The sequence below is a fragment of the Roseovarius sp. EL26 genome (assembly GCF_900327775.1).
Classification (GTDB): domain Bacteria; phylum Pseudomonadota; class Alphaproteobacteria; order Rhodobacterales; family Rhodobacteraceae; genus Roseovarius.
Genome location: NZ_OUMZ01000006.1, coordinates 403,701 through 598,447 on the forward strand (window position 1 = coordinate 403,701; position 194,747 = coordinate 598,447).

General features: G+C 52.8%; 178 protein-coding genes, 1 tRNA gene and 1 pseudogene (1 of these 180 only partly in view). 106 read left to right on the forward strand and 74 right to left on the reverse strand.

Features of this window, described 5'->3' with window-relative positions; all coding sequences use genetic code 11:
- The 4 genes in view from D9A02_RS06820 to D9A02_RS06835 are tightly spaced (at most 59 nt apart) and all read left to right on the forward strand, a layout consistent with a single transcriptional unit that may run on beyond the window.
- Positions 1-576 carry the 3' portion of a glycosyltransferase gene (locus tag D9A02_RS06820; RefSeq protein ID WP_120500428.1) on the forward strand. The gene continues 414 nt to the left of window position 1, outside the view, so only the last 576 of its 990 coding nucleotides appear in the window; the start codon falls outside the window, past its left edge; the stop codon is at positions 574-576.
- A gap of 3 nt (positions 577-579) precedes the next feature.
- Complete coding sequence (locus D9A02_RS06825) at positions 580-1,425, forward strand: sulfotransferase (protein ID WP_254054571.1); 846 nt, start codon at positions 580-582, stop codon at positions 1,423-1,425.
- A 4-nt stretch (positions 1,426-1,429) separates the two neighbouring features.
- Positions 1,430-2,398: a glycosyltransferase family 2 protein gene (locus D9A02_RS06830; RefSeq protein WP_254054572.1), complete on the forward strand. Its 969-nt coding sequence runs from the start codon at positions 1,430-1,432 to the stop codon at positions 2,396-2,398.
- A gap of 59 nt (positions 2,399-2,457) precedes the next feature.
- Positions 2,458-3,405 (forward strand): glycosyltransferase family 2 protein, encoded by a 948-nt coding sequence (locus tag D9A02_RS06835; RefSeq protein WP_120500430.1) that lies wholly within the window; start codon positions 2,458-2,460, stop codon positions 3,403-3,405.
- Between the two features lie 54 nt (positions 3,406-3,459).
- Here the strand turns inward: D9A02_RS06835 and xrtD are convergent, their stop codons facing one another.
- The 5 genes from xrtD to D9A02_RS06860 all read right to left on the reverse strand — a co-directional run bounded on the left by xrtD (position 3,460) and on the right by D9A02_RS06860 (position 11,243).
- A complete protein-coding gene (gene xrtD, locus D9A02_RS06840) occupies positions 3,460-5,046 on the reverse strand; it encodes a VPLPA-CTERM-specific exosortase XrtD (protein ID WP_120500229.1) in 1,587 nt (528 codons plus the stop codon).
- A gap of 366 nt (positions 5,047-5,412) precedes the next feature.
- Entirely contained in the window at positions 5,413-6,585 is a 1,173-nt protein-coding gene (locus D9A02_RS06845; protein ID WP_120500230.1) for a DNA recombination protein RmuC, read from the reverse strand.
- Positions 6,582-8,447, reverse strand: coding sequence for a DNA mismatch repair endonuclease MutL (gene mutL, locus D9A02_RS06850; RefSeq protein ID WP_120500231.1), 1,866 nt, complete (start codon positions 8,445-8,447; stop codon positions 6,582-6,584). Before mutL ends, D9A02_RS06845 begins: the two co-directional genes overlap by 4 nt.
- Positions 8,448-8,627: 180 nt before the next feature.
- Entirely contained in the window at positions 8,628-9,377 is a 750-nt protein-coding gene (locus D9A02_RS06855; protein ID WP_120500232.1) for a VPLPA-CTERM sorting domain-containing protein, read from the reverse strand.
- A gap of 543 nt (positions 9,378-9,920) precedes the next feature.
- A complete protein-coding gene (locus tag D9A02_RS06860) occupies positions 9,921-11,243 on the reverse strand; it encodes an ammonium transporter (RefSeq protein WP_120500233.1) in 1,323 nt (440 codons plus the stop codon).
- 247 nt (positions 11,244-11,490) lie between these two features.
- On the opposite strand from D9A02_RS06860, the gene D9A02_RS06865 reads away from it, so the two are divergent.
- Entirely contained in the window at positions 11,491-13,665 is a 2,175-nt protein-coding gene (locus D9A02_RS06865) for a transglycosylase domain-containing protein (protein ID WP_120500234.1), read from the forward strand.
- Between the two features lie 555 nt (positions 13,666-14,220).
- On the opposite strand, the gene D9A02_RS06875 is transcribed toward D9A02_RS06865, so the two are convergent.
- Together D9A02_RS06875 and D9A02_RS06880 are read right to left on the reverse strand one after the other, a co-directional pair.
- A complete protein-coding gene (locus D9A02_RS06875) occupies positions 14,221-14,823 on the reverse strand; it encodes a phospholipid-binding protein MlaC (RefSeq protein WP_120500236.1) in 603 nt (200 codons plus the stop codon).
- Positions 14,816-15,646, reverse strand: a complete 831-nt coding sequence (locus D9A02_RS06880; RefSeq protein WP_120500237.1) for a VacJ family lipoprotein — start codon at positions 15,644-15,646, stop codon at positions 14,816-14,818. Before D9A02_RS06880 ends, D9A02_RS06875 begins: the two co-directional genes overlap by 8 nt.
- 266 nt (positions 15,647-15,912) lie before the next feature.
- Between D9A02_RS06880 and D9A02_RS06885 the strand changes: the two genes are divergently transcribed.
- Genes D9A02_RS06885 through D9A02_RS06900 form a run of 4 tightly spaced genes read left to right on the forward strand, consistent with a single transcriptional unit; the run spans position 15,913 to position 18,646 of the window.
- A complete protein-coding gene (locus tag D9A02_RS06885) occupies positions 15,913-16,374 on the forward strand; it encodes a RidA family protein (RefSeq protein ID WP_120500238.1) in 462 nt (153 codons plus the stop codon).
- Positions 16,371-17,138 carry a glycerophosphodiester phosphodiesterase family protein gene (locus tag D9A02_RS06890; protein ID WP_120500239.1) on the forward strand — a complete coding sequence of 256 codons (768 nt, stop codon included), beginning with the start codon at positions 16,371-16,373 and terminating at the stop codon, positions 17,136-17,138. Before D9A02_RS06885 ends, D9A02_RS06890 begins: the two co-directional genes overlap by 4 nt.
- 27 nt (positions 17,139-17,165) lie before the next feature.
- The gene (locus tag D9A02_RS06895; protein WP_120500240.1) at positions 17,166-18,353 is read left to right on the forward strand and encodes a GNAT family N-acetyltransferase; all 1,188 of its coding nucleotides are present in this window, start codon (positions 17,166-17,168) and stop codon (positions 18,351-18,353) included.
- Positions 18,350-18,646: a 4a-hydroxytetrahydrobiopterin dehydratase gene (locus D9A02_RS06900; RefSeq protein WP_120500241.1), complete on the forward strand. Its 297-nt coding sequence runs from the start codon at positions 18,350-18,352 to the stop codon at positions 18,644-18,646. The genes D9A02_RS06895 and D9A02_RS06900 overlap by 4 nt, the downstream gene beginning before the upstream one ends.
- A 4-nt stretch (positions 18,647-18,650) precedes the next feature.
- On the opposite strand, the gene D9A02_RS06905 is transcribed toward D9A02_RS06900, so the two are convergent.
- Complete coding sequence (locus D9A02_RS06905) at positions 18,651-19,397, reverse strand: class I SAM-dependent methyltransferase (RefSeq protein ID WP_120500242.1); 747 nt, start codon at positions 19,395-19,397, stop codon at positions 18,651-18,653.
- Positions 19,398-19,460: 63 nt separating this feature from the next.
- On the opposite strand from D9A02_RS06905, the gene gloB reads away from it, so the two are divergent.
- The 3 genes from gloB to D9A02_RS06920 all read left to right on the forward strand — a co-directional run bounded on the left by gloB (position 19,461) and on the right by D9A02_RS06920 (position 23,694).
- Complete coding sequence (gene gloB, locus D9A02_RS06910; protein ID WP_120500243.1) at positions 19,461-20,228, forward strand: hydroxyacylglutathione hydrolase; 768 nt, start codon at positions 19,461-19,463, stop codon at positions 20,226-20,228.
- 164 nt (positions 20,229-20,392) lie between these two features.
- A complete protein-coding gene (gene clpA, locus D9A02_RS06915) occupies positions 20,393-22,723 on the forward strand; it encodes an ATP-dependent Clp protease ATP-binding subunit ClpA (RefSeq protein WP_120500244.1) in 2,331 nt (776 codons plus the stop codon).
- Entirely contained in the window at positions 22,720-23,694 is a 975-nt protein-coding gene (locus D9A02_RS06920; RefSeq protein WP_120500245.1) for a M23 family metallopeptidase, read from the forward strand. Before clpA ends, D9A02_RS06920 begins: the two co-directional genes overlap by 4 nt.
- A 4-nt stretch (positions 23,695-23,698) precedes the next feature.
- Here D9A02_RS06920 and D9A02_RS06925 read toward each other — a convergent pair whose 3' ends face one another.
- The 3 genes from D9A02_RS06925 to D9A02_RS06935 all read right to left on the reverse strand — a co-directional run bounded on the left by D9A02_RS06925 (position 23,699) and on the right by D9A02_RS06935 (position 27,044).
- Positions 23,699-25,258 (reverse strand): peptidoglycan -binding protein, encoded by a 1,560-nt coding sequence (locus tag D9A02_RS06925; RefSeq protein WP_120500246.1) that lies wholly within the window; start codon positions 25,256-25,258, stop codon positions 23,699-23,701.
- A gap of 3 nt (positions 25,259-25,261) precedes the next feature.
- A complete protein-coding gene (locus D9A02_RS06930; RefSeq protein WP_120500247.1) occupies positions 25,262-26,449 on the reverse strand; it encodes a biopolymer transporter ExbB in 1,188 nt (395 codons plus the stop codon).
- 67 nt (positions 26,450-26,516) lie between these two features.
- Positions 26,517-27,044, reverse strand: coding sequence for a gamma-glutamylcyclotransferase (locus tag D9A02_RS06935; protein WP_120500248.1), 528 nt, complete (start codon positions 27,042-27,044; stop codon positions 26,517-26,519).
- Between the two features lie 67 nt (positions 27,045-27,111).
- On the opposite strand from D9A02_RS06935, the gene D9A02_RS06940 reads away from it, so the two are divergent.
- Complete coding sequence (locus tag D9A02_RS06940) at positions 27,112-28,116, forward strand: DUF2125 domain-containing protein (protein WP_120500249.1); 1,005 nt, start codon at positions 27,112-27,114, stop codon at positions 28,114-28,116.
- On the opposite strand, the gene D9A02_RS06945 is transcribed toward D9A02_RS06940, so the two are convergent.
- The 6 genes from D9A02_RS06945 to ubiE form a co-directional block, all read right to left on the reverse strand.
- Complete coding sequence (locus D9A02_RS06945; RefSeq protein ID WP_120500250.1) at positions 28,113-28,697, reverse strand: GNAT family N-acetyltransferase; 585 nt, start codon at positions 28,695-28,697, stop codon at positions 28,113-28,115. The genes D9A02_RS06940 and D9A02_RS06945 overlap by 4 nt on opposite strands.
- A complete protein-coding gene (locus D9A02_RS06950; protein ID WP_120500251.1) occupies positions 28,694-29,086 on the reverse strand; it encodes a ketosteroid isomerase-related protein in 393 nt (130 codons plus the stop codon). Before D9A02_RS06950 ends, D9A02_RS06945 begins: the two co-directional genes overlap by 4 nt.
- Complete coding sequence (locus tag D9A02_RS06955; protein WP_120500252.1) at positions 29,083-29,535, reverse strand: low molecular weight phosphatase family protein; 453 nt, start codon at positions 29,533-29,535, stop codon at positions 29,083-29,085. The genes D9A02_RS06950 and D9A02_RS06955 overlap by 4 nt, the downstream gene beginning before the upstream one ends.
- Before the next feature lie 6 nt (positions 29,536-29,541).
- A complete protein-coding gene (locus D9A02_RS06960; RefSeq protein WP_120500253.1) occupies positions 29,542-30,021 on the reverse strand; it encodes a UPF0262 family protein in 480 nt (159 codons plus the stop codon).
- Positions 30,022-30,092: 71 nt separating this feature from the next.
- Positions 30,093-31,625 (reverse strand): 2-polyprenylphenol 6-hydroxylase, encoded by a 1,533-nt coding sequence (gene ubiB / locus D9A02_RS06965; RefSeq protein ID WP_120500254.1) that lies wholly within the window; start codon positions 31,623-31,625, stop codon positions 30,093-30,095.
- Between the two features lie 3 nt (positions 31,626-31,628).
- Entirely contained in the window at positions 31,629-32,372 is a 744-nt protein-coding gene (ubiE, locus tag D9A02_RS06970) for a bifunctional demethylmenaquinone methyltransferase/2-methoxy-6-polyprenyl-1,4-benzoquinol methylase UbiE (protein WP_120500255.1), read from the reverse strand.
- Between the two features lie 88 nt (positions 32,373-32,460).
- Between ubiE and mutM the strand changes: the two genes are divergently transcribed.
- Both mutM and D9A02_RS06980 read left to right on the forward strand, forming a co-directional pair.
- Positions 32,461-33,312, forward strand: coding sequence for a bifunctional DNA-formamidopyrimidine glycosylase/DNA-(apurinic or apyrimidinic site) lyase (mutM, locus tag D9A02_RS06975; RefSeq protein WP_120500431.1), 852 nt, complete (start codon positions 32,461-32,463; stop codon positions 33,310-33,312).
- 64 nt (positions 33,313-33,376) lie between these two features.
- A complete protein-coding gene (locus D9A02_RS06980; protein ID WP_120500256.1) occupies positions 33,377-34,153 on the forward strand; it encodes an enoyl-CoA hydratase in 777 nt (258 codons plus the stop codon).
- 128 nt (positions 34,154-34,281) lie between these two features.
- Here the strand turns inward: D9A02_RS06980 and D9A02_RS06985 are convergent, their stop codons facing one another.
- Positions 34,282-34,650: a hypothetical protein gene (locus D9A02_RS06985; RefSeq protein ID WP_120500257.1), complete on the reverse strand. Its 369-nt coding sequence runs from the start codon at positions 34,648-34,650 to the stop codon at positions 34,282-34,284.
- A 316-nt stretch (positions 34,651-34,966) separates the two neighbouring features.
- On the opposite strand from D9A02_RS06985, the gene rpsT reads away from it, so the two are divergent.
- From rpsT to gyrB, 6 genes are all read left to right on the forward strand, one after another.
- A complete protein-coding gene (gene rpsT / locus D9A02_RS06990) occupies positions 34,967-35,230 on the forward strand; it encodes a 30S ribosomal protein S20 (protein WP_120500258.1) in 264 nt (87 codons plus the stop codon).
- A gap of 512 nt (positions 35,231-35,742) precedes the next feature.
- A complete protein-coding gene (dnaA, locus tag D9A02_RS06995) occupies positions 35,743-37,101 on the forward strand; it encodes a chromosomal replication initiator protein DnaA (RefSeq protein ID WP_120500432.1) in 1,359 nt (452 codons plus the stop codon).
- A 129-nt stretch (positions 37,102-37,230) separates the two neighbouring features.
- Entirely contained in the window at positions 37,231-38,349 is a 1,119-nt protein-coding gene (dnaN, locus tag D9A02_RS07000; protein ID WP_120500259.1) for a DNA polymerase III subunit beta, read from the forward strand.
- 52 nt (positions 38,350-38,401) lie between these two features.
- Positions 38,402-39,487 (forward strand): DNA replication/repair protein RecF, encoded by a 1,086-nt coding sequence (gene recF, locus D9A02_RS07005; protein ID WP_120500260.1) that lies wholly within the window; start codon positions 38,402-38,404, stop codon positions 39,485-39,487.
- 296 nt (positions 39,488-39,783) lie between these two features.
- Positions 39,784-41,592, forward strand: coding sequence for a hypothetical protein (locus D9A02_RS07010; RefSeq protein WP_162932984.1), 1,809 nt, complete (start codon positions 39,784-39,786; stop codon positions 41,590-41,592).
- 150 nt (positions 41,593-41,742) lie between these two features.
- Positions 41,743-44,160 (forward strand): DNA topoisomerase (ATP-hydrolyzing) subunit B, encoded by a 2,418-nt coding sequence (gene gyrB, locus D9A02_RS07015; protein WP_120500262.1) that lies wholly within the window; start codon positions 41,743-41,745, stop codon positions 44,158-44,160.
- Positions 44,161-44,211: 51 nt separating this feature from the next.
- Here the strand turns inward: gyrB and D9A02_RS07020 are convergent, their stop codons facing one another.
- Positions 44,212-46,113 (reverse strand): multiheme c-type cytochrome, encoded by a 1,902-nt coding sequence (locus D9A02_RS07020; RefSeq protein ID WP_254054573.1) that lies wholly within the window; start codon positions 46,111-46,113, stop codon positions 44,212-44,214.
- A 153-nt stretch (positions 46,114-46,266) separates the two neighbouring features.
- Positions 46,267-46,872, reverse strand: a complete 606-nt coding sequence (locus D9A02_RS07025) for a TetR/AcrR family transcriptional regulator (protein ID WP_120500263.1) — start codon at positions 46,870-46,872, stop codon at positions 46,267-46,269.
- Positions 46,873-47,013: 141 nt separating this feature from the next.
- On the opposite strand from D9A02_RS07025, the gene D9A02_RS07030 reads away from it, so the two are divergent.
- The 8 genes from D9A02_RS07030 to D9A02_RS07065 all read left to right on the forward strand — a co-directional run bounded on the left by D9A02_RS07030 (position 47,014) and on the right by D9A02_RS07065 (position 56,454).
- Entirely contained in the window at positions 47,014-47,478 is a 465-nt protein-coding gene (locus D9A02_RS07030; protein ID WP_120500264.1) for a (2Fe-2S)-binding protein, read from the forward strand.
- A gap of 1 nt (position 47,479) precedes the next feature.
- Positions 47,480-49,666: a xanthine dehydrogenase family protein molybdopterin-binding subunit gene (locus tag D9A02_RS07035; protein ID WP_120500265.1), complete on the forward strand. Its 2,187-nt coding sequence runs from the start codon at positions 47,480-47,482 to the stop codon at positions 49,664-49,666.
- Positions 49,667-49,876: 210 nt separating this feature from the next.
- Positions 49,877-50,272 (forward strand): MerR family DNA-binding transcriptional regulator, encoded by a 396-nt coding sequence (locus D9A02_RS07040; protein WP_120500266.1) that lies wholly within the window; start codon positions 49,877-49,879, stop codon positions 50,270-50,272.
- 40 nt (positions 50,273-50,312) lie between these two features.
- Positions 50,313-52,091 carry an acyl-CoA dehydrogenase C-terminal domain-containing protein gene (locus D9A02_RS07045; protein ID WP_120500267.1) on the forward strand — a complete coding sequence of 593 codons (1,779 nt, stop codon included), beginning with the start codon at positions 50,313-50,315 and terminating at the stop codon, positions 52,089-52,091.
- Positions 52,092-52,130: 39 nt separating this feature from the next.
- Entirely contained in the window at positions 52,131-52,343 is a 213-nt protein-coding gene (locus D9A02_RS07050) for a hypothetical protein (RefSeq protein ID WP_120500268.1), read from the forward strand.
- A gap of 28 nt (positions 52,344-52,371) precedes the next feature.
- Positions 52,372-53,007 carry a glutathione S-transferase family protein gene (locus D9A02_RS07055; protein ID WP_120500269.1) on the forward strand — a complete coding sequence of 212 codons (636 nt, stop codon included), beginning with the start codon at positions 52,372-52,374 and terminating at the stop codon, positions 53,005-53,007.
- A 16-nt stretch (positions 53,008-53,023) separates the two neighbouring features.
- Positions 53,024-54,235, forward strand: a complete 1,212-nt coding sequence (locus tag D9A02_RS07060; protein WP_120500270.1) for an acetyl-CoA C-acetyltransferase — start codon at positions 53,024-53,026, stop codon at positions 54,233-54,235.
- A 20-nt stretch (positions 54,236-54,255) separates the two neighbouring features.
- Complete coding sequence (locus tag D9A02_RS07065) at positions 54,256-56,454, forward strand: 3-hydroxyacyl-CoA dehydrogenase NAD-binding domain-containing protein (protein WP_120500271.1); 2,199 nt, start codon at positions 54,256-54,258, stop codon at positions 56,452-56,454.
- 177 nt (positions 56,455-56,631) lie between these two features.
- Here the strand turns inward: D9A02_RS07065 and D9A02_RS07070 are convergent, their stop codons facing one another.
- Complete coding sequence (locus D9A02_RS07070; protein ID WP_120500272.1) at positions 56,632-57,363, reverse strand: VPLPA-CTERM sorting domain-containing protein; 732 nt, start codon at positions 57,361-57,363, stop codon at positions 56,632-56,634.
- Between the two features lie 63 nt (positions 57,364-57,426).
- Here D9A02_RS07070 and D9A02_RS07075 point away from each other — a divergent pair, with 63 nt between their 5' ends.
- Positions 57,427-58,182, forward strand: coding sequence for a LuxR family transcriptional regulator (locus D9A02_RS07075; protein WP_162932985.1), 756 nt, complete (start codon positions 57,427-57,429; stop codon positions 58,180-58,182).
- A gap of 37 nt (positions 58,183-58,219) precedes the next feature.
- Here the strand turns inward: D9A02_RS07075 and D9A02_RS07080 are convergent, their stop codons facing one another.
- Positions 58,220-58,864: a sulfotransferase family 2 domain-containing protein gene (locus D9A02_RS07080; RefSeq protein WP_120500274.1), complete on the reverse strand. Its 645-nt coding sequence runs from the start codon at positions 58,862-58,864 to the stop codon at positions 58,220-58,222.
- Positions 58,865-59,014: 150 nt separating this feature from the next.
- Here D9A02_RS07080 and D9A02_RS07085 point away from each other — a divergent pair, with 150 nt between their 5' ends.
- Positions 59,015-60,643, forward strand: a complete 1,629-nt coding sequence (locus tag D9A02_RS07085; RefSeq protein ID WP_120500275.1) for an AMP-binding protein — start codon at positions 59,015-59,017, stop codon at positions 60,641-60,643.
- A 127-nt stretch (positions 60,644-60,770) separates the two neighbouring features.
- Positions 60,771-61,799, forward strand: coding sequence for a hypothetical protein (locus D9A02_RS07090; protein WP_120500276.1), 1,029 nt, complete (start codon positions 60,771-60,773; stop codon positions 61,797-61,799).
- A 3-nt stretch (positions 61,800-61,802) separates the two neighbouring features.
- Here D9A02_RS07090 and D9A02_RS07095 read toward each other — a convergent pair whose 3' ends face one another.
- Both D9A02_RS07095 and upp read right to left on the reverse strand, forming a co-directional pair.
- Complete coding sequence (locus D9A02_RS07095; RefSeq protein ID WP_120500277.1) at positions 61,803-62,285, reverse strand: hypothetical protein; 483 nt, start codon at positions 62,283-62,285, stop codon at positions 61,803-61,805.
- Between the two features lie 33 nt (positions 62,286-62,318).
- Positions 62,319-62,951 carry a uracil phosphoribosyltransferase gene (gene upp / locus D9A02_RS07100; RefSeq protein WP_120500278.1) on the reverse strand — a complete coding sequence of 211 codons (633 nt, stop codon included), beginning with the start codon at positions 62,949-62,951 and terminating at the stop codon, positions 62,319-62,321.
- Positions 62,952-63,155: 204 nt separating this feature from the next.
- Between upp and D9A02_RS07105 the strand changes: the two genes are divergently transcribed.
- The gene (locus D9A02_RS07105) at positions 63,156-65,435 is read left to right on the forward strand and encodes an NADP-dependent malic enzyme (protein WP_120500279.1); all 2,280 of its coding nucleotides are present in this window, start codon (positions 63,156-63,158) and stop codon (positions 65,433-65,435) included.
- Positions 65,436-65,659: 224 nt separating this feature from the next.
- Positions 65,660-67,552: a propionyl-CoA synthetase gene (locus tag D9A02_RS07110; RefSeq protein WP_120500280.1), complete on the forward strand. Its 1,893-nt coding sequence runs from the start codon at positions 65,660-65,662 to the stop codon at positions 67,550-67,552.
- 3 nt (positions 67,553-67,555) lie between these two features.
- Here D9A02_RS07110 and D9A02_RS07115 read toward each other — a convergent pair whose 3' ends face one another.
- Positions 67,556-68,317: an NAD kinase gene (locus tag D9A02_RS07115; RefSeq protein ID WP_120500281.1), complete on the reverse strand. Its 762-nt coding sequence runs from the start codon at positions 68,315-68,317 to the stop codon at positions 67,556-67,558.
- Positions 68,318-68,489: 172 nt separating this feature from the next.
- Between D9A02_RS07115 and glyA the strand changes: the two genes are divergently transcribed.
- From glyA to D9A02_RS07150, 7 genes are all read left to right on the forward strand, one after another.
- A complete protein-coding gene (glyA, locus tag D9A02_RS07120; protein ID WP_120500282.1) occupies positions 68,490-69,773 on the forward strand; it encodes a serine hydroxymethyltransferase in 1,284 nt (427 codons plus the stop codon).
- Between the two features lie 153 nt (positions 69,774-69,926).
- Complete coding sequence (locus tag D9A02_RS07125) at positions 69,927-70,490, forward strand: NifU family protein (protein WP_120500283.1); 564 nt, start codon at positions 69,927-69,929, stop codon at positions 70,488-70,490.
- Positions 70,483-71,133, forward strand: coding sequence for a tRNA (adenosine(37)-N6)-threonylcarbamoyltransferase complex dimerization subunit type 1 TsaB (gene tsaB, locus D9A02_RS07130; protein WP_367946745.1), 651 nt, complete (start codon positions 70,483-70,485; stop codon positions 71,131-71,133). Before D9A02_RS07125 ends, tsaB begins: the two co-directional genes overlap by 8 nt.
- Complete coding sequence (locus D9A02_RS07135) at positions 71,123-71,548, forward strand: GNAT family N-acetyltransferase (protein ID WP_120500285.1); 426 nt, start codon at positions 71,123-71,125, stop codon at positions 71,546-71,548. The genes tsaB and D9A02_RS07135 overlap by 11 nt, the downstream gene beginning before the upstream one ends.
- A gap of 101 nt (positions 71,549-71,649) precedes the next feature.
- Positions 71,650-72,285: a LysE family translocator gene (locus D9A02_RS07140; RefSeq protein ID WP_120500286.1), complete on the forward strand. Its 636-nt coding sequence runs from the start codon at positions 71,650-71,652 to the stop codon at positions 72,283-72,285.
- Positions 72,286-72,409: 124 nt separating this feature from the next.
- Positions 72,410-73,324: a sulfite exporter TauE/SafE family protein gene (locus D9A02_RS07145; RefSeq protein WP_120500287.1), complete on the forward strand. Its 915-nt coding sequence runs from the start codon at positions 72,410-72,412 to the stop codon at positions 73,322-73,324.
- A 3-nt stretch (positions 73,325-73,327) separates the two neighbouring features.
- Positions 73,328-74,101 carry a TIGR02186 family protein gene (locus D9A02_RS07150; protein ID WP_120500288.1) on the forward strand — a complete coding sequence of 258 codons (774 nt, stop codon included), beginning with the start codon at positions 73,328-73,330 and terminating at the stop codon, positions 74,099-74,101.
- A 9-nt stretch (positions 74,102-74,110) separates the two neighbouring features.
- Here the strand turns inward: D9A02_RS07150 and D9A02_RS07155 are convergent, their stop codons facing one another.
- Both D9A02_RS07155 and D9A02_RS07160 read right to left on the reverse strand, forming a co-directional pair.
- Complete coding sequence (locus D9A02_RS07155) at positions 74,111-74,824, reverse strand: SDR family oxidoreductase (RefSeq protein WP_120500289.1); 714 nt, start codon at positions 74,822-74,824, stop codon at positions 74,111-74,113.
- The gene (locus D9A02_RS07160) at positions 74,821-76,344 is read right to left on the reverse strand and encodes an ATP-dependent RecD-like DNA helicase (protein ID WP_120500290.1); all 1,524 of its coding nucleotides are present in this window, start codon (positions 76,342-76,344) and stop codon (positions 74,821-74,823) included. Before D9A02_RS07160 ends, D9A02_RS07155 begins: the two co-directional genes overlap by 4 nt.
- Positions 76,345-76,482: 138 nt before the next feature.
- On the opposite strand from D9A02_RS07160, the gene D9A02_RS07165 reads away from it, so the two are divergent.
- The gene (locus tag D9A02_RS07165; RefSeq protein ID WP_120500291.1) at positions 76,483-76,710 is read left to right on the forward strand and encodes a hypothetical protein; all 228 of its coding nucleotides are present in this window, start codon (positions 76,483-76,485) and stop codon (positions 76,708-76,710) included.
- 765 nt (positions 76,711-77,475) lie between these two features.
- On the opposite strand, the gene ccrA is transcribed toward D9A02_RS07165, so the two are convergent.
- Positions 77,476-78,762: a crotonyl-CoA carboxylase/reductase gene (gene ccrA / locus D9A02_RS07170; protein ID WP_120500292.1), complete on the reverse strand. Its 1,287-nt coding sequence runs from the start codon at positions 78,760-78,762 to the stop codon at positions 77,476-77,478.
- 136 nt (positions 78,763-78,898) lie between these two features.
- Positions 78,899-80,275 carry a 1-acyl-sn-glycerol-3-phosphate acyltransferase gene (locus D9A02_RS07175; protein WP_120500293.1) on the reverse strand — a complete coding sequence of 459 codons (1,377 nt, stop codon included), beginning with the start codon at positions 80,273-80,275 and terminating at the stop codon, positions 78,899-78,901.
- A 255-nt stretch (positions 80,276-80,530) separates the two neighbouring features.
- Between D9A02_RS07175 and D9A02_RS07180 the strand changes: the two genes are divergently transcribed.
- The 4 genes from D9A02_RS07180 to D9A02_RS07195 all read left to right on the forward strand — a co-directional run bounded on the left by D9A02_RS07180 (position 80,531) and on the right by D9A02_RS07195 (position 84,454).
- Positions 80,531-81,031 (forward strand): N-acetyltransferase, encoded by a 501-nt coding sequence (locus D9A02_RS07180; protein ID WP_254054574.1) that lies wholly within the window; start codon positions 80,531-80,533, stop codon positions 81,029-81,031.
- A gap of 199 nt (positions 81,032-81,230) precedes the next feature.
- A complete protein-coding gene (locus D9A02_RS07185; protein WP_120500295.1) occupies positions 81,231-81,806 on the forward strand; it encodes a VPLPA-CTERM sorting domain-containing protein in 576 nt (191 codons plus the stop codon).
- A 155-nt stretch (positions 81,807-81,961) separates the two neighbouring features.
- Positions 81,962-83,941: a protein meaA gene (locus D9A02_RS07190; RefSeq protein WP_120500296.1), complete on the forward strand. Its 1,980-nt coding sequence runs from the start codon at positions 81,962-81,964 to the stop codon at positions 83,939-83,941.
- A 66-nt stretch (positions 83,942-84,007) separates the two neighbouring features.
- Entirely contained in the window at positions 84,008-84,454 is a 447-nt protein-coding gene (locus D9A02_RS07195; protein WP_120500297.1) for a GNAT family N-acetyltransferase, read from the forward strand.
- On the opposite strand, the gene D9A02_RS07200 is transcribed toward D9A02_RS07195, so the two are convergent.
- A complete protein-coding gene (locus D9A02_RS07200; RefSeq protein WP_120500298.1) occupies positions 84,451-85,299 on the reverse strand; it encodes a DUF1989 domain-containing protein in 849 nt (282 codons plus the stop codon). The genes D9A02_RS07195 and D9A02_RS07200 overlap by 4 nt on opposite strands.
- A 211-nt stretch (positions 85,300-85,510) precedes the next feature.
- Complete coding sequence (locus D9A02_RS07210) at positions 85,511-86,518, reverse strand: D-cysteine desulfhydrase family protein (protein ID WP_120500434.1); 1,008 nt, start codon at positions 86,516-86,518, stop codon at positions 85,511-85,513.
- A 106-nt stretch (positions 86,519-86,624) separates the two neighbouring features.
- On the opposite strand from D9A02_RS07210, the gene rnr reads away from it, so the two are divergent.
- The 3 genes from rnr (at position 86,625) to D9A02_RS07225 (ending at position 91,909) form a co-directional block, all read left to right on the forward strand.
- Positions 86,625-88,880, forward strand: a complete 2,256-nt coding sequence (rnr, locus tag D9A02_RS07215) for a ribonuclease R (RefSeq protein WP_120500300.1) — start codon at positions 86,625-86,627, stop codon at positions 88,878-88,880.
- 90 nt (positions 88,881-88,970) lie between these two features.
- On the forward strand, positions 88,971-90,308 hold the full coding sequence (locus D9A02_RS07220) for a lytic murein transglycosylase (protein WP_120500301.1): 1,338 nt from the start codon (positions 88,971-88,973) through the stop codon (positions 90,306-90,308).
- Between the two features lie 116 nt (positions 90,309-90,424).
- On the forward strand, positions 90,425-91,909 hold the full coding sequence (locus tag D9A02_RS07225; protein ID WP_120500302.1) for an inorganic phosphate transporter: 1,485 nt from the start codon (positions 90,425-90,427) through the stop codon (positions 91,907-91,909).
- A 68-nt stretch (positions 91,910-91,977) separates the two neighbouring features.
- Here the strand turns inward: D9A02_RS07225 and D9A02_RS07230 are convergent, their stop codons facing one another.
- Positions 91,978-92,835 (reverse strand): LysR family transcriptional regulator, encoded by an 858-nt coding sequence (locus D9A02_RS07230; protein ID WP_120500303.1) that lies wholly within the window; start codon positions 92,833-92,835, stop codon positions 91,978-91,980.
- 102 nt (positions 92,836-92,937) lie between these two features.
- Between D9A02_RS07230 and D9A02_RS07235 the strand changes: the two genes are divergently transcribed.
- Positions 92,938-93,303, forward strand: coding sequence for an SgcJ/EcaC family oxidoreductase (locus D9A02_RS07235; RefSeq protein ID WP_120500304.1), 366 nt, complete (start codon positions 92,938-92,940; stop codon positions 93,301-93,303).
- 80 nt (positions 93,304-93,383) lie between these two features.
- On the opposite strand, the gene D9A02_RS07240 is transcribed toward D9A02_RS07235, so the two are convergent.
- The 5 genes from D9A02_RS07240 to rsfS all read right to left on the reverse strand — a co-directional run bounded on the left by D9A02_RS07240 (position 93,384) and on the right by rsfS (position 98,458).
- Complete coding sequence (locus D9A02_RS07240) at positions 93,384-94,718, reverse strand: S41 family peptidase (protein ID WP_120500305.1); 1,335 nt, start codon at positions 94,716-94,718, stop codon at positions 93,384-93,386.
- Between the two features lie 16 nt (positions 94,719-94,734).
- The gene (locus tag D9A02_RS07245; protein ID WP_120500306.1) at positions 94,735-95,889 is read right to left on the reverse strand and encodes a murein hydrolase activator EnvC; all 1,155 of its coding nucleotides are present in this window, start codon (positions 95,887-95,889) and stop codon (positions 94,735-94,737) included.
- Complete coding sequence (gene gpmI, locus D9A02_RS07250; RefSeq protein WP_120500307.1) at positions 95,886-97,403, reverse strand: 2,3-bisphosphoglycerate-independent phosphoglycerate mutase; 1,518 nt, start codon at positions 97,401-97,403, stop codon at positions 95,886-95,888. Before gpmI ends, D9A02_RS07245 begins: the two co-directional genes overlap by 4 nt.
- A 230-nt stretch (positions 97,404-97,633) precedes the next feature.
- On the reverse strand, positions 97,634-98,104 hold the full coding sequence (rlmH, locus tag D9A02_RS07255) for a 23S rRNA (pseudouridine(1915)-N(3))-methyltransferase RlmH (protein ID WP_120500308.1): 471 nt from the start codon (positions 98,102-98,104) through the stop codon (positions 97,634-97,636).
- Positions 98,105-98,458, reverse strand: coding sequence for a ribosome silencing factor (gene rsfS / locus D9A02_RS07260; RefSeq protein WP_120500309.1), 354 nt, complete (start codon positions 98,456-98,458; stop codon positions 98,105-98,107). It lies immediately after the preceding gene.
- Positions 98,459-98,765: 307 nt separating this feature from the next.
- On the opposite strand from rsfS, the gene D9A02_RS07265 reads away from it, so the two are divergent.
- From D9A02_RS07265 to D9A02_RS07345, 17 genes are all read left to right on the forward strand, one after another.
- Positions 98,766-99,692, forward strand: a complete 927-nt coding sequence (locus D9A02_RS07265) for a histone deacetylase family protein (protein WP_120500310.1) — start codon at positions 98,766-98,768, stop codon at positions 99,690-99,692.
- Between the two features lie 4 nt (positions 99,693-99,696).
- A complete protein-coding gene (locus D9A02_RS07270) occupies positions 99,697-100,158 on the forward strand; it encodes a GAF domain-containing protein (protein WP_120500311.1) in 462 nt (153 codons plus the stop codon).
- 187 nt (positions 100,159-100,345) lie between these two features.
- The gene (locus tag D9A02_RS07275; protein ID WP_120500435.1) at positions 100,346-100,918 is read left to right on the forward strand and encodes a helix-turn-helix domain-containing protein; all 573 of its coding nucleotides are present in this window, start codon (positions 100,346-100,348) and stop codon (positions 100,916-100,918) included.
- Between the two features lie 8 nt (positions 100,919-100,926).
- Positions 100,927-101,547 (forward strand): LysE family translocator, encoded by a 621-nt coding sequence (locus tag D9A02_RS07280; RefSeq protein WP_120500312.1) that lies wholly within the window; start codon positions 100,927-100,929, stop codon positions 101,545-101,547.
- Positions 101,547-101,948: a GFA family protein gene (locus D9A02_RS07285; RefSeq protein WP_120500313.1), complete on the forward strand. Its 402-nt coding sequence runs from the start codon at positions 101,547-101,549 to the stop codon at positions 101,946-101,948. The genes D9A02_RS07280 and D9A02_RS07285 overlap by 1 nt, the downstream gene beginning before the upstream one ends.
- On the forward strand, positions 101,941-102,330 hold the full coding sequence (locus D9A02_RS07290) for a GFA family protein (protein WP_120500314.1): 390 nt from the start codon (positions 101,941-101,943) through the stop codon (positions 102,328-102,330). The genes D9A02_RS07285 and D9A02_RS07290 overlap by 8 nt, the downstream gene beginning before the upstream one ends.
- Positions 102,327-102,704, forward strand: a complete 378-nt coding sequence (locus tag D9A02_RS07295; protein WP_120500315.1) for a GFA family protein — start codon at positions 102,327-102,329, stop codon at positions 102,702-102,704. Before D9A02_RS07290 ends, D9A02_RS07295 begins: the two co-directional genes overlap by 4 nt.
- Positions 102,701-103,327 (forward strand): LysE family translocator, encoded by a 627-nt coding sequence (locus tag D9A02_RS07300; RefSeq protein ID WP_254054575.1) that lies wholly within the window; start codon positions 102,701-102,703, stop codon positions 103,325-103,327. Before D9A02_RS07295 ends, D9A02_RS07300 begins: the two co-directional genes overlap by 4 nt.
- A gap of 4 nt (positions 103,328-103,331) precedes the next feature.
- Positions 103,332-103,721, forward strand: a complete 390-nt coding sequence (locus D9A02_RS07305; RefSeq protein ID WP_120500317.1) for a GFA family protein — start codon at positions 103,332-103,334, stop codon at positions 103,719-103,721.
- 11 nt (positions 103,722-103,732) lie between these two features.
- Positions 103,733-106,183, forward strand: a complete 2,451-nt coding sequence (locus D9A02_RS07310) for an FAD-dependent oxidoreductase (RefSeq protein WP_120500318.1) — start codon at positions 103,733-103,735, stop codon at positions 106,181-106,183.
- Between the two features lie 143 nt (positions 106,184-106,326).
- Positions 106,327-106,914: an ankyrin repeat domain-containing protein gene (locus tag D9A02_RS07315; RefSeq protein WP_120500319.1), complete on the forward strand. Its 588-nt coding sequence runs from the start codon at positions 106,327-106,329 to the stop codon at positions 106,912-106,914.
- Between the two features lie 155 nt (positions 106,915-107,069).
- Entirely contained in the window at positions 107,070-108,149 is a 1,080-nt protein-coding gene (locus tag D9A02_RS07320; RefSeq protein ID WP_120500436.1) for an alcohol dehydrogenase family protein, read from the forward strand.
- Between the two features lie 20 nt (positions 108,150-108,169).
- Complete coding sequence (locus D9A02_RS07325; protein WP_162932986.1) at positions 108,170-109,063, forward strand: homocysteine S-methyltransferase family protein; 894 nt, start codon at positions 108,170-108,172, stop codon at positions 109,061-109,063.
- Complete coding sequence (locus tag D9A02_RS07330) at positions 109,064-110,032, forward strand: GlxA family transcriptional regulator (protein WP_120500320.1); 969 nt, start codon at positions 109,064-109,066, stop codon at positions 110,030-110,032.
- A gap of 441 nt (positions 110,033-110,473) precedes the next feature.
- Positions 110,474-112,210 (forward strand): BCCT family transporter, encoded by a 1,737-nt coding sequence (locus D9A02_RS07335; protein ID WP_120500321.1) that lies wholly within the window; start codon positions 110,474-110,476, stop codon positions 112,208-112,210.
- A gap of 68 nt (positions 112,211-112,278) precedes the next feature.
- Positions 112,279-112,566, forward strand: coding sequence for a hypothetical protein (locus D9A02_RS07340; RefSeq protein ID WP_120500322.1), 288 nt, complete (start codon positions 112,279-112,281; stop codon positions 112,564-112,566).
- Between the two features lie 301 nt (positions 112,567-112,867).
- The gene (locus D9A02_RS07345; protein WP_120500323.1) at positions 112,868-115,318 is read left to right on the forward strand and encodes an FAD-dependent oxidoreductase; all 2,451 of its coding nucleotides are present in this window, start codon (positions 112,868-112,870) and stop codon (positions 115,316-115,318) included.
- 58 nt (positions 115,319-115,376) lie between these two features.
- Here the strand turns inward: D9A02_RS07345 and D9A02_RS07350 are convergent, their stop codons facing one another.
- From D9A02_RS07350 to D9A02_RS07365, 4 genes are all read right to left on the reverse strand, one after another.
- Positions 115,377-115,913, reverse strand: a complete 537-nt coding sequence (locus tag D9A02_RS07350) for an NADPH-dependent FMN reductase (RefSeq protein ID WP_120500324.1) — start codon at positions 115,911-115,913, stop codon at positions 115,377-115,379.
- A 114-nt stretch (positions 115,914-116,027) separates the two neighbouring features.
- On the reverse strand, positions 116,028-116,933 hold the full coding sequence (locus tag D9A02_RS07355; protein WP_120500325.1) for a LysR family transcriptional regulator: 906 nt from the start codon (positions 116,931-116,933) through the stop codon (positions 116,028-116,030).
- Positions 116,934-117,077: 144 nt separating this feature from the next.
- On the reverse strand, positions 117,078-117,827 hold the full coding sequence (locus D9A02_RS07360) for an anti-sigma factor (RefSeq protein WP_120500326.1): 750 nt from the start codon (positions 117,825-117,827) through the stop codon (positions 117,078-117,080).
- The gene (locus tag D9A02_RS07365; protein WP_120500327.1) at positions 117,824-118,303 is read right to left on the reverse strand and encodes an RNA polymerase sigma factor; all 480 of its coding nucleotides are present in this window, start codon (positions 118,301-118,303) and stop codon (positions 117,824-117,826) included. Before D9A02_RS07365 ends, D9A02_RS07360 begins: the two co-directional genes overlap by 4 nt.
- A gap of 120 nt (positions 118,304-118,423) precedes the next feature.
- Here D9A02_RS07365 and D9A02_RS07370 point away from each other — a divergent pair, with 120 nt between their 5' ends.
- A complete protein-coding gene (locus D9A02_RS07370; RefSeq protein ID WP_120500328.1) occupies positions 118,424-118,864 on the forward strand; it encodes a DUF4399 domain-containing protein in 441 nt (146 codons plus the stop codon).
- Between the two features lie 83 nt (positions 118,865-118,947).
- Here the strand turns inward: D9A02_RS07370 and D9A02_RS07375 are convergent, their stop codons facing one another.
- On the reverse strand, positions 118,948-120,975 hold the full coding sequence (locus D9A02_RS07375; protein WP_120500329.1) for an NADPH-dependent 2,4-dienoyl-CoA reductase: 2,028 nt from the start codon (positions 120,973-120,975) through the stop codon (positions 118,948-118,950).
- 289 nt (positions 120,976-121,264) lie between these two features.
- Here D9A02_RS07375 and D9A02_RS07380 point away from each other — a divergent pair, with 289 nt between their 5' ends.
- Positions 121,265-121,858 carry a LysE family translocator gene (locus tag D9A02_RS07380; RefSeq protein WP_254054576.1) on the forward strand — a complete coding sequence of 198 codons (594 nt, stop codon included), beginning with the start codon at positions 121,265-121,267 and terminating at the stop codon, positions 121,856-121,858.
- 12 nt (positions 121,859-121,870) lie between these two features.
- Here D9A02_RS07380 and D9A02_RS07385 read toward each other — a convergent pair whose 3' ends face one another.
- Together D9A02_RS07385 and D9A02_RS07390 are read right to left on the reverse strand one after the other, a co-directional pair.
- Positions 121,871-123,187: an FAD-binding oxidoreductase gene (locus tag D9A02_RS07385; protein ID WP_120500331.1), complete on the reverse strand. Its 1,317-nt coding sequence runs from the start codon at positions 123,185-123,187 to the stop codon at positions 121,871-121,873.
- Positions 123,184-123,633, reverse strand: coding sequence for an ethanolamine utilization protein EutQ (locus tag D9A02_RS07390; protein ID WP_254054577.1), 450 nt, complete (start codon positions 123,631-123,633; stop codon positions 123,184-123,186). Before D9A02_RS07390 ends, D9A02_RS07385 begins: the two co-directional genes overlap by 4 nt.
- Between D9A02_RS07390 and D9A02_RS07395 the strand changes: the two genes are divergently transcribed.
- Positions 123,627-124,277, forward strand: coding sequence for a TetR/AcrR family transcriptional regulator (locus D9A02_RS07395; protein ID WP_162932987.1), 651 nt, complete (start codon positions 123,627-123,629; stop codon positions 124,275-124,277). The two genes, D9A02_RS07390 and D9A02_RS07395, sit on opposite strands and share 7 nt — an antisense overlap.
- The gene (locus tag D9A02_RS07400) at positions 124,270-125,811 is read left to right on the forward strand and encodes a trimethylamine methyltransferase family protein (protein WP_120500333.1); all 1,542 of its coding nucleotides are present in this window, start codon (positions 124,270-124,272) and stop codon (positions 125,809-125,811) included. Before D9A02_RS07395 ends, D9A02_RS07400 begins: the two co-directional genes overlap by 8 nt.
- Positions 125,812-125,826: 15 nt before the next feature.
- On the opposite strand, the gene D9A02_RS07405 is transcribed toward D9A02_RS07400, so the two are convergent.
- From D9A02_RS07405 to D9A02_RS07415, 3 genes are all read right to left on the reverse strand, one after another.
- The gene (locus tag D9A02_RS07405) at positions 125,827-126,159 is read right to left on the reverse strand and encodes a GYD domain-containing protein (RefSeq protein WP_120500334.1); all 333 of its coding nucleotides are present in this window, start codon (positions 126,157-126,159) and stop codon (positions 125,827-125,829) included.
- 150 nt (positions 126,160-126,309) lie between these two features.
- Positions 126,310-126,534 carry a helix-turn-helix transcriptional regulator gene (locus D9A02_RS07410; RefSeq protein ID WP_120500335.1) on the reverse strand — a complete coding sequence of 75 codons (225 nt, stop codon included), beginning with the start codon at positions 126,532-126,534 and terminating at the stop codon, positions 126,310-126,312.
- A gap of 8 nt (positions 126,535-126,542) precedes the next feature.
- A complete protein-coding gene (locus D9A02_RS07415; RefSeq protein ID WP_120500336.1) occupies positions 126,543-127,049 on the reverse strand; it encodes a hypothetical protein in 507 nt (168 codons plus the stop codon).
- Positions 127,050-127,184: 135 nt separating this feature from the next.
- Between D9A02_RS07415 and D9A02_RS19165 the strand changes: the two genes are divergently transcribed.
- Positions 127,185-127,544: a glycine zipper family protein gene (locus tag D9A02_RS19165; RefSeq protein WP_162932988.1), complete on the forward strand. Its 360-nt coding sequence runs from the start codon at positions 127,185-127,187 to the stop codon at positions 127,542-127,544.
- Between the two features lie 28 nt (positions 127,545-127,572).
- The gene (locus tag D9A02_RS07425; RefSeq protein ID WP_120500338.1) at positions 127,573-128,208 is read left to right on the forward strand and encodes an alpha/beta hydrolase; all 636 of its coding nucleotides are present in this window, start codon (positions 127,573-127,575) and stop codon (positions 128,206-128,208) included.
- A gap of 79 nt (positions 128,209-128,287) precedes the next feature.
- On the opposite strand, the gene ald is transcribed toward D9A02_RS07425, so the two are convergent.
- Complete coding sequence (gene ald, locus D9A02_RS07430) at positions 128,288-129,400, reverse strand: alanine dehydrogenase (protein ID WP_120500339.1); 1,113 nt, start codon at positions 129,398-129,400, stop codon at positions 128,288-128,290.
- Positions 129,401-129,535: 135 nt separating this feature from the next.
- Here ald and D9A02_RS07435 point away from each other — a divergent pair, with 135 nt between their 5' ends.
- Positions 129,536-129,997, forward strand: a complete 462-nt coding sequence (locus tag D9A02_RS07435; RefSeq protein WP_120500340.1) for an Lrp/AsnC family transcriptional regulator — start codon at positions 129,536-129,538, stop codon at positions 129,995-129,997.
- A 307-nt stretch (positions 129,998-130,304) separates the two neighbouring features.
- Here D9A02_RS07435 and pnp read toward each other — a convergent pair whose 3' ends face one another.
- The 8 genes from pnp to mnmD all read right to left on the reverse strand — a co-directional run bounded on the left by pnp (position 130,305) and on the right by mnmD (position 139,048).
- The gene (pnp, locus tag D9A02_RS07440) at positions 130,305-132,446 is read right to left on the reverse strand and encodes a polyribonucleotide nucleotidyltransferase (protein ID WP_120500341.1); all 2,142 of its coding nucleotides are present in this window, start codon (positions 132,444-132,446) and stop codon (positions 130,305-130,307) included.
- Positions 132,447-132,693: 247 nt separating this feature from the next.
- On the reverse strand, positions 132,694-133,629 hold the full coding sequence (locus tag D9A02_RS07445; RefSeq protein ID WP_254054578.1) for an AEC family transporter: 936 nt from the start codon (positions 133,627-133,629) through the stop codon (positions 132,694-132,696).
- 199 nt (positions 133,630-133,828) lie between these two features.
- A complete protein-coding gene (locus D9A02_RS07450) occupies positions 133,829-134,914 on the reverse strand; it encodes an FAD-dependent oxidoreductase (RefSeq protein WP_120500342.1) in 1,086 nt (361 codons plus the stop codon).
- Between the two features lie 375 nt (positions 134,915-135,289).
- Positions 135,290-135,769, reverse strand: a complete 480-nt coding sequence (locus tag D9A02_RS07455) for a copper chaperone PCu(A)C (protein WP_120500343.1) — start codon at positions 135,767-135,769, stop codon at positions 135,290-135,292.
- Positions 135,770-135,851: 82 nt separating this feature from the next.
- Positions 135,852-136,946 carry a transporter gene (locus D9A02_RS07460; protein WP_120500344.1) on the reverse strand — a complete coding sequence of 365 codons (1,095 nt, stop codon included), beginning with the start codon at positions 136,944-136,946 and terminating at the stop codon, positions 135,852-135,854.
- Positions 136,947-137,019: 73 nt separating this feature from the next.
- Positions 137,020-137,403: a hypothetical protein gene (locus tag D9A02_RS07465; RefSeq protein ID WP_120500345.1), complete on the reverse strand. Its 384-nt coding sequence runs from the start codon at positions 137,401-137,403 to the stop codon at positions 137,020-137,022.
- Between the two features lie 104 nt (positions 137,404-137,507).
- Positions 137,508-138,374 (reverse strand): DMT family transporter, encoded by an 867-nt coding sequence (locus D9A02_RS07470; protein ID WP_174232029.1) that lies wholly within the window; start codon positions 138,372-138,374, stop codon positions 137,508-137,510.
- Positions 138,371-139,048, reverse strand: coding sequence for a tRNA (5-methylaminomethyl-2-thiouridine)(34)-methyltransferase MnmD (gene mnmD / locus D9A02_RS07475; RefSeq protein ID WP_120500347.1), 678 nt, complete (start codon positions 139,046-139,048; stop codon positions 138,371-138,373). The genes D9A02_RS07470 and mnmD overlap by 4 nt, the downstream gene beginning before the upstream one ends.
- Before the next feature lie 65 nt (positions 139,049-139,113).
- Here mnmD and D9A02_RS07480 point away from each other — a divergent pair, with 65 nt between their 5' ends.
- Positions 139,114-140,145 carry an FAD-binding oxidoreductase gene (locus D9A02_RS07480; protein WP_120500348.1) on the forward strand — a complete coding sequence of 344 codons (1,032 nt, stop codon included), beginning with the start codon at positions 139,114-139,116 and terminating at the stop codon, positions 140,143-140,145.
- 43 nt (positions 140,146-140,188) lie between these two features.
- On the opposite strand, the gene D9A02_RS07485 is transcribed toward D9A02_RS07480, so the two are convergent.
- Positions 140,189-141,730 carry a BCCT family transporter gene (locus tag D9A02_RS07485; RefSeq protein WP_120500349.1) on the reverse strand — a complete coding sequence of 514 codons (1,542 nt, stop codon included), beginning with the start codon at positions 141,728-141,730 and terminating at the stop codon, positions 140,189-140,191.
- Between the two features lie 254 nt (positions 141,731-141,984).
- Complete coding sequence (locus tag D9A02_RS07490; RefSeq protein ID WP_120500350.1) at positions 141,985-142,482, reverse strand: MarR family winged helix-turn-helix transcriptional regulator; 498 nt, start codon at positions 142,480-142,482, stop codon at positions 141,985-141,987.
- 104 nt (positions 142,483-142,586) lie between these two features.
- Between D9A02_RS07490 and D9A02_RS07495 the strand changes: the two genes are divergently transcribed.
- Positions 142,587-143,612, forward strand: a complete 1,026-nt coding sequence (locus D9A02_RS07495; protein WP_120500351.1) for an adenosine deaminase — start codon at positions 142,587-142,589, stop codon at positions 143,610-143,612.
- A gap of 240 nt (positions 143,613-143,852) precedes the next feature.
- Here the strand turns inward: D9A02_RS07495 and D9A02_RS07500 are convergent, their stop codons facing one another.
- Positions 143,853-145,451, reverse strand: coding sequence for a phosphoenolpyruvate carboxykinase (locus D9A02_RS07500; protein WP_120500352.1), 1,599 nt, complete (start codon positions 145,449-145,451; stop codon positions 143,853-143,855).
- 367 nt (positions 145,452-145,818) lie between these two features.
- Between D9A02_RS07500 and D9A02_RS07505 the strand changes: the two genes are divergently transcribed.
- The 8 genes from D9A02_RS07505 (at position 145,819) to D9A02_RS07540 (ending at position 152,745) form a co-directional block, all read left to right on the forward strand.
- The gene (locus tag D9A02_RS07505) at positions 145,819-146,520 is read left to right on the forward strand and encodes a response regulator transcription factor (RefSeq protein ID WP_120500353.1); all 702 of its coding nucleotides are present in this window, start codon (positions 145,819-145,821) and stop codon (positions 146,518-146,520) included.
- On the forward strand, positions 146,520-148,229 hold the full coding sequence (locus D9A02_RS07510; RefSeq protein ID WP_120500354.1) for a sensor histidine kinase: 1,710 nt from the start codon (positions 146,520-146,522) through the stop codon (positions 148,227-148,229). Before D9A02_RS07505 ends, D9A02_RS07510 begins: the two co-directional genes overlap by 1 nt.
- Before the next feature lie 35 nt (positions 148,230-148,264).
- Positions 148,265-148,705, forward strand: a complete 441-nt coding sequence (locus tag D9A02_RS07515) for an HPr kinase/phosphorylase (protein ID WP_120500355.1) — start codon at positions 148,265-148,267, stop codon at positions 148,703-148,705.
- 12 nt (positions 148,706-148,717) lie between these two features.
- On the forward strand, positions 148,718-149,617 hold the full coding sequence (rapZ, locus tag D9A02_RS07520; protein ID WP_120500356.1) for an RNase adapter RapZ: 900 nt from the start codon (positions 148,718-148,720) through the stop codon (positions 149,615-149,617).
- A gap of 50 nt (positions 149,618-149,667) precedes the next feature.
- The gene (locus D9A02_RS07525; RefSeq protein ID WP_120500357.1) at positions 149,668-150,060 is read left to right on the forward strand and encodes a PTS sugar transporter subunit IIA; all 393 of its coding nucleotides are present in this window, start codon (positions 149,668-149,670) and stop codon (positions 150,058-150,060) included.
- Positions 150,061-150,080: 20 nt separating this feature from the next.
- Entirely contained in the window at positions 150,081-150,359 is a 279-nt protein-coding gene (locus tag D9A02_RS07530) for an HPr family phosphocarrier protein (RefSeq protein ID WP_120500358.1), read from the forward strand.
- Between the two features lie 73 nt (positions 150,360-150,432).
- Positions 150,433-151,293 carry a lysophospholipid acyltransferase family protein gene (locus D9A02_RS07535; RefSeq protein ID WP_120500440.1) on the forward strand — a complete coding sequence of 287 codons (861 nt, stop codon included), beginning with the start codon at positions 150,433-150,435 and terminating at the stop codon, positions 151,291-151,293.
- A 588-nt stretch (positions 151,294-151,881) separates the two neighbouring features.
- Complete coding sequence (locus D9A02_RS07540) at positions 151,882-152,745, forward strand: glycosyltransferase family 10 (RefSeq protein WP_120500359.1); 864 nt, start codon at positions 151,882-151,884, stop codon at positions 152,743-152,745.
- Here D9A02_RS07540 and D9A02_RS07545 read toward each other — a convergent pair whose 3' ends face one another.
- Both D9A02_RS07545 and D9A02_RS07550 read right to left on the reverse strand, forming a co-directional pair.
- A complete protein-coding gene (locus tag D9A02_RS07545) occupies positions 152,746-153,450 on the reverse strand; it encodes a hypothetical protein (protein WP_120500441.1) in 705 nt (234 codons plus the stop codon).
- Between the two features lie 12 nt (positions 153,451-153,462).
- On the reverse strand, positions 153,463-153,693 hold the full coding sequence (locus tag D9A02_RS07550) for a hypothetical protein (RefSeq protein WP_120500360.1): 231 nt from the start codon (positions 153,691-153,693) through the stop codon (positions 153,463-153,465).
- A 183-nt stretch (positions 153,694-153,876) separates the two neighbouring features.
- On the opposite strand from D9A02_RS07550, the gene D9A02_RS19170 reads away from it, so the two are divergent.
- The 8 genes from D9A02_RS19170 (at position 153,877) to D9A02_RS07590 (ending at position 161,837) form a co-directional block, all read left to right on the forward strand.
- Positions 153,877-154,092: a hypothetical protein gene (locus D9A02_RS19170; RefSeq protein ID WP_162932989.1), complete on the forward strand. Its 216-nt coding sequence runs from the start codon at positions 153,877-153,879 to the stop codon at positions 154,090-154,092.
- Between the two features lie 538 nt (positions 154,093-154,630).
- Complete coding sequence (locus tag D9A02_RS07560; RefSeq protein ID WP_120500362.1) at positions 154,631-155,725, forward strand: integrase family protein; 1,095 nt, start codon at positions 154,631-154,633, stop codon at positions 155,723-155,725.
- Positions 155,715-156,587: a hypothetical protein gene (locus tag D9A02_RS07565; RefSeq protein ID WP_120500363.1), complete on the forward strand. Its 873-nt coding sequence runs from the start codon at positions 155,715-155,717 to the stop codon at positions 156,585-156,587. The genes D9A02_RS07560 and D9A02_RS07565 overlap by 11 nt, the downstream gene beginning before the upstream one ends.
- Before the next feature lie 117 nt (positions 156,588-156,704).
- Positions 156,705-156,908: an AlpA family transcriptional regulator gene (locus tag D9A02_RS07570; protein ID WP_120500364.1), complete on the forward strand. Its 204-nt coding sequence runs from the start codon at positions 156,705-156,707 to the stop codon at positions 156,906-156,908.
- Positions 156,905-157,567, forward strand: a complete 663-nt coding sequence (locus tag D9A02_RS07575; RefSeq protein WP_120500365.1) for a helix-turn-helix domain-containing protein — start codon at positions 156,905-156,907, stop codon at positions 157,565-157,567. Before D9A02_RS07570 ends, D9A02_RS07575 begins: the two co-directional genes overlap by 4 nt.
- A 580-nt stretch (positions 157,568-158,147) precedes the next feature.
- Positions 158,148-159,422, forward strand: coding sequence for an ABC-three component system protein (locus D9A02_RS07580; protein ID WP_120500366.1), 1,275 nt, complete (start codon positions 158,148-158,150; stop codon positions 159,420-159,422).
- The gene (locus tag D9A02_RS07585) at positions 159,415-159,930 is read left to right on the forward strand and encodes an ABC-three component system middle component 5 (protein ID WP_120500367.1); all 516 of its coding nucleotides are present in this window, start codon (positions 159,415-159,417) and stop codon (positions 159,928-159,930) included. The genes D9A02_RS07580 and D9A02_RS07585 overlap by 8 nt, the downstream gene beginning before the upstream one ends.
- Positions 159,927-161,837, forward strand: coding sequence for an AAA family ATPase (locus tag D9A02_RS07590; protein WP_120500368.1), 1,911 nt, complete (start codon positions 159,927-159,929; stop codon positions 161,835-161,837). Before D9A02_RS07585 ends, D9A02_RS07590 begins: the two co-directional genes overlap by 4 nt.
- A 159-nt stretch (positions 161,838-161,996) precedes the next feature.
- Here D9A02_RS07590 and D9A02_RS07595 read toward each other — a convergent pair whose 3' ends face one another.
- From D9A02_RS07595 to D9A02_RS07610, 3 genes are all read right to left on the reverse strand, one after another.
- Positions 161,997-162,503 (reverse strand): hypothetical protein, encoded by a 507-nt coding sequence (locus D9A02_RS07595; RefSeq protein WP_120500369.1) that lies wholly within the window; start codon positions 162,501-162,503, stop codon positions 161,997-161,999.
- A 518-nt stretch (positions 162,504-163,021) separates the two neighbouring features.
- Positions 163,022-164,038 carry a hypothetical protein gene (locus D9A02_RS07605; protein ID WP_120500371.1) on the reverse strand — a complete coding sequence of 339 codons (1,017 nt, stop codon included), beginning with the start codon at positions 164,036-164,038 and terminating at the stop codon, positions 163,022-163,024.
- The gene (locus D9A02_RS07610; RefSeq protein WP_162932991.1) at positions 164,031-164,630 is read right to left on the reverse strand and encodes a hypothetical protein; all 600 of its coding nucleotides are present in this window, start codon (positions 164,628-164,630) and stop codon (positions 164,031-164,033) included. The genes D9A02_RS07605 and D9A02_RS07610 overlap by 8 nt, the downstream gene beginning before the upstream one ends.
- A 263-nt stretch (positions 164,631-164,893) precedes the next feature.
- Here D9A02_RS07610 and D9A02_RS07615 point away from each other — a divergent pair, with 263 nt between their 5' ends.
- Positions 164,894-165,085, forward strand: a complete 192-nt coding sequence (locus tag D9A02_RS07615) for a hypothetical protein (RefSeq protein ID WP_120500373.1) — start codon at positions 164,894-164,896, stop codon at positions 165,083-165,085.
- A 427-nt stretch (positions 165,086-165,512) separates the two neighbouring features.
- Here the strand turns inward: D9A02_RS07615 and D9A02_RS07620 are convergent.
- The 6 genes and pseudogenes from D9A02_RS07620 to D9A02_RS19180 all read right to left on the reverse strand — a co-directional run.
- Positions 165,513-165,638, reverse strand: a pseudogene (locus D9A02_RS07620) (IS30 family transposase); the annotation flags it as partial.
- A gap of 28 nt (positions 165,639-165,666) precedes the next feature.
- Positions 165,667-168,708, reverse strand: a complete 3,042-nt coding sequence (locus tag D9A02_RS07625; RefSeq protein ID WP_162932992.1) for a hypothetical protein — start codon at positions 168,706-168,708, stop codon at positions 165,667-165,669.
- A 190-nt stretch (positions 168,709-168,898) separates the two neighbouring features.
- Entirely contained in the window at positions 168,899-170,056 is a 1,158-nt protein-coding gene (grrM, locus tag D9A02_RS07630; protein WP_120500375.1) for a cyclophane-forming radical SAM/SPASM peptide maturase GrrM/OscB, read from the reverse strand.
- Positions 170,057-170,065: 9 nt separating this feature from the next.
- Positions 170,066-170,323: a hypothetical protein gene (locus tag D9A02_RS07635; RefSeq protein ID WP_120500376.1), complete on the reverse strand. Its 258-nt coding sequence runs from the start codon at positions 170,321-170,323 to the stop codon at positions 170,066-170,068.
- Between the two features lie 188 nt (positions 170,324-170,511).
- Positions 170,512-170,790 carry a hypothetical protein gene (locus D9A02_RS19175; RefSeq protein ID WP_162932993.1) on the reverse strand — a complete coding sequence of 93 codons (279 nt, stop codon included), beginning with the start codon at positions 170,788-170,790 and terminating at the stop codon, positions 170,512-170,514.
- Between the two features lie 157 nt (positions 170,791-170,947).
- Positions 170,948-171,142, reverse strand: coding sequence for a hypothetical protein (locus D9A02_RS19180; protein WP_162932994.1), 195 nt, complete (start codon positions 171,140-171,142; stop codon positions 170,948-170,950).
- Between the two features lie 364 nt (positions 171,143-171,506).
- Between D9A02_RS19180 and D9A02_RS07645 the strand changes: the two genes are divergently transcribed.
- From D9A02_RS07645 to D9A02_RS07665, 5 genes are all read left to right on the forward strand, one after another.
- Complete coding sequence (locus D9A02_RS07645; protein WP_120500378.1) at positions 171,507-173,801, forward strand: hypothetical protein; 2,295 nt, start codon at positions 171,507-171,509, stop codon at positions 173,799-173,801.
- Positions 173,802-173,891: 90 nt separating this feature from the next.
- Positions 173,892-174,539, forward strand: a complete 648-nt coding sequence (locus tag D9A02_RS07650) for a class I SAM-dependent methyltransferase (protein ID WP_120500379.1) — start codon at positions 173,892-173,894, stop codon at positions 174,537-174,539.
- A complete protein-coding gene (locus D9A02_RS07655) occupies positions 174,530-176,176 on the forward strand; it encodes a hypothetical protein (RefSeq protein ID WP_162932995.1) in 1,647 nt (548 codons plus the stop codon). Before D9A02_RS07650 ends, D9A02_RS07655 begins: the two co-directional genes overlap by 10 nt.
- Before the next feature lie 11 nt (positions 176,177-176,187).
- The gene (locus tag D9A02_RS07660; protein WP_120500381.1) at positions 176,188-176,478 is read left to right on the forward strand and encodes a hypothetical protein; all 291 of its coding nucleotides are present in this window, start codon (positions 176,188-176,190) and stop codon (positions 176,476-176,478) included.
- Positions 176,469-176,798, forward strand: coding sequence for a hypothetical protein (locus D9A02_RS07665; protein ID WP_120500382.1), 330 nt, complete (start codon positions 176,469-176,471; stop codon positions 176,796-176,798). Before D9A02_RS07660 ends, D9A02_RS07665 begins: the two co-directional genes overlap by 10 nt.
- A gap of 100 nt (positions 176,799-176,898) precedes the next feature.
- Here D9A02_RS07665 and D9A02_RS07670 read toward each other — a convergent pair whose 3' ends face one another.
- The 4 genes from D9A02_RS07670 to D9A02_RS07690 form a co-directional block, all read right to left on the reverse strand.
- Entirely contained in the window at positions 176,899-178,050 is a 1,152-nt protein-coding gene (locus tag D9A02_RS07670) for a phenylacetate--CoA ligase (protein WP_162932996.1), read from the reverse strand.
- A gap of 89 nt (positions 178,051-178,139) precedes the next feature.
- Positions 178,140-178,601 carry a hypothetical protein gene (locus D9A02_RS07675; RefSeq protein WP_120500384.1) on the reverse strand — a complete coding sequence of 154 codons (462 nt, stop codon included), beginning with the start codon at positions 178,599-178,601 and terminating at the stop codon, positions 178,140-178,142.
- Positions 178,602-178,604: 3 nt separating this feature from the next.
- Complete coding sequence (locus D9A02_RS07680; protein WP_120500385.1) at positions 178,605-178,856, reverse strand: hypothetical protein; 252 nt, start codon at positions 178,854-178,856, stop codon at positions 178,605-178,607.
- Between the two features lie 773 nt (positions 178,857-179,629).
- Positions 179,630-180,118, reverse strand: coding sequence for an invasion associated locus B family protein (locus D9A02_RS07690; RefSeq protein ID WP_120500387.1), 489 nt, complete (start codon positions 180,116-180,118; stop codon positions 179,630-179,632).
- 177 nt (positions 180,119-180,295) lie between these two features.
- Here D9A02_RS07690 and D9A02_RS07695 point away from each other — a divergent pair, with 177 nt between their 5' ends.
- From D9A02_RS07695 to D9A02_RS07730, 8 genes are all read left to right on the forward strand, one after another.
- Positions 180,296-182,644, forward strand: a complete 2,349-nt coding sequence (locus D9A02_RS07695) for a filamentous hemagglutinin N-terminal domain-containing protein (RefSeq protein ID WP_162932997.1) — start codon at positions 180,296-180,298, stop codon at positions 182,642-182,644.
- Between the two features lie 6 nt (positions 182,645-182,650).
- Entirely contained in the window at positions 182,651-184,354 is a 1,704-nt protein-coding gene (locus D9A02_RS07700; RefSeq protein ID WP_120500389.1) for a ShlB/FhaC/HecB family hemolysin secretion/activation protein, read from the forward strand.
- Positions 184,355-184,556: 202 nt separating this feature from the next.
- Positions 184,557-185,420: a tetratricopeptide repeat protein gene (locus D9A02_RS07705; protein ID WP_120500390.1), complete on the forward strand. Its 864-nt coding sequence runs from the start codon at positions 184,557-184,559 to the stop codon at positions 185,418-185,420.
- A 26-nt stretch (positions 185,421-185,446) separates the two neighbouring features.
- The gene (locus D9A02_RS07710; RefSeq protein ID WP_120500391.1) at positions 185,447-185,941 is read left to right on the forward strand and encodes a DUF2846 domain-containing protein; all 495 of its coding nucleotides are present in this window, start codon (positions 185,447-185,449) and stop codon (positions 185,939-185,941) included.
- A 112-nt stretch (positions 185,942-186,053) separates the two neighbouring features.
- A complete protein-coding gene (locus D9A02_RS07715; RefSeq protein WP_162932998.1) occupies positions 186,054-193,277 on the forward strand; it encodes a filamentous hemagglutinin N-terminal domain-containing protein in 7,224 nt (2,407 codons plus the stop codon).
- A 5-nt stretch (positions 193,278-193,282) separates the two neighbouring features.
- Positions 193,283-193,516 (forward strand): hypothetical protein, encoded by a 234-nt coding sequence (locus D9A02_RS07720; RefSeq protein WP_120500393.1) that lies wholly within the window; start codon positions 193,283-193,285, stop codon positions 193,514-193,516.
- Between the two features lie 435 nt (positions 193,517-193,951).
- Positions 193,952-194,025, forward strand: a tRNA-Gly gene (locus D9A02_RS07725).
- A 255-nt stretch (positions 194,026-194,280) separates the two neighbouring features.
- The coding region (locus D9A02_RS07730; protein ID WP_120500394.1) for a GntR family transcriptional regulator at positions 194,281-194,747 on the forward strand (467 nt) is incomplete at its 3' end.

Sequence of the window (194,747 nt, forward strand, 5' to 3'; positions counted from 1 at the left end):
GGCGAAGTGCAAGTCAGCTGTTTTCGCTTTCATAGCCCATTGAGTGAGCTGGCACGAGGCGCGGGCAGTGGTCCGGTTTCAAAACTGGTGCGAAATCACCTTGTGGCGCTGGACATGCCACCTGAACCAGATACGATCGAATGGGCCAGCTTTGCCTGTATCTTCATCCGGCGGGCAGTGTTTGATACAGTCGGGTTGATGGACGAAGGGTATTTTCTGTATTTTGAAGACACTGCATATTGTCGGAAAGCCCGAAGCGCTAACTGGAACATAAAACATGTACAAAAAGCGGTTGCAGTGCATTTTCGCGGAGGGAGTGGACCAGTGAAGTCTCTGGCGCATGAACGCAAACGTTTGCCAGCATACTACTATGCTTCGCGGTCCAGAATGTTCTATCAATCTTATGGTTGGCTTGGGCTTGTTGGCGCCAATCTGTGCTGGGTTCTGGGGCGCGTTTTGGCCTTCAGCAGGGTTCTTTTTGGCAAACGTATCCCGCAGGCAAATCAGGCCGAATGGCGCGATATCTGGATCAACATATTTTCCCCGTTGGGGAAGAGCTATGCGAAAAAGGACTGAGGTGTGCAGCCTGATTTTGTGATCATAGGGGCGATGAAATGCGGCACCAGTACGCTCGCGACGCAGTTGGGGCAGCAGGACGGGATCTTTATGACCGACCCCAAAGAACCAAACTTTTTCTCTGATAATGATCAATACGCACGCGGGCGGGAATACTATCAAGAATTGTTCACGCCAGCGCTACCAAACGATATCAAGGGCGAGGCCAGCACTCACTACACCAAGTTGCCGACCTATCCTGAAACTGTGTCCCGAATGATTGCGGCTTTGGATCAGCCGAAACTGATCTATATGGTCCGAAATCCAATTGCGCGGGCCGTGTCCCATTACATTCATGAATGGAGCACGGGCGTGATACAAAGTGATATTGAAACGGCGCTTGAGAACGATGCCGAGCTGGTCGACTACGGTTGTTACGGACGCCAGATCATGCCGTTTGTTACGGCTTTTGGAGCGGAAAATATATACCTGACCAGCCTCGAAGAGGTCCAAGCCGATCCGCAAACGGCACTGGCAGGGGTCTGCAGGTTTCTTGGTCACGAAAGTGCTGTGAAATGGCACGAAGAACAGGCGCAGATGAATCGATCCGCTGAAAGAATTCGTAAATTCCCGATGCATGGCCTGCTGTTTGATAACCCTGTCGCACGCGCCGCACGCCGTGCGTTGGTGCCACAGCGGTTGCGGGATAAGATCAAGCAAAGCCGCCAGATGTCAGACCGCCCTGAGATGTCAGAGCAAAGCAAAGTGCGGCTGCAGGGTATCTTTGCCAAAGACCGCGAGATCCTTGCTGGAATTTTCCCGACTCATTCTGCGCTGCAGCTCTGTTATCCGTTTGTTGACGATGAATAAGGGAATGCCCCGGATAGGTGTTGTGATCATTGGCCGCAACGAAGGTGAACGCTTGCTGCGCTGCCTGCATTCCGTTCCTGCATGGGTAGAGCGCACGGTCTATGTGGATTCCGGTTCAACAGACGGAAGTGGCGCAGCGGCGATAACGGCTGGCGCGATCTTGCATGAACTGGACCTGAGCACAGCATTCACCGCCGCCCGCGCCCGAAATGAAGGTTTGGCCCGATTGACGGCAGATGATGAGGTGGACTTTGTTCAGTTCATCGATGGCGATTGTGAGCTGCGCGAAGGTTGGATCGAAGCGGCTGTCACCTTTTTGCAAGACCGCCCTGATGTTGCTGCCACTTGTGGCAGGCGACGCGAAAGATTTCCTGAGGCATCGGTTTACAACCGGCTGTGCGATTGGGAATGGGATACGACAATTGGACAAGCGCGTGCCTGTGGTGGAGATGCCTTGATGCGGGTAGATGCCCTGCAGCAGGTGAATGGCTTTGACCCCAGTTTGATTGCCGGAGAAGAGCCTGAACTTTGCCTGCGTTTGCGTGCAAAGGGATGGAAAATCTGGCGGCTGGATCTTGAGATGACCTGGCACGATGCTGCGATGACGCGACTAGGGCAATGGTGGAAACGCAACCGCCGCGCGGGGTTCGCCTACGCCGAAGGGTTCGATATGCATGGCACCCCACCAGAGCGGCACAGGGCCCGAGAGGTGCGCCGTGCATTGTTTTGGGCCGGGTTGCCTTTGGCCATGGTTCTGGCGGCGCTGCTGATCAGCCCATGGGTTTTATCAGGATTGTTGGTCTTCCCCTTGCAGGTTCTGCGGCTCATGATGCGCGATTCGGCTTTGGGGCCGGCAGCTTTTGAGAGGGCATTTTTCATGACCTTTGCAAAATGGCCCGAAGCGCAGGGCGTCATGGAATATCATCTGCGCAAACGAACTGGCGGCAAAGCCAAAATCATCGAATACAAATAAAGATATATTGAAACGTATTAGGCCGTTATATGAACACGCCGATAGTCACAGGATCCAAGATGTCCAATACCCCAGATAAAAGCCGTAAGTACCTTTTGATTTCGCCATGCCGAAATGAGCAAGATTATATGCGTCAGACTTTGGATACGGTCATCGCACAATCAGAGACGCCTGCGCTGTGGGTGATCGTCGATGACGGATCTACCGATGATACGCCAGAGATTTTAGCGGATTATGCGGCACGCCATGACTGGATCAAGATCGTGCAAAAGCCAAACCGCGGCCATCGCGCTGTTGGTCCGGGTGTGGTCGAGGCGTTCTATTTTGGCCTCAATAGTGTCGATATGGATGCATTTGATTATCTGTGTAAACTGGATCTCGATCTGGCGCTCCCACCAAAGTATTTTGCGACCCTTATGGACCGGATGGAAACAGAGCCGCGTTTGGGAAGTTGCAGTGGCAAGCCGTATTTCACCAATGATGCCGGGCGGATGATCAGCGAAAAATGCGGTGATGACATGTCGGTCGGTATGACCAAATTTTATCGCCGCGAATGTTTCCAGCAGATTGGCGGCTTTGTGCAAGAGGTCATGTGGGATGCCATCGATTGTCATAAGTCACGGCAACTTGGTTGGACGGTTCTCAGCTGGGATGCACCAGAAATACGATTTGAACACCTGCGACCAATGGGATCCAGCCAAAAGGGTGTGCTTACTGGCCGGATGCGGCATGGTTACGGGCAATACTACATGGGGAGTGATCCACTCTATTTCACGGCGACAGCGATTTTCAGAATGGCGCACCCGCCTTATGTGATTGGTGGTTTGGCAACGTTTTGGGGCTATTGGCGATCGTTCATAAGTCGCCCGAAAAAGCAGTCAGATCAGGAGCTGGCAGCCTTTATTCGCAGATATCAGCGCCTTGTTTTGCGTATGGGAAAGGGCAAAGCCGTTGCCAAGATTGAAGCAGAGCAGGCGCATCTGTGGACTGCCACATATGGTGCATGACTGTGCGGTGATCGTCTTGTAACACAGCCGCTAAAACGGCTGTGTTAACGATGATCAGGGAACGAAACGCGGCAATGGTTTAATCACTTCTTCCAGTGCATTATCCAACCGTACCCGCGCCGCATCGATATTCTCCGACTGGCCGATAGGGGTGATCAAACGAACGATTGCACTGTCATTTCGCCCCTCGGTGAACTTGCCCAGCATCAGCTGAACTTTGGCCTGATACATTGACGCGGTGCGTGTGCTGTTTTGATCATACCAGTAGTATGCCAGCATTCGGTGAACGCCTTTTTGGATAATCACCTCGTTGAGGGTAAAGGCAGAACCAGCGGGCTGGACATCAACTTGCTCAAGGCTCGCGATTTCCCAGCCGGCACCGGGCAGGCATACTTCCGGAGAGTGAACGCCACCATCGGCCTGATCTTCATACCAAGCAACGAACAGTTCGACACTGCCTTCCTGTGCGTTGCTGGTCAAAGATACAGACAGGTAATCATCTGCACCAAGCACGCCTTCGATTTGTGGATCCAGCGGCTGATGCGGGCCCGCACGCCATTCGCCCATACGGGCAGGGAACAACAACAAAGGCTCCCGGTCGACTGCTGCAATGTCACGTTCCGGAACCGCCTGCCAGGCCAAAGCGAGAGCCGAGACAAGAAGTGCGCTACCGATCATGGCTTTTGAAGGATGAACAAGCTGAATGCGCTTAAATTGCGTCCACAGACCATCAGTGTCTAAATCAAGGGCGTCAATCAGCCCGATGCGGTCGCTTCTCAGCTTGACCAAAATCCAAGCCAGCAAGAACAGCAGAAGGATACAGACCACAAAAATGACCCAGCCTTCAAAGAAGTGCGAAAATCCTTCGACGTGACTCAGGCCAACATGGTTTACGATCCATCCGGCGATCGCAATCCGAACCGAGTTCATGAAAACGGTGATTGGTACGGCCGAGATAAGCAAAATCGCTTTGTGCCACATTGGGCCGCGATAGAGCACAGAGAAGATGTAGGAAAAGCTCAGGATTGGAAACAGATAGCGTAAGCCGGAACAGGCCTCGGCGACTTGAAGCTTATATACCCCAAGGTCGATGATGTTGCCTTCCATATAGACGGGGACGCGGATGAGCTGCAGGAAATAGACGCCCAGCTCAGACGAGACACCTTGTAGATATGTGGACAGGCCATAATAAAGCGCCCCGGGTAGGGGCAGCATGTAGATAAGATGCACCACAGGCGGCCAAAAGTGCTTTCCGGTTTTCCAGCCAAAGCTGATCAGCAAGATCGCTCCAACCCATAGGATGAGCGCATAAGAGACAATATCGCGAATTTCGACCAACCGGCCCGCAATAGCCATCATGACCGCAAGAATAAGCAAAACAACGCCGGGCCAGTAGTCAGACGCCTCGCGCTTATCAATTGGCACTTCTTTCAGCTGTCTGAGAAACAACAAGCCCGACAGAACCGGGATCAACGGCCCGTGGCTATATTCTGGCAGTTGCCAAGCTTTAAGCAGTTCGGCAATGCCATCCCAAAAAAAGGCTGCGGCGCCGATAACCGATATCAAAAGCCAGAATGTCCCCCAATGGAACAGACCGCCAGTGGTGTGATTGGTTTCGGAATATGAACTAGTATGCGACATAATTATAAATTCTCAAAAATTCATCCAGATCAGCAAATGCTGAGGGCGGATTATACGATAAACACGACACTTATCTGTCATATCCGAAAATCAGCCGGGAAACTATGTTAAAGGGGGGAATACGCATTCAAAAGACAGTGAGTGACGCATAATTGATTGAGCATAGAAGGGTGAAAGCCCTTATATCCCCAGTAAATCAAGCTTCTTGGCACGGTATTTGACGTTGTTGATTTGTGCGTAATCCCCCTGATTTTGGGATATTGTGCGCAATCTGGACGCTTTCCAATTACATGAAACGGGCCCGATTGTGGCTATAGGCCTGCGAATCGGGCATTTTCTCCTGAAATACTGTAGTTTATCAACTATTCATGTCGCATCGCTGTGCGTGTTTTGTAGTGGCACGACCGTAGCGCTGGTTTCTGGGGCAAGCTCTTCAAAATCAAAGTTATCAAGCCGCTTGGCGCGGCGCCCTGCTTTGTCAGCGGATATTTTGATATCCGAGATATCCTTGGCGGCTTGATTGAAGTGCCGGTCCAGGTTTTCCACCCGTGTGCCCAGCCGATCTACATCAGCAAAGAGCAGTCCCAGCTCTCGCCGGATCGCACCGGCCTGTTCGCGCATACGGGCATCTTTCAAGATGGCGCGCATGGTGTTGAGCGTTGCCATGCAAGTGGTTGGCGACACGATCCAGACCCGTGCGGTAAAACCTTCGCGGACAAGCTCCGGGAAATTGGCATGCAACTCGGCGTAAACCGCCTCGGAGGGCAGGAACATCAACGCGCCATCGGCGGTTTCACCATCAAGGATGTATTTCTCTGAAATGTCCTTGATGTGCTTTTTGACCGAGCTGCGCAGGAATTTCGCCGCCTCATTCACTTCCCAGTCATTGCTGGCGTTGCGCAGGGCCTCATAAGCCTCCAGCGGGAATTTGCTGTCGATGCATATCGGGCCGGGCGGATTGGGCAGATGGATCAGGCAATCGGCGCGTTTGCCATTCGATAATGTGTGCTGCAGGGTGTAGCTATCTGATGGCAGGGCCTTGGTTACAATGTCATTGAGCTGAATTTCCCCAAATGCCCCACGGGTTTGTTTGTTGGATAGGATGTCCTGCAATGACAGCACATCACCCGACAGTTTGGTGATGTTTTCTTGCGCCTTGTCTATTGTTTGCAGCCGTTGCTGCAATTCCCCCAACGATTGCGCCGTGCGTCGCGCAGAGCCATGCAGGTTCTGATTCATCTGCTCTTGCACCTGCGCCAAACGCTGCTCCATCAGTTGCAACATATTGGCCTGCGCTGCAGCCTGCGCCTCGGACACATGGTTCAACCCACCTGCCAATTGATGCTGCCCGTCGCTCAGGCCCTGCACCCGCTGGCCCAATTGCCCCATCTGCTGTGCCAAAGGCTCTGCCATCCGGGCTGACCGCGCCGCCGCACGCGAGGTGCTGATCAGCAAAAACAGCACCAGTGCCGTCAAGCCCAGCGCGATCAAGACCAGGGGATCGTTAAGGGAAAGGATGGTGTCACCAATCTGGATCATGTGCGTCCGAACAGCCGTTCAATATCGGCCAGCTTGAGTTCAACATAAGTGGGCCGCCCGTGGTTGCATTGGCCGGAATGCGGGGTCGCTTCCATCTCGCGCAAAAGCGCGTTCATCTCGTCCGCTTGCATCCGGCGACCGGAGCGGATCGAGCCGTGACAGGCCACCCGGCTCAGGATCGCCTCGATCCGCGCTTGTACCGTCAGGCTGTCACCCTGGTCGTGCAACTCGTCGATCACATCGAGGATCATCGCCTTGGCATTGCAATTGCCAAGGATCGCAGGGGTTTCACGTACCGCAATGGTGCCAGGGCCAAACGGCTCAACCACCAACCCTAACTTGGCCAGATCCTCGTTCAGCTCCAGCAGGGCACTGGCATCCGCCTCGGACAGGTCAATGATTTCTGGAATCAGCAAGGCTTGCGATGCCACGCCGTTTTCTGCCATCTGCGCCTTGAGCCGCTCATAGACCAGCCGTTCATGTGCGGCATGCTGGTCTACAATGACCATGCCATCTTCGGTCTGGGCGATGATGTAATTCTCATGTACCTGCGCCCGCGCCGCTCCCAAGGGCAATGACTGCGGCGCCACCTCAGCGGTTTCAACATCCACCACTTCCGGCTCTACACGTGCGCTGTACGCACCTTGCATGTCCGCGAACCCCGGCGTGCCCACCGGTTGCGGTGCCTGCGCCTGATAACTTAGTGTACGTGCACCCTGTGATGGGCGATCCATCTGATAGATCCGCGCTGGGCCAGTTGGCTCAGGGCGCATCGCCCCCAATGTGGCGTTGGCCACCGTTGAAGATGCTCGGTGTCCTGCCTCGGCCAGCGCGTGGCGCAGGCCAGACACGATCAACCCGCGTGCCAGCCCCGGGTCGCGAAAGCGCACTTCTGACTTGGCCGGGTGCACGTTGACGTCCACCAAGGTCGGGTCGCATTCGATAAACAGTGCCGCTGCTGGATGGCGGTCTCGGCTGAGGAAGTCATGATATGCCGCTCGTAATGCCCCATAAAGCATCTTGTCGCGTACCGGACGGCCATTCACAAACAGGTACTGTGCCACTGATGTGCCGCGTGAATAGGTCGGCAAGGCGGCATAACCGGTCATATGCAGGCCTTCGCGTGTGGCATCGATACGCAGGGCGTTGTCTGCAAATTCCTGCCCCAAAATGCGCGCCAGACGACCGTGCAGCGCATCAAACAGATCGCCGGATTCCGGATCTGCGCGAAAGGTCACGCGCCCCTCACCACCGCCTGAAACATCGCGCAAGGTGAACCCGACAAACGGTTCCGCCATGGCCAGACGCTTGATGGTGTCAGTGATCGCCTGCGCCTCGGCCCGATCCGAGCGCATGAATTTCAGCCGCGCAGGTGTCGCATAAAACAAATCGCGCAAGGTGACAGTGGTGCCCGCGTTGTGGGCCGCAGGGCGTACCGGATCAACCTGCCCGCCAGTCACGCGAATTTCAGCCGCGTCATACCCCGGCGCGCGGGAGGTAAAAGTTAGCCGACCAACCGCTCCCAGTGATGGCAACGCCTCGCCGCGGAATCCAAAAGTGTGGATGTTCAGCAGGTCCGAGCCATCAATTTTCGATGTCGCATGACGTGATAGGGCCAGCGGCAGATCGTCGGGCGTGATTCCGCAACCGTCGTCTGACACCCGGATTAATGTCTTGCCGCCGTCGGCGTAATCAATGGAAATCCGTCGTGCGTCCGCGTCCAGTGCATTCTCCACCAGTTCTTTCACAGCCGAGGCAGGGCGTTCCACCACTTCACCCGCAGCAATGCGGTTGATCGCAGCATCGTCAAGTTGGCGAATAATAGGGCGTTTTTCGCTTATCTGGGGGGTCATCTGAGCCATACCGCTAGACCTAGCACAAATAGCTACGATTCGGCCACTGCCTTGCGGTGGCAACACCACCGTATCTTTAGACGCCTACATAAGCGTCTATGCAAAAGAAAAACGGCCCCACTCGGGGGCCGCTTGTGTGATTATCTACTCAGCAACACCGAAGCGCAGATGAGGGTCGCTTTGCCTAACTCAGGCTTTGCGACTGCGACGGGCAATGCCAAACGCACCGAGACCAGCCAGCAAGAGTGGCATGCCTGCAGGCAGTGGAATCTGGCTTGCACCAAGATTAACTGCGATGTCTTGAACGGTTGCCCAATCTCCATCCTGACCATCAAACCAGTCATAGCCAAGGAAGGTCACATTGCCGTTTCCGAAACCAAAGGTGAAGACGGTCGAGAAAGCGCCGGTTTCATATACAGAAGTTGCGCCGCCAAGCGAGGCCAGATTTGCGCCATCGACAGCGTCCAAACTGGTCAAGGTCGCAGGGCCTGCGCCAAATTCTGTTAGAAGACCTGTCGCCGTAATGCTGGAATCCGGTACAAATTGTGTGCCCGTGAGGCTGGTTCCAAAGACATCATTGATGAAGGTAAGGCCCTGACCGAAAACGCCAGTCGTCACAAGGTTGCCACCTGCAGTGACAAAATCTGCAATCGCTGTAAGGGTTGAGGCTGACAGGTTGTCTGAAACGCCGTCGACTTCCAGTTCTGGAATGACCACTGCATCAGCTCCAGCCAAAGCGGCTGCCCAGGCAGCATCTCCCGTGCCGGAAAAGGCGTTCACGGTATTGCCGGTGGCGGTCAAATCTGCACTCTGGTTAGCGACTTCTCCGCCGACATCCCCATGAGATGGGTCTGAAAATAAGCTAACAGTTGCGGCTTGCGCCGAGCCAGTAATCGCCATGGCAACCACGGCACTGGCCAATAATGATTTGTAATACATAAAATTCTCCAAAATCTAAACCTGCCACACCATAGCAGCGGGTTTTCCATATGTCACTATTTCAGATCCTTTTGTGTCGCAATTACGCCTTGAAAAGAACATGAAATTCCATCCGGATAATCTGTGTTTAACTGCGGTGTCTAATTGCTCGGTGTGACCGCAAAGAATGTGGTACTAAAGTGGAAATGAGATTCAAAAATTAACTAAGCCATTATGATTATGTGTAAATTATAAATGAATTTAGAAATCCCCCAAGAGGTGATGTTTAAGCTTTGCGGCTAAAAATTAGAGAGATCTGGCGCTGCTTTATCGAATACACAGCACACATTAGGTGAAATTTGAAAACGGATTGTTGTCAGAAATGAGGCAATCATGTGTCTGCGTTCCGGTGCAATCATGTGATTCTGGTGTGCGGTATAATGTCCGTTTCATTGCAAGCCCGACAGCTTTTACATGCAGATAAACCCCCGCATCTTATATTCGAAAGCGCTGAGGCGCAGATGTGTTCTGCGCCTCAGTTAAGTGTTATGTAACTCGTTGTTTTTATCCGGTGGTGAAATCGGGATAGGCTTCCATTCCCAGCTCCGACATGTCCAACCCATCGATTTCGGTTTGCTCATCAACTCGCAGGCCAAAGACAGACTTCAGCGTCAACCACACCAAAGTCGAGGTGACAGTGACAAAGGCGCCGATAATGACAATTGCAGTTAATTGCGTCATCAGGTTGGCGTCACTATTGCTGAGCACGACCGCCAGTGTGCCCCAAATCCCAGCGCACAGATGAACTGGAATTGCACCGACCACATCGTCGATTTGTAGGCGGTCCAACAGTGGGACGGTAAAGACAACGATTGCGCCACCGATACCGCCGATCAGCGTGGCAAGTGGCAAGGAGGGCGCCAACGGCTCTGCCGTGATCGCAACCAGTCCAGCCAGCGCGCCGTTCAGGATCATGGTCAGATCAGGCTTTTTGTACATGACTTGCGTCAGGACCAGCGTTGTAAGTGCACCCGAGGCGGCAGCCGTGTTGGTGTTGACAAAGATCCGGCTGATGTCGGCGACATTGCCCGCACTGTCCATGTAAAGCTGCGAGCCGCCGTTAAAGCCGAACCAACCAAGCCACAAAATTAGGGTACCTAGTGTAGCAAGCGCAAGGTTCGATCCCGGAAAGGCAGTGATCCGACCCTTTTTATATTTGCCCAGCCGCGGCCCCAGAATGATTGCACCAGTGAGGGCCGCCCAGCCGCCAACGGAATGCACGATGGTCGATCCGGCGAAATCCTGAAAACCCATGCCATCAAGAAAACCGCCGCCCCATTTCCAGCTGGCCTGGATCGGGTAGATCAGCGCGGTTAGTACAACGACAAAGGCGAGGAAAGGCCACAGTTTGATCCGCTCGGCCAGGGCCCCTGACACGATCGAAGCAGTGGTGGCGCAGAACATCAACTGAAAGAAGAAATCAGACCCAACCGAGGCGTAGCTGAGGTCAGGTTCGGCCCGAGCCAATCCGACGGGCTCCATTTCAGCCACGGCAAATGCACCAATAATGCCATCTATGGTCCAGCCATCACCCGGATACATCAAATTGTAACCGATAACGTAGTAAAAGACCGACGCCAGCGAGACGAGCGCCATGTTTTTGGTCAGTTGCATGGTGACGTTCTTGCTGCGCACCAGCCCGGCTTCCAGCATGGCAAAGCCGGCGGCCATGAAGAACACCAAAAAGCCGGAAATCAGAAACATGAACGTGGTAAAGATGAAACCGATTTCGGTGTTTTGGGCGATAAGAGGGGTGTCTTGGGCTTGGGCGTGGACTGGTAAAGTCATAAGCGTCAAGCTCAATAGGGATAAGGTTCGGGCCTTCATTGTTAGGGTCTCCTTGCGTCGGGTCCGCATGTTTGCAGGTGCAGCAAAACCGTTGAGAGGGGTCAGAGACAGGAATTCGATAGGATCTGGTGAAAAACTAAGCCAATTTTGCGCATGAAATACACGCTTTGGGCTGGTTGCCTAAAATGAAGGCAGTATAAAAACATCAACGCCTCATAAAGAAGGGTCAACTTTCTGGTGGCGGCAGTGTAAAGTAAATCAACAACAGGTCCCGGGCAGGACGAGCATGAGTAACTCAGGTCGAAAAACACCCCGTCTTGTGGCGGACAAGCGTACAACGGCGTCGAAAAAGGCGACGAAAAAGAAGCCTGCGAAAAAGAAAAAGGCAGCGCCTAAGCGGAAAACCCGTGCAAAGCGTAAACCTATTACCGGCGGCAACATGGTGACACGGTTCTTCCGACGCATATTTCGCTGGGTGTTTGGGCTGATCTGGGCAGTGACTTGGAGAGTTACGGCTGTGGTTACGCTTGTCGTTGGAATCGCGGTGGCGCTGACGTATGTCACCCTAGAGGACGTTGACACTTTATTGGATGGGCGCGCGCGGGGATCTGTAACCCTGATGGATCGTCATGGAGAGGTCTTTGCATGGCGCGGCGATCAGTTTGGCGGTGTTATCACCGCGCAAAACGTCAGCCGCCATCTGAAAAACGCAGTTGTCGCGACCGAGGACCGGCGTTTTAAATATCACATTGGGGTCGATCCGATCGGGATCGCCAGCGCCGTTAGGATCAACCTGCGCGAAGGCCGCGGGCCGTTGCAGGGGCACGGTGGTTCAACGCTGACACAACAGACTGCCAAGTTGTTGTGCTTTGGGAATGAATATGACGAGGCTGAGTGGGACTCTGAGGCGGATTACAATGCTGATTGTCGCCGCGGGTCGCTGACACGTAAGGCCAAAGAGGCGATCTACGCCATGGCGATGGAGGTGAAATACTCCAAAGATGAAATTCTGTCGATCTATCTGAATCGGGCATATCTTGGCGGAGGGGCGTTTGGGGCTGAAGCAGCCGCACAACGGTATTTCGGCAAAGGTGCCGCGCAACTGAACATTGGAGAAAGCGCGATGCTGGCCGGGCTATTGACCGCGCCTTCGACAAACGCCCCGACCAACAATCTGGAGCGATCACAAAATCGAGCCTCGGTTGTGGTCGGCCTGATGCGTGATCAGGGATATATTTCTGCAACAGATGCTGCGACCGCAATCGCCAGCCCAGCGGTGCTCAGTGATGCCGCCGAGGCTCAAGCAGGGGGCTATTTTGCCGATTGGGTCATGGCGACCGCACCGCAGTATTTCACCCGCGACACGACTGAAGATGTCGTGATCCGCACCACTTTGGATCCACGCCTGCAAAAGGCTGCGGAAGAGGCGTTAAAAACTGTATTCGAAACCAAAGTACGCGAAGGTTCCAAGGCGCAGGCCGCAATTGTCATTATGTCCGCCGACGGCGCGGTGCGCGCCATGGTGGGCGGGCGCAAAAGCAAGGTCTCAGGCGCTTTCAATCGGGCGACACAGGCCAAGCGTCAAACAGGATCGGCCTTCAAGCCGTTTGTCTATGCCACCGCGCTTGAACTGGGTGAACGGTTTGACACAATTGTCGTGGATGAACCTTACTGTCTGAATATTCCGGGCTCTGGCAAATGGTGCCCCAAAAACTACAACCGAAAGTTCGCCGGTCCCGTGACCCTGACTTATGCCTTGCAGCACTCATTGAACATTCCAGCGGTGAAGGTGGCCGAACGATCCGGCCTTGATCTGGTGCGTCGTGTCGCCAGCGACTTCGGTATCGAAAGCGATCTGGCCGCAGGTCCGGCGCTGGCCTTGGGTGCATCCGAAAGCACATTGGTCGAGATGTCCGGGGCCTATGCCGGGATCCTGAATGGCGGCTCTTCCGTGACACCTTACGGCTTGGTTGATCTGCGCCTGCAGGGCGATGATGAGCCGCTGATGACCACCGAAGGTGGGATTGGCGAGCGGGTCATCCGTCAGGCCGCCGCGCAAGAGCTGATGTATATGATGAACAAGGTTGTCACCAGCGGCACGGGCAAACGGGCAAATCTTCCTGATCGTCAGGCAGCTGGTAAAACCGGCACAACGCAATCCGCGCGCGATGCATGGTTCCTGGGCTTCACCGCGGATTATGTCGCCGGCGTGTGGATGGGGAACGATGACAATAAACCACTGTCAGGGGTCACTGGCGGCGGCCTGCCTGCCGAGATTTGGCGCGAAACTATGGTCCGCGTGCACGAAGGCCTGCCCGCGCGCCCGCTACCAATGGTGGCACCCAAACCAAGCCGGAAAGCGGCGCAGCCCACTCAGCCACGGACCCAAAAACAGAAAAACCGGCGCAAAAAACGCGACAGCATAATCGAAAACGTAATCCGGGATATTTTTGGGCAATAATAGGTCCAGGCCAATTGGCCAGATGCTTGATGTGTATATCGTCAGTATCGGCGTGGCCGTGTTTCTTAACCGTTGAGTGTTGTGAAACTTGTGCAACGCGATCTCAACAGTGGAATACGTACTCGTACATATTGAAATCCGTTACGGACGGCAGTGCTGAATGATAGGTCGCGCTGGGGCAAACTTCCTGAGCTTGTTCAATCATCCTCTTTGTGGGAGTTGCGGTTTGGCCATGCTTTTTGTCTGCAAGAATAGTTACTTGTCCACCGCCAACTTTGTAAATCGTCCCCGGAGTGTCTTCAGACACGGGCGCGCATGCCAACAGTAATGACAGTAATAGCGACACAGAAATTGTTCTCATGAAAGATCCGTTCTGGGTGAAAAGGGGCCGATATTGACGTGATATCATTAATTCCAAGGTCCATGCCAGCCTCGGGTGCACAGAAAAACCGAAGCGTCGAATTTATCTCGTATCGCAGGCCAACAGAGTTTTGCGCATGATCATAAAAAACGCCCGGAGAATATCCGGGCGTCATGACATTCGTATGGCTTGCGTTAGCCTGCTTTTTTCAGGTCGGCGATCATCTTGTCGATGTTGCCTTTATTTTTATCCAGTAACGATCCAATTTCAGTACGCTCTGTCAGGCGCAGGCTGATGCCTTCGATGACCATATCGAAAAACAAATCTTTGCCCGAACGGTCCGAAACCAGAAAATTGACGTTAAACGGTGCAGAGCCGCGCAGATAAACCAGTGATTTCACTTCCTGCCAGGATTTGACCTTGCGGGTGCCTTTGACCTCGATCCGGCCGCCAACGAATTCGTTGAACCGTTTACCGTATTTGCGGGCAATGTAGCCTTGAAAGGCTTTGGTGAAATTGCGCATCTGAGATTTGCTTGCGGTTTTTGCCGCAGGGCCAAGGGCAGAACGCGCGATAATGTTCACATCTGCATAGCGGCTGAAAATCCGCTCAAAGTCCTTGATCATCGAATTCAAAGACTTGCCAGAGGCGATAACTTTGTTGATTTCGCCAACAACCTTGTTGACCAGCGCCTCGGCCTGAGCATCGGTCAACGCCAATGCTGGAAGCGGCAGGCTTGCCACGGCTGCGGCCATTGCGGTGCCAATTACAGCACGGCGGGAAAGTTCGCTATTCATTGGTGTCCTCACTAACTTCACTATCACTATATGGGTCGCCATACGGATCACCGCTAGGGGAGCCATATGGATCATCATAAGGATCAAGATAGGCACCCTCACCTTCTTGTCCTAATGTGTATTGGCGATTTTGTAGATAAAGTGACCGACTTGCTGCGTAACTATCTGCACTTTCGTACAAAATTGAATCGATCGCATCCGCATATCGACCGCGCCGTGCGACATTGGCCGACAACGCGGCCCCCGTACCATAAAGATTGTTGGGATAAGCCAGCAAATAGGTGATCGGGTTGGTGAAAATGTCTACAATCATTCCGGCGGTATCTCGCTCGGTTGAGGGGCCGAGGAAAGGCAGTTCAACATAAGCGCCTTGTTTTACGCCCCAGACGTGTAAGGTTTCGCCAAAATTGGTATTGGTTGGCTGTGCCATGTTCAGTTCGGTTGCAGGGTCGAAAAAGCCAGCAAGTCCCACCGTTGAATTCACCAAGAAGCGGCCCGTGTCCTGAAATGCGCCACGCATGTTGAGCTGCAGTATGTTGTTCACAATATCGCTTGGGATTGCGAGGTTGAAGGCAAATCGACCAATTGCAGTTTCTGGATCATCCGGCAAGAAATCGCTATATCCCTTGCCAGCAGGCCGATACAAATTCCGGTCGACGCTTTTGTTAAAGGCGTGGATTTGCCGGTTGCGTTCCTCATAAGGATCAAAGGGCGCACCAGCGACGTGGTCAGCACCGGGGCTTGCGCATGCGGTTAGCAGCGAAACGCTGATCAGGGCCAGGGCGGCGCATGCGCGCTCTTGCAAAAAAGTAGATATATTCATGATCAGATAACAACCACGGTTAGAGTGTTCAGGCCGCTACATAAACGATTAGGCGAAATATCACAGCTTTAATTCTTGTCACTATATATTGATGTGATGCCGGGGTCACAATAGTGACCAGAGAATCCATTTGTAATTTATTGTAATGCGCAGGCCTTCATCGGTATCCGGGCCGACAAAATCTGTATTTGTGTTCGTTTTGCGATTTTCTTTGTTTGGCGGATTGGATAGCGTCCAGCTGAATTTGAACTCTGGAGGGTTGAGAAATGGGAACGTTCGAAACAAAACTGGCTGAAATGGGTGTTACTCTGCCGGATGCACCGGCACCTGCCGCGAATTATGTGCCTTATATGCAGGTCGGTGATATCGTTTATGTATCGGGCCAGATCTCAAAAGGTGACGATGGTCTGATTGTAGGAAAAATGGGCGATGACATGAGCACTGAGGCCGGTGCTGAGGCGGCAAAGGTTTGTGCGATCGCCCTGTTGGCGCAAGTCAAGGCTGCTTGTGGTGGCGATCTTGACCGTTTGGTGCAAGTGATCAAGTTGACTGGTTTTGTGAATTCGACAGCTGATTACACTGATCAGCCTCAGGTCGTGAATGGGGCCTCAAACTTCATCGGCGAAGCACTGGGAGATGTTGGCAAGCATTCGCGTTCAGCTGTTTCCGCGGCCTCTTTGCCATTTGGTGTTGCCGTTGAAATCGAAGGTATTTTCCAGATCAAATGATGCCACTGCCAGAGGCATTCCGCCAGATACCGATCGCCCATCGGGCCTTGCACGACAAGGTGGATGGGCGACCTGAAAATTCGCGCGCAGCGATCCAAGCCGCCATAAATGCGGGCTATGGGATCGAGATCGATCTGCAAATGTCCAGTGATGGGCAGGCCATGGTTTTTCATGACTATGATCTGTCTCGATTGACTGGTGAAAAAGGCAAAGTTCAACAGCTTAGCGCAGCGGAGCTGGGTTGCGTCATCCTGAGTGGCAGCGATGAGGGCGTACCCGGCTTTGCCGAAATTCTGGACCTTGTGGCTGGGCAGGTTCCCTTGCTGGTGGAACTCAAAGATCAACACGGCAAGATGGGCGAAACCGACGGCGTGCTGGAACAGGCTGTTGCCCGTGATCTGGCTGGATACGATGGCCCCGTGGCCCTGATGTCCTTCAACCCGCATCCTGTTGCCCGGTTGGCGGAGCTGTTGCCAGAGGTGCCACGCGGTTTGGTGACCAGTGGTTACCGCATGGTGGATGAGCCGCATCTATCAGCCAAAACACGCCGCCATTTACGCGACATCCCGGATTATGATCGATGCAAGGCTTCTTTCATCTCGCACCAATGGTCTGATCTGGCTCGTTCGCGTGTGGCCGAGCTGAAGTCCGCGGGTGCTACGGTGTTGTGTTGGACAGTGAAATCCGCAAAGGATGAGGCCAAGGCACGTGAGATTGCGGACAACGTGACCTTTGAGAAATATCTCGCACAGCATCCTGACTAAGAAACGCAGAATGGGGCAGGGGGCCGCGTGAGCGAAGACGAGATCATCATAACCCGCCACGGAACGCTCGCCTCAATCGGACAAGAAGATTGGGACGCTTGCGCCTGCCCCGAGGCGCAAGAGGGTTCACGCCCCGCAGATCCTTTTACTACCTATCGCTTTCTCAAGGCGCTGGAGGACAGTGGGTCGGTCGGCCCCGGCACTGGTTGGGAAGCTCATTACCTGACAGCTGAACAAAACGGCCAGGTGATCGCCTGCGCCCCGCTTTATGCAAAGGGTCACAGTCAGGGCGAGTATATCTTTGATCATAACTGGGCCCATGCCTGGGAACGGGCTGGAGGGCGGTATTACCCCAAGCTCCAGATTGCTGTGCCGTTCACCCCGGTCACCGGACGACGGTTTTTAACCCGCCCGGGGTGCGAACAAGCCGGTCAACAGGCGCTGGCGCAGGGGGCGATCCAGCTGACCCGGCAAAATGGCTTGTCATCTCTGCACGCCACGTTTTGCGATGCTGATGAATGGCACGCAGGGCCTGATCTGGGCTTGATGCAACGAACGTCGCAGCAATTTCATTGGATCAACGAGGGCTACAGCAGCTTTGATGATTTTCTAGGGTCTCTGAGTTCACGTAAGCGCAAAAATATCCGTAAAGAACGTGCCACTGCCAACGATTTCGGCGGCGAGATTGTCACGTTGACGGGGGATGGGATCAAACCCCATCATTGGGATGCGATCTGGGAATTCTATCAGGACACTGGGGCTCGCAAATGGGGACAGCCTTATTTGACGCGGGCGTTCTTTGATATCGCGCATGACACGCTGCGCGATGACATTTTACTGGTGCTTGCGCTGCGCGATGATCAACCCGTTGCCGGGGCGATGAACCTGATTGGGCGATCAGCACTTTATGGCCGGTATTGGGGCTGTGTTGAGCATCACGCCTGCCTGCATTTTGAATTGTGCTATTATAGGGCGATGGACTTTGCGATTTCCCATCGCCTGCAACGTATTGAGGCCGGTGCACAGGGGGAACACAAACTGGCACGCGGATATTTGCCAGTGAATACCTATAGCCTGCACTGGGTGGCGGATGACGGGTTTGCTGAGGCGATACAAAGCTATCTGCTGGCCGAACGCGACGCAGTGGAACAGGATATTGAGATCATGACGGAATATGGACCGTTCCGGAAACCAAATGTGGAGGACCACGAGTGACCGAGAAATTAAGCGATACCGCCCGGAAAACCACGTTAACACCATTGCAAGAGACGGGTTGGTCTGTTGTCGAAGGACGCGACGCGATCAAGAAGGAATTCAAATTCAAAAGCTTTATTGAGGCTTTTGGTTTTATGACCCGCGCCGCGATCTGGGCCGAGAAATGGAACCACCATCCAGAATGGTTCAATGTATACAATCGGGTCGAGGTGGTGCTGACCACACATGAGGTTGATGGACTTAGTGCGCTTGACGTTAAACTGGCACGCAAAATGGACAGCCTAACAGAGTGATGATCTAAACTGGTTTGGCTTCGGGCTTGGGCTTCGGTTTGAGCACCTCAAGCGGTTTTCTTACCGTTTCGCGCAATCCGGGTCCGGATGGCGCCTGAACCCGCTTGCTGGCCTGTACGATCAATACGCCGCCCGAGACGACAACAGACAGTTTTCCACCAAACGTTTCCCACATCCCAGCAGTTTTGAGCCAAAACCCTTTGTTTGACGGTGGTTGATAGAGGGCCGTGGCGTGGCGTTCAGGCAGGAAACTATGTTCTTTGAGTTGTGCCTCCAGTTGAGATTGCGAATAGGGGCGACCAAAGCCAAATGGCGTCTTGTCTGAGCGCGACCACAGCCCCGCCCGGTTGGGCACCACAAACAAGGCCGAGCCACCCGGACCTAGAACGCGCCAGCACTCTTCAAGCAGGGCGGTGGGGTTTTCTGAGGTTTCCAACCCATGCATGATCAAAAGCTTGTCCAGGCGCCCGGTTTCAATCGGCCAAAGCGTTTCTTCGCACAGAACCGAGATATTTGGCCCATCTGAGGGCCAGCCGATCACCCCTTGAGGTGCAGGCATCAATGCAATCACCCGGCGGGCATCGGCCAGATAGGGCCGTAGAAAAGGCACTGCAAACCCGTATCCAGCAACGGTTTGACCCTTTGATTCGGGCCACAATTTTGCCAGCTCTGCGCGCACAGTTTTTTGCACCGCCCGGCCAAGCGGGCTGCGGTAATAGAAGTTTCTCAAATCCTGCACATCAAGATGCATTGCGGTCCGGCCTGTGATCGGTCAGTCTTCACCTTAACAGTAACCATAAAATGGGGAAACATCATGGCCTTACAAATCGAAACGATTCCCTGCCTGTCTGACAATTATGCCTTTTTGGCTCATGATGCCGAGACCGGACAAACCGCTGTTATTGACGTGCCTGAGGCCGCCCCGATTCTCGCCGCATTGGAACGCACAGGCTGGACGTTAAGTCATGTTTTTCTGACTCATCACCATTATGACCACGTCGATGGCCTTACCGAACTTCTGGCTGCTGCTCCAGCCACTGTGATTGGTGCCGCAGCAGATGCACATCGTTTGCCGCCGCTTGATGTGGCTGTAGGCGAGGGCGATTCTGTTGCGGTCGGATCACAAACGGGTCATGTCTTGGATGTTTCTGGGCATACGGTTGGGCACATCGCCATCCATTTTCCAGAAAGCTCAGTAGCGTTCACTGCTGATAGCCTCATGGCGCTGGGCTGCGGCCGCGTCTTTGAGGGCACGATGCCTCAAATGTGGGAAAGTTTACAAAAGCTTGCGGCATTACCACAGGATACTGTCATTTACTCTGGTCATGAGTACACTCAATCCAATGCGCGCTTTGCCCTAAGTGTGGATCCAGAGAACGAAGCGCTTCAGAAGCGGGCGGCTGAGATTGACGCGGCACGCGCTGAAAACCGCCCGACCGTGCCATCAACTTTGGCTGAAGAACTGGCAACAAATCCGTTCTTGCGCGCCGGGAATTCCATCCTCCAAGCCCAACTTGGGATGGAGGGTGTGGATGCTGAGACAACTTTTGCGGAAATTCGGCAGCGAAAAGACCGCTTTTGATAAACAAAATCACTTTATTCCGCACACTGTTGGGGAATTTGAACGAATTTGAACAGAAAAGCCTTGAAGCTGCGGCTATATCGACCAAACTTTAAGACATGAGGCCTAAGGTTGGGCACATAAGTACCATAACGTCCCGACCCAGATCAGAAGGAGCCCCAGACGTGCCTTCATTTTCGAACACACTGGAACAGGCAATCCATTCAGCACTGGCATTGGCCAATGCACGCCAGCATGAATTTGCGACGCTGGAGCATTTGCTTTTGGCATTGATTGATGAACCTGATGCATCGCACGTGCTTAAGGCATGTAGCGTTGACACCGACGAATTGCGCAAGACTTTGGTTGAATTCATTGATGAAGATCTGGTCAATCTCGTGACAGACATTGATGGATCCGAAGCCGTGCCCACCGCCGCGTTCCAGCGGGTGATTCAACGCGCAGCCATTCATGTGCAGTCTTCTGGGCGGAGCGAGGTTACCGGTGCAAATGTACTGGTGGCGATCTTTGCAGAGCGCGAATCAAATGCTGCGTATTTCCTGCAAGAACAGGAAATGACCCGATATGACGCGGTGAATTTTATTGCCCACGGCGTGGCCAAAGACCCGGCCTTTGGCGAGGCGCGCCCGGTGCAGGGCGCAAGCGATGAAGAAAACGCTGGGCAGACAGCACAAGAGAGTGATGCAGTCGAGGCTGGCGAATCTGCCTTATCAAAGTACTGCGTTGACCTGAACGAGAAGTCGCGCAGTGGCGACATCGACCCGTTGATCGGCCGCGATGCCGAAGTTGAGCGTTGCATTCAAGTGCTGTGCCGCCGCCGCAAAAATAACCCTCTGTTGGTCGGCGACCCCGGCGTTGGGAAAACCGCTATCGCCGAAGGTTTGGCGCATAAAATTGTCCAGGGCGAAATTCCTGAAGTTCTGTCAAAAACTACGATTTTCTCATTGGACCTGGGGGCATTGCTGGCAGGAACCCGCTATCGCGGTGACTTTGAGGAACGGCTGAAGGCGGTTGTGACTGAGTTGGAAAATCATCCTGACGCAGTGTTGTTCATTGATGAAATTCACACTGTTATCGGTGCGGGCGCAACATCGGGCGGGGCTATGGATGCCTCGAACCTGCTGAAACCTGCGTTGCAAGGTGGCAAACTGCGGTGCATGGGATCGACAACCTTCAAGGAATTCCGCCAGCACTTTGAGAAAGACCGCGCCCTGTCGCGCCGTTTCCAAAAGATCGATGTGGCAGAGCCGACCGTTGAAGATGCGGTGAAGATTCTCAAAGGTCTCAAGCCCTACTTTGAAGAACACCACAGCGTTAAATATACCAACGATGCGATCAAGTCTGCGGTGGACCTGTCGGCGCGTTATATCAATGACCGTAAACTGCCCGACAAGGCAATCGACGTGATTGACGAGGCTGGCGCGGCACAGCACTTGCTGGCGGCATCCAAACGGCGCAAATCGATCGGTACCAAAGAGATTGAGGATGTGGTCGCAAAAATCGCCCGCATTCCGCCCAAAAATGTCTCTAAAGACGATGCCGAGGTGCTTAAGGATCTTGAGAAATCCCTCAAACGGGTGGTCTTTGGTCAGGACAAGGCAATCGTGGCCCTGTCATCGGCGATCAAATTGTCACGTGCGGGTCTGCGCGAGCCGGAAAAACCCATCGGTAACTACCTGTTCGCCGGCCCAACCGGTGTCGGTAAAACTGAGGTGGCCAAGCAATTGGCCGACACGCTTGGCGTGGAACTCTTGCGGTTCGACATGTCGGAATACATGGAGAAACATGCGGTGTCCCGTCTGATCGGTGCGCCCCCCGGTTATGTTGGGTTTGATCAAGGTGGTCTGTTGACGGATGGCGTCGATCAACACCCGCACTGTGTGCTATTGCTCGATGAAATCGAAAAGGCACACCCGGATGTGTTCAATATTCTGCTGCAGGTGATGGATCACGGCAGCTTGACCGATCACAACGGCCGGACGGTCAATTTCCGTAATGTGATCTTGATCATGACCTCGAATGCGGGCGCATCCGAGCAGGCCAAATCGGCAATCGGTTTTGGCCGTGATCGACGCGAGGGCGAGGACACAGCAGCGATTGAACGCACGTTCACACCTGAATTCCGTAATCGTCTGGACGCAGTGATTTCGTTTGCCCCACTGCCAAAAGATGTGATTTTGCAGGTGGTTGAAAAGTTTGTGCTTCAGCTTGAAGCGCAGCTGATGGACCGCAATGTCACGATTGAGCTGACCAACCCAGCGGCAGAGTGGCTGGCGGACAAGGGCTATGATGACCGGATGGGTGCTCGACCACTGGGCCGCGTCATTCAGGAGCACATCAAAAAGCCGCTGGCTGAGGAATTGCTGTTTGGTAAGCTTGCCAAAGGTGGTATCGTCAAAGTCGGGGTCAAAGACGGCAAGATTGACTTACGCCTCGAAGGCCCGGTGCAACCCCGGATCTCCGGTAAAAAACCACCGCTGCTGACAGCGGAATGAAGCGACATATCCTGTGGTGCGGGACTTTGATCGATGTGCTTGCTGCACCGGTTCTGGCCGAAGCGCCGACACTTGTTTTGCCCCTGGACTGTGTCTTGGGGCAAAACTGTTATATAGAAGATTATGTCGATGCTGACCCCAGCGAGGACCAGCGGGATTATACCTGTGGGCTAAAAAGCCGTGACGGCCACCATGGAACCGATATCGGTTTGTTGTCTTTTGAGGCGATGCAGGAAGGGGTCGATGTTTTGGCCGCTGCACCCGGCGTTGTGAGCGCTGTACGCGATGGGGTTGCGGATGTCGCGTTTACTCCGGAAAATTTGGATCAGATCAAGGGGCAAGAGTGCGGAAATGGCATCCGAATTGATCACGGAGATGGTTGGAAAACCTTGTACTGCCATATGCGAAAAGGGTCGCTTTTGGTCCAAGGCGGCGACGTGGTACAGGCCGGACAGCCGGTTGGTCAGGTAGGTTTAAGCGGCCTGACGAATTTCCCACATGTGCACTTTTCGGTTACGAAAGATGATGAAGAGATCGATCCGTTTGCTCCGCAACAGACACAAGAGTGCGGCCAAAACGAAGATCAAGACCTGTGGTCGGAAACCCCATCATATCATCGTGCAGGGCTTTTTACCGCAGGGTTTTCAACTGCTATACCCACATTGAATGATGTTAGCACAGGCGCGGCCCGTGTGGCGCACGGCCAGCCCGACCTGCCTTTGGTTCTATACGGTCACGCCTTTTACGCTGAGTCAGGAGACGTTTTAAGCTTGTTTGCGACAGGACCTGACGGCGAGATTTTTAGGAAAGCGATCATCCTTGATGACCCGCAGATTCATCTGTTTCGCGCCTTTGGCCGCAAAAGTCCCGCAGGAGGGTGGCCAGTTGGCAGCTACCACGGAACGGCCCTACTCGAACGTAAGGGACAGGTGCTGGCAGTACGTCACAGTGTGATATCAGTTTCGGATTAAACCTCTATTTGCCCGTAAACTTCAGTTCAATCCGCCGGTTTTGCGCGCGGGCGCCTGCCGTATCAGCGGGGTCCACAGGTTGAAATTCACCAAATCCATTAGCTGACAGACGTTCAGGCGGAAACCCGAAGGCCCCAATCATATAACGGACAACCGACAAGGCCCGCGCCTGACTAAGCTCCCAGTTATCAGAAATTTTACCACGGCTGGACAGTGGGATGTCGTCGGTATGACCATCAACCTGTAAAACCCAGTCGATCTCGGCGGGAATGTCGCTCACTACACGCGCCAGTATGCCTGCCACCTTGGCCAGCTCGGCCTGTCCAGCAGAGGACAATTGCGCTTGGCCCGGTGCGAACAAAACTTCCGATGAAAACACAAACCGGTCACCGACAACGCGCACGCCTTCCTGTGTGCCCAACACTTCGCGTAAGCGACCAAAGAATTCAGAACGGTATTTCTCCAGATCCTGCTTTTCCGCCTCCAGCCGTATACGTTCGGCCTCTTCCAACTCCCGGCGGCGGCGCTCTTCAGCGGCGACCTGAGCCAATGCTGAGTTCAGGTCTCGCCCCAGCGATTGCAATTGAATGTCGCTGGTCGCGGCCTTGACATTGGCATCGTCCAACAACGCTTGCATACTGGACAATTGTTGCCGCAATGCCGCAACCTGCTGGTTCAGCAAGATCTGCTGTTTTTGGGCCTCAATGGCCATTTCTTCCTGCTCGCTCAGGCGTTTTTTGGTAATCTCCAGCAACGCAGCTTGCTGGTCTTGGTCCGAGTTGCGCAGGGTTTCAGCTTCTTCTTTGGCGGCTTCTGCCGCGGCCAACAATAGCAGCGTCTCCTCCGCCTGTTTGCGCTGTTCTTCCAGCGCCAGCGTCATCACCGTCAGCTCTGCATCCGCGTTCTTGAGCTTATCACGCAAAGCCTCTGCCGCCGCAGCTTCGGCCAGACTGTCACTCAGTTTCGAATCTGTTTCCGATTTATCGCGCTCCAGATCTGCAATCAACGCCTCCAGCGCTTCGCGTTTCGCCGCCGCCAGCCGCGCGACTTCGGCATTGGCATCCACTTCGTCACGCAAATCAGCAAGGGCCAAGTTCAGAGCCTCCTGTTCTGAAACCAGCGCGGCGCGCTCCCCTTCCAAATCCGCAATCCGGTTTTGAGCGGAATCGCGTTGCGCCAAAAGGCCAGCAACCTGTTCTTCAAAACTGGCAATGCGATTTTCCGCAGACTCCAATGCGCGCTGCTGTGCGCCAATCAGGTTTTCCTGTTGTTGTTGTTTGTCACGGGCGTCTGACAATGTCGCGGTCAACGCACCTACACGTTCTTCCAACGATTTGCTGCGATCACGCTCCAGCCCAAGCGCCTGTGCCAGCGCTGAAACCTCGCCAGACAGCTCGTCCAACTGATCTTCTTGCCCACTGATGGTCTCTCGCAGCACAAACTGCACCACCATGAAAATTGTCAACACGAACATTAAGACCAGCAACAGCCCGGTCATCGCATCGACGAATCCGGGCCAGATTGCAGCCTGAAATCGCTGTCCGGTTCGCCGTGACAGCGCCATGGCTTACTCCCCCCGTCCGCGGCCGGGGCCGTTCTGGTGTAAAACTCGCGACAAGGCTGCCAGATCGGTACGGATCTCGGTCATTGTTTCCTGACGGCCGGCGCTGATTTCTTCCAAAATACGTAGCATCTGCACATCGATCGAACGCAGGCGCATCCGGCTTTCCGCATCCAATCCGGCTTCAACAGTGTTGTCTTTAGGTTGGGTTTCCAGATGGTTGATCAGCCGCTCTTGCCCCTCGGCCACCCGCATCAGCGCAGAGTTGGTCGGATTGCTTTCGCCCAGCCGGTGCGTCAATCGCTCGACCGAATCCGACAAAGCACCAAGTTTTTCATCAACCGTTGCACGGCTCAGGTCCGTTTCTGCCAACGTCATCAACAGCGTGTCCATCTGGCCCATCATCTGTTCCAGTGCTGCGACGGCAACGTCAGGCTCGCCCGAGCCATCACTGTCGCCCCCCGCAAAACCAACCCGGGTGATGGTTGACATCCAATCTTCCAGCTCGCGGTAAAACCGGTTTTGTCCGTGTCCTGCAAACAATTCCAGCAACCCGACAACCAATGACCCGGCAAGCCCCAAAAGCGACGAGGCAAAGGCTACGCCCATGCCACCCAGCTGTGCCTCAAGCCCTGTCATCAGGCGATTGAACACCTCGACACCGCCTTCACCCTCTTGCGGGGCAAGGCTGCGGATGGTGTCGACAACAGCAGGTACGGTTGTCGCTAGGCCGTAAAACGTTCCCAAAAGTCCAAGAAAGATTAACATGCTGACGATGTAACGGGTGATTTCACGGGCTTCATCGATACGCTGGGCCACCGAATCCAAAATGGACCGGGCCGAGGTTGATGCAATCTGCATACGCGCCCCACGTTGGCGCAGCAATGTGGCTAGAGCCGCCAACAATTGCGGTGCTTTGACAAATTCATGTCCGGGATGTTGCGCGGCAAAGCCTTCGATCCAGCGCACAGATCCGATCAGTTGTAGCACCTGCCAAAAGCAGGCAATGACCCCGATGGCAAAGACAAACAGGATGAATCCGTTCAGGTAAGGGTTCGCCTCAAATATCGGCAACACCCTTGGAAGCGCCAGAAAGGCACCTAATCCTGTTAGGCCCAGAACGATCAACATCAGCATGATTTGACGGACTGGGTGCGAAAACTGCGGCTCGACCTCGCGGTCCGGCTGGCCCATCTGGACACCTCCCGGCACTGGTTCTTTTGCGGGCAGGTTACGCCGCGCGCGTTTCAATGCCAAGGGTTTATGCGCGGATGCTTTGCACCCTGTTTGAAAGCCACTCCAGCTCTGAATCCTTAATGCCCAATTCGATCAGGTGAGAGGCCGTATTATAAAGGTATTCGGTGTTCGGGCCGCGCCCGCCAACGGCATGGGCAATAATCTGCGCCTGCTCTTCCAGTTCCAGATGACAATACTGAACGTGATCGGGATCAATCACATAGGTGACAGCTGTAACCGTACGACCATCAGCAAGGTCAATCTCTAGGTCCTTTTCAAGATAAGCAGATGAAACCAGTTCGCGTTCGCGTAGCTCTGCCAGAACGCGGGCTTCCTCTTCTGGTTTGACGGCAAATGCGACACCACGACATTGGGCAGTGTCCTCGGCATCCAGCGCCAGAACCAGACCGGGGTTCTCGTCGGTTCCACGGTGGTGGATGCTGCGCATACAGAAACTGCGGTGATAGCCGGGCAGGGTGGCAATGACCCGCTCTTGCGGCTCAAACCCCGGATTCCATACCAAAGATCCATATCCGAAAACCCACATTGTCATTTTGCTGTTCCTCGCGCATTTGTGGCCTATAAACACCATCGCATCCCCGCAGAAAAGGGCCTCTGATATGCGTACGCTACTTAGTTTGATCGTTTTGAGCTCTATCGTATGGGCCAGCTACTGGTTCGTTGGCTCGTCCAGCCTGCAAACCGGGGTGGAACAATGGTTCGATGATCGCCGCGGCGAAGGTTGGCTAGCAGAATACAACACAAATGAGGTGCAAGGCTTCCCAAACCGTTTTGACAGCCATTTCAGAAATATATACCTCGCCGATCCTGGCACCGGCTGGGCTTGGACTGCACCTGAATTTCAAATCAATGCACTCAGCTATAACCCCGGTCACCTGATCGCGGTCTGGCCGGACCAACAGCAGCTGGCCACGCCGATCGACAAATACCAAGTTGTCAGCGAAGACATGCGTGCCAGCATCGTCGCCGAAAACGTGGCCAACTTGACCCTGAACCGGGCGACCATCACCGCCACCGAACTGGATGTCACCGACAGCAAGGGGCATACCGCTGCGCTGACCTCATTTGTTCTAGCTGCGGAACGGGAGCCAGAAGCCGAGGATGCAACGTATCGTTTGGGCCTACAGATCGATGACTTTAAGCCCTCCCTGCCGTGGAAAAAACTGATCGACCCCAAGGGCGCTTTACCTGACAGCCTTGATGCCATCAGCGCAGATTTGACCGTGTCCTTTGATGAATTGTGGAGCATGGAAGCCATCAACACTGCCCGCCCGCAGCCACGTAACATTCACATTCGCCTGGCCGAGGCACGCTGGGGCCGGCTTTTGCTGCAATTGGCGGGTGAGGTCAGTGTTGATTCCACTGGATATCCCACCGGTGAAATCACCGTCAAAGCCCGCAATTGGAAAGAAATCCTCGAACTGACAATCGCCTCTGGCGCAGTGCCCGAAGGGCTTGGCGGTAGCCTTAAGGATGGCTTGTCGCTCTTGTCGACACTGGCTGGCAATCCCGAAACCTTGGATATTCCACTGACCTTTGAATACGGCAAAGTGAAATTCGGCCCTGTGCCTCTGGGCCCCGCGCCTGTTATCAAGCTGCGTTAAAGCGCGCGCATCCAGAATTGCAGATCGTGATCTGTTTCTTTTGGCTGACCAATGTCTTTCCAGCGAAAGGATGCCACAGCGCTCTCAACCGGACTGTAGCCTCGCTTACTCCAGAAGGCATCCAACGGGCGATAATTTTCAGGGCGAAGCGGATGATCCTGTGGCCGTTGTACGCTGCAAAAGGCCGAATATTTTCGGCCTAAACTACGGGCATGCGCCTCACGCGCATCAAAAAACGCATGGCCCAACCCTTGCCCCCGATATTCAGGCAACAGCACGCTTTCAGCGCAATAAAAGATGTCGCTCAAATCCAAGCCGGTCTGGGCAAAGGCCGCTGCAAAATCCTCTGCGTGATCCTCCATCGGTGTACCGGTCGAGGCCCCGATCAAACGATCCCCGTCAAAGGCCCCCACCAAAATTGCATTTTTACTGTCACGGTAGGTTTGCAGATATTTTTCTTCATAGGCGGCATCACCATCATACAAATACGGCCAACTGCGAAATACTGTGATCCGCAGCTGCGCCACATCCGGCAGGGCGTCGGCCAGCGCGGAACCAGTCAGGCGCTCAACCCGGATCATGAAACCTGACGGGTCCAGTCTGCAAGATTGTAATAGGTCACAACGCGGGTGATCTTGCCATCTGCAAGACTAAAGAAAGACCCGGCAGGCAAGCGGTAGGTTTGACCCTTCGCCTCGGGCAAACCTTCATCGGTCGCCAGATAGGTTCCATTGACGACAAACTCGGCAGATGCACGGGTGCCACCTTCCGCATCAAAAATTACCATATCGGTCAGGTTCTCGCGGTAGCTGCGGTTCATATGCTCGCAAAAGGCCAGGAATTTTTCTTTGCCTTCCCGAACTTGGCCCTCGTTGACATGATGCGCCACGTTGTCGCTCAGGCAATCCAGCATGCCGTCAACATCGCCACGATTAAAGGCATCAAAATAGCGTTGTACTGTTGGGTTCATATTGGGTCTCCCCAGGTTTCGATGAGCTTCGCAATAATCTGATCGCGGGCCTGCCTATATGCATTGAGCTTGGCCTCACGGTTTTCGCCCAATCCAGTGGGGTCCATGATTGGCCAGTACACGACATCAAGATGAAACAGACGGGTCAATTCCTGCGCACGGCGCTGACTGGCGGGGCTCAGTGAGACAACCAAATCGAATGAAGACAGATCATCACCCCATTCTTCCATCTCGTCAAAGCTGCGGGTGCGGTGGCGCGACAGTTCCACGCCGATTTCTTCACATACAGCGATGGAAAATCCATCGATCTCAAGGTCGCTTTTCACACCGGCAGATTGCACATAGGTATCTGTGCCGTAGAATTTTTTCATGATACCTTCGGCCATGGGCGAACGGGCCGAATTGTGGTCACAGCAAAACAGGACCGACTGAGGAAGCTCTGGCGCCATCGCGGTTTAGCCTCCGAAGTGCAGGACGCAGATCAACGTGAACAACCGGCGCGCGGTGTCATTGTCGATCTCGGCCTTGCCGTCCAGACGTTCCTCAAGCACGCGGGCACCCTCATTATGGATGCCACGTCGCGCCATATCGATTGTTTCGATCTGGCTGGGGGGCATATTTTTGACCGCGTCGAAATAGCTTTCGCAGATCGCCCAGTAATCTTTGACCACCTGGCGGAACGGTGACAGCGACAGATGGAATTCTGCTGCCGGCTCTTCACCTTCGGTTTTGATGTCAAACACCAGACGTTTTTCACGAATGGAAAGGCCAACATGATAGGGGCCATCAGGAATGACACGATCATCCCGCTTGGGCAGGGCAAAGGTGTTATCCTCGATCAGGTCAAACATTGCGACTTTGCGCTCTTGTTCGATTTCAGGCGTGGGCGGCGGCAGATTTGCGTCGTCCAGCGCGATATGGCTGATGCGGCTCATGGCGGTCTTCCTGTGTGAGTCGCCTCTGCTTAGCGCAGCGCGCGTTTTGGGGCAATCTTACCGAGGTCAGATCACCACAAAAACGTTGCAATCAGTGTCGAAGAAACCCCGATCGCGGCACCTGCGGCCAGATAAATGGCTGTGCGCCACCGGTTTGGCTGAGTATTCAATTCAACCTGCTGTGATTGTCGGATCAGCGCGTTTTCCACAAGAACCGGCAAGCGAGGGCCATAGCGCATCAGGACGGACATGGTTTTTCCCAAATCACGCACCATCGCACGGGGACCTATGCTTTTGCGGATGTAATCCTCGACCACGGGTTTGGCGACTTGCCAAATGTTGATCTGCGGGCTAAGCGACCGCGCGACCCCTTCAACCACCACCATGGTACGTTGCAATAAGATTAGCTCGGTTCGGGTTTCCATGCCAAATTTTTCTGTTACTTCAAACAGATAGCTCAACAACCCACCCATTGAGATTTGGTGCGCATCCATGCCGAATATCGGCTCACCCACAGCACGCAGGGCACGTGCAAACTCGTCAACATCCTGATCAGCAGGGACATATCCCGCCTCAAAATGCACCTCTGCCACACGTTTATAATCGCGTTTGATGAACCCATAAAGGATCTCGGCATAGACCCGGCGGGTATATTCATCAATGTGCCCCATGATGCCGAAATCATAGGCAATGATATTACCACTGGCCGCGACCTTCAGGTTGCCCTGATGCATATCGGCGTGAAAATACCCATCACGCAGCGCATGGCTTAGGAACAATTGCAAAACCCGTTCGCCCAATGCCACCCGATCATGTCCGGCTGCATCCAGTGCATCATTATCCCCAAGCGCGGCACCATCAGCCCAAGCCATCGTCATGACCCGGCGCGAGGAATGCTCCCATTTCACGTCCGGCAGCTCAAACCCTTCGTCATTTGCGGTATTCGCCGCAAATTCTGACGCCGAAGACGCCTCTAACCGCAGATCCAGTTCGCCCAGAACCACACCCTCAAAATGCGCAATCACATCGCTGGGTCGCAACCGGCGTGACGCAGGCGAGAGAAATTCAATGGTGTTGGCGGCCAGATAAAAGGCATCAATATCCTTGCGAAACGCCTTTTCAATGCCGGGGCGTAGCACTTTTACGGCGACGTCTTCGCCCGTGCTGCGCAACCGCGCCTTATGCACCTGTGCAATCGAAGCTGCCGCAACCGGGGCACTGAAATCGTCAAACAACTCATTTACCGGAGATCCCAATTCAGCTGCAACTTCCTGTTCGGCAATTTCTTTCGGGAAGGCGGGCAATTTGTCCTGCAACACCCGCAATTGCGTCGCCAGCCCGTCACCCACCAGATCCGGCCGGGTCGACAGAATTTGACCAAACTTGATGTAGGCGGGGCCCAGAGCCGTCAGCGCCCGCGTGGCCGGAGGCATAGAGGTTTCACCCTTGTACCCCAGCCACTGAAATGGCCAAGCCAGACAACGCATCGTTACCTTTACCAATGGCGGCGCATCCATCGCCTCCATGATCAGGCTCATCGCACCGGTGCGTTCCAACGTGGCGCCTGTTCGGATCAGGCGCAGAATATTATGAGGGCCGCGCATACGTTAAATTTTCCAACCCGAATGCAAACAAGCAATGCCAAGGCTCAGATTGCGGTACTTAGCGTTTTCAAAACCCGCGTTGCGCACCATCTGCAAAAACGTCTCCTGATCGGGAAACTGACGGATCGATTCCACCAAATACTGATAGCTGTCTTTATCGTTGGCAATCACCTGTCCCATACGCGGAATGATATTGAAGGAATAAAGATCATAGGCCTTCTGCATCATGTCATTGGGGATCTGGTTGAATTCCAACACCATCAAACGCCCACCGGGTTTCAGCACCCGAAACGCCTCGTTCAGCGCTTCCTGAGGTCGCGTCACATTCCGGATGCCAAAGCTGATGGTGTAAACATCAAAGGTATTATCCTTGAACGGTAGCGCCATCGCGTCACCCGTCACCCAATCCAGGCTGTCGGCCATCTGATCAGCCTCGGCGCGTTTGCGCCCTTCCACCAACATCGGTTCGGTCAGATCCAGAACTGTGGCATGACCGTGGCCCGCACGTTTCAGAAAGCGAAAGCTGATATCGCCTGTGCCACCGGCCACATCCAGCAACCTTTGCCCCGGGCGCGGCGCCAGCCAATCCATCATCGCATCCTTCCAGATGCGGTGAATGCCAAAGGACATGGCATCATTCATGACATCATATTTTGATGCGACCGAACCGAATACGCCCTGCACCCGCCCGGCTTTTTCCGCCTCGGGAATATCCTGATAACCGAAATGAGTTGTTTTCTCGCTCATGGGCCTTGCCGTTTTGTGTTTCAGTTCTTCTTATAAGGTGCCGGGGCCGGGATACAATGCGCCCCTTTTGCCGCAAGGAAAATTGATCATGCCAGAATTGCCCGAGGTCGAAACCGTCCGCCGTGGCCTGACCCCGGCGATGGAGGGGCAGATCATCAAAGATGCACAGGTTAATCGCCCTGATTTACGTTGGCCTTTTCCTGAAAACATGGCCGAACGCCTACAGGGGCAGCGGGTGCAGGCCCTGCGTCGGCGGTCAAAGTACATTTTGGCGGATCTGTCCTCGGGGGAAACACTGCTGATCCATCTGGGCATGTCCGGTCGTATGTTGATCTCGGGCGATCCGCTAGGGCAGTTCCTACATGAGCACCCCGCACCACAAAAACATGACCATGTGGTGTTGGAAATGGGTAACGGTGCGCGAATCACATTCAACGACCCGCGCCGGTTTGGCGCGATGGATCTGTTGCCCAGTGACACCGCTGAAAGTCACCCACTTTTGGCCAAGCTCGGGCCAGAACCTCTGGGCAATGCCTTTTCCGAGGACTACTTGATCGCTGCACTGAAGGATAAGAACACCCCGATAAAATCGGCCCTACTAGATCAGCGAATCATTGCAGGTCTGGGCAATATTTACGTCTGCGAAGCCCTGTTTCGTGCTAAAATTTCCCCAAAGCGCAAGGCCGGTGCCATTTCAGGACGTCGCGTTTCTTTGCTGGTTCCTATCATCCGTGATGTGCTGTCCGAGGCAATTGAGGCAGGCGGATCATCCTTGCGTGATTTCAGGCAAGCGGATGGCGAATTAGGTTATTTTCAACATAGTTTCGACGTCTACGACCGCGAAGGTGACCCCTGCAAAAATGACGGATGTGAAGGTGTGATCAATCGCATCGTGCAGTCGGGACGTTCCTCCTTCTATTGTTCAAAATGTCAAAGATAGGTTGAACAGCGCTGCCAGAATGGTAATGAATCATCTTTGACTGGAACAAGCGAAAGCATACCACATGGCCTATGAGACGATCATCGTCGAAATAGAAGACCACGTTGCCCTCATTACTTTGAACCGCCCCGACGCTATGAATGCGCTGAATGATCAGCTGTTGGGCGAGCTGGTGAGTGCACTGGACGACGCGCAATCAAATGACAAAGTACGCTGCGTTGTCATTACCGGATCAGAAAAAGCCTTTGCCGCCGGCGCAGACATCAAAATGATGAGCGAGAAAAGCTTTGTTGATGTGTTCAGCGAAGATCTGTTTGGCCCAGAGGCTGACGGTATCATGCGCTTCCGAAAGCCGATTATCGCGGCTGTGTCTGGCTATGCGCTGGGTGGTGGTTGCGAATTGGCAATGATGTGCGATTTCATCATCGCGTCCGACACCGCTAAATTTGGCCAGCCCGAAATCAATCTGGGTGTCATGGCTGGTTTGGGTGGCTCACAGCGCCTAACCCGCTTTGTTGGTAAATCCAAAGCTATGGACATGAACCTGACTGGCCGTTTCATGGACGCGGATGAAGCCGAACGCTCTGGTCTGGTCTCCCGCGTCGTGCCGGTCAAAAAGCTGATGGAAGAGGCGATGTCTGCCGCTGTTAAAATCGCCGAAAAGTCCGCAATCGCGACCATGGCTGTCAAAGAATCGGTCAATCGCTCGTATGAGACCACCCTGCGCGAAGGTCTTTTGTTCGAGCGTCGCGTTTTCCAATCGCTCTTCGCGACAGAAGATCAAAAAGAAGGCATGGCTGCCTTCATGGAAAAACGCGAAGCTCAATTCCGGGATAAATAAATCCGCCTGTATTTTTTGTAATACGAAATTAAAGCGCCCTTGGGCGCTTTAATAGTTTTTGGGGTTTTGCGGTTTGTGTACATTTCTGGGGGTAAAATGTACATCCTGTACGCAAATCCCTGCGTTGATTACGCAGTCATTGGAGCGTCTTCCGGCTTATGTAATGAAATCACCATCACAACTGCAGCCCCGTTCAGCCAATAGAATGCTGCATCCAATCCAGTGAATCCAAAGATGAACGGCGCGGCAAGAAAGGTTAATCCGACAACCAGATCTACAGCCATATGCAAGCTGTAAGGCAGTACCCGGATCAATCCGAGGTGATGGTCGGTGAGTATGGTCAGCACTAGGGCAGCGATACCCGTTACCACGGACAAATATAGTGCCATCGGGTTGCTTTCGCCGAGGCCCAAAACGAATGGTAAAGCGATCAATGCAAAGGCTACTGGGTAATCAAGATAAGCGTGAATACGGCGCGTTACGAATTTGACGGACATATCGTGTTCCTTGTGAATGTTCTGATATGTATTGAATAAGTGCTGCTCTGCGCCTAATGAATGCGCAGGAATGCGAGAATTATTGCAGATCGTTCAGATTCATGGACGCATGAGTTTTAATCATAGGTGCCTGAGGGCGCTTCTTGATGACGACGCATATTGAAAGTTTCCTATTTGCATTTGTTGGAAATTTGTCTATAGGACGCGTCAATACATGCGCGTGCGGCCCGCTCTGGCCAGAATCACCGGTTAGGTCTACCGGCTCGGGACGCTTTAGCGCTATTGAAATATAGAGAACCCGAAAAGGACCTCATCCATGGCAAATACGCCTCAGTCAAAAAAACGCGCCCGCCAGAACGAGCGTCGTCAGGCCGTTAACAAAGCGCGCCGCTCTCGTATCCGTACACACCTGCGCAAAGTCGAAGAAGCAATCACTTCTGGCGACAAAGACGCCGCAACTGCCGCTCTGCGTGCTGCTCAGCCTGAGCTGATGCGCGGCGTTACCAAAGGCGTTCTGCACAAAAACACTGCGTCACGTAAAGTGTCGCGCCTGGCCGCGCGAGTCAAGGCACTGGCGTGAACGGTATCGTGAAGTTGGCCTGTCAAGGCTGATATGAGAAGGCATCGCTTTTTGCGGTGCCTTTTTGCATGTGAGCAACGGAAAGCGGGCGCCTGAGATTCTTTTCGACTAATCGCACTGTCAAGGGCGAAGATCAGTTGCCCGCTCCCGACTCAAATTGCTAGTTTCATTTCAGCGATTCACGCTTGGGGGGACAAGCAGCGCGATTTACCAAATGGGCATGCTCATATGGTTAATGCTCTGCGTCAGGTTAGGCTTCGGTCTGGTCATGTCCAACGGGAATGCACGGCAGTTACAAATCCACGCGCGGACTCTTGGGGATCTCCGCGTCGTATCAGGATTGCCACCGTGTCAGGCCCGATCGGGAAATGAAATCTTAGCAATCGACCGCTACGGCGGTTGAGTAAGATGTGCTTTTCCGCTTCAATGTCATGTTTTGCCAATAACTTGGGTCAATGTATGGCCTGTAATGAATTTTGTGTCGGTCGATCGAAGCTCGCGGAATGGTGAATATGACAAACGAACAATGGGGCCAATTGAAACAAAACCTTCTGGCATCTGTCGGGAAGAATAATTTTAAGAATTGGATTGAGCCGCTTGAGCTGTCGTTTGTTGCAGATGGTGTTGTGAATTTTGTGGTTCCAACAGTATTTCTAGGTAATTATGTATCCCAAAACTTTGGCGATTTGATCTTGTATCACGTTAATAGTCTGGCACCTGAGGTGCGCCGCATCCAATTCCAGACAGCGGCCAACACCACGACCTCACCACAACCGGAGCAAAAAGCAGACAAACCTGCGCCCGTTGTTGCAAGGCCTGATGGCAATCAGGTGCCAACAGCACCGCTTGATATGCGTTTCACATTTGATAGTTTTGTCGTGGGGAAACCCAACGAATTGGCCCATGCTGCCGCGAAACGCGTGGCCGAAGGTGGCCCGGTGACGTTTAATCCGCTGTTTCTTTATGGTGGGGTTGGTTTGGGTAAAACCCACTTGATGCACGCTATTGCATGGGATCTGAAAAACCGCCGCCCGGATCTAAACGTTGTTTATCTGTCAGCAGAGCAATTCATGTACCGTTTTGTGCAGGCCCTGCGTGATCGAAAGATGATGGACTTCAAGGAGATGTTCCGCTCGGTCGATGTCTTGATGGTGGATGATGTGCAGTTCATTGCCGGGAAAGACAGCACACAAGAGGAATTTTTCCATACTTTCAATGCGCTGGTGGATCAGAACAAACAGATCATCATTTCTGCAGATCGTGCGCCTGGCGAGATTCGCAATCTTGAAGAGCGGATCAAATCACGCCTGCAGTGTGGGCTGGTTGTTGATCTGCACCCAACGGATTATGAGTTGCGCCTTGGCATCCTGCAGACCAAGACCGATCAGTTCTTCCGTCAATATCCTGACCTGAAAATGGCCGATGGTGTGTTGGAATTCTTGGCCCACCGCATCAGCACCAACGTGCGTGTGCTTGAAGGTGCATTGACCCGGTTGTTCGCTTTTGCATCTTTGGTAGGGCATGAGATTACGCTGGAACTGACACAGGATTGTCTGGCGGATGTGCTGCGCGCATCAGAGCGCAAAGTCTCGGTTGAGGAAATTCAGCGTCAGGTTTCGGATCACTACAATATTCGCTTGTCGGATATGATCGGGCCTAAACGTCTGCGGACCTTTGCACGCCCGCGTCAGGTGGCGATGTATCTTTGCAAGCAGATGACCAGCCGCTCACTGCCCGAAATTGGCCGTCGCTTTGGCGGGCGCGACCACACCACCGTTATGCACGGGGTTAAGCGGATTGAAGAATTGCGTTCACAGGATGCTCAGATCGCCGAAGATCTGGAACTTCTGCGCCGCACTTTGGAAGGCTGAAGCACCCGCCCCCTTGACCCTCGGGTGAATTGGGCTGAAAACTCTAGAAAAGAAAAGACTTGAGCCGAAAGAGGAAGTTGATAACTTGCCCCTCCCGGTATCAATCCGTGACTGTAAGGGAGTGAGGGTATGAAACTCAGCATCGAACGCGCAACGCTGCTCAAAGCGGTAAGTCAGGCGCAATCTGTTGTCGAGCGGCGCAACACCATTCCGATCCTGGCGAATGTCTTGATCGAAGCCGAAGGTGATGCTGTGCATTTCCGTGCCACGGACTTGGATATCGAAGTGGTCGACAAAGCCCCGGCCAAGGTTGAACGCGCAGGCGCGACAACTGTTTCGGCGGTGCTGTTGCATGAAATTGTGCGTAAGCTTCCCGATGGTGCGTTGGTCAATTTGACCGCTGATGCCGCAGCTGGTCGTCTGACAGTGGATGCAGGGCGCTCAAACTTCAGCTTGGCAACCCTACCCAAAGAAGATTTCCCGGTGATGGCCTCCTCAGAGTATGCCAGCAATTTCAGCGCCAAAGCGCCCGATCTGCGCCGCTTGTTTGACAAATCAAAATTCGCGATCTCGACCGAGGAAACCCGCTACTATCTGAACGGTGTTTATATGCACGTCTCTGACGCCGATGGCGGTCAGGTGTTGCGTTGCGTTGCCACAGACGGCCACCGTCTGGCGCGCATCGACAGTGACTTGCCCGAAGGTGCAAGTGATATGCCGGGCGTGATTGTACCGCGTAAAACCGTGGGCGAGCTGCGCAAACTGCTGGACGACGACGAGATGAAAATCGCCGTTTCAGTTTCTGAGACAAAAATCCGTTTTGCCACACCTGACATTACGCTGACGTCCAAGGTAATTGATGGCACGTTCCCCGATTACACACGAGTGATCCCGCAGGGCAACACCCGGCGTCTGGAAGTGGATGCCGCAGAATTTGCCAAGGCAGTGGATCGAGTGGCAACTGTCAGCTCAGAGCGTTCACGTGCGGTTAAACTAGCATTGGATGAGGACCGCTTAGTTCTATCAGTGAATGCGCCAGATAGCGGTGCCGCTGAAGAAGAGCTGGCCGTGGCCTATGGTGATGAGCGGTTGGAAATTGGCTTCAACGCCAAATACCTGCTGGAGATTGCGAGTCAGGTTGATCGTGAGAATGCGGTCTTCATGTTCAATTCTTCGGGTGACCCAACCTTGATGCGCGAAGGCAATGATACGACAGCGGTTTACGTTGTCATGCCGATGCGCGTGTGACAGCGGTCGGATGCCTCCGACGGGAGTATTTGAGGAAAGATGAAAGGGCGGCATGCCGGGGCTTTATCTTTCTGCGCTGACGATTTCGTATTTCCGCTCGCACAAGTCTGCGCAGCTGAAACTGGATGCACGGCCCATCGCCATTCATGGCCCGAATGGTGCGGGCAAAACTAATATTCTTGAAGCGGTATCGCTGTTTTCACCGGGGCGTGGTTTGCGCCGTGCTGCGGCGCAGGATATGGCGCGGCGCCCGGATGCGATTGGCTGGAGGCTGACCGGTATCCTGCAATCCTTGCATCAGGTGCATGAGGTCAAGATTTGGTCCGAAGGCGGCGCCGCGCGACAGGTGCGGATCGACGACAAAGCCGCATCACAGGTTTCTCTGGGGCGTATTGCGCGGGTGCTGTGGCTGATCCCGTCGATGGACCGGTTGTGGATCGAAGGGGCTGAGGGGCGACGACGGTTTCTGGACCGTATGACGCTCAGTTTTGACCCCTCACATGCGGAAGCGTCTTTGTCCTTTGAAAAGGCGATGCGTGAACGTAATCGCCTGCTCAAAGATCAAGTACGTGATGGCCATTGGTATGTGGCGTTGGAGCGGCAGATGGCAGAATCTGGGGTTGCGATTCACCAAAACCGTATGGCTGCGTTGGCGCAGCTGCAGTCGGCACAGGCTGAGGCTGAAACCACATTTCCAGTGGCGGACTTAGAATTGACACTCAGCGAAGGTGAGATGCCAGAGAGTGAATCTGATTTTCGCGATGCCTTGTCTGAGAGCCGGTTTCGCGATTTGGCTGCGGGGCGTACGTTGATTGGCCCACATCGCGCCGATCTATACGGGGTCTATGCGGCCAAAGGTGTTCCTGCCAGGGACTGTTCGACCGGAGAGCAAAAAGCGTTGCTGGTGTCGTTGATTTTGGCCAACGCCCGTGCCCTGACCCGTAATTTTGGTGCGCCTCCGATCTTGTTGCTGGATGAGGTTGCGGCGCATCTGGATGCTGGTCGCCGGGCAGCGCTCTATGATGAGCTTTGTGCGCTTGGTGCGCAGGCTTGGATGACGGGTACGGGGCCGGAACTGTTCACGGAACTGGGTGAACGAGCTCAACACATTGAGGTGACCGGAGATGGGTTGCCATGACGGTGACCCGAACACGATGCGGCGGGTACCATAGATGTTGAAGAATGACGGGGTAACAGATCAGTAGTGTCAAACGATCTCAGCACCACCAGCTCCGGGTGCTATATTTAATTGGGTTGCTTCAAGTCCGGGCTTCGCTAAAAGATAGGAGTGAAATAGGTGGAATTGCGATGAACGTCGGCGGAATGATGATCGAAACATGGAATATCGTTGGGTGATATTTTGCAGCGATATATCTGGTCAGGTTTTCGAATATTAACCTTAGGTGAAATACAAGCCGTGAGAATGATCCCTACATGAATACTGCGACCTCCCCCTCCTTAGATGAGAAGATTTTCAGGGTTGTACTTGTGTTGGTCATAGGCATTCGGGTGCTTATGGCAATTCTTGCCAGTCAGTCGATGATGGAACTCCTAGTGACTGGAGACAATGATGATATCATGCGGTTTCTGTCAATCCAGGATTGGATGAATGGGCAGGGGTGGTTTGATATGCGGCAATATCGGATGCAGCCACCAGAAGGGCTTGATCTGCATTGGTCCCGCTATGTGGATCTTGGGATCGCAACACTTATCTGGCCGCTGTCTATGGTGCTTCCCTTTGAACAAGCGCAAGTGATTGGGATTGTTTTATGGCCTGCTATTTTGTTTGTTTTGTTGGTGATTGTGATTGGCTTCAGCGCACGCAAAATGTTCGGCCCGCTTGTTGGTGCGACCTCGATGATGGCAATCATACTGTGGCCCGTAACGGGAATAGTTTACTTTTCTGGAGCGCGCCTGGATCATCACAACGTTCAAATTTTGTTAATGACTGTGTTGACTTTAACAGCCGTATTGCCCGGGCCTGCTATCCGGCGCGGCATAATTGGGGGGGCAGCAGCAGCGTTGTCTTTGGCTGTCGGGCTTGAGGCGTTATTGGTCATTGCCTTGTTTGGGGGAATACTCGTTGCCCGAGCTTTACTGTTGTACACACAGTCCGTGCCACAGTTTGTGGCTTTCTGCGTAACGACTGCCATTGGCAGTGTGGTCTTGTTTTATGGGCAGGCTCCTATGGCCGAGTGGGCGCTGAATCACTGCGATGAATTGTCGGTGCCTTATTTATCCATTGCGGCAACCGGAGCGGGGATCAGTGTGGTTTATGCGGTAGTGTCTTCCAGATTGAGCCATTTGGTCACACGTACATTGGTGTTCTTGGCGCTGTGCGCTTTGGGTGTTTTTTTTCTTTACCCTTTGATCGAGCCGTGCTTCGCGGGCCCCTACGGCAACCTACCACCGGATGTGACCCATATCATTAGCAACCGAATTGAGGAGGCTAGGTCTATCTTTGTGGCGTTTAGCCAGGGGGAGGTGATTGTCTATGGACTTGTGCTTCCAACCATCGCCATAACATTTCTGATGACGGCGATTTGGGTTCGCCGCATTATTATTCAGCATGAGGATACTGCTACGACAGCTCGATTGGGTATTTTACTTTTATTTTCTTGGCTGGGCGTGCTGGCCAGCATGTCACAGATCCGCCTGACACTATTGGCAGCATCGGCGATACCAATATTGATTGGTTTTGCCCTTGCTGAATTTCTGACAGCGCGCCGGGAAGGTCGAAACCGGTATGTTTTAGTTCTGTTATTGCCATTGCTTGTAGTTGTCTTTGCGCCTTATGCGGGGAGTCTCCAGCCGGATAAAAATGAAAATGTATCGAACACCTCATCTGAACAGGGGGCAAGTCAATCAACTGCCGTCAAAACCTGTCGTAATTTGGACTTAATAAAAGAGCTAGCTGATCTTCCTCGTGGCAAGATATTTAGCTCGGCAAATATGAGTGCTCCGATTTTACTACTGACACCACATAGTGTTGTGACGGGCCTCTATCATCGCAGTCCCTCTGCTATTCGGGATGGTCTTTTGCCATTTGAGCAGGATGAGACGGCCCTTCGTGAGGCAATTATCCGAACAGACGTGGATTACTTGATGTTGTGTAGGAATCTTGTCTATGGAGATAGTGGCTCTTTCGGATCGCAACTCGCTGCGGGGCATGAGGTGGCATGGCTTCACCGGATTGAAGGGCTTAGCGATGAGCTTTTGCTGTTTAGTATTGTTCGGAATTGACCTCAAGATTGGGGGGCTTTTGAATGTTTCTAATCCCCCATTAAATGTTGCGGCTATTGAGCGTCTCTGGGGCGTAAAATATTGTGGTCAGCACGTGACATCCCCCTAGTAAAATCGTATAAAATGACAAAAATACGAGGAATGACGTTAATGTCTGAAGCAGTCCCGACGCCAGAAGAATATGGCGCCGATTCCATTAAAGTTCTCAAAGGCTTGGAAGCGGTTCGCAAACGTCCCGGCATGTACATCGGTGATACCGATGATGGGTCGGGCTTGCATCATATGGTGTATGAAGTCGTGGACAACGGTATTGATGAGGCTTTGGCCGGTCATGCGGATGCTGTGACCGTCACAATCCATGCGGATTCTTCCGTTTCTGTCAGCGATAATGGCCGTGGTATTCCCGTCGATATACACGAGGAAGAGGGCGTTTCAGCCGCTGAGGTTATCATGACCCAGCTGCACGCTGGCGGTAAGTTTGATAGCAACTCTTACAAAGTTTCGGGTGGTCTGCACGGTGTGGGCGTCTCCGTGGTGAATGCGCTGTCTGATTGGCTGGAGCTGCGCATCTGGCGTAATGGCAAGGAGCACTACGCGCGGTTTGAAGGTGGGGATACCGTCGAATCTTTGCGTGTTGTCGGCGATGCTGATGGTCGTAAAGGCACTGAAGTGCGCTTCATGGCCTCAACCGATACGTTTTCCAACCTCGAGTATAGCTTTGAAACTCTGGAAAAACGCCTGCGCGAATTGGCTTTCTTGAATTCCGGTGTTCGGATTATTTTGACGGATGAGCGTCCCGCAGAGCATCTGAAAAATGAATTGCATTACGATGGTGGTGTGAAGGAATTCGTCAAGTATCTAGATCGTCACAAAACAGCAGCGATGCCGGATCCGATTTTTATCACTGGTGAGAAAGATGACATCGGGGTCGAAGTCGCGATGTGGTGGAATGACAGCTATCACGAAACGGTATTGCCTTTCACCAACAACATCCCGCAGCGTGACGGCGGCACCCACATGGCGGGATTTCGCGGCGCGCTGACCCGCACTATCAACAACTATGCCCAAACCAGCGGTATTGCGAAAAAAGAAAAGATTAGCTTCACCGGTGATGATGCCCGAGAGGGCCTGACTTGCGTGCTGTCTGTCAAAGTGCCAGATCCTAAGTTTTCCAGTCAGACCAAAGACAAACTGGTCAGCTCTGAAGTGCGCCCGGCCGTCGAAGGTTTGGTCAATGAAAAGTTGTCTGAATGGTTCGAGGAAAACCCGAACGAGGCTAAGGTCATTGTGGGCAAGATCATCGAGGCCGCGCTGGCACGTGAAGCCGCACGTAAGGCGCGTGAACTGACCCGCCGCAAAACCGCGATGGACGTGAATTATCTGGCTGGTAAGCTCAAAGATTGCTCAGAAAAAGACCCGTCCAAGACCGAAGTCTTCCTCGTGGAGGGTGACTCTGCTGGTGGTTCGGCCCAGACGGGGCGTGATCGTTCAACTCAGGCCGTGCTGCCGTTGCGTGGTAAAATTCTGAACGTCGAGCGTGCCCGATTTGATCGAATGCTCGGCAGTCAGGAAATTGGCAACTTGGTCATGGCGCTGGGCACTGGGATTGGCCGGGATGAGTTCAATATTGAAAAACTGCGCTACCACAAGATTGTCATCATGACCGATGCGGATGTTGATGGTGCGCACATTCGAACGCTGCTGCTGACATTCTTCTATCGTCAGATGCCTGAGCTGATCGAAGGTGGATATCTTTATATCGCTCAACCACCGTTGTTCAAAGTCGCGCGTGGCAAATCTGAGGTGTACCTGAAAGATCAGGCCGCGCTTGAGGATTATCTGATCGCGCAGGGCAGTGATGATGCGGTGTTGCGCCTTGGTTCAGGCGAGGAAATTGTTGGCCAGGATCTGCTGCGCGTCGTCGAGGAGGCTCGTCAAATCAAGCGAATTGTCGAAGCATTCCCAACGCATTACCCGCGTCACATTTTGGAGCAAGCTGCGATTTCCGGTGCATTTTCACCTGGTCAGGTCGATGCTGATTTGCAAGGTGTTGCCGATGCCGTTGCCACTCGTCTTGATCTCATCGCTGCGGAGTACGAGCGAGGCTGGAGTGGGCGGCCGACACAGGATCATGGCATTCGCTTGACCCGTATGGTGCGCGGTGTTGAAGAAGTGCGCACGCTTGACGGAACGGCACTGCGTTCGGCTGAAGCTCGTAAATTGGGCCAGATGACTGATGCTTTGCATGAGGTTTATAACCTGCCATCCACTTTGGTGCGCAAGGATCGTAACCAAAGCATTCATGGGCCGCTGGGTTTACTGGACGCGATCTTGAAAGAAGGCGAAAAAGGTCTCTCCTTGCAGCGCTACAAAGGTTTGGGTGAAATGAACCCCGGCCAGTTGTGGGAAACCACATTGGACCCCGAGGCGCGGACTTTGCTGCAGGTTAAAATCGACGATGTGGCCGAGGCAGATGACCTCTTTACCAAACTGATGGGTGATGTGGTCGAACCGCGCCGCGAATTTATCCAGAAGAATGCTCTCAGCGTTGAAAATCTGGATTTCTAAACCGTCGAGAAATTTGCTTATTCGCCTCAGCCCTTAACGGGGCTGGGGCTTTTATTGAGCAAGCTCATCCCTCATCCCGCGCAATGTGGGGTCATCGGGTAAATATGTTAGGGCTTCTTCAACAATCGCCAGCGCGTCGTTCACGCCGCCACTGATATGCGCCAGCCGCACCAGCATCGGCCAGGCTTCGGCGCGTTGCGGATCTAACCGTACAACTTCGCCGAAGGCTTGTGTCGCTGCGGCGGCGTTGCGCATCGTCAAGGCCATGCCGCCAAGAACAAGATGAGTTTCTGGGAAATCCAGGCGAGTGGACATGGAATTCTGCCATTCAGCCATGCCCTGACTGAGGGCTTTCCGTTCGGTCGATTGCATTAAGGCTGGCGATACATTCAAAAGCTGCTTTGCAGCGGCAGATCGTACCGCGCGGCGTGGGTCTTCTAGCAAAGGCAGAAGGCGTGCCACTCTTGCCTCTGGGGCTGCGCTGCTTTGCAATTGCGCCGCGCTTTCACGGACCAGCGGATCCGGGTCGTTGAGTAGTGAGGCCATGATTGTCGTCACACCTTGGTCTGCAACAGGTTGCAATAGATAGAGTGCCGTCGCACGAACGATACCGGCCTGCTCAGGATCAAGTGCCAGTGCTTGTAAGTCTTGCCCTGTCAATTCTGGGCTTACCTGTGCCTGTGCAAAGACTGTTCCATAGTGTGGTGTGCGATGTCGTGAATCGGGGTACCAATCAGAAATAGTCTGCGCGGCCCAATCCGGGGTTCGGTCTGCGTGGCAATCAGTGCAGGCATCTGGTGCGCCAGTTTGGTCATGCAAATCAGGGCGGGGGATGCGGAAGGAGTGATCACGCCGCCCATCAATGCCCATATAAATGCGTTCGATCATGTGGCAGCTATTGCATTGAGCGCCATCACTGTTTTGCAGGTGTTTGTGGTGTTCGGGCGTGTCGTAATTTTTCAATGTGAGTGTTGGGAAGTCGGTGTTGCCCGCCTCAGAATGGCATTGAGTGCAAAGAGCGTTGCCTTCAATTTTGATTTCGGCCTTATGGGGATCATGACAGTTCATGCACCCCACGCCACGCGCGTACATCTTGGACTGAAGAAAAGAGCCGTAGACGTAGACTTCGTCGAGTATCTGACCATCCGGATGATAGAGACCGGGGCGCAAGAGGGCCAATCTATAGGTGTCATGGAAAGGTGTGCCTGGGATGGGATTGCCATTGGTCAATGCCTCGCGTCGAGAATGGCAGCCGGCGCATTGTTGGATTCCAGTTTCTGGATTGTCGCTGTCAAATGAAAACGCAAAGCCGTAGGCATCCAGATCTTGGGCATCAAGATCTGCTCGCTTTGTAGCGTTATTGGCCCATTTCAAGTGTTCGGATGCTGGTCCATGACAGGCCTCGCATCCGACACCTATCTCAGCTTGGGCCGATTGGTAGCTACGCGTGTCAGCAATGTAGTTGCGTTGGTAATCTGTGGCGTGACATTCGGCGCAACGGGCGTTCCAAGTTTTATATGGGCCGCTCCAATGCAATCCATCATCCGGAGGCAGGTCTTGATCTGGGTAAAGATGATACCAGCGTTTTTCGACGTCATCCCAAGTGACATCGAAACTTTGCTGACGTCCGTCTTCCGTTTCCAGAAGGTACTGTTGTAGGGGGGCAATCCCAGCAACAGAATGGACCGGGTATGTGGTGGTTTTACCGTCTGTTTCAGTTACTGTGATGATGTAATCATCACCCTCTTTTGTGAATGAAACCTGCATGTCATCATGATCAAACCGTGCATCGTTGAAATCGCCTAAAACACTACTTGGGGTGGGTTCCATCCAGGCCTTGGCATGGTGCGATGTGGCCCAGGCTTCTGTCTCCTCAGCATGACAGTCCGTACAGTTTTGAGATCCGACATAAGTTGGGCTCTGCGCGTATAACGGGCTTGCAAGAAAGATCATGAAAACTGCAAGCAACCTGAGCATATCAAACCTTTGTGGTGCTGGACTTGTAAAGCGGGATGTGGCCATTGCTTCCGCAGCAGATGAATGGCGTGGGTAATGGAGTTACACTAATCTATTCCATTGAAAGAACAACGTTTCTCTTCGTTTCGGTCAACTCGTTTTGTAGCGGCTCATGATCATGTCGACACTACTTTCTACGATTTGGGTCATTTCCTCTTCGGTTATGATCGGGGCGCCAAAGATCACGGGCCAAAAGGCCTTGGCTTTGATCAGACCAACAAATTCAACGCCGGCCTCGTCCGGATTGGGAACCTCCATTTGCCCGTCTGCGGTTGCAATCCGAAGCATGTCGGCAAAGACGCGGGTTTTATCCATTTTGCCTTGTGTTTTCTCGGCTAAGGCCGGATTGCGCAAAACCTCGCTGATCACCATACGCGCCATGGCGATGACTTCGGGTGACATCAAAAGGCGGCCTTCAACCCATGCTAAATCGATCAACTGGTCTCGGATAGGGCGACCTTGCTCATAGCGAATATCCATCATGTCGGCAAAACGGTTGGACAAAACGCCGACGATGGATTGAAAGAGATTCTCTTTACTTTCAAAGTATTTATACACCGTACGCTTTGAAACTTCTGCGCGTGCTGAAACCCTATCCATGCTGGCTGCGGCGAATCCCTTTTCCTGGAACTCTTCTACAGCAGCATTGATGATCTGCTGGAATTTCTCTGAATTTGGCGCTGTGCAGTCGGTCATGGCATCATGATATGCGGGAAAAATCTGATGCGGTCAAATCTTGACGTAAACTTGTGAGTTTACAATGGGGTGAAATTCCCATACGTGTAAACGCGCCAGTTTACCACGCACAGATTATACGCTTCAGATGGAGACCAGCCAATGACAATCTCTCTAAACCTAAACGGCAATACGCATGACGTCGATGCCGAGCCTGGGACTCCATTGCTATGGGTGATCCGGGATGAACTGAAAATGACCGGCACCAAGTTTGGCTGCGGCGTGGCCTCGTGCGGCGCATGTACTGTGCATGTCGATGGCGAGCCGGTGCGTTCATGCCAAACCTATATAGAAGATGTAGGCGAGGCTGAGGTTACGACAATTGAGGCCATGTCTGAAACTGATATCGGCGCAGCCGTACAACAGGCTTGGGTCGAGTTGGATGTTGTCCAATGCGGATATTGCCAGTCTGGTCAGATTATGTCGGCGGTTGGCTTGCTCAAGGAAAACCCCAAGCCGTCAGTCGAAGATATCGACAGCTATATGCACGGCAACGCCTGCCGTTGTGCCACTTACCAACGTATCCGTGCGGGTGTTCAACGTGCCGCAGAAATACTGGAGGCTTGATATGACTTTACAAACAACCCGTCGGAACTTCCTTAAAGGTGGCGCTGCAACGGCCGCCGTGTTGATCATTGGTTCGCGGCCTGATGGAGTTGTCGCGGCGGCCTCTGGCAATCCCTTGATGTTCAATCCGTTCGTCAAGATTGACGCTAACGGTACAGTGACTGCGATTGTGAAGCACTTTGAAATGGGGCAAGGGCCAACCACAGGCCTGTCCACATTGATTGCCGAGGAAATCGGTTTGCGGATCGATCAGATTGACTATGAATACGCGCCGTCCAACCCCAAGGTGTACAATAACCTCGCCTTTGGCCCGTTTCAGGGGACTGGTGGATCGACTGCGATGGCAAACTCATTCGTACAATACCGCACCGCTGGTGCCGCGGCGCGTGAGATGCTGATCACTGCTGCGGCGCAATCGCTGGGCGTTAAGGCATCTGAGTTGAACATCGAGGACGGTATGATCATCGGTGCTGGTCAATCTGCACCTCTTGGTGAGTTTGTCGCGGCTGCGACGCAGTTGGAAGCGCCAACCGCGCCACGTCTCAAGGACCCGTCAGAGTTCCGCCTAATTGGCAATTTGGATGTGCGCCGCTTGGATAGTGCCATCAAAGGCAACGGCACCGCGCAGTTCGCGATAGATGTGCATCTACCGAACCAGATGGTCACTATGATTGCCCGCCCAGAGCAGCGCGGAGGTTTGGCTAAGGGTTTTGACGATAGCGCCTCAAAAGAGGTGAAAGGTTACATCATGTCAGCCGTTCTTCCCAACAACGCCGGAGTTGCAGTTTATGCCGAGAACACTTGGGCTGCGATGCAGGCGCGAGACGCGCTAGAGGTCGAATGGGATTTATCTGGTGCTGAAACGCGCGGTTCCGATCAAATTAAAGCCGAGATCTTGTCTGCCTTAGATGCTGATCCGCAGTTTAACGTGAACAACAGCGATCTTTCTGTCACGCAGGATGCATTAGATGGCGCGACTCAGGTAGTTGAGAAAACGTTCTATTTTCCTTTGCTGGCGCATGCTCCGATGGAACCTCTTAATTGCACGATTGAACCCACGGAAGACGGGGGTGTCATTTTGCATGACGGGGCGCAGATGCCGACGGGGCCTCACTTTGCCTTGTCGCAGATCCTAGGTCTTCCAATGGATAAAATCCAGATTAACACTATGCTGGCAGGGGGCTCCTTTGGTCGTCGCGCTACACCAGATGCAGATTACCAATCTGAGGCGGCGTTGGCTTTTGCCATGACCGACCAGTCACGCCCGGTTAAGCTAGTCTGGGCACGCGAGGATGATTTACGCAGTGGTTATTATCGCCCGGCCTTTGGTCATAAGGTGCGTGTCGGTTTAGATGCAGGTGGTGCCATTGTCGGTTGGGACCACCGGATTGCCGGCCAGTCCATCATGAAAGGCACTCCGTTCGAAGCGATGGTGGTGCATGATGGTGTCGATCACAGCTCTGTTGAGGGAACGGCAGACACTGCGTATCAGATCCCTAATGGCTTCTTCGGTCTGACAGATACGCCAAAGGCAACGACGACGTTGTGGTGGCGCTCGGTGGGGCATACCCATACCGCCTATGTTATGGAGGTCATGATGGACATGGCGGCCAAGGCGGCGGGGCAGGATCCAGTGGCATTCCGTATTAATTATTTGAGCGGTGATACCGAGGACCAAAAACGCTTGGTCGGAGTACTGAAGTTGGCTGCGGAACAGGCGGGTTGGGGCAATGCACCTGAGGGGCGCGCACAGGGTGTCGCAGTGCATAAGTCCTTTGGGTCTTACGTGGCTGAGGTGGTTGAAATCTCAGGCACAGCAGAGGGTGGTGTCAAGATCGAGAATGTGACCTGTGCGGTTGATTGCGGTCTCGCGGTGAATCCCGATGTGATCAAAGCTCAGATGGAGGGTGGCATAGGTTACGGTATCGGTCACGTGATGCGTGATCAAATCACCCTAACGGGTGGTGCTGTAGATCAATACAATTTCCCAGATTATGAACCACTACGTATCAGTGACATTGCTGCAATTGATGTGCATATCGTGCCGTCGGCCGCAGCCCCAACCGGGGTTGGCGAACCTGGCGTGCCGCCAGCAGCTCCGGCATTGGCGAATGCGATCGCCGCCGCAAGCGGCGAATTGCCTGTAAGTGTAATGCCAATGGCTGATAACGGCGTAGAATTTGCATGATGCCATTATAGTGCTGTATCGCGCGGGACCAAGTGGAGGGATCAAAGTGTAAAGCTTTGATCCCTTTGCAATTGGCGTTTACCTAATTTGATCCCACGTCAACTATAAAAGTGACGTTACGTATCAACTGCGTCAACTTGCTTGTCTGGTGTAAGGCTGTTCCTATCTGTTGCTGTAACGAGTGAGTTTGTACTTTTGATGGATAGTTCGATGACCGACAATGTAATGACAATCAGGCAAATGTGCGATGCGTTCGATGTGACGCCTCGTACCCTTCGTTTTTACGAATCGAAGGAGCTTCTTTCGCCAATTCGCGAGGGGCAAAAGCGCCTGTTTACAAAACGTGACCGCGCCCGCCTTAAGTTGATTTTGCAAGGCAAGCGTTTTGGTTTCACGCTGGAAGAGATTCGCCAGCTTCTGGATCTCTACAGCAAAGAAGACCAGCAACTGACACAAATTACCCAGACCTATGACATCGCTGTTCAGCGTCTCAGAGATCTGGAGGAACAGCGTGACACGCTGAATGAAGCCATTGCCGATCTGCGCGCGCAACTCAAGTGGGGGGACAATATGTTGTCTTCTTTGCGCGCAGACGCCGCTGAATAACAATAATAAACGCCAGACTTGCACAATTAGGGAGACCAACATGCCCAGCTACACCGCCCCAACCCGCGATATGCAATTCATCCTCCACGATGTTTTGAAAGCCTCTGAAACAGACACGCCGGGTTATGCCGAATTAGACTCTGATTTCACCTCGGCTGTTCTGGAAGAGGCTGGCAAGATTGCCTCCGAGGTTCTAGCACCTCTGAACACGGTGGGTGATACCGAGGGCTGCGTTCTGGAAAACGGTGTTGTCCGGACACCAACAGGGTTCAAGGCGGCGTTTGACCAGGTACGTGAAGGTGGTTGGACGGCGTTGGACTTGCCTGAAGAGTTTGGTGGTCAAAATATGCCCTACTTGCTGGGCACGGCTGTTGGTGAAATGTTCTCGGGTTCTAACCAGGCCTTTACTATGTATCAGGGCCTCACTCACGGAGCGGCTTCTGCCATTCTGGTGCACGGTACTGAAGAACAAAAAGCAACCTACCTGCCGAACATGGCGTCCTGCGAATGGACGGGTACCATGAACCTGACTGAACCACATTGTGGTACCGATCTGGGCTTGATGCGTACCAAAGCCGAGCCTCAGGGTGATGGTAGCTTCAAGATCTCTGGCCAGAAGATTTTCATCTCGGCGGGTGAGCATGACATGGTCGACAACATCATTCACTTGGTGTTGGCAAAAATTCCCGGAGGCCCCGAAGGTATCAAAGGCGTAAGCCTGTTTATCGTGCCCAAGTTTATGGTTAATGAAGACGGCTCACTTGGTGAGCGCAACGGCGTGTCTTGTGGCAACATCGAAGAGAAAATGGGCATTCACGGTAATTCGACCTGTGTGATGAACTATGACGAGGCAACAGGTTACCTGTTAGGGGAAGAACACAAAGGTATGCGTGCAATGTTCACCATGATGAACGAGGCGCGCATTGGTGTTGGTATGCAGGGTCTGGCACAGGCTGAGGCTGCCTATCAGAACGCTGTGGAATACGCCAAGGACCGCCTGCAAGGGCGTGATGTGACTGGTGCTAAAAACCCTGATGGTCCAGCCGATCCGCTGATCGTACATCCTGATATTCGCCGCTCGCTGATGGATCAAAAGTCCTTTGTCGAAGGTGGCCGCGCGTTTCTTTTGTGGGGATCACAGATGATCGACCAGTCGCACCGTGGTGGCGATGAAGCAGCCGAAGGTCTGGTCAGTCTGCTGACACCAGTGATCAAAGGCTTCCTGACCGATGAAGGTTATGACATGACCGTGTTGGCGCAACAGGTCTATGGCGGTCACGGCTATATCGAAGAATGGGGCATGTCGCAGTTCACCCGCGATGCTCGGATCGCAATGATCTACGAAGGTGCCAACGGTGTTCAGGCTCTGGATCTGGTCGGTCGCAAGCTGGCACAAGATGGCGGTAAGCACGTCATGGCGTTCTTTGACATGGTAAAAACCTTCCTGAAAGAAAACGAAGGCAATGAAGCGCTAAAGGCGGATTTCCTTGACCCACTGAAAGACGCCTCCAAGCATCTGCAGGCCGCAGGCATGTACTTTATGCAAAACGGGATGAAGAATCCAAATCATGCGCTGGCCGGATCCTATGACTTCATGCATCTCTTTGGCCATGTTTGCCTTGGCCTTATGTGGGCACGGATGGCCAAAGCGGCGCTTGCCGCGCTGGATGGTGGCACATCGGATACGCAGTTCTATGAAACCAAGCTGGCGACAGGACGCTTTTATATGAAACGCCGTCTGCCCGCGACGGCACTGCATCTGGCCCGTATCGAAAGTGGTGCCGATCCGGTTATGGCGCTGGACGAGGATCAGTTCTAACGTGTCAGTAATTTGAGAGACGCCTGAATAGGATTTCTAATGCCCAAACGCTTTCGCCTGACCCGCCGTTTCAACACTGCCATGACGGAAGACGGATACCGCCGTCTGCGTAAGTTTGCACAAGAAGCCGGATTGGACGAAGGCGAGGCGCTCTCATTTCTCTTTGAGAATTTTGATAGCGTGATCGACGATGAAACCTTTGGGCATCGCCTGCGGATGTTCAATTCGGAACTGGAGGCGCGCAAGAGATGACGCCCCATCAAAAACAGGGAACGAAAGCATGACGATCAAACTCTATTGCATGGGCGAAAGCGGCAACGCCTACAAGGCCGCGCTTGCGCTGGAACTGTCGGGTTTGGACTGGGAACCGGTCTATGTTGATTTCTTCGGCGGCGAGACCCGAACCGATGCCTTTCGTGAGATCAACGTGATGGGCGAAGTTCCGGTTCTGGTGGACGGTGATACGACGCTGACACAATCCGGCGTAATGCAGATGTACATCACTGAGAAAACCGGCAAATTTGGTGGTGCGACACCAGAAGAGCAACGTGAAGTGATGCGCTGGGTGTTTTGGGACAATCACAAGCTCAGCTCTCAGGCCGGAATGACACGGTTTTTGCTGAACTTTCTGCCTGCGGACAAACGGCCGGCAGACGTGATCGGATTTACCCAAGGACGCCTGACAGCCGCTTATACAGCCTTGAATGCCCACCTTGAAGGGCGTGATTGGATCGTTGGTGATGGTATCACTAACGCCGATATGTCCTGCTGTGGCTACCTATTTTACCCAGAGCCGTTTGGCTTTGATCGGGCTGAGTGGTCCAACATCGACCGTTGGCTCAGCAATATTGAGAACACACCGGGGTGGAAACACCCCTACGACCTGATGCCCGGCAGCCCTGCTGACCGCGCCTGATATTGAGGAGGAAACCATGACCGAAGCCTATATCTATGACGCCGTGCGCACGCCGCGTGGCAAGGGCCGTAAAGATGGCGCGTTGCATGAAGTAACGGCCGCACGCCTGTCTGCGCAGGTGATGAACGCGCTGAAAGATCGTAACGGCCTTGAAGGCCATGCTGTTGAAGATGTGATCTGGGGCAACGTGACCCAGGTGATGGAGCAGGGCGGTTGCCTTGCTCGGACGGCTGTTCTGGCGTCGGATCTTGATGAATCCATTCCCGGTCTGGCGATCAATAGGTTCTGTGCCTCGGGTATGGAGGCGGTGAACTTGGCGGCCAACCAAGTTAAAGGTGGCGCAGGTGAGGCTTACATCGCTGGCGGTGTTGAGATGATGGGTCGCGTGGCCATGGGCAGCGATGGTGCCGCCATTGCCGTGGATCCAAGCATTGCAATGGACACCTACTTTGTCCCGCAGGGTGTCAGTGCCGACATTATCGCGACCGAGTATGGATTCACTCGCGATCAAGCCGATGCATTGGCTGTTGAAAGCCAAAACCGTGCCGCTGCGGCATGGAAAGCTAACCGGTTTGAGAAATCTGTCATCACGGTCAAAGATCAAAACGGTCTGACCATTCTGGATCATGATGAATACATGCGTCCGGGCACAGATATGCAGGCTCTGGGTGCGTTGAATGCCAGCTTCCAGCAGATGGGTGAAGTGATGCCGGGCTTTGATGCTGTGGCAAAACTCAAGTACCCGCATCTGGAAAAGATCAATCACATCCACCATGCGGGCAACAGTTCGGGCATTGTGGACGGCTCCGCCGGTGTGCTGATCGGCAACGCAGAGTTTGGTAAGAAATATGGCCTGAAACCGCGCGCGCGTATCCGTCAGACTTGTAAGATCGGCACGGATCCGACCATCATGTTGACCGGCCCGGTTCCAGCAACGCAAAAGATCTTGGCCGACAGCGGCATGAATATCTCGGATATTGACTTGTTTGAGGTCAACGAAGCCTTTGCCTCGGTCGTGCTGCGTTTCCAACAGGCCTTTGATGTCGATCCCGATCTGGTCAATGTCAATGGCGGCTCCATCGCCATGGGTCACCCACTGGGGGCAACTGGCGCGATTATTATCGGCACGTTGCTGGATGAGCTTGAGCGTTCAGACAAAGAGGTCGGTCTGGCCACGCTTTGCATTGCATCCGGCATGGGTGCGGCAACCATCATTGAACGTGTGTAACAGGTGAGAGGAGAAATAAGATGACTGATTTCACCATGAAGACAGACGCTGATGGCGTCGCAATCATCACTTGGGACACCGTTGGCAAGTCCATGAATGTGATGAACGAGCAGGGCTTTTTCGATCTGGAAAAACTGGTTGATGAAGCACTGACCGATGATGCGGTTAAAGGCATCATCATCACCTCGGGCAAAGAAGGCACATTTGCAGGTGGGATGGATCTGAACATCATCGCCCGTATGAAGGAAATGGCTGGCGATGAACCTGCCAAGGGCCTGTTTGATGGCCTGATGCAGATGCATGGCATCCTGCGCAAGATCGAACGCGCGGGCATGGATTCGAAAACCAACAAGGGTGGCAAGCCGATTGCGGCGGCGCTGCCCGGGACTGCGCTGGGTATCGGTCTGGAAATTCCGCTGGCCTGCCACCGGATTTTTGCCGCCGACAATCCAAAGGCCAAAATCGGCCTGCCTGAGATTATGGTCGGTATATTCCCCGGCATGGGCGGTACCACGCGTTTGGTGCGTAAAATGGGAGCGATGGCGGCGTCGCCTCTGTTGCTTGAGGGCAAGTTGAACGACCCGAAAAAGGCCAAGATGGCCGGTGTCGTGGATGAGGTTGTGGCACCTGAAGAACTGATCGCCAAAGCTAAAGCATGGATTTTGAGCGAACCCAAGTTCGTGAAGCCATGGGATGAGAAGGGTTATAAAATGCCCGGCGGTGCGCCGTACCATCCGGCGGGTTTCATGACCTATGTTGGGGCTTCGGCCATGGTGCATGGCAAAACTCAAGGTGCGTTCCCGGCAGCCAAGGCATTGTTGTCGGCCGCTTACGAGGGTGCACTTGTACCGTTCGATACGGCGATTAAGATCGAAGCGCGCTGGTTCACCAATGTGCTTATGAACCCAAGTTCTAGCGCGATGATCCGTTCACTGTTCATCAACAAGGAAGCTTTGGAAAAAGGTGCAAACCGTCCAGATGTTGCCGATGAACGCGTCAAGAAAGTTGGCGTCATGGGCGCGGGCATGATGGGTGCAGGCATTACGCTTGTGTCGGCTATGGCCGGGATGGAAGTGGTCCTGATTGATCAGAAGCAGGAGGCGGCCGAAAAGGGAAAATCCTACACCGCTGACTACATGGACAAGGGCATCAAACGTGGCAAGGCAACTGAGGCGAAAAAGGTGGCCACGTTGGATCTGATTACCGCGACCACGGATTATGCTGCTCTGGAAGGTTGTGACCTGATCATTGAAGCGGTGTTCGAGGATCCGGGTGTTAAGGCTGCGGTTACCAAAGAGGTGTTGAAAGTGGTGGGCGATGATTGCATCTTTGCCACCAACACCTCGACTCTACCGATCACAGAGCTGGCCAAGGCCAGCGATAAACCGGACCAGTTCATCGGCATTCACTTCTTCTCGCCGGTTGAAAAAATGATGCTGGTAGAGATCATCAAGGGCAAGGAGACCGGTCCACGGGCCGTTGCGAAGGCGTTGGATTATGTCCGACAGATCCGCAAGACACCGGTTGTGGTGAACGACGCGCGGTTCTTCTACTGCAACCGTTGCATCATCCCATACATCAACGAAGGCATCCGTATGGTTGCCGAGGGCGTTGCGCCTGCGCTGATCGACAATGCCGCACGTCAGCTGGGGTTCCCGGTGGGGCCGTTGCAGTTGGTGGATGAGACATCGATTGATCTGGGTGCCAAGATTGCCCGCGCCACCCGCGCGGCCATGGGTGATGATTACCCTGATGGCGCGGTGGACGAGGTGATCTTCTGGATGGAGGAACAGGGCCGCCTGGGCCGTAAATCCAACGCTGGTTTCTTTGACTATGACGAAAAAGGGAAACGTCAGGGGTATTGGGAAGGCCTTGCTGCGCAATACCCACAGGCGGATGATCAGCCCGACTTGATCACTGTGCAGCATCGCCTGATGTTCGCGCAGGTGCTTGAGGCGGTGCGTGCACTGGAAGAGGGCGTGTTGGAAGATATCCGTGAAGGTGATGTTGGTGCCATTCTGGCCTGGGGCTTTGCGCCGTGGTCTGGTGGTCCGTTCTCGTGGCTTGATATCATCGGTACGCCTTACGCAGCTGAACGCTGTGACCAGTTGGCCGAGGAGTTTGGCCCACGTTTCGCTACACCAGCCCTGTTGCGGGAAATGGCGGATAAAAACCAAAGCTTCTACAAGCGGTTCGATACTGAAGCCAACGCGGCTTGAATAAAATAGTTGTGCCGCCGGAAAATTCCGGCGGCACTTTCTTTGGGGTCAACATTCCGAAGATTTCACATGGCTGCCCCATACCTGTTCTTCCCCACTCACGAAAAAAGACATGTATGTAGTTGCTGGCGATGCCCTGTGCTGGCGCTAATGAGATGCGGCCCCCAAAATGAATGGTTAGAGTACTGTCCGTTTCCGACGCATCAGGCCCAATCCAGCAACACCTGCAAACAACATCCAACCGGCGGCGGGCAGAGGGATCGTTGAAATCGGCGCAAGCTCTAGTTTGGTGAGCTGCCCTGATATGAAGTGCTGACCTACCAAATGGGTGGATGCGCCGAAATCAAGTGTGCGGGTTTGAAAGGAGAAGCGGTTAGTCTTAAAATCAGAGATATCGAGCGTGTCCGGTAGAGACGCTGTTTTGAACACATCCCCAAAGGAAGAGCTCAGGTCAATTTGAAAATAAGTCTGAACTTGTCTGCCGGATCTAGGAAAATCGTTCCCGCCGCCAAAAACCAATCCATCACGCGAGAGGCCGCCAAATGTATTGTAGACGACATAAGCGACAACGTCGTCACCTGCTTCGGTATCGAAGGTAACATCAACAGTTGGGAAGGACGCGCTGATTGAACTTGGACCACCTTCAAAACGGGCGTTCCTTGTGTTATCCGATGTTGGAATTTGGTCCAATTCGTAAGTGAATGAGCCGGTAAACACATTGTTGGTCGCAAACGTAGGTTCATGGTCCAACAGTCCTGTCGTGTCTCCTGAACTTGAGAAATAATTCGCTGTTGCCTCAAAATTGAACGTCACAGGCACCGCACTGGCGGTACTTGCCGCGAAAATAGCCAAAATGGCCAAACTCGTTTTAATCATACTAAAATCTTCCCTAAATGAACCTTGTTGCATTCTTGGCCAACATCATTTCTGTTTAGGGGGCTAAGAACAACCTAGCAAAAGTGATAGGTGGCCGTGGATAACGCATTGATCGACCTTCTGAATAAACTGGATCACAGATCCGGGGAAGGCGCGGCCTATGCGATAACCACAGATTTTTTTCAGGGCCTAGGATTTAGGTATGTAAACATCGGTCTTGCGTCGACAACTGATATTGGCGTTCTGGGCATGTATTCCAACATGAGCATGGATTGGTTGTCGCATTATGTTGATGTCGGTTACAGCGGTTGCGATGTTATGTTTGACTATGCAATGGCGTCCAGCGAACTTCGGCTATGTGATCCTAAAAGTAACCTGACATTACCGTCGAGGGACAAAGCGCGAAGTGACCGGATGCTGGTCGAAGTGCAGGATGAGGGATTGGTGTCCTCTTTGATTTTGCCACGCCATAGCGCTGTGTCGGATCACAAGATTGGTTTCAATTTGTGTGCGGATATCGAAGGTTATGAACTGGAGCGCATGACCCAAGACCAGTGCAATTCGATATTATTGGGGGCAGCGCTGACCCAAAATGCCATTATCGAGGATGTAGAAGGCGACAAATACGGCGCTCATTGGTTTCCGTTCAATACTGATCAGGTGAAATTAAGCCTGCGCGAAGCTGAGGTAATAAAGTGGTTGTCTGAAGGATTGAGAAATGATCGCATTGCAGATCGTCTTAAGATTTCCAACGCGACCGTGAATTTTCATATTACGTCTGCAAAAAAGAAGCTTGGTGCGAAAACTCGCGAACAGGCAGTGGCTATCGCCCTGATCAATAAACTTATTTGAAATGTTGGATGGCTTGCCAAGGTTGATTTTGAGTATATCAAAATTGGTAGCCAAATTGCGCGATGTCTCGTGAGCAGATCCGTGCGACGAGATCAGTATCTTCATTTGAATAATAGAAGCGGTAGTCCCGTCGCCGTTCAGATGTATTTGCCACCGGAATATCCAACTTAAACCCAAGGTGTGTCCAGACAGATGCCAGATCCTGCTCCAGATGTTCAAGTCGGACGTAGGCGTTGCAGTACTCAATCCCATCGCTTGCTGTCATGTATTGGCGATAAGGCTGAGCGCGCAGGCTGTGCCTTATTGGGGAGGCATTTAGGAATGCACTGAAATCCAGCTGCTGTGCCAATTTTACAGCCTGATGGTCAAAGGTCTGACCTTGTAGCCAATGATAATAGCTGACCAATCGATCCCAAGGGTTTCTGACCAAGGTAAAGTTATAGAGCTCTTTTAATTCATGCGCTTGCACAATTCCGTCGATATCGGAAAGTGTTGAATGTTTCCACAGTCGCCCTGTGGTCTGCAAATGTTTGAGACGGGCTTTGCGCCGCTGTGCTTTGGGCGTGTCACCGATCAAGACATCATCTTTCATCGCGCGACCTTCCAGTGCCATAGCCATTGCAGTGCCACCGGTTTTGGGAATGTGCACAAATATATAGCGCCGCCCGCGAGATATAATCATATGCAACAAGCTAGGGTGCGCGCGGCGACTACGCAAGAAATCTGAGGGTGAAAGCAAAAAAGTCAATTGTCAGACATTTAAGATTTGATTGCGAAAAGAAACTCAATATTGTCATCCAAGTCTTTGACGTTAGGGAATCAGGGGAAACCAATGGGCTGGATGAGAGACGAAACCGGGCTTGAAAAAAATGCAGCAAACTTTGTTGCGCTGACGCCGCTGTCGCATCTGCGCCGCGCCGCTCATTTGTTTCCTGACACAGAAGCGGTGATTTACCGCGGATTTCGAACCACTTATGCCCAGTATCATGAACGTTGCACACTTTTGGCTTCGGCTTTGAATGGGTTGGGCGTACAATCCGGAGATGTGGTGGCGACCCTATTGCCCAATATTCCCGCCCACGCTGAAGCGCATTTTGGCGTGCCAGCTTGTGGGGCGGTTCTAAATGCGATCAACACCCGCCTCGAACCTAATACCATTGCCTATATTCTGGAGCACGGTGAGGCCAAGGTGATACTGGTTGACACTCAATTGTTGCCCTCGGTGGTTGCGGCGTTTGAGTTGATGGAAGGCCAGCCTCCGACAGTGATCGAGGTTGCAGATCCACAGGCCGGATTCGCCGCCAGCGGGACGCATACCGAATACGAAGATTTGTTGGTGCAGGGTGATCCGGCGTTTGAATGGGTCATGCCACAGGATGAGTGGGAGAGCCTCGCGCTAAACTACACTTCGGGCACCACTGGGCGGCCCAAGGGCGTGGTGTATCATCACCGCGGCGCTTATCTGATGACTATGGGCACGGCGATCAGCTGGCCAATGCCGCGGGGTACACGGTACCTGACCATCGTACCGCTGTTTCATTGCAACAACTGGAACCACGTCTGGACCTTGCCCATGATTGGCGGCACCGCGATCTGTTGTCGCGATATCACCGCCAAAAATATCTATGACGCCATTGCTGATGAAGGAGTTTCGCACTTTGGCGCCGCACCGATCGTTTTGAACACTATTGTGAATGCCAAATCGGAAGAGCGCCGCGATTTTGATCACATCGTTCAGGTGTTCACTGCCGGTGCCCCGCCACCCGCCGCTACTCTGCGCGCGATTGAACCGATGGGTTTTCATGTCACACAGGTCTATGGCTTGACCGAGACCTACGGCCACGTGACCGAATGCCTGTGGCATGATCACTGGAATGCAGAGCCCGAGGAAGAGCGTTATGCTATCAAGGCACGTACAGGGGTGTTGATGCCGATGATGGAGGGTATCACCTCGATGGACTCCGAAAGTATGACGCAGATCCCGATGGATAGCACGGCACAGGGTGAGATCATGATCCGGGGCAATTGCGTGATGAAGGGGTATCTGAAAAATCCTGATGCGACTGCTGAATCTTTTGAAGGCGGGTACTTTCACTCCGGCGACATCGCATTACAGCACCCAGATGGTTATCTGAAGATTGCGGACCGGGCCAAGGATATCATCATTTCTGGAGGTGAGAACATCAGCTCGATTGAGATCGAAGGCGTATTGATGAAGCATCCTGATGTCTTGCTTTGCGCTGTGGTCGCCATGCCGCATGAGAAATGGGGCGAGGTGCCGTGCGCCTTTATCGAGTTGAAAGAAGGCACCAACCCAAGCGAGGCCGATGTGATCGCCTTTACCCGTGAACATCTCGCAGGGTTCAAAACACCGAAAAAAGTTGTGGTGCAGGAGCTGCCTAAAACCTCGACTGGTAAGATCCAAAAGTTCGAGTTGCGCAAATCCGTGCAGGATCTGTAACTATCGAACAGAGCCATTCATGCGGTCGGCGTGATCTGTCTGGCTGTATTTTCCCCGGATGATCTGGGTTCCTGTTGTGCCGGTGCCGTGTTAGGCTTGCCAAAATGGCAGAGCAGGCCAGCAGGACATGACCGCACTTGAAGAGTATGACCGGATCGAGGCCGCAGGCCTTTGGCGTGCGTCGCCAGACGCACAGCGCACGGATGCGATTGCCTCTATTGGTGATGCGACCCTCGTAATTACCGATCTGCGGGAGCGCCCTCTGGCGCATTGGTCATTGCCAGCGGTGCGGCGGGCCAACCCCGGTGAGCTGCCTGCGATCTATCATCCAGATGGTGACACAGGTGAAACGCTTGAGCTGGCCGAGAGCGAACATTACGTCATTGAGAAAATAGAAAAGATCAGATCTGCGATTGAACGCAAGCGTCCGCACCCTGGTCGTTTGCGTTTGCTGGTGCTGCTGGCGGTGGTCTTGTCCGTTCTTCTGGGGGCGGTGTTTTGGCTGCCTGGCGCATTGCGTCGTCATGCCGTATCGGTTTTGCCTCAGGTCAATCGTGCAGAAATTGGCGCGGCCTTGCGTGAGCGAATTCAAACTGTTTCTGGCCCCGCCTGTCAAGAAGACCGAGCCACACCGGCACTGACCCTTTTGGCGCAACGCGTTGCTTTGGAGGCGGATCATATGCCTACGCTTTTGGTGATGCGTGATGGTGTGCGCGAAACGGTTGGCCTCCCCGGAAATACCATTTTGATTGGCCGCAATCTGTTGGAAGATTATGAAGAGCCGGGCGTTGTGGCGGGATACCTGATTGCTGAACAGATTCGGGCGGATCTGAATGATCCTTTGTCCGACTTGCTCAAACATGCGGGGGTTTTGGCAAATATTCGACTGCTGACAACCGGTAGTGTGGGTGAAGATGCGCTGCAAGCTTATGCTGAGAATTTGCTGACAAAGCCTAAGGTGCCGCTTGAGGATCAAATCCTTTTGCCCGCTTTTGAAGCCCGACAGGTGGCATCCAGCCCCTATGCTTATGCGCTGGATGTCTCAGGTGAAAGCACTCTTGGCTTGATCGAGGCTGACCCTTTAACAGGTGCGCAATCCGGATCTGTTTTGAGTGACGCGGATTGGCTGAGTTTGCAGGGTATCTGCGGCAACTGAGAATTACCTGTCGCGACGGGTAATTTGATTTCGTGTCTGCTCTGAAGGGGCGGCGCGCGGAACGGTACGGCTGAGAATCCGGTTAGATTGCTCGACACCTGACAGCGTTTGATGCGCGCGTTTGGGGTTAAGTCGTTCCTCCCCCCAAACCGGTTTGTAGCCGGATGGGATAGCGGTGATCTCAGCAGCACTTTTTTGGCTTTGGTAGACGTGTTTAGGCACGACACGGGTTTGCGATGTCACCACAATCTCTGGTCCTGCGATCTGCTTTGCCTGAACGCCAGATTTTCCAGAGTGCAGGCGCAGCTCGGATGGTTCCGTTGATTGAGCGTGTGCTATAGATGTGATGGCGGTGATCACCAGCAATGCCGTCGTCAGCATTCGGAATATTATCATCTCGAAACTCATCTTGTTGTTGATACAGGTACGGCGCAGAAGGCTTGGGAAAATGCTGTCCGTTATGTAGGTAGTACCTGATTTATGCATCTGACTTTCCAGGGGGTGCAATGATGATCGGGGTTACTTGGTGCCAAACATCCGGTCGCCCGCATCCCCAAGGCCGGGCAAGATGTAACCCACATCGTTCAATCGTTCATCCAGAGAGGCCGTGATTATGGGCACGTCAGGATGTGCGTTCTTCATGGTCTCAACACCTTCCGGTGTTGCCAGAAGACATAAGAAACGAATGTTCTTTGCACCGGCCTTTTTTATCAGATCAATTGCCGCGGCGGATGAATTCCCTGTCGCCAGCATCGGGTCAACTGCAATGACGATCCTTTCTTGCAAGTGATCGGGCAGTTTCTGATAATACTGCACAGGTTTTAGTGTCGCTTCGTCGCGGTATAGTCCAATAAACCCGACCCGGGCTGAGGGGATGACGTCACGCATTCCATCCAGCATGCCGTTACCCGCGCGCAAGATAGAGACCAATGCAAGTTTACGGCCCGCAAGTGAAGGCGCTTCCATCTGTTGAAGTGGTGTTTCAATCGTTCGCGTGGTCAGGGGAAGGTCGCGGGTTGCTTCATATGTCAGAAGCTGGCTGATTTCCCGCAGAAGCTGGCAGAAGGCCGCAGTCGAGGTCGTTGTTTCGCGCATCAAGGTGAGTTTGTGTTGAATCATCGGGTGCTTAACAATGGTCAGATGATCGGTCATTTCGTTGGCTCCTGATTGCGTCCTTTCATGGGTTATTCCACGAATAGAGCTGATGAGGCAACGTGCATTGATCGCTTAGTTTTGAAAGACCTTAGATTTCACATTGCTTTGTAAATCTCAGCCTTGCACAGTATGGTAAATAAACGGTGGCGCTGAGTGGCTGAAAAAAGTAGTTTAGCGTTAAACTAATTTTGGGAGAGTGAAGTGAGCGATAATACACGAGAAAGCCTGCGTCAGGCGGCGTTGAAGTATCATGAGTTTCCTCGACCTGGTAAATTAGAAATACGCGCGACCAAGCCGCTGGCAAATGGTCGCGATCTGGCGCGAGCCTATTCACCCGGAGTGGCCGAAGCCTGTCTGGAAATCAAAGAAGACCCTTCTACCGCGAACCGATACACATCGCGCGGTAACCTTGTCGCTGTGGTTTCAAACGGCACGGCCGTCTTGGGATTGGGTAACATTGGCGCCCTGGCCTCTAAGCCGGTGATGGAGGGCAAGGCCGTTCTGTTCAAAAAATTCGCCAACATCGACTGCTTTGACATCGAAGTGGACGAACTCGATCCTGAGAAACTGGCCGATATAGTTTGTGCTTTAGGGCCGACATTTGGCGCGATCAACCTGGAGGACATCAAAGCACCAGATTGCTTTGTTGTTGAAAAACTGTGTCGCGAGCGAATGGATATCCCCGTGTTTCACGATGACCAACATGGCACGGCGATTGTTGTTGGTGCGGCTGCCACCAATGCCTTGCATGTAGCGGGCAAGAAATTTGAAGATATCAAGATTGTCTCAACCGGTGGCGGCGCAGCTGGCATTGCTTGTCTGAACTTGCTGCTGAAACTGGGAGTGAAGCGCGAGAATGTCTGGCTGTGTGATATTCAGGGATTGGTCTATGAAGGCCGGGTTGAGGATATGAATCCACACAAGGCGGCTTTTGCGCAAAAGACAGACAAACGCATCTTGGATGATGTGATCGAAGGGGCGGATATGTTCCTAGGCCTATCGGGGCCGGGTGTATTAAAGCCGGAGCTGGTCAAGCAAATGACCGACGACCCAATCATTTTTGCCTTGGCCAACCCGACGCCCGAAATCATGCCTGAGCTGGCGCGTGAGGCCGCGCCTGGGGCGATTATCGCAACTGGGCGCAGTGATTTTCCCAATCAGGTGAACAATGTCCTGTGTTTCCCTTTCATTTTCCGCGGGGCGCTGGATGTTGGCGCAACCGAGATCAATGACGCCATGCAGATTGCCTGTGTCGAAGGCATCGCCGAACTGGCGCGCGCGACCACAAGTGCGGAGGCGGCAGCGGCGTATAAGGGCGAACAACTGACGTTTGGGGCGGATTACCTGATCCCCAAGCCGTTTGATCCGCGCCTGTCAGGCATTGTCTCAACCGCTGTGGCGCGTGCTGCAATGGAAACTGGTGTGGCGAAAGCTCCGATCGATGACTTGCATGCCTACAAAGAAAAACTGGACGCCAGTGTCTATAAATCCGCCCTGCTGATGCGCCCGGTGTTTGAGGCGGCTGAGCAAGCTTCACGCAAGATCGTCTTCGCCGAAGGTGAGGATGAGCGCGTACTTAGGGCCGCGCAGGCGATTTTAGAGGAAACGACCGAGCAGCCGATCTTGATCGGTCGTCCTGATGTGATCAATCGCCGGTGCGAGCGGCTGGGTCTGGATATCCGGCCAGACAAGGACTTTCACCTTGTGAACCCGGAAAATGACCCGCGATATCGTGATTACTGGGGTAGCTATCACGAGATTATGCAGCGCAAAGGTGTCACGCCAGATCTGGCCAAGGCGATCATGCGCACCAATAGCACGGCCATTGGCGCCGTAATGGTGCACCGCGGTGAAGCGGATAGTTTAATTTGTGGGACGTTCGGCGAATTCCGCTGGCATATGAATTATGTCCAGCAGGTGTTGGGGGATGATGATCATTACCCGCACGGCGCATTGTCGCTGATGATTTTGGAAGACGGTCCCCTGTTTATTGCCGATACCCATGTGCGGGTCTTTCCAACACCTGAGCAGCTGGCTGAAACGGCGATTGGCGCGGCCCGTCATGTGCGCCGCTTTGGGGTGGAACCCAAGATCGCCTTCTGCTCGCAATCACAGTTCGGCAATCAAGGGAGCGATTCAGGTAAACGTCTACGTGGCGCGATTGAGATCCTGAACAGTGCTCCTCGGGATTTCTGCTACGAGGGGGAAATGAATGTTGATGCTGCGCTGGATGCTGAACTGCGGGCGCGCCTATTGCCTGACAACCGAATGGAAGGCGCGGCGAATGTGTTGATCTTTTCAAATGCGGATGCGGCTTCGGGCGTGCGCAATATTCTGAAGATGAAAGCCGGCGGACTAGAGGTGGGACCGATCCTGATGGGCATGGGTAACCGCGCACACATTGTGACGCCGGGTGTGACCGCGCGCGGCTTGCTCAACATGGCGGCCATCGCAGGGACGCCGGTTCAGCAATATGGGTAATGAATGATTCTGTTGTAGGTTTGCATCCTTGTATTAGCAAATTTGCAGTTCGTGAGATTATGAGCCTTAGGGGCCTCATTTTAATAAAGTTTGCAAAAGTTTGCAGGGTCATATCGTGTTATTCTGCAAATTTCCTGCGGTAATCCGACGCGTTTGCATGCAAGACCCTTGCCGGATGGGTCTGGCGTTTCGTAACACTTTGGCAAGGGATGGAGAGGAATACCATGGTATACAAAGATGTTTATGAAGGCTGGAAACGTGATCCAGAGGCGTTTTGGATGACCGCAGCCGAGGCGATTGATTGGGATCAAAAGCCCAGTAAGGCGCTGTTTGGTGACAATGCTCCTTTGTACGAATGGTTCTGCGACGGCAAGGTCAACACTTGTTACAACGCCGTGGACCGCCATGTCGAAAATGGTCGGGGTGAACAGGTTGCCATTATTCATGACAGCCCGATCACCGACAGCACCACCAAGATCACCTATGCCGAATTGCAGACGCGTGTTGCCTCGCTTGCCGGGGCGCTGAGCACGAAGGGCGTGACCAAAGGCGATAGGGTGATCATCTATATGCCGATGGTGCCCGAGGCACTGGAGGCGATGCTGGCCTGCTCCCGGATCGGCGCCGTTCATTCGGTGGTTTTTGGTGGGTTTGCTGCCAATGAGCTGGCGGTACGGATCGATGATGCGCAGCCAAAGGCAATTATTGCAGCATCCTGTGGATTAGAGCCGGGGCGCGTGGTGGAATACAAACCGCTTTTGGATGGCGCTGTTGAATTGGCGGCGCACAAGCCAGAGTTTTGCGTGATCTTGCAGCGTGAGCAGTGTGCTGCTGCGATGACGAATCGCGATTTTGATTGGCATGGCTTTCAAGAGGGCACTGCGCCTGCCGATTGCGTTCCGGTTGAGGGAAATCATCCGGCCTATATTCTATATACCTCTGGTACCACCGGTGCGCCCAAGGGGGTTGTGCGACCAACCGGAGGGCATCTGGTTGCGCTCAATTGGACTATGAAGAACATCTATGATGTTGATCCCGGCGATGTGTTCTGGGCGGCGTCTGATGTCGGTTGGGTCGTTGGGCATAGTTATATCTGCTATGCCCCACTCATCCATGGCAACACGACGATTGTGTTTGAAGGCAAGCCCATTGGCACCCCGGATGCAGGCACCTTCTGGCGGGTTATTGCGGAACACAATGTGCGCAGTTTCTTTACTGCGCCCACGGCATTCCGAGCGATCAAACGCGAAGACCCCACAGGCGAGTATATCAAGAAATACGATATTTCAGGCCTGCGCGCGCTCTATCTGGCTGGCGAACGGGCTGATCCTGACACGATTGAATGGGCGCAAGAAATCATGGGTGTGCCGGTTTATGATCACTGGTGGCAGACCGAAACTGGCTACACCATTGTGGGCAATCCAGCGGGGATTGAGGCGTTACCGGTCAAAATCGGATCGCCCACTGTTGCCATGCCGGGCTATGATGTGCAGGTGCTTGATGATGCGGGGCATCCTTTGGGGGCAAATGAGCTGGGCGCAATTGCGGTTAAGCTGCCTTTACCACCGGGCACATTGCCGACCCTTTGGAATGCCGAAGATCGTTTTAAAAAGAGTTACCTCAACACCTTTCCCGGATATTATGAAACCGGCGATGCAGGTATGATCGATGAAGATGGTTATCTCTATATCATGGCGCGCACTGATGATGTGATCAACGTCGCCGGGCACCGCCTGTCCACAGGCGGTATGGAAGAGGTGCTTGCTGCTCATCCAGATGTGGCCGAGTGCGCGGTGATTGGTGTGACCGATCAGCTAAAGGGGCAGTTGCCTGTTGGCTTTGTTTGCCTGACCAAAGGTGTCGACCGCGCACATGTCGATATTACGACTGAATGCGTCAAACTGGTGCGCGAAAAGATCGGCCCGGTGGCCGCGTTCAAGCTGGCGGTTGTGGTGGACCGGTTACCCAAAACCCGTTCTGGCAAAATCCTGCGTGGAACGATGGTAAAAATCGCTGACAATGAAGACTTCAAAATGCCGGCGACAATCGATGATCCGGTCATCCTGGATGAAATCCGCACCGCGTTGAAAACGATCGGCTACGCGGGCGGGTCCTAGGCCTTACTCAAATTGTTCCCGGATCAGGCGTTCTTCGAGCCCATGACCGGGATCAAACAAGATGCGGTGACAGATGTCGGGGCGGGATGCGACCTCGACCCACAGGATGTTTTCAATCCATCCACCCGGGGTATCAACACTGACAGGGCGTTTTTTTGGGTTGAGAACATCAAACCGCACGGTCGCGCTATTTTGTAGTAAGGCCCCACGCCAACGTCGGGGGCGAAAAGGTGCCACAGCTGTGAGGGCAAGTACATCAGAGCCGATTGGCAGAATCGGCCCGTGCGCGCTGTAGTTATAGGCGGTTGATCCGGCAGGTGTGGCAACAAGCGCGCCGTCGCAAACCAATTCTTCTAATCGCAGACGGCCATCGATGGTGATTTTCAGCTTCGCCGCTTGCGGGCCAGCTCGGAGCAAAGAGACCTCGTTAATTGCCAACGCTTCATGAAACGCGCCATCAGAACATTCAGCGCGCATCGATAGAGGGTTTATGATTTCTTCTTCAGCCTCGTCCAGGCGTTCCAGCAAGTCGGACTCGCTATATTCGTTCATTAGGAAACCGACAGTGCCACGGTTCATACCATATACAGGAATGTCCAACTTTTGCGTAGCGTGCAGAGTTTGTAGCATAAAACCATCGCCGCCTAATGCGACGATGACATCGGCCTCTTGTTCATCGACGTTCCCGAATCGGGATGCTAGCGCCGCGCGAGCGGTTTGTGCGACGGGTGCGTCACTGGCAACAAAGGCGATCTTACGCGGCATTCTGGTCTGACCCGTTTCCTAAGGACTGAATTCGGTTCCAATCGAAGCATATCTCGCACAACATGACCAGTGGTGACGGTCCTGCAAAGCTATTTGTCGTTTTATGGTCTTCCGTAAGGGCAGGGTTTCCGATAGGAAATCTAGCAAATTAATCCCTGACGGAGTGTCCACCATGTCTGATTCCGGTTTCTTCACCGAATCCCTGTCATCGCGCGATCCAGAATTGTTTGGCGCAATCACCAACGAGCTTGGCCGTCAACGTGACGAGATCGAGCTGATCGCCTCCGAAAACATCGTGTCTGCGGCCGTGATGGAAGCACAAGGCAGCGTGCTGACCAACAAATACGCCGAGGGTTACCCTGGACGTCGTTACTATGGGGGATGCCAGTTTGCGGACGTTGCTGAAAATCTGGCGATTGATCGTGCCAAGCAGCTGTTTGGTTGTGAATTCGCTAACGTGCAGCCGAACTCTGGCTCGCAAGCCAACCAAGGTGTGTTCCAAGCGCTGCTTCAGCCGGGCGATACTATTCTTGGTATGAACTTGGCCTCGGGTGGTCACCTGACGCACGGTGCCGCGCCAAACCAATCTGGCAAATGGTTCAACGCGGTTCAGTACGGCGTTCGCAAAGAAGATAACTTGATCGACTATGATCAGATTCAAGCGCTGGCAACCGAGCACCAGCCAAAGATGCTTATCGCGGGCGGCTCAGCCATCCCACGTGTCATTGATTTTGCCAAAATGCGTGAGATCGCTGATAGTGTTGGTGCATATCTGCATGTCGACATGGCGCACTTTGCCGGTCTGGTCGCGGCGGGTGAGCACCCAAGCCCGTTCCCGCATGCGCATGTTGCGACAACGACAACGCACAAAACCCTGCGTGGCCCACGTGGTGGCATGATCGTCACAAATGACGAAGCCATCGCCAAAAAGGTCAACAGCGCGATCTTCCCTGGTATTCAGGGTGGCCCGTTGATGCATGTGATTGCCGCCAAAGCGGTTGCCTTTGGTGAAGCTCTGCAGCCAGAGTTCAAACAGTACATCAAACAGGTTCGTGCCAACGCCGTTGCACTGGCTGATCAACTGATCAAAGGTGGTTTGGACATCGTCACTGGTGGTACTGACACGCACGTGATGCTGGTTGACCTGCGCCCGAAAAAAGTAACCGGGAACATCACCGATGCCGCACTGGGCCGTGCACATATCACCACCAACAAAAACGGTATCCCGTTTGACCCTGAAAAGCCAACTGTGACATCGGGCATCCGTTTGGGCACACCTGCGGGCACGACTCGTGGCTTTGGTGAGGCTGAGTTCCGCGAAATCGCAGATCTGATCGTAGAAGTTGTTGATGGTCTGGCCGCAAACGGTCCGAATGGAAACGCCGAAGTTGAAGCAAACGTTCGCACCAAAGTGGCCGCATTGTGCGCGCGCTTCCCACTGTACCCGAACCACTGATCTTGGATCCAGTTAGAGATTTGACCGCGCGGCAGTGCCGCGCGGTTTTTTTTGGTGGATGCGTTCGGTTCTGAAATCACTTTAGAATTATTCCAAACCTTGACAGGTCCCGTCCCGAGGCGCATATCCATAGCACTGACGAAAGGCGCGCAAATGTTTATCCAGACAGAATCCACCCCGAACCCGGCCACATTGAAGTTCCTGCCCGGTCAAATGGTGCTTGAAATGGGCACAGCCGATTTTCCCTCTGCGGAAGGTTCAGAGAAGTCGCCGCTGGCCGAGCGGATTTTTAAGGCGCAGGGCGTGACTGGAGTTTTCCTGGGTAACGATTTTGTCACCGTGACCAAAGCAAATGATGTCGAATGGGATCACATCAAGCCTGCTATTCTGGGCGCAATCATGGAACATTTTCAATCGGGCCAGCCGGTAATGCTGGGCGATGCTTCGCAAAACTCTGGCCATGCTGAGCATGATGGCGAAAATGGCGAAGTAGTCAATCAGATCAAGGAACTGCTGGATACTCGCGTACGTCCCGCCGTCGCACAAGATGGTGGCGATATCACGTTCCACGGTTTTGATCGCGGCGTGGTTTATCTCCATATGCAGGGTGCTTGCGCTGGTTGTCCGTCATCAACCATTACTTTGAAGATGGGTATTGAGAACCTTCTGCGCCATTACATCCCCGAAGTGACTGAGGTGCGCCCCGTTGGTGTCTGAACCACTCATTTTGGGATTTGATACATCGGCCGCGCATTGCGCGGCCGCTTTGCTGCGCGGGGATCAATTGTTGGCGTATCGGCGTGAAGAAATGTCACGTGGGCAGGCCGAGCGGTTGATGCCGCTGCTTGAAGGCATGCTAGCGGAACAAGACATTGGCTGGCGCAACCTGACGGCCATTGGTGTTGGTGTCGGGCCGGGGAACTTCACGGGCATTCGCATTTCTGTTTCTGCGGCGCGTGGTTTGGCGCTGGGGCTGGGCATTCCAGCCATTGGCGTGTCGACGTTTGATGCGCTGCGGTTTGGCCATGACGCTACAATGATCGCTGCCGTAAAAGGACCTGCGGACAGAACTTATGTGCAGCTCGGATCGGGCGACCCCATTCTGTGTGGGCCAGACGATATGCCGGATTACCCGGAAAAGGCAGAGCCCAATCTGGTGGCTTACCCTTCGGTTGAGGCATTGGCATTAGACACTGAATTGATGGAGGTTCCTTCGTGCTTTCCCTTGGCTGAGGCGATTGCGCGCCATGCGTTGGCGCGTGGCTTTGATCAGATCGAACCACCTGCGCCACTTTACATCAAATCGGCGGATGCGGCGCCGTCGCGTGATGCACCACCGGTGATGCTGGATGACGCCTGAGCAGATGGCCATGTGTCATGCCCGTGCTTTTGCGGGACAGGGGCGAGCATGGTCGGAAGTGGAATTTACATCCCTTCTGCAAAGCCCACATGTGTTTTGTGTCGGCAATGAACATACCTTTGCCTTGGGACGTGCGGTTGCAGGCGAAGCAGAGCTTTTGACTTTGGCAACCGATCCGGCCCAACAACGACAGGGGTTGGGGCGCATAGCCTTACTGGCGTTTGAGGATGCAGCTCGAAAGCGTGGCGCAGATACCTGCTTTCTCGAAGTTGCAGCAGATAACGTTGCTGCGACGTCTCTGTATCGCCACGCGGGTTTTGAGGAGATTGCCCGTCGGGCAGCATATTATGATAAACCCTCGGGTTCGAGGGCCGATGCGCTTGTTTTACAAAAGAGTTTGCTGCCTGGACATTGAGTGGACTGATTAAGTTATTGCTCTGCGCTATTAGATATGGAATAAAATAAGAACAATAAGTGAACACTTTATTCATTTTGTTTTATAAAGGCCCGTATCCCATGCCAGATTTAGTGCTCTACCTGCCCGGATTTATTGCTGCATATGCGATCTTGTTGGTCGGGGCGTCATCACCCGGGCCTGCGGTGGCGATGTTACTGGGAATCGCCACTTCGCAGGGGCGCGGGCCGGCACTGGTTGGTGCGGCGGGGATCGCGAGTGGAAGTATCGTGATTAACATTGCGACACTTTTGGGGATTGGGTTGATTGTTTCGCAAATGGCTTGGTTCATGGGGGTGATGCGTCTGGTTGGCGCAGCCTATCTGCTGTGGCTGGCGTATAATGCGTTCCAAAAGGCAATCAAACCACCAGTAATCAAAGCCTCCGATATTAAACAAAAATCATTGTACCGTATCTTTATGGCGGGTTTTATGCTGCAGGTCAGCAACCCGAAAGCCATTGTGTTTTGGCTCGCAATTGCATCGATTGGTGCGACTGAAGGTGGTGGGGGCTTGATTGTGGCGCTGTTTGTGACCGGCGCCTTCCTGATTTCCTTTGGCTGCCATGGGGCATGGGCGCTATTGCTTTCTTCCAGACCGATCCGGACAGCGTACCAAGTTGCACGTCGCTGGATCGAGGCGGGGCTTGGTGCATTTTTTGGATTTGCTGCCTATAAATTGGCCACGACCGAGCTGTAAGAGCAGGCGATATCACCTGCTGATCACGAAACATAAGGCCAGTTCACAAATTTTGATCGTACCTGAGGCCTGTCTGGTCATATGCTGACTTGCAAAGTGACTAGACATGCGAGTAAGGGATTTCATGCTTATATACCTGCCCATAGCCGAAGTTTCCGTAAACGCCTTCCTCCTCCTTGGATTGGGGGGGGCCGTTGGCGTTCTGTCTGGCATGTTTGGGGTTGGCGGTGGTTTCTTGATGACGCCGCTGTTGTTCTTTATCGGTATCCCGCCAGCAGTGGCCGTGGCGACCGAAGCAAACCAGATTGTGGCCTCTTCTTTCTCGGGTGTTTTGGCGCATTTGAGGCGCAAAACCGTAGACCTGCGTATGGGGACGGTGCTGCTGATTGGTGGCCTTGTCGGGGCGGCCTTGGGTGTGGTGGTTTTCAACTACCTTAAATCACTGGGTCAGGTCGATTTGCTGGTGAAGCTTTGCTATGTGGTGTTCCTTGGCATCATTGGTGGCATGATGTTCTTTGAGAGCCTGAAGGCGATCCGCAATACGCGCTCGGGCATTGCGCCAAAACGCAAAAAGCACAATTGGATCCATGGCCTGCCGTTCAAAATGCGGTTTCGGACCTCTGGGCTGTATATCAGCGTCATTCCACCACTGATTGTTGGGGTTTGCGTTGGTATTTTGGCGGCGATTATGGGTGTTGGCGGTGGGTTTATCATGGTTCCCGCTATGATTTACCTGCTGGGTATGCCGACCAAGGTTGTTGTTGGGACGTCACTGTTCCAGATTATTTTTGTCACCGGCTTTACCACGATGCTGCATGCCACAACCAACTATACCGTTGATGTGGCCCTGGCGGTTTTGTTGTTGGTAGGTGGTGTTATCGGCGCCCAGATCGGTACCCGGATCGGGGTACGCATGAAAGCTGAGCAGCTACGGATTTTGCTCTCGATCATGGTTATTGCTGTCTGTGTGAAATTGGGCTTGGAATTGCTTATTCAACCCTCCGAGTTGTATTCTCTTGGCGAAAGCGGAGGGCATTAATCAATGATCCGTTCGCTCTATATCATCGCCACATTCCTACTGGCATTCGCGCAACCTGCACTCGCCGCGGAAGAGGTTGTTCTGGGCCTCAGCAAAGATGAGATCGCCATAACGGCGACATTTGACGGATCTGAGCTATTGGTGTTTGGCGCGGTTAAACGTGATACGCCTGTGCCTGAGGGCCCACCATTGGAAGTGGTCGTTGCCATATCTGGTCCATCAGAGCCTGTGGTTGTGCGGCGCAAGTCGCGAAAACTTGGGATTTGGGTCAACACCTCTAGCGTCGTGATCGATTCCGCGCCAAGCTTTTATGCGGTTGCTACAAGTGGCCCGTTTTCTGATGTGATGAGCGATTCCTCCGATTTGGAGCATCGTGTTTCGATCGGCCGGGCAATCCGCTCAATCGGTGCATCTATCCTGAACAGCGGCACGCCGGAGTTTGTCGATGCGGTGATCCGGATTCGCGAGAATGAGGGACTTTATAAGATTGTCGAAAGTTCTGTTGTGGTCGATGAACAAACCTTGTTCAGAACCTCGATTGATATGCCGGCCAACCTGACCGAGGGCGAATATCCAACGCGGATCTTCCTGACCCGTGGGGGACAGGTCGTGTCCGCCTATGAAACGGTGATTGACGTGCGCAAGGTTGGGTTAGAGCGTTGGCTGTATAACCTGTCACGCGAGAACCCGATGCTTTATGGTATCATGTCGCTGGCGATTGCTATTGCGGCCGGATGGGGTGCCTCTGCGGTTTTCCGTTTGCTGCGTCAGGGGTAACGCAGGCCTTTACCCGCGCCCGATATAGGGCATCTTGGTTGCCATCACAGTCATGAACTGCACGTTGGCCCCAGATGGTAGGTTTGCCATGTGCAGAACGGAACGCGCCGCATCGTCAACTGCCATGGTTTGCATGCCCGGTTGCGCCTCTTTTAGCGACGCAACAAGTTCGCTTTCTGCGTTGCCTATATCAATCTGACCGCAGGCGATATCAAACGGTCGCCCATCCAGTGATAGGCTTTTCGTCATGCCAGTGATGGCATGTTTAGTTGTGGTGTAACAGATTGAGTTATCGCGCGGCACATACGCAGAAATCGATCCATTGTTGATGATTCGCCCACCTTGCGGTGATTGCGTGCGCATTTGCCTGAATGCTTCTTGTGCGGCGATGAACATGCCGCGCAGGTTGACTGAAACCACCTGATCGAAATCCTCTAGTGCGATCTCGTCTATCGGTGCGGCGGGGCCGAACATTCCTGCGTTATTAAACAGAACATCCAGCCTGCCAGCCTCGGCCATGAAATCCTTGAACGCCTGTGTCATCGCTGCGGGATTGGTCACATCGGCTGGCAATGCGGTGGCATTGGAGTGCTGATCCGCGATTTCAGACAGCTTGTCTGCGCGGCGCGCCAATAGTCCAACGCGCCAGCCTTCAGAAAGAAACATCTTGGCGGTAGCAAGCCCGATGCCAGAGCTGGCCCCGGTAATCAGTATCGATTTCATGTCTGAACCTCCAACTCTAACGGCACAGGCGCGGTGCGTAGATCATCAACGCGCAGCGGGTGTTCGGGTTTCGACAAGCGATTTCGCGTGACCCAATGCAGCCGTTCTTCGGCACGGGTGATGGCAACATAGGCCAAGCGTTTCCACAGGGGTTGACCCGCTTCGGTGCGGTTCATACGTGCAGCGACAAACAGATCGGGCGCAAAGACCTGAACATCGCGCCACTGGCTGCCCTGTGCCTTGTGAATAGTGACCGCAGCGCCGTGCAGGAATGTTGCCCCCATACGCGCGGCAAAGGGAATGAACGGTTCTTCCTCGCCCGGCTTTTCGATTTTTACGATACTGGCAGCACTGACCTGCGGGTCCTCGGCGCCCATAACATGCAGACGGGAAAATCCCGGTTTGCGACCGGGTCCCAGATAGACCACTTGTGCGCCTTTGATCAGGCCGCGCGCCTCGAGATCCAGCCGTTTCTTACGGTGTTTGAGTGGTAGCTCGATCCCGTCACAGATCAGTGGTTCACCTTCTAATAGTTCGGTTTCAGGCGCGCCATGCACCAACCGAAAAGCATTGATCAACTTGATACGTGTGACATTGCGCCAAACCAGAACCGGCGAGCGTGCCATCAGGTCTACCTCGACCCGCTGCGCCCATTTCACCCTGTCATCCTTGCGCGCTGCCTCTTCGATCATGCGCTCAAAGGCTTCGAACGTAAGTGCCGGGTCAGCCAGCGCATGGGCCAGATCCAGAATGGGATTGTCTGCGTCTTGTCGGTGGACACGGTGCAGGTTCATAATCGCAGGTGCAGGTAAGGCATCAAAAACCATGCTGCCGGATTGGTTGACCGGCGCCAGCTGTGCCGGATCGCCAAATAGCAAAAGCGTAGGGAAGATGTCTTTGAGATCCTCAAACTGGCGTTCATCCAGCATGGAGGATTCATCGACAAGCCCGATATCAAGCGGTTCTTCGCGACGTTTCCAACCGGTGATGAAATCCGAGCCACGCAATCCTGCCGCCGCCAGCGCACCTGGGATTGATTTGTGTGTTTGATAAAACGCATACGCCCGTTCAAGCGCCTCGTCGGTCAATCCTTCAATCTCGGGCCGTTCGCCGTTACCTGCCAGCCATTCGGCGATGCGTTCATACTCGGGGTCATAGACCGGTGTATATAGAATGCGGTGAATGGTGGTCGCGGGTACGCCGCGCATGCGCAAGACGCTGGCAGCCTTGTTGGTCGGTGCCAAAATGGCTAGCGTGCGTCGATCGCGCCGCTTCTTACCCTCCCAATCGCCCGACACGATGTCAACTCCAGCCTCATCCAAGGACTTCACAAGCTCCGCCAACAACAAGGTTTTCCCAGATCCCGCTTTGCCTGTAACGGCCATCACCCGGTTTTTACCTTCCTGCATCGGGGTTAACAGGCTTTGATCCAAATCGACGCCAGCACCACGCAGCATCTCGGTGATGCGATCATGCGCTTCGGCTTGATCATGGGAAAATGTAAGTGAGGTCTGGGTCATATCGCGACCCTAGACCTATGTACGGGGGCGTTCCAGAGAAAGCCGTTCTCATTCCTTCAGAAATTTAAATCTTCCGTGCGATGACGTGAATGCCTGTGCTACTGTTGCTTAAGCGAGCTTTGAAAAAGGATACAGCCAATGCCCCAGCACAACGACATGTTTGAACTGACCGTTTCTGATATGGAGCTCATTGAGACAGGGTTGCGAAGTACGCTGGCGGCGCTGTCACATGCTCAACTGGGCGAAACTGAAGATGGTAGAACAGATCGCGAAGATACTGTGCGACGTATTCAAGAGCTTCTGGGGCGATTACATGATCAGAAGGTTTTCTACCGTCCGAAGAATGCTGTCTACGTTGGTGGTTAAGATCCGTTAAGCGGGATTTTCTGCCATTCGCCATTGGTTTTTGGAGATCTGCTTACCCGTTTCTGACCAATCTACCCCGTTAATTGCAGAACGTTCGATATTCTATACCGCATGACCGCTTCACAAGTATACAAAAAGGCAACGACACCGTGCAGTAAACCTGTCTGCCTTGCTGGGATGGTTGATGGTCGCAGCACCTTTTCTGTCCCAATTTAATCCATTTATGTGGCTTTGGATAACTGCTATTGGTTTACCAATCTCCTACATTGTATCTTGGATCCCCGTAGCGCCAATCCTCCAAAAAATTATGCGCCACCCAGTTTCTTGGTCGTGTGCAGCATGCTGGGGCGCGATTATTTCATCTTTGGTCGCGGCTATTAGCATTGCCATAGGTCGGTATTTAGGTTGGAGGCAATCTATAAACCCCAACTTTCATTCACGGGTTGGAGGGGAAAACGCAATAAGATCGATTGATGGCATTTTGACACCTTATGGGTGGTTGATGCTTCGTCAAACGACGGTTCTTTTTGTCATTGGCGGAGTTATTATAGCCTTGATCTGACGCGCGGTCATTGGTCCGGGTGAATCACAAAGTCACCCACATAAAAGCCATTCTTGACTATCCTGTAGTGTGGAATAACAGATGTGAGCTGCGCCACAATAAATCGGTAAAATGGGCTCAAAGTTTCTATTTAGATGGGATAAAATATATGCGCCCGAAACCAGAGATCTGATTGCGGGCGCATATCGATTATGTTTTGTGAATTACTTGCCTGCAGCAAGCACTTCTTCAACGGTACGCAGGCCGGTTGTGGGGGCTTGAACCAGCACGGACATGTTGCCGGGCTTGTGCTCGTTGTTGCGCATTTTGACGTGAGCCGCTGGGATTTCATCCCATGGGAAAACCTCGGACATGCACGGATTTAGGCGCCCTTCGACCATCAACTGATTTGCAGCTGAAGCTTGCTTGAGGTGGGCGAAGTGGCTGCCTTGGATGCGCTTTTGATGCATCCAAACATAGCGCGCGTCCATGGTCAGGTTGTAGCCAGTGGTACCGGCGCAGATCACGACCATACCACCCTTTTTCACAATAAAGGTTGAAACCGGCATTGTAGATTCACCGGGGTGTTCAAACACCATATCGACGTTCACGCCTTTGCCGGTGATGTCCCAGATTGCCTTGCCGAACTTGCGAACTTCTTTGAACCAGTCGTTATATTCTGGCGTGTTCACGGTGGGTAGCTGACCCCAGCAGTTGAAGTCCTTGCGGTTCAGAACGCCCTTGGCACCCAGACCCATGACAAAGTCACGTTTATCTTCGTCACTGATCACACCAATGGCATTGGCTCCGGCCGCTGTGGCCAGCTGGATCGCGTAGGAGCCCAGACCACCCGACGCACCCCAAACCAGAACGTTTTGCCCAGGTTTGATTTCGTGTGGATGGTGACCAAACAGCATGCGGTAGGCTGTGGCAAGTGTCAGCGTGTAGCAGGCGGATTCTTCCCAAGTTAGGTGCTTGGGGCGTGGCATCAATTGCTGCGACTGCACATTGGTGAACTGTGCAAAGGACCCGTCTGGAGTTTCATAGCCCCAAATCCGCTGGCTGTTTGAATGCATCGGGTCGCCACCGTTGCAGTGTTCGTCTTCGCCATCGTCCTGGTTGCAGTGAATGACCACCTCATCACCTACCTTCCAGCGGGTGACTTTGTCGCCAACCGCCCAGACCACACCTGAAGCGTCGGACCCCGCGATGTGGAATTCAGCTTTGTGAACGTCAAACGGGCTGATTGGGATGCCGAGACCGGCCCAAACGCCATTGTAGTTCACACCAGCGGCCATCACCAGAACCAGCACTTCGTGGCTGTCGAGTTTTGGCACATCGACGACTTCAAGCTGCATTGCCTGATCGGGTTCGCCATGGCGTTCACGACGGATCGCCCATGCGTACATTTTCTTTGGAACATAACCTAATGGGGGCAGTTCGCCGACCTCGTATAGGTCTTTCTCGGGGGCATCGTAGGGCGCGATGCCGTTTTCGGTGTCCAGAGCCATGGGCGGGCCTCCTAAAACTTGGGTTTCGCCGCGATGCAGAATCGCGTTTCTGCTCATGGAATATAATTGCTTGCGCAACAATGCAATGCCTGGAATGTCAGTTTTGTAATTTTATAACTTCGCGAGTGCAGAAAGATTAGTCAATTTTGCTGCGGTCGCAAAATAGATGGGCGATGGAATTGGCGTAAAATCGAACAATTTCTTGTTCTTCCTTCACAATTTCATAGGTTCCATCAGCCTCGCGGATGAGCTCACGTTTCAGTAGATTTCTGACGCCAACCGTGACGCCGTACCGCTGATCATCTCTTGGAACGTGGACATGTGCATCTGGGAGGTGTTTGATCATCTCGCCAACGGAAATTTCCAGATCTTCACGGCTGATAGGTGCGTCCGACTGAATCATCGCCCGCGCCACGAGTGGCACAGGCAGAACCGGGACCTCTTGTCCAATTTTATCCATCAAAAGCGCGCCGAGCGCATCAACCGTCGCACCTGAGTTTTCCTGCTCAAATTTGTTCAACGATACAGGTGCGCCAAAGCTTGCCGCCGCATAGCCGTGTCTGTGATACTTTCCACGCAAACGCAGCCAGATTTGTTTAAAAATGAACCTAGTGACAACACTGATCCGCGCCGGAAAGCGTCGTTCGCCTTTTTGCCCTGCGGCGACAAGAACACGATCCTCGAATACCCGATCATAGTTCAAGGCAACCGGAACAAAGACCACATCTTTTGAATTTTCGGTCCTATCATCGACGATGTATTTCAATATACCCAGCTTTGGTGAGGCGAGGTCGCCAGTGAGGCTTAAACCACCTTCGGGAAATACAGCTTGCGCGACACCAGCTTCGGTTGCCATGCGTACATAGCGCGCAAGCACTTTGCGATAGAGCGCATTGCGTGATTTGCGCCGGATGAAATAGGCCCCCATAGCCCTGATCAGGCGCGATAAGGGCCAGACGCGGGCCCATTCCCCGACGGCATAGCTGAGGGCGGAACGGTCTGCGGCCAACCAGGTGACTAGTACATAATCCATGTTACTGCGATGGTTCATGACAAAGACAATCGTGGCGTCTTTGTCGACATTGCGCAGGGCGGATTCATCAAAGTTGCCGACTCTGACCCTGTACAGAGACTGGCTTAGCCAGCGGGTCAATCTGATCGCAAATCCAAAATAGGCGGTGGCGCTGAAAGACGGAACAATTTCGCGTGCATACCTGCGCGCCATTTCAAAGGCGACATTTTCCGGTACGCCTTCTGTTTTGGCATGCTCTGCAATCGCAAGATTGACCTCGGGATCGTAAATCAGCCGCTGTATCATGTCGTAGCGGCGCGCCAGTTTGAATGGTTCAATCGGGCGTTCGAGGCGTTCATTTAGGCGCGCCACTGCGCGCTCCATCCGGCGTCGAAAAAACCAGCGTACTGAAGGGAACAAGAAGTGCGATGCAAAGGTTACAACTGCGAACAACAGGATCAGCACGAAAAGCCATAGCGGCAGTTCTATCGCCTGTGTCATGTCGTTGTTCCCTTTGATCTAGTTGCGTGATCCACGGTTTTTAGAGTTCCCTGTTCTGAATGGCACCCGATTTCATACAGTCAGACAATTTTAAGCGCATGAAACGCATTTTGTCAGATGCTTGCGTGCTGATAGGGGCGCACCAATATACAGATTATGGCAAACGTCCAGATCATTGAAGGATTTCATGAAGCCGACAGGCCACTCGCTGCGCGGCTGTATTGGCAGGCGTTTCGTGAAAAGTTGGGGTTTGTAATGGCTCCTGATGAGAAAGCGTTACGCTTTTTGGAGTATGTTTTAGACCCTGCGTTTGCCTTGAGCGCATACGACAGTACAGGGGAACTGCTGGGGTTGGCGGGGTATAAGACGGAAAAAGGCGCTATGGTCGGCGGCAGTTTTAGCGTGTTGGCGCAGATTTACGGCGGATTCGGGGCTTTGTGGCGGGCGGGGATGTTGTCTGTTCTCGAACGTGAGGTGGAGGCGGGTGTTTTATTGATGGATGGCATATTCGTCGCCGAATGCGCCAGAGGCAAAGGAGTTGGGAGCCAACTCCTTTGCTGCATTAAGGAAAAGGCATGTGTGTCAAATTTGCAATCGGTGCGCCTTGATGTGATTGATGCAAATCCGCGTGCTAGGGCGTTGTATGAACGACATGGATTTGTTGCCCGTAAGACTGAATATCTTGGCCTTTTGTGCTATTTGTATGGGTTTCGATCAAGCACAGAAATGCACTGCCCTACGTCATTAAGTGGGTGATATGGGAAACAATGATGCCCAATGCGGGAAATTGAATTCGATTGCGGCTCACATTTTGGTGAAATTGTGGTGAAATCTTGCGCTATTCGCCATGATGTGCAATAAGAAAGCATGAAATATGCCATCTGAGAGTGCGATTCTGGCGCGCGCTCAACGTGCATGATTATGAAACACGTAACGATTACTCGGAGTAAATGAAATGAAGAGAACTCTTTTAGCGACGACTGCCATTGTTGCGTTATCAGCTAGTGGGGCACATGCATCGCTTACTGGTTATACATCTGGTCCTGATGCGTCATTTTTCCCAATTAGCTTTTTCTTTGATAATTCTGGCGCAGACGTCCTGAACTTATCTATTGATGGGGCAACAGCTGATGCTGGCACCGTTGTGTGGGATACCATCGGTACAGTTGGTGGTACCGCAATCGTTGGTGGCACTGCAGGCGTCGATACATCATTAGTAAGCTTTTCGTTTGGTGCAGGTGATTTTGCTTCAGGTGATACATTTAGCCTTTCATCCCTTGATCCTGACTTTACCGGTTTGCCAAGCTCTGGAGTCAGCATCTTTGAACTGATTGGTGTATCAGTTTCGGCTTCATTCTCGGACTCGTCCACCTTTTTTGGGACGTTTGTTGACGATCCAGCAGATGGCGCCGGTCTGGTCCTCAAAGGCGAGACAATCGGCGCTGTGCCATTGCCCGCTGGGCTGCCTTTGATGTTGGCTGGTTTGGGTGCATTGGGCATCGCATCGCGCCGTCGTCGCAACAACGCCTGATTTTATCTGGCATGATTGAATTTTGCAGCCGCCTTCGGGCGGCTGTTTGTTTTTGTGCGTGCTGCATTGCAGCATGTTGACAGGGATCGATCATTTCTAATATCTGTTTCGGAACGCAATAATGTTTCAAGTTAGATTCGGATTGGAGATCTCAAATGTCGCAAGCACAGCAAGATATTCAGAAAGACCGCCCTTGGCTGATCCGGACCTATGCGGGGCATTCTACAGCTAAGGCGTCAAATGCGCTTTATCGATCTAACCTTGCTAAGGGGCAAACCGGGCTTTCGGTGGCTTTTGATTTACCAACCCAGACGGGGTATGACAGCGATCACGTGCTGGCACGTGGCGAGGTCGGCAAAGTTGGTGTTCCGGTTTCACATCTGGGTGACATGCGAACGTTGTTTTCAGATATCCCCCTAGAGCAGATGAACACCTCGATGACGATTAATGCGACGGCACCTTGGCTGTTGGCGTTATATATCGCAACGGCTGAGGAACAGGGTGCTGATGTGACCAAGCTGCAGGGCACTGTTCAGAATGATCTGATCAAAGAATATCTGTCGCGCGGCACTTATATTTGCCCGCCAAAGCCCAGCCTCAAGATGATCGGCGATGTGGCAGAATATTGCTATACCAATGTGCCAAAATGGAATCCGATGAATGTCTGTTCCTATCATCTGCAAGAGGCGGGTGCGACGCCTGAACAAGAATTGTCCTTTGCACTGGCCACCGCGATTGCCGTTCTTGATGAGCTGAAACCACGTGTCCCGGCCGAGGACTTCCCAGCGTTAGCCGGGCGCATTTCCTTCTTTGTAAACGCGGGCATCCGGTTTGTGACAGAGATGTGCAAAATGCGTGCCTTTGTTGATCTTTGGGATGAAATTTTGGAAACCCGATATGGCGTGGAAAATCCGAAGTACCGCCGCTTCCGTTACGGCGTGCAGGTGAACTCGCTTGGTCTGACAGAACAGCAGCCGGAAAATAACGTTTACCGTATTCTGATCGAAATGCTGGCCGTGACGCTCAGCAAAAAGGCCCGAGCCCGTGCTGTGCAATTGCCTGCGTGGAACGAGGCGCTGGGCCTGCCACGGCCGTGGGATCAGCAGTGGTCAATGCGGATGCAGCAAATTCTGGCGTATGAGACGGACCTGTTGGAATTTGATGACCTGTTTGAAGGCAACCCGGCCGTTGATCGCAAAGTTGAGGCGCTGAAAGATGGCGCGCGCCATGAATTGGCCAATCTTGAGGGCATGGGCGGCGCGATCGGCTCAATCGAATATATGAAATCACGTTTGGTCGACAGCAATGCCGACCGCCTGAACCGGATTGAAAAGAACGAAACTGTTGTGGTCGGCGTGAACAAATGGACCGAAGGAGAACCCAGCCCGTTGATGACTGGCGATGGCGGCATCATGGTGGTCGACCCCGCGGTCGAGGTCGAACAGATTGAACGTTTGAACGCTTGGCGGTCTGAGCGAGATGCAGATGCGGTTAAATCTGCGTTGGCTAATCTGCGCGCAGCGGCTCAGAAGGGGGCGAATGTCATGCCAGCCTCTATAGCGGCAGCTAAAGCTGGGGTCACAACCGGCGAATGGGCTGCGCAGATGCGTACGGTACATGGCGAGTATCGCGGTCCAACTGGTGTGTCGGGCAGTCCGTCGAACAAAACTGAAGGACTGGATGAAATTCGTGATGCCGTTGATGCGGCCAGTGACCGTCTTGGTCGCCGTTTGAAGTTCTTGATCGGCAAGCCGGGGTTGGATGGTCACTCCAACGGCGCAGAGCAAATTGCCTTTCGCGCCCGTGATTGTGGGATGGACATAGGATATGAGGGAATTCGCCTCACGCCAGAGGAAATCGTGAATGCCGCGCTGGAAGACAAAGCCCATGTGGTTGGATTATCAATCCTGTCTGGCTCGCATATTCCATTGGTTGAGGAATTGATGCAACGCATGCGCGAGGCAGATTTAGCTGATACGCCAGTCATCGTTGGTGGTATCATTCCGGATGAGGATGCCAAGCGTTTGCGAGAGCTTGGTGTGGCGAGGGTTTATACGCCGAAGGATTTTGAACTCAACACGATCATGATGGATGTCGTGGCATTGGCTGATCCAAAGGCCGTCGCCGCTGAATAACGCCTCTGGTTCTTTTTGCAGGACAGGCTAAGATTAAGATAAACTGTCCTGCCAGAAAGAATAGCTATGTCTGAAACCTTGACTATCCGCCCGATTGAATCTGGTGACAAAGATGCATGGCGCGTGCTTTGGACCGCCTATCTTGAATTTTATGAAAGCAGTGTGTCGGACGCCGTTTATGATGCAACCTTTGATCGGCTTTTGTCCAAGGAGCATCCAGATCAAAACGGGTTTCTTGCGGTGCTGGGTGATACGCCTGTAGGGCTGGTGCATTATATTTATCACGCACACAATTGGCGACTTGATAAGGTTTGTTACCTTCAGGATCTTTATGCAGACCCGACCGTGCGTGGGCAGGGTATGGGCCGTAAATTGATCGAGGCAGTCTATGCACGTGCAGATACAGATGGTTGCCCATCGGTCTATTGGCTGACGCAGGATTTCAACGCTGAGGCCCGCAAGCTGTATGATCGGATTGCAAACCTGACGCCGTTTATCAAATACGCACGCTAAACCCAGCGTCCGTGACTGCGATCATAGCCGTTGCGGGCAGGACTTTGCCACTCGCCAAGAGCGCCCTCTGCTGGAGAGAAAACCTCAATCAGCATAGGGTAGCACGCGGCGCTATCGCTTGAATGCTCGGACGAACAATCACCTCCCGGGCAGGCAGACATTGCGCCCAATAGATTGATCTCAGCAAAGAACTCCAGGTAATCACCGGGACGAACGGGGCTGGCTTTCATAAAGTACTGGCCGGTGTCGCGGGTGAAGCCCGTGCACATGAAAACGTTAAGAACATCATGCACATGCGGCTCTGCTTCTTCCAACGACATACCCAGTTCATCCGCTAAAGCACGGGTCAGGTTTGAATGACAGCAATGATGGTATTGTGAACCGCTCAGCAGGTTGCCGGTGTAAGGGTCACAGCGGGTTCCGATCACATCGTGAACCGATCCGCCATATTCATCAATGCCGTACCAACCAAGTGTGTCGTCAGTGATCGTGGCCATCGGGCGCATGCCGGGAAAGGATGTCCACATACGCTCGCCGGTAGTCAGATGTGTGCCATGCAACGCGCGGGATTTTCCGGAATAGAATCGCTCTGAAATGTCATCGGCATTCCACAAGTTTAAGTCGCCAACCTGAGGTCCCTCGACCGACGAAATACGAAAAAAGTGTCCAGCCTGTACGCGGAATGTGTCCGCCTCTCGGGGTTGGATCAGAACCTCATCCACTTTCGTCGCGGTGGAGCGGGCCGACTGATAGAGTGCGAGGTCAGGTTCAGGCAGTGTCTCGTTCGGATAACAGATGACAGGTTTTACGGCGCGGCGTTCTGCGGCATCAATGGGCTGTGTCATGGGGCACCTCGGCGGCTTGACGGTTTCCTTGCGCAATCCAAAGGCGGTTTTGCGTTTGATGTAAAGACCTCGGCACCGCAGGTCATGCATTTATACTTGTAAGCGCCGGGCTGATTGTCCTTCCGATTTTCACGCCAACGACAGTTTCGCGTACGCCGGTTGGTGAACAACAACACAAGAATGAAGGCGGCCAACAATCCGATGGGGATGATCATTTTGCACTGAACCCAAAGTCATCAGCATAGGCAAAAATTGCGGGTTGGCCGCCGGTGTGCCAAAATAATATTTTCTGCCGCTGTCGTTCGGGCGCATGGTAGATCAGTCCAGCCATGACTTTTCCGGTATAGGTCGGGTCCAGAAACTGGCCCTCTTTCTGGGCGGCCAGAGTGATGGCATTGCGCGTGTCATCCGACATTTTTCCGTAGCCGGGGGCAAGGGCGCAGTCATCCAGAATAATGTCCGCGCCGTTAGTTGGATTTTCACACTCCAAAAGCTGTGAAAGATCTTCAAGGCGTTGGTGCACACGCGTTGTTTGCGTTGTTGCATCACGTCGCACACAGATGCCAATGACAGGTGTCTGATCGCCGAGTAGACGTAAGCCAAACAACAGCCCGCAGTGAGTGAGCGCCGAGCCGGAACCGATGTAAATCGCATCAAATGTCTGCGATTGGTTGCTGAGTTCACGCGCCGCGTCGATATAGCCTAACGCCCCGGTTGGGGGGTGGTCTGCCGATAACGGGACAATGAATGGAATCTCTCCGGAATTTTTCAGACCTTTTGCGATTTCGCGCAGTCGCCTATCTGCGCCTGTTTCGTCCTCTCCTTCGGGATAGCTATAGAGAGTGGTCCCCATCAGTTTGTTGAGCAACACGTTCCCGTTTTCTCGGTAAAGCGGTGATGGATCGGGCACGCGTTCTTCAAGCTGGATATGGCAGCCCATGCCAAGGCGTGCGGCCATTGCCGCCGTGGTGCGCACGAAATTTGACTGTACTGCGCCAGTGATCAATACCTGCGTGGCCTCTATGGCCTGCGCTTTGCCCAGATAAAACTCGAGCTGGCGAACTTTGTTGCCGCCCATCCCGATCCCGGTGCAGTCATCACGCTTGATCCACAGGTCAAGTCCGAGTGCCGCGCCCAAGTTGGGCATGGCCTCAAGCGACGTGGGAAGATGCCCCATGCAGGCGCGTGGAAATTGCGATAAGAGCGTTTCAATAGTCATCACCCTATCTCTGGCCTGTGATGGATATTTGTCAATCCTACGGCCATGTTTGGATTTGTCCTGCATTCCCCTGTCACCAATTTCATTATCGTGTTACGGCGATGGAATGAGCCAGATGCCAACAAAAGCAGAGATTCTTGAATGGATTTCTGAACACCCGACCCAAACCACGAAACGTGATATTGCCAAAGCCTTTGGTATCAAAGGGGCTGCGCGGATTGATCTTAAGCGCATGCTTAAGGAGCTGGAGGCCGAAGGTCATCTGGCAAAATCCAAGAAAACCTATCTTGATCCTGAAAAACTGCCACCTGTTAGCGTGTTGCGGGTTTCCGGGCAAACCAATGATGGCGATCTGACTGCGACTGCGCTTGAATGGCACGGCGAGGGGGCCGAGCCGGTGGTTCTGATGATTCCACGTGCGGGTGACCCGGCGTTGGGCGAAGGCGACCGTATTTTGGCCCGCCTGCAAGAAGTGACTGGCGAAGATCATCACTATGAGGGGCGTTTGATCCGGCGGATTGGGACCAACCCGAAAAAAGTATTGGGGATCTTCCGCAAAGGGGCCGAAGGTGGGCGCATTTTGCCCATTGATAAAGGCGACAACAAAGAATGGCTTGTGGTCTCTGATGGGGTTCGCGGTGCGAAAGACGGCGAACTTGTCGAGGCAGAACAAGCCGGGCCAAAGGGCCGCATGGGTTTGCCACGTGCGCGCATTACTTCCCGTCTGGGCGACCCAAGTGCGCCAAAGGCAGTTTCACTGATTGCAATCCGGCAACATGGCATCCCTGATGATTTCCCCGACGAGGTGATCGCGGAAGCAGACAGCAAGAAACCCGCTGGTATGAGTGGTCGTGAGGATTTGCGCGATATGCCACTTGTGACTATTGATCCGCCTGATGCGCGGGATCATGACGATGCGGTATGGGCACACGCCGATGATGATCTGAAAAATGAGGGTGGTCACGTCATCTGGGTGGCGATTGCCGATGTTGCTCATTATGTGCAGCCGGGCTCTGCGCTGGATGCCGAGGCCCGCAAACGTGGCAACTCAAGCTATTTCCCAGACCGCGTTGTGCCGATGCTGCCGGACCGGTTGTCTGGTGATCTGTGTTCTTTGCATGAGGGGGTGCCGCGTGCTTGTCTTGCGGTGCGCATGCAGATCGATGCCGACGGCAACAAGATTGGCCAGCGTTTTGTGCGCGGGTTGATGAAGTCAGTGGCTTCCCTGAACTACGCCGAAGTGCAGCAAGCCGTCGATGGTGCGCCAAATGAAAAATGCACCCCTTTGATGGACGATATTATTCTTCCAATTTACGCGGCATATGCGGCCTTGAAAAAGGCCCGGGCGCAGCGCCAGCCGCTGGATCTGGATCTACCGGAACGCAAGGTTGTGTTGAGCGAAGACGGTAAGGTGTCGTCAGTCAGTTTTACGGAGCGACTTGATGCTCATAAACTGATCGAAGAATGCATGGTTCTGGCCAATGTGGCCGCCGCCGAGACATTGACGGCCAAAAAGTCACCACTGCTGTTCCGCGTACATGAAGAACCCGCACCAGAGAAACTGGAAAGCTTGCGGGAAGTGGCGCAAACTGCAGGGCTGGTGTTGGCCAAAGGCCAGGTGCTGAAAACTGCGCACCTGAATGCTTTGTTGCATGCCGCGGCGGGAACAGATCATGCCGAGGTGGTCAATATGTCCACCCTGCGGTCAATGACGCAGGCTTACTATAGCCCGACGAACTTCGGGCATTTCGGGCTGGCGTTGCGGTCATACGGACATTTCACCTCTCCCATTCGACGCTATGCAGATCTTATTGTGCATCGGTCCTTGGTGTCCGCCCATGGCTGGGGTGAGGATGGCTTGCAGCCGTACGATATTGAACGGTTGGAGGGCACTGCAAAGCATATCTCTGATACCGAACGGCGTTCGATGATCGCTGAGCGTGATACCAATGATCGGTATCTGGCGGCGTTTTTGTCTGAACGTTTGGGCGAGGAATTCACCGGTCGGATCAGCGGCATTGCCAACTTTGGCGCCTTTGTGCGGTTGGACGAAACCGGGGCAGACGGGTTGATCCCGATGCGGGCTTTGGGGCGAGAATATTACCATTTGGATCGGGATGCGGGCACTTTGACCGGCTCTGACACGGGTATCGTGATCGGATTAGGCCAGCGGGTGACGGTCAAACTGAGCGAAGCCGCACCCGTTACGGGCGGCGTCGCGCTGGAATTGATCAGCCTTGATGGCAAAATAGTCAAACGCGGTGGCGGATCTCATAAGGGACGTGGCGCTAAGCGTAAACATGTCAAATCAAAGCGTAAATCGGATAAGGTTAAGCGCAAGGTCAAGCGCAGCCGAACATAAGTGGCAAGAGTTCGCAATCACCGCGATTGCTACCTTTTGCTTTTGCAGAGGCCGGTCTATGTTCAAGAAAACATAGTATGAGGCTGAGCAATGCGTTCTTTTCTTTTGTTTACGGTGATTTCTAGCTTTGCAACGGTGGCAATTGCTGCTCCGGTTGAAACATCTTTGCGGCCAAAAGAGCGGCCTGAAAATGCGCAAGTCGGCGAATACACAGTGGCCTCTGTGGCGCCGCAAAAGGTTTTGCGTCCGGTAATCCGGCCTGAGGGTTTGCAAAACAATGCAACAAATGATGTCATGAAAGTTGCCACCGGAAATGCCAGTTTTGACAATTGGGTCAAAGGTTTTAGAGGCCGCGCATTGGCGCAAGGGATCAGTCCACAAGTGTTTGATCGCGCCTTCAAGGGTGTGCGCTACAATGCGGACATCATCAAAAAAGATCGCAATCAGTCAGAATTTAAAAGCCAGATATGGGATTATCTGGACAATGCCACTTCGCCTGTCCGGGTGGATAATGGCAAAAAGGCCTTGAAGAAACATCGTCGCGCGCTGGAGCGGATTGAAAAAGCGTATGGTGTCGACAAAGAAGTGGTTGCGGCTGTCTGGGGCATGGAAAGCACTTACGGCGAACGTCGTGGTACGATCCCGGTGATCGAGGCGACTGCGACATTGTCCTATGATGGGCGGCGTGGGGCGTTCTTTGAAAAGCAGTTGATTGCGGCGCTGAAGATTTTGCAAACAGGTGATACGACCCCGAAAAACCTGAAAGGTTCCTGGGCCGGCGCCATGGGGCACACGCAGTTCATCCCGACCTCATATCAGGCTTATGCCGTTGATTTCACTGGTGATGGCCGACGTGACATTTGGTCAGATGACCCATCGGATGCGCTGGCCTCGACCGCGGCTTACCTGCAACGGCACGGGTGGAAAAAAGGCCAGCCTTGGGGCGTCGAAGTGCGCGTTCCTAATGGGTTCAGCGTCTCGCGCAAGACCAAAAAGATGCCATCAGCTTGGGCTCAGTCGGGCGTTGTTGATATGCAGGGCCGCCCCGTACGGGACTATGGCAGCGCATCTATCTATCAGCCTGCGGGAAAATCCGGACCTGCGTTTATGACCTTCAACAACTTCAAGGTCATTACGCGGTATAACAACTCTGACGCCTATGTGATGGGTGTCGGACATCTGAGCGACCGGCTCAAAGGTAAGCCACCAATTCAAGGCAAATGGCCACGTGGTTATGACCCGTTGAGCTTTGAAGAGCGCAAAGAGATGCAGAAGCGTCTCAAGCGCAAGGGCTATAAGATTGAGAAAATCGACGGAATCATTGGCCCGAACTCTCGCAAGGCCATTGTTGCGTATCAAAAATCAGTGGGTCTGAAACCGGATGGGTTTGCTAGCCAAGATGTTCTGAAAAGCCTGAAAAAGCGCTGATTGGTGTAAAAGACACTCACATTACACATATTCGGACATCTCAGTTTCCGCCGATTGAGCTGCGCAGGTAATTCTGTTACCCGCGCAGTTAAACGTGGATCAGCTGAGCGAGAAAAATGCCCAACAATGATTTAGAAACCCGTCACCTGGAGACATTGGACCGTGACCTTGGACGGTTGTCCAACCTTGAACGGGCAACGGCCTATGTGGCGCGCCCATTGGTTGGGCCGGGTATCTCGCTGGTATTTGTGGTGTTGGCTAGCCTTCTAGCGATGGTCTTCTTTGGCGAATCCACCAACACCTTTGTTGTGATTATCGCCGCCGGTTTCGGCGCCTATATGGCGCTGAACATCGGTGCGAATGATGTGGCCAATAATATGGGCCCAGCGGTGGGGGCCAATGCGCTAAGCATGGGCGGGGCGATTGCAATCGCTGTTGTCTTTGAAAGTGCTGGGGCCTTGTTGGCAGGGGGCGATGTTGTGTCCACCATTGCCAAAGGCATTATCGCACCAGAAAGTATGCAAACCGCGTCTGTTTTTATCTGGGCAATGTTGGCAGCACTTCTGTCGGCAGCGCTTTGGGTTAATCTGGCGACATGGATCGGCGCGCCGGTATCAACGACACACTCGGTCGTCGGTGGCGTGATGGGCGCTGGCATCGCTGCAGCAGGGTTTGCTGCCGTGAACTGGGCCACAATGGGCAAGATTGCTGCCAGCTGGGTGATTTCCCCAGTTCTGGGCGGTGCAATTGCGGCAGGTTTCCTATTTCTTATCAAAGAGCGCATCATCTATCAGGATGACAAAATTGCGGCCGCGCGGAAATGGGTGCCCATCTTGGTAGGGATCATGGGCGGGGCATTTGCAGCCTATTTGGCACTGAAGGGCCTGAAGAAAGTTATCAAGATCGATCTTCTGACAGCATTGATGATCGGCGCGGCCGTTGGCGCGCTGGTCTGGGCTATCATGATCCCGGTGATCCGGCGCCAATCTGTTGGTCTGGAAAACCGCAACAAATCACTGAAAGTTCTGTTTGGTATTCCGCTGGTAGTGTCGGCTGCCTTGTTGAGTTTTGCGCATGGAGCCAACGATGTGGCGAACGCCGTCGGGCCGTTGGCTGCGATTGTGCAAGCCTCGCAATCCGGGGATTTCACCGCGGCCGTTTCTATTCCGCTTTGGGTGATGGTGATTGGCGCACTGGGGATTTCCTTTGGTTTGTTCCTGTTTGGACCTAAGCTGATCAGAATGGTGGGCAGCCAGATCACTAAGCTGAACCCAATGCGCGCCTATTGTGTCGCCCTGTCGGCAGCCATCACCGTGATTGTCGCCAGTTGGCTAGGCTTGCCGGTCAGCTCAACCCACATTGCCGTGGGGGGCGTTTTTGGGGTTGGGTTTTTCCGTGAATGGGATGCTGAGCGCCGCATGAAGAAAGCACGGATTGCCGTTCCCGCAGCGGATGTGCAGCCTTTGGAGGAACGCCGTCGCCGGAAGCTGGTGCGTAGATCACACTTCCTGACCATTATCGCAGCTTGGGTCATTACTGTGCCTGCCGCCGCGATACTGTCGGCCTTGATCTTTTTTGTGATCAGCTTGATTGCGGGGTAAGCTGTTGAAGTAGGCTTCATGTTTACGCTGGCCTTCGGTAGCGTCCGAGGGCCAGCGTAATATGGACTTCACCGCAGAGCGTTTCGGAGTCGTGATATCAGCGCCTTTACATTTTTAGGAGGTGTTTTTCCGTGCTGGTGCAGAGCATATATTGGGGTTTCTGAGATTGGCAAAAGCTGTACCAGTGTCTTGCTGCCTTGCGCAATTAAGTCCGGGAGAAGCGCTATACCAAATCCGTCTTCGACAAAGGCTTTTACCCCAAGAATTGTGTTGCTGCGGGCTGCGGGGAGAACTTGCAGCGTTTCGCCAGACGAGGATCGATACCTGATTGGGTTGCCTTGCCAATCATTAGCAATATGTGCCCAATTCTGCAGGTCCAGCAGGGTTATTGGCGGATTGCCCATGCGCTCAAGATAATGCGGTGCGCCATATATGCTTTCACGTAGAGTCCCGATACGAGAAATATGGGCGGACTGCGGAGCACTTGCCCCCACACGAATGGCCAGATCAATCTGATGTTCTACAAGGTTGACTGGGCTATCTTCGGCGATAAGGCGTGGTTTTATGCCCTGCGTTTTTGCTAGGTCGGATAGGATAGGAACCAGAACAGAATGGCAAAGAGCATGGGGCGCGGTAATGGTCAATGTCTCACCTTGTCTGATCTGCGCAGCCGTGAGTGTTTGCTGCAACTCCTGCTGCGCTTGCCTGAGGGTCTGACATGCAGGTATCAGCTTGGAGCCGGTTTCAGTCAATGACATCGATCGGGTTGTTCTGAAAAGAAGCTTTGCCCCGAGTGTATCTTCGACCCGTTTAAGTGCCTGGCTTATAGCGGATTTGGTTAATCCGGTCTGTTGCGCAGCAATGGTCATGCTGCGGGTCTCGGTGAGGGTCAAAAAGATGAGAAGGTCATTGGTATTGGGTGTCATAGTTTAATATTACTAAACAATAATTTAGAACAATAAAACTTGTTTTATGTGTCTGATCATCGCAATTGAATTTTAATAAAGTTACAAAACTGGAGCAACATGATGGCAACTAAAATTGAAACCGCAGCGCAGAATAAGCTGGCTGTTTGGAAAGCAGCCTTTAATGCCGGAGACGCAGCAGGCTGTGCTGCCTGCTATGAGGAAGATGCGTTGATGGTTGTAACGCCATTTGGTGAATTCAAGGGGCGGACAGCTATTCAGGCGTTTTGGACGGATCTGATTGGAAAAGGGTTTTCCAATGTGGATTATTCAGGTGTTAAACTTGAGGTGCTTGATGAAGCCTCCGCGGTGATTTCAGCGTCTTGGACGATGAACAATGCCCACGGGATTATCACCAAAGAACTTTGGGTGCTGCAGGCGGATGGTGCGGCGTTGCTGCGCGAAGACCACTTCGAAGTGCAAGGGTGAATCTATTCCCTACGAAGTGGCATGAAATGGAAAAGCCGGAGCGATTGCCCCGGCTTTTTGCAGAATGATTTGATCAAGCTCTATTCTTCGGTTTGCAGGGCCGACAGGCCTTTGAGGATGTCGATGGCATAGGCCAGTTGATAATCCTCTTCGCGCAGTTTTGCGGATTCTTCGGCGCGAGCGCGGTCTTCCTCGATCTGGCGAATTTCGTCTTCGGTCAGGCTATCGTTGTTCAAGCTGCCGCGCAGATCTGCCTCAGAACGGTTGCCGAAAACTGACCTTTCTTCTTCCTCGTTCTCTGGGGTGGGGCGGGGCTGTTCGACCAGAATATCGGGGGACACGCCAAGGGCCTGAATGGATCGACCAGACGGTGTGTAATAGCGCGCGGTCGTCAGGCGCATGGCACCGTCACCCGGTAGTGGCATGACCGTCTGAACAGAACCCTTTCCAAAGCTTTTGGTGCCGACCACGATGGCGCGACGGTGATCTTGCAATGCACCGGCAACAATCTCTGATGCGCTGGCAGAACCGCCATTGATCAAGATCACCATCGGTTTGCCATTGATCAAGTCACCATCTGTGGCATTGAAGCGTTCGCCGTCCTGTGGGTCGCGTCCACGGGTTGAAACGATTTCACCTTTATCCAGAAATGCATCAGAAACCTTGATCGCTTGTGTTAGCAGGCCACCGGGATTGTTGCGGAGATCAAGAATGACGCCGTTGACGCTGTCAAATCCGCCAGCCTCTTCGATTTGTTCTGCAAGACCACTTTCAAGATTTTTGTAAGTTTGGTCGTTAAAGGTGGTGACGCGCAGGACGACACTGTCTTGTTCGGTGCGTACACGCACGGCCGTGAGTTTGATCGTGTCGCGGGTGATGGTTAGGTCAAAGGGTTCGGTTTCACCTTCGCGTACGATTGTGATGACAATTTCGGATCCGACCGGACCACGCATCATGTCGACCGCTTCATCAAGGGTCAGGCCCAGTACGTTTTCACCGTCAACCTGTGTGATGAAATCACCCGCTTCGACACCGGCCTCATCAGCGGGGGTACCATCGATAGGCGAGACCACTTTGACAAAACCGTCTTCTTGCGTGACCTCAATGCCCAACCCGCCAAATTCGCCTCGGGTCTGCACGCGCATATCATCTGCATCATCCGGTGACAGATAGCTTGAGTGGGGATCAAGCGAGGTCAGCATACCATTTATTGCCGCTTCGATCAGGTCGCTCTCATCAACGTCTTCAACGTATTGTACACGGATGCGTTCAAAGATGTTGCCGAACAGATCAAGCTGTTCATAGACGTTGGGGGATTTTTCCGCTTCCTGAGCCAGCAAGGGGGCCGCGACCTGCGTTGTGACAATGGCCCCGGTCAATGTGCCGGCTGCGGCGGCCATCAGGAATTTTTTCATCGTTTGGTCATCCTTGCTATTCGGTGCTGAACCATAGGGTTGGGTCCACCGGAACGTTATCTTGTCTGAGTTCTATATAAAGCGTTTCTGGCTGGGCAGTACCAGCCCCTTGATCATTTTCGATCAAAAGAGCGTCGGTTTGCGTGTCATCACCGCCCATCAGGCCCACGGGGCTACCGCCTGGCAGGACCTCGCCGGTGTTGCCATAGACCTGATCGAGCCCGGCTAGCACCAGCAAAATGCCGGATTGCGGTTCAAGAATCACCACATTGCCATAGTTTAGTAGCGGTCCGCGGTAGCGGATCGTAGCCGCTGCCGGTGTTGTGACAAGCGCATGAGGGCGGGTGGCCATGATCAACCCAGGGCGTTGGACGCCAGCGGCATCAGCTTCATTCGGGCTGCGCAAGATTTGCCCCTGTACTGGCAACGGAAGCTGTCCTTTGCGATCAGTGATATCCGGTAAACTGCCGGGAACCTCGTCAACAGCGATGGTACTGAGACCACTGGCAAAGCTTTCCAGGGTCTCGGTTGAGGCAATGAGCAAAGCCGTTTGAATAGGGTCTTCAGTAAAGCGTTGCGGTAGGTTGGTGCGATCAGAAATGGCCCGGCTGAGTTCGGAACGGGCAGTTTGGGCATTACGCAGACCATCGGCCAGGGTATTTGCCGCGGTTTGTTGCAGGCTGCGCAGAATGCTGACCTCCTGCAATGTGCGGCGCAGGTGCTCAGCGCGTTGATTCAACGCTGGGGTGACATCAGCTAATATCATGCCAGATCTGGCGGTGCCCATGGGGCCAGCCGGATGCACGAGCAAGGCCGGGGTCGGTGTGCGTTCAACGCTCTGCAAAACACCCAGTAAGTTGGCCAGTTCTTCCTCGCGACTGTTCAATTCTGCAATCAAGGTGGCTTCGCGGATCGCGGCGCGACGCAGACCTTCGCGCATCGCTTGCAATCCGTCTTCATAGGCGTGGATGGCGGCAGACAGGGCTTTGACGCGATTGCGTGCAGTTTTTGCATTGTCGAGTAATGTGGTGGCCTTTTCCAACCTGACCGAAGCCGCACGCGCCTCATCCGCTGGGGTCGATCGCGCCTGCGGGCGCACGGGCGCAGGGTTGCCTTGTGTCATCACAGGGGCGGCACAGATCAGCAGGCAAAGAAGGATCAGGTGTTTCATGTAATCAGAGTCTGCCCGGTCATCTCTGGAGGAAGAGGTATTTCCATCAAGTCTAACACTGTTGGGGCTAGATCCGCCAGACGTCCACTGCGCAATGCTGCACCGTCCGGTCCACCCGCCAGAATGACCGGCACGGGGTTGAGTGTATGCGCCGTGTGTGGCCCACCTGTTTCCGGATCGATCATCATTTCGCAATTGCCATGATCAGCGGTCACAATCATCGTGCCCCCTGCATGATCCAATGCGTCAAGCACCTGACCCAATCCCTGATCAACTGCTTCACAGGCCACAATGGCGGCAGCAATATCACCTGTGTGTCCGACCATGTCGGGATTGGCAAAGTTTACGATGATCAGGTCAAAACGTTTCTGGATTGCACCGATCAAATGTTCAGTCACCTCACCCGCGGACATTTCCGGCTGCAGATCATAAGTCGCAACTTTGGGCGAGGCCGCCATATAACGTTCTTCGCCTTTTACCGGGGCCTCGCGCCCGCCGTTAAGGAAGAAGGTGACATGTGGGTATTTTTCAGTTTCGGCGATATGAAATTGGGTCCGGCCATGCTGAGCGACCCACTCTGCCAAAGTGTTGTGCGGCGCTTTGTCAGGGAAAATACAATCCATATAGGAACTATGGTTGCGGGAATATTCGGTGAACCCGCTGACGATGGAAAATTTGGGGCGCTTACCAGTGTCAAAGGCATCAAAGCTGGGATCAGCAAAGGCGGCCAGAATTTCACGGGCGCGGTCGGCGCGGAAATTCAGGCTAAGAATGCCATCGCCGTCTTTCATGCCAGCGTAGTCACCCAGTACACGAGGTTTGATAAACTCGTCTGTGCGTCCCTTGCCATATGCGTTGTCAATGGCTGCGCTGGCATTTTCTGCAGTATAGCCTTTGGCCATGGCCAACGCCTGATATGCCAGCTCCACCCGCTCCCAGCGATTATCCCGGTCCATCGCGTAATAGCGGCCTGACACGGTAGCGATGTAGGCGCCTTCTGGCAGTTCATCGTGTAGGTCTTCGAGATAGTGCTTGGCTGAAACCGGTGCCACATCGCGCCCATCGGTAAAGGCATGAATGGCCACGCGCAGTCCTTTCTTCACAAGAACGCGCGCGGTTTCGATCATATGCTCGATGTGTGAATGCACCCCACCATCAGACAAAACACCCAAAACATGCGCGGTGCCACCAGTGGCCAGGACCGCGTTGGTGAAACGCTTTAATCCGGGCAGGTCAGCAAAGGTGCCAGTGTCGATTGCACGATCAATCCGGCGTAGGTCCATTTCGACAACCCGGCCTGCGCCAATATTCATATGCCCCACTTCGGAATTTCCCATCTGCCCTTTGGGCAAACCAACATCATGGCCATGGGTGATCAGTGTGTTGTTGGGGCAGTTATGCATCAGCCGGTCAAAATTCGGCGTATTAGCCAGCGCTGGCGCATTCCCTTCGGTCTTATCAGACAGCCCCCAACCATCAAGAATGCACAGGACAACAGGTTTGGGAATGCTCATGGGACCTCCGGGTGTTACGTGGTCCTTCTAACGGCAAGCTTGAGAGGTGGAAACTGCGTTTGCGTTAACAGTTTTAGCTTCTTGCCGCTTTTTTGTAGCCTGAGGTTGGATTGGTCGCTGCATGTCATAATTTCATGGAGTTTCTGGCAATGTAGCTGCGAAAGAGAATTACCTGGAATCAAGGGTACAACCGGCCCAAGGCCGGGTTTTGCCTTACGGTGCGGCGCTATTCAGACCCTGTGGTACGGAGTGCCGGCCAAAATAGATGCGGCGCGATAGAGTTGCTCAGACAGCATCACCCGTGCCAACATGTGGGGCCAGACCATGGTGCCAAAGGATAGTTTGAAATCCACCTTTGCGCGCAGTTCTGGCGCGATGCCATCTGCGCCACCGATGAGAAAGGCAATGTCAGAGCGACCCGCATCCCGTTGCCGTGCCAGAAGTTCAGAGAACTGAGGTGACGTTAGCAGCTTGCCGCGCTCGTCCATGGCAACAACATAGGCCCCTTTGGGAATCGCGCGCTCCAACAGCGGGGCCTCGGCCTGCATGCCGCCGCCCTTTTTGTCTTCGACTTCGGCCATGGCAGCCGGGCCAAGCCCGAGGGCACGACCAGTGCGGTCAAATCGTTTGAGGTAGTCGTCCAAAAGGTCCCGCTCGGGGCCGGGGCGCATACGCCCGACAGCACAGATATGGGCGCGCATTCAGCTGGGTGAACTTGCGGCCTGCGCATTGGGCAGCCACATTTTCTCAAGCTGATAGAATTCGCGGACTTCTGGGCGGAAGACATGCACGATGATATCGCCAGTGTCGATCAGAACCCAATCGCCAGCATCTTTGCCTTCTATTTTGCTAAAGACATTCAAATCACGTTTCAGGCGCGCTGTCAGCTTTTCAGCAATAGCCGCAACCTGACGTGAAGAGCGACCTGAGCAGATGATCATGTAATCACCCATAGGAGATTTGCCGCGCAAATCAATTTGCACGATGTCTTCGGCCTTATCATCGTCGAGTGAGGAAAGGATATGCGAGAGTTGGGTTTCGCTGCCTGCGCTCATGTCGGCCCCTGAATCCGAGGCTTCATGATCTGCGGTGTTGGCCGCATCAGTCGTATTAGACAGGACATTGTCCTCCTGGGTTGCACATCACTCCGGTCTGGATGCCGGAACATAATTTATAAAATAGCAATTCAGCGGGTCTTTTTCAATGTAAGCTATGCGCCGTCAATGCCGAAATGCGCAAAATGGCAACAATTATGGGTGAAGTCGTGTTTTTCGCAGGATTTCGCCGAACTTCTCTGAGGTCTGCGGCGTGACAACCGTATTATGCGGACATAGGGTGCCTCAAACTACTACGAGGACTCTCATGAAAACAGCGCTGATCACCCATTTAGAGTGCCTGAATCACGTTACCCCGCCGGGACATCCGGAATGTGTGGGCCGTTTGGAATCGATCCTGGCTGCATTGGAGGGCAAGGATGTGCGGCGTATCGATGCGCCTCTGGCCGTGGTTGAGGACATTTTGCTGGCGCACCCACAATCCCATTTGGATGAGATCGAACAGGCATTGCCTGAGTTGGGAATCAAGCCACTTGATAGCGACACATGGATGTCACCAGAGTCGTTGAATGCCGCCCTGCGGGCCGCCGGTGGGGCGGTCAAGGCGGTGGATATGGTTATGGCGGGTGAGGCGCAGAATGCCTTTGTCGCCTGTCGCCCACCGGGGCACCATGCCGAGTATGAATTGCCGATGGGTTTTTGCCTGTTTGGCAGCGTGTCGATTGCGGCGAAACATGCATTGGAGCGGCACGGATTGTCCCGCGTGGCGGTGGTGGATTTTGATGTGCATCACGGCAATGGCACGCAGGACCTGTTGCAAGATGATGCACGGGTGATGTTTGCCTCTTCCCATCAGATGCCCCTGTTTCCGGGTACGGGCGGGGCACATGAGACGGGCAAGCACGGCAATGTTTTGAATGTGCCTTTGCGTGATGGCATGGGCAGTACCGAATTTCGGCAGGTTTGGGGGCAGGAAATTTTACCTGCCGTAGCGGCGTTTGAACCAGAATTCATATTGGTGTCTGCCGGCTTTGATGCCCATGCCGCTGATCCGCTGGCCAGTCTGCGCCTGACCGAGGCGGATTTCGAGTGGGTGACCAGCGCGATCTGCGATCTGGCGGATGAATGCTGCCAAGGGCGAGTCGTGTCCAGCCTTGAGGGGGGGTATAACTTGCAGGCACTGGCGGCGAGTGCGGCGGCGCATGTGGATGCTTTGACGGCGAGGGAAGGCTAAAGCCATGAGAATTGACTACGATGAAGCGCAAAAGGTCATTGCTGCGCTCTGTGACGGCGAGGTCGATGAGGTGGCGTTGATGGCCACAGTCGCGTGTGAATTGCATCATGCAGACAATCGGTTTGATTGGACGGGATTCTACCGTGTCACTGCACCAGAGTTATTAAAAATCGGGCCTTATCAAGGCGGCCACGGTTGTCTGGTCATTCCGTTCGCACGCGGTGTTTGTGGTGCGGCGGCACGGACAGGTGAAGTTCAACTGGTCGATGATGTCGATGCTTTTGCGGGGCATATCGCCTGTTCGACCAGCACGCGGTCCGAAGTGGTTTTGCCGGTCTATAACCGCGCGGGCCGATTGCTGGGGGTTCTGGATATTGATAGCGATCAATCAAATGCCTTCACGCAGGCGGATGCCGATGGGTTGAAGGCCATATTGCAGACTGTGTTTGGCGCATTACAGGAGTGATTCGCATGGTCTGAAGGTGTAACAGAGGCATTCGAATGCGCTATTTAGGCCTGGTTCAGACCCTGTGAAAAATTATTTTACCCGTCTATAAAGGGTTGCTGCGCTGCGGCGTGAAAAAATGTTTGAAAATTTCACGAAAGCGACGCATCGTGAAATTCAAGTAAATTTTTTCACGAGGGCAACCATCATGCACCAACGCGAGATCAGCCGGACACAAACCCTTGGAGCTGATTTGCGTACGTTGCGAAAATCGCGTGGCGTTACACTCAGTGCGCTGGCCGAGACGTTGGGGCGTTCGGTCGGATGGCTGAGTCAGGTTGAGCGTGACAAGTCTGAACCCTCCATCGAAGACCTGCGCCAAATTGGTATTGCCTTGGACGTGCCGCTGTCGATGCTCTTTGGGCAGCCCACAGCCCCGGCTGAAGAGGCCGGATTTGTAGTGCGCGAAAGTGCCCGGCGGCAGATTGGCTCGGGTGAGGCCGGTCTGGTCGAAGAGCTTCTCTCGCCAGATCTGACCGATGATTTTGAGATGGTGCACTCCACTTTTGAGCCACACAGCCGGATCGCTGCACCAGTGCAGCGCCCGACGCAAGAGGTGGGCTATGTTCTTTCCGGCAAGCTGGACCTGGTGATTGAGGGCAAGCAATTCACCATCAACCCCGGTGACAGTTTCCGCATTCGCGGTGAATTGCACGAATGGATCAACCCTTACGATGAACCGGCTGTTGCGATCTGGGTGATCGCGCCGCCGGTGTATTGAGGCGTGAAATGAGTTTTGACGCCTGGATCATATTCACGCTGTTCTGGCTGGTCTTTGTGGTCACGCCGGGGCCGAATGCGGTGAACTGCATCACCAATGGCATGACGCTGGGCTTCCGCCGCAGCCTGCCGGGGGTTGCGGCGATCCTGACACAGGCGGCGTTATTTCTGAGCTTGTCGGCGGTTGGAGTGACGGCCTTGATCGCGGCCTCACCACTGGCGTTTCAAGTGTTGAAATTCATCGGCGCCGGGTTCCTGATCTATCTTGGTGTTCGCAGCTGGGTGACAGCCCGCCGCCCTGTCCAGGCTAATGGGCAAACAAGTGGCTCGATCTATTGGCGGGCTTTTGCGATTGCCGTGATTAATCCGAAAAGCGTGGCGGGATATCTGGCGGCCTTCAGTCAGTTCGTGCAACCCGGCGTGTCGATTGGCGCCCAGATGTGGGTTATATTTCCCACTGCGCTGAGCCTGACTGCACTCAGCTATCTGACCTACACGGCACTCGGCGCAGGGTTAGGGCGCGCGGCATTTGGGGCAGTGTTCAATGTTTGGCTGCGTCGCGGTTTGGCAGTTTGCTTCATCATCTATGGCGTGCTGTTGGGCGCCGCCGCCACACCGGGGAGAGCATAATGCAAAAGGGTAGCTGTCTGTGCGGAGCTGTGGCCTTTGAAATCACCGGGGATTTGCGACCAGCGATCGCCTGCCATTGCAGGCAATGCCGGACCACATCGGGGCACTTTTGGGCGGCGACATCTGCAACAGATGTTGCAATGAGATTTACACGTGATGACGGTTTGCGCTGGTATCAATCCAGCGACACGGCAAAACGTGGATTTTGTGATCAATGCGGATCGTCCCTGTTTTGGAAGCCCGAGGGGCAGGACCGAACTGCGATTGCGATGGGGATCTTGGAGGAGCCCAGCGGTTTGCATGTGGAAAGCCATGTCTTCGTCGAAGGCAAGGGCGCATATTATGAGATTGAAGACGGGCTGCCGCAACACCAACAATTCAGCGGGGCCGAAGATGCGTGAGGGGATGTGTCTTTGCGGTGGGGTCACCTTCGAGGTGTCTGGCAGATTGGCGGACCCGCGCGCCTGCCATTGCAAACAATGCCGTCGGCAGACTGGACACTATTTTGCTGCGGTGAGGGCACAGCAAACGGCTGTGCGGTTCACCAAAGACGAGGGGCTGACGTGGTATCGCCCAAGTAATGAAGGTTCGCTTGGGTTTTGCGTACAATGCGGCTCAACGTTGTTTTGGCGTGAGGATGAGAGCGACCATATTCGCATTGCCTTGGGTACGTTGGAGGTGACGGGAAATCTGTATCTGGATCGGCACATCCACGTTGAGACCAAGGGTGATTACTACAAGATTGCGGATACTTTACCACAGGTTAAAGGAGACGACATATGATGCAGGGACAATGTTTGTGCGGTGCGGTGTCTTACGAAGTAGAGGGCAAAGCACAGGGCGCATCGGTTTGCCATTGCAGCCAATGCCGCCGACAATCCGGCCATCTATGGGCCTCAGCCTATGTGCTTGAGGATCTGATCGTCATCAAAGGCCCGGTGCGCTGGTTTGAGGCCAGTGAAGAGGCGCGTCGTGGATTTTGCCCGAAATGTGGATCGTCGCTGTTTTGGCAAGCGCATGACGAGGACACGATCAGTTTCTCGCTGGGTTCACTGAAAGACGATAGCGACATCAATCTGCAAAAACATATCTTCGTGGCCAGCAAGGGTGACTATTACGATATCGCGGATGGCCTGCCGATCATGGGAGAGTCATGATGTGGGAGGTTCTGACAGAGTTTGACCCAGCGGTTTTGCTGACCTTTATTGGCGCGGGAATTCTGCTGAACCTGACGCCGGGGGCAGATTTCATCTTTGTTTCGGCCAGCGGGATCAGTGGTGGTTCACGCATCGGCATGGCGGCCGCACTGGGAGTCAATCTGGGCGTCGCGCTTCATGTTGTGATGGCAGCGGCGGGCCTGTCGGCGCTTTTACTGGCCTGGCCGTTGGCTTATGATTTGATCCGCTATGCGGGGGCCGCTTATCTGCTGATTCTGGCCGTGCAAGCATGGCGTGCCAGTGGCGATCTGGGCGAGGGGCGCGCTGCTGTCAGCATTGGCCGCGCGATCCGACGCGGGTTTGTGACCAATGTTCTAAATCCTAAGACGGCGCTATTTGTCTTTGCCTTTATTCCGCAATTCACCGATCCGGCCATTGGCCCAATGTGGATGCAGATTGTGGTATTAGGGGCGATATTTTTGGTATTTGGCATGGTGTTTTCGCTGTCGCTTGGTGCCGCCGCCGGGGTGTTTGCGCATGTCTTGCGAGCGAAAACCAAACTGCTGAACCGTTTGTCTGCGATTATGTTCACTGGGCTTGCAGCCCGACTGGTTTGGGAGTGATGCAATGAAATGCACCGGATCCTGTGAATGTGGCGCTGTGACTTATGTGATCGAGGCTGAAATGCCAGATGTTACAATATGCCATTGCGGCCAATGCTTACGCACAAGCGGGCATGCTTGGGCTTCTGTTTCAGTGCCAGTTGATACAGTCGAAATTGCGGGCACAGAAAATTTGAAATGGTTTACGTCGTCCGACATTGCCCGCCGTGGATTTTGCACTGAATGCGGATCGAGCCTGTTTTTTGAACGTATCGGGAAAAACCGTATCGCGATTGGTGCGGGGACGTTGACCCAGCCGACTGAGTTGAAAACCGGAAAACACATCTTCATCGCGGACAAGGGAGATTACTACGATATCTCCTGCGACGCGCCACAATATGACTTCTATGAATAAGGAACTGAATCATGGCTGACATTCCAACCAAAGCAAAGGTTGTTATCATCGGGGGCGGCGTTATGGGCTGCTCTGCGTTGTACCATCTGGCCAAAAAGGGTTGGACGGATTGTGTGTTGCTGGAAAAGAACGAGCTGACGGCCGGCTCAACCTGGCATGCGGCGGGCAACGTGCCGACCTTTTCGACCAGCTGGGCGATTATGAACATGCAGCGCTATTCAACCGAGCTGTATTCGCGCTTGGGTGAAGAGGTTGATTACCCGATGAACTATCATCAATCGGGCTCTATCCGTCTGGCGCACAGCAAAGAGCGGATGCAGGAATTTGAACGCGCCCTTTCCATGGGCCGGTATCAGGGCATCGAGATGGAGATGTGGACGCCAGAAGAAACCAAAGAGCGTTATCCGTTTCTGGAGACCCATGATCTGGAAGGCGTTTTGTGGGATCCATCCGATGGCGATATCGATCCCGCACAGGTGACACAGGCGCTGGCCAAAGGCGCGCGCGACATGGGCCAGAAAATTATTCGGTTCTGCCCGGCCACTGGCGTGACACAGAATGACGATGGTAGCTGGGTTGTGCACACCGACAAAGGCGACATCGAATGCGAATATATTGTGAACGCTGCGGGCTATTATGCACAGCGCGTTGGTGAGTGGTTCAAACCCTACGGTGGGCGTACTGTGCCGATGATGGTGATGAGCCACCAATACCTACTAACCGAGCAGATTCCTGAGGTTGAGGCTTGGTCCAAAGAAAATGGCGGTAAGAAACTGCCACTGATCCGCGACGTTGATGTGTCTTATTATCTGCGTCAGGAAAAGAACGGCTATAACCTTGGCCCATATGAGCCGAACTGTAAGGCCCACTGGGAAACCGATGCAGACCCTATGCCAGAGGATTTCAGTTTCCAGCTGTGGCAGGACGATCTGGATCGGATCGAAGACATCGTTACTGATGCGATGGAGCGAGTGCCGCTGATGGCAACCTCGGGCGTGAGTAGCGTGATCAACGGACCAATTCCTTATGCACCTGATGGCCTGCCATTGATCGGCCCCATGCCGGGCGTGAAAAACGCCTTTGAAGCTTGCGTCTTCACCTTTGGTATCGCTCAAGGTGGCGGTGCTGGTAAGGTGTTGGCCGAATGGATTGTGGATGGTGCAACCGAGTGGGATATGTGGGCTGTCGATCCGCGTCGTTACACCGATTATACGGATCATGACTACTGCGTTAAAAAGGGCATGGAAGTTTACGGCAACGAATATGCAATGCACTTCCCGCAGCACGAATGGCCAGCAGCCCGCGACAAAAAACTGTCACCGGTTCACGCCAAGATCAAAGAGCTAGGCGGCGTAATGGGGGCCTACAATGGATGGGAACGAGCCAACTGGTTCGCACAGCCGGGCGACGACATATCACTTGAATCCACTCACACCTGGGGGCGCTCTGGCCCGTGGGAGCAACGCGTCAAAGAAGAGTGCGAAGCGGTGCGCGATCACTGTGGTGTTCTTGATCTTCCGGGCTTTACGCGTCTGTGGCTCCAGGGTGAGGGTGCGGATGATTGGCTGCGCGGATTCTGCACCGGTGGCATTCCCAAAGTTGGCCGGATGAACCTGATCTATGTGTCCGATGTGCGCGGTCGTATCCTGACCGAGATGTCTTGTATCCGTATTGGCGAAGACAACTTTGTCCTGATCACAGCAGCCACAGCGCAATGGCACGATGGTGATCTGGTACGCAATTCTGTACCAGATACTGTGACCGTTCGCGAAACCACGACCGAACGTGATACGTTGATCGTCACTGGCCCTAAGTCGCGCGAGATTTTGTCAGGCCTGACCGATGCAGATCTGGAACAGGGTTGGTTGACGCATCAGTTTGCCACCGTCGCTGGCCAAAAGGCGTTTCTGATCCGGGTGTCGTTCGCTGGCGAATTGGGTTGGGAAGTTCATGTTGAAGGCGATGCCATGGTGCCAGTCTATGATGCGATCATCGCGGCTGGCGCAAAGCCGTTTGGCATGTATGCACTGAACTCCTTGCGGATCGAAAAGGGTTACCGTGCTTGGAAGGGTGATCTAAGCACTGATTACTCCTTGCTTGAAGGGGGCCTTGGGCGGTTTGTGAAACTGGATAAACCGTTTGAGTTCATCGGCAAAGCCGCGATCCAAAACGAGCTGCAACAGGGCGTGAAGAAAAGCTTTGTTACGCTTGTCGTGGAAGCGGGTGATGCCGATGCGCCCTATATGTCGACCATCTGGCATGATGGACGAATCGTTGGTGAAACCACGTCTGGCGCGTGGGGCTACCGGGTCAATGCCAGCGTCGCGCTGGGCATGATCCGCACCGATCTGGCCGTCGCGGGCACAGAGCTGCAGGTGGAAATCTACGGTGTAAAATGCAAAGCGGTCGTGCAAAAGGACGAACCCCTGTGGGATCCTGAAAACGAGCGCCTGCGGGCGTGAATTGACGAAGGCCCCGGTAAGTTATTGGGGCCTTCGTTTATCACGGTTTCGGGGCTGAGTGCTTCGAGTCAATAGTGTTCACTAGTCATGTGTGAAATATTTGGTAATATTATATTTTTGCCGCTCAAAACTGGAGCCCGAATTTGTTCAAAGACGGAGACTGGCCGGTATTTGAAGATGCTTGGAACGCGTTCTTGCAAGCTGACACCCAATTTCTTGAAAAGCTGGCAAGTGAAAGCGATTTTCCGCATGGAGTGGACCCTTGGGGTGAGCAGCGGTGGCTTTCAAACGCGATTAGTACCGGCAGTACGAAATCAGTAGAATGGGTTCTTAGCAAAGGTGTGGAAGTTAATTATGTGGATGACGAAGGTTTCACAGTTCTAAAGACAGCGTTGCAGCTCGAAATTGACTGCAAAATATGGGTTTATGAGAAATTGGAGGCGCCCGAGGCTTCGACGCTGACGATCAAAATGATCGACATGCTCGTAAACGCAGGCGGAGATGTAAATCAGTGCCTCTCCTTGGACTACACTGCGTTACATACCGCTGCTGCTTGGTCGTCTGTGGAAGTCGTCCGGCATCTTTTATCTTTAAGCGCAGACCCTTTCGCAACGTCTTTAGATTACGATGGGGGTAGACCTGTGGATGACGCAAAGGAGCTCAAACGTTGGGATGTTCACGCGACGCTTTGCGAGGCAATGGGTTTATCACCAAGCAGACGTACTATCTGAAATTCGAACGGCAACTTTGTCCCGCGAAGCAGATGCCATTCGTGAAACTATGGCACGACCCTTAGATTTTTGTTTGGAGATATGATCCTTGGCTTGTTGCATCGGGCATGGAAAGATGAAGCCAAAGTGTAGACGGCTCAAAGGATAGCGAAATGATCCCCAGTACCATGTCAGGTGTTTATCTAATTGATCATGGTGGCCCCGAGATGCTCGAATGGCGAGGGGATATCCCGGTGCCGGTTCCCGGTGTGGACGAAGTATTGGTCAAGGTATTAGCCGCCGGGGTTAACAACACTGACATCAACACACGCATTGGCTGGTATGCCAAAGAGGTTACTGGTGCGACGGATGCTGTTGACGAAGATGTTGAGGTCGGGGGTTGGAGTGGTGCACTACAATTTCCGCTCATTCAGGGCGGCGATTTGTGTGGTGAAGTGGTTGTGCTTGGTGATGGCATCAGTCAGTTTGAGATTGGCCAAAGGGTGACTTGTCCTATCAATCAACCTGTGCCCACCCAGGATAATCCGTTCGGATTTCAGGCTTTGGGGTCGGAATATAACGGGGCTTTTGCGCAGTTTTGCTGTGTTCCAGCTGATCAGCTCTACGATGTCAGCGCCTCGCCACTCAGCGATATCGAGATCGGTGCGATGCCATGCGCCTTTGGTACGGCAATGGGTCTGCTTGAACGGGCTGGTCTTAAAAAAGGCGAAACGGTTCTGATTACCGGCGCGTCAGGTGGGGTCGGCATGGCCGCGGTGCAACTGGCCAGCCTGCGTGGGGCGCATGTATTTGCGCAAACCAGCGCTGCAAAGGCTGAGATGGTGCGTCAGGCTGGTGCGGATGAAATCCTAGGGCGTGGAGAGACGCCTGGCAGTCAAACAGTGCAAGTTGTGATCGACCTTGTTGGCGGACCCGCTTGGGGCGGGTTGATTGACGCGCTGCGTCCGGGCGGGCGCTACGCTACCTCTGGCGCGATTGCCGGACCTATTGTTGAGACGGACCTGAGGACAATCTACCTCAACGACCTAACAATCTTTGGATCAACCTATCAATCACCGCAGGTGTTTGGAAAACTGGTGGATCTGATCAATCAAGGTGCCATCCGCCCATTGGTGTCAAAAACCTATCCCTTGGATCAAATCGCCGAGGCTCAAGAAGAATTTGCGGCTAAACGCCTGCCAGGTAAGTTGGTGTTATTGCCATGGGCGGCAAAGGGCGTAAAAGCAACAGACTAAAGATAACAGGAGTGCCAAAGGTGAGTGAGATCACAATTCTCGATGGTGGTATGGGGCAAGAACTAATTGCCCGCTCTGGGCGCGCGACGTCTTTGTGGTCGGTGCAAGCCCTGCTGGATAATCCGGAACTGGTGCGCGCCGTGCATGATGATTTTTTTGCTGCGGGCGCGGAGGTTGCCACCACAAATAGCTATTCGGTGTTGCCTGATCGTTTGGAAAATCACGGCATGCCAGAGCGGCTGGAAGAGCTATCCCGCCTGTCATGTCAGATTGCCTCTGATGCGCGAGCTGCTGCGGGGCGTGGTTTGGTGGCTGGATCCCTTGGGCCCTTGGGCTTTTCCTATCAGCCAGACAAGGCACCACCAGCAGAACAAGCCGCCGAGGCCTATGCGCTACTGGCACGCATCCATGCAGAATATGCAGATGTGCACATTCTGGAAACCATGTCATCGGTGGATCAGGCACGCGGTGGGTTGATGGGCGCGAGCGTAACGGGAAAGCCTGTCTGGGTATCGGTCACTGTGGACGATCAGGACGGCACAAAGTTGCGATCAGGCGAGGCGTTAGCTGATTTGGCACCTTTGATTGCTGAGTTCAAACCCGCGGCATTGTTGGTCAATTGCTCTGTACCCGAGTCTGTTAGTGCGGCGATGCCGCTACTGGCAAAAATGGGGTTGCCCGTAGGAGGGTATGCGAATGGTTTCACGGGTATTTCCGAAGACTTTGATTCCATCGGGGCGACGGTTGATATTCTGAGCGCTCGCAAGGATCTGGATCCCATGCGCTATGCTGGTTTTGCAGAAGATTGGTGTGCTGCGGGGGCCACAATGGTTGGTGGCTGTTGTGAAGTTGGACCCGCACATATTGCTGAGCTGGCCCGCCGGTTTGGCTCTGATACGGCGCAGGCGTCCTGAATGAATACTTCAGCAGATGATAACGACCGATTGGTGACGGTTGATTTGCTGTTGGTCGACGGCTTTGTGTTGACGGAATATACAGCTGTCGTGGATCAGTTGCGGCTGGCTAACCGGGTGTCGTTACGCCCGGTATTCAAATGGCGATCTCTGTCCAAAGAAGGCGGCCCCATTTGGTGTCTATCCGATGCGATGGTGGAAACCGTTCCGTTTGAAACCCGCCCTGATGCTGATTACGTTTTTGTCTTGGGGAATACCGATCCAAATTGCGCCGGGCTGTCGGTGGGCCGGGTGATCGATGCCTATGTGGCGCGCAACAGTAAGGTGATTTTGCTGGCAGAAGCCGCCAGCCGCTTTATCGAAGAACGCGGCAGTACGGATTTAACTACGCACTGGGAGAACCGTGCCCTGTTGCAAGAGCAGATTGGGTTGAGTGATGGTAGCCAGGTTTTGGCAACAGAACGTGGCCAGATCATCACCAGTGCTGGAATGGGATCAACCGTTGATATGACCCTGACGATCATGGCGCGGCATCTCCCGTCGGCGACGGTGTCGACCGTAGCGGATATCTTGTTACATGATCAGATCCGGGATCTGGGTACGCTACAGCCCTATGGCGGTAAAAGTATTGTTCTGACCGGCGACAAAGAGCTGGATGAATGTGTCGAGTTGATGCAGGCAAATATCGAAGAGCCGCTCTCAATCGCCGAGCTTGTTGGTCTGATTGGTGTGTCCAGCCGATCGTTAGAGCGACGGTTTCGCGACAGATTGGGGACACGCCCGACAGAGTATTATCGGGCTCTACGTTTGAACCAGGCCAATAATTTGTTGCTGAACACCACGATGCCAATCAGTGAGATCGCACTGGCTTGTGGGTTTCCCAGCGGCTTTACTCGCCATTATCGGACGCTTTTCAATATCACACCACAGGCAGTTCGCAGGCAGCGTAAGGCTGCTGATCCTAAGTGAGACGATCCTGTGGTGGGGTGCGTTTTTGATTCAGCTGTGGCGATCTTAGTGCCATTTTGTGTTTTTTTGATAGTGCCAAGGGGGGTAATAATTTTCCTGCTGGGACTGGTATATTCCGAAGGTGATAACTTTAATGGCAAAACTTCGAAACTAGATTTCGTATTTTATCATTGAGCGAAATTTATCTTGACTGAAATGGGATAAAAACCGTTCGCTACATAGATGTTAAGCAAACGCATATGGTGCCAAACCAACGGCAATCGGACATGTCGCCCAGAGATATGCAATGCCGCCTTTGCCATGCATGGCGGGTTTGTTCATTCGAAATAGCCCACTAAAGCTTTAATGCTGTGACCCAAGTGTGAAACGCTACGGCATATTCCAGAGCTATGATGTGGAACCAGTAAATCATCATAATAATAAAAACTAGGGAGGACAGTGATGTCTCTACAACCACCACTCACGGATCTGCCGATTAAGACGGACAGTTCCGGGTATTACGAAGGCTTCAACCGCATGGTGACGATATGTGGTAAGGCAATCCTTGCCATTCTGGTCATCTGGGCGTTGGTGTTTCCATCGCATGCGGCCGCGGCGCTGGGCTCGCTCCAGGGGCTTGTGATGGCGAACTTCTCGGTCTGGTACATGATCGTGATGGGCGCATTCTTTATTGTTAGCTTTGGGCTAGCCGTTCTTCCTGCGTCGGGGCAACTCAAGCTGTCTTCGCATGGGGAAGATCCGGAATTTTCCAGCTTTTCATGGTTCTCGATGATGTTCTCAGCTGGCATCGGGGTTGGCATGCTGACCTACGCCACCGCTGAACCTTTGTATCACTTCCAGAACAACCCTGAAGTCATCCAAGGTTTGACAACTGGTGCGACTGTAGACAACGTCGCCAGTGGTGCGCCTGCGGATAACGTGCGCTCGGCCTACAAATGGTCGTTCCTGCACTGGGGTGTGACAGCGTGGTGCTGTTATTCCTTGATTGGTCTGTCACTGGCCTATTTCAGCTACCGTCGCGACCTGCCGCTGACAATCCGCTCTGGCATTACCTCGCTTTTCGGTAAATCCCTAAGCGGTACTTTCGGCAATATCGTGGATATCTCTGCGGTTGTAGCAACGATCCTTGGGGTCGCGGTGACGCTGGGTGTTGGTGTGAACCAGTTTGCCTCGGCAATCTATAAGATCACCGGTGCGGATTGGTTGCTGAACGATCTGGGGGAACCGATTGCACCCGTTATTATCGTTTCAATCATGGTCATCATGTTCCTGTCGACAATATCGGCCCTGTCCGGGGTTGGTAAAGGCATCAAATGGTTGTCGAACACCAACATGGCACTGTCGTGTTTTGTTTTGATCTTTCTGATGGTCTTTGGCTCAACCGCATTTGCCTTCAAGGCGTTCTTCTTTGGCCTTTGGGATTATATCATCAACTTCCCATCGATGATGCTGACCAAATGGACATCAGACGGCAATCCAGAGTCGGAAATTTCGAAACTGGCCGGATGGCAGAGTGGTTGGACCATTTTCTACTGGGCTTGGTGGGTTGCGTTTGCGCCGTTTGTTGGTCTGTTCTTGGCGCGCGTTTCACGTGGCCGGACCGTGCGTGAGTTCGTGATCGGTTCAGCGATTGTGCCCGGCGTCATGTGCTTCGTCTGGTTCACAGTTGCCGGTGGTACTGCGATCAATCTGGAACTGACCGGTGAAGCTGGTGGAGCCATCCTGAACGCGCCAGCTACACAGCAGCTGTTCGAGACCATGGGTGTGCTGCTATCACCAAACCTGGCTTGGTGCATGTGGGTGATCATTTTTGTTCTGCTGCTGACTTATCTGGTTACTACGGTGGACAGCGCAATCTTGATCGTGAACACCATTAACGCGGCAGGTGATGCGTCACCCAAGCGTCCGATCCATATCATTTCCTGGGGCATTGCCCTTGGTCTGGTGATGGCCTCGCTGCTGTTGTTGACGCAGACGGACGCAGATGGGAACACCATCAGTGGTCTGAAAGCCCTAACCTCGGCGATGATCGTTGGCGCCTTGCCGTTCTCGGCGGTGATGATGGCGATGTGCTTTGCTCTGGTCAAAGCGATCCTGCGTGACAGCAAGCGCCTGAAGGAAGGCGTGCCCAGCACCATTGGCGAAATGGGCGAAGAATCTAGCCACGCGACGACCTAAGGCATTAGCCTAAGACAAACGCATCGGGCCGCTCAGCTACAGAGCGGCCCGTTTGCATTTAAGGGAAGATGTTTGCCGTATTTGCGATAGGTTTCCGCCTCGGTGGCAAGACGCATCCGGAGGTCTGCCAGCACTTTCATCTCAGTTTCGCGGTCGCATTCATCTATAAAAAGTTTCAATCGCAATTAAGATTCTTAAACGTGCTTCTTGAGCGTGACGGCGGGAGACGTGCACGTGATTCGGTCAATGACCGGTTCATCACTGCATCGGCTGGCTCTGGTATGTTCTCTAGCGGCTTGGCTGTTCCCTTGAGGTTGTCAAAAGTGGCATCTTTTTTGGCACGCTTCATGACCTGAGTGATCAGAGCACTTAGAGGGCGTGAGATGGAGGAAAGCCTCTTATATATAAGGTTTTTACTTCGTTAATGTAGGGTCGTGACCATCATTGTTTAAGAGGATCACAGCGATGGTTTTCGAAATGGAATGCCCCGTTTTTCGACTGAAGCGTGTTGATGAACGTTGGCGAAATCATTGCGGCGCATGACGGTTCAAGCCGTATGACACGAGGCAGAACGTGACAGTCTAGGGAAAATTCATGGCCATGAGTCCAACCTCAACGAGGTGTGGCAGGCAGTGTCGGGATTAAGGAGAGAATGAGATGAGTCTTCCTCAAAAAGCGCGTGTGGTGATCATTGGTGGCGGTGTGATTGGCTGCTCTGTTGCGTACCACTTGGCCAAAAAAGGCTGGAAAGATGTTGTCTTGCTTGAGCGCAAGCAATTGACCAGTGGTACGACCTGGCACGCGGCCGGATTGATTGGACAACTGCGGGCAACTTCCAATATGACGAAATTGGCGCGTTACTCGGCAGAGCTGTATCTTGGCCTTGAGGAAGAAACGGGTGTGGCCACAGGTCTGCGTCAGGGGGGATCAGTTTCTGTTGCACTGACAGATGAACGTCGCGAAGAACTGTATCGTCAAGCTGCCATGGCCCGGGCCTTCGGTGTGCCGGTGGAAGAGTTGTCACCCAAAGAAGTTCTAGAGCGCTACGAGCACATCAATCTTGACGGAGTGACCGGAGGTGTCTGGCTACCAACCGATGGTCAGGCTGATCCTGCCAATATTGCGCTGGCGCTGGCCAAAGGCGCGCGCCAAAACGGGGCGTTGGTAAAAGAACGCATCAAGGTCACCGGCACCAGTACGAATGGTCGCCGCGTTACAGGTGTGGACTGGGTGACTGATGACGGGTCTGATCAAGGTCATATCGAATGCGATATGATTGTTAACTGCGCGGGCATGTGGGGCCACGAAGTGGGCAAGATGTCTGGTGTGAATGTACCTTTGCATGCTTGTGAGCACTTCTATATCGTGACCGAGAGCATTGAAGGTCTGACCCAGATGCCGGTTTTGCGCGTGCCGGATGAATGCGCGTATTACAAGGAAGACGCAGGTAAAATTCTGCTGGGCGCGTTTGAGCCAAACGCGAAACCTTGGGCGATGAACGGTATCCCGGACTCGTTTGAGTTTGACCAGCTACAAGAAGATTTCGATCATTTTGAGCCAATCCTCGAGGATGCCTGCAACCGGATGCCAATGCTGGCCGAGGCAGGAATTCACACGTTCTTCAATGGACCGGAATCGTTCACGCCGGATGATGCATACCACCTTGGTTTAGCACCTGAGATGGACAACGTTTGGGTTGCTGCGGGTTTCAACTCAATTGGGATCCAATCTGCTGGCGGAGCAGGGATGACATTGGCCGAATGGATGGACAGCGGTGAAAAACCGTTCGATCTGGGCGATGTGGATATCAGCCGGATGCAACCGTTTCAGGGCAACAAAACCTATCTTTATGAGCGCTCCAAGGAAACACTGGGTCTGCTTTACGCCGATCACTTCCCGTATCTACAAAAGGCGACCGCACGTGGTGTGCGCCGCACGCCGTTCCATCACCACTTGCTAGAACATGGCGCGGTCATGGGAGAGATCGCTGGTTGGGAGCGGGCCAACTGGTTTGCCAATGAAGGCCAGGAACGCGTGTACCAATACAGTTGGAAGCGTCAGAACTGGTTTGAGAATTCTGCGGCTGAACACCGCGCCGTGCGTGAAAATGTTGGCATGTATGACATGTCGTCTTTTGGTAAACTTCGGGTCGAAGGTCCGGATGCCGAGGCGTTTATGAACTACATCGGTGGTGGCGATTATTCTGTGCCTAATGGCAAGATCGTCTACACCCAGTTCTTGAACCGGACCGGCGGGATCGAGGCGGACGTGACCGTGACCCGCTTGACCGAAACGTCGTATCTGGTGGTGACACCTGCGGCGACCCGTCTGGCCGATCAGACATGGATGATGCGCAACAAAGGCAACTTCAATGTGGTGATCACCGATGTCACCGCGGGCGAAGGTGTTCTTGCCATCATGGGGCCGAATGCGCGCAAGCTGTTGGAAAAGGTTTCGCCTGCAGACTTCTCAAACGAGAACAACCCATTTGGTACTGCGCAAGAGATCGAGTTGGGTATGGGACTGGCACGGGCACACCGTGTGACTTACGTGGGTGAGTTGGGTTGGGAAATTTACGTTTCGTCTGACATGGCTGGCCATGCGTTCGAGACGCTGCACGATGCTGGGCAAGACATGGGTCTGAAGCTTTGCGGTATGCACATGATGGACAGCTGCCGGATCGAAAAGGGCTTTCGCCACTTTGGACACGATATCACCTGCGAAGACCATGTGGTCGATGCTGGACTGGGTTTTGCTGTGAAGGTTGATAAATCTTGTGATTTTATTGGTAAGCAAGCGGTGATTGAACGCAAAGAGAGCGGCCCCAAAAATCGGATGGTACAGTTTAAGTTGAGCGATTCAGATCCACTTTTGTTCCACAACGAACCGATCATTCGTGATGGCGAATATGTGGGGTACCTGAGTTCGGGCAACTATGGCCACACTCTGGGTGCTGCGATCGGTATGGGTTATGTGCCATGTGAAGGCGAAAAGCCGGCGGATGTTCTGGCCTCGACCTATGAGATTGACGTCTGCGGTGTGAGGGTCAAAGCCGAAGCGAGCCTGAAGCCGATGTACGACCCAAAAGGGGAACGCGCCAAAGCGTAAGCCGTAACCCAATACGTCCAAAGCGCGCGGGGTGTCCTCCCGCGCGCTTTTACTTTGTTCAGATAGCGGCGCGCAGGGCCTGCATCTTGCCAGCGATGGCTTTTTGGTAGCTCTCATTGGGCAGGTTGCCATCTGCATCGAATTCGTTCATTGCGGCAGCAATCAGAACCGCGGGGCCAGGGATTAACCGAACCTGAAATGATGCCAGACATTGTTGGGTCATGAATTGAGCAACTTCACCGCCGGTGCGGCCCGCGGCCGCAGACAATACCACAACTGGCTTTCCGGCAAGCGCACCACCGGGGACTCGGCTGACCCAGTCGAGAGCATTTTTCAAAACACCTGAGATGCCTTTGTTGTATTCAGGTGCGGAAATCACGATGGCGTCCGCTTGCGTGATCTGATCGGCGAGCACTTGTACTGCAGGGGGGATACCCTCGCGGGCCTCCAGGTCTCCGTCATAGAGCGGTAGATTCAGATCAGCATCTTCAACAGTTGCTTCGCCAAACGCAACGGCGGCCTGCTTCAGCAGCATGCGGTTAAAAGACCCTTTACGTAGGGAGCCCGAGATTGTCAAAAGTGTCGGGGTAGTCATTGGAAATTCCTTTCAATTGGCTTGGCTCTAAATGAAGGGAAAAACTGGCACGCTTCAACAGATATGGCCGCACAGGGTGTGTGCGGCCAGTGTGCAGATCCATAAAATTTTGTTTTACCAGTCGGTTGGACCTTTTTCGGCGAATGCATTGACCAGAAAATCAATGAACGCACGAACCTTGGGCTGGGTGAAACGACCCGGCGGATAAACCGCATAGATGCCCTGAATTTCCACTGGCAGATCAGGGATTACATCAACGATCTGACCATCGTCTAACGCTTTGGCATAAAGAAAGCTGGGCAGATAGGCGATGCCAAGGCCAGAAATTGCTGCATTTAGCAGGGATTGCCCATCATTAACTGACAATCCACCAGCGGTTCGAACTTGGCGCTTTTCACCCGAGGGGGCGGTTAATTTCCAGACAGATCCATTGGCTTGACTGGAGTAATGCAGCAGCTTGTGCTCGTTAAGATCATCAATTTTGGCAGGGCGACCGAATTTGTCCAGATATGCCGGGCTGGCAATCATGCGTTTGGTGGTTTCCGTCAACTTACGTGCACGCAGGGTACTGTCTTCAAGCTCACCGATGCGGATGGCCATATCAAAGCCTTCCGAAATTAGTTCAACATAGCGGTTGTTCAGAACCATATTGACGGTGATGTCGGGGAACTCATCCAGAAACTGACCTAAAACGGGGCTCAGATGGTTCACACCGAAATCGGTGGCGACAGAAATACGTAACAAGCCGGATGGGTCAGACTGCATCGAGCTGACCAAGGCATCTGCCTCACCTGCGTCATTAAGAACGCGCAAGGCGCGATCATAATAGGCCAGGCCAATTTCTGTCGGGCTGACCCGGCGGGTGGTGCGGTTCAACAGGCGCGCGCCAAGCCGCGCTTCAAGCGATGACACGTGTTTCGAGACAGCGGACTTTGATATCCCCATCTTACGAGCGGCATCGGTGAAGCCGCCCTGATCAACAACTGTGGCAAAAGCCTCCATTTCCGTAAGGCGGTCCATATACTAATACCTCTGCGTCTGGGCTTGAGGTTAGATATCGCGCCCAAATCAGGCACAACTGGGGCGTATGCCGGACAATATCTGGGTTTTGTGTGGGATCGTTCATGTCACGTAAACGATAGATGTCTCATATGGGCCGTGTTTTTAAACGTCGGAAAGCCCTGTACGAAAGCGTTTTGCTGCATCCTCCAGACTCGGCGCCCCCTGTGGACCAATCAACAAAACGCCATATCCATCTTCATTCCAGCTATACGCGCTCATACCTTCGAGAATCTCAGGCGTGATGTCTGCGCTGTCAGGTTTGCCGGTCTTGACAATGCACAGCGCAACGGGGCCACCGTCCGTGGTAAGAAAGGTCAGTTGCGCTAACGGTTTGCCGCGGAAGCCAAGTTGCTGCGCCCGGACATAAGACAAGCCATCAACCTCGGGCAGGTTAGTAAGGTCGAGTCCCATTGTTTCGGAGAGCTGCGCGAGCTTGGCGCGCGTTTTGATAGCATCGTTCTCTGCCCCAGCCAGGGTTTCTGTTACGTAAAGCGACTGATAACTTGCGACGACAGCCTTCCAGCCTGGCTGACTCTGGTCTTGCTGATAGGTGCCCCACATCAGGCCGATGCCGACAAGTGCCCCGGCGACCATGCTGCCTCCGCAAACCTGCCAGGCTGCTTGCCGCGAAATACCGCGTGTGGGCAATTTTGGTATGTCGGGGGCTGTGTCCAGCATGGCTTCGAATGATGCCGTCAGATCCTGTTGTGCCCCTTGCAATTCTGTAATGCGGGCCTGCAACGCTTGATCCGTTTGCAACGCCTGCTCAACACGCAAAACAAGATCGGCATCCGCCTCTTGATCAAGATAGAGACAGAGGTCTTCGTCCGAGATATTTGGCGTCGTTGTCATCCGTCTGTTCCTGTTGCCACATCAATCTGGGCGGCAAGTGTTTTACGCGCTGTTGAGATGCGGCTCATGATCGTTCCGGCCGGCACATCCAGAATTTCGGCCGCTTCAGCATATTTATACCCTTCGACAAATACCAAGAGCGCAGTCACACGTTGGGCCTCTGGCAAGGTCTGTATCTTACTAAACACTTCTCGCGCGAGAATATTCGTTTCGGTTGATGGTTTTTTATCCTCGACATCAAACTCTTCTGTGGGAACGAACCCTGCGGATTGGCGGATTGAGTTTTTCCGTATCTCGTTTAACCACAGTCGACGAGCCATAACGAAAAGCCAACGGTCCAGATGGGTGCCGGGTGTGAAATGTTCGGCCTTCTCAATGGCCCGTAAGCACGTCATCTGCGCCAAATCGTCGGCCAGATCTCTTTGTCCGGTGAGCGCTGCGCAGAAACGCCACAACCGTGGAAAGCAGCTTGGCAAACCTGCCCGGATTTCGCGCTCGGGGGCTTTATCGTTCAGGAACCGAATAATTCTGAGACCTCGTGTGTTCTAATAGTACCGCAGGCTTTGTGCTTGCAGGCCAGAGCATAGGAGATGGACATGAAGAATACTATTGCTGCATTTGCAGTCTTCACGACACTGTGTTTCCCCGCGATTGCAGGTGAAACACCATCATCGGATGGGGCCAGCCTCTATTTTGTGAATCTTGAGAATGGGGCAACCGTGTCGTCACCCGTGACGGTTGTTTTCGGGTTAAACGGGATGGGCGTTGCGCCAGCAGGAACGGAAAAGGAAAATACCGGGCATCATCACGTCTTGTTAGACCGGCCCCCATTGGGAGAGGGCGAAGACGGGGCGGAGGAACTGGAATACGGCCTGCCGTCAGATGAGCATCATATTCACTTTGGAGGCGGCCAGACCGAGGTGACGCTGGAGCTAACACCAGGGGATCACACGTTGCAGCTGGTGTTGGGCGATCTGAACCACGTGCCACATGATCCGCCAGTTACATCAGATGTGATTTCTATCACTGTTGAGTGAATATTTACCAAGTCGCTTTATGACTTAGGACAGAGTGCTGTTAAATGGTGTGCGGCGGGGTCTACACCCCGCCTTTTTTCTGATTAGAGCGAGGCGGCCAGCCGGGTGCCCTGATTGATGGCCCGTTTGGCGTCTAACTCCGAGGCAACATCGGCCCCACCAATTACATGAACTTGAATGCCTGAATTGATCAGTTGATCTGCCAATGTCCGCTCAGGTAACTGCCCGGCGCATAGAACAATAGTATCAGCATCGATCAACGTGGGGCGTTCGCGAGCTTCGCCAAAGGAAATATGCAAGCCTGCATCGGTGATTCTTTCGTAATTCACGCCACCGATCATTTGCACGTTCTTCATCCGCAATGCCATGCGGTGAATCCAGCCGGTGGTTTTGCCAAGACGTTTGCCGGGGCTTTCCGCCTTGCGTTGTAACAATGTGACCTCGCGATCTGGTGCTTCGGGTTGCGCGCCTTGTGGTGCCAGACCGCCGCGGTGTTCTGCAGGATCGGAAATTCCCCATTCGCGCATCCACTCGGGCAGGTTTTCCGTCAGGCTTTCTCCCTCGGCCACCAGATATTCGGCGACATCAAAGCCGATGCCACCTGCGCCGATCACAGCAACACGTTTGCCCACCGGGGCTTTGCCGCGCAGCACATCAATGTAGTTCAGGACGTTCGGGCCGTCTTGTCCGGGAATTTCAGGATCGCGCGGGCTGACACCAGTAGCGATGATAACCTCGTCAGATCCGCTCAGATCTGATGGCGTGGCGGTATGGCCCAACTTCAGCGTGATGCCGCTTTGGGAGACCATTTTTTCATACCAATCGACAAGGCCATGAAACTCTTCCTTGCCGGGGATCCGGCGTGCCATGTTGAGTTGCCCACCGATGCGATCAGCACGATCAAATAGAGTGACCTTGTGTCCGCGTTCTGAGGCCGTGATGGCAGCCGACAAGCCGGCCGGGCCAGCGCCAACGATGGCGATGGTTTTGGGGACTTGAGTGGGTTCGACCACCAGTTCAGTTTCATAGCAGGCGCGGGGATTGACCAGACAGGTCGACATCTTGCCGCTGAAGGTGTGATCAAGGCAGGCTTGGTTACAGGCAATGCAAGGCGCGATTGTCTCGGCTTTGCCAGCCTCGGCTTTGATGACAAAGTCTGGGTCTGCCAGAAACGGCCGGGCCATTGACACCATATCGGCACAACCCTGTTGCAGCACATCCTCGGCCACGTCAGGTGTGTTGATCCGATTTGAGGTTATTACTGGAATATCTACATGCCCCATCAGTTTTTTGGTCACCCAAGAAAACGCAGCCCGTGGCACAGAAGTGGCGATGGTAGGGATGCGCGCTTCGTGCCAGCCGATGCCGGTGTTTATGATTGAGGCCCCGGCCTGTTCAATCGCTTTCGCCAATGTGATGACCTCATCAAAGGTTGACCCATCTGGAACCAGATCAATCATCGACAGGCGATAAATCAGGATAAAATCCTTGCCCACGGCCTCGCGGGCTCGGCGCACAACTTCAAGCGCCAAGCGCATACGGTTTTCATAGGGGCCGCCCCAGCGATCGGTGCGTTTGTTGGTATGAGCGACAAGGAACTGATTGATAAAATAGCCCTCGGACCCCATGATTTCTACACCGTCATAACCAGCCTGTTGGGCGCGGGTCGCGGCAGTGGTGATATCACGGATCTGCTTTTCAATGCCCTCTTCATCCAGCTCCTTCGGAGGAAAAGGTGAGATCGGGGATTTGATCGGCGAAGGACCAACACACTCTGGGCTATAGGCGTAACGTCCGGCGTGTAAAATCTGCATGGCGATCCGTCCACCAGCCTCGTGTACGCGGTCTGTGACTACCTTGTGGTTGGTGATGTCTTCGTCAGTGAATAGTCCTGCCGCTCCGGGGAATACGCCGCCCTCGCGATTGGGGGCCATGCCGCCGGTGACCATTAGGCCAACGCCACCTCGTGCGCGGGTGGCATAGAATTCGGCAACGCGGTTCCAATCCTTCGTTTCCTCTAGCCCAGTGTGCATAGAGCCCATGAGAACACGATTTTTCAACGTGACATGGCCCAAGTTAAGAGGGGCTAGAAGGTGCGGGTATGCTGACATTGTTGGCCTCCGGCTGTTGTTTGGGCAAGATGCCTTGTGGCGCGTCACTTGTCACCCCGGACGCTGCGTTATGTCTGTCTTTGAAAACGCTGCTGTTTTCATTCACTTCGCAACGCTGAACAGACAACGATTTACTTTGTCGGTGATATGGATGAGGATCACGTAAAGACGTTAGCCAAGGGCCATACCTGCAGCCTATAGGCTTGCTGCCTGTCAAAGTTTCTGAAAATTGATTTAATGTGCAATGGAGGTAGTTGCGATGGATATGGTTTTGTTTTTCGGATTTCTAATGACAACACTTTTATTTGTCGTGGTGCCAGGTCCTTCGGTGGCATTCGCTGCGGCGCAGGCTGTGAAACATGGGCCACGCGCAGCACTGGTTGCAGTTGCGGGGGATGCACTGGGCACTGTTGTGCATATCGTGATCGCGGTCAGCAGCCTGACGGCCTTAATGTCTGTTTCCGGTCTTGTTTTGCCGTTTCTTCAGATCGCTGGCGGACTGTTCATTCTATGCATGGCGTATCAATCTTTTTTCATCCGCCATGACACCGCCAAAAGTGCAAAAAAGATATCTGGAAAAGTGACTTTCTGGGCTGGTTTTTTCGCCTGTGTTACCAACCCGAAGGCAATCGTATTTTTTGTTGCGCTGTTTCCGGCGTTCATTTCACCAGATCATAACGTGCTGTTGCAAAGTGTGATCTATGGTTCGGTTTTTCTGGTTTTGGATGCCATGTCTATACTCGGATATGCGCTGCTGACCCTGTACACCGTGAGACATACAACATCACGCTGGTTCAACGCTAATATCCTGAGTGGACTTGGGTTGTTTGGGGTGGGGATTGCGATGGTCGTGAAAGGGTATCGCGCTATACCGCAAAGGTAGCTGTTTGTAGGATCAAGCCTCGTTACGATTGGTCCAAAGTTCCCAACCAAAGCGGGCACGCACGCCGACATCAAGGAACGGACGGGGTGGTAGCATATCGGGCTGGCCCAGGCTTTGCATGTCAGAAATAAGAGGGTTTTCGCGCCCAGTGGCCATGTCAGCTGCCAAAATACCACCGAAAGTGCCTTTGGTTACGCCAACGGCGTTTTGGCAGACAGCGGACCAGATATTAGGCGTTAATTGGCCAAACCCCGGCGCACCGTTACGCGACAGACAAACAAAGCCGCTCCACGTGTGTTCCATGTCAACATTAGCAATCGATGGGAAACGATTCTTGAAGAGCGCAATATGATTTCTGCGAATTGCGGCTTGCTGTGAAGTCGCAACGCGCTGGCTTGGGCAATAGCTCAGGCCTTGACGGATCAGAATACGGTGATCGTTGGTGTAACGCATGGTTATTCCGGCAAATGCATTGGCGGGGGTCAGGCCCCATTGCTCCACCACACCAAAGTTCGCCCGTTCTTGCTCTGTCAGTGGGCGGGTAAGGCTGGCATGGGCAACCAGATGCAGAAAGCGGCGGTTGAAAAAACCGAACTGTTCGGAAAATCCGTTTGCCCCCATGACCATTTTGGGCGCGCGGACTGACCCTCGCGGCGTGGACAGTTTTATCCCGTTTTGAAAACTAGCCTCGACCACAGGTGAATTTTCAACAAGCGTCACATTGTCAGGCAAGTTATCGGCTAACCCGCGGACCAATGCGGCTGGATTCATCAGGGCGCAGCCCGGTGTGTAGATTGCAGCATTGAAATGCGGAGAGCCGAGGCGTTGCTCCAAGGTTGCACCCTCCACCCATTCAAAGGGTTCCTTCAGTGCCTCAAGTTCTTTGGCGAAGGGTTCTAGTACATTTTGCCGACCGCGTGACGAGACGGCGGTATGAAACTTGCCTGCACGCACCCAATCGCATGAGATGTTGTGCAATTTGACGGTGGATTCCAGTTGGTCGATTGCCATTCGTGCCAAACGCATGAAACGGTGAGATCCTTCCAGCTCCTCAAGTGATGAGCCAACGTTGTGCGGCAAATCAATAGCAAAGCCAGAATTGCGGCCCGAGGCATTTTCACCAACCTGACCCGCCTCAACAACAACGACTTTCTGATCGGGGCAGTTTTCAGCTAAGCGCCGCGCCGCGGCCAACCCGGCATAACCTGCCCCCAAAACAACCCAATCGGAGTTGATGTCATCTTTTAGGGCATAATGAGGCTTGCGTGCAGGAATGACTGCACTCCATCCGTTGGTATTATCATCCTTGGGGAGGCGATGGATTTTCATGCGGAGCCCTCAGCCCAATTGGAGGGTTCAATTGCGTAAAATACAAGAGCCTCTTCGGATTCGTATATTACCTCAGTGCCGTTTGGCAGCCAGATGCTGTCTTGTGGGCCAACGGTCATGCTATCCTGTGGGGTATGGACTGTCAGATTTCCACTGAGCACCAGAATGACCTCGTCATATTGAACAGTCCACGGAATGTGCGCCTGAGTAAAACGGGCAAAGCCTGTTCCCAGCCTGGTGCCCATTTCTGTACCGGAAACGATGCTCACCTGCGCCATTTCACCATGCTCAAATCGCGGAGCGAAGGTTAGGTCTTTAAAGCGAATGGTTTGAGCACGGGCTTTGGTCATCGAATGGTTCTCTCGTGGCGGCGCAAACAGTGATTGACGCAAAACATACATACCTGTATTGAAACATTCAACCCTGTATGGAATTTGATATGCCATTACTGTCCGCTCCTCACGCTACTGCTCGCCCACCTCGTTTGAATGGGGCCGATTGGGTCGAGGCGGCCCTAGGTGTTTTGCTTCAAAAGGGTGTCGATGCGGTTCAGATCACTACACTGGCGCGGCAGTTGAAGGTGACGCGTGGTAGCTTCTATTGGCACTTTGAAAACCGCGAGGCTTTGCTGGATGCATTGCTTGAAGAATGGCGAGCGCGCAATACTGGTGTGATAATCGAGGCAATCAAACAGACAGATTGTTTGGAGGACGGGATCTTTTCTTTGTTTTCAGTCTGGGTGGATCACACGCGGTTTGATCCTAGATTGGACCAGGCGATCCGGGATTGGGCGCGGCACTCAGATAAGCTGTGTTTGATCGTAAAAGCCGAAGACAATGCCCGAGTGATTGCGATCGCAGGATTTTACGAACGCCATGGATTTTCTGAACCCGAGGCTTTTATCAGGGCGCGGGTAATTTATTTCACCCAGATCAGTTTCTACGCGCTGAAGATCGAAGATGATGAGGATGTGCAGGAACGACTTGGCTACCTGAATGAGTATTTCAAATGCTTCACGGGCCGTGACATGGACCCTGCCCTTGGTGCAGAGCACACCGCGAAATATCTGAAAGGGATGTCCGATGACTAGCCAACGGTCTGGGGGGCGTCGAGGGCGTAATGCAAAACGTCAAAGCCAGGCTAAGACGCATTTTGATGCAGCTTGGAGGCATTGGCGTAATCCTTACCCACCGATAGAGCAATTCAGCACGGATGAGATTGAAGCCATTCACAATGCCACGCTAAAGGTGCTGTGCGACATCGGTATCAAGGTTCTAAGTGACGAAGCACGCGCGCATTATGTACAGGCGGGCATGCGTGCGGGTGAAGATCACGTGATCCATTTCGATCCAGACCTTGTGATGGAATTAATCGCCAAGGCCCCGTCGGAATTTACTCTGCATGGGCGCGGGGCAGACCGTGACGTGGTGATCGGTGGGCGCAACATCGGGATCTCAACGTCGGCAGGATCTCCGAATTGCTCCGATATTCAACACGGGCGCAGACCGGGGACGTTGAACGATTTTGAGGATTTCTGCCGTGTGGCGCAGTCGTTTGATGTGATCCATCTGTTTGGCCCTGTGGTGGAGCCGCAGGATATCGCAATGAATCTGCGTCACTTAAAAATGGCGCGGGCTATTTCAACCCTGACTGAAAAGGTGCCTTTTGTGTATTTTCGCGGCAGGCAGGCGGTGGCGGATTCCTATGAAATCCTGCGCATTGCTAATGGTCTGACCCAGGATGAGTTGTTGCATACGCCCGTGTGTTATTCAGTCGCCAATTCGAACTCTCCGTTACAGCTGGATGATCTGATGTGCAAAGGCATCATTGATGCGGCCAACGCTGGCCAGATGATGATCCTGACGCCGTTCACTTTGGCCGGTGCGATGGCACCTGTCACCATTCCGGGTGCGTTGGTGATGCAAAACGCTGAGGCGCTAGCGGGCCTGTGCTTGTCTCAGATTGTCAAGCCTGGGGCCAAGGTATGCTATGGCAGTTTCACTTCGAACGTCGACATGAAATCTGGGGCGCCCGCCTTTGGAACGCCTGAATATGTCAAAGCCGCCTTTGCTTCGGGGCAGTTGGCGCGGCGGTATGGATTGCCGTTGCGATCTTCGGGCCCAACCGCATCAAACGCGCCGGATGCGCAGGCCGCGTATGAGACCCAAATGTCACTTTGGGGTGCATTGATGGGCGGGGCCAATCTGGTCCTGCATGGTGCGGGTTGGCTGGAAGGCGGGTTAACGATCTCGGCAGAGAAATTCATAATTGATGTAGAAGTGCTGCAAATGTTCGCTGAGATCTTCAAGCCCCTAGAGGTAAACGAGGCGACATTGGGCTTGGACGCGATCGCTGATGTCGGGCACGGCGGGCATTTTTTCGGGACACAGCATACGTTGGACCGGTTCGAGACGGCATTCTATTCGCCGCTGCTTTCGGACTGGGACAATTTCGAGAACTGGACAGATCGTGGGTCGATTGACGCAACAACCCGCGCCAATCAGATTTTCCGAGAAACACTACGGAATTATGAGCCCCCCGCTCTGGACGTCGGCCGGTTAGAAGAAATTGACGCCTTCATTGCGCGCCGCACCGCTGAGGGCGGCGCGGACATCGAAGTATAGGCGGGGCTTTGTTGTTTATCCTGATGGCGGCCTATATTCGCCGACGATTTCCTTGGCACCTTCCATGGCCTGTACGCCAGTGTGCATCGTAAGTAGAACCGTGGTCTTGAAGGTTGAAAATGCCCCCGTTGACCCCACAGCCATAAGCGCAGAAGCAGCGGCGGCATCGTTGGGGAATTCGGCAATGACCACGCCGTCGTATTCGCCAAAGCACAAATACATTTCTATAATTGATCCGCCTGCGGCGGCGAAGATCCTTTGTGCCGCGGCGCGCCGGTCTTGTGGGCTATCAACCATACCTTTTATGGATTTGGTCGAATAGGTGAATTGAGTCATGTAAATTGGCATATTTTGCCCCCCGGTAAATGCGTAATATTGATGTAATAGAAGGGCATTGTAGCACGAAATGGGGAAGGCCGGGGATTTCCTCCAATCCCTATCTAGTAATTTGATTTAACTATAAAAACTCCATTTCGCTGTGTTGGCTTAGGAGAGAGGCTATTGTTTGGCTATGTCCGATTCGGGGCGGTATTCGAGAATATCCCCAGGCTGGCACTCAAGATATTCGCAGATCGCTTCGAGCGTTGCAAAACGAATGCCTTTAACCTTGCCGGATTTTAACAGGCTCAGGTTGGTTTCTGACAGGCCAATGGCATTAGACAGCTCGCGCGACGTCATTTTGCGCTTCACGAGTTCGAGGTCGAGATTGACGAATATCGGCATCTGCGCTCCTACAGGAATTGGTTGTTTTCTTCCTCGATCGCTTCGGCGCGTTCAAGGGTTTTGCCAACGGTCAGAAAGGTCAGCGCTAATACCAGAAATATGGTTTCGAACCCCAGTGGAAGGTGCTCAAGATGTGCGTTGCTCGCTGTAGGCCATATCCCGATGATCAACAGAGGGTAGACGGTGAACATTATGGTGCTACCTATCCAAAAACCTAGGCTGCCATAAGCACTGCGTTTCATCATCCGGCCGATGGCCGCAAAACTAAAGGCCTTCAATCGAATAATCTGATGTAAGGGCCAAAAGGCGCAGAGCAGGCAAAACCAAGTCATCAACGCTGTCGTGATAACACCAAATCCAACCCATGAAGGCAATGGAACTTCACTGTCGTACATCTCTAAAAAATCCAGAAGCACAATGTGATCAGCTTCCAAAATTCCAAAGAGGAGATCAATAACTTCAAGCCCAAGAGCGGCAAGAACGGCCAGCATGGCAAGGTCAACAAACAGCTTCATTATCAGTCCCTTTATCGTTTTGAGTTGTTTAAGTTAGTTTTGTTAATCATACAATGTTTTATGTTTTGCATAAAAAAATATTTGTATATCATCAATTATTGATCTAATCCTCACCCAAATGATAGGAGAATCAAAATGAAACCACTGATTGTTATTGGATTTACTGTCTTGAGTGTGACCGCATGCACGCAAGAACCTGTTTCACGCGATTTGGTTGTCGACGGGATACAGACTGCACAGTTCGATGCGGATCGCCAGGAATGCATCGAACTTGCGAGGAACTATGAGGATGAATCGGTAAAGCGCGGGGCACTTAGAACGGCGGCTGTCGGAGGATTAGTCGGTGCAGTCGAAGGGGGTGTTGGAGGCGCGGTTGTCGGGGCAGCCGTTGGTGGTGGACTTGGTGCTTGGGATGCAGCTCCTGAGCGGGACGATGATCGTCGCGAGGTTCTTATCCGCTGCATGCAGGGCCGAGGCCATGCGGTGATCGGTTGAGACCAGCGGAATAGTGAGGTGTGGGCAGATGGCGAATTTCAAAATTCTGTTGTTGGCGACTGCAATCGTTTTGGGGGCGTGTGCAAGTTACATGCCAGCAGTGTTTAAACCAGTTGGGAACGCCCTTGTCATCGAAGGCGTCATTGATGCGGATACTCTAGCTAATTTGCAGCAAACTTTGCGGGAAAACCCTGAAGTGAACAGGCTGATTCTGCAGAACGTTCCGGGCTCCGCGGATGATGAAAGCTCGTTAACCAGTTTAGGCCAGTTTATTCGCAAATCCGACCTAGCCACTTTTGTGCCGGCGAATGGTGTTGTGGCATCGGGCGGCACCGACATGGTCGCTATGGGCAAGGTCCGAATTATCGCACCAGGGGCCTGCGTCGGGGTGCATACTTGGGCCGAGGGCGGATTGCTGGGGGCTGACACAGGGGCAGATTTGCCACGTAACGACCCAAGGCATCAGATGTATTTGAGCTTTTATCAAGAGATGGGAATCCCTGAGGAATTCTATTGGTTCACGCTCAACGCAGCGGGAGCGGACGATGTGCATTGGATGACCAAAGAAGAGATCAATCGCTACCGCCTGAGTACCGTGCCGGTCAAAGGTGATTCGGCTGAAACGCGTGAGCAGCGCGAGCAAAGATGTTACGCGCGGCTTTAACAAAGAATGTATCGGATGGCATGAACGCAAAAAGCCCCGGATTACCCGGGGCTTTTTGTTTGTTCTAAATACGCTGTATTCAGAGCAGGGATGTAGGATCAACGTGATCCATACCCAATGCTTCTCCAACGGCAGCATATGTCAGCTGACCGGCATGAACATTCAAGCCGTTCAGCAGGTGACGATCGTCTGCGCAGGCTTGTTTCCAGCCTTTGTTGGCCAGTGACAGCATGAATGGCATTGTGGCGTTGCCCAATGCGATGGTCGAAGTACGTGCAACAGCACCCGGCATGTTGGCAACACAGTAGTGCATGACGCCATCAACTTCGTAGATCGGATCGGCGTGGGTGGTCGCCTTGGAGGTCTCAAAGCAGCCGCCTTGGTCGATGGCAACGTCAACCAGAACCGCGCCTGGTTTCATGGTCGAGAGCTGTGCACGTGAAATCAGTTTCGGAGCAGCAGCACCTGGGATCAGAACCGCGCCGATGACCATGTCAGCGTCTTGGATCAGCTCTGCAGTTGCGCCTGCGGTGGAATATTGATTCTTGAAGGTACCACCAAAGACGTCATCGAGATACCGAAGACGGGGGATAGAGCGGTCCAGAATGGTAACATCCGCGCCCATGCCTGCCGCGATTTTTGCCGCATGCGTGCCAACAACACCACCACCGATGACGATAACTTTCGCCGGGCCAACACCAGGAACGCCGCCCATCAGAACGCCGCGACCACCATTGGCTTTTTGCAGGGTGTAGGCACCAACCTGTGGCGCCAAACGACCGGCTACTTCGGACATTGGGGCCAGTAGGGGCAGGCCACCACGGTCATCGGTTACGGTTTCATAAGCGATGGCAGTACAGCCGCTTTCCAGCAAATCGTTGGTTTGCGCTGGATCGGGTGCCAGGTGCAGGTAAGTGAACAACAGCTGGTCTTGACGCAGCATTTTGCGCTCACCGGCCTGTGGCTCTTTTACTTTTACGATCATGTCCGCCGTGGCGAAGATTTCTTCGGCTGTGTCGATGATGGCAGCGCCTGCTGCAACATAATCGGCATCTTCAAAGCCTGCGCCTTTGCCGGCACCGGCTTGAATGATAACCTCGTGACCACGGGCAACGGCTTCTTGCGCTGCGTTCGGGGTCATGCCGACCCGGAATTCCTGTGGTTTGATTTCTGTGGGGCATCCGATTTTCATGGTGAACCTCATGTGTGACTTTCTGACAGAATGTCGCATGTTCAAAGAAATTGGCTTGATATTTGAGTTAAAAAATTGACATAATTGCGAAGAATATTCCAATAATTACAAATATAATCGAAGGAGATTGCTCACATGTCACTTGATGCGATGGATCGTCGTTTGCTGAACGTCTTGCAGCGGCGTGGTCGAATCTCCAATGCGGAACTGGCCGAAGCGGTAAATCTGTCTGCAAGCGCTTGCCATCGACGGGTGCAGAGGCTTGAGACGGATGGATACATCCGCGACTATGTGGCGTTGCTGGATGAACGAAAACTGGGGTTATCGGCTACTATTTTTGTCGAAATCACCTTGTCGACACAGGCGGATGAAGTTCTGGACGCATTTGAAAAGGCGGTAAAGCGTATCCCCGATGTGTTAGAGTGCCACCTGACTGCCGGGGCCGCCGATTATATCCTGAAGGTGGTGGCAGACAGCACTGAAGATTTTGCCCGTATTCACCGGCAATATTTGACGCGTTTGCCTGGGGTGGCGAAGATGCAAAGTAGTTTCACCCTACGGACAGTGTTTAACACAACCGCACTGCCAGTTGATTAACCGAACCAAACAGCAAGCAGGCCGCAAAACGTGAAAACCCCGGCATGGGGGAATGCCGGGGTCAGGCGCGCGGATCCGTGAGTGGCGCGCGCCGGAAAGGCTGACTAAAAACTAAACTATTGCCTTTCAGTGTGTCGACTTTAACGAGTGTCTTGCCGACATCTCTTCATATAGTGGTTGTTTTCTGCTTGTCGGGTCAGGAAAACCTTACCTTTGGTCACCTTTGCCGTGTTTTGACCGCAGGTGACGCTACGTCACAAAAAAGCCCCGGAAAAATCCGGGGCTTTTTCAGCAATCACCTGAGGGTTCAGGCGTCGTCTTTTTCTTTCGCTTCAGGCGCGGCTTCTTCGCCGGTTTCCTGATTCACGACTTTCATCGATAGGCGAACCTTTCCGCGGTCATCAAAGCCAAGCAACTTGACCCAAACTTCCTGACCTTCTTTCAGAACGTCGGAAGGGTGGTTCAGGCGGCGGTTTTCGATTTGGCTGACGTGCACCAGACCATCGCGTTTGCCGAAGAAGTTCACGAAGGCACCGAAGTCAACGATTTTGACAACTGTTCCTTTGTAGACATGGCCTTCTTCAGGCTCTGCCACGATCGAGTGGATCATGTCATAGGCTTTTTGGATCGATTCACCGTTTGGCGAGGCGATCTTGATCACACCTTCGTCGTTGATGTCGACCTTGGCACCGGACACTTCGACGATCTCGCGGATCACTTTACCACCCGAGCCGATCACTTCGCGGATCTTGTCGGTTGGAATGTTCATGGTCTCGATGCGTGGAGCGTGAACGCTGAACTCGGACGCTTCTGTCAGGGCTTTGGACATCTCGTTCAAGATGTGCACACGACCGTCTTTGGCCTGTGCCAGCGCTTGCTTCATGATGTCAGGCGTAATGCCTGCAACCTTGATGTCCATCTGCAGCGAGGTGATACCTTTTTCAGTACCAGCCACTTTGAAGTCCATGTCACCAAGGTGGTCTTCGTCACCCAGGATGTCGGTCAGGATCGCATAAGAACCATCGTCCTCAAGGATCAGGCCCATGGCCACACCGGCAACCGGTGCTTTCAGCGGAACGCCAGCATCCATCATTGACAAGGAGCCGCCACAAACAGACGCCATCGAAGATGAGCCATTTGACTCAGTGATCTCAGATACTACGCGAACGGTGTACGGGAAATCGGTTGGCGCAGGCAAAACGGCCTGAAGGGCGCGCCATGCCAGTTTACCGTGACCAACTTCGCGGCGGCCTGGAGGGCCCACGCGACCTGCTTCACCAACCGAATAGGGTGGGAAGTTATAGTGCAGCAGGAAGTTCGAGCGGAAGTTGCCGTGCAGCGCGTCGATGATTTGCTCATCGTCGCCGGTGCCCAGTGTGGTGACAACCAGACCTTGGGTTTCGCCGCGTGTGAACAGGGCAGAACCGTGTGTCCGTGGCAGCAGGCCGGTCTCAGATACGATTGGGCGCACAGTAGTTGTGTCACGACCATCGATACGTTTGCCGGTTTTGACAACGTCACCGCGTAGAACGCTAGCTTCGAGTTTTTTCAGTGCAGAGCCAAGGTTGGCGTCAGCCAGTTGCTCTTCAGTCAAGGCCGCTTTGATCGCAGCTTTGGCGTCTGCAACGGCACCGGTGCGCTCTTGCTTGTCGGTAATAGCATAAGCCGCACGGATCTTATCTTCACCCGCCGCTTTAACAGCAGCATACAGATCGGAATAATCTGCAGGCTGGAAGTCGAACGGCTCTTTCGCGGCGTCTTCGGCCAGATCGATGATCAGGTCGATAACCGGTTGGATCTGCTCGTGGGCAAATGTAACCGCACCTAGCATCTCTTCTTCGGTCAGCTCGTAGGCTTCTGACTCAACCATCATCACGGCGTTCTTGGTACCGGCAACAACCAGATCAAGACGCTGCTCTGGGTTCATGCGCAGATCCTGCATGTCATCCACGGTTGGGTTCAGAACGTATTCGCCATCTTCAAAGCCAACACGGGCACCCGCGATTGGGCCACGGAATGGCGCGCCGGAAATGGTCAGCGCAGCAGAGGCGGCTATCATCGCAACGATGTCAGGGTCGTTGACCAGATCGTGCGACAGCACGGTGCACATGACCAGAACTTCGTTTTTGAAACCGTCGACAAACAGCGGGCGGATCGGACGGTCGATCAGGCGGGCTGTCAGAGTTTCTTTTTCAGTTGGGCGCGCTTCGCGCTTGAAAAAGCCGCCGGGCACTTTGCCGGCTGCATAGTATTTCTCTTGGTAGTGAACGGTCAGAGGAAAGAAATCCTGGCCTTCACGTTGTGTCTTGGCAAATGTTACCGCGGCCATAACGGACGTCTCACCCAAAGTGGCGATGACGGTGCCGTCTGCCTGGCGGGCAACCTTACCGGTTTCCAGTGTTAGCGTTTCTTCGCCCCACTGAACTGATTTTTTAACTTCGTTAAACATCTTCGTTTCCTAGTTGGAAGCACTCCCGGCCCTCCGGGTCTTCCGTTTCAATGGTGGCCCCATTGCCACCGACCTCAATCTTTCTCATGTGCCCGAGGTCAAAGGCATCACGTCTCAGATGGCTGCGCCATATAGGAAAATGAAGGGGTTGGAAACTGTTTTTCGTATTGTTTGTTGTGCTGGGCGACCACTCGCCATGCGCTCCCCGGGCAAGCCGGGCAGAATACTTCAGGCAAAGGGTCTGCCTCTAAAACAACTGCTCCACCACCAACAGCGAAAGCGGCAATGTCAGAAATGCCAATGCTGTCTGAATTGTGGTGATCGCTGCCATCAATGGGGCGTCGCCGCCCATTTGGCGGGCCAATGTGTAGGACGCCGATGCCGTTGGCGATGCTGTGAACAGCAAGGCAACAAGGGTTTCAAGTTCAGACAGGCCCAAAAGCTTCGCCAGTATCACGGTGATCACCGGGAAAATCAGAAACTTACCAGTGATCGACAGTGCCAAAGGCAGAGCTGAGGTCTGCATCGCCCTAAGGCGCAGGTTTGCGCCCACACACATCAGCACGATCGGTAGGGCGGCATTGCCGATCAGCTTGGTTGTATCGTGCAAAACGGGGACTTCGCCAATGCCGGAGACATTGAACCCCACGCCGATCAGTACCGAGACCAACAAAGGATTGCGCGCGAGATCGCGCAGAACCATTGCAAACACACCGCTACCAGTATCCTTTTTGTTCATGATCACCATAAGTGGCACAACGGTCAAATTGGTTACCGGAATCAATAGAGCCATCGCCAGCGCCCCGAGTGAAAGGCCCTCGGCCCCAAACAGACCGCCCGCAATCGACAGCGCAATAAAGGCATTGTGTCGCGCGGCCCCCTGCATGACCGAACTTGCTTGATCATTGGGCAACTCAGCTAACCGTGCCGATCCAATGCCAAACGCCAGTGCCGCCAAAAAGCCACCGATGATCACCACCGAATAGGACCCAACCAATCCCGGTGTCAGCTCAATTGTTGAGGTTTTGTAGAACAGGAGCGCGGGCATCAGAACCCAATAAACCAGCCTGTCGTTCATGTTCCAAAACTCGATGTTCGGGATCCCATTGCGGCGCAATAGATGCCCTAGAATGATCAAAAGGAAAATTGGTGCGATCGCGATGAGTACAGGGGTCAAGGTCATGCTCACCTTCTATATAATTCAACGTACAGATGCCACGCTCAACGCGCGACTATAATACATCCAACAAGGCGACATGGCGAAGTTCGATTAATGTGAAATTGGTCAATAAGGATATGCTGGAACTTTCGCACACCGTCTGCTTTGACACTAAATATAAGACCTACGTAGAAGGCAGATAAGCTAATTTTCAAAACTTCGCTCAAACAACATCTGCGTTGTGACAAGACAAGTGTTGTGCACTTGTTTCTGCGGCCTCCAGCGCACCTTCAAGCAATCCACCAAATCCGTGGGCGGTTTCTGTTGAAGTGAGGTGTATCGCCCCTCCCCAAATATCTTTGAGGTGGTGTGGCAAGCCATAGGTGGGGTGGTTTTCGGGAGCTATTCGATCTTGGGAGGTCGCCACCTGAGGTGCCGTCGCCCAATCCTTAATCATGATATCTAGCGGATTTGCCAAAGCATTGCCAAAGAGTGCGGAGAACTGAGCCAGAGCAAGTTCAATCATCTCTTCTTTGTGTGCCTCGCGCGCGTCTGGTAGTATGCCAACGAAACCGAACAAGGCATAGGGCCCTCCCTCCATTGGCGATGCATCATGAATTTCTACCATTGGGCCACGACGGCTCATGGCGTCACCGGACAGGCCAGCATTGCGCCAGTAAGGTGCATCGTAGACCGCGATTATTTTGGCCTGCCCTGCCATCCATGTGGGGATTTTTTCCATGGCGCGAGTTTGCTCAGAACCCAACTTCGGTTCAAAAGTGATTGTCTTGGCCGCCACGCGCGGTGGCACAGCCAGAACAACGCGATTTGCATGTATCGTTGTGGGTTCGCCGTAATGGGTTAGGTTCGCCGTGATCTTCTTGCCGTCAAAACGTAAAGCTCGAACCGTGGTTTCCTGAAGTATCTTGCTCGCTTCAAGGGTATCAGCGAGCGCATTGATTAAGCGGATCATCCCGCCGTCAATACGATATGAACCTTGCATGGATGCATAACCATGACCGCGCTGGATCACTCCAGTCTGGTCTTGATACATCAGGTCGCCTTTTGTGTATTGCTCAAAGACCGGTAACGAAAACCTTTGTACCATTTGAGCCATTCGTGGTTGTCCGGGCCAGAACCAAGCTGGCCCGAGGTCGAACATTCCATCTGACAGGTTCTCGGATAGGATACGCCCTCCAAGGCGATCTTGTGCTTCAACAACGAGGAAGTCAGTACCTGCCTTTGTTAGCCGATCGGCCAGGGCCAAGCCAGATAAGCCGCCGCCGACAATGAGGACATCGGTTTTCATTGAATGGCACTCTCTTGTGGTCGTATCTTTCACCAAAGATATCTACTGATAGGTAGGCCTGATAGTTAAATGCCGTAACCTAAGCTGTCAATAATGATCCGCCCGTGACTATACGGGGTATTGCGAGCTGATGTGCGGTTTGATGGTACAGCTTGTCGGGGTCTGTAAGTGGGGCGCGGTGGGCATGACGTGGCCATTGGCTGTATCGCGGCAGGCTTGCAGTTTGTGTTCGTTCCTGCAGCTTACTGCACACATGTATCTTGATGGCCTTAATGCAAAAAAACGAAACCTAAACGATGGGCATAGCAAGACGTTGGCAAAATGATTTTTAAATCATGTTGGACCAGAGCATACCGACCCAACATAGATGTTGCTTCAGTCAGCGCTACCGTGGTCGTGTTCTTCGCCATGGGCCGGGCGGGCTTCGACGTTAAAGTTCACTTCGATCTCGCCAGCGTGTTCAAATACTAGCGTGGCAGGGATGACTTGGCCTTCTTCGAATCGATTTCCATCAAGCCCCATGAACATCACATGCATTCCACCGGGGGTTAGCTCAATGGTTTCACCAGCCGGGACTTCAATGCTGTCCATGGCGATCATCTTGGTCACGCCGTCTTCTTCTTCAACTGTGTGTAGGCCGACCTTGGGGTAATCTGCACGGACCTCAAGCAGGCGATCAGCTGTGTCGCCATTATTGGTTATGCTCAAATAGCCAGCCCCAGCACGGGCCGTGGGAATGGTTTCAAAGGCCATCGGGTGATCGATGCTCAGCTGGCCAATTTCAAATTCATGTGCGGTTACAGAGCCCGCGACAGAGGCAAGCATCAGCGCGGCGGCAGTGATAAAACGTTTCATTGTGTGCTCCGGCAGAGTGAGAGAAAAGAGAGCCGCGCCAAGGTTCAGAGCCCTGGCGCAGAAAATATTGCGGTGTCAGTGATCAGAAGGCGAGCTGCCAACCGGCATTCAACGTCCAGTCGGTTTCCATCTGAACCCCATTCAAGTTCTGATAGATAGGGTAACCTGCCTCAAGCGCAAGGCGATGTCCGCGCAAAGCGCCGCGTTGAGCGACAAAGTTCGCGCCAACGAACATGTTGACGGTTTCGCCCCCGTAGTTATCTGGGTCTGCGGTCTGAACCGGGCCCATGATGTTTGTGTCCATGCCTTCGATCCGGCCCAGTTTCTTAGCCTCAACCCGGCCAGACAGGCTGACCCATGGTTGTGGCTGGACGCTGGCCCATGCGGTGACTGCTGCCTCATCGCCCAGGGTATAGCTTTCGTCGTTTTCCCCTAGACGGATGGTGCCGCGCAGCTGACTACCCCAGTTGAACATACCGCTGTTGCCAGTATAGGTCACGCCTGGCAGCAGGTCATATGTGCCTGAACCCAACTGCATGGAGTAGGGCAAACGTACGTTTGTGGTCATGCCCATCGGGGTCAGCACATTGCCTCGTTCTGTGATCGATCCTGTGGGCAGGCTCATGCCAAGGTTCAGGTGTACTTTGTGGGCTTTGCTGTCCATCAGACCAACCAACGCGCCAGCTTTGATGTCACCAATACCTTCGGAACTGGTGCTGAAGTTGCCCAAACGATTGGTGCCCATACCGCCCTGATAAGTGGTCAGGGTCATATCTTTCTTGAGGTAAGGCAACATCGCCATCAGGGTGACGCGGTCGCTGGGCGCGTACATCGCGCCAAACATATGCATGTCCATGGTCATGTCTTGCGGCACGATGCGCAATGTGGGTGGTTGGCCCGGCATTCCAGCAAAACGATTGGGAATGCCGGTGGCGATGGCATCGTCTGAAATACTGTTGGTGCCTTGGCGATTACCTTGCATGTCCATCCGCATGAAGCGGTATGAAACCATGAATTCACCTTGCTTATGCAAGTGGTCGCCCATCACACCAATCGGTGCGTGGCCATTGGCATTGATTGGGGCGGTGGAGCCTTGGCTATGGTCGCCATCAGCATGACCAGAGGTTGCAAAAACGGAAGCGCTGAATGCCAGCGCGGCTATCACTGTTTTGTTCATTGTTTTGATCTTTTCGTGCGAGGCAGCCCCTACGGCCGCTCGGATTGCAGTTATGGAATGACTGGAACTGGAATCAGGTGAAAAGAGGGGGCGCGCGGGAGTGATACAGCGCTTGGTGTTTAACACTTTGAGCCTGCGTGGCCTCAATCTCGCGTGGGAGTGGCAGGGCCACTTGCAAAAGTGATGGAATGTCCGAGCGATCGCTGTCGATCGCGGCGGTGATGCCAAAGAAGGGGCAAGGGTCGCTGTGTTCGGTTTCCGAGCCGGGAACCGGTTCGCCACTTTCAAGCGAGACATAAATAATCTGCCCGCCAGAACACAGCGCAATCATCCCCGGCTGTGGGGCCGCCATGACGACAGGTGCTGCAACGATCCGCAGCGCTAGCACAAAAGCCAGCAGCACGGCCATAAAACCGCGTTTTTTGAAGGGCGTTGAGGTCAGGCGTGAACGGGTCATTGGCTTTGCTGTGGTGAATTTCTACCTGCTCACAATCATGTTATCGGATGTGATGCAACAAAATTCCCCGAACAAAATGACGCGTTGCCACGGGGGTTGCGTGATTATTTTGCGCGTCTTTCGCGCCACAAGGTAAAGAGGCCCGCCGCGATAATGACCGATGCCCCGATCACCGCATTAGTGCGAATTGTTTCTCCAAATACGAAAACGCCCAGGACCCCGGCAAAGGCGAGCTGGAAATAGGCAAAAGGCTGTACAGCGGAAGCTTCAGCAACTTCATAGCATTTTATCAAGGTGAAATGCCCTGCGGCCCCGGTAAGGCACAGCAACCCCATCCAAATCCAATCGCTGCCAACCATTGGCTCCCAAAACCAGATTCCAACGCAGGTCATTGCAACGGACCCCACAGTGCCGGTCCAAAACAAACTGGTGACGGCCGAATCGCGACGCGATGCATATCGCGTTAGCAACCCATAAAGTGCAAACATAAGTGCGGCGGTTAAGGATATCAGAGCTGCTGGTTGAAAGACGCCAGATCCGGGTTGGAGGATGACTAAAACGCCGATAAAACCCACTCCAATCGCGGCCCAACGGCGCCAACCGACCGTTTCGCCCAAAATGGGGCCAGATAGGGCGGCGACCAGCAATGGATAACAGATAAAGACAGAGTGCGCCTCGATCAGCCCGAGTAGGGTAAAGCTATAGATCATCACGCAAATTTCAGCCACTAAAAGTAAGGCGCGAAAGATTTGCAGATAAGGCTGTGTCGTTGACGCCGCGCCTCGAAGGCCTTTTGCACTGCGACTGGCGACAGCGGTGACAAAAGCGGCAAAGAACCAATAGCGGATCATCACTATCATCAGCACATTGTATTCCCCCGCCAAGTGGCGCGATATGCCGTCCTGAATGGAAAAAATGAAGGTGGTGAGGATCATCAACCAGATGCCAAGGCGGGTATTTTGTTCCATCAGTCCGCCCTCAGAACGCAGCGTGTCATATGACGTTTGCGGCCATAGCCCGGCGTGCGGGTGACTGTAAAACCGGCGGCCCCAAGCCCGCGGCGCACAAATCCGGCGGCGGTATACGTGGCAGCAGTGCCATCAGGCGCGGTATGACGCGTGACCTCGGCCATCAGATCCTCTTGCCACAGCTCGGGATTCTTTGCGGGGGAAAATCCGTCCAGATACCAAGCGTCAGCCTCACCGTTCCATATGCTCAGACGCTCGCGGGCGTCGCCTTCGATGATGTCGAGAGTGGCCGGGCCGATAGAGATCTTGTGCGCACCTGTGCCCCATTGTTGAACCAGTTCTGTTGCGAGACCTTCAAGTTCAGGAAAGGCCGACAGTGCGCGCTGCATTTCTTCGCCAGACATTGGGAAAGCTTCAAAACTGGTAAAGGTAAAAACGCCTTCGCATCCGCTGCGCTGCCAAGCTTGCAACGTGGTCAAAAAGTTTAATCCAGTGCCAAACCCGAGTTCTGCAATGTGAAACCCGTCCCGAAACCGCGCAGGTAGATCATTACCCGCCAGAAACACATGTCGTGTTTCATCCAATCCGCTTTCAAGACTGAAATACGGGTCATCAAACCGGGTCGAAACCGGAATATCCCCGTCGCGCCATTCCAGATCTGCGTGCGGGCACTGCATCTTTCATTCCATTCCCAAGCGTGTCATCAGCTGTGCGACAATGAAGAGAGGTGCAGGCTTTGGCAATGGCAGAAGTGACTATCATGGGGGCGGGGATTTTCGGTCTGTCTGTGGCCTGGGCTTGCCTGCAAAAAGGCGCGCGCGTCACGGTGATTGATCCCAATGGCGTAGGGGCTGGCGCCTCAGGCGGTGTGGTTGGCGCATTGGCCCCACATGTGCCGGAAAACTGGAATGAGAAAAAGGCGTTTCAATTCGAAAGCTTGATCATGGCCGAAACATTCTGGGCTGAAGTGTCAGAGGCTGCGGGCCAATCCCCCGGATATGCCCGGCTGGGCCGGTTGCAGCCTTTGCCGGATGATCATGCGGTGGCACTGGCGCAAGGGCGTGGGGTGAACGCCCAAACGCTTTGGCAGGAGAAGGCTGTTTGGGAGGTGGTCTCCTCTGATGCGTTGGATTGGGCCCCCCCTTCGCCAACCGGTCTTCTGGCCCGCGATACATTGAGCGCGCGACTGCATCCGCGCCAAGCCTGCGCCGCATTGGCAGCGGCAATTCAGGCCAAGGGTGGGGTGATTGCTACGGACGGTGTGCCGCATGGGCGGATCATCTGGTGTATCGGTATTACCGGGCTTGAGGAATTGACCGCAGCACATACCCGAATTGTGGGGAATGGAGTCAAAGGGCAGGGGGCAGTGCTGGATTTCAGTGCGGCCAACCAACCGCAGCTCTTCACCGATGCCCTACACATCATCCCGCACGAGGATGGCACCACAGCCATCGGTTCCACCAGTGAACGCGACTATGATGACCCAGCTAGCACTGACGCGCAGTTGGATGAGATCATCACTCGCGCTCGCCAATTGGTGCCCGCTTTACAAGAAGCCCCTGTCATCAAGCGCTGGGCCGGGGTGCGCCCGCGCACAAGATCCCGCGCGCCGATGCTGGGCGTGCATCCGCTCAAGGCAGGGGAATTTATTGCAAATGGTGGCTTCAAGATCGGCTTTGGCATGGCGCCCAAGGTGGGGCAGGTCATGGCTGATCTTATGTTGGACGGTGTCGACATGATCCCGGATGGGTTCAGACCTGGGGCATCCTATTAACCTATTGGGGTAAGGGCGGCCCGTTTCGGCCGCCCTAAATTGTTTACTGTTCTTTGCCTTTTGCAAGGGTGATGCGCAGGGCATCCCACAATGAGGGCAACAAGATCAACGATACGGGCACAGCCGTGATTACGATGAAGCTTTGCAGCTTTGAGACGCCACCAGATCCGACTGAGATCAAGATGATCGCCATCAGGCCCATGGCAACACCCCAGAAGATGCGGATCGGCATCGAGGGTTGATCATTCTGGCTCATGGTGACGGAAATCACGTAAGTCATCGAGTCGCCAGTTGTAGCCACAAAGATCGTCGTCAAGATCAGGAACAGCGCGGAAACGATAAAGCCCATCGGCAATTGTTGGGTGATCGCCAGTAGGGCCGCGGGCAGGTTGAAGCCTTCGAACGGCCCCGAGATGGCACCCGGATCGGCAAGTTCAAAGGCGATGCCCGAGCCACCGACAATCGTGAACCAGAAGCTGGTCACAATTGGCGCCACAATCGACAGCATGATGATGATCGAACGGATCGAGCGGCCACGTGAAATACGCGCGATGAACATGGCCATCAATGGGCCGTATCCCATGAACCATCCCCAAAAGAACACGGTCCACCAGCCCAGCCAACCGGGTTCGCCGAACAGGCCCGCGTCACCACGGTAAAGTGCCATATCAAAGAAGCTGCCGAGATAGGTAGTGAAGCCTCCAAAGAAGCTTTTGAAGATGAACAGCGTTGGGCCCATGATCAACATGAACAACAGCAGACCAGCCGCCAGAATCACGTTCACCCGGCTGAGGATTTGGATGCCCCGGGACACTCCCGTCATCGCGGAAATTGTATAGAGTGCAACAAGACCCACAATCACCGCTGCGCGTGTGCTAAAGCTATCTGGAATGCCAAGCAGATCGTCCAAACCATAGCTGACCTGAAGGCCAAGAAAGCCGATTGGACCAACGGTGCCTGCAACAACCGCAATGATCGAAGATGCATCAGCAAACAGGCCGATTGGGCCGTTGATAGCTTTGTCGCCAAAGACCGGGTAAAGCAGAGTGCGCGGGGCCAGTGGCAGACCTTTTTCATAGTGATAGTGCATTAGCATGACGGTTGTCAGGGATCCCAGAATCGCCCAGGCCAGAAAGCCCCAGTGCATGAAGCTTTGGGCCAGCGCAGGGTTCACTGCATCCATGGTTCCGGCTTCGGCACCAAAGACTGGCGGCGATGACAGAAAATGCGCCATGGGCTCGCCCGCCGCCCAGAACACACCACCACCCGCAAGCAGCGTACACATGATCATCGCGCCCCATTGGAACATGGTGAATTCGGGGGCGGTTAAGCCACCCATAATCGCCTTGCCACCGGGCAGGATGCACAGGACCAGTCCGATCAGGAAGGTCGCCAGCAGCAGTACCTGCCAGTAGAGACCGAAATACGTAGCCGAGACATTGAAGCCCCAATCCACGAAGGCTGAAAGCGCATCCAGATTAACCAGCGCGACGATACAGAAAAGAGCGATGAAGCCCCCCGAAACCGCAAAGAGCGGCTTATTGATAGAGCCCTTGCTCTTTTGCGAAATGTGCGCGTCCGTCATTGTCCCCTCCGTGGTGACGTGAATATGCCCGTCTGGGCAGTCTTGGGATTCGTGTGTGAATCGCGCTCATTTGGAGTGAGAGTTGATTTCAGTCAATCGTAATTTAGTGAAGGAAATTTCAACATTATTGAAATTTATGCAAGAGAGGTCAAATGCGCGCCTTTGCCTTAAAATTAAGGCCGGTTTGGAGCGTGTTAGCGTCGGTTTTAGGCTGAGTGGTGCTCTCGGCGCCTCAATCTTCCAGTGTTGAATTCTTAAGATTCCACAGCGCTTAATGCCACATCCAGAACATTTTTGAGCTGTGTGATATCGACGACATCATCGAGTTTGGAAAACAGCTCTCTATCGTAGGTCATTACCTCGGTCATTGCGCTTTCGACCAGTGTTTCACCGGAAGCAGTTAGGCACACGATCTTGCTGCGCCCGTCCATCGGGTTAGAGGCGCGTTCGATCAGTCCTCGACTCTCCAATTGAATGAGGATTTTTGTTGTACCGCCTGATGACAAAAGGGCCGACCGATATAGCTCGGTTGGGGTCAGCTGCCGCGGGTTTGGCTGCGCACGCAACGCCACGAGGATCTCAAAAGATGCATGGGACAGGTTGAATTTACCCAAGACCTCTTCTGTGTTCATTCTAATCAGATCCTGAAATCTCAAGATCATAAATACAATGTCTGTTTCCGGGGCGTCGGCCGCAGGCCAATTCGTTTTGATGCGCGCCAAAAGGTCTTGGATTGGGATTCTGTCTGCCATGCAAAAGGGTCCTCTGTTCTGGTGTACTTTATTTTATCTTTCTCGGAAGGCAACTTTGCATTATACCTTTCTAGAAAGATACCTTTCCATAAAGAGAGATCCAGATGTCAAATCTATCCCATATGTTGATCAATCATCTGCCAAAAGCCGAGCTACACCTGCATATCGAAGGCACGTTAGAGCCCGAGATGATGCTTGAGTTGGCCAAGCGGAATGGCATCACCCTTCCTTATGCGACCGTCGAAGAGGTTGCCAAAGCCTATCAGTTCGACTGCCTGCAGGACTTTCTGGATCTCTATTATCAAGGCATGTCCGTTCTTTTGACAGAACGTGACTTTTATGACCTGACTTGGGCCTATCTTGTCCGGGTGCATGCCGATAGGTTGACCCATGTTGAGCTATTCTTTGACCCGCAAGCGCATACCGACCGTGGCGTTGCCTTTGAAACCGTTTTGGTGGGCATCACACAGGCGTTGGAAGCTGCCAAAAAAGAACTTGGCATCACCTCCAAATTGATCATGTGTTTCCTGCGGCACCTGCCTGAAGACGAGGCCTTTGAAGCATTGGAGTGTGCTTGTAAACATAAGGACCACATCTTTGGCGTTGGTCTGGACAGCAGCGAGCAGGGCCACCCCCCCGAGAAATTCGCCCGCGTTTTCGAAGCCGCCCGTAAGGAAGGCTTCACTCCAGTGGCCCATGTTGGCGAAGAGGGCACGGCGGAGAACGTCCGCACCGCGCTTGATGTGCTTAAGATTGACCGCGTTGATCACGGCAACCATGCGCTAGATGACCCGGCTTTGGTTAGACGACTGGCGGATCAACAGACACCTCTGACCATGTGTCCAATTTCCAATTTACGCCTTAAAGGGATACCAACTTTATCTGCCAGCCCAGTGAAGAAAGCACTGGATGCGGGCTTGTTGGTGACAGTGAATTCAGACGATCCATCCTATTTTGGTGGCTATCTTAATGACAATTACCATGCTGTGGTCGATCATCTTGACCTGAGGGAACAAGACGTGGTGACACTGGCTAAAAACTCGTTCGCAGGTTCATTCATGAGCGATTCTGAGAAACAACAGCAATTGGATGCGATTGATCGGCAAATTGAGACATTGCACAAAGCATAGTCCATTAGGCAAGTTTAACTTTTGACCAAGACTTGAGCGTGATGGCAGGCAATTCGTTTCTGATCATGTGCTGTTTTGAGTAAAGCGTATCGGGACACACTGCGCATTTCACGGTCTGTTTTGCTGCTATCGCTTGAGACCAGAGGTTCGTGCAATAGAAATGCCATTGATTTGTGCCGAAAAACAAAAGCCCCCGGTGCCGTTAGGGTGCCGGGGGCTTTTATAAACTTTGAAAGTTTCTTAACCCAGTGCGGCGGCTTTTACGTCGTCGTCGATATGGGGCAGGTATTGTGCGAAGTTATCGGCAAACATCTTTACCAGTTTGCCAGCCTGCGCGTCGTAGGCTGCGGTATCGGCCCAGGTCGAGCGCGGATCAAGCAAGCCAGCATCGACACCCGAAACAGTGACCGGCACATCAAAGCCAAAGTTGGAATCCTTGCGGAAGGTGGCCTCGTTCAGGGAGCCGTCAAGTGCAGCAGTCAGCAGGGCGCGGGTGGCTTTGATCGGCATGCGCGATCCGGTGCCATAACCGCCACCAGTCCAGCCGGTGTTGACCAGCCAGCAGGTGGCACCATGTTTGGCAATTTTGCTGCGCAGCAGATCGCCATAAGCCTCTGGGCGGCGAGGCATGAACGGCGCGCCAAAGCAGGTCGAGAATGTGGGTTCAGGTTCTGTTACGCCACGCTCAGTTCCGGCTACCTTGGAGGTGAAACCAGACAGGAAGTGATACATTGCTTGTGCCGGGGTCAGCCGTGCGATGGGGGGCAGTACACCAAAGGCATCACAAGTCAGCATGATCACGTTCTTGGGATGGCTACCAATAGCAGTTTCTGAAGCGTTCGAGATATATTCCAGCGGATAGGCGCAGCGCATGTTGGCGGTCAGGCTATCGTCGTTGAAATCCAGTTCCAGCGTTTCCTCATCAAACACCATGTTTTCGATTACGGTGCCAGATTTTGACGTAGTGGCATAAATCTCTGGCTCTGCCTCGGCATTCAGGTTGATGGTCTTGGCATAGCAGCCGCCTTCAAAATTGAAGGTGCCCGTGTCAGACCAGCCATGTTCATCATCACCGATCAATGTACGTGCAGGGTCGGCTGACAGGGTGGTCTTACCCGTGCCCGACAGGCCGAAAAACACAGCGGTATCAACTGGGTTGTCTTTGGCGTGGTTGGCAGAGCAGTGCATCGGCATGATGCCCTTTTCAGGGAGAAGGTAATTCAGCAAGCTGAAGACGGACTTTTTGTTTTCACCGGCATATTCGGTACCACCGATTAGGATCATCTTGCGTTCAAAGTTCATCGCGATCACGGTTTCAGAGCGGCAGTTGTGCTTTTCCGGTGTCGCCTGAAAGCTGGGGCAGTTTATGACGGTGAAGTCAGAAGTGAAATTGTCCAGTGCGGCGCGTTCTGGACGGCGAAGCAAGTGACGAATGAACAGGTTGTGCCATGCCAACTCTGTTACCATGCGAACGTTGATGGCATGGGTCGGGTCAGCGCCACCGGTCAGGTCTTGCACGTAATAGTCGCGACCCTTCATGTGCTCGAGCATGTCATTGTAGAGGGCGTCAAAGCCTTCTGGTGACATCTCAGCGTTGTTTTCCCACCAGATGTGATCTGCGACATCAGGGGTTTTAACAATGTGTTTGTCTTTTGGGGATCGGCCGGTGAATTTTCCTGTGGTCACCAGAAAAGCCCCGCCAAGGCCAAGGGTGCCTTCGTTGTTTTTCAGCGCCTGTTCGATCAGGGCTGGCTCGATCAGGTTGTAATAGACATTGCCCAGCCCGATGATTCCCTGATCTTCGAGTTGGAACTGCGGGTTTACCCGTCCAAATGTCATGATATGCGCGCTCCTGTTCGCGATAATCGCCAATAGCTGGCGTGGAAATCGACTGGGCCCTACGAAAGGGCTCTGGCGATCTATTGATAGTGGTTCGCCGCCTCATAACATGACGTTTCTGGAAAAGAACAGGACGCTTTTGAGGCGTTAGCGCAATCAAATACAAGTTAGCGCAACCAACGGCGAATTGATGCAGATCAAGCCCGAGATCAGTGAACTGACCAAGTCGAATTAGCGATTTCTAAGACATTTATGTCAAAAATGGGACACGATGTTGTCTGATTCGTAAATTTCCGTTGATTGCGAGGGGCTAAGGTGCACATAGTGGGCTTAAAAAATAAGGCAGAGTAGTGGAAGGGAATTTGTAATGTCGAGAATCGCCCTAGTGGACGATGACAGGAATATTCTGACATCTGTTTCGATGACCCTTGAGGCTGAGGGTTTCGAAGTTGAAACATATAACGACGGGCAGCAGGCATTTGATGCGTTCAGTAAGAAATTGCCGGATATGGCTGTGCTGGATATCAAGATGCCACGCATGGATGGCATGGACTTGCTGCAACGCCTACGACAAAAATCATCGATGCCGGTCATTTTCCTGACCTCAAAAGATGATGAGATCGACGAAGTTCTTGGGCTTCGAATGGGTGCTGACGATTACGTGAAAAAACCTTTCTCACAACGACTTTTGGTCGAACGCATCCGTGCCCTTTTGCGCCGACAGGAAGCCGTCGAAGGCAATCTGGTCGGCGATACAGAAGAAACCAAGATGATCGAACGTGGCGAACTGCGGATGGATCCGTTGCGACATGCAGTGTCTTGGAAGGGCCGGGATGTTTCGTTGACCGTAACCGAATTCCTGTTGCTGCAGGCGTTAGCCCAACGTCCGGGTTTCGTGAAGAGTCGGGACCAACTGATGGACGTCGCCTATGATGATCAGGTCTATGTTGATGACCGCACTATTGACAGTCATATTAAGCGACTACGCAAAAAACTGCGTATGGTAGATGGCGAATTTTCAGCGATCGAAACGCTTTATGGAATCGGCTATCGGTATAATGAGGAATAATGGCGCTGGCCGAACCAATGGATTCTCGAGAAAGCCCTTCGAAAAGTGATAACGTCCTGCTGGGCGACGAATTTGTAGCGCCAGACAATCTTGTCGAAGCTGAAATGCGAATGAATCGTGCCCAGCGCGGTTTTGTATCACTGCGCAATTCGCCTCTGACGCGGAAAATTGTGACGTTCAACCTGATTGCGCTGAACGTGTTGGTGGCGGGGATTCTGTATCTCAATGCGTCTCGTGATGGTCTCGCTGAACAGCGTGCGAACGGCCTTGTCGGTGATGTCGAGTTGATCGCAGATGTGTTTGAGGCGCAACTGCCCGCGGGGGTGCCGGTTAGCTTGGCCAGCGGCGATGGAATCAATGTTCATGCTACGTTAAGCGGTTTGGATATCCAGGAAGGTATCGAAGTTTATTTCTTTGATGTCAAAGGTCAGCTGATTGGTCAGATGGCTGGTGCTGCTTCTACTATTTCTGAGGCCGATGACCATAGTCCAACCTGGATTACGGATATGTTGAGCAATTTATGGGCTACACTGTCTTCCCCGTTTTCCACGCAAGAGGTGCGTGACCCGTATGCTGATGTCGAAGAACAACTGCGCGCGATGGTTGCGCCGACGGTGAATCAGGGTCTGCAGGTTTCGACTGGGCAAACCTCAAATAGCGGCGTTTTTTCCGTCTCAACCCCGGTTATGCATAATGGCGCGCCGATTGCTGTTATTGCCTTGGCCAGCGCCACAGGTGAAATTGACCGACTTGTTCGGGTTGAGCGAGAGCGTGTCTTGCAAATGTTCTTGGTGGCGACGCTGGTCTCGATCGGGTTGAGTTTGTTGCTTGCGTCAACCATCGCGAACCCGCTAGCGGATCTAGCGTCAGCTGCGGAACTTGGTGGCGCAAAGGACAGGAATCAGAGATCGAATGGGCGGATTCGTATCCCAGATCTTACGGCTAGGCCCGATGAGATTGGCCGTCTCAGCGGTGCTTTGCGGGGCATGGTGGCCGCACTCTATCACCGGATTGACGCCAATGAACAGTTCGCAGCGGATGTGGCGCATGAAATCAAAAACCCGCTGGCTTCTTTGCGTTCGGCGGTGGGTACGATGCGCGTGGCCAAACGAGATGATCAGCGCGAAAAACTGCTGCAGGTAATTGAACATGATGTGCGTCGGCTTGATCGTTTGGTGAGCGATATCTCGGATGCATCACGGCTTGATAGTGAGCTGGTCAAAGAAACCCAAGAAGAATTCGACCTTGTCTCAATGCTAAGCAATCTCGGACAGTATCTTGGTGCGCAAGCAGAAAAAAAAGGTATCGAGTTCATTACCGATTTCCCCCAACACCCGGTTAAATTAACTGGGCTTGAAGGGCGGCTTGCGCAAGTGTTTGTTAATCTGATTACCAATGCGATCAGTTTTTGCGAAGATGGTGATGCGATTCGCCTGTGGGTACGCCAGCGTGAAAATCGGGTTGTGATTGTCGTCGAAGACACAGGCCCGGGCATTCCCGAACAGGCCCTGACCAAGATTTTTCAACGCTTCTATTCGCAGCGCAACGAAAACGATTTCGGGAATAACTCGGGCTTGGGCTTGTCTATCTCCAAACAGATTGTTGAGGCACATGATGGCGTGATTTGGGCTGAAAATATTCGCCCAACGGATGCTGATGTGACCTCTGACCCCCTTGGTGCGCGCTTTGTGGTCGGTTTGCCGACCTGATGTCATGAAATCGGACTGCCGAAATAGGCCACCCCATGCCTGACATTACCGTATATAGTGAAGAATACACGGTGCACGCAACGACGGTTGCGCATTCTGGTCATGCGGTGTTGATCCGGGGCGCATCGGGGCAGGGAAAGTCTGGGCTTGCTTTGCAGCTTTTAGCATTGGGTGCAGAGCTGGTCTCGGATGACAGAACCCGGATTTGGTCACAGGGTGATACCTTGATGTCAGATGCGCCAGATACAATACGTGATCAGATTGAGGCCCGCGGTGTAGGGATAATGACGTCCCCCAGTTGTGGGCCGAGACCGGTCTCTTTAATCGTGGACCTTGATCACGCGGAACAAGACCGTTTGCCAAAATGGCATCAAGACACGTTGCAGGGCATTTGCCTTCCAGTGTTGTATCACGCTGATTTTGTGCATTTTCCGGCGGCGATTTTACTCTATCTTAAATATGGTCGAGTGGGCTGAGGATACGAACATATGGCAGAGCTTTCAAAAGCTGGGGAAGACCTGATCAAAGCACGTCTTGTGCTTGTGACCGGACCGTCCGGTGCGGGGCGCACCACTGCCATCCGTGCGCTCGAGGATATGGGGTATGAGGCCATTGACAATGTGCCATTGTCCCTATTGCCGCGCTTGCTGGATGGACCCGCGCCGGACCGACCGATTGTTCTCGGCATTGATACCCGAAATCGAGATTTTTCCACCAGCGCGCTCATCGAAGCAATCGATAATGTCGGGCGTATGGCCGATGCCGCGATGCAGGTGCTGTATCTGGATTGCACGGCTGAGGTGCTGCTGCGCCGGTTTTCCGAAACGCGTCGCCGTCACCCTTTGGCTCCGGCGGAGCGTCCCGAAGCGGGGATCGCCAAGGAGTTCGACCTACTAGGGCCAATTCGGGCCCGCGCCGATTTGTTGATGGAGACATCAGAGATGTCACCGCGCGACTTACGAGCAGAACTTGAACTGTGGTTTGCACCCAGAGTGGCCGGAAGACGTCTGGCGGTATCGGTACATTCGTTTTCTTATAAACGGGGCCTGCCGCGTGGGTTGGACATGATGTATGACTGCCGATTTTTGCGCAATCCGTATTGGGATGAGGAACTGCGTGACGGAGATGGTCGAGATGTCAATGTGCAATCTTATATTGCGCAGGATGCGCGATTTGAGGATTTCTGCACACGGGTCAGTGAAATGGCTAAGTTTCTGTTGCCAGCCTACGAGGCTGAGGGCAAAGCCTACCTTTCCATCGGGTTTGGCTGTACAGGCGGGCAACACCGCAGTGTCACAATGGCAGAAACTTTGGCTCAAACCCTTGCAGAAGGGGGCTGGCAAGTGTCAATTAGACATCGCGAACTGGAACGGCGCGGCCTGACCTGAAATGAACAGGCCACCTGATCCAATTGAATGGACTCTGGGAGCAGATAACAGTGATCGGAATTGTGATCGTTGCACATGGTGGATTAGCAGGGGAATATCTGCGGGCGATAGAACACGTCGTTGGTCAGCAGCCGGGTATCCAGGCCATCACTATTGAAAAAGATCACGACCGTAGTGCCAAACAAACTGAAATCAGTCGGGCGGCAGATGCGGTAGACACCGGAGACGGCGTTGTGGTCGCGACAGACATTTTTGGCGGCTCACCCTCCAATCTGTCGCTGTCAGCCTGTCAGGCGAAAAACCGTTGTGTAGTCTATGGCGTCAACCTGCCCTTGTTGATCAAGCTGGCAAAGTCCCGCCATCGCCCCTTGCCCGACGCGGTTAGTTCTGCTTTGGAAGCGGGACGTAAGTATATGAACAGCTATAATGTTTCAGCCAAATAAGACGGAAAGATTACACCCTGATGACTGAAATGAATTCAAGACAATTGGATATTGTGAATGAAAAAGGCCTGCATGCACGGGCCGCTGCCAAATTCGTGGAAGTGGTCGAAGGTTTTGATGCCTATGCGACTGTGTCTTTGAACGGACAGTCGACCGGTGGCGATAGCATAATGGGGCTTTTGATGTTGGCAGCCTCCAGAGGAACCACTATTGACGTGCAAACTTCGGGCCCGGATGCGGTGCCGCTCGCAGATGCGGTGCAGGCTTTGGTGGCGGACAGGTTCGGCGAAGACATGTAAAGTGCGATAGTGCTGTAGGACGGGGACAGACCAAGTGACGGAAAACGGAAAGGATCAGATTGCTGATGCGCAGATGGGCGCCTCTGAAAATGTGACCTTTACGCAGTATGATCGTCGTAGTCTGACCTATGCAAATTCGTTCGACACGCCAGTGACCGCTTTTGTCATTCGCGTGATCGAATGGTTCACCGGAAAATTATCAATTCTGCGCATGATCCGCGTGTTTGAAAAACGCGGTGCCCCTAGTGGGCAGGCATTTTGGCGCGCGACATTGGATACCATGGGCATTGATCTTCTGACACCACAGGATCAGCTGGATCACATTCCTTTGGACGGCCCGGTTGTCGTGGTCGCGAACCATCCGCACGGTCTGGTCGATGGAATGATTTTGGCCGATCTGATTGGTCGTCGCCGCAGTGATTACAAGATCCTGACCCGTGCCTTGCTGACCGGGCTTGATGAAGTCGCCGCGTCTTACATGATTCCAGTCCCATTCCCGCATGAACCTGACGTGCAACGCAAGTCAGTGGAAATGCGCGCCAAATCCATGGCACATCTGAAAGAGGGGGGATTGATCAGCGTCTTTCCGTCTGGTGTCGTCTCCTCTTCTGATAGCATGTTCGGCCCTGTGATCGAGCGCGACTGGAACGTCTTTACTGCACAGATGATCCGCCGTTCAGGCGCAAGAATCGTACCGATCTATTTCCCGGGTTCCAATTCGCGCATCTACCAGATGGCCAACCGGATCTCAGCCACGTTACGCCAAAGCCTTTTGCTGCACGAGGTGGTAAAAAGTTGCAATAAACCGCAAAAACCTGTGGTTGGTCCGCCGATCACAGACGAGCAGATGAAGCTGCTGGAAAGTGATCCACGCGGTTTTATGGCATGGCTTCGTGACCACACACTGGCGCTGGGTGAAGGTGCTGCTCCTTAAAGCCAATCGCAGCGAACGGCGGTAAAGAGCCCAGAAATACTGATGCTGCACAACGTGCAAATAGCTTCAAAGTGCGCCAAAGCAGATAAAAGTGGCTATTGAGAGTTTTTCAAGATGGACCTACAGGAGCCGAATAGCTGATTGGCGAAGGGTCGCATGTCGCAGCGCGAATCCCGGGGTCAAAGGCAGCACTTGTTTTGGTGTTGAGCGCCAGAACGTATCGCGTTCCGATGTTAAAGTTGCTGACCTCGTGGATACTTTGAACCAGTTCTCACACCCATCGATACTAAAACTCGTCCCTTTCATTCTATCAAGTTGAACACAATTCGCAGATTTTTTGCGGATTGCCATTCAACTAGTCGGACGATCTTTGTCGATACCCAATTTTTACGTGCGTTTCGTCACATCGGATGACGGTTTCACGTTGGTTAGCGTTCGGCGAAAGGCAACTCTGCCCGCATTGCAGACTCCAGATATTTTGCGCTGTAAGGGATCGGTGGGATAATACTTTGACGTCCCTGCTCTTCGTGGTTCTTGCTCCTGCAGGTCGCTTTCCTTATGACCTCAGTGAAGCAGTGGAGATATCAAATGACCGGACAGATGCCAAAGGTGGCGTTTCTGAAGTACGGAGACAAGCTGGGCCTGAGACCGGGGAATTTCCCGTTGGAGCGGCTGGAATGGCCATTAGGGGAGCCTGAGGATATCTCGGGCAAGACACTATGCGATCTGGGGGCTGATGACCATCTATTGATGCTGCCACAGGATCTGGTGCATTTTCGCCCTGGCTTCGGGATCAGGGCGAAGGTGTCGCTGTTGGTGATGGAACCTAAGGCAATCCATAGCAAACACATGACCATGCTGCGGTGGTCGCATCGACGGTTTTATAAGGTGCTGAGCTGTAACGAGGATCTTTTGGCGCGCATCCCCAATGGCGTGTTCTTTCCGGCTGGGGATACATGGGCTGAAAATTGGCGCACCGTGGATTGTACCAAGACGCGGATGTGTTCACTGATTGCCTCTGACAAGCGTTCTCAAGAAGGTCACAAGCTGCGCCATGAGACGGTGGAGTGGATTCAGGAACAGGGGCTGGACGTGGACGTGATGGGGCGCGGTTATACGCCTTTTTATCACAAGTCGGATGGGCTTGCCCCTTACCACTTCTCAGTCGTGATCGAAAATGTGCGTGAGCGGAATTACTTCACGGAAAAACTCATCGACGCGATCTTGTGCAAAACCGTACCGATCTATTGGGGCTGCCCAAATATCGAAGACTTCTTTGACCCCGCGGCGATGATCATTTGCCAGACGGCGGCTGAGGTTCGCAATGCTGTACAAAGCATGTCATCCGAGCGCTATGACCAGATCCGCCCCGCGCTGGAGGCTTGTCATGCCCCGGCCGTGGAATTTGCGCAATTCAAACGCCGTGCGGCTGAAATTGTTTTGGCGTCGTAGCTACATCATCCGGATGACAGTTTTATCGATCGCAAGAACATAGCCGCGGCGGGCGATGTTTTTCACGAGAAGTTCGCTGATCATCTGGTTGCCCAATGTGTCCCGCAGGCGTTTGATGCGGGTGGCGCCGGCGGCTTCTTCGCAGTCTTCCGTTTTACGGCCGGAAATTATCGCTTCGATCTGCGCACCGGTGAGAACGTCATCATCCATTCTTGCCTCGGCTAGGATCGACAATGTCTCAATCGCAGCATCGGTCAGTTTGAAACCCATGTCGTTGAGGTAGGCTGTTTTTTCATCGCGGCTGATCAGCAGAGAATTGACCTGAATGCCCGAGCGCTCAATCTGTGCCATGCGGCGGTTCATGGTGACAAGCATGATCAAAAATACCAACGTGGCGATCAGCAAGGCGGCAGAAAACACGAGCAGGACGAAGATGACCATGCGATAGCTGGTCAGGGTTTCGGCAAAGGCGGTGCCAGAAAGCGCCAAAATTTCTAGCAATTTGATATCCGTGTCTGAGGTCAGCGCATCGTTTTCAACAAAGATCCGTTCAACCCGTGCGTTAAAGGCGTTGGCGTCGGGTAAGGTCAGGAAAAGGAATATCGCCGCCAGCGCAAGAATAGCGATGATGGCGGCAACGCCGAAGGTGACAACGCGATTTCCCGTGCGACGGGCATCTACGACGGAGGCAGCAAAGGGGTTCATGGGCATAGGTTGTTATTGCTCCGAAACCGAGACGATCTTGAGCAAGATCAGCCCCTGCTCTGCCAGTTGTTCCTTGAGCTCAGCTGCGGCGTTTTCTTTGGTGCAAGTGCCGCTGATCTGGGCTGTTTCAAAGAAGAGCTCAAGCGGGTTGTCGCGCTTGGCCTTGTATTCGACGGTACAATCGGCGTGGGCCGGAAGGACCAGAGCCAGCAGGATGGCGAGGGAAAGAAGGATCTGTTTCATGCCGCCAACATGCGCAAAGCCGTGGGGCTATTCAATAACAACCGGGTGAGGCGGCGCTTATCGGCCACGTTATTGGATTACATTCGCACGATATTGCCTGTCTTGCAGGGGAAGCCCCAGTTTTATCCTGAACCCAGCGCATCTTGCTTGGGCACATCAAGATATCTGCAAGAGGAATGCAAAATGACCTATCAGGGTTTTATCGGAATGATCTTGTCAACGGGGGTGATTGTGGCAGGCTTTAACGTGGCACCGGCAAGAGCGGGCGACGATGATGTCGCCAAAGTGGTGGTGGGGGGTGCAGCGCTGGTTATCTTGGGGGCTCCGATCATATCCGCACAGGATGATGACGATGATGATTATTATTATTATGTCACCACAAAACAGAGTCACTCTTAGCAACCCGTGGCACGCCCGCATTTGCCAGATGCCTGTCGCATCTACCGCGACACTCATAATGGTAGACGTTTCGGCTACAATGGGCAGTGTTTGAAGCGCAATTATTCGGGCTTTGATCATTTGCCGAAACACAGCGCAAAAAACGTAGAAGGCTAGGGTTCCTGTCTAACGTCCGCGCCTATCTTGCGCAAAGCTGACTGTGAGGACTCTCCGCAGCATCCGGTAGTTTGGGCTCGGAGCAGATCTGCGCTGCAATGGGCTTTCAATGTCTGCTTTGAGTAACTTCCCTGTAAAGTTTTGAATGCTCACACATCTAATTCTGCTCCTACACTTGACGTCCGAAATGCGTTGAATTAGGTGGTAGTTCTGTTGAGCGGGCGTTGTGTAGTGGTAAGACCTTAGCCTTCCAAGCAATGTACATGAATTTCATTTGGTCACATGTACTTGCTATATATTTCATTTAATTGAATAATGTTTGGCAACTAGCCACACCACATATCATGTATTTGCATACAGTTACCGACAAAAAACAGACAAAATGCCGAAGCTCACTGAGACCTACGCCCGTAAGATACAACAGACAAAATCCGGCACCAGTAAACACTGGGATAGCGAGATCAAAGGGCTTGTTCTCTTTGTGGGGAAGAAGGCCAAGACCTGGTACTTCCAAAAAGATGTGGGAGGCCAAACTCGCCGCGTATTGATTGGCCGATTTCCAGTAATATCAGCGAACGCGGCGCGTCAGACGGCCCTTGGTTTTGCGCTTGAATGGGGGAGGGGGGCAGGAAAGAAAATCCAAATTGGGCCGCCCAAGCTTATCGATGCGCTCAAGGCCTATCTTTCGAGACCAAAGCTTCGCTCCGAAACCCATAAAGACGGTATGCGGAAACTCTTTGAAAATCATTTAAAAGATTGGCTTCATCTGCCTCTAGATGAGTTGACTAAAAGCATGGTGGTCGAGCGGCATCGGTCACTCGCAAAAACGCCGTCAACAGCAAACCACACACTTCGATACTTCAGGTCTGTCTGGAACCACGCCAGGCGAACGTCAGATCTCCCTGAAGCGCCCACCATGGCAATTGAGTGGTTCGATGAAGCTCCACCTGGAACAATCATTAGTGACTTAAAGCTTTGGCGTCAGACCACGAGTGACTTGTACAATCCAATCCATACGGTGTTCTACGAATTGCTTCTGTTTACAGGTTTGCGCAAAACAGAGGCTCTTACGCTGGAGTGGAAAAACGTACATGAAGGCCATATCCACCTGCCGGTCACTAAAAACGGTCGGAGTTTTGATCTACCCATTTTACAACGCCATCATGAGATACTAGCCCCTGTTCGAGGCCTCCACCGTCGTTGGGTTTTCCCTTCTCCGAAAGGTCCAGAAGGTCGTCTTGGTGCACCAAGACGACTGCAATGGAGCCCACATGCGCATCGGCGCACCTTTGCGACAGTTGCAATGGAGGCGGGGGTGCTGGAAGAGGTTGTGGGGCGATTGCTCAATCATACACCACTTTCAATCACCGGGCAGAGATATGCTCGCCCGTCGCTTGACGCATTGCGACCTGCAATGGAGACTGTTTGCAAAGAGCTGCAGCTCAGGACACATCACGGGTATTCAAGTGAAGATTAAGGAATGGAACCGGAGAACTCCGCTCGACTTTAAGGGAGTGAGATTGCTCGGAGCAGCGCTCTATCTGAGATCGCATAAGTTGCATGACTGGACGCAAAAGCAATTGCTTGAGCAGCAAGAAGCTGAGAAGGATCTCGCTAATTTTAATGAACTCGAGTTTCCACACGGCGTCGATCATTGGCAGAACGAATGCGGACGAGGACGGCGGACGCTGGATGAACTGGAATGGCGGCTACAGGTACTCGGAGCATCGCAAACTGATTACGAAAAAGGGAAGTCTATGCGCGCCATGGACTTTCAGTTTCGTTGGGATTTGTTAATCAATCATAAATTCTTAATGGCGTATCTGTCTGATGATCAACCTGATTGGGCAATTGGCTGGGACCGGGAAACTCCAATTAGTGAGCGTTGGGGGGATGATCCGGCAGAGGCCCTGCAATCTATTTTCTTCAAAGAGTTTGAACGAGTAACCGGGCCTGAGCCAGAATTCTTGCCTTATCTACGCGAGCCAGAGGAATTTGAATTTCATTTGGCTGCTTGGAAGCTCTGTGAACCTGAAAGAGGCATAGGTCAGCCCAAGGGGCGCAGATGGCCAGATGGATTGAATAATGCGGCCTCGTATACCTATTCTATTCGTAGAAAAACGATGGAAAAGGGATCTCCGATAACGATTGAGAAGGCGATCGAGAGGGCGCTGGAAGAGTACACCATAATTGGGTCCGAAGAATTCGAGTGCTTTCCTAATAAAACTTCCGCGATTGTGAGTGATGCCGCCAGCGAAGGAGGGCGTCTCGAGGGAGCAAAGAAAGCTATTCGCAAGCTTTTGTCAAAGTGGGAAAAGGAAGAGAAAGACTTCTGGTAATCATTAACTTATGGGTGCTGCCAATTTTACCCTAGAAATAGCGGAATACTCGGGAAAAGACAGTCGCCAACAATTGTGCTGTGCTTGCTGTAGTTCAAATGGAGCAGGAGTAACACAATGCTAAGCGAAACAAGTGAGGACCGTTTGCTCAACCGAGAGGAAGTTGAAGAACGGTTCGGCATTCCAAAACGTTTTCTGGAAACTGCGATTACCCGTGACAATGGCCCACGCCGCGTCCGGATCGGCCGTTTGGTCAAATACCGTGTAAAAGATGTCAGTGATTGGATTGAAGCCAATACTTCTCCGGGGGTGGATCAATGACTGCGACTTCCGGTAAAAGCGACTATAACAAGCTAAGGTTCGATTGGAAAAAGGAGGTTAATGCTTCAGCAAACTTGAGCAGAGGCGCCAAACATATGGCAGCGTATCTGTGTGATACCTTTGTGAACAAAGAGAACGGATGTTGTTGGCCAAAAAACAAAACATTGGCGAGAAAACTCTCCCTGAGTACGCGTACTGTTCAGCGCCATATCAAAGAACTATTGGAACGAGGTTGGTTACGACACGCCAAAATTAAAAACACCCGTCGCGCCCTTCAGATTGCTTTTCCAAGTAAGAATAAAGGTGACACTGAACATGGCATTTTGTCACCTACAAGGATGACAAAAATGTCGCGCAGAGATGACACGACTGTCACCCCCTATAAGAACCAAGAAAATAACCTAAGAATATGCAATACCTCTTCACTGACGATTTCGACCGTTACGATTGGTGAGCAAGAAGAGCTGGCCCTCGCAACGTGGGAGACATGGGTGAAAGACAACACTACGTTGGATATTGAGGATGTCTTTGGATTGCTGAGAAGGAATGGTGGCTTTGTATTTCCAGTCCGCTTTCCAAAAGACGAGGATGCATGCCAATACAAAATGTTTTTCCAAGACCTTGTCGCATCTAACGGAGCCAATATTGCGAGAAGATGAGATGATTCAAACTGGCTCTGAAAGAAATAGTTCTTCAATCCCATGCAGAGAGGGGGGGCGGTCAAAAGTCTGGTACCTTTTGATGGCTAGACCCGCATCCCTCTCATGGGGGGATTTTTTTCCTAAGTTGGTGAATTTTAGACGATTTTTAGTTGTTGGTTCTCGTGATGGGGAAATAAATTCAATAAAAACAATGCATTAAATCTTTTTGTGTGTTTCGGATGGTCCAATAAATTAGTTTTTTTCCCGTTAAAGATCCGCATTCGAATATCGGCTCAAAATCTAGGTTTAGAATGAGTGGCTGGAATGTAAGCAGTTTCTGAGCTTTTTTGGCAGTAAAGGGCGGAAAACGGACCTTCGCTGCGGGTATATTGGCCCATCCCTTTCCAAGAGAAAGCGGACGTTCTAACAGCCGGATTTATGTACGAAATGCGAATAACTACTCAGAGTTCTTAAACTCATAGCAATGCGTAGATATTGGCAGTGATAATGTCTAGGATTGATTAATTACTATGCCTGTGTTGTTGCTAAAAAATACAGCCCATGGTTTAAGTGGAAAAAAGTTACGAAAATTTACTACATGGCTGAAGAAGCTCCGACACTAGTTACTCCGACAGATTCAGCCACGCTGTGCGACAATCCTGAACTGGACATTATCTTTGTGCATGGGCTTGCGGGAGACCGCTTTGGCACGTGGACCAATGCGGCCAAGGAACTTTGGCCTCGACTAATCGCGGATACATTCATGACCTGCCGTGTTTATACCTGTGGATTCAAATCCTCCCGAACGGCAGGTATCACGGCCGGAGAGGGGACCTCAATCATGGATCTGGGGATCCTTGTTGCAGATGGTTTGATTTGTCGCGAGCCCTCAGCACCCAAGACGCTGTTCATCTGTCACAGCCTTGGAGGTCTTGTGGTCAAACAGATGCTTCGCAAATGCAGCGATTCAGCGGATAGCGATTTCAATGAGCTTGGCCGATCATGCGTCGGTGTCGCGTTCCTTGCCACGCCGCACCAGGGGTCCAAATTCGCGTCAACGCTCAACACTATCTTGTCAAACGGGGCGAGCAAGCAACTGTCTCAGCTGACCGACAGAGAAGAGGAACTCACCAGTCTGAATGAGTACTTCCGCGCACATGTTGGCCGAAAATGCATTGCAGTGAAGTCATTCTACGAAACGGAAAAGACGTGGGGTGTCCAGATCGTCGACAAGGTGAGCGGAAACCCAGGTGTTTACGGAAGTGATCCTATCCCGGTTGAAGCAGACCATATCGGTATCTGTAAACCAGAGACGAGCGAAGCCCCTGTTCACAAGTCCATTTGTAAGTTCATTCGGGATCATCTCGCAAAAAAGATCACGGGCGCCGATGGTCCAACTAGGGATGAGGAGAACAAAAGTCTGGAGGGCGCGGTTGCTGGTGGTGAGGCTGGGTCTTCCTCAAATTTGGATTTGCTATCAGATTTCGAGATTTTCACGCAAATGTCGGAAGATGACAGGCGTGACTTGGAAACCAAGTTGAGTGTTGCTGATCGCGACTATCTGGTGCGGACCGCCAAGCGCAAGAAAGAGCGCTTTCATACGGAACTCAGGCGCCATATTGAGCAGCCGTCTGCAGTCGCGCGCTATGCGAAATTGATGGCGGATGTGGAATCGCGTTTCAATCGCCACGTTGCGCGTGTTATTGCTGATGGCGGTGGGCTTTCTGATGTAGATTGTGCAATCCAGGAATATGTTTTGGATCCCTGCATCGAGGTTCATTCGACATCGGATCAAGCAATTTCTGCAAATGTTGTCGACGGTGCACTCTATTATTTGGCTGGCAATTGCCACATTGCGTGGGACAATGACTGAGTTACGAATCTGGCATTCCTCACGGGATCCGTATCATTGTGTCTTTCGGATGCTCCGACTGTTGATGGCAACCCAGGAGGGACTGCCTTTAGAACGGCTTCGCATCTTGGACATGTATCTGCTGTATCCGCCGTTACTTCATCGTCTGTCGTTGCCTAAGGCGATAAAGGAAAAATTCCGTGAGCTCAAAATTGAGAACCCAAAGTCGACCTTTGTGAAGCTGCCCAGCAACGCATCGGTTTGGCAAAATTTGCAAGTATATCAATCTGCGAGCCTTAAGCAGCTGATAGGGCGTGGTCTCCTAGATCAGTCGGCCTTTCAAAACAAGATCGCGCGTTTGCTTAGTGAAAATCTCCCGACCGAGCTTGCTGAACGAGTAGCCATTGAGAACGCCGAAGACAGCCAGCTGATATCGCTGCTGGTTGAGGGTATGAGTGTCCTTTCGATGAGCGGGCCAGCTGGTCTCATTCGTCGTTCGGGAATCCCTGCGCGGGGACCTGTTCTATGACAGCGGCTTTGAAAGTTGATCGACTACTCGTCACAAAGGGATCGCACATATTTTTCGATGAGCCTTTCAATGCGGGCGTTAACATCATTCATGGATCTAACGGGTCTGGTAAATCGACGATTACTGACTTTATTTTTTTTGGTCTGGGTGGAGATCTGACCAAGTGGAAGCCTGACGCTGCGAAGGCAGAGACGGTTTTTCTACAAATCACAACGCCGTCCGGCGTCTTGACATTAAAACGAGAAGTGTCTGTGAAAAGTGGTCGGCCGATGGCGATCTTCTTTGGCACCATCGCAGATGCGCTGGCGACACCGGTGGAGGGTTGGCAGATACATCCTTACCGCCGGGCCGAGCATGGATTCAGTTTTAGTCAGATTGTTTTTGAATCCCTTGGACTGCCAGAATCCATCAGTGATGGCGCAAGCAATATCACGATGCATCAACTGCTTAGGCTGCTGTATGTCGATCAAATGACCCCCGTTCAGCGGCTCTTTCGTGTGGAAAGCTTTGATACGTGGCAAACGAGACAGGCCGTTGGGGATTTACTTGCTGGTGTGGGTGGCTATGAACTGTTTGATCGCCAAATCGAGTTGCGTGACACGAACAAGCTCTATGAGGCCGCAAACGCGACGTATCGAAGCCTCGTGTCTGTTGCCACAGGTTACGGTGAGAACATTCTGCTTGAACACATCCAAACCGCAATAAATCAGGCGCAAAAGACGCGAGATGACAATCTGCGTAATCTCAAACAATTGGTTGAGGCAACGGAGACGGATGAAACCTCGAATTCGCTGAAGGAAGTGCGCAAAGAAGCCATGAAGACGTTGCATGCAAAGCGTTCAGAAGTGCAGCGTCTTCAATCGGAAATTGAAGTTTTGAATTATGAAATTGATGACGCTGATGCGTTCATCAATCATCTTAGGCATGCCTTACATGATTTCGAGGCTGCTGCGGATACTTTTGCGGCTTTGGGGCATTTAGAATTTGAGTTCTGCCCAGCCTGCTTTTCAAAGGTGAAAGATAAGGCTTCAGGTCATTGCCAGTTATGCGGCGAGCCTGATGCGCACGATGATGGTGGATCCAGAACTCTTGCAGTCAAGCTTGATTTGCAGATGCAACTGCGGGAGTCTTTGGCCATTCAGAAAGAGCGCTCTGATGAGAAAAAAGCCAAGTCTTCGCGCCTACGCGTGGCGCGTAGCGAACTCAGAAAAGCGTCTGCCTCTGCTGATATGGCAAGTGTGGAAGGGGCCACTGGTCGCGAGACTGCTGTTGCCGAGCTCAGTCGCAAAGTTGGATTCCTTGATAGTGAGTTAGAAGGGTTGCAAAAACGCCTAGAGATCGCGGCACGCATTGATGCAGCGTCACGAACAAAGGAAGAGCTAAACGATCGGATCACGCGTTTAAAGCAAGAGATTAAACGTATCGAACAAGACCAAAACAAGCGCAAGAGGGTGGCTTACTCACGCATATCTAATTGTGCAAAAGATCTGCTGGATCAAGACCTTGAAGAGCACAGTGACTTCGGGCAAATCGATCATGTCGGGTTTGAATTCTCAGGTGACTGGGTTGCTATCAATGGCGAGAAAAACCGAGGCGGCAGTGCGAGTGGGATGGTTGTTCTCAAAAACAGCGTCACCGCTGCCATGCTACAAGCGTCGTTCCAAGATCCTTTGTTCAATCTACCAAGGTGGATGATGTTTGATAACATTGAGGACAAGGGGATGGTTCAGGAGCGGTCTTGGAACTTCCAACGACTGCTGGTTGGAATGTCGAAATCTACGCCAAGTGAACATCAGATCATTTTCACTACCTCGAAAATAGCACCGGAGCTTGAAGGGTCAGAGTTCGTTGTGGGCAGAAAGTACACAAAAAGCTCTCCCTCTTTGAACCTTTCGTCAGACGGATAAAACAACTTCAGGTGAGAGGTACCGAGTCAGCAAACTTTGTGTTCGGCCATCGCTGATTGTGCGCGTGCGGCGAAAGTCCGGTCTGACAGGCCGCATTGCAGCAACTGAAGCTGGAAATGAGAGGCCGGTTTGGGCCGTCTGTTTACCAAGGGTAAAATCTTACCACTGCCGCCAACTTAGCCCCATTGTTGCGGCGATAGCTTCAGGACACCCTGCCTGAACACGGCTGCGATATGCGCGAACAGATAGCCCGTTTTCCAGCGCGAATACCTCCCATTCATCATCCGGATCATGAGCCATTTCCCGCACACCTTCAGTTGCTGCCCTTTCGCCCGACCAGCCTCGTTTGATCCGTTGTCTGAATGTCTGGAATGCAATCCCATTTTCTTCTGCAACCGGCCAAGCTGGAAGGCCGTTCTCTAATGTAGCCAAACCATCACGGCGCCGATTTTCGAAGGCTCCACGGTCATACGGATATTGTGTATGTTCGCAGGGAACCGTCCAAACCTTTGCTCCACTCTCAGCGTCCTCTTCTAAACTCACTGCTGAGGCATCATTCAAAGGAAATGGCTTCAGGCCATAGCGGTAACATAGCCACCAGGCATCTTCGCGACTTACCGCTTTGCCGATTGTCTGGCCGCCCACTGGGGCAACAGAATTGATCATAAATTTTTCCGTTTCAAAATGGTGTGAGAAGTTCGCGTTGAGTAATCCTTGATCACATGTAAGCACTCGAGACCATGAGGCAAGCAATGTGCGCCGTCATTTATTCAAAATCGAAATTGGCTTCTGCATCTCAGATCTGTTGGTTTAACCGAGCAAAGATTTCAGGCGTGCGGCTAACGTCCGGAAAGGGGTTGCAAACGCAGAAACCGAACGACGATCTCAAAGTCGGCTATGGGCCGGATGAGGCTTTCTGCCAGCGTCATTGGGCAGGAGCTGGGTGAGCAGTTGAGGCATGAACTTGAGACGCGCTTTTTACAGCCTCCCACCGAGTCGAGCCTGAGATTGGCCGTACCCAAGCGGATTACGATTGCAATGTCTATCATTTGCTGCTGGCAAAGACAATTTTCCCAGGGTTCGTCTATCAGCCATTTAGCGTGTAGGTTTTGATCACGTACCTCGATAAAGGATAGCGATACCAGACTTGCGACGGTTGTTGGTTTCAAGCGTTAAACCAGCACTTAGTGAGAAGTCTGGGTATCTCCCTTTGCCTTCTTTCGGACATCAGGTCTGGCAGATTGCTCAAATGAGCGCATGTCATGGCACCTCTCTGCTTGCGAAAGTAAGATCCCGATGAGCCTCACCTTCATCTCAGCGTCTATTGCTGCCCCTTTTATCGGGTCGTTGTTGCAAACACCAACGACCCACCGACCTAGTCCGGGGTTTGCATGGACACAGTTGAAAATAGGCCCAAAGTTTGTACGTACACCGTCCGTCGAGACCCGATCCGAGCCTTCGGCTATCCAAGACTCAAGCCATGTCACGGCAAGCGTCGCCTCAGACAGTCTCATTGGAGCTCTTCCCTCTTGACTGGATCCAATATGGACAAGACCGCGAGTTAGGGCCCGGTAGTAGCCGCCAAGGCTCTGAACCCAACCATGCTTTCCCGGTCCAAGACTTGGTGACATTGGAATCAGTGGTTCCAAACGCGTTAGCTCACCAAAGTCCTGACGTCTCCGCTCGGCAAGATGCGTGAACATGGCAGCATCAATCAAACGAACAATCGCGCGGCGTGAAGGTCCAGAGTTAAAGATCGGACCGAGACACCTGTGCTCTGCTACATCCGGTAGCAGCAAGTTATCCAAATCTGCAGGTCTTTGCATCGTGTCATAGCCAGGAGCAAAGATACTACAGACCACATCAACATGCATGTCATCAAATAGTCGCGCAGGTCTTCCTGTATGGACCTCTCCGATTGAGAGGGTCCCCGCGCCTAGGTCCAAGCTCACAGCAGGATACGGCACCTCCCTCTCGTGATCACGGGCGTCATCCAAGATTTTCTTGGTCACATTCTTGGCCGTCTTCACAACAGAGGCTTTGCGCAACGCACGTATGGAATTCCACTCGCCACGGTCAACGGGAGTCGCAGCTTCCGTGCCGCGCATCATTCGCGCACTCAAACGCTGTTCACCGACGTCCGGTGCACTGATCGCACGCAGTGCGCGGCGCTTTAATGCAATATCTTTGAAACTAGTCATCGCAAGATGGCCCTTCGCCAATCTGCTTATCGAATACTTCCCCCGAAGCGCCAAGCGACGCGCGCATAATAACGTCTAGGCGGGGTTGCACTTCGATGCTGAATAAATTCGAGCGGACCTCGACGGCCTTCACGAGCCCAAAGACCTCCATTGCGGCAAGTAGTCTCGTTATATGAATCGTGATCCGCTTGACGTCTGCACCGCTTTCCTGGCCAAGATCCTTGCATACAGCATTGCACAACGCGCTCTTATTTGGTGCCTCGCCGCCACATCCGAAGCACTTTTGGTGGCCTGCGAGTTCGACTCCCTCAACTGAGACAAACGGTGAATCGATCCATAGCCGGTAGATGATATCCTGTGACAACAGCTGCATCACTTTGTCTATGGCTGAATCCAAGCTGGAGGCGTGACCTTTCTCAATCGCAACATCGAGCGCATTGAGCCCATCGTCATCAAGCTCGATCAGCGATAGCTCTCTTGCAAATGTACCGTTGTAAGCTCGGCTTGAGGTGTCCATCAAATCGCGGGTCTGGATGAGATATGCGTCTTCGACGGCTTTCGCAGAAGGTTCGATATCGCCAATAGCCTTCACGGAGGACCCACCATCCGGTGTCCTCGTCTCTGGAACGTCAAGGTTCTCGTCTGGTATTTCCGAGTCTCGCACGCGCTTCCTCTGCCGTCTCAGTCCCTATTTGGACAGCTGGCCGGTGTTCTGTCCACCCTACAATCTGTGGGGACAGCCTGTTGCAACACTCAGGCCGACCGTATCGTTGGGTCGATTCGTACCGACGGATTGGGGCCGTCGAAAACCCTCAGCACGCGCCATAGGTCACTGGGAGAAAAGGAGATTTTCCCATGGAATGGCTGCAATTGATCCCAGAAATTACCGACGCTCTTGTGAGCGCAGGGACCCTTCTTCTTGGTGTTCTTGTCTATCGCCGGAACAACGACAAAGATGACGATGGCGAAAGCAAGCATGACGCCAAGATCAACCAACCTGTCGACGACCAGTATAAGCAAGGGAAAGACGAGGATGACACAGGGTAAAGCTGAGACTGCAATAGAAATGCATCTCGTCCGCTCAGAGATAAAGGCGCCTTTTCTCTCTTGATCTGTGACTGATGGGCTAGTCGTCTTGGGATGGTTGTGAGGTCGCTTTGCGGCGACCCCGGCGACTTACTCGGTCACTACTTTGGTGCCAAAATGCTGCGCTACCGATGAATGGCAGCAATGCGAAAGCTGCACTGCGGCGTTAGACATCGTGATGGAGGTCTGGAATGGGCCGTCCTTACTGGGAGCGGCGGCACCTGACGGGCAAAATGCTACGACCGACCTAATGGCGGCAGAGAGCCCAACCTGTGAATTCACTTTTTGTGCTGCGTGCGCGCGCAGCGGAGGTTTTGCCGCATGAGCAAGAAGTCTGGTGCCGCGTTGCAGCCGATAAAGCCGCCATTCATGCTAGTCGCAGCATGGAGTCCCAATGGCCAGGCACGGCGCGATCCTCGATCTCGGCCGGGCGTTCACTGATCAGTACCGCATCCTTGATCTTGCGTAGCTTCAGGCCCTTTTGAGTTGCGTGCAGGGACCTGCAGATGGCGCGGGGTGGCTTAGGTTTGCGACCGGCATCTCTAGTCTTCATCTTTCAGCGGCGTGCCAATACGCCAACAGGGCTGGTCACCGCGCGCTGCGTCCGTGTCCACGGGCCGGAACGAGTTGACTTTCAAATTCGCTGGGTTGGTCGCGCCTTCGCTGGTCCAGACCTGCACTTGCCGAAGCTCGGTATAAAGCTCGTCGGCATTAGGATCGGGCCGGGTTTGCGCCCAAAAGAGCATTTCATCTTCTGGTTTGCGGCCCCGATTAAAGTCGCGCAGCAACTGTGGCAAGTGCCGCCTATCCACCATTTTCCGTCCTGGTCGCCGGATTGGGTCAAGACATTTAAACGTTGCCAAAATGCCTTGCATATCCGGCAAGACCTGCACCTCATCATGCCATTGCTCTCCCAATCGCACGCGCGGGTTCTTCCAAAGGCGCTTGCCTGTCAGGCGCAATTGAACCTCGCGCCCGGTTTCAAGCGAGACGGTATTGGCCTCAAAATTATCTAGATAGGGGTAGCGCACGATGAAAAAACCCAGTTTGGGTAACACATCATCCAAGTCATGCGGCAACGGCAAAATCAGAGAGCTTTCGATCCGCCCGCGCGCCTTTGCCTGTCTTATCCGGTTGTCAAAAATAGTCAAAAGCTCGACCGATTCGCTCTTGGGCGTGTCCTGACACAGCCCCTTGCTAGTATCATTCCCGATCCATCGAGGCCTGACCCAACAGGTTTCAATCACCATCTCCACTCCTGGCCACCAGCTTGGGATCGACACGAGGGCCGAGAGCGGTTCGTTTTTCAACTCATGCCGCATGCCCCGCCCGTTCGTGTCCAAGGGCTGTACGATCCACGACACCGTGGTTTCACGCTGACGCAGATGTCGTACGGCCGATGTAAGATGGTAAATGTCAAATTCGGGAGCATCTTTATGGACAGGAGGGTTTTTTCCTAGGCAAGCTTCTCGTGCTATTTTCAAGTCGTTTGGTCTACTTGAGTCCACTTCTGCATGAAGTAAACATTTTCCAACTACGAGCCAGTGCGGCTCCAAGCCCGCTGCGCCATCGTTCATACTCGTCCGAATGAAACCCACAATATCATCCGTCGGCTCAAGGTTGTTGAGGATGTACAGAAAAGACGGTCCGCACTCCAACTCTTTGTCACGCTGGTCATCGCCAGAGTCGCCAATACCAAAAATAGAATTGCGCCGACTGCGCTCGGATTGTGTGTTGCCATCGGACACGGATAGGTTCGCCGCGCCAAACAAACTCCACAGCGTGCGCTGTTCGCTTTGCGTGTGCTGCACATTCCGACCCGCCCCTTTGCGTGGATAAACCGTGTAACTGCGTGCGTTTGAAAAACAGGAAAGCTCAGCAAACAGCCGTAAGGCTTCATTGTTGCCAGTGCGTTGTACTGTTTCCCTGTCTCCTTTGATTATGGCGTCGAACTCTACTTTGGTTGGCGATTTGTAGCGTTTATATTTGATACGTTGCTGCGCCAGCTTTTCGCGTTCCTGTTCGGCCTTGGTCATAACGGCTATCTGACAATTCCGAATGTCACAGTCCCGAGTGTCGAGGTGAAAATAGTCCTCCAGTTGTTTGACCCGACCTACGGTGTCTATCGGCGTATTTTCAAGCTCCGCTTTGACCAAATGCACTACGCCGATATTGATCAAATTTTGCCGCATTCCTTGGCACAACAAGGCCAAATTTGGTCCCACGTTTTTTGATAGGGTTTTTATCTCTGATTTTGCGATATCCTCAGGTTTCTTAAAGCAAAGCGCGGCCCATTCCGGAACCTTTCCCTTGTTCTCCTCAACTTCCCTCATCGTAAGATAACCCAAAGCGCTCAGCATGGCCGTGCTGCCAATTAGTTTGGGAACCATACATGGCGCTTGAACGGGAACATTAAAGAGCACTTCACGCGCGATACGATCTACGTTCGCTTCGTTAAGAGCCCCGGCTTCCTTAGGGAAAATGTCCCATCTCGCCCTGACTTCTTGTTTGAGTTTAGCGTAATCCAACGAATCTTCGAAGAATTTTGGTGGCATGAGTTGAAGCAGCGATACATATTGACCGCATTGAGAAGACAAACGGTTAATAGCCGCGTTCAAGCGCAGCGCTCCCTTGGGTGGCGCGCCCGAATTGCCATCGGAGCCGGCTTTTTTATTTTCAGCACTGGCCCGGCCTTGCGCTGAAGCAGTCTGCGTCTCCTTCAAGTTATCGGATGTATCTTTTTGCTGTGAGGCCTGGTTCCCTTCAGAAAAATACCCAAACAAAATTGGGCCAATTTTTGTTCCGGGCGCCATTTCTGTAATTTGCCTGATGAGTTCGGCGGATGCCTGAGCGTTCATATCCGCGCGCAGAAGCCAGCTTGTATCTTCAATGAGTTTAGCCGCTAGTACGTCATTTCCGTTTACCAAGTGCGTGATTTCGCGGCGCAGAAGCTTGTCAACCTCTGCTGGAAAACCGCTATAGTTATCCTGAGCTAAAATAGTTGCACGATCCTGGATCAGCTTTTGCGCGGTCTCGGACAGCTCCTCTCGGATATCCAACAACAGCGCGCCGTACTTGTGCAGCAACCATTGCGGGTCGGTGGGTTGTTGAAGGCGCACCGAGACGGCGGCGATGGAGGAGCTATAGGCACGGCTAGGCGAGACAAAGAGGTTGAAGTTCAACCGGTGCAGCGTGTTGGAATGGGTGTCGTGGATGTCATCCAGAACGTATTCATATTTTTTTTGCACAAGGAACTGGCGGTATTCATGCGCGTCCTGAAACTCTAGATGCGGGCCCACATTGATGTTCGGCGCGGATGTGGCGGCGGTATCTTGTGCATCCGTGACTTCGGAGCCGTCTTCATCGGCTTGAGATGCGCCTAGTTTGAGGCGCTGCTTCAAGAAATCCTCGCGAACGTTGTCGGGCAGTCCAAAGCGATCCGCTTCGATCATTTTGTCTACCACCGCAATCCGGCCGTCAATCCACCGACTGTCCGCGAGTCGCTGGTTGATCAACCGCTCGCGCGTGAAAAGCTGCGGGGATTCAACAATGATCGCGCCCTCATGCTTTGGATCAAAGAACAACCCGCGATCCCAAAACCAGTCCTGCACAACGCGCCCGAAATAAGGTAGGGGCAGGTAAAACATGAAAATGATAATCAGCAGATAAACCGAGCGTTGTTGCACCACTGGTTTGCCCAGCCATGCCCACATCACCTCCCAATAATGGCGAAACGAGTTTCTGCGATCCCCTTCAGTTGCGGTATTTGAGTCATCAGCCATGAGAGTGGTCTTTCAAATGGAAGGAACGTTGCTTTTGATGGGTCATCAGCGTATCCAGCACTGTTTTCACGGCGATTTTGCAAAATTGCGTTTCAGTGCAGTCGAGCCGCCCTGTTTCGCCAAATTTATTGGCCGGTGCGCCGCCGCCGCATAAGGCAAAATGGCCGCAAGTTTTCTTGCAGCGAGCAACCCCTGCCGCCACTGCAGATTGGCATTTCAGAAAAGTGCGACTGAAGAAAATATCAGCGATGTCCGAAATCTCTTTAACGTTGCCGAACAGAAAATCGGAATAGTCTTCAGACTCTATACCTAGTAATTCAGGCGAGTAGGTCGAGATATTGCCCTTGGTATCCACGGACAGGATCGCGCCCGGCACGTTCTCTTGATTGCGCGCGGGCAGACCACGCCGAGCACCGTCAAGCAAGCTGGTCAAGACCATAGCCTCGCGTAAACGCGGTGGGTCTTCATAGGTCTCAAGCGTGTTAACAAACTCGCTGATGAACGCTTTGATTCGATCTTGGGCGGAGGCCTCGAACAGGGTCGAACGTGCGTTGATCCCATCAATCTCTTCTATGTTAAGGCCAATATACGCAGGCCCCGCATCAACAAGTGCACCGGCTATCTCTCGCGGGCGATCCAGCGCGGCTTCGGTAATCACGGCAATGATGTGAAACGGCACGTCCGCGAGGCGCAACTTTTCGATCCCGCCCATAGTGCTGTGCCAGGTACCTCGCCCGCGCCGGTCGGTACGAAACAGGTCATTCAGATCTTCCGGGCCGTCAAGGCTGACTCCAACGGACACGGTAGGGTCTTTTAGGTACTCAATCCACGCGTCCGTAATCAGCGTTGCATTGGTTTGGAAGCTCTGCCGCGGGATGCCTCTGCCCGAGGCGGTTTGCAAAATCTTAACCGCATTTCGATACCAGTCTGGCGACAGAACCAGCGGCTCGCCCGCGTGCCAGATCAGCGTCGTGTCATCTTGAAAGGCAGCGCTGGCGACGATGTGCGCACCAATTGCTTGCAGCACGTCGTCCCCCATGCGGGCATTATTCGCCCGATCCGGTAAATAGCAATAGCTGCAGTCGAGGTTACAGAAGGTCGTCGGCTGCAGCACTAAAAGCTGCGTTCGCGCTAAGCCACCAATATACACGGATTTGCTCTACCAATTGACCCAGTTGCGCCAGTTAGGCCAATTGGACCAATTGCCCCAATTGTACCATTGCGCGAAGCGGTTCGGCTGAGTTGCCCCGTCTTGCACATCGACGCCCAAAATTTGAGCCGATGCATCGGCAATTCTCTGAGCAATTTCAGAGCGTTTCTCGCTGTCTTGCGCGTCAATCTTCGCGTGCAAAGCACTTCCCCAAAGGCTGGAAAGGATTACGCAAATTGCCGCCGATCGAAACTTTATTTGCTTCATGCGACTATCCAATTTTCTCAAATTAATGTTTAAATTGTAATGATTTCCTCTGATTCGCGCAAGTTAGGGTAGAATTGTCACCCGAATAGGTTCGTTTGGAGTTTGAGTTTCGCGAGCGGTCGGGCGCAGTGACCCCCAAGTTTTGCCTCAACAAATAGAAATGAACATAATCTCAGGAAATGTTCACTTTAGCACATGCTGCTTTTCATCGTTTTTGCAAAGCCTACAAAGCTGCCATTCGGAACCAAAACGCCATTGGTGGGTTTGTCCCGCTCCTCGATGGTCGAAGCCACTCGCAGCGAAAGAGTGGTTTGGATTTTTGAATTCGGTATCGGAGAGTGACCGCAATCGGGAAGTATTCTGAGATGAAACAAATAATGTGCCGCTCCCGCGAAAAAATGCTGCGCCAGCGAGTCCCGAAATACCAAGGCCTGCATTGTCCCGCGTTGTGTGAGTTCACCATGCATTGGAATTCGCAGGTGCAGCGAAAGTCTGCAATGACGGGCGGCAACGCAGCATCGCCGAGGGTGGCTGGATGTCGGCTCTGGGCCGAAAGGGAGGGGGAGGGTTCAAACTTTTCACCTTTTGCCGAGGACCTGAGGAGGAGCCTTTTCTTGCAGAAAGTTAGACTTGAATTGAAGAATCCACTGGCGGGAATGCGGCTAATGATGAACCAGAGCCTCGGTTAGCAAATACGCTCAGTTCTCCAGAACGTTTTGAATACGGACACTCTTCTAAAACTGTAACATCGGCGCCAAATTCTTTGTGCTCAAGATTTTGCTCAGTCGTTGATGTTCTGCGACACCCATATTTTGTCATTGGTGCTTACTCTCCTATTTGTCCTGAAATATAAGTAGGAAACGATGTTCTCAAATTGAAATGGAGCCAAATGAGAAAGCTCTAGTTATGTTTTTCTGAAACCTGAAAATTCGCGCTAGGGCCTACTCAAATGAGAATGAGTGCTAAACGTATTGATCGTTTTGAAGGCGGCCTGCGACTTGGCCGATTGTGTTCAGCGGATAAAAGGTTGAACATTCCTATCTGTGCTCTTTCCTAGAGCAACAATCACTTCTATAGGTTGCATGAAGTGGAGCGGGCTATGCTTTGTTCGGTTTAACAGTGGCTGAAAATACAAGTGATAAGTAGCAAGATATCTCAACTAAGCTATGGCGGACCCGCCACCATGCTCTCTTTACTAGCCTTGCTTTCAGGCGCTTGCGGTCTGGCTTATGAGATCATCTTATCTCGGTTATTTTCCAACTACTTTGGTGACAACTTCCTGATGAGCGGCATCGTCCTATGCGGTGTGTTTTTTGGAATTGCCTGTGGCGCTTTATTGAGCTGGAAATTTCTGCGCGCCTTGGCCTGGATCGAGATTGCAATTGGGCTCTATGCCGTATTGGTGATTACGCTCTTTTCGAATTGGGGTTTTGATATCGTCGCCTATGCCGGATCACCTTTGATTAATGCGCTCAAACTGACTTTGTTTTTGATTATACCCGCTTTTTTGATAGGCACCTGTGTACCCTTATTTACGCATTATGCGCAGGCCAATTCGGGAGAATATCGAAACGTGTTTTCACACGTCTATGGCCTTTATAATGTTGGGGCTCTGCTGAGCGTCTGCGCGATTGAGTTTTGGTTGTTTCGCAGCTTCGGCTTGCAGATCACAGGCTATAGTATCGCAGTGTTGAACTTCATGATTGGCGTAAACCTCTTGTGGCTCAAACCTTGGAAGCGGCTAAGTGAGAGTTCCACCAGAGAAGTTGCCTGGCCTGAGCGCAAAATCGGTTGCGTACTTTTCTCAGCAAGCCTCGCAAGTGGGGTGTTTCAGCTGTTTGTCTTGCGCTTTTCATTTTCAATTTTCGGGCCGTTGCAAGAGAATTTCGCCATCATTCTGATATCGGCTATTGCTGGTCTAGCGATTGGATCCTGGATGGCACTGCGCAATTTGTTAAGCTTTCAGCAGGCTGTCATTGGGGCAGCGATTGCTATTCTCATGCTGTTTGTCCTGGCCTCTGGCGTTATCGATTTTTGGATACTTATGCTGAACTGGGCGCAGAGCGACTTTCAAGAACTGATACTAAAAATTCTCCTATTGGTTGGGTTGAGTTTGCCGGTGTTCTTGTGTTTTGGAGCATTGGTCCCGCTCGCCGTGCAACAAAATGAATCAAGACAGGCTGTTGCAGGAACGCTTTTGGCGATTTCAAGCTTTGGCAATGGAGTTGGGGTCTTACTGATGTACTGCTTACTGTACCCCCATCTGAACCTACCGACTATTGCACTGATATTGGTCGCTATGCTGATGGCTGCTTGGGCGTTTATAGGTGGCAGAGTCGGCTCTTGGGCAAGTGGCTTAGCCATCGCTGCTACCAGCGCTGTATTGGTTTTTTCGGGGCTAAAGCTTTGGCCTCAAGCTGAATTGACACTTGGCTATCGGACGATGTCTTCGGCGGATCAGATTGAATACAGCCGTCGGTCGTTCATAACAGCGAAGCAGTATAAACATTATGACCAAAGTGCTGCATTGGTCTCTTTATCAGACGGGAGTCGGTCATTGGTGTTCAATGGCTATCGTAGCTTGACCTTTGGGCCGAATAGCCGAGCCGATCTACATGAAGCTGTTGTTGGCATGTTGCCTGCAGTGTTCACACAGAGCACAAGTAACGCGCTTGTGCTGGGTTTAGGAACTGGGATTTCTGCTGGTTCAACGGCTTTGATCTATGACCACACAGATGTAGTGGAAATTAATCCGGCGATTTTGGAAATCCCGCACCATTTTCCAACCGCCAATCACAACATAATGCAACGTGATTCAGTTGACGTGATTTTAGATGATGGCATCAGCAGACTATTGCGCGATGAACAGAGCTATGACGCAATCATCAACACAGTGACCAGTCCGAATTACTATGCTGCATCCAAGCTATACACGCAGGACTTCTATGACATCGTTAAGACACGCCTCAATGATCGGGGGATGTATTCGACTTGGTTTGACCTGACGATCTCAGAAGACGGTATTGCTATATTGCTCAACACGTTGGACGAGAGTTTCTCTCACTGCCGCTATTTTGTCCTGAATGCGGCGTACTTCAATGCGCTCTGCAGCGAGCAACCGATTATCTACCGATCCACCTCAGAGGTGCAGAACCGGCTTCGCGCGGATCCACTCAAAGCGCTATTTAAAAGGCATGGCTTGGTTCCAAACTTTGGCACCTTTTTTGCAGCTTTGGAGGTGCGCTTTGATGCATCATTCATGACGCGCAGTTCTGCCGCGATAAACACGTTGGATCTGCCTGCCATCGAGTTTGTGGTGTCTCGAGCCTCTGATCAAGAGCGGGCATCAGATCGTCTTGGCCATCTCATAGCTAGCAATGTCGACGCGCAAAGGCGTGCAGCTTTGGGGAAAGTGCAGTGGCGAGAAAACTGCCGTCTCATCATGAAAATGACCCGGCTGGAGTTCGAAGGATGCTGAATAAATTTGTGGCAGATTTCCATTATCGGGGAATGCAGAGTAAAGCCGACGCGTCACGTGCTACTGGGAAAAAAATGGGAACCGTTTATAATGCATGAAAGATCTGATGACGCCGATCATGCGCAGTTCCTCAAAGATTGCTACGACGTTACTTCGCGCGAAGAATTAACGCAGATCTATGACGAATGGGCTGATTCTTATGATGCAGATGCAAAGACTCGTCATTCGGCACAGCCAAGAGCCGTGGCGACAGTATTTTGCAGTCTGAACCTGAATAAAGCCACACGCATTCTTGATATTGGTGCCGGTACTGGGTTGATTGGAGAAGGTTTGAAAAAGCACGGGTATTTAGATATTTCGGCTCTGGATCCGTCTGTCAAAATGCTGGAAATGGCCAGATGCAAGGGCATCTATAAATCTTATTATCCGATATACCTTGGCGAAAAGCTTTCTTTTTCCGATGAGAGCTTTGATGCGATTGTTGCCTCAGGTATTTTTACGCCAGGCCATGTTGGGGCTGCTGTTTTTCCAGAACTTAATCGTATTCTGACCACTTCTGGAACAATGGTGTTTTCTATGAATACGAAACTTTTGAAGGACCCAGAGTTCGAAACGATTCTTCACCAAGGAGAATGTTTGGGCTGGCAGTTGGAGAACGTGGCGGAGCCATTTTCCATGATGGATCACGAGTATTCTGGGGCGCAAGCTGTGGTCGTGACTTTGTGTAAGTGTGGCTGAAACTTGATGGAAAGCAGTGTTATATGAATAAGTTTTTTTCTGTTATATTTTGTGCCTGCCTTCTGACTTGCGGACTGGTTGCAGCTTCAAATCTGTCTGCTCAAGAGCATAGCAATGCTGACACCTTGCGACGATATGTACGTTTGGCGCAGGTGGATCCGCTCTATGCTTGGCCGGTTGTCGATCTGACGCAAATGGAAGTTGCGATTGAAGCGTTAAACGCCTCTCGCGCAGAGATTTTGACCTATGCCAAAGAGCAATATACAGCTGAGCAACAGGCCCGAATTGCAATCGCTCTTTATCCAACGTCATACTTGAGTGAAATGATCGAACTGGAGCGTTTACGCCGGGCTCTTTCTATGGCCTCTGGCCCGACAGACACTGAGGCTTATCACCAGCAATTGCTGGCTACGATTGAGGCGCATCAAAATTATTTAGGTGTCTTGAAAGCCGCGCTTGCCGCCACTTCCAATGGACAAACCTATAAAGGATTGGAATTCCATTTCGGTCGTAGCAGTTTTGCGCATTTTATCGAGGGTGTGGAGGGCTATCAGGCAGATACTGAAGTCATGCTTAAGCGTGCAAAGGCGCGTTGGCAGTGTACGCAAACGGGGGAGCAAGATTGCGAGGAGCCGGACTGGCAGGTCACATCAGAGCCCGAAATAAAAGAATATTCAAAAGAGGTTTTTCAGCAGGCTCCAGCCAAAATCACCCGAGCGATCCGGGAAGAGGGAAAGCTGGGTGGGCAAATCGTTGGAACAGGTTGGGCGATCTTAAACAATGCTGACTGCTATTTGAACAAAGGGCCGATACCGTTTTTAACATGGCAATTTCCGACAGCATCAGGTGTGCCGATATTCAGGCCTGAGGTGGTTAGCGATGTGTATGTGCATGATCATCGGGCTGATGATAGCAGCAACGATTATGAACGCATTTTGCAAACGTTGGGTATGCAGGGATTATTATTTCAACCCCATACCAACCTGTATGCCTGCCCAGACGCATCACGGGATGCCGCTCAGTTGAGAGCTATGGTGTTTATTCACAAGTTTGCCCAAGAGTTTGAAGCGCCGTCAGACACGATAGGAAACGTATCGCTTACAACGGCGTTGGCACAGCTGAAGGCAACCAGTGAGCAGCTAAGTGATGCATCTGTATTGGTCGAGAATGACGTGCAGGCGTTTGTGGTAGCGTTGTCTCATCTGTTAACCGAGTATGAAATCGAAGAATTAGATGCCGTTTTGGGTTCGGATGTACGCCTGGACTTGGAAAACGTGGCTTTGGCTTATCGACTGAAAACACCGTTTCTAAGTCATGAGATCATGAATTTGGTGTATAGCAATACCGCCATTGCAGACTATGTGCCTTACGCGCCGTGGGGATTTCTCGAGGAGTTGTTGTTTACACGTAATGGCGTAGAGCTATTGGCCGGAGGCAATAATCCAAGCATTGTGCTTAGGGATTATAATCAGGTGGAGCGACTACGGGATGGTGTGTCTCCCCGGTTGCTCAGCTATACGCGAGATTTGGCGCGTGAGTTCGGCATTGATGAAATGATTGCGATTTTGTTGAAAGGCTTGGACGCCGAATATCGTCTCGCGAGTTACCAATATCGTCCGCACCTATTTGGGAAGTAGAGGGAATTGTCGTGAATGTGGTCATCTATTTACTTTTGATTGTTGTGGCCGCTGGTTTTGCCACTACGTTTGTACGCCTTTTTATGTTTTTCGGATCTTTTTCGAGTTTGATTTTTACCTCGCAGGAAACGGGTCGCGACAAGCCTCGGGTAGATGTTCTAACCTATGCCTATGTCTTCGCCTCTGTATGGTATACGATTCAGCAAAATTCTATTGTTGACGCAATATCCCTGATGGAGGGAAATCTACTTACCATTTTCGCAGGTTTGTATTCCCAAGAAATGGGAAAAATATGCGCCTGAAGAAATTTCTTGCTCCTATCGCAGCACGGCTCATTCAATGGTACGATGCGCGGCCCTTTTTGTTCTTTCTGGGTAGCTTGTGCGTTTGCATTTTTATAGGCATTCTCGCAGTTGAAACTTTAGGTGCGGCGGTAGAATCTGCTTGGTGGATCGTAACCCTTTTGCTCTTCCCAGTCGGTATTATTTTAGCACTAGTTTATGGGGTTATTGGTTGCTTCCTAGGGCTGGAATATATCCGAATAGTAATAGGATTTGGGCAAATCTTCCCCAAAATTGCTGAATATGAAAACTACGTCATTTGGCAATTGCGTAAACTTTGAGTTAAAAGCGAGTGATAAACTTTTATAAGTAAGAAGGTTACGTTGTTGGAGTCTTCATCTTAAGTCCAATAAATAGCAGGCATCTATAAATTTCCACACCCTAGCGTTCTACCAGTCTAATGCCTGGTGCCTTGGTGCTAACTGGCAATTCGGGTAAGAACTTGACCTTTGGCGACGTAAAATAACGAGCATCGATCATATCTTTCAGACGTGTTGTTGCTGACAGTTTGAGGTTTTGTGAAACTACCCCGCATATTTGTTCCGCGAGCTGTTCGGTGCCGAGTGTAGCTGCGCCTTTTGCAACGATTTTGAGGATGAGCGTAACTTGTTGCTTAGCGTCTGATATATGCTCGGAGACCTCGACCGCTAGATAGGGCTCTAGTGCGTCGTCGAATTGTGTGAGCAGGCCGGCGATTTCATCATATCGGAGCTCAACGCCGGCGATACGGACAAAATCAACATTGGAGCGACCGGAAAGCTCAAAGGAAATGCCTTCATGGCCACATTGGCAACGGTCGTGTCGCAGCCAATTGATACGATCACCGGTCTTGTACCGAATGAGCGGGAAAGCCGTGGGAGTATTCAGGTGCGTGAGCAGGAGTTCACCTTTGTGTTCTTCGGCAAAGATCCCTTCGGGATTGAGGTGAAAATACCCGCTGTCCTGACGATCACATTTTGGCGTGCGTATCCCAGTTTCAAGGCCCATTTCCCCCATGGCATAGTGGTGATAGATTTTTGCGAGTGGGAAAACCTGTCTCAAGGCCATCATGGTTTGGGGCCGCCCTGGCTCGCCTGTGAGCTCTAGAAAGCGAATGCGTAAGCGGTCATCAATGTTGTCGAGCAGTTGCCCAAAGAGCAACAGCAAAGAGGGGGTGCCTGCAAGAGTGTCTGCCTTCATGGCCGACACTAATGGGACATGTTGAGGCAATTGTTGAGGGTCACAGATGACAGTTTGGAGGCCTTCCAATCGATCATTTTCAACATGGGTGATGACGTGTTGATATCCCCAAAGGTAAATCTTTCGCCGTGCGCCCGCCTGAACCAAGACGCGCGCCATATGGCGATACCCCGTTGTTCTGAAGTAAAACAGTGGCATCTGCCCAGAGGTGCCGCTGGTGGAGCGAATGTCATCCACAGCTGAGATAGGCGTACAAAGTCGATCAACTGGTGAGAACTGGTTTAATGTAGCTCGGTCAAGAATGGGCAGTTTTTGAAATTCGTCATATGTTGAAACATTGGGAGATGACGTCAATCCGTGCGCTAAGCATACGTTTCTGTACCAACTTGAATACGCATTTTTATATGCGAATTCGACGACATTCTGAAGGCGTTGCAATGCGGTCATTTGGAGAGCTCTTCCACAGGATTGGGCAAGATATGTATATCCAGATGAGCATGCCTGGCACTTAGGGTTTCAAGGGCATGATCAGATGCCGTGCCGATGATTGCGAGTTGTTTGAAATCGGGGAGTATCTGTTCAAAAAGCGGGCTTTGAATAAGGTAGGAAGAAAGGCTTGCTGAAATCACCAGACAATCATGTTTGATGGTTTTGATGAACAACTGCGACCAGCTTGGATTGAAGACTGTTCCAAGACTGATGGGCATTGCGGCGGCTTTGCAGGCATAAGAAAAAAAGACATCGAGCTTTTCTTCCGGTGGGGCAAAGCAGAAGGGGCGTTCTATACTTGCCTTGGCCCAGATTTCTCTCATCTCCGGCCAATTCAGATGATCTTGTTCGATCTCGTAGATACAAAAATCCCCGCTCGGTTTACGAACGGGGACGAGCACTTTGGTTGTGGCCATGAATTAGATGGCGCTGCCGCAGCCGCTGAACTTGTATTCAGCCGCGCTCTCATCGTTGAAAGCTGAGAGGACAGTATGATAATCCCGGTTGGCTGGTTGCTCGCAACCAGTATGGAGTGCTTGATCAGTGAGACTTAAGTGCTTTTCTGTTAGCGCAGTGTCAACATCAGACGCTGCAGCCAGAGCGGGAGCACTACTCAATGCGAGTGTCGAAAGTCCGGTGGCTGCAATTGAAAGAGATTTGAGCGTAGTCATAATGCACCTCAAGTGTTTACTCGTGAAATCGATTCATGTTGTGATTGTTTTCTCCAATTTCAGCCTATGTGTCAATATCTGGGTTAATTGCCACCTCAAAAACCGCGCAGGCGCCTACACACGTCTGTTTTCTGTAGATTGTTTTGGTAGAGATCAGATTGATACGACTGGAATTAAAAACTCTACTAACGGTTAGTCCCTATTTTGGGGTTATGATCCGCCAGACCTTAGATTGATCTCTTACCACACAGCTTTGCTTCGTGATTTTTGGCACTTGAACATTGCCTGGAAACTTGTGGCCACGGGATACGTTTTCTTCGCACCGAGGCAGGCTGATTTGGCCATAGCCCTTTGATAGCATGCATTGGCGGGTGGCGGAGGCCCGCAAGCCTGAATTTGCATCATACTGCTCCCAGCGAGCAGGTATCACCAAAATCTGGCGATTATAACAAGAGGTGCCGTTGCAGACCGGCTCGTAACGATAAACTGCAGGAACATAACGGCTTTGTATGTTGGCAGGAACTTCGTTTGCCGCCTGCAGTGCGCAAGTTTTTGTATCTGTATCTTGCTGTGCGTTTGTGACAGTCGGCTTATAGAGTAAATCAACCGGTGCGCAGCTGCACATGATCAACGTTAGTATGAGAGCTTTGAAAGAGTGGTGCATGCTTAATCTCACTTACGCAAATTGGATAAATCCGTTAGGGGAAACATCAATATGTGCGCAAGCATTGTTATGCATGCGACAGGCGCATTGGATGCGATATGGGTCCATGTCATTTCAACGCTTCATAGGCTTTTGTGAACCCGGTGAGAGAAATCACGGGCTCTACTTTGGCGTTACCCGCATCACGAAATATGATGTTGAGGCTGTTGCCACGTTTGAGGCGTTTGACCAGGTTAGGGGTAAGTTTCACACCAACATGGCAACCATCGATATTACAGATCTCGAAGGGCAACAGAGTGGCATTGCCACCATCAACCTGATACTGCCAACCTGTGCTGAGCAAAATGCCAAGTGGGAACGTCAGCAAGAGCGTCGGCGCCTCTCCTTGGAATATCTTAGCTTGTAAAATGAGGCGTTTTTCCGGGAGCTGCACAACGGTTTGCGCCATTCGACAGGTTTGCTCTGGCTCGCACGCAACACGCCAATCATCAAAGACCTGAATATTTGAAGTCTCTGTTGTTTCTTGGGCGTTCAGAACTGCATTGTGGGACAAAACTGCAGCACAGAATAAAATTGCTGTTACTCGTAAATTTTTCATCTTTTGCGCCGGTGTGATTCTGTTTAGTTGACCATTGGTTGAGTAAAACTTTTGCGAGTGTTTATCCAGATGCGCTGGTTTGAAAATTTAATATTCGGGTATTGGTTGCAAAAAAGCTCTTTCCAGGTAGTGAGCTTTGGATGTATTGCGGTCACTGTATGCACCCCTGCAAGCATAGTGTATTCCGAGCAGTTTGTTGTACCCGATGGTGGGACGGCAACCACGCTAAGCCCAAGCTCTGGCCAGATCACGGTGAACATTGCGCCTGCGGATAGCTCTTCTATCAGCCATAATACCTATACAAAGTTTTCAGTCCCGAACGCTGGTGTGACTTTAGATAATTCGGTTGTTGGTGCTGGAATTATTTTGAATGAAGTTACATCGGCCAATATCACCACCATTGAAGGCACGCTGAGTGTTCAAGGGGACAAGGCTGATATTATCGTGGCCAACCCGAATGGCATCACGGTGAACGGCGGGCGTTTCCACAACACGGGCAATGTTGCGCTGACCACAGGCAGTCTTGGGCGCAATAGCTCGGGGCAAATCACCTCAACAGTTGACGCAGGCCATATTGAAATTGGCCCTGGCGGGCTCAGTGGTACGATGGAAGAACTGGCGCTGATCTCGCGGTCCCTGCGGATCGATGGAGCGATTGAACAAGATGCATCAGATACCGCAAGCCGGTTGAACCTCATCACGGGCGAAAGCGTTGTGAGCTTTGATCGCGACCGTCCAGGAGGCGGTATCTTACCTTGGGCGCTGGCGACAAGCCACGGTGAAGACTCAACGGATGCAATTTTGGTTGATATCACGCGCCGAAGCGCTTTATCGTCCGGCCGGATCAGCGTTACTGTTACTGACAAGGGGGCTGGGGTTCGCATTGCGGGCAATCACATGGCAGGTGCCGGTGGGTTTCGCCTGGGGGCAAATGGGCATCTCGAAATTAATGGTGTGACGCTGAGCTCAAAAGGGTCCGTGAATATAAAAAGCGGATCAGCTGAGCTCAAGTCTACGAGAGATAACCGCACCGAATTGAGCTCGTCTGATAGCGGTGTGGTTTTGCAAACCGAAACGGGGGATCTCCATTTAGGCTTCGCCAAAATCGAAGGTGCGATCATTGCTTCTGATAATCTGGCGTCCTCGGGTGGTGTGACTTTGCTATCGATGGGCCGATTGACGTCCAATCAATCTGATACTGGCCAGAAAGCTGAGCTGATCGCGACTGACAGTCATGTGATTTCGAATGGCGTTGGTGGAATTGATTTCGACGGTCTAGTGGTCACATCAGCAGGGGATCTACGCACGGGCTCGACGACTCAAATCGGGTTTTCTGATGTTTCAGCCGAGGTCGCAGAAGACTTTCGGGCCTTGACCAACGGAGCGCTTAGTTTCGATGCATCGGTTATCTCAGCGCGAAACGAAATCCGATTGGATGCAAGCAGTATCAGATTTGGTGCCAACAATGTGAGCCAGGCTCGCACCGAATTGGTTGCAAAAGAGGGAAGCTTTTTTGCCAAAACAACTGAAGGCGACATATTGAACTACGGCAGTTTGCTGCAGGGCCGCGTTGCATCACTCATAGATTTGGACACCAAGGGTGGGATGACGCTTATATCGGCCAGAAAACTTTTAAATCAAAGTCTGTCAGTTAAACGCCTGGCGGTTGCTTTTGGGCAAATTGAGGATCTTTACGTTCGGGCGAAGGGCGATGTCATCAATTCAACGGGGCGTCTCTTTTCCAATGCAAACATTAGCATCGAGACAGAAGGTGACATACGGAATGAAACGGCATTTACCGACATTCGAAATCGATACAGCCAAAACCGTTATAAGGGCGGGCGTCGTGCAAGCAGCCTGTTTCTCCGTAGGTCTCGCCATTTGGACATCTTTGCAGATTACGGGCAGCAGAAGATTAACGGCGAACGGTCCTTTATTTTGGGGGCAGGGGATGTGACCTTGAAGGCCGCAAACGTGCGCAATGTGGGGGCTGATATCACTGGTGCGAATGTTGATATTCAGGCCGAGAGAACGTTTCTTAATGAAGCGCGCCAAATTGGCAAACTTCAATTTTCTCAAAAATGCCGTTTCTTTTGTAAAACACGAGGCTCATCGACACTCAGCACATTTGACAGCTCTTTGACGGCTTCCGGCCAGTTGAGCATTAAGGCGGGAGAGAGGATCACCAGTATTGGCGGGAGAATGAATGCAATATCGGGTATTTCGTTCAACGCACCTTTGACTGAATTCCTACCGACACTTTCTGCCTCTCTGGTAGAGCTGCGTTCAGGCCTTTTCCAAGGTCGCGGCGGTCGGGGCGGATATCTTATTTTGCAAAATGAATTTGGCAGGTTGCGTTCTTTCTTAGGGAAAATTGAATTCGGAGGTGATGTCGTGTTGGGAGACACGGATATTCAGTCACCTTTCGCGCTTGAGGTGGACGGCACTCAGATCCGTTCCAAACATGGAAGTGCACCTGCAGCGTTTGGCCAAAAGACGATTGGTCTCTTTTGGAATGTGTTCTAAGCGCTCATGGCACTTTTGCGTCTTTCCATCATCCTTGTACTGTTTGTATTGCAAACTTCTATCGTGAGGGCGCAAGAACAAGATGCGGGACGCCGCATTTTGGAGGAACAGCAAAGACGTGAACGCTTCGAAGAATTGGAGCGCGCAACAACTGGACAAGAAATCACCACTCAGGAAACGGGTGGCGTTGTTGTTGAGGCGGTCTGCTTTCCAATTGAAGATATCAAACTGACAGGTGTGACGCTGTTTAGCGACAGTGATTTTGCACCCATCATAAACCGTTACAATAAACAATGTTTGGGACAAGCGAGTATAAGTAATCTGCTGCAAGATCTCTCAGCTTACTATGCTGACCGTGGTTACATCACGACACGAGCTTATGTGCCGGCTCAGGATGTTAGCCAGAAAAAGCTAAAGATTGATGTGCTGGAGGGGCGGATCGAGGCTTTCGTTTACAATCGTGTTGATAAAGATGGGAAGCCTATTAAAGCGCCTGTTCGGAAATTGAAGTTCGCCTTTCCAGCAAAAGAAGGCGATGTTTTTCAATTGCGCGACATTGAGCACGGTTTAGAGCAAATCAACCGCCTGAGTTCTTCACGGGCAAGTGCCAATTTGAGCGCAGGTGAAGAGCCCGGAACCAGCCAGGTTGTTGTAACCGAGCAAAAAGTCGACACGGTACGTGCCTCGATTGGGATTGATAATCAGGGGACTGAAGAGGGGGCCGAGGCACAGCTGCGGTTAAACTTGGCTGTTGACGATCTGTTGCGAGTCAATGACACATTCAATTTGTCGTACTCAGGATCGCGCAATAGCAATGCCATCGCTTTCAGCGGATCTGTACCCTACCGAAAATGGCTATTTTCAGCCAGTGCTTCCTATTCGGAATCATTGGAGAGCTTGTCACTATTTTCTGATCTCTTCACGCAAACTGCCAGTGCGAATTTAAGAGCCGAACGGTTATTGTTTCGAAATGAGCGTTCAAAGTACTATGCCTATGGGGCTGTCAGCCGCTACTGGAATGAGCGCTTTGTCAACATTGCTGCTTTGATTCCGCAGAACCGATCTGCATTCAGTGTTGGGTTTCGCAATGAACATAGGTTGGAGAAATCTTTGATTGCGGCTGATACATCACTAACCTTTGGGTCGAGTGCGTTCGGATCGGATAGAGATCCAGAAAATCCGGTCTTTGGAACGCCTAGGGTGGAATATACTAAGTTAGAGACAAGCTTAAACTACATTCGCCCCTTTGAAAAAGGTCATCAATTGGTTGTCAGCTTTACTGGTCAGATGTCAGACCAGCCGCTGTTTTCTGAAGAACAAATTTCAATTGGCGGCTGGAACTCAGTTCGTGGTTACAATGGGTTTAGCATTTCGGGGGATACAGGTTTCTATATCCGAACTGAACTGCAATCTAAGGCGAGCTCGATTGATATCAGAAAGTGGGGGAAACCATTAGAGGATGCAAAACTTTGGAGTCCTGTGGGAAAAGCTCAGGGCGGAGCAAGATCCTTTATATTTATGGACTTAGGGTATGTATTTTCAAAACCGTTACGCAGAGAGTTTAAAATGGCTAGCGTCGGGGCGGGGATGAATTTGGAAGTGGGGCGTTGGACCATTGGCGGCACGCTTGCAGCACCTTTAGTAGATCAAGGTGGCCAGCGATATGGAGAGTTTCAGGCATTGCTGTCTGCCTCATATGATTTGTTTTAATTCTTCTGAAATTGCTCATTTATTGTATTCTCACGCGTGAAGTTTGTGCCATCAGAGATCCCCGATATACTCATTTCCTAACAAAATCTTAATAAACTTCCCAATCCGCAAAAAATGACTCGATTTTGAAGTGAGCTCTGGTTTAAGTAGAGTTTACACGCGTGTCTTGTACGTAATATATCAGTGAATGAGGGTGTGAGTGATGATTTCAGCGATACGGTTTGGCGTGCAAGCAGCGGCAGTTATGTCTGTGGTGACTTTTGCATCCGGTGCCTGTGCTCAGACATCTGAAGTTTTGGATTCTGAAGAAAACGCTGTTGTATCACCGCAATTGATTGAGATTTCATTAGCCGCACTTGAGGCCCAAGACTATGAGGCGGCATCCGAAGGGCTTGCGCAGGCGTTTAAGGACGGTGAGGCCGATGGCGCCTTTTATCTGGGTCGCATGGTTGAGCTTGGTCTTGGTAGTGCGCCTGATATGAAAGCGGCGATTGCGCTTTATTTGGCTGGCAGTTCGAGAGGTTCGGCACCTGCCAAAAATCGCTTGGGTGTATTGCATATCCAAGGGCAGGGCGTTTTGCAGGACTTTGAGCGGGGGGCGCAGCTAGTGTGCGAGGCGGCAGAACTTGGTGACCCCAATGGCGCCTTCAACTGCGGCAGCCTGCTACGTGAGGGCAAAGGTACAGCCCAGGATGAAGTGGCCGCCTATGATATGTTTAGGATGGCTGCCGAGCAGGGGCATTTGGGTGCAAAGAATGAATATGCCAATGGCCTGCTCGAGGGTAAATACCTCGCGCAGGACGTTGATGGTGCGGTTCAGCTGTTTCAACAAACTGCTGCAGAGGGCAATCCAATTGGCCTCTACGCCTTGGGTCAAGCTTTTGCGACGGGCCTGAGCGTTGAACAGGACATCGTGAAAGCGCATTCTTATTTCAATATTGCAGCTGCGCTGGATCATCCACTAGCAGGTGAGGCGCGGGCGGGAATTGAGCTGGCGATGTCGGCTGAGGAAATCACATCAGCGCAAAAACTGGCGAAGGCCTGGCGGCCGCAGCAACCGCAATAACAACATAAATCAGAAAGAAATATGGAATGAAAAGCTTGAAATGCACAATGGCTTTGCTGGTGGGGGCTGCGTTTCTGAGTGCTTGCACTGAGACGCCTCAAACATCGGAGAAACCGACCCAGACGAGTTCTGCTGCTGCGATCGACACAAATTCAGCGCAGCCTGACGACGTGAAACCTGCAGCACCTCTGGCCTCAGATGGTGAAACAAAAATTGTGATTTATCGCACATCTTATGGTGGATTTGCGGTTCAGCCAAAGGTTTTTGTTGATGGCAAAGAAGCTGCTCAATGTACACCCGGCCGCGCGACAACACTTAAAGTGAGCCCTGGAACGCATAAGCTGACAGCGAAAACTCTTTCCGAAAAAGCTTTGACTGTTTCTGTTCCAAAAGGTGGAACAGCTTACGTGCGCTGCTCGATTAGTGTGGGCCTTGTCGTGGGTGGGGCGAAGCTTGTCTCTGTTTCTGCCAATGAGGCGGCCCCAAAGGCTGCAAAACTTAATCAGATAGCAGCAAATTAACGACCCACCACAAAAATATGCATTTCCCAGGATGATGGGGAATGCAGCAATACCAAAACTAATTGATCACTTCCTCCGTCGTTTGATTGCAAGACAAAGTACAGGGTACGGCATGTTTAACATCACAAGCAAAACCAAAAAGAGAATTGCAAAGATCGGCCACGGGGCGGTGACACTTGTGTCGTCTTTCTCAATCGTGGTGAGCAGTTTTACGCAGGTTTATGCTGAAGCCCTGCTCATTGGCGATGCGTCCGCTCCGGGGACGGGTTTTATAACGTCTTCCGGCAATGGCACACCGGTGATTAACATTGCCCCGCCGCAAAGCGGCGTTTCGGTCAACACATACGATGATTTCAACGTCGATGACAAAGGTTTGATCCTGAATAATTCTGGTGTTGATGGCGTCAGTGTGATCGGAGCAGGCGTGACGGCGAACCAAAGGTTTGTTTCTGAGGCCGCGAATTCAGGCGGTATTGTCACGACAGCCAAAACGATTGTGAATGAAGTTACATCTGCTTCGCGCTCGCAAATTAATGGCCAGGTCGAAGTGTTCGGCGATAAAGCCGCCGTGATCATTGCCAACCCGAATGGTATCACCTGTAATGGCTGTGATTTCATCAACACATCCAGTTCAATCCTGACCACGGGCAAACCTACCATAAATGGATCTCAGGTGGGTCTTGGGGTTTCCAAGGGTACGATCACAATTGGTCCTGATGGCTTTAAAGCCGGTGAGCAGGGTGGTGTTTTTGGCCGACATGTCAACATAAATGGGGCTGTTTCGACCAATGAGCAGAACCCGGAAAACACCCTGGTGATTTCTGGAGGTGTACAACGGGCAGGCAGTTTGAATTTTGATAAGCTGTCAGACACCGACATTGTCGCGGGGGTTTGGACTGATGCAAAGACATCTCCGTTCGCCGTAGATGCCAGTGAAGCTGGAACACTGACCTCAGGCGAGGTTCGCGTTGTGAACGTGGACGCAGAAAAGCTGGGCGTGAACCTTTATGGTGAGATCAATGCGCAATCTGTCGAGGCGCATTCTACGGGGCACCTGTTTTACCGCGATATTACTGTCACGGAAGGGGTCACTCTTTATGGTGGGGACATCCGCCAATATGGAGATCTCACGGCTGGTGGTGATGTCATCATCAATGGCGATAGCTTCACGCTTTATGACGGCCGTACTTTGGTTACGGGCCAAGGTGAAGGCGTTGATGGGAACGTCGCAATTACGGTCAAAGATTTTGCTGTCATTGCGGGTGAAATCTCCGGATCCACAATCACGCTCAAAGCGCTTGAGCGGGCTGAAGGGTCAGACGCTCCGGTGAGTTCGATCACAAACAACGGTTTCTTGCTGGCTGATGGTGACTTTGTTGCCGTTGCAGGCGTCTTCAAGCAGGAACGCAAAATCGCGACAGAGTATGACATTTATACTGACCCGGTGCTTAAAAGCTATCTGCAAACCTATTATGCGCAACTGGCAGCAGGTGGCGAGCAGGCGGATATTGCCGCAACTTTGATCGCGCGCGCAGGTGCCCATGAAATCATCGCCGAATATATCGATGATGGGGCGACAACCAGCGGCACGAATGTGAGTATCGAAGCGACGGATGGCGATATTTTAAACAAAGGCGGCGTGATTGCCGCCACCAATAATGTTGTTCTCAAAGCAAGCGAAAACGTAATCAATGAGTTTCTGGCACTGCGCAGCCGCCTAACAGCCGCTGAGGGGTGTGCCGGGCAAAACTGTGGCTACAAAACTGACTTCCACGCGGCCGAGATTCTGGCAGGCAATGATCTTACGATTACGGCCATCAACGGGAATATTGAAAACCGCGGCAGCAATATGGCTGCTGCAAATAACATCAGCCTGACCGCTGGTAATGATATCATCAACTCGTTGAAAAGATCGAACTACTCGACGCAGCAAAATGTTGCAGTCAACATTCGATATAATGTTCCGATCCAGTCTTGCCACACAGGCGGGAAACACGATCATGTGACAACCTGTACGACCATCGGCTACCAGACACTTCAAGATTGGCAGTTGCACGGTACTGAGGACAACATCCTTGCTCCGGGTCGGATCGTATCACTGTATGGCAATGTGACTGTCGATGCTGACCGCGATTTTGTCTCACAGGGGTCGGAAATTTCCGCAGGCCGCGACATTGATATTGATGCGGATGGTCAGGCGCTTTTCTTCAGTTACACTGATGATGAGCGGAACTTTGTCCGTTATGACAAGACAATAAATACGAATTGTAACGCAAAATGGGGAGGATGCACGCAGACAACCGTCCAGCAAACAGATAACACTTATAATCTGGCTGTTCAAAACACAGATTTAATTGCTGAAACCATTGATGTTGATGCGAAGGAAGATGTCGTCATCATCGGATCACGCTTTCTGGCGTCGGAAGATCTGGACCTGACATCGGCCACCGGGAATGTTCTGGTCGGCAACACTGATTACATTTCCTCCAATGATATCGCGGAAAATCAGATCATCCCTGTCGGTACCGTTGATGTTCCCTCCACGGTCAAAACGCAGCGCGGTGATGTGATCACGTTCACCAAGCTGGAAGACGCGGCCGATATTGAGGATTTCCAAGGGCAGTTCGTCAATGAAACGGCTGATTACGCGACCTTCCTAGAAGAAGACAACCTGCTGACCGCAGTGGAAGCCCTGCGCCGTGCTGAAAGTGGCGCTGATATCAAAGATGCGGCGCGCTCTGTTGGGGTGCAATCCTTTGTGTCGCTTATCGACAGTGGGGCACTTGCCGATCTGACGACTGAGGCCAACGAGGCCTACACTACTTTGCAGACAACGCTTGAGACAGGTTTGGGGTCCTTGTGGGATGAAATCTCGGGTTACAATGTCCAGGTTAAAACGCAGACTGAGGCTCTAGAGGCTTTGGTTGCGGACACTGTTGTAGGTAACGCGGCCCAACAAGCAGCTATAGATGCCGCACTTGTGGTTGTGGCAGGAGATTATGCCGCAGCAAAGGCAAGCCACGAGCAAGCCTATCAAAACCGTCTTGCTGCTATTCGCGCCAGTTATGATCATTTGCTGACACATCAGGTGCTTAGGCATAGGCAGCAATGGTTTGGGGGGAAACAGCCTGGTTATCGTACAGTTGCGTACTGGGCCACAGTTCCCAATGCTCACTATGTGAATTTGAAAAATGCGGCTAATCAAGTAGCATTGAACAACCGGACTGCAGCTCTGCAAACAGCTGCAACACAAAACGCTTTAGACGTTGCTGCGGCTACGGCATTGTACTCAGACGAAGCATTGCGAAACCAGATTGCCGCGCTGCAGGCGGCTTTTGCAACACAAACTGCCGAATATGCGGCGCAGATAGAGACAGTTCACACCACCTTTGAAACGCAACTTGTTGACGCCACAAATGTCGTACAAAACTTGCGTGACCAAGAGGCGCTGGAGGCAGAGCTGGGCAGCTCATTTGTGGCAAAAGGTACAGTCAACGCTGGCGCCCCAAGCTTGGCAGCCGCGCTGACTGCAGACGCATTCAAAGCCAATGAGTGGTATAAGGGCACGCCGAAGCTTCCCGAGATTCAAGCGACCTATGATGCGCGTGTGGCTGCGAATGAGCAAGCATATCAGCAACTCACTGCTTATATCCGTGCCTGGCATGCGCCGCATCTGGCGGCGGCGGTCCAAGGTGGCTTGGTTGCAATTCACACTCAATTTGCAAACTCGCAGACCAGCCAGCTCAATGATGCTGCTCAAGCCAGAGCAAACACACTGCAGTCCGCTGTCGAACAGAAAAATGCAGCTGAGGCAGTTGCCAAGTCGCTGGCCGTCAATTCGGATGGAATATTAGAGTTTACTGCGTTTACAGAGGAGGGAACCTCCAAGGCCCTGATCTCAGATGACAAGGCGACGCAAGATAAATTCTTGGACGCCACAGCCTGGCGCTATGCCACGGCCACGGGGCGAAAATCCAGATCGCCCTTCAATCGCCTGACAGCGCAGGAAGACCTGACCATTTGGGCCAAAAACAACGCTTTGGTCGCGGCTTCGGATATTGATGCAAAAGATCAGGTCACAGTTACAGGTCTGGGGGGGATCACTGCAGGGGATGCCGCCATTCGTGGCACAGATATTGATCTTACCAGTGGGGGTAATTTTACTGCTGGCGATCTTCTGATCAACAGCTCAGGTGATACCAGCATCACCTCGTTTGGTGCGACGAAGATTTCCACGATTGCGCGCAATTATACCATTGGGACGCCTGCAGCGAACAACATCCTTGGCACCTTGTCAGCGAAGAACTGGGAGCTGCGCAATGGCCAAAATGTGACCTCACACGAGCTGTCACGCATTAACACAGGCGGGGATCTGAAAATCACTTCGCTGGGCAACCTGTCCCTTGACGGTGTTCAGACGACGGCCGGCGGTAATGTGTCCCTCACGACCAACCAAAATCTGAACCTGACTGCACCGGTGTCAACGATTACCTTCAAAGAAGGCGATGTGAACAATGGAACTGATACAGTTCAGATCATCTCGACCCCGACGTACATCAACAGCGGTGGCGACTTTGAGGCCTACGCAGGGAACAATGCTGTGCTGCTTGGCGCGGTTATCAACGCAGATGGTGCGCTGGACCTGGGAGCCAAAAACAACGTCCAACTGGGTGCACGCCAGAATGTGTATCGCTATGATTACCGCTATTACAAAAGTAGCTTGCTGAGCACCAAAAGCTCGCGCATCTCGCAAACCCATGTCACCAACATTGGCACCACACTGACCGCCAAGGGTGACGTTAAGGTCGAAGCTGAAACCGGCAACCTGACAACGGCAGGCACCCGATTCACCAGTACCGAGGGCAGCGTCAATCTTTCGGCCACGCAGGGCAACATCTATGCTGGCACCTACACGGACACCCACGATGAGCAGTATATCAACAGCTCCTCCAGCTGGGGTGGCCTGATCAATTCCAGCAGCAACACGCTGATCAACTACACCACTCAGACTGGCACTGCGGCCCTGGCCGCGCTGAACCTCAGCCTTCAATCGGGTGGGAACACCACCCTGATCGGCACACAGCTGTCAGCAGGGCAGGATCTCAACATCAACGTTGGCGGTGATCTGCGGATTGAAGCGGCAATCAGCAGCATCCGCAAGGAGCATTTTGAGAGCAAATCTGGCGCCGTTCTGGCCACCACTCTGACAGAAAACTCAGAGAAAGAAACCGCCGCCTACACCAGCTTTGACGCAGGTGGTAATCTCACTGTGACAGTTGGCGGCGACACCCATGTCACGCTCTATCGGTATGAGGGCGAAGACACCCCCGAATTGACCGAGATTTACCCAGAAGAAATCGCCGCCCTGCAGGCCCTGATCCTGCACGATCAGGTGTTGCTGGATGAGTATTTCTTCGACGAAACCAAAGCCCTCTCCCCGGCCTTCATCGCCATCGCAACCATCGCGGTCACCGCAGGCTATGGAGCACTTCTGACCGGACCATTGGCATCGGCAGCGACCTCTGCGGGTCTGGTGTCGGGTGGGTCATTGACGGCTGCGGGCAATGCCGTGGTTGCGGCTGCGGCGTCGGCCACAATCAATATTGCCAATGGCACGGTGTCTGGCGATCTGGATATGGGCAAAATCCTCAAGGATGCGGTCGTCGCGAGTGGCACCTCTTACCTGACCGCCTCGCTCAACCTGCAGGCCTCAGGCAATGTTGAGGGGGCGGCCAATAGCAAAAGTCTGGCTGAAAAACTCTTCTCCAACTCAGATGAATTCGGCAAGATCGGCTCATTCAATGGCATCCTGCCTAATGGTTTTGGTTCCTTCCTCGGCGAAGGCTCTCAATTGAACCTAGGCAGTGTCCTTGACGGTGCATTGGATGCCGGGATCTCCAACGGCATCAACTCCGTGGCCTATGGTACCGACTTTGGTAAAGGGTTTACCTCGTCATTGGTCAGAACTGTTGTTTCGTTGGGGCTGGCAGATGCACAGAACGGTATCGGAGGTATTTTCGAAAAAGGTGCTAATGGGGGAGAAGGTTCTATTGGGCATATCTTACTTCACGGAACAGCTGGATGTGCCGCTGCTGAGTTGCAAGGGGCGAGCTGTGGAGCCGGTGCGGCTGGTGGTATCGCGCAAGGCCTTTACGCTGGCTATTTGAATGGTAAAATAGGCAATGTCGAAACGGCACAGTTGCTCGGCGCTCTCGCTGGCTATGTCTTCTCTGGTGGCGATGCTGAGAATGTTAGTGTTGCATCTGCTGTGGCGAATTCTGCCTATCAGAATAACTATCTCAAACATACTGAGTGGACTGAGTACCTAGAAAAAATGGCGGGATGTTCGGCGCTTTCGGGGAGTGGTCGCAATGCCTGTATTTCGAGAACGCAGACAGAATATAATGCGCTCTCCAGAGATAACACGGCGGAGTATCTTGCCGGCTGCACAGGCGACTCTGCGGCTTGCGCTAAGGGCCTACTTGACCTTGTGAAGAATAACCTTCCGATTGACCTACAAGACCGAATCGTCGCCCTAGGTCCGGAAAACTTCCACAAAGATTGGCCTGCAGACCCTAATTTGGCGTCTGCGAAGGTTCTGCAAGCCCTGCTTGGGCCCGACGCTCATCTTATCGCGTCTCCCGATTTGATCGAGTCCTACGCTAGCTATTCCGCAGCGTCATGTGCGAGCGCAGGAAGCCGGGACTGCCTTAACGCCTTTCAGCAGACCGCGCCTTATCAATGGAATAAATTCTGGGTCTCAGCTAACGAGATAGGAATGATCCTTGCACCGGTTGGCGCAGCCTCTGCGGTACGAGCCTGCCTTGCTGGCGGAAACGTTTCGGCTTGTGGCGTTGCTGGAATTGAAGTTGTTGGCGGCAAGATAGTTGAAGGAGCTACGGTTCTGGTTTCGAAAGGCACTGGGCTCGTCACAGGCGTTCTGCGTAAGACGGATGAGGGCTTCGATGTTGTTGACAATACCGGGCAGGTAGTTAGTGTTGCTACAAATAGACCAGTCACTAATATTGACAACGTAAACTGGCAGCATGTTGATGGGGTTATCGCTGAGACAAATGCTGGAATAGGTAATTTAACTAGTAGCTTCAATCTGAATTCTGATGAAGCTTTAGAAACGGGTCTTAAATGGCTTGGAGATGGGTATCGTGAGATAGCACCAGGAGTGTTTAGAAATGCTGATAACTCACGCCAGTTCAGAATTGATAGCAATTCGCTCGCGGGCAATCACGCGCCAAATGTTCCCCATCTACATTTAGAGACGGTTGCTCCAAATGGGCGAACAATTACCGCAAACAACCACATCCCATTGGCGGAGTGAGATAGGTGGAAACTTTACTTAAGGGCACTGTTGAGGATTCAGGAACTCAGGACAATATTCAAATCGGCTGGGTAGCTGAATTGATCTTTGACCGCGAAGATACAGGTGGCTACTATCTCGTATTTTCAAACCCACAAAATGAAGATGAAGGGTTCGATAATTGGTTTTTAACTAAGCAAGATGCGTTATTAAATCTAGACGATTGGCAAATGAATATCATATGGGCATTGTCAAGTTAACCGCTTGCGCCGTGTTCGGGGCAGGGATAGCGTATCGGTATGACCAGTAGATGCCCATTTAAATATTTCAAATCCAGTCGTGATGTCATCCGTTTCGCCGTGAAGTTGCGGATCCATTATGGGCTCTCGCTTCGGCAATGAGAGGATATGCTGGCCGAGCGCGGCATTGATGTCAGCGAGCCGTAGGGTAGATGATATTTGCCCACCGCTTTTGGGTGCCATGGAACTTCACGTCATTCGCTCACCCTGATGGCCGTCCCTTAGCCTTGCATCACCACTCCGTCCGCGCGCCCCTCCTTTGCGTACCAAACCCGCGTACAACCTGTACACAATTTCCAGCGGCGGGCTTTTATGAAACGGGTTAGATTTTGCTGGTCTCGCTCATAGGTAGGGTTGACCTCCTTTCCTCCATGAAATATCAGGTGAATCTGTTGAGCGGGCGTTGTGTAGTGGTAAGACCTTAGCCTTCCAAGCTAATGACGCGGGTTCGATTCCCGCCGCCCGCTCCAGAAATTCATTTCCGACAACTTACCTGCAAAAGAAAAACTTAACCTTTGTTAATGCATTGATAATATGCGGTTTATGTGATTTTGAACGTTTGTCTTCCAAGCTAATGACGCGGGTTCGATTCCCGCCGCCCGCTCCAGAAATCTTCCTTTGACTTCATGGGCTAATCAATCCGCAAGCGGTTTGCTGCTACGAACCTTTATTGTCTATACAAAAGTGCGATTGCGGGGCTACATTGGTCGGGCAGGAGGGTAGCGATGAAAACGGCGTTTCGTGATATCAGGGATGAGCTGCGGCGACGTATCATTGAAAACGAATGGCCACCCGGTGCTTTGATTCCAAATGAAATGGAGCTTTGTGCTGAGTTCAGCTGCGCGCGGGCCACGGTTAATCGGGCCATGCGCGAATTGGCCGAAGAAGGGCTGGTTGTGCGCCGTCGCAAGGCGGGCACGCGCGTGCGGGACGTACCGCGCAAGCAGGCCACGTTTGAGGTTCCGGTGGTGCGCAAAGAAATTGAGGCACGTGGCGAGCGATACAGGTTTGCATTGATCAACCGCACTACATGTCCCGCCCCTGCTTGGCTCTGTGCCCGGTTGGGACTGCCGGCGGAGGCGGCCGTTTTGCATTTGACGTGCCTGCATTCTGCGGATGACCATCCCTATCAGTATGAGGATCGCTGGATCAATCTTGCCGCCCTACCACAGGCTGAGCAWGCCGCTTATAC

Coding starts and splice junctions, on each gene's coding strand:
- D9A02_RS07290 (WP_120500314.1), top strand. CDS start 101,941: ATGCGTGAGGGGATGTGTCTTTGCGGTGGGGTCACCTTCGAGGTGTCT.
- D9A02_RS07510 (WP_120500354.1), top strand. CDS start 146,520: ATGGCGCTGGCCGAACCAATGGATTCTCGAGAAAGCCCTTCGAAAAGT.
- D9A02_RS07415 (WP_120500336.1), bottom strand. CDS start 127,049: ATGAAGCTGTTTGTTGACCTTGCCATGCTGGCCGTTCTTGCCGCTCTT.
- D9A02_RS07030 (WP_120500264.1), top strand. CDS start 47,014: ATGACAATCTCTCTAAACCTAAACGGCAATACGCATGACGTCGATGCC.
- D9A02_RS06860 (WP_120500233.1), bottom strand. CDS start 11,243: ATGAAGGCCCGAACCTTATCCCTATTGAGCTTGACGCTTATGACTTTA.
- D9A02_RS07265 (WP_120500310.1), top strand. CDS start 98,766: ATGAAAACAGCGCTGATCACCCATTTAGAGTGCCTGAATCACGTTACC.
- D9A02_RS06945 (WP_120500250.1), bottom strand. CDS start 28,697: ATGATCCGGGTTGAGCGCCTGACTGGTTCCGCGCTGGCCGACGCCCTG.
- D9A02_RS07380 (WP_254054576.1), top strand. CDS start 121,265: ATGACAACACTTTTATTTGTCGTGGTGCCAGGTCCTTCGGTGGCATTC.
- rlmH (WP_120500308.1), bottom strand. CDS start 98,104: ATGCGCGCCCATATCTGTGCTGTCGGGCGTATGCGCCCCGGCCCCGAG.
- D9A02_RS07340 (WP_120500322.1), top strand. CDS start 112,279: ATGTTTGCCGTATTTGCGATAGGTTTCCGCCTCGGTGGCAAGACGCAT.
- D9A02_RS06865 (WP_120500234.1), top strand. CDS start 11,491: ATGAGTAACTCAGGTCGAAAAACACCCCGTCTTGTGGCGGACAAGCGT.
- D9A02_RS07700 (WP_120500389.1), top strand. CDS start 182,651: ATGGCACTTTTGCGTCTTTCCATCATCCTTGTACTGTTTGTATTGCAA.
- D9A02_RS06950 (WP_120500251.1), bottom strand. CDS start 29,086: ATGAACCCAACAGTACAACGCTATTTTGATGCCTTTAATCGTGGCGAT.
- D9A02_RS07190 (WP_120500296.1), top strand. CDS start 81,962: ATGTCGCAAGCACAGCAAGATATTCAGAAAGACCGCCCTTGGCTGATC.
- D9A02_RS07050 (WP_120500268.1), top strand. CDS start 52,131: ATGCCCAAACGCTTTCGCCTGACCCGCCGTTTCAACACTGCCATGACG.
- D9A02_RS06905 (WP_120500242.1), bottom strand. CDS start 19,397: ATGCATCTTGATGTGCAGGATTTGAGAAACTTCTATTACCGCAGCCCG.
- D9A02_RS07135 (WP_120500285.1), top strand. CDS start 71,123: ATGACGCCTGAGCAGATGGCCATGTGTCATGCCCGTGCTTTTGCGGGA.
- D9A02_RS06955 (WP_120500252.1), bottom strand. CDS start 29,535: ATGGCGCCAGAGCTTCCTCAGTCGGTCCTGTTTTGCTGTGACCACAAT.
- mutM (WP_120500431.1), top strand. CDS start 32,461: ATGCCAGAATTGCCCGAGGTCGAAACCGTCCGCCGTGGCCTGACCCCG.
- D9A02_RS07500 (WP_120500352.1), bottom strand. CDS start 145,451: ATGACATTTGGACGGGTAAACCCGCAGTTCCAACTCGAAGATCAGGGA.
- D9A02_RS07480 (WP_120500348.1), top strand. CDS start 139,114: ATGGCAGAAGTGACTATCATGGGGGCGGGGATTTTCGGTCTGTCTGTG.
- D9A02_RS07040 (WP_120500266.1), top strand. CDS start 49,877: ATGACCGACAATGTAATGACAATCAGGCAAATGTGCGATGCGTTCGAT.
- D9A02_RS07400 (WP_120500333.1), top strand. CDS start 124,270: ATGACTAGCCAACGGTCTGGGGGGCGTCGAGGGCGTAATGCAAAACGT.
- D9A02_RS06885 (WP_120500238.1), top strand. CDS start 15,913: ATGGGAACGTTCGAAACAAAACTGGCTGAAATGGGTGTTACTCTGCCG.
- D9A02_RS07635 (WP_120500376.1), bottom strand. CDS start 170,323: ATGAAGCAAATAAAGTTTCGATCGGCGGCAATTTGCGTAATCCTTTCC.
- D9A02_RS07345 (WP_120500323.1), top strand. CDS start 112,868: ATGAGTCTTCCTCAAAAAGCGCGTGTGGTGATCATTGGTGGCGGTGTG.
- D9A02_RS07505 (WP_120500353.1), top strand. CDS start 145,819: ATGTCGAGAATCGCCCTAGTGGACGATGACAGGAATATTCTGACATCT.
- D9A02_RS07390 (WP_254054577.1), bottom strand. CDS start 123,633: ATGGCATATCAAATTCCATACAGGGTTGAATGTTTCAATACAGGTATG.
- D9A02_RS07570 (WP_120500364.1), top strand. CDS start 156,705: ATGCTAAGCGAAACAAGTGAGGACCGTTTGCTCAACCGAGAGGAAGTT.
- D9A02_RS06960 (WP_120500253.1), bottom strand. CDS start 30,021: ATGAGCCGCATCAGCCATATCGCGCTGGACGACGCAAATCTGCCGCCG.
- D9A02_RS07330 (WP_120500320.1), top strand. CDS start 109,064: ATGAATACTTCAGCAGATGATAACGACCGATTGGTGACGGTTGATTTG.
- D9A02_RS07065 (WP_120500271.1), top strand. CDS start 54,256: ATGACTGATTTCACCATGAAGACAGACGCTGATGGCGTCGCAATCATC.
- pnp (WP_120500341.1), bottom strand. CDS start 132,446: ATGTTTAACGAAGTTAAAAAATCAGTTCAGTGGGGCGAAGAAACGCTA.
- D9A02_RS07425 (WP_120500338.1), top strand. CDS start 127,573: ATGGCGAATTTCAAAATTCTGTTGTTGGCGACTGCAATCGTTTTGGGG.
- D9A02_RS07145 (WP_120500287.1), top strand. CDS start 72,410: ATGCTTATATACCTGCCCATAGCCGAAGTTTCCGTAAACGCCTTCCTC.
- D9A02_RS06925 (WP_120500246.1), bottom strand. CDS start 25,258: ATGGCGCTGTCACGGCGAACCGGACAGCGATTTCAGGCTGCAATCTGG.
- D9A02_RS07645 (WP_120500378.1), top strand. CDS start 171,507: ATGCTCTCTTTACTAGCCTTGCTTTCAGGCGCTTGCGGTCTGGCTTAT.
- D9A02_RS07545 (WP_120500441.1), bottom strand. CDS start 153,450: ATGAACCCCTTTGCTGCCTCCGTCGTAGATGCCCGTCGCACGGGAAAT.
- gloB (WP_120500243.1), top strand. CDS start 19,461: ATGGCCTTACAAATCGAAACGATTCCCTGCCTGTCTGACAATTATGCC.
- gyrB (WP_120500262.1), top strand. CDS start 41,743: ATGTCTGAAGCAGTCCCGACGCCAGAAGAATATGGCGCCGATTCCATT.
- D9A02_RS07580 (WP_120500366.1), top strand. CDS start 158,148: ATGGCTGAAGAAGCTCCGACACTAGTTACTCCGACAGATTCAGCCACG.
- D9A02_RS07275 (WP_120500435.1), top strand. CDS start 100,346: ATGCACCAACGCGAGATCAGCCGGACACAAACCCTTGGAGCTGATTTG.
- ubiE (WP_120500255.1), bottom strand. CDS start 32,372: ATGAGCGAGAAAACAACTCATTTCGGTTATCAGGATATTCCCGAGGCG.
- D9A02_RS07280 (WP_120500312.1), top strand. CDS start 100,927: ATGAGTTTTGACGCCTGGATCATATTCACGCTGTTCTGGCTGGTCTTT.
- gpmI (WP_120500307.1), bottom strand. CDS start 97,403: ATGAGCATTCCCAAACCTGTTGTCCTGTGCATTCTTGATGGTTGGGGG.
- rpsT (WP_120500258.1), top strand. CDS start 34,967: ATGGCAAATACGCCTCAGTCAAAAAAACGCGCCCGCCAGAACGAGCGT.
- D9A02_RS07575 (WP_120500365.1), top strand. CDS start 156,905: ATGACTGCGACTTCCGGTAAAAGCGACTATAACAAGCTAAGGTTCGAT.
- D9A02_RS07115 (WP_120500281.1), bottom strand. CDS start 68,317: ATGCCGCGTAAGATCGCCTTTGTTGCCAGTGACGCACCCGTCGCACAA.
- D9A02_RS07680 (WP_120500385.1), bottom strand. CDS start 178,856: ATGACTACGCTCAAATCTCTTTCAATTGCAGCCACCGGACTTTCGACA.
- D9A02_RS07080 (WP_120500274.1), bottom strand. CDS start 58,864: ATGATTATATCTCGCGGGCGGCGCTATATATTTGTGCACATTCCCAAA.
- D9A02_RS07445 (WP_254054578.1), bottom strand. CDS start 133,629: ATGACCTTGACCCCTGTACTCATCGCGATCGCACCAATTTTCCTTTTG.
- D9A02_RS07590 (WP_120500368.1), top strand. CDS start 159,927: ATGACAGCGGCTTTGAAAGTTGATCGACTACTCGTCACAAAGGGATCG.
- D9A02_RS07160 (WP_120500290.1), bottom strand. CDS start 76,344: ATGACCCAGACCTCACTTACATTTTCCCATGATCAAGCCGAAGCGCAT.
- D9A02_RS07395 (WP_162932987.1), top strand. CDS start 123,627: ATGCCATTACTGTCCGCTCCTCACGCTACTGCTCGCCCACCTCGTTTG.
- D9A02_RS07715 (WP_162932998.1), top strand. CDS start 186,054: ATGTTTAACATCACAAGCAAAACCAAAAAGAGAATTGCAAAGATCGGC.
- D9A02_RS07705 (WP_120500390.1), top strand. CDS start 184,557: ATGATTTCAGCGATACGGTTTGGCGTGCAAGCAGCGGCAGTTATGTCT.
- D9A02_RS07595 (WP_120500369.1), bottom strand. CDS start 162,503: ATGATCAATTCTGTTGCCCCAGTGGGCGGCCAGACAATCGGCAAAGCG.
- D9A02_RS06835 (WP_120500430.1), top strand. CDS start 2,458: ATGTCCAATACCCCAGATAAAAGCCGTAAGTACCTTTTGATTTCGCCA.
- D9A02_RS07360 (WP_120500326.1), bottom strand. CDS start 117,827: ATGACAACGACGCCAAATATCTCGGACGAAGACCTCTGTCTCTATCTT.
- D9A02_RS06875 (WP_120500236.1), bottom strand. CDS start 14,823: ATGAATAGCGAACTTTCCCGCCGTGCTGTAATTGGCACCGCAATGGCC.
- rapZ (WP_120500356.1), top strand. CDS start 148,718: ATGGCAGAGCTTTCAAAAGCTGGGGAAGACCTGATCAAAGCACGTCTT.
- rsfS (WP_120500309.1), bottom strand. CDS start 98,458: ATGAGCGCAGGCAGCGAAACCCAACTCTCGCATATCCTTTCCTCACTC.
- D9A02_RS07090 (WP_120500276.1), top strand. CDS start 60,771: ATGACCGCACTTGAAGAGTATGACCGGATCGAGGCCGCAGGCCTTTGG.
- D9A02_RS07225 (WP_120500302.1), top strand. CDS start 90,425: ATGCCCAACAATGATTTAGAAACCCGTCACCTGGAGACATTGGACCGT.
- D9A02_RS07375 (WP_120500329.1), bottom strand. CDS start 120,975: ATGTCAGCATACCCGCACCTTCTAGCCCCTCTTAACTTGGGCCATGTC.
- D9A02_RS06985 (WP_120500257.1), bottom strand. CDS start 34,650: ATGTCCGTCAAATTCGTAACGCGCCGTATTCACGCTTATCTTGATTAC.
- D9A02_RS07025 (WP_120500263.1), bottom strand. CDS start 46,872: ATGACCGACTGCACAGCGCCAAATTCAGAGAAATTCCAGCAGATCATC.
- D9A02_RS07110 (WP_120500280.1), top strand. CDS start 65,660: ATGGTATACAAAGATGTTTATGAAGGCTGGAAACGTGATCCAGAGGCG.
- D9A02_RS07165 (WP_120500291.1), top strand. CDS start 76,483: ATGCCCCAGCACAACGACATGTTTGAACTGACCGTTTCTGATATGGAG.
- D9A02_RS07465 (WP_120500345.1), bottom strand. CDS start 137,403: ATGACCCGTTCACGCCTGACCTCAACGCCCTTCAAAAAACGCGGTTTT.
- D9A02_RS07450 (WP_120500342.1), bottom strand. CDS start 134,914: ATGAAAACCGATGTCCTCATTGTCGGCGGCGGCTTATCTGGCTTGGCC.
- D9A02_RS07585 (WP_120500367.1), top strand. CDS start 159,415: ATGACTGAGTTACGAATCTGGCATTCCTCACGGGATCCGTATCATTGT.
- D9A02_RS07055 (WP_120500269.1), top strand. CDS start 52,372: ATGACGATCAAACTCTATTGCATGGGCGAAAGCGGCAACGCCTACAAG.
- D9A02_RS07140 (WP_120500286.1), top strand. CDS start 71,650: ATGCCAGATTTAGTGCTCTACCTGCCCGGATTTATTGCTGCATATGCG.
- xrtD (WP_120500229.1), bottom strand. CDS start 5,046: ATGTCGCATACTAGTTCATATTCCGAAACCAATCACACCACTGGCGGT.
- D9A02_RS07230 (WP_120500303.1), bottom strand. CDS start 92,835: ATGACACCCAATACCAATGACCTTCTCATCTTTTTGACCCTCACCGAG.
- D9A02_RS07370 (WP_120500328.1), top strand. CDS start 118,424: ATGAAGAATACTATTGCTGCATTTGCAGTCTTCACGACACTGTGTTTC.
- D9A02_RS07675 (WP_120500384.1), bottom strand. CDS start 178,601: ATGGCCACAACCAAAGTGCTCGTCCCCGTTCGTAAACCGAGCGGGGAT.
- recF (WP_120500260.1), top strand. CDS start 38,402: ATGCCGGGGCTTTATCTTTCTGCGCTGACGATTTCGTATTTCCGCTCG.
- ubiB (WP_120500254.1), bottom strand. CDS start 31,625: ATGCGCGGCCCTCATAATATTCTGCGCCTGATCCGAACAGGCGCCACG.
- D9A02_RS06880 (WP_120500237.1), bottom strand. CDS start 15,646: ATGAATATATCTACTTTTTTGCAAGAGCGCGCATGCGCCGCCCTGGCC.
- D9A02_RS06940 (WP_120500249.1), top strand. CDS start 27,112: ATGCGTACGCTACTTAGTTTGATCGTTTTGAGCTCTATCGTATGGGCC.
- D9A02_RS07150 (WP_120500288.1), top strand. CDS start 73,328: ATGATCCGTTCGCTCTATATCATCGCCACATTCCTACTGGCATTCGCG.
- mnmD (WP_120500347.1), bottom strand. CDS start 139,048: ATGCAGTGCCCGCACGCAGATCTGGAATGGCGCGACGGGGATATTCCG.
- D9A02_RS07665 (WP_120500382.1), top strand. CDS start 176,469: ATGCGCCTGAAGAAATTTCTTGCTCCTATCGCAGCACGGCTCATTCAA.
- dnaA (WP_120500432.1), top strand. CDS start 35,743: ATGACAAACGAACAATGGGGCCAATTGAAACAAAACCTTCTGGCATCT.
- D9A02_RS07220 (WP_120500301.1), top strand. CDS start 88,971: ATGCGTTCTTTTCTTTTGTTTACGGTGATTTCTAGCTTTGCAACGGTG.
- D9A02_RS07180 (WP_254054574.1), top strand. CDS start 80,531: ATGGCTCCTGATGAGAAAGCGTTACGCTTTTTGGAGTATGTTTTAGAC.
- D9A02_RS07560 (WP_120500362.1), top strand. CDS start 154,631: ATGCCGAAGCTCACTGAGACCTACGCCCGTAAGATACAACAGACAAAA.
- D9A02_RS07070 (WP_120500272.1), bottom strand. CDS start 57,363: ATGCAACAAGGTTCATTTAGGGAAGATTTTAGTATGATTAAAACGAGT.
- D9A02_RS07350 (WP_120500324.1), bottom strand. CDS start 115,913: ATGACTACCCCGACACTTTTGACAATCTCGGGCTCCCTACGTAAAGGG.
- D9A02_RS07125 (WP_120500283.1), top strand. CDS start 69,927: ATGTTTATCCAGACAGAATCCACCCCGAACCCGGCCACATTGAAGTTC.
- D9A02_RS07285 (WP_120500313.1), top strand. CDS start 101,547: ATGCAAAAGGGTAGCTGTCTGTGCGGAGCTGTGGCCTTTGAAATCACC.
- ccrA (WP_120500292.1), bottom strand. CDS start 78,762: ATGGCTCTGGACACCGAAAACGGCATCGCGCCCTACGATGCCCCCGAG.
- D9A02_RS07270 (WP_120500311.1), top strand. CDS start 99,697: ATGAGAATTGACTACGATGAAGCGCAAAAGGTCATTGCTGCGCTCTGT.
- D9A02_RS07235 (WP_120500304.1), top strand. CDS start 92,938: ATGGCAACTAAAATTGAAACCGCAGCGCAGAATAAGCTGGCTGTTTGG.
- D9A02_RS06845 (WP_120500230.1), bottom strand. CDS start 6,585: ATGATCCAGATTGGTGACACCATCCTTTCCCTTAACGATCCCCTGGTC.
- D9A02_RS07615 (WP_120500373.1), top strand. CDS start 164,894: ATGGAATGGCTGCAATTGATCCCAGAAATTACCGACGCTCTTGTGAGC.
- D9A02_RS07410 (WP_120500335.1), bottom strand. CDS start 126,534: ATGCCGATATTCGTCAATCTCGACCTCGAACTCGTGAAGCGCAAAATG.
- D9A02_RS06830 (WP_254054572.1), top strand. CDS start 1,430: ATGCCCCGGATAGGTGTTGTGATCATTGGCCGCAACGAAGGTGAACGC.
- D9A02_RS07310 (WP_120500318.1), top strand. CDS start 103,733: ATGGCTGACATTCCAACCAAAGCAAAGGTTGTTATCATCGGGGGCGGC.
- D9A02_RS19170 (WP_162932989.1), top strand. CDS start 153,877: ATGACCTATCAGGGTTTTATCGGAATGATCTTGTCAACGGGGGTGATT.
- D9A02_RS07710 (WP_120500391.1), top strand. CDS start 185,447: ATGAAAAGCTTGAAATGCACAATGGCTTTGCTGGTGGGGGCTGCGTTT.
- D9A02_RS07495 (WP_120500351.1), top strand. CDS start 142,587: ATGTCAAATCTATCCCATATGTTGATCAATCATCTGCCAAAAGCCGAG.
- D9A02_RS07405 (WP_120500334.1), bottom strand. CDS start 126,159: ATGCCAATTTACATGACTCAATTCACCTATTCGACCAAATCCATAAAA.
- D9A02_RS06920 (WP_120500245.1), top strand. CDS start 22,720: ATGAAGCGACATATCCTGTGGTGCGGGACTTTGATCGATGTGCTTGCT.
- D9A02_RS07010 (WP_162932984.1), top strand. CDS start 39,784: ATGAATACTGCGACCTCCCCCTCCTTAGATGAGAAGATTTTCAGGGTT.
- D9A02_RS07045 (WP_120500267.1), top strand. CDS start 50,313: ATGCCCAGCTACACCGCCCCAACCCGCGATATGCAATTCATCCTCCAC.
- D9A02_RS07305 (WP_120500317.1), top strand. CDS start 103,332: ATGAAATGCACCGGATCCTGTGAATGTGGCGCTGTGACTTATGTGATC.
- D9A02_RS07095 (WP_120500277.1), bottom strand. CDS start 62,285: ATGCATAAATCAGGTACTACCTACATAACGGACAGCATTTTCCCAAGC.
- D9A02_RS07460 (WP_120500344.1), bottom strand. CDS start 136,946: ATGAACAAAACAGTGATAGCCGCGCTGGCATTCAGCGCTTCCGTTTTT.
- D9A02_RS07435 (WP_120500340.1), top strand. CDS start 129,536: ATGTCACTTGATGCGATGGATCGTCGTTTGCTGAACGTCTTGCAGCGG.
- D9A02_RS07245 (WP_120500306.1), bottom strand. CDS start 95,889: ATGAAACACCTGATCCTTCTTTGCCTGCTGATCTGTGCCGCCCCTGTG.
- D9A02_RS07195 (WP_120500297.1), top strand. CDS start 84,008: ATGTCTGAAACCTTGACTATCCGCCCGATTGAATCTGGTGACAAAGAT.
- D9A02_RS06855 (WP_120500232.1), bottom strand. CDS start 9,377: ATGTATTACAAATCATTATTGGCCAGTGCCGTGGTTGCCATGGCGATT.
- D9A02_RS07650 (WP_120500379.1), top strand. CDS start 173,892: ATGCATGAAAGATCTGATGACGCCGATCATGCGCAGTTCCTCAAAGAT.
- ald (WP_120500339.1), bottom strand. CDS start 129,400: ATGAAAATCGGATGCCCCACAGAAATCAAACCACAGGAATTCCGGGTC.
- D9A02_RS07210 (WP_120500434.1), bottom strand. CDS start 86,518: ATGACTATTGAAACGCTCTTATCGCAATTTCCACGCGCCTGCATGGGG.
- D9A02_RS07085 (WP_120500275.1), top strand. CDS start 59,015: ATGGGCTGGATGAGAGACGAAACCGGGCTTGAAAAAAATGCAGCAAAC.
- upp (WP_120500278.1), bottom strand. CDS start 62,951: ATGACCGATCATCTGACCATTGTTAAGCACCCGATGATTCAACACAAA.
- D9A02_RS06935 (WP_120500248.1), bottom strand. CDS start 27,044: ATGACAATGTGGGTTTTCGGATATGGATCTTTGGTATGGAATCCGGGG.
- D9A02_RS07060 (WP_120500270.1), top strand. CDS start 53,024: ATGACCGAAGCCTATATCTATGACGCCGTGCGCACGCCGCGTGGCAAG.
- D9A02_RS07485 (WP_120500349.1), bottom strand. CDS start 141,730: ATGACGGACGCGCACATTTCGCAAAAGAGCAAGGGCTCTATCAATAAG.
- D9A02_RS19180 (WP_162932994.1), bottom strand. CDS start 171,142: ATGACAAAATATGGGTGTCGCAGAACATCAACGACTGAGCAAAATCTT.
- D9A02_RS06890 (WP_120500239.1), top strand. CDS start 16,371: ATGATGCCACTGCCAGAGGCATTCCGCCAGATACCGATCGCCCATCGG.
- D9A02_RS07385 (WP_120500331.1), bottom strand. CDS start 123,187: ATGAAAATCCATCGCCTCCCCAAGGATGATAATACCAACGGATGGAGT.
- D9A02_RS07535 (WP_120500440.1), top strand. CDS start 150,433: ATGGGCGCCTCTGAAAATGTGACCTTTACGCAGTATGATCGTCGTAGT.
- D9A02_RS07240 (WP_120500305.1), bottom strand. CDS start 94,718: ATGAAAAAATTCCTGATGGCCGCCGCAGCCGGCACATTGACCGGGGCC.
- D9A02_RS07530 (WP_120500358.1), top strand. CDS start 150,081: ATGACTGAAATGAATTCAAGACAATTGGATATTGTGAATGAAAAAGGC.
- D9A02_RS19165 (WP_162932988.1), top strand. CDS start 127,185: ATGAAACCACTGATTGTTATTGGATTTACTGTCTTGAGTGTGACCGCA.
- D9A02_RS07490 (WP_120500350.1), bottom strand. CDS start 142,482: ATGGCAGACAGAATCCCAATCCAAGACCTTTTGGCGCGCATCAAAACG.
- D9A02_RS07550 (WP_120500360.1), bottom strand. CDS start 153,693: ATGAAACAGATCCTTCTTTCCCTCGCCATCCTGCTGGCTCTGGTCCTT.
- D9A02_RS07185 (WP_120500295.1), top strand. CDS start 81,231: ATGAAGAGAACTCTTTTAGCGACGACTGCCATTGTTGCGTTATCAGCT.
- rnr (WP_120500300.1), top strand. CDS start 86,625: ATGAGCCAGATGCCAACAAAAGCAGAGATTCTTGAATGGATTTCTGAA.
- D9A02_RS07200 (WP_120500298.1), bottom strand. CDS start 85,299: ATGACACAGCCCATTGATGCCGCAGAACGCCGCGCCGTAAAACCTGTC.
- glyA (WP_120500282.1), top strand. CDS start 68,490: ATGTCTGATTCCGGTTTCTTCACCGAATCCCTGTCATCGCGCGATCCA.
- D9A02_RS07355 (WP_120500325.1), bottom strand. CDS start 116,933: ATGGACCGCCTTACGGAAATGGAGGCTTTTGCCACAGTTGTTGATCAG.
- D9A02_RS07295 (WP_120500315.1), top strand. CDS start 102,327: ATGATGCAGGGACAATGTTTGTGCGGTGCGGTGTCTTACGAAGTAGAG.
- D9A02_RS07155 (WP_120500289.1), bottom strand. CDS start 74,824: ATGAAATCGATACTGATTACCGGGGCCAGCTCTGGCATCGGGCTTGCT.
- D9A02_RS07690 (WP_120500387.1), bottom strand. CDS start 180,118: ATGAAAAATTTACGAGTAACAGCAATTTTATTCTGTGCTGCAGTTTTG.
- D9A02_RS06930 (WP_120500247.1), bottom strand. CDS start 26,449: ATGGGCCAGCCGGACCGCGAGGTCGAGCCGCAGTTTTCGCACCCAGTC.
- D9A02_RS07020 (WP_254054573.1), bottom strand. CDS start 46,113: ATGATCTTTCTTGCAAGCCCGTTATACGCGCAGAGCCCAACTTATGTC.
- D9A02_RS07515 (WP_120500355.1), top strand. CDS start 148,265: ATGCCTGACATTACCGTATATAGTGAAGAATACACGGTGCACGCAACG.
- D9A02_RS07540 (WP_120500359.1), top strand. CDS start 151,882: ATGACCGGACAGATGCCAAAGGTGGCGTTTCTGAAGTACGGAGACAAG.
- D9A02_RS07035 (WP_120500265.1), top strand. CDS start 47,480: ATGACTTTACAAACAACCCGTCGGAACTTCCTTAAAGGTGGCGCTGCA.
- mutL (WP_120500231.1), bottom strand. CDS start 8,447: ATGGCTCAGATGACCCCCCAGATAAGCGAAAAACGCCCTATTATTCGC.
- D9A02_RS07300 (WP_254054575.1), top strand. CDS start 102,701: ATGATGTGGGAGGTTCTGACAGAGTTTGACCCAGCGGTTTTGCTGACC.
- D9A02_RS07175 (WP_120500293.1), bottom strand. CDS start 80,275: ATGACACAGGCGATAGAACTGCCGCTATGGCTTTTCGTGCTGATCCTG.
- D9A02_RS06980 (WP_120500256.1), top strand. CDS start 33,377: ATGGCCTATGAGACGATCATCGTCGAAATAGAAGACCACGTTGCCCTC.
- D9A02_RS07455 (WP_120500343.1), bottom strand. CDS start 135,769: ATGAAACGTTTTATCACTGCCGCCGCGCTGATGCTTGCCTCTGTCGCG.
- D9A02_RS07605 (WP_120500371.1), bottom strand. CDS start 164,038: ATGACTAGTTTCAAAGATATTGCATTAAAGCGCCGCGCACTGCGTGCG.
- dnaN (WP_120500259.1), top strand. CDS start 37,231: ATGAAACTCAGCATCGAACGCGCAACGCTGCTCAAAGCGGTAAGTCAG.
- D9A02_RS07335 (WP_120500321.1), top strand. CDS start 110,474: ATGTCTCTACAACCACCACTCACGGATCTGCCGATTAAGACGGACAGT.
- D9A02_RS19175 (WP_162932993.1), bottom strand. CDS start 170,790: ATGCATGGTGAACTCACACAACGCGGGACAATGCAGGCCTTGGTATTT.